Here is a 230,686-nt window from a genome sequence, read left to right as displayed (position 1 = left end):
CTGTGGCCCGCGCTGCACGAGGCCCGTGCTGGTGACACCCACGCGCACGTCCACGTTCTGCTGCCGCGCGTAGTCCAGCCAGCCGGGAATCGCCGACTTCAGGCGCTCTTGGTACGGGTCCATGGTCGTCGTGTTGGAGACCACGAAGAGCACGTCGAGCTGGCTGTCGGTGCCCTGCGTGTAGCGGTCCACCTGGATGCCCTCGTGGTTCGTCTCGCCAATCAGCGGCACCAGGAAGGGCGCGGCTTCGTTCGCGGCGCGCAGGTACATGGGCGTGTAGTGCTGACCCAGCACGTTGCGCGCGTAGTCCACCTCCAGCTCGAAGCCCTCGCCGGCCAGCAGCGTGCGCGGCTGGGTGATGGGCGTCAGCAGGGAGAACTGGGTGCTGGTGCCATTGCCGATGTCGGCGCCCGTGACGGTGACAGGCTCGCTGCACCGGTTGGCGATGTACGTCTTGCGCGGCGCCGCGGCGCAGTCGTAGCGGATGGGGCCGAAGTCCACGTAGGCGGGCGTGGCGACGAGGCAGCTCGCCTTCGACACGCCCTTGAGGGGCAACGTCACGGTGGGCGCCGCCGGGTTGTTCACCGTCAGCTTCAGTTCGCCCGTGTACTCACCCTCGGCCGAGGGCCGGAAGGCCACCATGGCGCTGAAGGCCGTGTCGTAGAGCACGACGCCACCGGTGAGCTTGCCGCCCGGCATGAAGAAGGCGCCATTCGCGTCGTTGGAGAGGTGCACGTCCTTCACCGCGCACTCCGCGCGGCCCGGGTTGCGGAAGTAGAAGCCCAGCACCGCGCCTCGGCCCGGCACCACGTTGCCAAAGTCCATCACCGGCTGGGGCCGCAGCTCGTACACGCACGGTCCGCTGGTGCGCGCCCGACCCGTCAGGATGACCTCGCGCTCCGGGTTGAACACGTCGTCGGAGCGCACGCTCAGCCGCGCCTGGAAGCTGCCTTCCGACGTCGGCTCGAAGTAGACCTTCAGCTCCAGCGCGTCGTTGCCCGGCGCGATTTCCAGACCGCCGGATTCGAACGCGGGCCACGCGCCCGCCGTCCACGGATAGCGCTGCGTGCCGCGCGTGGGCACGTCCACGCTGAACTGGGTGCTGGCGCCATCCGCCGTCACGCCCACGAAGCGCAGCGAGCCGTTGGTGCCCGCGTTGGAGATGCGGATGACCCGCTCCACCTTGCCGCCCACCGGCAGCTCTCCGAAGTCCAGCGCCACCGGCGTCACCGCCAGGGTGGGACGGCCGCCTCGCGCATCCAGGATGACCTCCGACCGCCGAGGCTTGTCGGAGGCGTAGTGCACCTTGAGGTCGCCCACGTTGGGGCCGGAGAAGCGCGCGGCGAACTCCATCTTCAGCTCCACCACCTCGCCCGGCGCCACCGTGGAGCCCTCCGGCTTGGAGAGCGGCACGAAGGCGTGGTCGCTGGTGACGAGCTGGGCGATGGTCACTGGCCGCCAGGTGATGTTGCGCGCCCGCGTGAAGGACTGCGTGCGCTCATGCACCGGAATCAAGTCGAACGGCACCGGCGCCGGGTCGAACACGAAGGCCGTGGCCACCGAGTGGCCCTTGAGGTCCACCACCGACGCGGTACACGTCTCGCACGAGCGCACCTCCAGTCGCGCGTCCATGGCGCCCAGCGCACGCGGCAGGTACTGCGTGCTCACCTTGCGCGAGGACAGGGGAGGAATGGTGATGGTGTCCGGCGTGAAGGGGTCCGGCCAGTCGCCGCGCACCGCCAGCGTCAGCGGCAGGTCCACCGGGTTGGTGATGGTGACCTCCAGGTTGCGCTCGCTGTCCACCTCCAGCGTCTCGTAGTCGAGCACCGGCGGGTCGATGATGATTTGCGTGGGCGTGCCCAGGCCCGTGACGCGCACTTGCGCCTGCGCGCCCTGGTTGGCGTCGGTGGAGACGTACACCGTCTCTTCCGTCACGCCCTCGCCGAGCGGATGGAAGCGCACGCGCACCAGATGGGATTCGCCCGGCATCACCCGGCCGCCACCTTCCGCCAGCTCCACCTCGTAAGAGGGGTTGCCGACAATGGCCAGTGCCTCGATGGCGAAGAAGGGCACATAGCCGACATTGCGGATGCGCACCTCGCGCTCCCGCCACTCGCCCACCGGCACCTCCCCGAAGTCGAGCACGTCCATGTCCACCACCGCTGTCGCATGCACCGCGCGGGTCTCATCACCCTCGTGGCAGCCGACCAGTCCGGTGGCGACGAGCACCGCCAACGCGAGGACTCGCCCCCTCAACCCCATCCCCATTGTCCGCTCCTCACCCTTCTCCCCACACGCACCCGTCTGGGTCCGGTGCGTGATCCGCCGACTTCCCCCTCTCCAATTCGCATACCAACCCGTGGGACCTAGGGTGGTGTCCTGAATTCAAGGGGTTGAGATGCGCAGTCGCCGGAGAGGGCCGTGGAGGGAACGGAGTTACCCTGGAAGGTGAAAGAGTTTTCCAGGGGTTCTGACCGGTGCGGGCCTCTTCAGCGGATGAAGTCGGCCAGTGCGCGGGCGACTTCGGCGGGCTGCTCCATATGCACGTGATGTCCCCCCGGAATCATTTGAGGGGGCGCCACGAGGGTGCGCAGGGCCAGAACCCGGCGATCCAACTTCGGAGCGTTGGGCCACAGGCCCTCCTGGCCCCGGATGAGCTGCACCGGGCAGGTGAGCGCGGCCTGGAGCGCGAGCCACTGTGCTTCGTCGTACCCTTGCGCGAAGCGGCGACGGTGTCGTGAATCGAACGTGAAGGCCACCCCCCCTTCGTACGGCTCGGTGCCGTGCTCGGCCAGATGCAAGGCGGCGGCCTCCGGCAAGGAAGGGTTGTTCTCGCGCAGGCGAGCAGCCGCGGACGCCACATCAGGGTAGCGCTTGCGATTCGGGGGCCGGCGCGAGTCATTCAGGAAACCTCGCAGCCGCTCCACCGCGACTTCGGGCGGGCCGCCGGTGGGGCCCATGCTTTCGATGAGCGACAGGCCGAGCACCCGCTCCGGCCGCACGGCCGCGTACGTCAGCGCGATGATGCCGCCCAGCGAGTGGCCCACCAGGTGCGCCTTGCCCAGCCCCAGCCCATCCAGTGCGGCCTCCATGTCCAGGAGGTGGTCACCGGACTGGTAGTGGGCCTCGGGCGGCGCGTGCGCGCTCTGTCCCATGCCCCGGAAGTCGAGCAGCGCCAGTCGCCAATGGGCGGGCACGTGCTCGATGACGCCATCGAAGCTGTGGGAGTGGTCCAGCCAGCCGTGGAGGAACAGCACGGCGGGCGCTGTGTCGGCGCCCGGGCGCCAGCGCACGTGAAGGCGCAGACCCTGGGCGTCGACGAAGCGGGATTCGAGCGAGGTGGACACGGGCGGCTCCTCCCCGTGGCTTACCCCAGCGCGTGTCCTGTCTCTAGCGCGGCGGCGAGGGAGGCCGTGGCGGCGCCCCGGTATCGGGCTTGGACATCACCAGCGCGAGCTGCCGCGCCTGATTCTCCGTCGCACAGCGATACTCCTGGACCCTCCCGTTCTCCTTCTCGATACGGAGTACCCAGACGTCGTTTTCCTTCGTGACATTCGGCCGCTGAGACATGTGGCGGTTCCTCCCCACCCTGGGGCACAAGCACGTCTCGTGCCCGACAGCGGGTTTGGAGCCAAATGCTCGATATCCGGGCACTGCACCCCGCATGGAGAGGGTCAGGTGACAAATTTGGTTCGCCCAGGCGACAAATTTTGGATCATGACCCTGACAGTCCTTGCGTAGTACCCCAGGGCTGGGTCAGGCGAGACCTGTATCACTGAGAGGGATTGGATGTTTCAGAGGGCGTCCGGCCACTCCCAGGCGGAGCGGTAGCCCCCGGTCGTTTGAGTCCCTTCGATAAAGCGTGCGTAGAAGGGATGCGCGCTGAGGGTGGCGGAGTCGCCCACGACGAAGAGGTGTCGGCGAGCGCGGGTGAGGGCGACGTTCATCCGGCGCAAGTCGTTGAGGAAGCCCACCTGTCCCTCGCTGTTGGAGCGGGTGAGGGAGACGAGGATGGCGTCCTTCTCCCGGCCCTGGAACGCGTCCACCGTGTCCACCTCGACGTCGGGGGCGAAGGACTCCAGGCGCTCGCGCAGGCGGTGGGCCTGGGCGCTGTAGGGGGTAATCACCGCGAGCTCCCGTTGGGACAGGCCGGCCGCGAGCAGCGCGCGGGCGCGAGCCTCCACCAGGTCCGCCTCGCCCGTGTTGAAGAGGCTGCGGGTGGTGGGCTCCACCTCTTCATCGAAGCCCTTGCCCGCGGTGTCGAGGAAGAGGACGGGCGGGGCGTCCAGTTGCGTGTCGGGAGGCAGGACGTCCGCGAGCGTGCGGTCCGCGACGGAGGGGTGGGCGCGCAGCTCGCCGCCGTACATCTCGCGGGAGGGGAAGTCCATGATGCGCGTGTTCATCCGGTACTGCTCGCGGAGCATGCGCTTGACGCCGTCGCCGTGGTCCGCGAGCAGCCGCTCGAAGAGGCTCACCGCGAGGCCCGCGCGGGCGGCCTCCTGGGAGAGCACGGTAGGGGGCAGCTGCTGCGGGTCTCCGGCGAGGATGACGATGGGCGCGCGCAGGAAGCCCAGGAGCGCGAGCGGCTCGGTGGCCTGGGTGGCCTCGTCGAGCAGCGCCAGGTCGAACTTCTCGCCGGAGAGCACGCTCGACTCGAGGCTCGCGAGCGTGACGCAGACGACGTCCGCGTTGGCCAGCACGGAGCGCACCGCCTTGCGCTCCAGCGCGCGGGCCTCGTCGAGCATCGCCTTGGCCTCCGTCGTGGACGAGCGCGCGTTGGAGAAGCGCTCGCGGCTGCGGCCCTGGGTGCGCTGGCGCCGCGCGTAGCCCAGCAGGGAAAACGCCTCGTCGAAGAGGTCCCTGGAGATGATGCGGTCGGGGTGCTCCTCCACGACGATGTCCAGCGTGTGTTCCTGGAGCCGGGCGGCGACGCGGGCGGGGTGGCCCACGCGAATCGCTCGCAGGCCCTGGGCCAGGCACAGGTCCAAGAGGTGGTCCACGGCGGCGTTGCTGGCGGCGGTGCACAGGAGGCGCTGGCCCCGGGCCACGGCTTGCGCGGCGACCTCCGCCAGCACGGTGGACTTGCCGGTGCCCGGCGGGCCGTGAACCAGGAAGAAGTCCTCGGCGGCGAGCGCGCGGCCCACCGCGTCCAGTTGCTCCGGGTTGAGGGGCCGGCCGGCCTCGAAGGGGCGGGGCGTGTCGCCGCGCGGGGGCTCGTTGCCCAGGAGGACCTCGCGCTTGCGGCGCTCCAGGCCCTTGTCCATCGCCTTCACGAGCTGGAGGCCGTTGCGCATCCGCTCGTAGGTGATGTCGTTGGGGACGACGTCCAGCCGCAGCAGGCCCTCGTGGACATACGGCGGAGGCGAGCGGTCGAAGGCGAGCTGGAGGCGCGTGGCGCTGGCGCGCGAGATGAGGGCCTTCGCGGGCTCGCTCACCTCGGCGCGGCGGGGGAACACGGCCACGAGGTCGCCGTTGTGGAGCCGGGAGGGCAGTCTCGCGCGATCGGCCCGGGCCAGCGTGAGCAGGACGCGGCCGCCCAGGCCGACCTCCTCCTCGACGGTCTCCAGGTCCAGGACGGACAGGCCCTGCTCCTCGCGCTCATGGAGGGACAGGCCCTCGGCGAGGGTGGCCAGGCGGGCTTTCTCGGCCTCGCGCTCGCGGGCGAGCAGTGAGCCGAGCTGGTCGAAGAAGGAGACGTCACGGGCCATGGGGCCCTGTCATGCCATCCGGGCGCGACGACGGCCAGTGTCTCGGATGGAGCCGTGTCGCGCGGTGGGCGGGCCGGTGCCCCGCGAGGGAACACCGGCCCACCCGACGTCGGGGGACGACTACGGCTGGATGAGGCCGCCGCTCACCACGAGCGCGTACAAGGCGTCGATGGCGCGCGTCGACAGGTTCGTGTCCTGGACAATCTGGTCGCCCAGCACTTCCACCGTCCAGGTGCCCTCCTCGGGCTCACGGACGAAGACGTTCTCCACGGTGTCCACCGTGTTGGACACGCCGCCGGGCGTGGAGACGTTGCCCGCGGACAGCCCGTTGTTGCCCCAGTAGATGACGCCCGACGGCGACGTCACGCGCACCGACAGGTCATTGATGCGCGCCTGCGCGGCGCCCACGGTGCCCGCCGGGTCCGTGTAGACGAGGGTGACGTTGAACTCCTTCTCACCCTGGGGCACGGCGACCGAGTAGGTGTTGATGCCCAGGGGCAGGAGGTTGTCCGTCTCGTTGATGATGCTGGTCTGCGCGGCGCGCGTGTACAGGCGCTCCAGGTCCGCATGGCCCCAACCCTGGCGCACGCGCGTCAGGTCGGCGTTGGTGCCACCCAGGGTCCACTCGTAGCGGGATGCCAGGTTGATCATCAGCGCCTTGGCGGTGGCCATCTTCGGGCGACTGTCGAAGACATCCGTCCCGCCACCGAAGCCGGCCCACACGCCCTCGTGCCACATCTGGAACAGGAGTCCGAAGTGGCCCGACGTCTGCGGGGTGGCCGCGCTGGTGCCGCTGAAGTTGGAGTACGAGCTGTTGCTCGTGTTGGTGGCCGAGCGGACCGCGTCATAGAAGAACGAGAGGTCCGGCTTGATGCGACCGTCGGCAGCGGGGCCGATGCTGGCGCCGCCGTTCCACCGGTCATCGCCGGGGCTGGCGTTGTCGTTGTGGTAGAAGCCGCCCACGGAGACGATGTTCTTCGCCCACGCCTGGGGCCGCGAGTTGCGCGTGCCGGAGTTGCTCTGCGACTGCGTGCTCAGGATGGGTTGCTTGAACAGGTAGTCGTCCACCTCGGCGGAGATGGTGGTGTACGCGGTGCCCAGCGCGCTGCCCACGCTCGACGTCTGGAACACGGCGCGGTACGGGCCGGCCGGGTCCGTCAGCTCGCGGTTGATGTCGTAGCGGGACTTGGTGCCGCCGAACTGCGTGGACTGGCTGTAGAGGAAGAAGATGCCCTGACCGTCGGGCAACAGGCCCCGTGCGTTGGCGTCCACGCCCCTGGCGAAGTTGATGCTGTAGCAGCTCGTGCCGTGCGCGCTGCCGGCGCTGGACGTGCTGTGGATGAGGGGGGGAGTGGCCCACTCCTGGTGGGTCGTGCGCAGCTCGGTGTCGAAGATTTCCCCGCGCACGCCCTGGCCCGTCCAGGCCTCGTACTTCTCGATGTGGTTGGCGCCGCCCACCTCGCGCACGTTGTTCATGTCCACTTCACCCGGCCCACCCCAGCGGTCGATGTATTGCACCGCATTGGAGCGCACCAGCCGCTCGAGCTGGGGCTGGGTGAGCGTGGCCTCCAGGCGCAGGCCTCCCGCCTCGATGAGCTCCACCGTGCCGCCCAGCTTGCGCACCGCTTCCGCGACTTCTCCCTGCCGCATCGCGCCGCGCTCGCCCACCATGATGGAGTAGCGCTGCGGCTCCAGTCGCGCCGCGCGCCCCGTCAGGGCATCGCGCAGCACGCCTTCCACGCGGTACTCGGGATGGTACGGCCCCACCCAGCGCACGAAGGGCAGCTCCGTCACGCGCTTGCGGGTGTCCGCGCTCATCTCCACCAGGAACGTGTGGTCCGTGAGGAAGCGCAGCACCTTGCCGCCCTCTCGCTCCAGGGCCTCACGCAGCTCCGGCAGTGGCGTCGCCTGGAGCTGCACGAGCGACAGCGTGTTCTCCGCGTCCGCGGCCAGCAGGCCCGCCACCAGCGGCACCGCCTCGCGCAGCGGGTCGAAGCGCGCATGCTCCAGGCGGACCTGGTACGTCGTGGGCTGCGCGCGGCCCACCAATTCCGTGCCGCCCCGGCTGTAGGCGAAGAAGTCCTGGCGCTGTCCGTCCGCGCCTTCCTCCTCCCAGACGTGCAACTGCAGCTGCGTCTTGGGGACCGCCAGCGTCCTCAGCGCATGGATGATGTTGTCCGTGCGGTGGAAGACGCGGCCTGTTCCCGTGACGAGCGCGTGACGTCCGCTCACAGAGGCCGCGAGGCCCGTGGCGGGCCGCGCCGCGCTCGCGGCCAGCGTGTCGACGATGCGTGCGGGAAGCGCCGCGCCACGCTCGACTCCCGCGCGTGACGGCTGCTTCGACGCCGCGAGCACCGGCAGCGGTGCGAGGAGGCCCCAGCCCAGGGCCATGACAGAGAGCCGACGCCAGCGTCCCGCATACGACGAGAAGGGGGTTTCCATTCGGTGTCTCCTGTTCGGGTTGCGCTTCGTGCTGCTCCCGCCGCCTGCTGCTCCAGTCCGAGCGGCGGATTACGACAGCTCTTGAATTTGTGTAATTCGAGACTTAATTGTTAATCCGGATAATCGAGCCAAATCAACACAATCGGGGTGGCGGGCGTGTGGGCTGTGCAAAGCCACACAGCGCGCGGAGCGTCGGGTAGACGTGCGCGCTAGAGGTGCCGTGCTCTCGGAGGTCGCCCTCACCGGAGCCCGCGCGCCGAGCGTCAGCCGAGGCTCGGGCGTCGCGTCGGGAGGGGCTCCATCATGGAACTCATCCTCTTCATCGGGTTACAGGCCTCCGGCAAGAGCCGCTTCTTCCAGCGCCGCTTCGCGGATACGCACGTGCTGGTGAGCAAGGACCTGTGGCCGCATGCGCGGCGCAAGGAGGCCCGGCAGCGCGGGCTCGTCGTCGAGGCGCTGAGCGCGGGGCGCTCCGTCGTGGTGGACAATACGCACCCCACGTTGGAGCAGCGCGCGCCGCTCATCGCCCTGGGGCACGAGCAGGGTGCGCGAGTTCTCGGTTTCTATTTCGAGTCGCGGCTCGCGGACTGCCTGGCACGGAACGCGAAGCGAGAGGGCCGTGCCAGGGTGCCGGAGGTGGCGCTGTACGCCACGGTGAAGTGCCTGCGGCGGCCGAGCACCGAGGAAGGTTTCGATTCGCTGTACCACGTGAAGTGGGCCGCCGACGGCGGCTTCATCGTCGAGGACTGGAAGGAGGAGCGAGATGTGGGACCCGGATGAGCTGGCCCAGCGGATGCGACGAGGCGAGATGTTCCATGACCTGCGCCTCCTGCCCGGAGCGTGGGCGGTGGTGCGCGTGGATGGGCGTGGTTTCTCCCGCTTCACGCAGGAGCGCTTCGAGAAGCCCTTCGACCCGCTCTTCCACCGGCTGATGGTCCGCACGGCCAGCGCGTTGCTGGAGGAGCTCCAGGGCGCGTACGCGTACACGCAGAGCGACGAAATCTCCGTGCTCTTCCGGCCGGACTGGTCGCTGTACGACCGCGAGGTGGAGAAGCTGGTGTCGCTGTCCGCGGGCCTCGCGAGTGCCACCTTCACGCACGCGCTGGGCGTTCCGGCCGTGTTCGACGGGCGCGTGTGGCTGGGCGCGGATGAGCGCTCGGTGCTGGACTACTTCGCGTGGCGACAGGCGGATGGCACGCGGTGCTCGCTGCGCGGCTGGTGTTACTGGACGCTGCGCAAGGAGGGGCTGAGCGCGGCGCAGGCCACGCGCGAGCTGGACGGGCGTCCGGTGTCCTTCAAGCACGAGCTGCTCTTCCAGCGGGGCATCAACTTCAACGAGCTGGCGCTCTGGCAGCGCCGGGGCTCGGCCATCCGCTGGGAGCACTACACGAAGGAAGGCGTGGACCCTCGCGATGGCTCACGCCACCTGACGACGCGCCGCCGGCTCGGGGTGGACTCGGAGCTTCCGATGAAGGAGGCGTACGAGCGGTATCTGCGCGAGGTGCTCGCCGCGTCCGCCGTAGAGGCGCGCTAGCCGGAGGTGCTGGACTCCAGCGCCATCACCCGCCACAGCCGGGGCTTGTCGTACTTGGGCGGAATCATGCCCACCGGCCAGCCCTCGGCCGTGACTTCCGCGTACTGGTAGGTGCGCCCACCGTGACGCATGCGGGTGCCCGTGCCCGGCAGGCCCACGCCCACCGCCGCGTGGGCCAGCGGGTCCGAGTAGAGAATCACCGCGTCGATGCCCACCTGCCGCAGCAGCATCACCGCGAGCACCGCCTTGGAGTCGCAGTCGCCCTTGTTGCGCGCGGGCACCAGCGCGGGGGGGATGATGCCGAAGGGCTCGTCCAGGGGCAGCTCGTACTGGATGCGCTGCACGAAGTTGAGGATGAGCTGCGCGGCCTGCGCGGAGTCCAGGTTCCGCTCGCGCACGGACGCAACGAAGCGCTCGCCCAGCGCCTTCACCGGCCCCTCGTTGCTGCGGATCAGCTCCTCGTAGATGCACCGCATGTCGGCCGAGCAGCCGCGTGGAGGCTGATACGTGAAGCGCTCACCGCCGAGGGAGCGGTAGCGAAGCCTGCGCCCGAAGACCTTGTGCTGGTCCTCCAGCCACGCGTCCAGCGTGTCGCCCAGGCCGTACGTCAGCCGGTTCCCCGGGGGATGGATGCTCTCCGCGTTCCAGTCATACGTGCGCGCGCGCGACAGCGACGTGTCGGCGGGAATCAGCACGGTGCCCAGCTCCACCGCGCCCTCGCCCACGGGCGGGACAGGCACGTTCGAGCGCACGTTCATGTCCGCCAATTGGCCCATCATCCCCAGGCCACAGCAGCACAGGCAGCTCCCCACGCCGAGCAGGGCGAGGAGTAGCTTGAAGGCCATCTTCATGCCGGAGCTGGTGGACATGGGCTCGACGAACGCCCTCCCGCTATCCGGGAGCGACCATCGTCCCCTCGGGAAGCTGGGGGAAGGGGATGAGCCCGTTGAGGGCCGCCTGGAGCCCTGGCGCCGTCAGCAGCGCGAGGACGAGGAGGATGGCGGAGAGGATGAGCGCGGCGGCGATGTTGCCCTTGCGCACCTCCGCCAGCTCATCGATGCCGGGTGTCATCCTGTCAAACAGGAGGATGCCCAGCGCGAGCACCGCGACGCCGACTCCCAGCGACAGGCCCACGTGCAACGCGGCCACCGCGAGCAGCTTGCCCGCCATCATCGGATGGAAGGGCTGGGTGCGCACGGTGAGGTCCACCGCGTCGGAGGTGGCCTGCACCGCGTGTTGCACGAGCATGCCCAGCGACACGAGGCTGGTGGCGTGGACGATGCCGGCGGCGGTGTTGCCCTGGCGCAGCTCCTCCACCGGATTGGTGCCGAGGATGCGGCTCAGGCCGCGCAGCGCGAGCCAGATGCCCAGCGCGGCGACGAGGCCGCCCAGTACGACTTTGACGAGACCGACGAGGAAGAGGGCGAGGTCCATGCGGAGCACTTCCGGCGCCATGGGAGCGCCGGTGGCAGCACTCTACACCCGTCGTCCCCGGCTCACCCGTACTTGAGGCCGGGGATGAGCGCGCCGGACGTCCAGCCTCGGCCATTGGCGTTGAAGATGCCCACGCCGTACGCGGAGCCTCGCGCTTCAATAGTGCGCCCGTCGCCCAGGCTGATGGCCACGTGGCCGGGCCGGTACAGCAGCGCGCCGCGCGTGCGCAGGGCCTCGTCGACGGAGATGGTGGTGCCCTTCTGCTTGAAGTACGGCACCTGGTTCATCGTGCCGTCGGGGACGGAGACGCCCGCCTGGTGCGCGGCCCATTGCACCAGCTCCGAGCAGTCGAACTTGGACGGGTTGGGGTCGTTCAGGTTCGTCTCCGCGCCGAAGACATACCGGTCTCCCTTCTGCGCGAGCGCCTTCTGGACGAACGCCTCCGCGGTGCCCTTCGTCCCTGGCTGCGGCTTGGGCGGAGGCTTCACGCCCCCCGCGTTCAGCGCGCCCCAGGTCTTCGGGCCGACGATTCCGTCCTGCTTCAGGCCCTTCGCCTTCTGGAAGGACAGCACCGCGGCGCGCGTCTTCGGCCCGAAGTCCCCGTCGATGGGGCCCGGGTTGAAGCCCGCGGCGGCCAGCTTCTTCTGCAGCGTTGTCACCGTCGCGCCCTTGGAGCCCTGACGCACGGTGGGAGGCGTGGCTGCCGCGGCGGTGGTGGCGGTGGCGACTCGGCGCGAACCCGCACTGGACACAGTCGACATGAGGGGGACCCCGCTTAATGAGTAAAGACGGTTTCCCTGGTTATCGATGACTGCGATTGGAAGTTGTCATGCCCTCCGGGGAGGGTCAGGGCTTCTTGCCCCGCACCCACCACACCCGAAAGAAATGCAGACGGCGGCCCTGGAAAGTTCCAACCAGCTCGGCTGGGTCTTCCATTGACTCGTAATGACTGGTCAACGCGGGCGGCGGGAGGGGCCCATCTTCTTCCACCCAGAGCACATCTTTTCCCGGAGGGACGAGGGGTTCGGGCCACACGTCGTACTGGCTGAAGCGCACCAGGCCCGCGGTCCCCACGGGGATGCCCGAGTAGTGGGCAATCATTGACGCGAGCTGGTAGTTGCCGGCGTACACGGCGACGACGTCGCCTGGCTTCATTTCGGGGAAGAGCTTCTCGGGTGCGGACAGCGCGCGCAGCACCTCCCAGCCGTGCGTGCGCCACAGGGCCGTATCGCGCTTGAAGCGCAGCATGGGGAAGAACAGGTGCAGCGTCACGGCGAGCACCACCGCGAGGCCGGAGAACGCCGCCGCGAGCTGCCAGGGGCGCCGCATGCCCGCGACGCCCACGCACACGGAGAGGTAGGCCATGGTCGTCCAGTTGACCTCGCCTCGCGCGCGCGACGCCGCGTAGCCGAAGAACAACAGGGGCACCAGGGCCGCCATGCGCAGCAGGAACTGCTCGCGAGGCCCTCGCAGCGCGTACACCAGCGCGAGCGGGAAGATGACGGGACCGCCGAAGGCGAACTGGCCTCCGAGGAACTCGCCCAGCGTCTTCCACCCGCCCTGTCCCTCCAGGCCATGTCGGAGCTGGAAGGCGATGCCCACCCAGTCGTGCCGTGCGTTCCACAGCAACACCGGCACGAGGAACAGCGCGGCCAGCGCGCCGGTGCCCCAGGCGCCTCGGGGCAGGCGTCGGTGCTTCAGCGCGGTGACGAGGAAGGCCACGCCCAGCAGCACCGCGGGGAACTTGGCCAGCACCGCGAGGCCCGAGGCGAGCCCCGCCCAGAGCCAGCGCTCGCGCCACAGCGCCCACAGCGCGAGCGTCCAGAGCAGCAGCAGGGCGGTGTCCGGTGTGGCCCAGACGCCGGCCACCATGCCTCCGGGCACCACGCTCCACAGGGCCGCCGCGCGCCAGGCGGCTTCACGGCTCTGGTACACGTCCCGGGCCAGTCCCCACACGGCGACCACGGTGCCGGTGCCGCAGAGGAACGCGGTGCCGTGGATTCCGAGCGCGGCGATGAGCCAGGCGATGAGCGGCGGATGGTCGTAGTAGCCCCAGTCGAGCCGCTGGGCCCATTGCCAGTAGTAGGCGGTGTCGAAGTAGACGTCGGTGCCGAGCGCCAACACGACTCTCACCGCGAGGGCGACGCCCAGCAGGGTGAGACACGTCTTGAGGCCGAGGCCGACGGGGGTGGGCGGGGCGGGGGCGGGGGAAACCATGCTCACGTCTTGGGCCCAGCGTACCTCGCTCCCGTTCTCCAGTGGAGGGTTGTGCCCTTGGGGCTTGCCGTGTTTTCCCGGGCTCCGTATGCCGTGCCGTGGCCGTCCCTTGCTTGGAGTCCGCATGTCCTCCCACCCTCCGTCGTCAGGTTCCTCCAACCGTCTGGCCCAGGAGCCGTCGCCGTACCTGCGCCAGCATGCCGGCAATCCCGTGGACTGGTTTGCCTGGGGGGACGAGGCGCTCGCGCGAGCGCGGGCGGAGGACAAGCCCATCCTGCTCTCCGTGGGCTACTCCGCGTGCCATTGGTGTCACGTGATGGCGCACGAGTCCTTCGAGTCGCCCGAGACGGCGCGGCTGATGAACGAGGGCTTCATCAACATCAAGGTGGACCGGGAGGAGCGGCCGGACCTGGACCAGATCTACCAGGGCGTGGTGCAGCTGTTGGGGCAGGGTGGGGGCTGGCCGCTGACGGTGTTCCTCACGCCGGACCTGAAGCCCTTCTACGGAGGCACCTACTTCCCACCCGAGGACCGCTACGGGCGCCCCGGCTTCCCCCGGCTGCTGATGGCGCTGCGGGACACGTGGGAGAACAAGCGCGAGGAAGTGAAGCGGCAGGCGGAGCAGTTCGAGGAGGGGTTGGGCGAGCTGGCCGCGTACGGACTTGATGCGGCGCCCGGCGTGTTGACGGCGGCGGACGTGGTGGCGATGGGCAAGCGCATGGTGCAGCAGGTGGACCTGGTGCATGGCGGCTTCGGCGGCGCGCCCAAGTTCCCCAACCCGATGAACTTCTCCCTGCTGCTGCGCGCCTGGAGGCGTGGGGGCGGCGCGCCGCTGCGGGACGCGGTGTTCCTCACGCTGGAGCGCATGGCGCTGGGGGGCATCTATGACCAGCTCGGTGGCGGCTTCCATCGCTACTCGGTGGATGCGCGGTGGTTGGTGCCGCACTTCGAGAAGATGCTCTACGACAACGCGCAGCTCGTGCACCTGTACGCGGAGGCGCAGCAGGTGGAGCCTCGGCCGCTGTGGCGCAAGGTGGTGGAGGAGACGGTGGAGTACGTGCGCCGCGAGATGACCGACGCGGGCGGCGCCTTCTACGCCGCGCAGGACGCGGACAGCGAGGGCGAGGAGGGGAAGTTCTTCGTGTGGCGTCCGGAGGAGCTTCAGGCGGTGCTGCCTCCGGCGCGCGCGGAGCTGGTGACGCGTCACTTCCGCGTCACGTCCCAGGGCAACTTCGAGCACGGGGCCACGGTGCTGGAAGTCGTGGTGCCGGCGGAGTTGCTGGCGCGCGAGCGGGGCCTGCCGGTGGAGGATGTGGAGCGCGAACTGGCGGAGGCGCGCCGGGTGTTGTTCGAGGCGCGCGAGAAGCGGGTGAAGCCGGGCCGGGATGACAAGCTGCTGGCGGGCTGGAACGGGTTGATGATTCGCGGGCTGGCGCTGGCCGCGCGTGTCTTCGAGCGTCCGGACTGGACGAAGCTCGCGGTGTCCGCCGCGGACTTCGTGCTGGCGAAGATGTGGGACGGGACGCGGCTGGCGCGCTCGTACCAGGAGGGGCAGGCGCGCATCGATGGCTTCCTCGAGGACTATGGGGACCTGGCCTCGGGGCTCACCGCGCTCTATCAGGCCACGTTCGACGTGAAGTACCTGGAGGCCGCCGAGGCGCTGGTGAAGCGCGCGGTGGAGCTGTTCTGGGATGAGGAGAAGCGGGCGTACTTCACCGCGCCACGCGGCCAGAAGGACCTGGTGGTGGCGACCTATGGCCTGTTCGACAACGCGTTTCCGTCCGGGGCGTCCACGCTGACGGAGGCGCAGGTGGCGCTGGCCGCGCTCACGGGGAACGAGCGGCACCTGGAGCTTCCGGCGAAGTACGTGGGGAAGATGCGCGAGGGCCTGGTGGCCAATGCGATGGGCTACGGCTACCTGGGGCTCGCGGCGGACTCGCTCCTGGACGGCGCGGCGGGGGTAACGTTCGCAGGCTCACGCGACGCGGTGGCGCCGCTCTTGAGCGCGGCGAACCATGTCTATGCGCCAACGTTCGCCTTCGGCTGGAAGGAGGCGGGCAAGCCCGCGCCCTCGCTGCTCAAGGAGTTGTTCGAGGGGCGCGAGCCGGTGGGCGGGCAGGGCGCCGCGTACTTGTGCCGGGGCTTTGCTTGCGAGCGGCCTCGCACGGACGCGAAGGAACTGGCAGAGCGCCTGACGGAGACTCCCAAGGGTACGTAAACGGCGAGCGCGGAACTTGAGGCCCGCGCTCTGAATGGGCGGGCCCGGCGCTTCATCTCGTAAGGTGGCCCGATTGGTCTCGGCGGGCGCGGACCGGTGAGGTTCCTGCGTGGTGGCCCGGTGCTTCACCTTGTGAGGCAATCCGCCATGCCTCGGCGGGCGCGGGCCGGTGAGGCCCGCGTGCTTCCGCGAGCCAGGACTACTTGACCTCGGTCACCTTCAGCGTGCCGATGAGGGGGGTGATTTCGGCGTTCCCCTCGTAGCCGAAGGCGAAGTGCGTGGCGTCCGCGACGGGCTGGTTGAACGTCGGGTCCAACTGCGTCCACTCACCCACGAACGCCTCCACCCACTCGTGCCAGTAGAGCGCGGGCACGCCGTCCTGGTTCACCATGTAGATGACCCCATCCACGCGCCGAGCGGGGATGCCCGCCGCGCGCAGCAGCGCCACGGACAACAGCGAGTGCTCCGTGCAGTCCCCACGCTTCTGGCGCAGCACATCCGTGGCCCGGTCCGCGCTGGCCCCGTAGTCCTTCTCCAGATGCGTGGCCACCCACGTGTTCACCTTCTGCGCCGCGCGGTACGCGTCCTTCTCGTCACCGATAATCTTCTTCGACTGCTCGCGGATGGCCGGGGCATCGCTCTCCACGATGAGGTTGGACTTGAGGTTCTCCCCCCCATCCGGGTCCGCCACCGGTCGCGGCTTGCGCGCCGCCGTCGAGGGCGCAGCGGCCTGCAACGTCACCTCCACGCTCCCATCCGGCCGCGCGGCGAACTTCTGCCGGTACGTCCCCACGCGGAACTTCTCCGGCAGGCCCGTCACCACCAGCTTCACATTGCCAGGCACCGCCCGCGCGGACTCCGGCAGCGGCTTGGGCAGCACCACGCGGGTGAGGCCAAACACCTCCACCAAATCCATGCGCTTGGCGACGGCCTCCGTCTCCTTGCGCGCCTGCATCGTCTGGCCAAAGTCCACCAGCACCATCTCCCCGCGCTGGGTGACGTAGGAGACCACCGGCACCTTCTCCTTCTGCGAAATGCTGCTGGCCTTGCCCAGCTTCACCTTCACGCCGTTCACCGTCCGCTGCTCGGCGGGCTCCATGGTGGTGGTGAGCCCGTACGTCTCCAGGTCCATCCCATCCAGCACGAAGCCGTCCACCTTCGCCTTGCGAGCCAGCGCCACGCGCGCCTGGTCCGCGTCCTCGACGCGCTCCTTCGTCGCGGCCACCGGCAGCACCTCGTCCGCATGGCCCAGGCGCTTGCGCACCACGCGCATGCCACCCTCGGGCGTGGCCGTGCCCTCCAGCGTCTGGTCCCCGCCGTCGCCTCGCTGCACCACGCTGAAGGACAGCAGGCGTCCGCCGGGCTTCGCCTCGTAGACGCGCTCCTCGCGGTGGTTGCGCTCCGACAGGCGCGTACCAACGAGCGCCTTGAATACGAGCTGGTTGATGCTCTTCACCCGCGCCGGCTCACCGGGCATCACCACCAGGTCGGTGAAGAGCCAGCCCACCTTCTTGTCCATGAGGTACAGACCGAAGAACTCGCCACCCTGGGGGCGGGGAGCCTTCACCACGTCGGACAACGCGGCGGGCGCGGTGGGAGCGGGGGCCTGGGCCCAGGCGGCGGAGGCGCCCGTCAGCAGGGCGCACAGGGACACGAGGGCCAGGGACATCGGTCGGAGCGTGCGAGTCATCACGCCCCTTCTAACGGGGGAGGCGGTCAAAGTCTTCAACCGCCCCACACCCCGTGCGGTGGCCTACAGCCGCTTGGTGAGGATGATGAGGTCGTCCCCCACCTTGTAGAAGTCGCGGATGCGCGCTTCCTCGCCGTACTTCATGGACGCGTAGAAGCCGCGCGTCGGGCCGTAGGCCTCCGTCGCGCTCGTCTCCACGCGGATGAGCCGGCCGTTGCGCCGACGCAGGTCTCCCTCCATCGCGGACACCAGCGCCGCGCCCACACCCTGACCGCGCACCTCCGGAGAGGACGCAATCCAGTACAGGTCGTAGCAATCCTCCGTCATCGGCGTGGGGCCGTAACAGACGTAGCCAACCAGCTGGCCGTCCCGGTCCGCGACGATGATGGCGTAGTCCGTGTTGCCCGGCGTAAGCGCGATGCCGACCAGCTCGATGGCGACCTCAACCTCCTGCGGCGAGAAGGTTTCGATCTTTCGAATCAGCGCGGCGAGGGGCTCCCGGTCCTTTCCTTCGATGGGACGGATGTCCATGGGCTCTTTCGGAAGCGACCTCCACCAGTCGGGCGGCGAGGGCTGGGTAGTCCAGGCCCGCGGCGGCAGCGGCCCTGGCGAACCCCGCACCCGGATGAAGGTCGCAGTTGGGGTTGATATCGATGACGTAGGGCACACCCTCCGGAGACACCCGAAGGTCGACCCGTCCATAGTCCTGACAGTCGAGCGCTGCAAAGGCTTCCAGCGCGACCTGCACACAACGAGCTTCCAGCGCCGCATCCACCTGGCACGGCCCGGCGGGCGTATCCCGGTACTCGGGAGAGCCCTCCTCCCACTTGGCGCTGTACGACACGATGTTCGGCCGGTCCTCGAAGGTCCGACCGAAGTGGATTTCAGTCAACGGCAGCGCACGGCGCGGCTGGTTTCCCAACAGCGGCACGTAGATTTCGCGGCCGGGGATGAACTGCTCCACCAACGCGGGCTGGTGGAAGGTGCGCAACACCGCCTCGCAGGCGCGCACCAGCGCGGAGCGCTCGTACACGACGGAGTCTCCCGTCACGCCCATGCTGGCGTCCTCGCGCGCGGGCTTGACGATGAGGGGCCAGGGCAGGTCCACCGCCAGCGCGTCCTCCAGCCGCTCCACCACGCGGAAGGCGGGCGTGGACACGCCGCGCGCGCTGAGCAGCTCCTTCGCCTTGGGCTTGTGCAGCGCGAGCCCCAGCGACAGGGCGGACGAGCCGGTGTAGGCCAGCCCCAGCGCATCCAGCAGGCAGGGGACCGCCATCTCTCCCCGGCTGTCCGCGGCGAGCGACTCGCAGAGGTTGACGACGAGGTCCGGCTGCCGGCGCCGCAGGATGTCCACGAAGTCCAGCCGGTCACCCTCGATGGCGAGCGGCTCGGCGACGGTGTCTCCCTGGGTGAGCGCTTCCGAGAGCGCGGCGGCGACTCGCACCACGTCCTCTCGGGCCTCCCGTCCCGGGTCATCCTGGAGGAGCTCGTGGTCGCGGTTGTGCAGCAGAATGATGTGCATTCGGAGGTGCCGGGAGGGTTACCACGTCCCCCGTTCCGAGCCCAGTCCACTGGTGACGGTTGGTTACCTCCTGGGCTACCTCCCGGAAGGGCTTGCAGTACGGTGGACTACCTCCGATAGGGGTATCCAGGAGTATGGAAAGGGCACCATGCGCATCCGCGACCCCATCCACGGCACCATCCCGGTGAGCGAGTCGGAGAAGGCCGTCATCGACAGCCGCCACTATCAGCGGCTCCGCTACGTGCGACAGCTCGGCTTCGGGGACCTGGCCTTCCCGGGGGCCACGCACACCCGGCACATCCACTCCCTGGGCGCCATGCACGTCGCCTCGCGGGTGTTCGGGGCGGTGGCCGCCCGCTCGTCGCTTCCCGAGGACGTGCGCGAGCGCTTCTGCACCGCCGTCCGCCTGGCCGTCCTCTGTCATGACCTGGGCCACATGCCGCTGTCGCATGCCTCCGAGCGCATCGCCCCGAAGCGCTCACTGCTGCGCCTGCCCGGCTGGCTGGACTCGGTGGCGGAAGGCGAGCAGGCCACCCACGAGGACTACACGGCGAAAATCCTGCTCGACAGCTCCCTGACGCCCATCATCGAGCGCGAGTTCGGCGCCCAGGGCATCACCCCCATGGGCGCGGTGGCGCTGATTACGGGGGCAAAGCCGCCCAAGGACCCGGGCTTCACGTGGGATGGCGTGGACTGGACGCCGCTGCTGCGCGCCATCGTCTCCGGCGAGCTGGACGCGGACCGCATGGACTACCTGCTGCGCGACTCCTTCTACACGGGGGTCAACTACGGCCGGTACGACATGGATTGGATCATCGGCAACCTGAACCCGGCGGTGAAGGACGGGCGGGCCTACCTCGCGCTGAGCCGGGCGGCGGCGTTCGCCTTCGAGGACTTCCTCCTCAGCCGGTACCACATGTTCGTCTCGGTGTACCTGCACCACACGTCGGTCAGCTTCGACTACATGCTGCGGCGCTACTACGAGGAGTCGCCCGGCGAGTTCGAGATTCCGTCGGACCCGGAGGCCTTCCTGCTCTGTGACGACTCCGCGCTCTGGTACACGCTGCGCCGCTCACGCAACAAGTGGGCTCAGCGCATCATCACCCGTCAGGGCTTCAAGCTGCTGGCGCAGTACACGGAGCGGGATGCCGGGTATGACCTGGACGTGCTGCGCAGCGCACTCGTCTCGTCGGGCTTCGAGCACTACGTCGTCGAGTCCGTGAATGTCCTGAGCAAGTACGCCTCCGGGCCCGCGAGCCCGGGGCCGAGCCTGTTCATCATCGACGCGTCCACCGGACGGCTGACGGAAGTGGCGCGCTACACGGCGCTGTACCAGCGCTACAGTGGGGCCGTCCGCCTCACGCGGCTGTTCGTGCGGCCGGACCAGTCGGAAGCAGCGCACGAGCTGATGGGCCAGCTCCTCGGTCAGGCGGTGCAATCATGAGTGAGCGTCTTCCCGGTCTGGGCCTCGGCCTGGACCTGAGCCATGTCCCCGCCGAGCCCCGCGCCTCCGCGGTGGCGCTCCTGTACCGGCGCGTGGGCCCGGGCGTGGAGGTCTACTGGGTGAAGCGCGGCAAGGCGCTGGCGTTCGCGGGCGGCTTCTACGCGTTCCCCGGAGGCAAGCTGGACAAGGCCGACGCGGATGTCCCCGTGCGGGGCGTCAGTGGAGAGGAGGCCGCGTTGCGCTCGGCCGCCGCGCGCGAGCTCTTCGAGGAAGCTGGCGTGCTGATGGCCGAGGGCGCCGAGGCACTTCCCCAGGAGAAGCAGGACGCGCTGCGAAAGGCGCTGCTGGCGGGACAGCGCGGCTGGGGCGAGCTGCTCCAGAGCGAGGGCCTGGCGCTGCGCGCCGAGGACTTCCGTGTCGCGGGGCGGTGGATTACTCCGCACGCGGTACCGGTGCGCTTCGACACGCACTTCTATCTGGTGGAGCTGCCGCCGCACGCCCGCACGGAGCTGTGGCCTGGAGAGCTGTCGGAGGGCGCGTGGGTGTCGCCCGCGCTGGCGCTTGCGCGCTGGGGTGACGGCTCCGCGCTGCTTCATCCTCCCGCGGTGCATGCGCTCCAGGTGCTCGGGACCTTCACGGACGAGGCGGACGCGAGGGCGCGGCTGGCGACGCCGCCGTACTGCCCGGGCTACATCGCGCAGCGCATCGAGTTCCAGCAAGGCGTGCGCGTGGTGGCGTTGGAGACGCCCACGCTGCCGCCCGCCACGCACACCAACGCGTACGTGCTGGGCAACGGCGAGCTGCTGCTGGTGGACCCGGGCTCCGGAGACGTGAAGCAGTACGCGAAGCTGCTGTCGCTGGTCGCGGGCTTGAAGGCGGACGGGCTCAAGCCGGTGGCGGTGGTGCTGACGCATCACCATGGCGACCACGTCGGCGGCGCGCGCGCGGTGAAGGAGCGGCTGGGCATTCCGCTGTGGTGCCATGCGAAGACGGCGGAGTGGCTCGACTTCCCCGTGGAGCGGTTGCTGGAGGACGGCGAGGTGCTGGAACTGGCGGGGGAGGTGCCCCAGCGCTGGCGGGTGCTGCACACGCCCGGGCACGCGCGGGGCCACATCTGCCTCGTGGATGAGCGCAGCCGCGCGGCGGTGGTGGGAGACATGGTGGCCGGCGTGGGCTCCATCGTCATCGACCCGCCCGAGGGCAACATGCGCGACTACCTGGCGCAGCTCGCCCGGCTGCGCGACTGGCCCGTCGGAACGCTGTATCCCGCGCATGGCCAGCCGTTGCCGGACGGGCCCGCGAAGCTCCAGGAGTATCTGAATCACCGCGCCCAGCGCGAGGCGCTCATCCTCCAGGCGGTGCCGCCCGAGGGTGTCACGCTGGCGCAGGTGGTGGAGCGGGCCTACGCGGACACGCCGCCGTTGCTGCATCCGGTGGCGGAGCGCAGCGCGTTGGCCACGCTGGAGAAGCTGGTGGCCGAAGGCCGCGTGCGCGAGGAGTCGCTGCAGTACTTCCGCATCGGCGCGTGAGCCCGAGGGGCGGACTTCAGAACCGCCCCATCAGCCCCAGTCGTGGACCGTGCTCGGTCATCCCCGCGACGGGCAGCAGCCTCACGCCGGAGTCATGCCGCGTCTGCGCGGGCGGCGTCACGGGGCGCTGCGACTGGTGGGACAGCTCGTAGCCCGTGGTGGCTCCGGCGACGGGGAGCAGCAACAGGAGCGCGGCGAGCGCCTTGTCGTCATCGTTGGCGCCGAGGATGAGCGAGCCCAGGAGCGCGCCGCCCCAGCCCACCAGGCTTCCTCCGACGGTGGCGAGCAGCGTGCCCTTGCCGTCCATGAGCCGGCCGCCCGCCCAGGTGCCCGCGGGGATGCCGATGACGACGCCGGTGAGGCCACCCACCAGCGAGACGACCTGACACTCGTCGCAGCCCACCGTGGGCGCGCCGAGCAGATAGCCCACCACCAGGCCCACGGCGCCGCCCGCGATTCCGCCCGCGGTTCCTCCCACGAACTCCACCGCGACGCGGGGCACCGGGTCCTCCACGGCGGCCTTGCGGCTGGGCCGGGCCTCTTCCGTCACCTCGGTGCCGGCGGGCGGGGTGGGGGTGGCCTGGGTGTCGTCGTCGCCCTGGTCGTCCCGCGACGTGCTGTCTCCTGGCGAGACGGGGACGAGCGGGGGAGGCGACAGCTCCGGGGCGGGGCGCTGGGCCGGCTCGTCCTCCTGGGGGACGGGCTGACCCCGGGCGGAGCCCGTGCTCGACAGGAGCAGGACGACCAGCCAGGCGGAGAGCGCGCGCGAAAACCTCACCCGCACAAACTACCGCAAGGCCGGGGGTGTCGTCGCGTCAACTGGCGGACACCTCGGTGACGCGGTCGGCGCGAGCCCGGCGCCGCAGCAGCACCAGGGCCACCGGCGCGGCGGCCAGCAGGGCCTGGGGAAGCAGGGACACGAGGTCCGGGTAGATGCCCAGCAGGTCCAGGGTGAAGAAGCGCACGGGAACCAGCGGCAGCGCCCCCACTTCCTGGAGCGAGTGCAGGCCCTTGCCCAGCAGCATCACCGCCGTGACGACGAGGACCCCCGTGGACACGTTGAACAACGTCTTCATGGGCAGCCGGAAGCCCAGCCGGTTGATGAAGAGGACGAGGATGCCAAGCGCCACCACTCCCACCAGCGAGCCCCAGGCCACGCCCTCGGGCGAGTCCAGCGCCAGGCCCTGGAGGAAGATGGCCGTCTCGAAGCTCTCGCGCAGCACGGCGGTGAAGGCGATGAGGAACAGGCCCACCATGCTGCCGCGGCCGAGCGCGCCCTGCATCTTCTGGCGCAGCTCGCCCATGAACTGGCTCATGTTGGAGCGTGCGTTGAGCCACATCGCGGCGTACACCAGCATGCCCACCGCCACGAGCGCGGCCACGCCCTCCAGCCACTCGCGCTGCGCGCCGGCCAGCAGGTGTCGGCCGAGCAGGTAGGCCCCAGCGCCCACCACCAGCGCGGACATCCAGCCGGCATGCACCACGCGCACGTGCTCGGTGGCCTTCATCTTCTTCAGGGCCGCCAGCAGCGCCGCGACGATGATGGTGGCCTCGAAGCCCTCGCGCAGCAGGATGAACACGGTGAGCCACAGCGTGGACACCAGGTCCGCCGCGGTGCCGCTGCCCCGGCGCGCCTGGTCCAGGAGCGACACCAGCTCACGGCCCTCGTCCTGGAGGCGCGGACTGCCGTTCTCCGCCGCGAGCCGCGCGTTCAGGAACCCCTGCTCCAGCTTGAGCACCAGCGCTGAGTCCCGTGAGCTGAGCTTGGGCTCCACCGGCTCCAGGCCATTGAGGTACGCATCCAACAAGGCCGCCTTCGCCCCGGCCGCGTTGCCCGCCGCGCCCTGCCGCAGCGCCTCCTGCACGCCGTCGCGAGCAATCATCAGCGAGCGCTCCTCGTCCACTTGCGGCAGCTCGCGGCGCAGGCACGCGAGGTGCTCCGCGCCGAACGACTTCACCAGCTCGTCATCCGTGGTGTTCGCCAGCCGCTCCAGCGACGCTCGCGGCGGAGCGCCCTCGCACGGCGGCTGGCGCAGGGTGAAGACGAAGAAGGCCAGCGACCAGCGCTCGTCCTCGCTCAGCGTGGGATAGGCCGGCATCGCGGTGCCCGGCACGCCGAAGCTGGTGGTGTTGAAGGCCTTGTAGGGCGTGAGGCCGCCCATCAATTCCGCGTCGCGGAAGTTGGCGGGCTGGGGCTCCATGGTGGCGGCGATGGGCAGGTTGGCGCTGCCGTCCGCGCCGTGACAGGCCGCGCAGTTCGTCTGGAAGAGCTTCTCGCCGAGCTTCAGGTCCGGCGGGTGACGCGGGCTGCGAGCAAGGCCCCCGGCGAGCACCAGGTCCTCCACCAGCGCGCCGCAGTCCCGGCTCACGCCCTCCGCGTCGCGCGACTGGTCCACGCGCGCCTGGATGGCCTTCACACGTGGGATGAAGACCGCCGCCGCCGCGCCCAGGCCCTGGGCCGCGTCCACCGCCTCGGCCGCGAAGCTCTTCTGCTCCGCCAGTTCGAACGCAGACTGGGACTCGATGGCGGCCGGATAGTCCGCCTCCAGGTACTGGAGGATGCCCACCAATCGGTGCCACGTCCGCTCATCCGCGCCGGCCTCGCCCGCCACGGCCGAAAGAGGCACCGCGAGCACGAGGCACAAGGCGACGGAGACCACACGATTCATGGTCCTCGTCTACCAGCGGGGGATGAGGGTTTCAATTTTGCGAATCAATATCAAAACGGGCGTTTCAAGCGCGCGAAGGGGCGGTGGTGCCGGCAGTGAAGTTGCCAGGGCCTGTCCACTGCTCGACTTCCAGGGAATGGATGCGCAGGCGAGCGAGGCGCCAGTCACCGCCCCGCAGGCAGCCGATGGCGAGGGAGCCGATGGAGAGCGCGCCGATGGCGACGGCTCCGACGGCGAGTGCGCCGAGCGCGGTGGCACCCAGGGCGCTGGCTCCGACGGCGAGTGCGCGGAAGGCTCGGGCTCGCAGGGGTCTGCGGATTCGCTGGGCGTCGAGCTGCCGGGAGAGGCGAGCAAGCGTGGCGGTGTTGGCGAGCGCGAGTCCGGTGGCACCGGCCAGCGACGCCGTGCGCAGGGTGCGGCTCATGAGGTGCTGCGGCAGCGGGAAGGTGAGGGTGGTCCACATGCCGTTGGAGGTGGACACGGCCTCGCGTGGGAGCCACCCGACGGCGCCCGGTGCGCTGCCTGGCGGACGAGCGACGGAAGGAGGGATGTGCCCCTCAGCGCTCGTAGGTGAGGAACGCGTACGGAGGCTCTGACTCCGGGTGCTGCTCTTCCTCGACGAGTCGCCAGCCGGACAGGTCGACCTCCGGGAACAAGATGTCGCCCGGGTAATCGCGAGCGATGCGCGTGAGGTAGAGGCGCTGCACGCGGTCCATCGTCTGGGCGTAGAGGTCCGCGCCGCCCGCGATGAAGACCTCGTCATCGCCTCGGGCCCGCGCCTGTTGGAGCGCCTGCTCCACGGAGTGGGCCACCGTCACACCATCGGGCGCGAAGTCCTGCTGGCGCGTGACGACGATGAAGGCGCGGCCCGGCAGCGGACGGCCAATGGAGTCATACGTCTTGCGGCCCATGATGAGCGTGTGGCCCATGGTGAGTCGCTTGAAGCGCGCGAGGTCCGCGGGCAGTCGCCACGGCAGCTGGTTGTGGGCGCCGATGACGCGGTTGGATGCCAGGGCGACGATGGCCGACAGCTTCATACGGCGACCGGGGCCTTGATGGCGGGGTGCGGCTCGTAGCCTTCGAGCTGGAGGTCCTCGTACTTGAAGGCGAACAGGTCCTTCACGTCCGGGTTGAGACGCAGGCGGGGCAACGGCCGAGGCTCGCGCGAGAGCTGCTCACGGGCCTGCTCGACGTGGTTGAGGTACAGGTGCGCGTCGCCCATCGTGTGGATGAACTCGTGCGCCTCCAGGCCCGTCACCTGCGCCACCATCATCGTCAGCAGCGCGTACGAGGCGATGTTGAAGGGCAGCCCCAGGAAGATGTCCGCGCTGCGCTGGTAGAGCTGGCAGGACAGACGCCCGTTGGCCACGTAGAACTGGAAGAGGACGTGGCACGGCGGCAGCTTCATGTCCGGCAGGTCCGCCACGTTCCACGCGCTGACGAGGTGCCGGCGCGAGTCGGGGTTCTTCTTCAGCCCGTCGACCAGGGCCTTCATCTGGTCGATGTGCGCGCCGTCCGGCGCGTTCCAGGAGCGCCACTGGTGGCCATAGACGGGCCCCAGCTCGCCGTGTGCGTTGGCCCACTCGTCCCAGATGGTGACGCCGTTGGCCTGGAGCGTGCGCACGTTGGTGTCGCCCGCGAGCATCCACAGCAGCTCGTGGAAGATGGACTTCACGTGCAGCTTCTTCGTGGTGACCAGCGGGAAGCCGCGCGTCAGGTCGAACCGCAGTTGTGGGCCGAAGACACTGAGCGTGCCCGTGCCGGTGCGGTCGCCCTTCTTCGTTCCGTGCTTGAGGACGTGGTCGAGCAGGTTCAGATAGGGCTGCATGGGGCCATGCCGTCTAGGCGCCGCTGCCTCGCGGATCAAGCCCCGTGTCGCGCGAACTGCCAGCTACCCCGCAGAATGTCGCATGTCTCCGCGCATGCACCGACGCGCCTTCTCATTGGACGTGTGCCGCGCACCACCGGTACAAGCCGGAAACATGAAGATTTATACCAAGACGGGTGACGCGGGAGAGACCGGCCTGTTCGGGGGCGGTCGCGTCGCGAAGGATGACGCCCGCGTGGACGCGTACGGCGAGGTGGATGAACTCAACGCGACGCTCGGGCTCGCGAGGGGCTTCACGCTGCCGCAGGAGCTGGACGCGATGCTGCACCGGCTCCAGGACCAGCTCTTCACCGTGGGCGCGGTGATGGCGACGCCGGCGGGCACGAAGGCGTCCGCGCACATCCCGGCGCTCAAGGCGGACTGGGCGGAGGACATGGAGCACGCCATCGACCGCTTCGAGAGCGAGCTGCCGAAGATGACCCACTTCATCCTGCCCGGAGGCACGCAGGGGGCCGCCGCGCTGCACCTGGCGCGCACCGTGTGCCGTCGCGCCGAGCGCCGCGCCGTCCCGCTGCTGCGCGACGGGACGATTCCGAAGGACGTGGTGGTTTTCCTCAACAGGCTCTCCGACCTGCTCTTCGTCATGGCGCGCGTGGCCAACCACCGCGCCAATGTGCAGGACGTGAAGTGGATTCCGGAGAAGCCCTCCGCGTCGTAGCGCTCCCAGGTTCGCCGTCGTGCTGCCCACCGCCCATCTTCGCGACCTCGCCCGGTCCGTTGGCTTCGACCTCGTGGGCTTCGCTCGCGCGGAGCCCATTCCTCCCACCTTCCTCATGGAGTGGCTGGAGGCGGGCTTCGCGGCGGACATGGACTGGATGGGCGAGCGAGCCGCCGAGCGACTGGACGTGGACAGGCTGCTTCCGGGCGCCAGGACGGTCATCTCCTTCATCAACAACTACTGGCGTGATGACGAGGAGTCGGTGGGCTCACCCATCGCCCGGTATGCGCGGGGACGCGACTACCACTCCACGCTGCGCGACAGGATGAAGGCCTTCCGCAAGGCCGTCACCGTGATGTTCCCCGGCCTGGGGACGTACGGGAGCGTGGACAGCGGCCCGCTGATGGAGAAGGTGTGGGCGGCGCGCGCGGGGCTCGGCTACGTGGGGAAGAATGGCTGCTTCATCACCGAGCCGTATGGCTCGTGGGTGCTGCTGGCCACGCTCATCCTCGATGCCGAGGTCGACGACTATGGGACGGGCCCCGCGGCGGACCGGTGTGGCGCGTGTCGCCGCTGTCTCATGTCCTGTCCCACGGGCGCGCTGGTGGGCAACGGCCGTGTGGACGCGCGGGCGTGCCTGTCCTACCAGACCATCGAGAACCGTGAGCAGCAGGTGCCGGAGGCCTTCCGGCTCAAGTTCGACAACCTCATCTTCGGGTGCGACATCTGCCAGCAGGTGTGTCCGCTCAACCGGCGGCCGGTGTTCGCCGAGCACCCGCGCTTCGCGCCGCGCGCGGTGGCGGAGCTGGGGACGCTGGAGCTGGCGGGGCTGACACCGACACAGTACGAGCAACTCATCCCCGGTACAGCGCTGGCACGTGCACGGTACGATGTGCTTCGCCGCAACGCTGTGTACGCGCTGGGCGTGGCCAGGCAGGCGGACTCGCGATACCTGCTCGAAAAGCTCTGCGGCGATTCGAGCGAATTGGTACGTACCGCGGCGCAATGGGCGCTCTGCAAGCTCGACCCCTGAACTCCTCCGAGTCTTCGCTTCGCGGGGTGTACGCCGCGTTGCTCATCCAGGTCATCATCAGCGCGGGGACCTACCTGGCCGCGAAGCGGGCCATGACGGAGCTGCCGCCGCTCACCGTGGTGTTGTGGCGCTTCTGTCTGAGCGGGTTGGTGTTCGTCGCGCTGCTCCTGGTGCTGCCCGGGCCCAAGCTGCCGCCGCGCGATGCCTGGCGCCGCATCTTCATCCTGGGGCTCCTGGCGGGCCCGGTGAACCAGGTGTTCTTCTTCACCGGTCTGTCGCGCTCCACCGCCGCGCATGGCGCGCTCCTCTATGCGCTCACGCCGCTGGGCGTTTATCTCTTGAGCCTCGTGCGAGGACAGGAGCGGGCCTCTACGCGGACGCTGCTGGGCATCGCCACCGCGTTCGCGGGCGTCGTGGTGCTGCTGTTGGGACGAGGGCTGGCGGATGCACGCGGCTCGCTGCTGGGGGACGTGCTCATCCTCGGCGCGGTGCTGGCCTGGGTGGCCTACACGACGGAGGGGAAGCCCTTCGTCGCCGTCCACGGTCCGCTGCGCGCGACGGCGTGGTGCATGACGATGGCCACGGTGTTGATGCTGCCCTTCGCTCCGTTCGTGGCGAAGCCCGAGGCGTTGATGGCCGCGAGCCTGGCGGCCAAGGGCTGCATCGTCTACCTGGGGCTGCTCACGTCGGTGGTGGCGTACGTGCTCTGGTACTACGCGCTGTCGAAGGTGTCGGCGTCGAAGGTGGCCATCTTCTCCAACCTCCAGCCCGCGGCGACGGCGCTCGCGGCCTGGGCGCTGCTGGACGAGGCCCTGCACTGGGAAATCGTGGTGGGTGGGTTGCTCGTCCTGGCGGGCGTGCGGCTCACCCAGACGGTGATGGCCCGTGCTCCGCCGACGGCGCCCCTGCCTCCCGTGGCGGGGCGCCCGGCGACCTGAGTGGCTACTGAGGGTCCCAGCCCGCGTTCACCGTCACCCGGTCCAGTGCGCGCACCGTGACGTAGGGGACGAAGCCCGCGGCACGCGAGCGCGTGTACGCGTCCGCGACGTGGGCGGACTGGGTGGCGTAGTCGGTGGACAGCACCAGCTTGCCCGCGGCGCGAACCCGGGCGGCGTTGGCGCGGTTCTCCGCGCACCAGGACGCATCACAGGCAACGTCGTCGGACCAGTACATGTCCTCCATGCCCAGGCCGTCGATGACGGGCAGGTACGCCGTGTCGTCGATGAGCTCCGGGGAGTTCTGTGGCACCACCTTGAAGGCCGGGTTGCGCGCCTTCGCGTACTGGCTGATGCGGGCGATGAGGGCCACCATCTTCCGCGCGAGGTCGGCGCGGTTGGTCCCCGCGGAGTTGGCGGGAATCTCCTCGTACGTCACCACCATGTCCAGGTAGCAACCGGTGAAGCCCGCGGCGAGCGCGCGGTCGATACGACCCTGGACGATGGGCCACCAGCGCTCGTCCCAGTACTTCACGTACTGCTCATCGGGCCAGCCATCCACGGGGCCGAGCTTCAGGTCCGCGGGCACCTGACTCCACTCGGGACGGTACTCCTCGATGGCGCCAATCTCGAAGTAGGCGAGCACCTGCTTGCCGCCGGACTTGAGCGCGGAAATCTCGGCGGCGGTGAAGTAGCCGCTCGAGCCATCCCGCACCAGTTCGACAATGGCGAGGTCGAACTTCGAGGCCGCGATGGCGTCAAGCTTGCCCTGGGGATAGTTCGTGAGCTGGTACGTGAAGCTGCTGACGCCCTCCCAGGGAACGGGAGTGCCCGCGTCGGTGGACGTGCCCGCGTCCGTCGGGGTGCCCGCGTCCGTGGGGACTCCCGCATCAGTGGGCGTGCCCGCGTCCGTCGGAGTCCCGGCGTCCGACGCCGCCACCTGCACTCGCACCACGAGCAGGTCCAGCAGCGACGCATCCGCCGAGGACTCCGTGCGGTAGCGCAGCTTCACGGGGCCGCCGGAGAGGAACCGCGCGGGGGAGGGGAGGGCCAGTGACGTGGCGGACCACTTCCACGACAGCGCGAAGGCGTTGTCACCCACGATGACCCAGGTGCTCGTCGTGTAGTCCCACGCCTCGAACAGCCAGCGCATCTCCGACTTCAGGGGGCCCCGGAAGTTCACGCCCACCTCGGCCGCGACGACGGTGTCGGCGCTCACGCCCGCAGGCAGCGGGTAGGTGCACGTGGCGGAGCTGTTGGCGGCGAACTCGACGTACTCCGCCCAGCGGTCTTGCGTGCCCGACAGTGTCTGGGTGTGCAAGCCCTGCACGCCCTGGCCCGAGCCGATGGAGCCGCGCGCGAGCTGGAGGGTGGAGCAGGTGAGGGTCTGCGCATTGGGGAGAATCGCGCCGCGCTCGTCATCGAGCGTGTCACGCGTGTTGCTTCCTCCACAGGCGGTCAGCAGGACAAGACAGGGCCACATCAACCAATTCACGACGACTCGCATGCAACGTCTCCTAGGGGTGTGGGAACGCGGCGGGCATTAACGTCGTGCGCGTGGCACCAGCAAGGCGAAGTGGATGCGAGCACGCTCGATACGCAAGGCCCGCGCTCCCTCGCTGGAACATTCGTTTCCGCCTGGACGGCTCGCATCCGTGGGAGGGGTGGTGCATGGACGGAGCGGTGCTCCGTGGTGCGGTGGCGCACGGCCCTGGTCTGCGTACACTCGCGTGATGCTTCGTGCGGGTGAGGACCTGTTCCAGGTGGAGGAGCGGCTGTGGGTGCTGACGGCGCCCACGGGCCAGGGCATCTACGACTTCGGCTTCGACCGGTTCTTCCCCTGCCGTCGCCCGTATCAACTTCCCGAATCGCTGGAGGTGGTGGCGCGCGTGGGCGTGTGGAACGACTACGCCGAGCGCCACCGCGAGCTGGCGTCGGAGGGTGTGCGACTGGTGCATTCGCCGGAGCAGCACCTGTTGGCCACGGAGCTGCCGCACTGGTACCCGAGGCTCACGGACCTCACGCCGCGCAGCGTCTGGTACGACGAGCGGCCAGATGCGAAGACGGTGGAGGACGCGCTCGGCTGGCCCGTCTTCGTGAAGGGTGAGCGACAGACGAGCCGCCACCGCAAGTCACTCTCCATCATCGAGGGGCCCGAGCAGTTCGAGCTCGCGATGGCGGCCTATGCGAAGGACCCCATCCTCCACTGGCAGCGCGTGGTGTGTCGCGAGCTGCGCCCGTTGCGCCGGGTGGAAGAGGGCGCGCCGGACCGCATCCCCAGCTCGTTCGAGTTCCGCACCTTCTGGTGGCGCGGTGAGCTGGTGGGGTGGGGGCCCTACTGGTGGCAGGGCTCGCCGTACACGATGAACGACGCCGAACAGCGCGAGGCGCTCGCCCTGGGGCGCGAGGTGGCGCGCCGAGTGGACGTCCCGTTCCTGGTGGTGGACGTGGCGCAGGAGGTCTCCGGCCGCTGGATTGTCATCGAGTGCAATGACGGCCAGGAGAGCGGTTACGCGGGCGTCTCACCCTTCGCGCTGTGGCGGAACATCCTGGAGCTGGAACGCGCGCGCTGACCGGGGCGGAGTTCAGTCGCGTTGGGGTCCCTCGAGCCGGAGCGCGCGCTGACCGGGGCGGAACTCAGTCCCCGTTGGGGTCCCACTCGGAGATATCGGTCTTGGGCTCTGGTGGAACCGACGGGCGCAGCGGGTTGGACGGAGGGGGCGCGGGCTTCTTCGTGGCGGCGACGGGCGCGGGCGCCGGCTCGTCGTCGAGCAGCGGGTCCTTCTTCTCGTCGTCGCTGGCGGCGATGGTGGGCGCGGGCTTCGCGGGCGCGGGCTTCACGGGCTCCGTCCGGGGCGGCGGCTTCGCGGAGGCCGTGGGCGCGGGCGGCGCATCCAGCGGCTCCAAGTCACTGAAGTCGGGCTCGGCCTCGGGCGCGGGCTTCGCGGGCGCGGGCTTCGGCTCGGAGTCCGCGGCGCGGTAGACGCCCTGCCGCGACACCGGGGGCACGGGCGTGGTGTCGACCGGCGCCGCCGGTTGTACTTCCTCCGGGGGGGGACGGGTGTCCTCGGCGGGGATGCTGTCCGCGCGGTAGCCATCGCGACGCCCTCGGACCGAGTCCCTGTCCGGACGCGCGTCGCCGAACGGGTCCTCCTCACGGTTCGTCGTGCGCCGGGGCTCCGAGTCCGTCGAGTCTCCGAACGGGTCCTCTTCCCGACTCACGGGCTGCTTCGAGGAGGGACGCCTGCGACGAGGCTCGTCCGCCACCACGCTGTCGGGCAGGCCGCGCAGCGACGAGTGCCGGTCGCTGCACTCACCGCGGTTCTCCGTGCAGATGCCCAGGCACTGGGTGAGCTTCTTCACCGTGCGCCCGCTGCCTCCGTACTCGATGGAGCAGTCCTCCTTGCAGGTGGCGTAGTCCTCCTGACAGCCGGAGGGGACGGCGCCGCGCTGGGCGCTGGCGGGGGTGGCGGCGAGCGCCAGAAGCAGGAAGGGCAGGAGACGCATGGCAATTTCGAAAACTACCAGTCTTCGTGCCTCCCGGCGCCAGGGGGGCGCGCTATGGTTCAGGGGCGCGGCCGGAGCGCCAAGAGGAGGAACATGGCTGTCAGGGTGGGCATCATCGGGAGCCATGGTCTGGAGCAACTGTTGGGGCTCTCTGGTCGGTTGGAGACCCACACCCTCGAAACCCCCTTTGGTCCCCATGCGGGCCCCCTCATCTCGGGCGAATTGGACGGCGTCTCCGTCGTCTACGTACCCCGCCACGGCGCGGGCCACGTCTTCAACGCCACCCGGGCCCCCTACCGCGCCAACCTCTTCGCGATGAAGCAGCTGGGCGTCACCCACGTCCTGGCCACGGGCACGGTGGGCAGTCTCCAGGAGCACCTGCCGCCGCTCCAACTGGTCGTCCCGGACCAGGTCATCGACCGCACCTACCGCCGACCCTGCACATTCTACGACGACCTCGCGGTCCACGTGGAGCTGGGGTCTCCCTTCTGCGGCACGCTCCGTCAGGTCCTCTCCAACGCGGCGGCCAGCAGCGGCGCCGTGGTGGCCACCCAGGCGACGTATGTCTGCGTCGAGGGCCCCTCGCTCAGCACGCGCGCGGAGAGCCTGCTGTACCGGCAACTGGGCGCGGACCTGGTGGGGATGACGGCCATGCCCGAGGCGCGGCTCGCCCGGGAGGCGGAGCTGCACTACGCGCTGGTGGCGCTGCCCACGGACTACGACTCGTGGCAGCCCCTGCCCCCAGGCCAGGAGCACGAAGCCCTCCTGGCGCGCCTGTCCCACAACGTGCAGGCCGTCACCGCCAAGGGCGCCGCGCTCATCCGCCGCGCGCTGCCCCGTATCGCCGAGGCTCCCTCCGCCTGCCGCTGTGACTCCGCGCTGGCGCTGGCCCTGTGGACCGAGCGCTCCCGAATCCCGGATGAGGTGCGCTCCCGGCTTCGTCCACTGCTGGGCAGATATCTTCCGCCGAACGTCGTCTAGCCGGGCGAGAGCCTGCTCGGCCGCCTGCTGCCGATAGGCGTCGCGAACCCCACCTTCCGTTACCCGAGAGTCGGGAGCGAGGAGGGAAGGATGCGGCTGCCGCGGCTCAAGTACCTGACCTGGCGCGAGTTCACCCGGCGCTTCGTGAAGGAGTTCCAGGAAGACACCGTCACGGACATCGCGGCGCAGCTCTCCTACTACCTGCTGTTCTCGCTGTTCCCGTTCCTCTTCTTCCTCGTCACACTGGTGGCGTACCTGCCCTTCGCGCCGGGCGCGGTGGACGCGATGTTGGAACGCGTCCGTCCGCTGGTGCCCGGGGATGCGCTGGGCCTGGTGACGCAGCACCTGACGTCGCTGGTGCACCAGCCCCGGCCCAAGCTGCTCACGGTGGGTCTGCTCGTGGCCCTGTGGTCGGCCTCGCGGGGCGTGGACGCCCTGCGCAAGGCGCTCAACCTGGCCTACGACGTGCCCGAGTCGCGCCCCGTGTGGAAGACACAAGGGCTGGCCATGGTGATGACGCTCATCGGCACCCTGCTCATCCCGCTGTCCTTTGCCGTGTTCCTCCTGGGCGGCAAGCTGGGGGCGTGGCTCGCGACGCGGCTGCACGTGCAGGAGGCCTTCTACGTCCTCTGGTCCTGGGTGCGCTGGCCGTTCACCGCGGGGCTGGTGATGCTGGTGCTGTCGCTCTGCTACTACCTGCTGCCGGACGTGAAGCAGCGCTTCAAGTACATCACCCCCGGCTCCATCTTCGGCACGCTGGTGTGGATGGCGAGCACGTGGGGCTTCACGCAGTACGTGGAGCACTTCGGCAAGTACAACGTCACCTATGGCTCCATCGGTGGCGTGGTGGTGCTGCTGTTGTGGCTCTACATCTCCGGGCTGGTGTTCATCCTCGGCGGAGAGCTCAACGCCATCCTCGAGCACGCCTCGGCGGAGGGGAAGGAGAAGGGCGCGCGCCAGTTCGGCGAGCCCGCTCCAGCAGAGCCTCCCATCAAGACGCCGGGGGCCGCCAAGAGCGCGGCCAGTGCGAAGCGCTCCCGGCTGGCCTTCTGGCGCTGGCGGCGGCGCGTGGCCCGGGGGAAGTCCCCCGAGCCTTCCGCGGCGGAGCTGGAGCGCGGGCCTCCGTCCACGCTGCACTGAGCCCGGGCGGGGAGGTTACTTCCCGCCCAGCTTCTGCTTGATGGCGGGCAGCTGGCCCGGGCTGTTGTTGCTGCCGCGCAGGTTCTTCTTGGCGATGAACTCCTGAAGGTCGGAGATGCGCTGCTTGTTGGTGGGGTGGGTGCTCAGCCACTTCATGACGCCCGGCGTGTTGCCTTCCTGGGCCTGGAGCTTCTGGAAGAAGCTGATGAGTCCCTTCGGGTCGAAGCCGGCGCCTGAGGAGTAGCGTGCGCCGTACTCGTCGGCCTCCAGTTCCTCGCTGCGGCTGTGGGCCAGCATGGCGCCACCACCGACGAGCTGCGCGGCGACCTGCGCGGCCGCGCCCGGGTTCTGTCCCAGCGCGAGCTGGGTGACGGTCTGCAGACCCATCTGGTTCACCATGGCCCGCGCCGAGTGACGGCCGACGACGTGGCCCGCTTCGTGCGCCATGACGCCCGCAAGCTCCGCCTCCGTGTCGGCGGCGAGGATGAGGCCCGTGTAGACGTAGAGGTAGCCGCCCGGCGTGGCGAACGCGTTCACCGTCTTCGGGTCGTCGATGACGTTGATCTTCCACTTCACGCCCGGCCGGTCCTTGGTGGCCTGCTTGATGATGGGCGCGGAGAGGTTGCGCACGTACTCGACGATGGTCGGGTCCTGCACGTATTTGATCTTCTCCTTCTGCTCGAGCTCCTTCTTCACCTGCTGGCCGATCTCCTCTTCCTGCTCATCGGAGACGAAGGTCTTCGCCAGAGCCTTCTCCGCCTGGACGCGCTGCGTGGTGCAGCCCGTCGTCACTCCCATGAGGAGGGCGAGGCTCCATACCGCCGAGAGAATCCGCTGCATGACCGAGGACGCCTTTCTTTGCCGTTTGATGCGTTGAGAGAGCGACTGCCCGGACTCTTGGGCAGCGTCCACCTCCACGGCAAGTCCCTCGTGTGGGTTCCGGCGGAATGAGTGAGGCTCGGGACTCCTGGCTCACGGGTGCGGGAGGGCTCGTGCGCCTCGCGGTACACCCGCCGAGCCTTGTCGTGTCATGCGAGCAGCCGGAGATTTCGGGGTGGCGGGTGTCGAAAGGAATGGGCACCCGAGGAGGTCGTGATGTCGCGTCCGGTCTGGGTGGGCTCGCTGAGCTTCGGCCCCGTGACGCTCCCGGTGAGGGTGCACGGCGCCGTCGTGTCCCGGCAGGTCCAGTTCCATCTGCGGCACGACGCGGACGGCGCGCGCATCCAGAACAAGCGGGTGTGCTCCGCGGACGGTGAGGAGGTGCCGCTGGAGCACGTGGTGCGGGGCTACACGCTGGCGGACGGCCGGCAGGTCACCGTGACGAGCGGGGAGCTGGAGGCGCTGGACCCCATGGCCAGTCAGGTCATCGCGCTGGAGGAGTTCGTGGACCCCGCGCGGGTGGACTCGCTGTTGGTGGATACGTCGTTTCATCTGATGCCCGCGAAGGGCGCGGAGCACGCGCACGCGCTGCTGGCTGCTGCGCTGCGGGAGTCGGGCCGCGTGGGCGTGGGACGGTGGGTGCTGTACCAGAAGGGGCACCTGTGTCTCGTGCGGCCGCATGCGCGGGGGCTCGTGTTGTCCACGCTGCACGCCGTGGACGAGGTGGTGTCGCGGGAGCAGCTCTCCGAGCAGGGGATGGCGGAGGCCGCCGTCGAGCCCGGGGAACTGGAGGCGACGCTGCGACTCATCGAGGCGCGCTCCGCCGACTTCGAGCCCGGGCGCTACCCGGATGTCCACCGCGAGCGGGTGCTGGCGTTCCTGGAGCGCAGGGCTCGTGCGCAGGCGCGGACGCGACGTGGGCCTCGGCCCGCTCCCGAGGTGACTCCGCGCGAAGCCGAGACGGGGGCATTGTTGGGGGTGCTGGAGCGCGGGGTGGCCGCGCTTCGGGCGGGACAGCCGCTGCCGCCAGAGGAAGGGGCGCTGAGGCTGCGCCCCCGGGTGGCGGCCCGCGAGGTCCGGGAACGGGGAGGAGACACCCCGACCCCCGAACGGGAGTCGACCCCAGACGGGGTGGATGACGAGGGCGGTGAGCCCGCGCCCTGAGGAGATGGCTCGATGGATGCGTGCCGCGTCGCACGGTCCTCCGGGGGCCACCTGCCCTGACCTGATGGGTCCATGCCGTTTCGAGCGGCGCCCCGGAAACCCAGGACTGCTGATCGCCGCCCGGATGCGTCCCTCTTCTTGCCCGGGCCCACCGGGGTCGTTCCGCTCCCAGGCCCGTCCGAGAACCTGTCGCCGGGGCCTGGGGTGGGGGTGCTCGGGGCACCGCCGCCAGCGCCCCGGGGCATGTGCGCGAGACGACAGGCGCAAGAAATGCGTGGGCTGGGAGGGCGCCGGTGCTATGTGCCCGAGCGGATGCCTGAGTTACCCGAAGTGGAAATCGCCCGGCGCAATCTGGTGCGCTGGTTCGATGGACGACGCCTCGTGCGCGCGGATGCGGATGACACCCGCGTCTTTCGCGGCGCCGAGCGCGGCCACTTCGCGTTGCTTCACGGCCGGCTGGAGTCCCTCGTCCGGCGGGGCAAGTACCTCCTCTTCGCCTTCGAGGAAGGCCGAGGACTCCTCGGCCACCTGGGCATGACGGGCAAGTTCGTCCGGCGCTCCGAAGGCGATGTCGTCCCCTACAGCCGCGCCCGCTTCCACCTGGACAACGGGCAGGTGCTCCATTTCGCCGACGCGCGCATGTTCGGCCGTATGGAGCCGACGCCCTCCGCGGGCCTGCGCTCCCTGGACGTCGTGAAGGCCCTGGGCCGAGACCCGCTGGCGGATGGCCTCACCTCCGGCCAGCTCGAACAGGCCGTGGCGTCCTCGAAGCAGGACCTGAAGATCGCCCTGATGGACCAGGCGCGCATCGCCGGCCTGGGCAACATCCACGCCGCGGAGGCCCTGTTTCGCGCCGGCCTCCACCCCGCCCGGAAGCCCTCCACCCTCACCCCGGACGACTGGAAGCGGCTGGTCCAGGCCATCCGGGCCAGCATCGATTTCGGCCTCGAGGAGCAGCAGGGCGAGGAGCCCGTGTACCTCGAGGATGGAGGCTCCGAGAACCCGTTCCTGGTGTATGGGCGCGGTGGCGGCCCGTGCTCCAAGTGCGCCTCGCCGGTGGAGTCCTTCACCCAGGCCGGACGCACCACTTATGCCTGTCCGAAGTGCCAACCCCGGGGGAGGACAGGGAAATGACCCTGGACGTCCTGTCGTTGACGGCGCGAACTCGCGTCCCGGTTGGCGTTGACACCCCCCTGTCCCGTGGCTTGAATCGCCCGCCTTTCCGACCCGGCCGCCCCGAGCGGCCCTGGAGATCGTTGCCCATGTCTCACGTCCTGCTGGCGGCGCTGCTCGTCGCTTCCTCCACGGCCACCGCCCAGGTGCCGGCTGGGGGCACGCCTCCGCCCGCGCCCGCGGAGGCCGCGCCCGCCCCCGCCCCCGCCGAGCCGCCGGTTGTCGCTCCCGCGGCGCCCGCCGCCGTGCAGCCCCCCGCCGCCGAGGGCGAGTCCGTTACCCGTGACGACCTGGAGGCCACCAAGCAGGAGCTGCGCGGAGAGATTCGCGCGGAGGCCGCCAAGCAGTCCCTCAACGGCGAGGAGTGGAGCGAGGAGTACCCGGAGGAGAAGCGCAAGCTGGAGGTCTTCACGCTCGACGGCTACTTCCGCCTGCGCCCCACGCTCTTCTACAAGTTCGACCTGGGCAAGGTCCCCGGCCAGGAGATCTTCCCCGCCGTGTCGGGCCGCCGGGGCGAGAACACCCAGTCCTTCGCGACCATGCGCCTGCGCCTGGACCCCACGTTCAACGTGTCCGAGCAGGTGAAGATCAAGCTCCAGGTGGATGGCCTGGACAACGTGGTGATGGGCTCCACGCCGGACTCGCTCTACCCGGGCGACCAGCGCAACCTGTTCACCATCTTCTCCGAGGACCAGGAGTCGCTGGGCGACACGCTGTCGGACTCCATCAAGCTGCGCCGCGCCTATGGCGAGGTGAACACGCCGGTGGGCATCCTGCGCTTCGGTCGCATGGGCAGCCAATGGGGTCTGGGCATGCTGCGCAACGACGGCAACTGCTTCGACTGCGACTACGGCGACACGGTGGACCGCATCCAGTTCGTCACCGAGCCCTTCGCGGGCTGGTACGTGACGCCCATGCTGGACTTCAACTCCGAGGGCTCGCAGTACCGGGGCGGCGCCCAGGGTGAGCCGGTGGACCTGACGCAGGCCGATGACGCCCACAGCTGGGTGCTGGCCATCGCCCGCCGGGACACGGATGCGCAGATCCGCTCCAAGCTGGACAACAACCAGGGCGTGCTCCAGTACGGCCTGCACTTCGCGTGGCGTACGCAGAACTACGACAACGTGAAGGACGCCAACAACCAGCCCACGGGCGCCTTCATCCCCCGCGATGCCTCGCTGTACATCCCGGACCTGTGGCTGCGCTACGAGGAGCGCAACTGGCGCCTGGAGTTCGAACTGGCGGCGGTGCTCGGCACCATCGGCAACCGCGCGCTCGCGGCGAATCAGACGACGTTCGACCAGAGCCTGCGCGTCGCGCAGTTCGGCGGCGTGGCCCAGGGCGAGGTGAAGGTGGCGGACAACAAGCTGACGCTGGGGCTGGAGCTGGGCTTCGCCTCTGGTGACAAGGCGCCGGGCTTCGGCAACTACCCGGGGCGTAAAGGCTCGGGCACCAACGACTACACCAACCCGGGTGACGTGGAAGGTCCTCAGTACCGCTGCGACGGCGGCGGCTGCTCCGACTCCGCCATCCGCAACTTCCGCTTCAACCGCGACTACCGCATCGACCTCATCCTCTGGCGCGAGCTGATTGGCGGCGTCACCGACGCGTTCTACGTGCGCCCGTCCGTGAAGTACGCGGTGGCGCCGGGCATCGATCTGTATGGCCGCCTCATCTACTCGCAGGCGCTCTACGCGGAGTCGACGCCGTCCTTCACCAGCAAGTCGCTGGGCGTGGAGGTGAACGCGGGCGTGGACTACACCACCGAGGACGGCTTCCTCGCGGGTATCGCCTACGGCATCCTCTTCCCCATGGGCGGTCTGCAGGCCTACACGGATGCCCTGAAGGCGGATCTTGAGACGCCGCACAGCATCCGCGGCTGGCTGGGCGTGAAGTTCTAGCCATGAAGCGCGCCCTCACGTCGCTCGGGGTCGCCACCGTCCTGGTGTTGGGGATGGTGGCGTGCGGCATCAAGGGTCCGGCCAAGCCGCCTCTGGCGGCGCCGGTGCCGGCGACGGAGACCCCTCCGCCGCCGTCGGACACCGCGCCCGTAAGCGTGGAGTCCTCGGGGCCGTCGATTACTCCGACGACGGACGGCGGGGTCCTGACCCCCACCACCATCGTCGACGCTGGGACACCGTGAGCTCCTTTCCGTATCGCAAGGGCGTACTGCACGCGGAGGCGGTGCCGCTGCCCGCCATCGCCGACGCGGTGGGCACGCCCACCTATGTCTATTCCACCGCCGCGCTGACCCAGCACTTCCGCGCGGTGACGGACGCGTTCGCCGACGCTCGGCCCCTGGTCTGCTACTCGGTGAAGGCCAACTCCAACCTCGCCATCCTCCGGCTGTTCGCGGGGCTGGGCGGGGGCTTCGACATCGTCTCCGGCGGCGAGCTGGCCCGAGTGCGGCACGCCGGCGGCGAGGCGGCGAAGACGGTGTTCGCGGGCGTGGGCAAGACGCCGGAGGAGATGGAGGCCGCGCTCGCCGCCGGAATCCTCCTCTTCAACGTGGAGAGCGCCGAGGAGCTGGAGGCGCTGGACGCCGTGGGCCGTCGCCTGGGACGCCGCGCGCCGTTCGCGTTGCGCGTCAACCCGGAGGTGGACCCGCGCACGCACCGCTACATCGCCACCGGGTTGAAGACGTCCAAGTTCGGCGTCCCCTTCGAGGAGGCGGTGGACCTCTACGCGCGCTCGAAGAAGATGAAGGGCGTGCGGGCCGCGGGCCTGGACTGCCACATCGGCTCGCAGCTCACCCAGAGCTCTCCCCTGCGCGCGGCGCTCACCAAGGTGGCGGGGCTGTACCAGGCGCTGAAGGCCCAGAAGCACGCGCTGGAGTACCTGGACGTGGGCGGGGGCCTGGGAATCACCTACTCGGACGAGACGCCTCCCTCGGCGGCGGAGTACGCGCGCGTCGTGCTGGACGCGACCAAGGACACCGGCGCGCGGCTGGTGCTGGAGCCGGGACGTTCGCTGGTGGGCAACGCGGGGGTGCTGCTCACGCGCGTGCTCTACCGCAAACAGACGCCCGCCAAACGCTTCGCCGTGGTGGACGCGGGCATGAACGATTTGCTCCGTCCGGCGCTCTACGAAGCCCACCACGCCTTCGTTCCGCTCCTGAAGCGGCGGGGCAAGGCGGTGGAGGTGGACGTCGTGGGGCCGGTGTGTGAGTCCACCGACGTGCTGGCCAGGGCCCGTCCCCTGGTCCTCCCCCAGCCGGGCGAGCTGTATGCCTTCCTCAGCGCCGGGGCTTACGGGATGAGCATGGCTTCTAACTACAATTCCCGTCCCCGCCCGGCCGAGGTGCTGGTGGACGCAGAGGCGTGGCGGGTGGTGAGGGAGCGCGAGCGCACCGAGGATCTCTGGCGCGGCGAGCGGGCCTGAACATATAAGCGCCGGAATGAAGACCTTCGAAGGTTCCATGACGGCGCTCGCGACTCCGTTCCGGAACGGCGCGCTCGACGAGTCGGCTTACCGGGCGCTGGTGCGCCAGCAGATTGAAGGCGGCACCAGCGTGCTCGTGCCCATGGGCACCACGGGCGAATCCGTCACCATGTCGGCCGATGAGCAGGCCCGCGCGGTGCGTGTGGTGGTGGAGGAGGCGAAAGGCCGCGTGCAGGTGCTGGGCGGCGCCGGCTCCAACAACACCGCGGAGGTGATTGCGAGCGTGGGGCGCGTGCGCGACGCGGGAGCGGATGGCTCGCTCATCGTCACGCCGTACTACAACAGGCCCACGCAGGCGGGGCTGGTGGAGCACTTCCGCGCGGTGGCTCGCGCGCATCCGGGCTTCCCGATTGTCGCCTACAACGTCCCGGGCCGCACGGGCGTGGACCTGCTGCCGGAGACGGTGCAGCGGCTGTGCGACTTCCCGGAAGTGGTCGCCATCAAGGAGGCCACCGGCAACATGGCCCGGGCGGTGGACATCCTGGAGAAGTGCGGAGACCGGCTGACGCTCCTGTCCGGCGACGACTTCACCGTGCTGCCCTTCATCGCGTGCGGTGGCAAGGGCGTCATCTCCGTGTCCTCCAACGTCGCGCCCCGGCTGATGGCGGACCTGGTGGCCGCGGGTCGCGCGGGTGACTTCGCCAAGGCGCGTGAGCTGCAGGTGAAGATGAACAACCTGCACCGGCTGCTCTTCGTGGAGTCCAGCCCCATCCCCGTGAAGTGGGGGCTGCACCTGTTGGGCCTCTTCGGGCCGGAAGTCCGCCTGCCGCTGGTGCCGATGACCGCGCCCAACGCGGAGAAGCTCGGCGATGAGCTGCGACTGCTGGGCCTGCTGAAGCACTGAGCGCCACGACACGACACCGAGGAGCGCGGCCACATGATTCGCACCGTCATCACCGGCATCACCGGTCGCATGGGCAGCACGTTGCTGCGTCTGACGCGTGACGCGGAGGACCTCCAGGTGGTGGGCGCCACGGAGCGGCCGGGCAGCGCCGCGGTGGGCCTGGACGCGGGCCTGGCCGCCCGGCTGGGCGCGCTGGAGGTTCAGGTGGTGGATGACCTGGCCCGCGCGCTCGACACGGCGACGGCGGACGTCGTCATCGACTTCACCAGCGCCGAGGTGAGCGTGGCCCACGCGAAGATGTGCGCGGCGCGCGGCGTGGCCTTCGTGTGCGGCTCCACGGGCTTCTCGCCGGAGGCCACGGCGCTCTTGGTGGAGAGCGCGAAGGCGATTCCCATCGTCGCGGCGCCGAACATGTCCGTGGGCGTCAACGTGGTCATCCGCGTGGCCGCGGAGCTGGCGCGGGTGCTGGGACCTGGCTTCGACGTGGAGGTCCTGGAGGCGCACCACCGGATGAAGAAGGACGCGCCCAGCGGCACCGCGCTGCGGCTGGCGGAAGTGCTCGCCTCCGCGCTGGGGCGCACGCAGGACGACCTGGCGTTCGCCCGTCACGGACAGATTGGGGCTCGGCCCCCCGATGAGATTGGCGTGCAGACGTTGCGGGGCGGGGATGTGGTGGGCGAGCACACCGTGTACTTCTTCGGTGAGGGCGAGCGCATCGAGCTGACGCATCGGGCCACCAGCCGAGACCAGTTCGGCCTGGGAGCGCTGCGCGCGGCGCGCTGGGTGGTGGGCCGCCCTCCGGGGCTGTATGACATGGCCGACGTACTCGGCTTCCAGAGGACTTCATGACGACCGCCCGCTACTGCCGCTTCCTCCACGAAGGCCGTGCGAACCATGGCCGCGTCGAGGGCTCCGAGGTGGTGGTGCTCTCCTCGGCCCCCTGGGTGGGCGGGGTCAAGGACACGGGCATCCGCCGTTCGCTGTCGGCGGTGACGCTGCTGGTTCCCTCGGACGCGTCGAAGGTCGTCTGCATCGGTCAGAACTACCGCAAGCACGCGGAGGAGATGGGCAAGCCCGTCCCCACCGAGCCGCTCATCTTCACCAAGCCCTCCACCGCGCTCAATGGCCCGGGCTCGCCCATCCGCATCCCCAAGGCGAGCCAGGAAGTGCACTACGAGGCGGAGCTGGCGCTCGTCATCGGTGAGCGGCTGAAGAACGCGGACGAGACGACGGCCGCGCGCGCCATCTGGGGCCTGACGTGCTTCAACGACGTCACCGCGCGCGACATCCAGAAGCGTGAGACGCAGCACACCCGCGCCAAGGGCTACGACACCTTCGCGTGCGCGGGCCCGTGGGCGGTGACGGGGCTGTCCCCGTCGGACCTCCAGATTTCCTGCCGGGTGAACGGGCAGGTGCGCCAGGACAGCCGCACGTCGGACATGGTGTTCAGCCCCGCTCGCCTGGTGGCGTTCATCTCCCACATCATGACGCTGCTGCCGGGGGACCTCATCAGCACTGGCACGCCGTCGGGGGTAGGGAAGCTGTCGGCCGGCGACTCGGTCGAGGTCGAAATCGAGGGAATCGGGACGCTGCTCAATCCAGTTGAGATGGAGCCGTGAGCACCATCATCTATGTCGGGTTGGGCTCGAACGAGGGGGACCGCGAATCCCACCTCGTCGCCGCTCTCACCGCGCTGTCCCGCATCGATGCGGTGGCCGTGCTTCGTTGTTCCTCACTCTTCGACAGCGCCCCGGTGGGGCCGCCGCAGCCGCGCTATCTGAACGCGGTGGTGGCGTTGGACTGCGATTTGTCGCCGCAGCGGCTGCTGGTCATCCTTCAGCAGATTGAAAAGGACCTGGGGCGGCGGCGCGAGCAGCGTTGGGGCCCGCGCACCATCGACCTGGACATCCTCTTCTGCGAGGGCCAGGTGGTGGCCGACCCTCACCTTCAGGTTCCCCATCTGGAATTGCACAAGCGTCGCTTCGCCCTGGAGCCGTTGGCGGAGCTGTCGCCTGCCTTGCAGCACCCCGTGCTGGGAATGACGGTGAAGGAGCTCCTCGGGAAACTCGCCCCGCAGGATGTCCGCAGGAGTGAGGCCACCGCGTGGCCCGAAGCGAGCCTGCCGAGCAACGAGACATGAACCTTTCCCTGGCCCTGGCCACCGCGGCGCTGCTCGCCGCCGAGCCTTCCCCGTTACCCCCTGGTCACCCGCCCGTCCCTCCGGGGACCCAGGTGTCGCCCGCGAAGCCGTCCGCTCCCTCGGGAGGCGCGCTTCCCGAAGGCCATCCCGCCGTGGAAGGTGGCGCGTCGCCCACCGCGGCGCCCACGGGCGAGCTGCCCTCCGGTCATCCTCCGTTGTCCGGCACCGGCAAGGCGCCGCCGTCCGCGGAGGAGCTGCTGCGACAGCTCGACTCGACGGAGGGGCTGCAGGGGCGGGAGAAGACCTTTGAAATCGCGGCGTCGCTGGGGCGCCTGTACTACCTGAACGGCCGCAATGCGGAGGCGGGCACGTACCTGCTCCAGGCGGACGAGCGCGCGAAGCCGGTGCGCGACGTGTTCCTCGCGCAGCGCAAGAAGCTGGGCAAGGCGACGCTGGCCACGGCGGAGGCGGCGGGCTGCGGCTTCACGCCCGGGCAGGCGCTGGAGGCGATGGGCGCGGTGGCGCAGGAGCGCGCGAAGAAGGGCGACGTGGCGGGTGCGGCGGCGTGTGCTCGCGCGGCGTTGGAGCCCGCGCTGGAGACGGGCGTGATGCGCGCCAATGCGCTCTTCCTGTCGGGAAACGCGGCGGGCGCGCTGGTGGCGTACGGCGCGGTGCTGGAGGTGGAGCCCCGGCACGAGGAGGCGCTCTACGGGCGCTCGGCGGTGTTGTTCGAGACGAGGGGCGAGGACCTGACGGCGCTGAAGCAGGCGCGCGAGGGCTTCGAGGCGGTGCAGGCGATGAATCCGGCCTCCTCGCGCGCCGCGGCTGCGAAGCGGCTGGTGACGCTGGTGGATGAGACGGTGAAGGCGGGGGGCCGGGCGAAGCTGCTCGCGTCGCGTGCCGAGGACCGTCGCATCCGGTTGGCGCAGGCTCCGGCGGCGCAGGGGCCGGACGCGCCGCGCCCGCTGACGCGGGAGATGGTGGACGCGGTGCAGAACACCGAGCGCACGCCGGAGCTGGAGCAGGGCCTGGCGAAGCTGGTGGACGAGGGCGAGGAGCACCTGTCGAAGGGGCGCTTCCAGGAAGCGCTCGGCAACTACACGCGCGTGGTGCCCTTCCAGCCGGAGAATGGCCGCGCGAAGGCGGGCATGGCCTGGGCGCTGACGGGCCTGGGACGTCCCATGGCCGCGCGCGTGTGGGGCGTGGCGGTGCAGACGGACCCGGCGTCGGTGGAGAAGCTGGGCGACACCCTCAAGGCCAAGGGCGACGACAAGGGCGCCAAGGCCCTGTGGGAGAAGCTGGCCACGGACGCGCCGGACTACGCCAACAAGGCGGGGCTCCAGGCGAAGCTCACGCAGTAGGCGCCACGTCGAGCACGGGCGTCACGCGACGCCCGATGCTCAGAGTCGCCGTCTGCTCCGTGGCACGCCGTCGAGCTCGGCGCCTCCGTCGGAGTGAGCCACCCGGAAGCAGCCACGCGACGCCCGAGGCTCCGAGTCGCTCGTCTGCCCCGTGGCACGCCATCGAGTCCGGCGCGCTGGGAGCCTCCGTCGGAGTGAGCCACCGGGAAGCAGCCGCCCGATGCTCCGAGTCGCTCGTCTGCTCCGTGGCACGCCATCGAGTCCGGCGCGCTGGGAGCCTCCGCTTCCGCCGGGGTGAGCCACCCGAAAGCTGCCACGCGCCGCCCGAGCGCTCAGACGAACTTCGCGGCGAGCAGGTCCTGCACGTCGAGCAGGCCCACGGCGCGGCCCTCGACGTCGACCACGGGGAGCTGGTCCACGCGCAACTCGCGCATCTGCGCGGTGGCGGCGATGACCAGGGTGTCCGGCGTCACGCACCGCGGCTGCTTCCCCATGATGTCACGCACGGGGATGGCGAAGTCGGTGAGGCCCTGCTCCACGCGGCGGCGCAAGTCGCCGTCCGTGAAGATGCCCACCAGCCGTCCCCGTCGGTCCACCACGCACGCGGCGCCCGGACGTCCCGGCGTCTTCGTCATCACCCCGACGACCTCAGACAGCGGGGCGATGTCGCGCACCAGCGGGTTGGCCGGTCCGGTGCGCATCAGCTCGAAGACGCGCTGCACGGAGCGGCCCAGCTTCCCACCGGGATGCAGGAGCGCGTATTCATCCGTGCCGAAGGGGCGCGAGCGCATCACCGCCATGGTGAGCGCGTCGCCCAAGGCGTGCAGCGCGGCGGTGGACGCGGTGGGCACCATGCCCATGGGACACGCCTCCGCGATGCGGCCGATGTCCAGCACCACGTCCGAGCCCTTCGCCAGGGGACTTTGCGCATCCCCCGTCAGCGCGATGACCGGCGTGGCCATGCGCTTGAAGGCGGGCATCAGTCGCAGCAGCTCCTCGGTGGAGCCGCTGTTGGACAGGGCGAGGATGACGTCTCCGCGCGCCACGCGCCCCAGGTCCCCATGCACGGCCTCCGCGGGGTGCAGGAAGACGGAGCGGATGCCGGTGGAGGCCAGCGTGGCGGAGAGCTTCTGGCCGATGTGGCCCGCCTTGCCCATGCCCGTGACAATCACCTGGCCCGCGCACGCGCGCACCAGCCGCACGGCCTTGAGGAAGGGCGCGCCCAGCCGCGTCGTCACGCCGAGGATGGCGTTCGCCTCCGCCTCCAGCACATCGCGTGCGCATGCGAGCAGCGCCTCGTCGTCCGGCTCGGGCTCGGACGAAGGGGCTGGCGTGGAGCGGCCGGGGAGGGCGCGCAGACGGGGCTTCTTGACGGCGGAGCGAGGGGAGCGGGCCATGGCGTCGGCTTCGCCTTGTACCTGCCGGACACCACCGTGGCCACCCTTGACGCGTGGGGGGGCATCGGTTACGCGCCTGCTCGCCCGGCCCCCCAGGCCGATTCCTTTTCCAGCCCTTCACCGGGCCACCCAGGAGAGTGACGAGATGAAGTTCTTCATCGACAGCGCGGACGTCGAGGAAATCCGCAAGGCCCACGCCATGGGCTGCGTGGACGGCGTCACCACGAACCCGTCCCTGTTGGCCAAGGTCGGCCGCGGGCTGGAAGAGACCATCCGGGAGATCTGCTCCATCGTCGACGGCCCCATCAGCGCGGAGGCCGTGTCCCTGGACGCCGACGGGCTCATCGCCGAGGGCCGCGTGCTGGCGAAGATTCACGACAACGTCGTCGTGAAGATTCCCATGGGCGTCGAGGGCGTAAAGGCCGTCAAGGCGCTGACCGCCGAGGGCATCCGCACCAACGTCACCCTCATCTTCTCCGCCAACCAGGCCCTGCTGTGCGCCAAGGCCGGCGCCACCTACGTGTCGCCCTTCGTCGGACGGCTGGACGACATCTCCCAGGACGGCATGGAGCTCATCTCCAACATCTTGGAGATCTACCAGAACTACGATTTCGACACGCAGGTGCTGGTCGCCAGCGTGCGCAACCCCGTGCACGTGCTCCAGTCCGCCCGCATGGGCGCGCATGTCGCCACGCTGCCCTACAGCGTCATCACCCAGCTGGCGAACCACCCGCTCACCGACGCGGGCATCAAGAAGTTCCTCGCGGATTGGGAAAAGGTCCCCAAGGCGAAGAAGTAGACGCACCCTGGGTCCCCGGAGGGCCTTCGTGGCCCCCGGGGTGTCGCCCGCCCCCCTGGGCTCCACTTTCCCAGGCGGGTTGGGCTGGAGATTTCGCGGCGCGGCATGTATTCGTTGACTTCCGAATCAACACGTCGACGCACCCCGAGGAATCTCATGGAATTCCAGCTCACCGAGGACCAGCGCGCGCTCCAGCAGGCGGCGCGCAAGTATGCCCGCGAGGTGGTTCGCCCCAAGGCGGCGCACTACGACGAGACGGCCACCTTCCCCCGGGACCTTCTCGCCACGGCCTTCGAGCTGGGCCTGCTCAACATGGCTGCCCCCGCGGAGTACGGCGGCGTGGGCCTGTCGCACCTGGACCAGACGATTGTCGCGGAGGAGCTGAGCTGGGGCTGTGCGGGCGTGGCCACGTCCATCATCGCCAACGACCTGGCCAACCTCCCCATCATCCTCCACGGCTCCGAGGACCAGAAGAAGCGCCTCTTGAGCCACTTCGCCGAGCGGCTGAAGTTCTCCTCCTTCTGTCTCACCGAGCCGGAGGCCGGCAGCGACGTCGCCAACATGCAGACGACGGCGCGCCGCGAGGGTGACGAGTACGTCATCAACGGCGCCAAGTGCTTCATCACCAACGGTGGCCACGCCGAGCAGTACACGGTGTTCGCCACGGTGGACAAGACGAAGAAGCACAAGGGCATCACCTGCTTCGTCGTGGAAGGTCGCCCCGCGGGGCTGACCGTCAGCAAGCACGAGAACAAGATGGGCCAGCGCGCCAGCGACACCGTGTCGCTGACGTTCGAGGACGTGCGCGTCCCGGTGAAGAACCGCATCGGTGAAGAGGGCCAGGGCTTCGCCATCGCCATGGCGACCCTGGACAACAGCCGCCCGCTCACCGCCATGTTCTCCGTGGGCATCGCCCGCGCCGCGCTCGAGCACTCCATGGAGTACGCCTCGCAGCGCAAGACGTTCGGCAAGCCCATCATCGAGCACCAGGCCATCCAGTTCATGATCGCCGACATGGCCATGAACACCCACGCGGCCCGCATGCTCACCTACGAGAGCGCGTGGCTGTTGGACCAGGGTCAGCGCAACACCCTGCAGTCCAGCTATGCCAAGTCCTTCGCCGCGGACATGGCCATGAAGGTCGCCACCGACGCGGTCCAGGTCTACGGCGGCTACGGCTACATCAAGGAGTACCCCGTCGAGAAGCTGATGAGAGACGCCAAGCTCATCCAGGTCTACGAGGGCACCAGTCAGGTCCAGCGGCTCGTCATCGCGAAGGAACTGTTCAGGTAGAAAAGCAGAACTGTGTCCGGCGGCCGTTTCCCATTGCCGCCGTGACACCCGGATGCCTATTAACCCAGACCGTTCGCGCGTCGCGTCAATGCGGACCGCACGGACTGTTTTCCAGCCTTCATAAACGCCTCCCGCAAGGAGAAGCCCAGCCGTGAAGATCCTCGTCACCGCCAAGCGCGTGGAAGACCCCGAGTCCAAAATCAAGGTGAAGCCCGACGGCTCGGGCATCGTGCAGGAGGGGCTCAAGTACAAGATCAACCCCTTCGACGAGATTGGCGTGGAGGAAGGTCTCCGGCTCGTCGCCAAGCACCAGGGTGAAGTGGTGGTGGTGTCCATCGGTGGCAAGGAAGTGCAGGAGCAGCTCCGGCACGCCCTGGCCATGGGTGCTCACCGCGCCGTGTGGGTGAACCACACCGGTCCGTTGGACCAGTTCGGCATCGCCGCCCTGCTCCAGAAGGTGACGGAGAAGGAGAAGCCGGACCTCGTCATCCTGGGCAAGCAGTCCATCGACGACGACCAGAACCAGGTGGGCCAGTACCTGGCCGAGTTCCTGGGCTGGGGTCAGGCCACGTTCGCCTCCAAGGTGGAGTCGATGGAGAGCGAGCAGGAGAAGAACAAGGTCCCCGCCGTGACGCTGACCGCGGACGGCAAGGCCGTGCGCGTGATTCGCGAGGTCGACAACGGGCTGGCGACGCTGGAGTGCCAGCTGCCCGCCGTCGTGACGACGGACCTGCGCCTCAACACGCCGCGCTACGCCAGCCTCCCGGGCATCATGAAGGCGAAGAGCAAGCCCATCGAGGAGCTGACGCCGGAGAAGCTGGGCGTGGATGTCGCCCCGAAGATCCAGATCGTGAAGCTTTCGTCCCCGCCCGCGCGCAAGGCCGGCATCAAGGTGCCGGACGTGGCCACGCTGGTGGACAAGCTGCGCAACGAGGCGAAGGTCGTCTAACCCTCTCGGAAGATACGGAGACACTCCCATGCCAATCGTTCTCATCGTCGCCGAGCAGCAGCCGGACGGGCACCTTCGCAAGGCCTCTCTCAACGCCATCACCGCGGGCAAGCAGCTGGCCGACAAGGCCGGCGCGGAGCTGCACATCGCCCTCATCGGCAAGGACCCCGCGAAGGTCGCCGACGAACTCAAGGGCACCGGCGCCAAGGCCGTCCACGTGGGCGCCGCCGCGGAGCTGGAGCACTACCTCGCGGAGACGTACGCCCCCGTTCTCGCCACGCTCGCCACCGAGCTGAAGGCGGACTACGTGGGCATGGCGTCCACCGCCCAGGGCAAGGACCTGCTGCCCCGCCTCGCCGCGCGTCTGAAGGCCGCCATGGCCACGGACATCACCGGCCTGAACGGCTCGGGCGCGGATATCACCTTCAACCGTCCCATGTGGGCCGGCAACGTGTTCGCCGAGGTGAAGCTCACCACGCCGGTGAAGGTGTTCACCGTGCGCGCCACGGAGTTCGCCGCCGCCGGTACGGGCGAGGGCGCCGCCGAGGTGAAGGCCTTCGCGCCGAAGGTCGAAGCGTCGAAGACCAAGTTCGTCGAGTTCAAGGAAGTGAAGAGCGCTCGCCCGGAGCTGACCGAGGCGCGCGTCGTCATCTCCGGTGGCCGTGGCACCAAGGGCGACTTCAAGGAGATTGAGGCGCTGGCGGACGAACTGGGCGCTGCGGTGGGCGCGTCCCGCGCGGTGTGTGACGCGGGTTGGGTTCCCAACGACCTGCAGGTCGGCCAGACGGGCAAGGTGGTCGCTCCGTCGCTGTACATCGCCGCGGGCATCAGCGGCGCCATCCAGCACCTGGCGGGCATGAAGAGCTCGAAGACCATCGTCGCCATCAACAAGGACGCCGAGGCGCCCATCTTCCAGGTGGCCGACTACGGCATCGTCGCGGACCTCTTCAAGGTCCTCCCCGAGCTGCGCACGGAGCTGCACAAGCTGAAGTAGCACTCCGGCCCGCAAGGGGCTCAAGACGAGGGGCGACGTGGGGCAGTGTCCCCGCGCCGCCCCTTCGTCGTTTCCGGTGTTCGCGCCTACAGCTCGATGTCGCTGTCGCGTCCGCGCTCCGGGGCGTCCTCGTCTCCAGCGGGTGGCTCCGTCGGAGGTGGCAGGGGCGCCTCTTCCGCCCCTTCGTCCTCGGGGAACGCGTCGGGTGCTTGGGGTGCGTCGTCGCGCAGGTCGATGCGCGTGCCGTCCTCCAGCTCCACCGCGAGGGTGTCGTACCGCCACTCGCCCTCGCCCTGCTTCTTGGCGTCGACGTGCAGCATGCCGTCGGCCTGGGGCCCGTCGAGGGGAATGGCCAGCCGCGTGTGCGTCACGCCGTTGACGGTCCGCACCGACGTCTGCTTGGGCAGCCCGTTGTCGATGGGCGAGCCCAGCGCGGTGCGCACCTCCGCGTCGGAGCGGGCAATGGCCACCGCCTCCGTGAAGGCGTCCATGTTCTTCAACGACGAGTAGCCGAGCCCCACGAGCGCGAAGCCCAGGCAGCCGCACGAGGCCAGCACGCCCAGGCAGCCCACCGGCACGAACCACTTCCAGTTGCGGCTCCACCACCCCTGCTGTGGCACCAGCGAGCCCTCGGGCGTCGCGTCCATGACCTCACTCCTCCTTGAGCCACCTCCCGGCGGGGCGGCGCTCCTCTCTTAGCGAGCCCGGAGCGCGCGGGATAGGGCCCCGGGTTCCAGTCGCCTCGCGTCGGTTGGTGTGGGAGAGGGGAGCGGCTAGATTCTGGCGGACGAGCGACAGGGGAAGGCTCGTGTCGGGCCGGACTTCCCTGGAGGTGGCGCGTGCCGCCGCGGAAGACGCCGTCCACCGAGGTGCTGCTGGACGTGCTGGAGGCGCTGCCTCCGGGCCAGAAGCTCTGGGTGCGAGGTGTAAGCCAGGACCTGTATCCCCTGCTGCGCGTCGGTGACGCGGTGAGGGTGCTGCGCTGTGGGCCTGGCGCGACGTCGCGCGGGGACGTGGTGCTGGTGCGTCAGGCGCGGATGCTGACGGCGCGGGTGGTGGTGTCCACCCGTCCCTGGAGGACGGCCACGCTGCTGGGCGCGGAGGAGCGCTCGGGTGGGGAAGTGCTCGGCCGGGTGGTGGCGCTGCGGCGCGGCCGGTGGCGGGTGCCGTTGCCCAGGCCCTTCCGACCGGCGCTCTGGGTGGCCCAGCGGACCCTGGCGACCGCGTGGGCGAGGCCCGAGACCCGGCTAGTCTATCGGGGTGTGAGGGACTTCTTCTTCTCCGGCTGGTCGAAACCGCTGCGGCGCCACCTGGTGGGGCCGCTGGCGGTCCGACTGCTGCGGGCGGAGGACCAGGACGCCCTGCTCCTCTTCGCGAGCGAGCGACTGGTGGTGTCCGCCAGCTTCCTGCGCCGGCAGCTTCGCGAGCGTTGGGGGGTGGAGGACTCCGAGCGCCGAGGCGCGGCGGCGGGTGCGCTGGACGCGAAGGGGAGGCTCCACGGCTTCGCCTGGGTGGACTCGTATCGGCAGGAGGGGTTGCCGTTGGATGGCGTCTGGGTGCGTTCGCTGGTGGTGGCGCCTCAGGCCCGGCGGATGGGAGTGGCCACGCAGCTGTTGGCCTGTCTGCTGGAGGAGGCGCACCGACAGGGGGAGCCGAGCGTCCAGGCGGATGTGGACGAAGACAACGCCGCGTCGCTGCGAACGTTCGAGAGGGTGGGCTTTCGTCGGTCATCGGACGCGCTGACCCGGCGGACGAACGAGGCCTGGGACGCTGCGGGGCGCTCCAAGCGATTGGTGGTCCTGGAGCGGGACTCAGGGCGCTGAAGTCGCCGGGGTTGCGTGAGGGCTCGCGGTGAGTCAAAAGCACCCGCGCCGCGCCTTCGCGTCGTGAGGACTTCCGTGAGCATCTCCACTCCCGACAGCATGGGGCGCGGGCCGACTCGCCTGGAGCGACTCAAGGGCCTCCAGGCGGACGGCGCGCTGCTCTTCATCACCCTCATCTGGGGCGTCACCTTCGTGGTGGTGAAGGACGCCCTGAGCTTCGCGGACCCTTTCACCTTCCTCGCGCTTCGCTTCGGGGTGGGCGCGGTGGTGTTGAGCGCGTTGGCGGGGCGACAGGTGTTCTCCCCGACGAACCTGCGCCATGGCTCGGTGCTGGCCACCTTCCTGTTCCTGGGCTTCGCGCTCCAGACGTGGGGGCTGACGCTCACCACGCCGTCGCGTTCGGCGTTCATCACCGGGATGGCGGTGCTGTTCGTCCCGCTGTTGTCGCTGCTGGTGTTCCGGCGGATGCCGAAGCCCGCGGCGCTGATGGGCGTGGCGTTGTCGGCGGTGGGGCTCTACCTGCTCACGCGGCCCGCGCCGGGCGAGGGGGGCGGCTGGCTGAGCGTGGGAGAGCTGCTGTCGTTGGGTTGTGCGGTGGCGTACGCGGGGCACATCACCCTCACGGAGCGCTACGCGTCGAAGGAGGGCGTGCTGGGGATGGTGGCGGTGCAGTTGTGGGGCGTGGCGCTGTTGTCGGCGGCGTGCCTGCCCTTCGTGACGCGCAAGGTGGAGTGGAATCCGTCGCTGGTGACGGCGGTGCTGGTGTGCGGGCTGTTGCCGAGCGCGCTGGCCATCAGCATCCAGACGTGGGCACAGGCGCGGACGTCGGCGGTGCGCGCGGCGGTCATCTACGCGTTGGAGCCGGTGTTCGCGTCGATGTACTCGGTGGTGCTGGGCTACGAGGTGCTGGGCGCGCCGGAGGCGATGGGCGGTGGGCTCATCCTGACGGGGGTGCTGGTGGCGGAGCTGGGGTCGCCGGCCTGGACGTGGTGGAAGTCAAGGCGACGGGGAGTGCAGGGGACGGGCTGACGCCGGGGGCTGCTCCCCGGGCGGACAGGCGGAGGTCGCGAGAGAAGCGGCCCACGGGTGGGTGGACGCGCTATATCCGGGACCCTTCTCATGAGCGTGGAGCTGCGTCGAAACGGGTTGCACCTGACGGGCACCCTCCTGTCCCTGGATGCGAAGCGCAAGTCGCCGCTGAGCTTCGTGAGCCACGGACATTCGGACCACATCGCCAGGCATGAGCGCACCATCGCCACGACGGCGACGCTGCGCTTCATGGAGCACCGGCTGGGGCCGGTGAGTGCGCCGCTGGCCGCGCCTTATCGCCGTCCGTTCGAGTTGGGGCCGTTGGTGCTGGAGCTGTTGCCGGCGGGGCACATCCTGGGCAGCGCGCAGCTTCGCGTCATCCGCGCGGATGGGCGGCGCATCGTCTACACGGGGGATTTGAACGTGGTGCCGTCGCTGACGGCGGAGGCGACGGAGGTGGCGGAGTGCGACACGCTCGTCATCGAGTCGACCTTCGGTCATCCGCGCTACCGCTTCCCGCCGCGTGACGAGGTGTGGGGGCAGGTGGAGGCGTGGATTCGGCGGCAGCTCGAGCGGGACGCGGTGCCGGTGGTGCTGGGCTATCCGCTGGGCAAGAGCCAGGAGGCGATGAAGTTCCTGGCGGGCAAGGGCTTCTCGCTGGTGGCGCACTCGTCGATTTTCGAGGTGGCGCAGCTCTACGCGGAGCTGGGCGTGCCGATTGAAAACCTGCGGTGCTTCCACGGGAAGGTGGAGCCCGGCGAGGTGCTGTTCTTCCCGCCGCATCAGGCGCGAGGTGGAGCGCTGGCGCATCTGTGGCCACGAGGCACGGCGGTGCTGACGGGCTGGGCGATGGACCCGGGCGCGGCGCGGCGGTACGGCGCGGACGTGGCGTTTCCGGTGTCGGACCACGCGGACTTTCCATCGCTGATGGCCTACGTGAAGGCGACGGGGGCGAGCGAGGTGATTACGTGTCACGGCTTCGCGGAGGAGCTGGCGCAGGCGCTGCGGGACGCGGGGGTGGATGCCCGGCCGCTGGGAGGCAAGCCGCAGCAGTTGTCGCTGCTGTGAGGCGGCGAGGGCGTGGACTGGAGTAGAACGGGGCCATGCCTTCCCGTTCTCCACAGCCTGTGGGCCAGGTGGTCCGCGTCCTGGTGTGCACCGAGAAGAAGACCTTCGTGACTCGGGAGTTGCCCGAGGTGGGGGTGACTTTCGAGGGAATCGAAGGGGACCGGCACGCGGGGCACACGAGGCCCGCGGACGTGCGCACGCCCTGGTACCCGAAGGGGACACCCATCCGGAACACGCGGCAGCTCTCGTTGGTGTCGACGGAGGAGCTGGCGTTGGTGGCGGAGACGCTCGGAGTGCCGAAGGTGCTCGCGTCGTGGCTGGGTGCGAACCTGGAGCTGACGGGGGTGCCAAGGCTGACGCACCTGCCGCCAGGGACGCGGCTGTTCTTTCCCGACGACGCGGTGCTCGCGGTGGAGGGGGAGAACGAGCCGTGCATCGGACCGGGGAAGGTCATCGAGGAGCACCATCCGGACCGGGTGAAGCTGGCGAGTCGCTTCGTGAAGGCCGCGTGGGAGCGCCGGGGCCTGGTGGCCTGGGTGGACCGGCCCGGTGTCATCCGCGCGGGAGATGACGTCCGCGTGATGTTGCCGAAGCCGGTGTCGTACGTGCTGCCCTAGGCGGCGGGAAGGTTCAGGGACTTTTCATATTCCCAGAGGAGGGGCCAGAACCGTTCCCAGGCTGCGTCCGCAGTGGGGCTTTCCCCGATGATGGCCCCGATGGCTCCGCCCGATGTGCTCCATCCGAATCGAGTTCGAAGATATCGGGCGAACTCGCCATTGAAGTCGATGAACGGCTCTTTGATGCCATGGGCCCTGACTGCCTCTGTATATCCGGTGATGAGGACCATGAGGCTGCGGAGCTGCAGGCCACGCTCCTCTTCGAGATAGGTGAGGTAAATCTCGGGGGATTTTTCGACGAGTCGAAGCATGTCGAAGATGGAGGCCATGAAGTTCCCTAGAGGTCATGCCGAGGGCGACTGAATGCGGCTGCCTGTCATGCGGTGTCGTGGAGATGGTGAGCGTACCAACGAGAGTCCTGTCAGAGGGGCTGGACGGCTCGGTGTTTCGGCTGACCCGATGGGCGGTTGATGATGCTGTCCATCCTGCTCGCGGTGTCGGGCTGCGCGACGACCTCCGAAGGTTCGGGTGGCAATGTCTGGCTGGGTCGTGGAGCGGTTCCGGCGCAGAACGAGTCCGAGATGCAGCGGGCCGCCGAGGCAGAGGTCGCCCGGGTCGTCGAGCAGGTAGGCGCGATTGCTCGCGATATCGACTCGGCAGGGGCTCGCCTGACACTGACGTTCTGGTCGGAGCGAGGTGCGCTCACCTGGACTGGCTACGACTCGCATGAGCGCGTGGGCCATCGAGGAGGTCTGGCAGGAGCGGCGGATACTCGGGACGCGCTGAGAGAGGTGCTCTCTGGCTATGGACTGGAGCGTACGGGGCAGGTGGTGTTGTCGCTGCGCCGGGACGAGACGACGTGGTCGGTGGACTATGCGTTCTATCGCCACGCGGAGCGCCCACTCGAGGCCAGGACGCTTCCGGTGCAGTGGGCTGATGGCACTGGGCCCGACGAGGTTCCATCGGGGCTGGCACGTCTCCTGGCTGGGGTAGGTGTTCCCAACGGGGGCGAGGCCTGGCTGGAGGCAGACGCAGTGCTGGACGACGGCCGCGTGGTCGGGTGGGAACTGCACCGTTTCCAGGTGGTTCGGAGCGGAGCAGGTGGTTCTCCGTTAGCCCCGGCGTCGCGCGCTGGGCGTGAGGTGGTTCGGCTCACACGCGCCTTCCAGGACGGCATGGGGCCGCGCACGGTTCGGTTCGGAATCCGGCTGACCCACGGTCGGGGTGAAGGTGACGGTTGGGTGGAGTCCGTGCGAGTCGTCGGTTTCGAGACGCCGGCGGGGCTCGAACCGGAGGTCGCCGCTGAGTACCGCGCGATGCACGAGGACATCGTGCGGCGCTGGCGCGAAGGTGTCGTGGAGGGCTTCACTTGGCTGGCACAGCGCGGCGCGCAGGAGCTGGCGCTCTGGTACGTGGGCGCTGTCGCCATCAGGGGCGCGGGCTTCCTCGCGGTTCGAGGTGGTGGCATCGTTCGGAAGGCGCTGCGTCAGGGCAAAGAGGCTGCGAGCGGCTGGTTGCGGACCATGCTGTCCCGTGTGTCCCAGAGCGAGGGCCGTGCCTTCGAGCGTCTGTGGGCGAAGGTTCAGCTCGAAGGAGAGCGAGCGCTCACCACCAGCGAACGGAGCGAGTTGCGTGCGCTCATGGCTCGCATCGAGAAATTGGCGTCAACGCCGCTCGATTTTGGGGAGAAGCATGGGCTGCGGAAGGCCGCGCGAGCCGCTTACAAGAATGTCCATTCGGACCTGGCCCGCACCATGGACGCATTTCCGGAGCGGTACCCGGTCCACCATCGACGTCCCCTGGAATATGCACACCTGTTCCCCGAGCAGGACGTCAATGCTTCGAGCAGGCTCGCCGTGGTCCAGGACTTCATTCACGAGCGAGTGAGTCGTGTCTGGACGAAATTTCGGACTGCCCAGCGAACCGCGACGCGTGACGAGGTTGATGCCGCGACGCGAATCATCGACTCGCATTTCGAGTCCTGGTACCACCGTGTCGAAGTTCCACGGGGTGAGCAGGCTTTCATCGAGCGGGCCGAGCAGGCCGCGCTTGAGGCGTTGAGGGCACGTTTCCCGAAGGTGAACTGAGCGGAGTTCGACGATGGAGCATCTGCCACTGCCTGGGTTCGACCGATTGCTCTCCGTGTGCGAGCGGGAGTCCATTGAGATGCGCCTGACCTCTGCCGCCCAGCGTCCTCTCGAGGCAGGGCAGTGCGTGGGTGGGCACCTTCTGGACCCGATGTTGGCGGCCTTCTATTCGAGGTCGGGCAGCGCGAGGTTCGCGGATAACGCTTATCTCCTCCGCGTCAATGACGACGAGAACCAGCTCGAGGAGAAGAACCACTGGTGGCGCGAGAGTTGGCAGAAGAGCCTGGGCTTGACGGTCTGCGTCTTCGGCGGGGAAGCCAATCTTGCCTACTACTTCGCCACGGTCCCTGGCCTGGCGGATGCGCAAGGATGTCAGCCCGTCGTTGAAGTGGACACCTACGAGCTCGACGGGCCGGTCGTGATGCCGCTCGCCTCGAATGTGGACCGCTTCTTCGACCTGTACGCGCGATATCTGGAAGTGCTCATCGCTCACGAGGACTACGCGGAGCGGGGTTCGGCGGCGCTCGGCTTTCCCTGGAAGGTTCCGCACCTGGTCGCGCGAGATGATCGCCTCGTCCAGCTCATCGAGGAAGGCCGCTTCGACTTCCCCCAGGCCGGCCACGACGCCCGTACCTGGGCCCACCAGGTCAGCGAGGCCCGCCGACGCATCATGTGACGTAGGCCGCATCCTCTGTCCGTGACGCATGCACGCGCTGAAGGAAGCGCCGCATGAGGAACGCGATTTCATCCAGGTGCGTCTCCAGCGCCCAGTGTCCCGCGTCGAGCAGGTGCAGCTCCGCATCTGGCAAGTCTCGCAAGTACGCCCGCGCCGACTCCTCGGGCATGTACCCGTCGTGCGGCCCCCATACAATCAACGTCGGCGGTTGGAACTTGCGCAGGTACGCCTGGAACCTCGGCATCCACGCCAGCGTCGTGCGCTGATCCGCGAGCAGCTGGACCCAGTGTTCCTTGCGCCGCTCCCGCTGCACCAGCAGCCAGGACAGCGTCCACAGGTCCGGGCTCACGCGGTCGACCAGTCGCTCCGGAATCTCTCCGATGAACTCGCCCCGGAAGCCCTCCTCGCTCACCGCCGCGGCGAGCTTCTCGCGCCCCTTCGCCGTCGGGTGCTCCCAGTACTCCCGAAGCGGTTGGTACTTCGGTCCGAACGCGTCCTCGTAGATGTCGCCGTTCTGGATGACGAGCGCCGCCACGCGCTCCGGCGCCTTCAACGCGAGCCGGAACCCGAACTGCGAGCCGTAGTCATGCAGGTACAGCACGTAGCGCGTGAGCCCCAGCGTCTCCACGAACCGTTCCAGGTACCGCGCGTAACCGTCGAACGTGTAGTCGAACCGACTCGCGTCCGGAGTCTCGCTGTACCCGAAGCCCGGATGGTCCGGCGCAATCAACCGCCACGAATCCCCCAGCGCGGGCAACAGGTTCCGGAACTGGAACGACGAGCACGGATAGCCATGCGGCAGCAGCACCACGGGGGCATCCTCGGGACCGGCCTCGCGATAGAAGATGTCGATGCCGTCCACCTTCACCGTCCTGTGATGGACCCCTGGCATGAGCACACCTCCTCGTACGAGCCCTCGCGTCGTGTACGCGGAAGTCGGGACGCGAGGGCCTGCTGTGTCCTCAGCCAAGCTGCGCATCCACGGGCCGCCGGGAGAGCACCTGCCGCACCTCGCCGCAGGGACGCCTCCAGACCATCCGGGCTGGCGCGAGGCCGCTGTCTTCCAGGCTCACCCCAAGGCCCCCGCGTCCCTTCGCGGAACGGCCTCCGAGCGTGGCTGCTCAGTCCATGAACCAGAACATGTATTTCGGTGTGCTGGCGAACGCGAGCACCGTCGTGGCGAGGCTGAGCAGCACGCCGATGGCGAACGCACGCGTCATCCGCTTCTTCTCATGGAAGAGCCGATAACCGATGCGAGGCACCGCCACTGCCGCGATGGGGTAGAGGAGAAGAACGCCCACTTCGAACGGCAGGCAGCGGGCATCGCGGAATGGATAGAGCCCGACCGGGTCGAAATCCCAGACCCGCGCTTCGCCGACGTAGGCCCGGTAGATGCCCAGCGCATAGTAGGGATAGTTCCGCCACCCGATGACGAAGGCGCTGAGTAGCAGGCTCATCTGAAGCATCGCGGGCCCCGGATGTGTCTGCCTCCGCCTCCAGCCGATGAAGGCGAAGGGCAGCGCGAGGACCGGAATCACGAGCCCGGCGACAATCAGCGCCGTGCGGACCGGATACAGCGGGTCCTGCTCATGCGGGGCATTGTAGGGACCGTCGATGTAGATGCGCTCGAACGGCACCATCGACGCCGCATACGGCACCGCGGCGAACAGGGCGGCAGTCAGCAGCACCTGCGCCATGAGGGCCCACGAAGCACTCCGCTCCAGCGGTGCCGCCGTCACTCGCGTGTGGTCGACCATGACCTAGCGTGGGCTCACGCCCGCTTCGACGTCAACGCGCGCCCCCGTGCGTCGGCGCCTGGACTCCAGAAACACCTCGGGGCCGCCGAGTCCCGAAGAGGACTCCAGCGGCCCCGAGGGCCCCACCCTTCAACTCGCCGTCACTCCGCGTCGGGCGACTGAACGATGAGCTTCTCCTTGCCACACACGTCACAGCGCAGGTGGATGAACAAATCCCCGTCGCTCTCCTCGGGCACCGAGCCCTCGGGAACGCCGAGCTCCGCCTTCGCCAGCGCCGCCACCTTCGTCGGGATGTCCTCGGCCTTCAGCGACTGGACGTAGGTCATCTCCCGCTCGTGGCACTCGCGCGTCTCCGGCCCGTGCAGCCACGCCGGCTCCATCCCCTCAGGCAGCCGGCTGACCAGTTCCAGGTTGGACACCGACTCGGCCAGATACGCCAGCCGGCGCAACCGCGCCTCCTCGGGCAGCGCCGAGAAGACCTGGAAGCCCTCGAACAGCGTGTCGCGGTTGTCGCCCGTGGCCAGATGCGCCAGCTCCAGCGCCGCCTCGCTCGACTCCAGCGCCTCGTCCCAGTTGTTGTCCGGGTTGAAGCCCGCCTCCAACAGCGACGTGTACAACTGCGTCGCCGCCAGCCGCCGCCGAGCCTCCTGCAGGTGCTCCACCACCTCGTGCGTCAGCCGCAGCTCCAACAGCGCGCCCGTCGTCCGAGGGTCGATGGACCCCGTCAGGTCATCCACGTCCACTTCTTCGCGCAGCGCGGCCTTCAACACCTGCGCCGCGGAGAAGCGGAACAGCGGCAACACGCCCACTTCGCGCAGGTACATGGCCGACACGGCCGCGTCCTTGGCACCCATCCGCAGCGCCTTCTGCGCCTTCTCCACCACGCCCGGGTCCGCCGACGGCTTCTTGTTCTCCAGCCGCGTCTTCACCGCCTCGCGGTAGAGCGTCTCCAGCGAGCTGCCCGGAGGCATCCGCTGCGGCACCAGCGGCCGCAACCCCGGCACGTCCAGCACCCACAACGGCGGCATCGCCAGGCGCTTCAGGCCCCGGAAGAAAAGCGAGCCGGGCGGGTCCTGCGGCTTGAACGGCGGCAGCTCCTCCGCCGGCTCTCCCATCATGAGCGCCGCGGCCTGCACGCCCAGCGCCTTCTCCCGCTGTTCGCGGGTGAACGCGGTGATGCCCTGGGCCGGAGGCGGAGGCGGCGGAGGCGCTTCCTCTCCGTCCAGACCGACCACCCGGTCCATGTCCACATCGTCCATCTCCACGTCGTCCAGACCCTTGGCGCCCGTGAAGTCACAGCGGAGCAGCTTCAGCTTCTCGAAGGTCGCCCCTTCGAGGTTGGCCCCCCGGAAGTCACAGTCCTGGAGCCGTCCGCCGTGGAAATAGGCGTTCGACAGGTCCGTGTCCCGGAAGTTGATTTTCGACAGATCGCACCGCTCCCACTCGGAGCCGACGAGCCCGAGGCCCGACAAGTCCGCGTTGGCGGAGAAAAGTTGCGTGAAGGTGGCGCCAGTGTGCTCGGTCGGGACCTGACCGCCCTTGCGCAGTCGGTTCCACTCGGCCGACCCGTTCTGGAGGAGCTTCTCGATACTGGGGGCTTTCGGCATGGACCGGGGATTATTCGTATGGTCTGGTCCGCGCGCCAGCACAAATGATCGAGTACCGAATCGAGACCGACACCGCCGGGATGCGCCTGGACAAGCTCCTGCGCAAACGGCTCCCCACTGTCCCCGTGAGCCACCTGTTCAAGATGATTCGCACCAAGAAGGTGCGGGTGAACGGGAAACGTGCCCAGCCCGAGCAGTTGCTCGCGGACGGAGACGTGCTCACCATCCGTGGAGACGAGCAGACGCTCAGGGGAGAGGACCGTCCGAAAGTGGACCGTCCACCCCCGCCGGTGGACCCCAGCCGGCTGGTCATTCTGAGAGAGGACGACTGGTTGATGGCCGTGGACAAGCCCAGCGGGATGGCCGTCCATACCGGAAGCGGCATCACCGGCGGCACGCTGGTGGACTACGTGCGCGCCTATCTGGGACCCAAGGCCGTCCGAAACGACTTCACGGCGTCACCCGCCCACCGCCTGGACCGGGAGACCTCCGGCGTCATCCTGGTCGCCAAGCGGCGCCCGGCGATGGTGCACTTCACGGAGGTCTTCACCCATGGCCTCTCCAAGAAGCGCTACATCACCCTGGTGAAGGGGAAGATGCCCAAGGAGTCCGGGGTCATCGACCTGCCCCTGTCGGAGCACCAGCAGACGGCCGAGTCCAAGGCCCGTCGCGGGGTGAACATGCAGGAGGCCCTCACCCGATGGAAGGTCGTCAAGCAGTCGGGCGAGGTGGCGCTCCTGTCCTGCTCCATCGAGACCGGGCGCACCCATCAGATAAGAAGGCACCTGGCCTCCATTGGCCACCCCGTGGTCGGGGACAAGAAATACGGTGACTTCGCCTTCAATCGCGACGTGCAGGCGCGCTGGGGGCTCAAGCGGTTGTTCCTGCACGCCGAGCGCATCGAATTTCCCCACCCCGAAGGCGGGGCGAAGGTGGCCGTGGAAGCCCCCATCCCCCCCGAGCTCCGAGACGTGCTCAAGCGGGCCGCATTGCTGCCCTGAGGCCGTGACGCCCGCGAGGTTCCGATACACGTATGTCCGACTCCAAGACGACTGACCGAAGCCGCTCGAAGCTGGTGCTCAAGGGGGTTCCCCCCGGGCGCTGGTGGAAGGTGCTGCTGAAGCTGGGTGGGTGGCTGGCCCTCACGGGCGCCACGGCGGGCGCGGTGGGCCTGGTGGCCATCTACTACGTGTACTCGGACGGACTGCCGGCCATCCCCAAGGTGGACGAGTACTGGCCGCCCATCGTCACCGAGGTCTACACGGACGACGCGGTGCTCGCGGGCGAGTTCTACAACGAGCGGCGCAAAGTCGTCCCCTACGAGCGGATTCCGAAGCGGCTGGTGCAGGCGTTCATCGCCAGCGAGGACTCCAGCTTCTTCGACCACTTCGGCGTGGACATCCTGGGCACCTCGCGCGCGGCCTTCAAGACGATTGGCTCGAAGCTGGGCCTGCGCTCCGGCGGCATCCAGGGTGGCTCCACCCTGACGCAGCAGACGGCGAAGGCGGTGCTCATCTCCGCGGAGGGCTACAAGTCCGCCACGGCGAAGACGCTCACCCGCAAGATTCGCGAGGCCATCCTCGCCCTGCGGCTGGAGCAGTCGCTCACCAAGGAAGAGATTCTCTACCTCTACCTGAACAACGTCTTCCTCGGGCACCACAGCTACGGCGTGCAGAGCGCGGCGGAGAACTACTACCGCAAGGACGTGCGCGATTTGACGCTCGGGGAGATGACGCTCATCGCGGGCCTCCCCCAGGCGCCCAGCCGCTACTCACCCTTCCTGCGTCCGGACGCCGCCCGCAAGCGCCGCGCCTACGTGCTGCGCCGCATGCTGGTGGAGGGGATGATTTCGCAGGCCGAGCACGACACGGCCAACGCGGAAGTGGTGAACGTGTTCCCCGTGGAGGACGTCTTCCACGAGTTCGCCCCGTACTTCGTGGAGCAGGTGCGCAAGGACGTGGTGGAACGGTACGGCAACCCCGTGCTGCTCAAGGACGGCCTCAAGATTTTCACCACCATGGACAGCGAGCGCCAGCGCGCCGCGCAGGACGCGGTGATGGATGGCCTGCTCTCCGTGGACAAGCGCCAGGGCTGGCGCGGGCCGGTGCAGCAGCTCACGCCGGGGGCGCTCAAGGCCTTCATCGACCGCGCAAAGAGGTCCATGGGCAAGGAGGAGCTCACCGAGGGCCGGCTCTACGTGGCCGCCGTCACGCAGCTTGATTCGGACGGCCGGGGCGCGGACATCCAGGTGGGCCCGCATGCGGGGCGGCTGCCGCTGCTCGGCATGCGCTGGGCGCGCAAGGTGAACCCGGAGGGCTACTACCCGGCGATGATGATTTCGTCGGTGAAGAAGGCCATCGCCGTGGGCGACCTCGTCGTCGTGCGTCACGTGACGAAGAAGGACCTCACGGACGACAAGGAGCAGTGGGACAAGAAGCTGGCCGAGGACATCCCCGAGGAGGGCGTGAAGCTCTTCCGGCTGGAGCAGACGCCCGAGGCCCAGAGCGCGCTCGTCTCCGTGGACCCCCACCGCCAGTACCTCACGGCCATGGTGGGCGGGTACGACTTCGACGACAACGAGTTCAACCGCGCCTTCCAGGCGTGCCGTCAGCCGGGCAGCTCGTTCAAGCCCTTTGTGTACTCGGCGGCGCTGGAGCAGCTGAACTGGACGGAGGCCTCCGTCATCGTCGACTCGCCGATTGTCGAGCACGACCCGGACAACAAGGTGTCCTGGAAGCCGGCGAACTACAGCGAGGAGTTCGTGGGCGACGTGCTCTTGCGCACCGCGCTCGTCAACTCGATGAACATCCCCGCGGTGAAGACGTTCGGCGCGGTGGGCGTGAAGAACATGGCGGCGTGGAGCACGAAGCTGGGCATCACCACGCCCATGAACATGGACTTCTCCGCGGCGCTCGGCTCCTCGTGCGTGTACCCGGTGGACCTGGCCAACGCCTACGCGACGTTCAACCGCTACGGCCGCAAGAAGCCCACGTACTTCGTGCGCAAGGTGGAGGACCGCTTTGGCCGCACGCTGGAGGACCACACCGCGTTCGACGACGCGTGGGCGCCGCTGCAGGACCGCGTGGCCGCCGGCTACGCGCGCCTCTTCGAGCCCGGTGAACAGGTGATGAGCGCGGAGGTCGGCTTCATCCTCACGCACCTGCTTCGCGGCGTGGTGCTCCAGGGAACGGGTGGCCCGGCCACGCGCCTGGGCAAGCCCGCGGCTGGCAAGACGGGGACGACGAACGACTCCTTCGACGCGTGGTTCGCGGCGTACACGCGGGACCTCGTGACGGTGGCGTGGGTGGGTTACGACTTGAACCCGCATCCGCTCGGTCGCTACGAGACGGGTGGCCGCGCGGCGCTGCCCATCTGGCTCAACTACATGAAGCGCGCGCTGGAGGGCCGGCCGCAGTCGGAGTTCTACCCGTGGCAGTCGATGGACCTGGTGCGGCTCCACATCGACAAGAAGACGGGCAAGATTGCGAGCCCCGGCGCGAAGGGCTCCGAGCTGATGTTCTTCAAGAAGGGCACCGAGCCGAAGGACGCCGTGCCCGACAAGAACACTGTCGACGTGGACCAGTTCATGATGGGCGCGCAGTAGCGCTCACCGCCGTGGACCTCCGGGCCCCGTGCGCCTCCCTCGGGAGGACGCGGGGCCCGAGTCGTTTCAGGCTCGCGCGGTGCTGATGGTTCGCCTCCCTCGGGAGGACGCGGGGCCCGAGTCGTTTCAGGCTCCCGCGCGGTGCTGATAGTGGGCATCCCCGCGACGCGTCAGCGTGGCGAGGAGGGCGCCTCTTCCTCGTCAGGCGCCCATGCGGAAGCGGCGCGCGGGCTCCACGTGGCGCTGGATGGCCGCGCGGAGGGAGGCGACATCGGGCCCCGCTTCCAGCACGGAGCGCGTGGCGGTGGGGATGACCTGCGCCTCGCGACCGGCGAACAGGCTCTTGAGGTCGTCGAAGCCCGCGCCCTGCGCGCCGATTCCAGGCGTCAGCATCAGCGCGCCGCCCAGCCGCTTCACGACGCCCCGGTCCGAAGCGGGCAGGGTGGCGCCCATCACCGCGCCAGCGGGCAGTTCGCCCGGCCCCGCCTTCTCGTTCAGCTCTCGCAGGCCGTCCGCGAGCACCTCCGCCACCGTGCGACCATCGGCCCCCATGGACGTCTGGAGCGACGCGCCCTCCGGGTTGGAGGAGCGCACGACGAGGAACGCACAGGCACCGGACGCCCGCGCCCGCTCAATCGTCTTCACCAGCGCGCCCAGGCCCAGGTACGCGGTGAAGGTGGCGGCGTCCGCCTCGTACGGGCTGCCCGCGCCGAAGACGGTCTCCGCGTAGGCGTCCATGGTGGTGCCGATATCACCGCGCTTCACGTCGAGCAGCGTGAGCGTCCCCGCATCCTTGAAGCGATACATCATCGACTGGAGCACCAGGAGTCCCGAGGGGCCGTGGCGCTCGAAGAACGCGCTCTGCGGCTTCACCACCGCGACGCTGTCACCGGCCGCCTCCAAGATGCGCTCGCAGAAGTCGGAGAGGCCCTTCGCGGTGTCGGGCAGCCCCCAGCGCGCGAGCAGGTCCTTCGACGGGTCGACGCCGAGGCAGAATGGGGAGCGCTCGTCGGCGAGGCGGGCGAAGCGCTGGGCGAAGGATTGAGGGGACGTCATCGTTCCAGCTCCTGGCTAAGAGGAAGGGTCAGCGCAGCCGACGGGCGGCGGCGTCGAAGAGGGGATTGGGCAGCACCTTCGCCAGCCGCGAGGGAAGGGCCAGCTGCCACGGGAAGGACAGCTCCGTCTCGCCGCGCAGGATGGCCGTGCCCATCAGCTCCACGGCCGCGTCCGTCTCCATCAGGAAGGGCATGGGGAAGTGGTTGTCCGCGGTCATCTCGCTCTTCACGAAGCCCGGGTAGATGCAGGTGACGCGCACGCCGGTGCTGCTCAGGTCCACGCGCAGGCTCTCCATGAACGTGGCGAGGAACGCCTTCGAGGCGGAGTACGCGGCGTGGCCCGCCAGCCCCCGGTGGGCCGCGAGGCTGGAGATGCCCACCACGTGTCCGCGGCGGCGCTCCACCATGCGCGGCAGCACGGCCGTCAGCGTGGCGGCGGCGCCCGTGACGTTGGTGTCGATGATGGCGCGCACCTTGTCCCAGTCCAGGCGCTTGCCGTGCGTGACTCCGCCGACGCCGGCGTTGGCCACGACCAGGTCCAGGCCGCCACACTCCGAGTCGAGCTCGCGCAGGCGCTCCAGATGGGCCTCCGTGCGCGTGACATCCAGCTCCAGCGGCTCCACCGTCGCGCCAGCGGCCTGCGCCTCGGCGGCGAGGGCTTGCAGCTGCGGCAGCCGGCGCCCGGCGGCGAAGACGCGCAGGCCCCGCTTGGCCAGCCACAGCGCCAGGCCCCGTCCCAGCCCGCTCGAGGCGCCCGTCACCAGCGCCGTCCGGTAGCTCATCTCCGCCATGGTGTCTCCTCCTGGCTGCGTGGCTGCTTCTCGCACGGTTGGCGGCGGAATTGGGACACAAATCCATGCCGCGCGGCGGCCCCGGCGGTGGGGCGGGGCCTCGTCTGTCCGGTTGGAACCGGGGCGCCGCGTTGTTGACGAGCGTGCACGCACTGGCCCCGCCGGGCGTGCCTCGCCAGGCAGCAGGGCGATGACGCGGGGCCTGTTCGTCCGCACCTTGTCTACACGAGGAGAGACTCGGACATGATGCCCTCGAACTACGTGCTCGCGGTAGACGACGACCCCGACATCCTGCTGGCCTTCAAGGACGTGCTGGAGCTGGAGGGGCATCGCGTGCTGCTGGCGCGAGGAGGGCGCGAGGCCCTGGAGTTGCTGCGCCACGGCGCGCGCCCCTCCGTGATTCTGTTGGACTTGATGATGCCGGACGTCAACGGCTGGGAGTTCCGCGACAGGCAGCTCGCCGACGCCTCGCTGGCCCCCATCCCGGTAGTCGTCATCTCAGGGCAGGGCGTGAGCGCGCGCGAGGTGGCCGCGCTCGGCGTGGACGACTACCTGCGCAAGCCCGTGGACGTGGAGCAGCTGCTCGGCGCCATCTCGCGCTACGTGCTCGTCGAGCAGGAGCACCCCCAGCCCGTGTGAGCCGGAGGCCCGCGCCGTCGCACTGGACGACGCGGGCCTGGCTCATGCGCTCAGTGCATGCCGGAGGGCGCGGTCTCCAGCTTCGCGACGACCTGGTCCACGGAGAAGCTCGACGGACGCTGACGCGGCGGGAACTCTCGGAAGCTCGAGAGGAACCGGGCCACGGCCTGCTGCGCTGGCACGAAGTAGAAGGCGTGGTCGATGAGCCAGGACTGGTAGCCGACGGCGTCCTGCGAGCGCTCCAGCGGGTCGGCGCGCAGGTCGAAGGCGAGTGGCGCGCGGCGGATGGTGAAGGGCTCACCCCAGGCCTCGATGCCCTTGGCGTTCTGCTCCGCGAACACGAGCTTCATGCGCCCGTGGCGCACGGCGACCAGCTCTCCGTCGTCACCGAAGTAGAAGAACTCCGTGCGCGCGGAGGGCCCCTTGCCGGACAGCAGCTCCCGCTGGTCGTAGCCATCCAGGTGGACCTTGAAGCTCTTGTCGTTGGCCTCATGGCCGCTCTTGAGCTTGTCCACGATGTCCGGGTCGCCCGCGGCCGCGAGGAACGTGGGCAGCCAGTCCTCGGAAGAGAACAGCTCGTTGATTTGCGTGCCGGGCTCAATCACGCCGGGCCAGCGCACGACACACGGCGCGCGGAAGGCACCCTCCCAGTTGGTGTCCTTCTCGCCGCGGAAGGGCGTCATGCCGCCGTCGGGCCACATGCACGTCATCGCACCGTTGTCCGTGGTGTAGACGACGATGGTGTCCTCCGACAGGCCCACTGAGTCGAGCTTGTCGAGGAGCTGCCCGACCATGCCGTCATGCTCCACCATGCCGTCCGGGTAGAGGCCGAGCCCCGTCTTGCCGCGCGACTCCGGCTTCAGGTGCGTGTGGACGTGCATGCGCGTGGTGTTGAACCACATGAAGAAGGGCTGGTCGGACTTCTTCGCGTCGTCCAGGTAGTCCATGGCGGCGGAGAGGAACTCCTCGTCCACCGTCTCCATCCGCTTCTTGGTGAGCGGGCCCGTGTCCTCCACCTTCTGGCCGCCCTTGCCATCCGACTTGCACCGCAGCACGCCGCGCGGACCGAAGCGCTTCCTGAAGGCCGGGTCCTTGGGGTAGTCGGGGTTCTCCGGCTCCTCTTCCGCGTTGAGGTGGTAGAGGTTGCCGAAGAACTGGTCGAAGCCGTGGACGGTGGGCAGGAACTCGTCGCGGTCTCCCAGGTGGTTCTTGCCGAACTGCGCGGTCCGGTAGCCCTGGGCCTTGAGCAGGTCCGCGATGGTCGGGTCCTCGGCCTGCAGGCCGACCTTGGCGCCCGGCATGCCGACCTTGGTGAGCCCCGTGCGGAACGGACACTGGCCGGTGATGAACGCCGCGCGCCCCGCCGTGCAGCTCTGCTGCGCGTAGTAGTCGGTGAGGAGCGCGCCTTCCTTCGCCAGCCGGTCGATGTTCGGCGTGCGGTACCCCATCACCCCGAGGTTGTAGGCACTGACGTTCCAGTAGCCGATATCGTCACCGAAGATGACGAGGATGTTGGGTTGCTTCTTCGTTTCCTTCTTCTTCTGGGCCGCCATCGAATCCCCCGGACGTGAATGTGGAATAGGAGTGAGCGTGGCGGCCCCGGGGAACAAGACGGGGCGGACGGGGGAACAGGCCGACGGTGCGACGGCCCGGCCCGACTTCGTGGCTCGTGGACACCGGACTGCGTTCGCGGGGCGATGGCGCGGGCGCTGGCCGGTGGTCACCTTGCGACGTTCCGCGAGTCCCGGGTGGATGGATGCCAGGCGTCAGGCCGTGGGGGTTGTTGCTGCTTCTCCTGATGTCGCCCCCGGCACGGGCGCAGGACGCGCACTACTGGACGCGACAGTTCGGCAACCGGGCGTGGTTGCTCGGCGGCGCGTTCATCGCGAACCCGGGTGACATCAGCGCCGTGTATTACAATCCGGGTGCGCTCGCGCTCCTGCGCACGCCGGAGCTGGAGTTGACGGGAACCGTCTTCGAGTCCACGCGCCTCTCCGTCCAGAACGGCCTGGGCAACGGTGAGGGCCTCACCGAGTCGAGGGTCGACGTGCTGCCCTCCCTCATCGCGGGTTCGCTGCGCTGGGGCTTCCTGGGCAGGTCGCGGCTCGCCTATTCGCTGCTGACGCGGCAGGGGTTCATCGCGTCGCTGGAGTCTCGCGAGCAGGGCACGGGTACGGACCTGGGTGGGGTGCCAGGCATGGACCAGCTCGCGGCGGACGTGCGGTTGGACCAGGACGTGGGGGAGTACTGGGCGGGGCTCACGTGGTCCTTTCCCCTGGGACGACACGTGGGCGTGGGCGTCAGCCCCTTCGTGGCGGTGAGGGACCAGGAGACGAACATCCAGGTGCTGGCGCAGGGCTCGGGCCCCGGAGGCAGCGCGCTGCTGTCCACGCTCGGCCGCGACTTCCACCTGCGCCACGTGCGGCTGCTCGCGAAGGTGGGGGTGAGCTACCAGCGGGAGTCCATGTCCGCGGGCCTCACCGTGACGACGCCGAGCGTGGCGCTGTGGGGGGAGGGCGAATCGAGCTTCGAGCGCGCGGTGCTGGAGCGGGGCTTCGGGCTGTCGTCGACGCCCGCGTCCGCCTTCGACTTCCAGGAGGGGCTCGCCGCGAGGTTCCAGTCGAACTGGGCGGTGGGGCTCGGCGTGAGTGGGACGCTGGGGAGCACGTCCGTGTATCTGGCGGCGGAAGGCTTCGCCCGGGTGAAGCCCTTCACGCTGGTCGATGCCGCGTCGTTCTCTCCCCGGGACTCCCAGGAGGTCATCGACCCGGACGTCGACTTCGCGCTCGCGCCGCTGGTCAACGTGGCGCTGGGCGTGGAGCAGCGGCTGGGGTCCCGGCTGCGCGCCTACGTGAGCGCGCACACGGACTTCAGTGGCGTGACAGCGACATCTCGCATGAACGCGCTGCTGGCGGGTTGGGACCTCTACCATGTCGCCACCGGACTGCACTTCACGGTGGGCCGCGCCCGCTTCACGGTGGGCGGCAACGTGGCCTGGGGCCAGGAGGTCACCGAGCGCCTTGCCGACGCTCTTCAGCGAGCGGGCCTCCAGCCCCTGTCCCCGAGCCAGAAGGTTCGCTTCCTCCAGCTCAGCGTCATCATCGGCGCGAGCTTCGCGCTGGCGCAGCAGGACGAGAGTCCCGACGAGGACGCCGATGACGAGGCCCCGTCGATGCGGTGACGCGGCTTCGCATGGAGCGCGACACGGCGTTGCCCCGGAGGGCTGCTTTCCGCGTGCCTGACGGGTCCCCACCTCCAGGTGCGGGCGGTTCGGGTTCGTCGAAGGGAGACGGGCTTCCGTCGGAAGGGCAGGTCGCCAGGAGGGCGGCGCGCATGAGCGAGGCACCAGAGTCCGGGGCGCTGCTCGACGAGGACGCGACCGTGGCCTTGCTGCTCGACCTCGCGCGGGCGCTGCACCTGTCCTACGTGCCTTCCTTCGGCGTGGAGAATCGCGTGAAGAAGGCGGCGAGGGCCTGGGGGCTGGAGGTGGAGGTCTTCACCCTCCAGACGCTCGCGCTGACGGAGGTGCGCTCGGGCGCGAGTCGCCGCGTCGACTTCCAACGGCTGCCCTTCAATCCTCATTGGAACCTGACGCGTGCCGCCTCGCTGCTCCTGCTGTCGGAGTCCATCGCACGGGGGAAGCGCACGGTGGCCGAGGCCCGCGCCGAGCTGGACCGCATCATGGCGCCCCATCAGCTGCACCCCGAGTGGCTCGTCTACCTCGCGTATGGCGTGTATGGCGCGGCGGTCGCCGCCCGTGTCGGCGGCGGCTGGTGGGAGCTGGTGGCGGCGCTCGTAGTGGGGGTGCTCGCGGGTGGCATTCACTTCGGCACGCTCAAGTCCGAGCGACTGGACCTGCAGAAGAGCTTCCTCGCCGCGTTTCTAGGGACACTGCTTGCGTTCGGTCTGACCTTCGTGCTGCCGACGTTCGATGCGGCGCGCGCCCTCTTCGGGGGCGTGACGCTGCTCGTGCCGGCGATGGTGGTGACGCTGGGCTCGGCGGAGCTGGTGGGCGAGTCGGTGGAGGCGGGGATTTCACGGCTCACCTATGGACTGCTGCGCTTCCTCATGCTGGCCGTGGGCATCGGCGCCGCGGGAACGCTCTGGAGATTGTTCGGGCCGCTTCCGGTGCAGATGCATGCGAACGCGCTCCCTGATGCCGTGGTGCTGGTCATCATCGCCGTGGGGGGCCTGGCGCTGACGCTCTGCATGTCCGCGAGGCGGCGCGATACGCCGTGGATTGTCGGCGCGGTGCTGCTGGCCTGGGGCGTTCAGGAACTCACCAAGGGCGTGTTCGGCGACAAGGGCAGCCCGCTCATCTCCGCCTTCGTGCTGGGCGTGGCGGGCCAGCTCTACAGTCGACTGCCGGAGCGACTCCCGTCGACCATCATCATGCCCGGTCTGCTCCAGCTCGCGCCGGGCTTCGTCGGCACGCGGGCCATCCTGGCACTGCTCGGTGTGCCGGGGCAGGGTGACGACGCCCGAGTGTTCCAGATGCTCCTCGTGGCGCTGCAACTGGTGATGGGCCTGATGTTCGCCTTCATGCTCGGGCTGTCGCATGACGCCCGGACGCGCACGGAAGACGCCAGGCGCGCGAAGCCGGCGGAGTCGTCCCGGCACGTGTGACGGCTTCACGTGCTCCCTCAGTCAGAGGGCGTCGGGAGCCGCTCCTCGTACCAGCGCCGTGCATCCTTGAGCTGCACATGGGTGTCGTCGGGCTTCACTTCGATGGCCCCCGAGAGGATTCCCACCTTCGCGTAGATGAGCGCGTGCGTGGTTCCCCGTGCCGTATCCAGGCGGCCCTCCAGTTCGAGCCCGTCCGCCTTCGCGTGCAGCGCGCGTACCTGTAATCCCGCGTCGCTCATCCGCGCCTGCCCGGTGACCCTCAAGTCCCGTGCCTCCAGCAAGGGCGACAGGAACCCCGGGAGCTTCTTTTCGGCCGTGAGCAGCGCGACGAACGGGTCCGCGTTGGAGAAGTGCGCGGAGAAGTGTGCCTCCAGCTCGACGGGCTCCAGGGTCAACCGCGCGTGGGGCAGGTCGAATCGCCCACTCCATCCGCGAATCGTGATGTGCGGTACGTCCGCTGAAACGTGGTTCAGGTGAATCGCCGAGCCATCCAGGCCCAGGCTCTTGCCGTGCAGGCGCAGACGCCGCGCGTCGATTTCGGCGGAGGCCTTGCCGAGCATGAGGATCCCCGCCCACCGTCCTTCCACGAGGTTCGAAGAGAGGTTCAGCCGCAATCGCTGTGAGTCCTCGTGTCCGCTCGTGCTGTCCGACGCCTCCAGCGTGGCGTGACCCGACTCCACGTGGAAGGTCTTCCCCATCCATGCGTTGAGCATCCGCAGGTCCACGGGCCGACTGCGCATCACGTGCAGTTCGTGCTTCACCTGGGGCTTCGCGTCGGGGGCATCCGTCTTCGCCCACAGCGTGAGCGAGACCTCCGGTATCTCGAGCACGCGTCCCGCCTTGCCCTCCACGTGGACAGGGGCGAAGCGCATCTTCAGCACGCTGTGAGCCCCGGTGCCTCCGTCCTCCGTCACCTCGCCGTGAACACTCCAGGGGGCACGCGCGCGCACGGGGCCCACCCGCAGCTCCAGCGGAGCACCGCTCGCATCCACGCGACTGCCCGCGGCCAGGTGTCCTCCCTGGATGCGCACCTCCGCGTCGAGCTGTCCGGCGCCCTCTCGCAGCAGGTCAGGATGCTCCCGGGACACCAGCGCCCCGAGCCACGCGAGGTCGAGGATCTCCAAGCGCACGCCCAGCCGTCCGTCGAACTTCGCCACGCGGCGCGGCTCCTCCGGAGCGGCTCGGACGGCATCGAGGTCCAGCATGCCCGACACCTCCCGCACGCGCGCCACGGTCCGTCCCTCCTGCTCCAGCGTGCCGTCCTCCAGGTGGAGCGTGTCGAGTGTCACGGTGAGTCGTTGGCCCGTGACCAGCCGCACCGAGCCCTTCGCCTGACCCGGGCCCACGTAGCGCACCGGCTTCAACGTCAGCTCGCGCAGGTCCTCCAGCTCGATGTCCCGCAGCTCGATTTCCCACGGATGCGTGTGCCGGCGTCTCGTGGGCGTGGTCTCCAGCGCGGGCATGGGCTCCGCGTGCACGCTCACACCTTGGGCACGCACCCCTTGCGCGTGGACGCGCCGGGACAGGAGCGCGAAGAGGGACGCGTGGGCTTCCACGGTCTCCGCGTCGATGCGCCACTCCACGCGAGCATCCCGCTGCCACACGGAGAAGCCTCGGAGGTGCACGGGCCCGGGCCACAACCACCAGCCTCCGCGCCACTCCACCCGCGTCCTCGGCGTGGCCCTGGCGAGCTGCGCGGGCACCAGCCCGACATTGAGCACCAGGTTCAACAGCCCTTCGAGGGCCAGCACCACCACGAGCCCCCAGCCCAGGAGGAGGCGCCACCGGCCTCGCCGCGCGCGAAACCAGGGAGGGGCGCGCGACGCCCGGGGCGCTTCGACGGACATGAAGCCCTCCCGGGCACGGCGGGTCCGTCAGGAGGTAGCCACGCGCGCGCTTCCAGGCATCGCACCCGGGGGCAGCGTCACGTCGACACCCGACTACGACACCGCGCTCCAATACGGCTTCATCACCTGACGGCTCGCGGCCAGCGCGTCCTTCGCGTCCGTGTGGACGTCGCCCGTGGGGAAGCTGTCGGTGCGTCCGGCGAGCACCTCGATGCAGGCATGCACGGACTGCGACAGGCCCTCCAGCGAGTAGCCCCCTTCGAGCAGCAGCACCAGCTTGCCGTCACAGACGCGCTCGGCGAGCGCGCGCATCGCGGAGCACATGGCGGCGAAGCCCCGCTCCGTGACGTCCATGCCGCCAATGGGGTCGTGCTGATGCGGGTCGAAGCCCGCCGACACCAGCACCAACTGGGGACGGTAGGCCTCGGCCACTGGCAGGAGCAGCTCCTCGAAGAGCATCCCATAGTCCGCGTCCGAGTTGCCGCCCGGCAGGCCCACGTTCACGGTGTAGCCCTCACCCGCGCCCCGGCCCACTTCGGGCGTGGCGCCGGTGCCCGGGTAGTAGGGGAACTGGTGCACCGACTGGTACATCACGTCGCGGCGCCCCCAGAAGGCCGCCTGCGTGCCGTTGCCGTGGTGGACGTCCCAGTCGAGCACGAGGACGCGCTCGGCGCCCAGCCGTCGCCCCGCCTCCGCCGCGATGGCCGCGTTGTTCAGCAGGCAGAATCCCATGGCGCGGTCCGGCTCCGCGTGGTGTCCGGGAGGACGCACCAGCGCGAAGGCGTTGCGCGCCTGTCCCGCCATGACGGCCTCCACGGCCTGCACCGAGGCGCCCGCCGCAAGCCGTGCCGCATCCACGCTGTCCGGAGAGACGTGGGTGTCCGCGTCAATCTGGGCCTGGTGTCCGCTGAGCTTGCGCAGGCGCGTGAGCAGCTCCGGGGTGTGGACCGCCATCAGCTCCGCGTCCGTCGCGGAGCGGGGGGCCGCCATCACCGTGCCCCGCACCGGCGCGCGCGCGAGCACCCCGAGGATGCGCTGCAAGCGCGCGGGGGATTCCGGGTGTCCCTCTCCCGGGTCGTGCTGGAGGAAGAGGGGGTCGGTCAGCAGCAGGGTGGGCTTCATCGGGTATGACCTTACGCATCCAGACGGGGGGAAGTCAGGCTCCCGCCGGGCGGAGGGGCGGACGAGGGCTCCACCCCGGTTCTTGCCCTGTCGGTGTTTCCATTCCTACAGTGCCTCGCCTTGGCTCCGCGCTTCAAGAAACCCGGCCTGCGCAGCATCCTGCTCGGCTCCTTCGCCGTGGTGCTCGCTATCATCCTCGGGACGCTCTTCTTCGTCGTCCCCGCCCGGGTGGAGGACTTCCTGGAGACGCGCCTGACGAAGCACGGCGACGACAAGGCCCTCCAGGCCGCGCGAGATCTGGCCAACACCTCCGTCTCCGTGCTCCCTCCGCTGCTGGAGGCCCTGCACGGAGGAGACGACGACTTCGCGCTCATCGCCGTTCTCGGCGCCGACGGCCGGATGCAGGCCGTCCATCCCCCTGGCGCGGAGGCGTGGCTGCTGAAGAACCTGAGGCAGCGGCTGGAGGGCAGTCCCGGCGCGCCCCTGGATGGCGCCCTGTTCGACAATGGCAACCGGGCGATTGTGCGCCCGGTGGTGCTGCGCGAGGGCCCAGGTCAGGTGCTGGTGGCGGTGAACTTCTCGTCGCTGGACGAGGTCGTCACCTCGCTGCGCCAGGTGGTGCTGCTGGCGTTCGGCATCGGCCTGGCGCTCTTCCTCGTCGTGGCCTTCTTCATCTCCCGCGCGTTCATCCTCGTGCCGCTGGACGCGATGATGACCATGGCGCGGAGGCTCGCGGAGGCGGACCTCACCGGCCGCGTGGACATCAGCTCGCGCGACGAGCTGGGCCTGCTGGCGGAGGCGCTCAACTGCATCGCCCAGAGCTGGCGCGACACGCTGGGTCGGGTGCGCGGCGTGTCGGACGTGGTGGCCGGGGTCATCGAGCAGATCCACCGCACCGGCACCACCGTGTCCTCTGGCGCGAGCACCGTCCAGGCCCGCGTGGAGGAGACGTCCTCCTCCATGGTGGAGATGATGGCCTCGCTGCGCGGAATCGCGGAGAACGTGGAGGTCCTCTACCAGAGCGCGGAGGAGAGCAGCTCCTCCATCATGGAGATGGCCGCCACCAATGACGAGGTGGCGGAGAACGTCACGGCGATGGCCGCGAGCGTTGAGGAGACCACCAGCGCGATTGAGGAGATGACGTTCTCCATCAAGGAGGTCGCCAAGAACATCCAGGAGCTGTCGTCCTCCACGGAGGAGACGTCCTCGGCCATCAGCCAGATGGACGCGGCCATCGGTCAGGTGGAGGCGAACGCGAAGGAGACGGCGCGCCTGTCCGAGCAGGTCTTCGACGACGCGCAGACGGGCGTGGAGGCGCTGCGCAAGACGCTCACCGGCATCGACCGCATCAAGGACACCAGCCGGGCGACGGCGGACGTCATCGACAGCCTGGGCCGGCGCATCTCCGAGATTGGCAACATCCTCAACGTCATCGACGACGTGGCCGAGCAGACCAACCTGTTGGCCCTCAACGCCGCCATCATCGCCGCGCAGGCGGGAGACCACGGCAAGGGCTTCGCGGTGGTGGCCGAGGAAATCAAGGACCTGGCCGAGCGCACCGGCGCGTCCACCAAGGAAATCGCCGAGCTCATCCGCAGCATCCAGGAGGAGAGCCGCAACGCCGTGGTGGTGATGAACCAGGGCGCGCGCAACGTGGACGAGGGCGTGCAACTGGGCCGCGAGGCCGAAGGGGCGCTGCGCAAAATCAACGACAGCACCCAGAAGTCCACGCAGATGGTGAAGGCCATTGCTCGCGCCACCGTGGAGCAGGCGCGCGGCAGCAAGCAGGTGACGGCCTCCATCCACCGCATCAGCGAGACGGTGCAGCAGATTTCCAAGGCCTCCAACGAGCAGGCCAAGGGCGGCGAGCAGATCATGAAGAGCGCGGAGAAGATGAAGGCGCTCACCGCCCACGTGCAGCGCAGCAGCCAGGAGCAGGCGCACGGCAGCAAGCAGATCACCCGCTCCATCGAGAGCATCAACGAGATGGTGACGCACCTGAACCGCGCCCAGAAGGAGCAGACCAAGGGCAGCGAGCAGGTGCTCAAGGCCGTGGAGACCATCAAGGGCGTGTCCGAGCACCAGACACGCTCCGTCAAGCAACTGGAGGAGGCCATCGACAACCTCCAGCGGCAGGCGGAGATCCTCCGGGGCGAGGTGCGTCGCTTCCGCGTGTAGGAGTCGTGCGCTGCGCCCGCGAATGGCTTAGGACTGGGTCGGCATGCCGACAGAGCGACAGGTTTCCGAGCGCTGGGTGGTCTTCCTGATTGGCGCGGTCCAGTTCGTCAACATCCTGGACTTCGTGATGGTGATGCCGCTGGGCCCCGACTTCGCGAAGGGGCTGGGCATCGCCTCCTCTCACATCGGCACCATCGGCGGCGCGTACACGGCGGCGGCCAGCGTGGCGGGGCTCGCGGGCGGCTACTTCCTGGACAGGTTCGACCGGCGCAAGGCGCTGGCGGTGTCCATGCTGGGCCTGGTCCTCGCCACGGCGGCCGGAGGACTGGCCACGGGCATGTCCACGCTGCTCATGGCGCGCGTCGTCGCTGGCATCTTCGGTGGGCCCGCCACGTCGCTGTCCCTGTCCATCATCGCGGACCTGATTCCGGTGGAGCGGCGGGGCAGGGCGCTGGGCGCGGTGATGGGGGCCTTCTCCATCGCCTCGGTGGCGGGGGTGCCCATGGCGCTGAAGCTGGCCGAGCACGGAGGCTGGCGTCTGCCCTTCTTCGTGGTGGCGGGCCTGGGCCTGCTGGTGGCGCTGGGCGCCATCTTCTTCCTGCCACCGGTGCGAGGACACCTGGTGAACGGTCGCGGGCCGGTGCAGACGGTGGGCGTGCTGGAGCTGCTCGGTCGCCGCGAGGTGCAGCTGTCCTACCTCATGACGGCGGTGGTGATGATGGCGGGCTTCGTCCTCATCCCCAACATCTCCGCCTACCTCCAGCAGAACCTGGGCTACCCGCGCGACCTGCTGTGGCTGCCGTACTTCGTCGGCGGCATCGTGAGCTTCATCACCCTGCGACTGGCGGGGCCGCTGGTGGACAGGCTCGGGGCCTTCAAGGTCGGCACGGCCGGCTCGCTGCTGGTGCTGGTCGCCACCTACGTGGGCTTCGTGCGCTACCCCCAGTGGCTGCCGATTCCGCTGCTCTTCGTGCTCTTCATGACGGCGATGGGCGTGCGCAACGTGTCCTACAACACGCTCACCTCGCGCGTGCCGGACAACCCGGTGCGCGCGCGCTTCATGTCGTTGCAGTCCGCCGTCCAGCACATGGCCGCGGCCCTGGGCGCCTTTCTCAGCGCGCAGCTCCTGACGGACCTGCCGGACGGCACGCTGGGCGGAATGGGGCTCGTGGCCGGGGTGTCCATGGGCATGTCGCTCTTGCTGCCGCCGGTGTTGTGGGTGGTGGAGCGTCAGGTCCGCTCGAAGGAGCAGGCCCGGGCGCTGGCGGTGCCTGCCGAGCAGGGCCTGGCCGTCCCCTTGTCGCCCCAGGCACACCCACACCAGTAGTGTGTGGGCCCGGTGGTGGGCCCGGTTGCCCCCCGCCCACGGTGACGGGCGGACGTCCGGAAGCGTCGAGCGGTTGCGCCAGGGGGCCCGGGGCGCGATAAACCGGGCTGCTTCGGGGAGCCCGTCAGGACATGTTCAACATCGGCGCAGGCGAAATGGTGCTCATCGCGGTGGCCGCGCTGCTCATCCTCGGGCCGCAGCGGCTGCCCGAGCTGGCGCGTGCCATCGGCAAGTTCATGCGGGAGTTCCGTCGCCAGACGGACGAGGTCCGCAACGTGGTGGAGCGCGAGTTCTACACCATGGACCACGAGCTGAACCGCGACCCCACCCCGCCCATCCGCCCCGGGACGGCCTTCGCGCACTCGCCCGCCCCCCAGGCGCTGCCGCCGGACACGCACCTCGCGCCGCCCGCCGACTCTGTCTCCGAGTCCACGGAGCCCACGCCGGAAGCGCGGCATCCGCGCACGCCGCTGGGCCTGGATGGCGTGGACCTCCCCGCCCCCGCCCCCGCCCCCTCGCCCGTGTCCGAGCCTGGGGCGCCCACGGCCGTCTCCGAGCCCGTCGCGCCCACCGAGACGCCTTCCTCCACCCCTTCTTCCGACGCCGCCGAAAGCGTGGGCGCGGATGGCCTGCCCCGCCTCGCGCCGCTGCCTGGAACCGTGGCGCGCAACGCGCCGAAACGGAGCTGACCCCTGAGTTCCCAGACTGCCGCTGACTCCGACCTGCGGATGAGCTTGATGGAGCACCTGTCGGAGCTCCGCGGGCGCCTCTTCAAGTGCACCCTGGCCGTCTTCATCCTGGGGACGGTGTCGCTGTTGTTCGCCAAGCCCATCTTCGGCGTGCTGATGCGGCCGGTGCTGGACGCGCTCCCGGAGGGCAACCGCGCCCTCATCTACACGTCCGGCATCGAGGAGCTGAACGTCCTGATGAAGGTGGGCGTGTACTGCGGCATCTTCCTCACCACGCCCGTCATCCTCTGGCAGATCTGGGGCTTCGTCTCGCCCGGCCTCTTCCCGGAGGAGCGGCGCTACGCGGCGCCCTTCGTCATGTTCGGCTCGCTCGCCTTCATCGCGGGCGCGTGCTTCTGCTACTTCGCGGTGCTGCCCTCCATGTTCAAGTTCCTCCTCAACGAGGAGGAGACGCTCGCGCTGGAGCAGCGGCTGGACACGGCCCGACTGCGCGCGGATGACGCCCTGCGCTTCCTGCGCGTGGGCGACGCGGAGCGGGCGGGCGTGCTGGCGAAGGAGACCAGCGCTTCGCTGCGCGCGGATGGAGAAGGTCAGTCACCGGCCCCCGAGCGGGCGCCCTCGCAGTCCGTGGAGCTGAAGTCCCGGCTGGCCGGACTGGGCAAGCTGGTGGACGCGGCGGCGGACGGCTACGGCGTCCAGTCGCGCGGCGTGTTGCGGCAGGCGGTGGAGAAGAAGGTGGTGGCGGTGACGGCCTACGCGAAGCAGGACTACGCGGCGGCGTCGGTGGCCATGGACGAGGCGGCGAGCCTGCTGGCGGGCGTGGCGCCCACGCGCACCGAGGAGCTGTCCGGCCTGTGGAAGCTGGAGAAGGAGCTGTCCGCGGGCGAGGCGCGGCACGAGGCGGCGCGGTGGACGCGGCCCATGCTGACGATGCACGAGCAGCTGTCGCTGGTGCTGCTGCTCATCCTCGCCTTCGGCATCATCTTCGAGCTGCCGCTGGTGATGGCGCTGCTCGGCGTGGTGGGCGTGGTGCAGTCGAAGTGGCTGTTCAAGTACCAGCGCCACGCCTTCGTGGTGTGCCTCATCGCGGCGGCCATCATCACCCCGACGGGTGACGTGGTGAACCTGTCGCTGATGGCGGGGCCCATGTTGCTCTGCTACGAGCTGGGCGTCCTGCTGGTGTGGTTGGTGGAGCGGCGGCGGGCGCGGAACGCGGCCGAGACGGGCATCACCCCGGCGTCGTAGTAGGGTCCGCGACCATGGTGGGCTCCCGCCGGCACTTCCGGGCCAACGTCCGATATCTGCGCGCGCTGCTGCGCCGCTTCCGCACCACGATGGGGCTGGCCGTGGCCCTGTTCGTGGTGGGGCCCTTGATGTTCCATTGGCGCTACAAGGGAGCGGACGGGGACCCGATTTCCTTCGGCGAAGCCCTGCACCACGTCTACTTCCTGCTCTATGGCCAACCGTCGCTGCCCTACGTGCACGACTGGCTCATCGAGCTTTTGAACGTCGTGATTCCCCCGGCGGGAATCGCCCTGGTGGCGGACGGCGTCGTGCGCTTCGCCTACCTCTTCTTCGCCCGGCACAAGAACGACAAGGAGTGGATTGAAGTGGTCACCGAGACGATGAAGGGCCACGTCGTGGTGTGCGGGGCGGGGCGGGTGGGCTACCGCGTGGTGGCGCAGCTGAGGGAGATGGAGAAGGACGTGGTGGTGGTGGAGAAGCGCGAGGACGCGGCCTTCGTCTCCGCGCTGCGGGACGAGAACGTGCCGCTGCTCATCGACGACACGCGCAGCCCGCTGTGCCTGCCGCGCACCAACGTGAAGGACGCGTCCGCCATCGTCTGCGCGACGGACGATGACCTGGCCAACCTCAACATCGCGCTGGATGCACGGAGGATGAACCCGAACATCCGCGTCGTCATCCGGCTGTTCGACGAGGACCTGAGCGGCAAGGTGCGCGACACCTTCAAGGCGGAGGCGCTCTCCAGCTCGTCGCTCGCCGCGCCCGCCATGGCGCTGGCGGCCCTGGACCCGCGCATCATCCACTCGTTCCACCTGGGCAAGCACCTGATGGTGGTGTCCAACTTCGAGGCGCGCGAGGGCCTGCCCGGCCTGACCATCTCCGACATCCGGGACAGGTTCGGCGGGCTGGCGCTGTCGCTGCTTCGCGGCAGCCACGAGCGGCTGCACCCGGTGGGCGAGGAGGTCATCCGCCCCGGTGACATCCTGGCCATCCAGGCGTCGTATCCGGAGTACCGCCGCCTGCGCGCCTTCTCGTGCGAGGCGGAGCCGCCCACCTGGTCCCACCAGGACCCGCCGCCGCTCCCGGGGCAGCGCAAGGTGGGCTGAATCCCGGCGTCACACCGTCCTCGCTGTCGCGGGGCGGGTGGCGCTGGTGGACGCGAGCGCGGCGCCGCCGTGCTCCAGCGCCGAGGGAAGCGCGAGGGCTCGGGTGAGCAGGGCCGCGAGGGGTTCCCACTCGACGAGGAAGCCGTCGTGGCCGTACAGGCTGGACAGCTCCGCGTGCTCCGCATGGCGTCCGAGCGCGCGCAGTCGCCGGGCCAGGGCCTCCATGTGCTCGGGGAAGAAGAGCTGGTCCCTGTCGATGCCCACGCACAGGGCGCTCGCGCGGATGCGCTCCAGTCCACCGTGCGGCGCACGGGCGAGGTCGTGGTGGTCCATGGCGCCCAGCTGCGCGAGGTAGGCGCGCGCGTCGAAGCGGGCCTCCAGCTTGCGCCCCTGGTGCTCCAGGTAGCTCTGCACGGGGTAGAGCGCGCGGGAGGACCACGTGGGTGGGCGCTGCTGACTGGCTTCGAGTCCGGGCTCGGCGCGGTAGGTGAGCATCGCGAGCTGTCGTGCCAGCTCGAGGCCGCGGTGGGGGGCCTCAGGGAAGCCGGGGTCCAGGAGCAGCGCCTGCCGCGCGACGTGGTTGAGGCCCACCACCCATGAGGACGCGGCTTCGGCGGTGGCGATGGGGGCCATGCGCGCGAAGCGCTCGGGAGCGAGGGCGGCGAGGCAGAGGACAATCATCCCGCCCAGCGAGCCGCCGGTGACGAGGTCCACCTCCTGGATGCCCAACGCGTCGAGCGCGAGGAGAATGCTGCGGGCCTGGTCCCACGGCGTGACGGTGGCGGGAAGGTGTTGCTCGTCTTGTCGGAGGTCCCCCTTGGCGAGCGTGGGCGCGGGGCCAAAGCGCGTGTCGTCCGCGCGGCGGGGGAAGCCTTCGTCGGCGGGGCCCGTGGTGCCGTAGCAGGAGCCGAGGTTGTTGAAGCACAACAGCCGCACGCGCGTCGGGTCCAACGCGCGGCCGGGGCCGATGACGGGCTCCCACCAGCCGCCTTCTCCTCCCGCGCGCATGTCTCCGGTGAGCGCGTGCACGAGCAGCACGGTGGGCACGCGCGCGGAGGGGCGGGTGGTACTTCGACGGCGGTCGCGCTCGACGGCGTGGTGTTGCTCGGCGAGGGTGCGACGGACGACGCGCGGCGAGGTGGCCTGGGCTTCTTCGTCCGGGAGGAGCCGGGCGCGTGCGTGGAGCCACGGCAGGTCGTCCTCGGGGCCCCACCACCAGCCGCGCACGAGGTGGGGAGTGAGGCGGGCGCCTGCTTCCAGCGTCAGGTCCGGCGTGGTCACTTCAAAGAGGCGCGGCGTGGGCGCGCAGGGGAGGGAGGCCAAGGGAGACTCCGGACAAGCGGGTGTTGTCGCGGGCGCGCGGGGGCGTCCGGGAGGGAACGAGGTTCAGCTCGGGCGTGACGGGCTTCGCTCGGCTCCTACGGGGTGGAGCGAGGGCGCTGAAGGAGGGCCAGAAACGACGAAGCCCACCGACCCTCGCGGGGTGGGTGGGCTCGGTGGCTCGCCAGGGTCGGATGGACGTCAGCCGACACGGGCGGGCGGGAGCCCACCTGTCATCGACATTCGACGCATGGCGAGAAGGGACGTCATCGCCGCTAGGGATAAACGCTCGCCCCACGCGAGTCAAGCCGACCCACCGTGCCAGGGCGCGGCGTGAGAGGCGTGTGACACTCGCAGCGCCACGGTGTCGTGGGATTCCACGACGGCGCGGGAATCCCTCTCACTGGTTCGTGACGTGGGCGTTCGCGGTGTACGGGGCGAGCGCGCCGATGTGGCCGGGGCGGGCCTTCACGCGCGCGAGCCAGGCGGACACGGCGGGGAAGTCCCCCAGGTCCAGGCCCACGTCAGGGGCGACGTGGGCATAGGCATACAGGCCGATGTCGGCGACGGTGGGGCGCTCGCCCACGAGGAAGGTGCGGTGCTGGAGGTGGCGCTCCAGGGACTTGAGGGCGTTGCGACCCGCCTCGATGCGCAGGAGGAAGGTCTCCGGGTGGCGAGGGGCTCGGCCCGTGAGCTTCCAGAAGCGCGCGGTGCCGATGTTGGGCTCCACGGCGTTCTGCTCGAAGAAGAGCCACTGGTGGACCTGCGCGCGCTCGAAGGCGTCTTGAGGGAGCAGCGGCGTGCCCTCGGCGAGGAAGAGGAGGATGGCGTTGGATTCGGCGAGGAAGCGCCCCGGTTCGGGCTCCAGGACGGGGATGCGGCCATCCGGGTTCTTGTGGCGGAGGAAGTCCTCCGTGCGGCTCTCGCCCGCGAAGATGTCCACGGGGACCAGCTCGTAGGGTCTGTCGAGCCAGGACAAGAGGAGGCGCAGCTTGTAGCCGTTGGCGGAAGGCGCGTAGTCGTAGAGGCGCATGCGGGGCTCCGGGTGGGGGGCTGATGGGTGGCAGCGTAGGCCCCTGCCTCCAGGCGAGCGACCCGGTCCTTGCGGCCCGTGGCGTTCCGAGAGGGCGCAAGAACCGGGTTGAAGGGGCGGGGTCCGGGGGCCATACCGAGGGGAGGACACACCTTTCAGCCAGGAGCCGGGACATGGCGACCAGCGACTACGCCCGAATCGAGCAGGCGATTCTCTATCTCGATGCGCATGCGCGCGAGCAGCCGTCCCTGGACGACGTCGCGGCGCACGTGGGGCTCAGCCCCTTCCACTTCCAGCGCCTCTTCACCCGCTGGGCGGGCATCAGCCCGAAGCGCTTCCTTCAGGTGCACACCCTCAGCTCGGCGCGTCGGCTGCTGGCCGAGCGGCGCAGCGTGCTCGACACGTCGTTCGCCGTGGGGCTGTCGGGGGGCGGGCGACTGCACGAGCTCTTCGTCACGCTGACGGCGATGACGCCGGGGGAGTTCAAGCTCGGGGGCGAGGGGCTCACGGTGCACCACGGGGTGCATGTGTCGCCCTTCGGAGAGTGCCTGATTGCCGTGTGTGAGCGGGGCATCTGCGGACTGCACTTCCTCACGGGGGCGTCGGAAGCGCAGGCGCTGGCGGAGCTGCGAGCGCAGTGGCCGAAGGCGACCTTCGTGGAGTCCATTCGGGAGACGGCGCCGTGGGTGGAGCGCATCTTCCCGGAGGCGCCGCCGAGTGGGCGCACGCCGCTGTCGGTGCTGGTGAAGGGGACGCCGTTCCAGGTGCAGGTGTGGCAGGCGCTGCTGCGCGTGGCGCCGGGAGAGGTGGCGACGTACGAGGACCTCGCCCGGGCCATTGGCAAGCCGAAGGCGGTGCGCGCGGTGGGCACGGCGGTGGGAGGCAACTCCGTGGCGTTGCTGATTCCCTGCCACCGCGTGCTGCGCAAGACGGGCGTCTTCGGGGACTACCGCTGGGGACCCGCGCGCAAGCAGGTGATGCTCGCGTGGGAGTCGCTGCGGTACGGGGCGGAGAACGAGGACGGCGAGCTCCGCGTCGAGGCCGCCCGGTCCGAACTGGCTTGAGTCGACGGGGAGCTAGGCGGCTTCGTCGAGCGGCAGCTTCTCCGCGAGCTCCTCGATGAAGTCGTCGATGACGTAGGGCACCGATGCGTCTCGCTCGGGGCCCTTCCGCGAGGGGTGGTCGAACTCACCGGCGAGATGGCCAACGACCTCATGTCCGAGATGAGAGGCCAGCTCCGAAGGGCTCATCGAGTCGAAGGCGTCCACGTAGGTATAGATGTCGTTGGTTTCCGGAATGCGCCACCCGCGAACGGATGACAGCTTCTTCCAGATGGGCCGCTGCACGAGCTCGTAGTCGAAGAAGACGAGGCGCGGCACGGCGAGGGCACCCAGCGGCGGCGTGGGTTGCCCCCAGATGAGCCGGTTGAGAATCTGCTCGTTCGTGAGTCCTTCGTTCCAGGTGTAGGCGGAGTGCTCCAGGACCCGGAGACGGAACGACTTGGAGTTCACGATGCGCTCGAGGATGTCGAGGGCCTCGCGCAGCCTGGCTCCGCGAGAAGCGTCGATGTTCACCTGCCGCTTGACCTGAAAACGCACCATGTTTCCTCCTGGGTTGTTTCAGCGAGAGGGCTCAGCCCAGCGCCGCGAGCGCCGAGACCTTGGCGATGATTTCGGGCGCCGAATGCACCAGGCTGGCAATCAAGGTGAGCCATCCGATGACGCCCGTGGCCGCGCTCGCGACGAGTCGGATGACCAGTGACAGGACGGCCCCCGCCAGCCCCAGCGCGGCCGTCACCCGCTCCAGGCGCCGCAAGAGGCTTCGCGCCTCCTCCAACGGAGCCTCCTGGTCGATGAGCAGGACGGTGTCGCAGTCCATGTTGAGCCGGCAGCCCATGTTCAGCCGTGGGGCAGGGGGGAGCAGCTCTCCGCCCAGGAAGATGCCGATGCCGTCCACGAAGGCCGTGGCGGCTCGGCTCACCGCGCCGAGCACCTCGTTGGCGACGCGGAAGAGTGAGCGAAAGACATTGCGCGCCAGGGTCCTGACGAAGTCACCGACGGCCTCGAAGATGGTCGACAGGGACTGTCCGAGTCGCACGACCTGCCGCTTCAGCCATTTGAAGGTGCGCTTGATGCCGTCCCAGAGAAAGAAGTCCGAGTTGTCGACCTCGCTCGTCCAGTAGTCCTGGAGCTCGGCTTCGTTGGCCCGGACGAAGCCGAGGATGTCGTCGCGAGAGACATCCTCTTCGCGCTGCTGGCGTGCGAAGTCCTCGAACAGCTCCGGGGTGACCTGGTGGGTGGCGCTCTCCATGGCGGCCACGGTGAGGGGCCTCTTCGGATTGTTTCGCCAGTAGAGGTCCAGCGCCTTGAGCATCTTCTGCTGGGTGGCGGGCTCCCGAATGTCGCCCAGGGGATAGCCGTTCAGCCACAGCTCGTTGCGCGCGAGTCGCAGGAGAAAACGCCGTGCGGCGGAGAGGTTCTGTTCGGACAGTGCCAGCCCCTCCAGCGCCTGACGCACGGGAGGGGCGGCCTTCGCCACCTTGTCCACGAGGGCATCGTGAGACAGCACCAGCTCCATGGCCTGGCGCTCGGAGATGTTGCTGGAGGGGATGAGTCCCAGCTCGGCGGCGACGGCGCGGAAACGGGCGAGCTGGATGCGCAGGTTGTTCGTGTCGCTCGGGTCGACGGGGACGTTGGGGCGCAGGCCCAGCGTCGTCAGGCGGAGCTGGACGGCGCGCACGAGCACGGGACGCGCCATTCCACCGACGGGGTACCACTTGTCGATCTGGAGCGGGTCCTCCAGCGTGACGAACTCCTGGAGCGCATCCCACGTGGCCTGCTCGATGGTGGCGCCACTCGCCTCCAGCCCGATGTCCCTGCGAAAGACGTTGAGCCCCTTGAGGAGCTCCGCATTCATCTTGTCGCTCGTGGGGTCTCCCACGGCGTAGCCGAGGTGGCTCAGGCGCAGACGGACGGCGCGCACCACGAGCTGGTACCGCTCGTAGTTGGCTCCCTGCGACGAGGGCGTCAGGGCGGAGAGCGGGACGAGCCCCGTTCGCTGCTCCAGAATCTGGAGGTTCTCTTCCAGGTTCAATGCGTTCGCGAGGGGCTCTTCCCCACCGGCTCTCAGCGGCACGCCCTGCGCCGCGGAGAGTCTGCGGGGGCCATTGAACAGGGCCGCGACATGACCCTGTGTCGTCGATGGAGGCGGCATGTGGGAGCTCGGCCGGGGGCTCAGGTCTTGGAGACAATCTCCTTGAGGGTGTCGGCGAAGAAGTCCACGACGGCCTTCCGGGCAGCGAGGCTGGTCTCCACGGACTTGCGGTGCACGTCCAGCAGCTCCTGAAGCCGGGGAATGTCCTGCTCATCCGTCTGGAAGAGCTTCGTGTCTCCGTCGAACTTGATTTGAGTCGCCGCGACCAGCTTGATGACTGCTTCTGTCGTCACTCCGTTGACTGTCTTGGGCAGCGCGCTCTGCGTCAGGCTGTCCCAATTGATGACAGGATTGCCTTTGCTGTCGTTCTGGATGACGTGTTTGACCTGGCCTGTGTAGGTGATGACCTCCAGCGTCACGAGGTCATCGACCGCAGCATTGAGCTTCTCGAGCGCTTGCCTGAGTCCCATGTGTTTTCCCCCAATAAAGCTCGCGTCGACTCGCGGAGCCTGATGCTGGGATTCTACAGCGAGTCCGAACAGCGCCGTCAAGGCGAGGACTCAGGGGGCTTGTAGCGCACGGGTCGCGAAAGACCTTTCCGGTGGCCCGCATGGCGTTGAGCCGAGGGTGGGGATTTTCGCGGGCTTGTCTGTATTTGGAGTCCGTCGACGGGCGCGTTCTTGGGTGCGGTCGGACCCCATGAGGTGTCAGGATGGAACGGCTTCGTCATGGCGTTCCTGGCCCTTCCTCCGCATGCCGCGCTCTCTCCCCTGGTGATGGGGTACTGGTTCATCGAGGACCTGGAGGGTTCGTACGAGGGCAAGCCCATCCGGACGACGCCTCACGCGGGCGCCGTGCTGACGCTCAACTTCGGTCGGCCCTGTGCGAGTGAGTTCGCCGCGGGAGCGCCCCGCGCCTCGCTGCTGGGCATCCAGAGTCATCCCCGGAACTGGAGCTCCGGAGAGGGCTGCTCCTTCGTGATGGTGATGCTGCGACCACCGGGGCTCGCGCGTCTCTTTCCCGCCTTGGGGAAGGACAGCCGCGACGACATGTTGGAACTCGGTGGCGTCCTGGGGGATGGCGCCGCGCGGCGGCTCTGCGATGACCTCGCCGCCGCGTGGGCTCCACGTCGTGTCGCCGCGCGCCTGGATGACTGGTTGCTGCGACGCTTGTCCGCGAGCCGTGCCCTTGTCGGTGTGAGCCAGTTGGGACATGCCTGGGCGACCCTGCTGCGGACTTCGCGTGTGGACGAGGCCGCGAGAGAGGTGTCTGTGTCCAGACGGCAGCTCGAGCGCTGGTTCAGCCTGTACGCGGGGCACACGCCCAAGCAACTGCTCGGGCTCGACCGGATTCAATCCAGTCTCCACGCGGCCCAGACAGGGAAGGGAGACCCGCTCCAGGGCTTCAGCGACCAGGCCCATCAGATTCGACAGTGGCGTCGTCACCTGGGGATGACGCCAGGAAGGTACTCGCGCGCTTCGAAGTCGATTCTCGCCGAGTACTTCGCCCAGGCCCGGGATGCCGCACCCGAAGGACTGGCCCACTTCTTCTGACGGATGCTCTCTCGCTCCACCGTGGCAAGTGCGGGGGGCTTGTCGCATTCGTTCAATACGCTCGCGGGACGGCGCTCCAGACTGTCTTTCCTCTGGATGAGAGAGGAGCCAGCGCGATGGGGCAGGGGACGTTCGTCGAGTATCGAGAAGGCGGGACTGACTGTGAGGCGTACGTCACCTGGGACTCGCGAAGCGATGCCCGTCGACCTTGCGTCCTGCTCGCTCACGCGTGGGATGGGCTGAACGCCCCGATGCGGGAGAAGGCGGAGGAGCTCGCGGCGCTCGGCTACGTGTGCTTTGCCCTGGACGTCTATGGCAAGGGCGTGAGGGGAGGCGTGGCCGATGACAACTCTCGCCTGATGGCGCCGTTCATGGCGGACCGCGCGCTCTTGCGCAGGAGGCTGTTGGCGGGATTCGAAGCGGCGCTCCGTCATCCCCTCGTGGATGCCGACCGGGTCGCCATCATCGGCTACTGCTTCGGTGGCCTGTGCGCCTTGGATCTCGCGAGGAGCGCCGTGCCGGGCCTGAAGGCCGCGGTGAGTTTCCATGGAGTCCTCAAGCCACCGCGGCTCGAGCCTCAGGAGCCCATCTCCGCCAAGGTCCTCATCCTCCATGGCTGGGAAGACCCGACCGGACCGTCTCCCGACGTGCTGGCAGTGGCACGCGAGCTGACCGAGGCCGGAGCCGACTGGCAGCTTCATGCCCATGGCCACGCCATGCACGCCTTCACCTATCCGGGGTTGCACAACCCCCAGGCGGGGCTCCAGTACCACCCGGCCGCGGCGAGGCGCTCCTGGGCCGCCATGCGGACCTTCCTCGACGAAGTCTTCGAGCCCTCGCCACGGTAGCTCCTGCCGTGGGGCCATGAGCGGCTCACGGAGCGAGGAGCCCGGCGGCAGGACTTGCTTCGCCGACCCTGGGCGCTCGCTTCGCTATTCAGTCGGTGCTTGCTGGAAGGACTTCCCACTCGGTCCGCTCAGGACATCCGGGCGACGAGCTTGAGTGGCAGGTTGCGCAGGAAGAATCCCACCACGGTCCACGGCCAGCCGGGGACGTAGGCGCTCACCGGCTCGCGCTCAATCGCCTTCACCAGCGCACGAGAGCCCGTCGCGGAGTCCACGGCGAAAGGCAGGTTCTTCGCCCCCGCGTTCAGCTCCGTGTGGATGTACCCGGGATAAATCGTCGACACCTTGATGGGCGTGTTCATCAGCTCCGCGCGAATGCCCTCCGTCAGCGTCGCGAGGCCCGCCTTCGTCGCCGCGTACACGGTGAGATGCCGAGGCAGCCCTCGCATCGCGCTCATGGACGAGATGGTGACGAGGTGTCCCTGGCCCTGCTTGCGCAGGATGCCCACGGCCGCTTCGCACTGCGCGACCGCGGCCACGAAGTTCGTCTGCGCCGTCTTCGCGTTGGTGGCGAAGTTCCCGGTGCCAATCCGCTTCCCCACGCCGATGCCCGCGTTGATGATGATGCGGTCCAGGCTGCCGAGGTCCTTCGCGAACGCCTCGAAGACCTCGAACACCTGCTCGTGCTCGTTCACATCCAGCGCGCGCACGGAGATGTGCAGGTCCGGATGCTTCGCCAGCAGCTCCGAGCGCAGCGCCTCCAGCCGGTCCGTGCGCCGGGCACACAGCGCGAGGTTGCGCCCCCGCGCCGCGAACTCGCGGGCCATGCCCTCACCCAGTCCGGAGCTGGCGCCGGTAATCAGGATGTTCTTGCGCATGGCGGTGTTCCTCAGCGGTAGGTGATGAGGGCGCGCTGAGGGCCCTCGAAGTGGGCGTGCTCGTTGAGCGTCGACATGTAGCGGCCCCGGTCACTGTAGATGACCTTGGTGATGCCACAGTTGGCGAGCGTCCAGTTCAACCGGAACGCGTGCTCATCTGGAATCTGGAGCAGGTGCTGGCAGATGGCCGTGACAGGGCCGCCCGAGGTGAACACCAGCGCCGTCTTCGACGGCCCGAGACCCTGGATGAGCGCGTCCAGCGCCCGCACACAGCGCTCCCGGAACTTGGGCCAGGGCTCCGTGTACTCCGCGTCGTGTTTCCCGGCGACCCAGCGCCCGACGGCTTGGGTGAAGAGTTCCTGGAACGCCCGGCGCGGGTCCGCGGCTCCCAGGAGGTCCTCCGCCAGGGCCGCGTGATTCGCGTAGCGCGGCGTGTGCCGGGCCACGAGCTCATCGTGGTCGAACTCGTTGAATCCCGGCGTGCGCGTGGGCAGGAGGCTCGTGCCCATCGCGGTGAGGCACGTCTCCGCCGTCTGCCGGTGGCGGGTGAGCGTGCCGGTGACGACCGCGTCCACGGTCAGCCGTGGCTTGAGCGCCTCACCGAGTACTCGCGCCTGGATGTAGCCCGTCTCGGAGAGCTGGTCATAGTTCTCCGCGCCGAAAGACGCCTGACCATGACGGATGAGATACACGACGCCCATCAGCGGCCACCCTTCCGGATGAGGCGCTTGCAGCGCCAGTCGAAGTACGTCACCAGCGACCAGAAGTTCTTGAACGCCGGATTGCGCGTCTGCTTGTGGTGATAGCGGTAATAGATTTGCTGGATGATGCCGGCGAGCCGGAAGATTCCGAAGACCTCATAGAACGTCCAGTTGGCGGGCTTCAGGCCGGAGCGCTGGAGGTAGTAGTCGACGACCTCCTGGCGGCGCAGCATGCCGGGCACGTGCGTGGGCTGGCGCCGCGTGGCGCGCATGAAGAAGTCGTCATCGGCCTGGACCCAGTAGGCCAGCGCGCTGCCCAGGTCCATCAGCGGGTCGCCCAGTGTGGCCATCTCCCAGTCGAGCACGCCGATGACGTGGGTGGGGTCTCCCGGGTCCAACACCACGTTGTCGAAGCGCCAGTCATTGTGGATGACGCAGGTGGCGACGTCGTCGGGGATGTGGTCCTTGAGCCAGGCGCGCACGTACTTGAAGCTCGGCACGTTCCACGTCCGGGCCTTCTCGTAGCGGTCCGACCAACCCTCCACCTGGCGCCTCGGGTAGCCGGCCCCTTTGCCGAGCGACGACAGGCCCACGGCCTGGGCGTCCACGGCGTGCAGCTCCAGCAGCCGGTCAACGACGTTGAGGCAGAGCTTGCGCGTCTCCGCGGGGCTGAGGTTCATGCCCCGGGGCATATTGGCGCGAGGGATGATGCCCTCGATGCGCTCCATGACGTAGAAGTCCGCGCCGATGATGGCGGGGTCCTGGCACAGACCCACCATCTCCGGCACCCACGGGTAGATGGGCTTGAGCGCCTTCTGCACGCGGAACTCGCGCGACATGTCGTGCGCGGATTTCGCCTTCGTTCCGGCGGGCGGCCGGCGAAGGATGAGGTCGCGGTTCGGATACTTGAGGCGGTACGTCCAGTTGGACGCGCCCCCCGAGAACTGCGTCACCGTGGGCGAGCCCTCGAGCGTGGGTACCTGCTGCTTGAGCCAGGCATCGACAGCGGCGACGTTCAGCTCCTCACCGGCGCGAATGGAGCCGGGTGCGTCGAGCGAAGTGGAAGGCGTGGCGTGGGTTGCCATGGTGGGTCACTTCCTGGAGAAGCCGCGCTTGGCCAGCTCGATGCGGGCGATGACGCCCTTGTGCACCTCGTCCGGACCGTCCGCGAGCCGCAGCGTGCGCGCCTGTCCGAAGAAGCCCGCGAGCGCCGTGTCATTGGACACGCCCGCGCCACCATGAATCTGGATGGCGTCGTCGACGATGCGCTGGAGCATGCTCGGGGCGACGACCTTGATGGCGGAAATCTCGGTCATCGCGCCCAGGGGGCCCACCTGGTCCATCTTCCACGCGGCGTAGAGCGTGAGCAGGCGGGCCTGGTCGATGGCGATGCGGGCCTCGGCCACGCGCTCGCGGTTGCCACCCAGGTTCATGATGGGCTTGCCGAAGGCCGTGCGGTTCATGCCCCGGTCAATCATCAACTCGAGCGCCCGCTCCGCCGCGCCGACACAGCGCATGCAGTGGTGGATGCGGCCGGGGCCCAGTCGGCCCTGGGCAATCTCGAAGCCCATGCCCGGACCGCCGATGATGTTGGAGAGCGGCACGCGCACGTTGTCGAAGCGCACCTCGCCGTGGCCGTGGGGAGCGTCGTACTCGCCGAAGACGGGCAGCATGCGTTTGATGGTGACGCCCGGCGCGTCCAGGGGCACGAGCACCATGGAGTGCTGGTGGTGACGGTCGCCCCCGGCGTCGGGCGTGCGCGCCATGAAGATGGTGACCTTGGCGTTGGGGTGCCCCAGGCCGGTGGACCACCACTTGGTGCCGTTGAGGATGACCTCGTCGCCTTCGACGACGGCGGTGGCCTCCATGTTGGTGGCGTCCGAGGAGGCCACGCCCGGCTCCGTCATGCAGAACACCGAGCGGATTTCACCCGCGAGCAGCGGCTTGAGCCAGCGCTCCTGCTGGGCGGGGGTGCCGTACTTCCACAGCACCTCCATGTTGCCGGTGTCGGGGGCGTTGCAGTTGAAGACCTCGGGGGCCATCAGGCTGCGCCCGGTCTCCTCGGCGATGGGGGCGTATTCGAGCGTGGTGAGGCCCGGGGCCAGCTTCTCGTCCGGGAGGAAGAGGTTCCAGAGTCCCTTCGCCTTGGCGCGAGCCTTGAGGTCTTCCATGACGGAGGACACCGGCCACGTCTTCCAGTCACCGCCACGGGAGGCCTCCATGACCTCCTGGTAGTAGCGCTCCTCGGCGGGCTCGATGTGCTCGCGCATGAACTGCTTCACGCGCTCCAGGTAGTCCTTGGCTTTGGCGCTCGGCTCGAAGTTCACGGTGCAGCCTCCTCTCACGAGAGGAGGCCATCCTTGGCACCCGTCTCTTGTTGAATCCACTGAATGTTGGTCATGTGTCGTCATGAGCCCAGTTCAGGATTCAGCGCGACGGCAGGGGGCCCCCGACCTCAACCTCTTCAGGGTGTTCGACGTCGTCTACCGGGAGCGCAACCTGACGCGCGCGGCGGAGGTGCTGTTCCTCAGCCAGTCCGCGGTGAGCCATGCGCTGACGCGCCTGCGCGAGCAATTGGGGGCTCCCTTATTCGTCCGGGAGGGGCGCGGGGTGGCGCCCACGCCGCTGGCGGAGCGACTGGCACCGGAGATTCGCGAGGCGCTGGCCCTGCTGCAGCAGGCGGTGCATCACACCCGGGGCTTCGAGCCCACGCGGGACGTGGGCACCTTCACGCTGGCGATGAGCGACATGCTGGAGCCGTCCATCGTCCCCCGGCTCGTGGCTCGGCTCCGGGAGCACAGTCCCAAGGCCCGCATCAGCAGTGTGCGGCTGGAGCGGACGCGGCTGGAGCGAGACCTCGCCTCCGGCAAGTTGGACCTGGCCATCGACGTGGAGCAACCCACCAGCGCTCAACTGCGGCACACGGCCTTCACCCATGACGCGTTCTGCGTGGTGAGCCGCAAGCGCAGGCGGCTGGACGTGACGGCGTACATGGGAGCGCGACATGTCACGGTGTCCTCGCGGCGAACGGGGTTGGCGGTGGAGGACCTGGTGCTCAGCCGTCTGGGCTACCAGCGCGAGGTGACGGTGCGCTGCCGGCACTACGAGACGGCCTGTCGCATCGTGTCCGGCTCAGACTTGATGTTGACGATGCCCCGGCGCCGCGCGGAGGAGATCAACGCGGAGCTCGACAACCACCTGCTACCCATGCCGCTCGCGCTGCCCCGACTGGAGTTGCACCTGTACTGGCATCGCTCCGAGGACAGCGAGCCGCGCAGTCAGTGGTTGCGTTCGGAGCTTCAATCCCTGGCGAAGGGACTGATGGACGCGAGGCGTGGCGCGTGAGTGGATGATGGCTTACTCCGCTTCGAACGTCGCGAGGTCGACCGTCGCGGCGCGCAGTTGTTCGACGACCCGGGGTTCGGGCCACGCGACGGTGCGATAGCGCGTCGGCCACAGGTCCGGCACCAGCTCAAAGCACTCGGGCGCCAAGCGCCTCGCCAGGGGGAAGGACACGATGAAGGGGGCCCCCTCGTCGTCGTCGATGCTCACCAGGTCCGCTTCGGGAAGCAGCATGTCCTGGTCCTTGATCCACATCGTCCAGGCGAGGGGATACCCATCCGTGTTGCGGGTGTTGAGCGTGAAGTCGGAGAGGAGCGTGTCCACGCCCTCCGCCTCATGCCAGGCCTGGAGGCTCTCCTTCTGGAGTTCGTACTCCCTCAGCGCGAACAACGCGTGTCCGTGGCGCACGCGTCGCGCGAGCTCATTATTGCCACGGCGGAGATAGGGAGCCACGCGGCCCGCGCTGTCCAGGGTGTAGAGCGCGGGTGAGATGGCGTGTGGGTTGGACTCGAACTCCAACTGCGCCTGCTCGCACAACTGGGTGACCCTGGCTTCATCCTGACCACCCGTGAAGATGAATCTGGAGCGTGTGGGAACGCTGATGACGGGACGTCCGCTGACCTTGCCAGCGCAAGACGCGAGGAAGCCAGGGTCCAGCAGCCGCGAGGATTCGTAGACGTCATCTTCTGAGTCAGCGACACGGGCGAGGTTGGCGAAGGCGGCCGCGAAGGCCTCCTCCTCGGAGATTTCCCACCTCGCCAGGTGCTCATGCCACATATGCGAGGTGGAGTTGGGCAGCTCCATCACCAGCAGCACCCGCAGGAAAGGGATGGGACGTCGCTCCACCAGGGCGTTGGCCACCTCCCTCGAGGCCCTGGGCCCAAAAGAGGCCGGGCGAACCACGGGCATCACCTTCTCCCGGACGTCCGCCCAGGAGTCCGGGAGCGACGCTGGCATCGTGAGGGCGGTGAAGAACTGCCGGACATGGTGGGAGCGCTCTTCCGGCGTCATGTCTTGCGTGGCCAGCAAGAGGCTCTCCAGGTTCATCCGGGTGGAGGAACCATTCACCCGGAACCCCACGGCAAACTCATCCACCACTCGTTTGACGCTGAGCACATAGGGGAGGGAGTACAACACCGCCTCCACCTCGAGCAGCAGCACCTCACGGGTGCGCGAGGTCGCGGAGGCTTTCTTCTCCAACCCCAGAAGTCTTTTGAAGAACTCCATGGGCGGAGGGTTATAGCGCACCGGACTCCATCCGCGGCCACAGGAGCCAATCACTGTCGATGCCAGGCTCCGTCATGGGGGCTGGTCGGACGACCAGGGGGCGTCGGACCTGCCTGGGAGCAGCTTCATCCCGCGGAGCTTCCGGAACCAACCCCAATCACCCTCCTTCATTTCGAAGACCTCCCCCGTCCACTCCCCCAGCACGACCTGCGCACAGCCGGCCAGCTCCACCTCCGCATAGGCGACAGCCGCCTTCGAGCATCGCTCCCCGAGCACGGATAGGTCGGTCACGAGAGAGATGAGCTTGTGGCAGGGGCCCGTGCCCAGACCTCCATCCGACGCCAGCTGGCCCCGTCCGTCTCGGCCCCTCTCCGAACCTCACCCCTGCGATGCAGGAGCTGAAGCGCATCGGCTGAACTCTCTCACGCGACAACTACCTTGACGCTCACCGGCAGTGGCCTCAGCCATGCGCGAGTTCGCCGCTTGGCTGATGCCACTACCGTGAGCACCCGAGGTCACGCCTCGATGTCGAACGCGAGTGACGCGCGCTCACCGGGCTCCACGTGCAGCAGGCCCTCACCGGTGGCCAGTGCTCCGGCGGCGGCCGTCCACGGCTCCACGCAGACGAAGTCCTTGCCGCGAAGGGTCCACACCACCAGCATCTTGAACTCCGGGCTCCACGACAGGTGCACGGGCCTCAAGCCCGGTCCACGTCCCAGAATCGTCCCCGGGCCCGAGTGGTCCCTCAGGTGCAGGTCCACCTCGTCCAGCGTCAGGTCGAACCCGGTGAAGGGCACCTCGCGCTTGTTCCGGTTGTCCCACGCGTGTGTCGCGTCCGTGTCCACCGTGGCCACGGCCTTCGCGGTGTCCGGCACCCAGAAGTACGGATGGAAGCCCAGGTGCAGGGGCAGGGGCCGCGTGTCGCGGTTCTCCACGTCGAAGTCCAACGTGAGCCGCGTGCCCACCAGCGAAAACGTCAGCTGCGCGTCGAAGGCCCACGGGAACTGGCGCAGCGTCTCCTCGGTGGAGGACAGCCCCAGCACCAGCAGCGAGTCCTCCGCCTGGCGCACGGTCCACGGCAGCCTGCGCGCGAAGCCGTGCTGCGACATCGTGAAGGACTTGCGGTCCGCCGGGTACGTGTCACCCGGAAGGGGCCCGGCGATGGGGAACAGCACGGGGATGCCACCGCGCACGTTCTTCGCCGGGTCCGCCACGGTGGCCTCGTCGAGGTAGAGCACCTCGTCGCCGTCCACCGTCATCCTCGAGACGAGGGCCCCGCGTGAAGGAATCACCTCCACGCGGCACCCACCGTCCACCAACGCGTACGTCTCCAACCCGGCGATGCCGGGGAACACTCGGCTCATACGAGCCTAGATACCCCCATCGTGGGGGTCGCTGTCCATGAAGGGATACGGCACCTTCACGGGCGGCGCGAAGTTCTCCTTCACCGTGCGAGGGCTGGTCCACCGGATGAGGTTGAGCAGTGAGCCCGCCTTGTCGTTGGTGCCCGACGCGCGCGAGCCGCCGAAGGGCTGCTGGCCCACCACCGCGCCCGTGGGCTTGTCGTTGATGTAGATGTTGCCCGCGGCGTGGCGCAGCTCGCTCATCGCCGTGTCGATGGCCTTCCTGTCACGGCCGAAGATGGCGCCCGTCAGCGCATACGTCGCGCTCTGGTCCACCTCGCGCAGCGTCTCCACGTACTTCGCGTCGGGATACACATACACGCCGACCAGCGGCGCGAAGATTTCCTCGCGCAGGATGCGGTGACGCGGGTTGGTGAGCTGCACCAGCGTGGGCTTGACGAACCAGCCTTCCTTCCGGTCCGCCTCGCCGCCCGCGACGATGCTCGCCTCGCCGTCCTGCTTCGCCAGGTCGATGTACGAGGAGACCTTCTTGAAGGACTTCTCGTCGATGACGGCGCCCATGAAGTTGCGGAAGTCCGTCACGTCGCCCATGCGGATGTCGCCGATGAGCCCCTGGAGGCGGGACTTGAGCTTGGGCCACAGGGACTCGGGCACGTAGACGCGGCTGGCCGCCGAGCACTTCTGCCCCTGGTACTCGAAGCCGCCCCGGACGATGGCCACCGCGAGCGCGTCCACGTCGTCCGCCGCCGACGCGTGCGCCACGATGAAGTCCTTGCCGCCCGTCTCTCCCACCAGTCGCGGGTACTGCTTGTACCTGCCGATGTTCTCTCCCACCGTCTTCCACATGGAGTTGAACGTCGGCGTGGAGCCGGTGAAGTGGATGCCGCCCAGATGGGGGCTCGCCAGCGTGGGGTTGCCCACGGTGGGGCCGTCGCCGTTGAGCATGTTGATGACGCCGTCGGGCAGGCCCGCCTCGCGCAGCAGCTCCATGAAGTACCAGGCGCTCAGCGCGGCCGTGGAGGACGGCTTGAACAGCACCACGTTGCCCATGATGGCGGGCGCGGTGCAGAGGTTCATCGCGATGGACGTGAAGTTGAACGGCGCCACCGCGAACACGAAGCCGTCCAGCGGACGGTAGTCCAGCATGTTCCACGTCTGCGGCGAGGACTCCGGCTGGATGGCGAGAATCTGCTCGGCGAAGTGGACGTTGTAGCGCAGGAAGTCGATGGCCTCGCACGCCGCGTCGATCTCCGCCTGGTGGGCCGTCTTGGACTGACCCAGCATGGTGGACGCGTTGATGAGCGGGCGGTAGCGCGTGGCGAGCAGCTCCGCGGCGCGCAAGAAGATGGCGGCGCGCGAGGTGAATGACATGCGCGCCCAGTCCTCCTTCACGGCCAGGGCGGCCTGGATGGCCTGCTCCACGTGGCTGGCGTCCGCCTCGTGCAGCGTGGCCAGCACATGCGAGTGCCGGTGCGGCATGCGGACGGTGTCCGTCTTGCCGCTGCGCACCTGCTTGCCGCCGATGAGCAGCGGGATGTCAATCTGCTCACCGGCCATGCGCTTGAGCGTGGCCTGGAGTTCACGGCGCTCGGGCGCACCGGGCGCGTAGGGCAGGATGGGCTCGTTTCGGGGAGCCGGGACGCGGGGGATGGCGTTGATCACGCGGAAGACCTCGGGACGGGGCGAAGAAAAAGGGCGGGCGAGCATTAACCAACCCGCTCCACCGGGGAAGCGTGGAAGCGGGCCGTCGTCAGCGCCCGGACACCCGCTGTCAACCCCCAGGCAGGCCGGGTATTTCCCACCACCCCGCCTGGCGGCTCATACCGCGCGAGGGGGGCACATTGACCGCGCGACACAGCGCGCGGTTACGATGGGGCATGCGCATCCCGCCCCCGAGCCCCGTGATGCCGCCTGTTCCTGGCCTCGTCGCCCTGGAAGAGGCGCTCCGGAAGGACCTCGAGCGGTTGGAGTATCCCCGGCGCTCCTGGGTGCTCCCGCGCCGCACCCGCGCCGGCAAGGCCGTGTTGGATGTCCTCATCATCGGCGGAGGGCAGAGCGGCCTCACCGCCGCCTTCGGGTTGATGCGCGAGAAGGTGCCGAACCTGCTCGTCGTCGATGACGGAGAGCAGGACCTCGCCGGACCGTGGAAGACCTTCGCGCGCATGCACACGCTGCGCACGCCCAAGCACCTCACCGGCCCCGACCACAACCTCCCCAACCTCTGCTTCCAGTCCTGGTTCGAGGCCCAGTACGGCGAGGCCGCCTGGACCTCCCTGGAGCGCATCCCCAAGGAGCTGTGGGCGGACTTCCTCGGGTGGTATCGGCGCACGCTGGGCATCCCCGTGCGCTGCCGCTCGCGCGCGGGTGCGCTGACGTGGAGCGCGGAGGACGACTGCTTCCAGGTGCCGCTGGAGGACCTGCGCACCGGGCAGGTCGAGGTGCTCCCTGCGCGAAAAATCGTGCTGGCCACGGGCATCGACGGCTCGGGACGCTGGGAAGTCCCGGCGGTGGTGGCGGGGCTGCCGCGCGAGCTGTACGCGCAGACGCGCGAGGACATCGACTTCGAGGCGCTCCGGGGGCGCAAGCTGGGCGTGCTCGGCGCGGGGGCCTCCGCGTTCGACAACGCCTCCGTCGCGCTGGAGCACGGCGCGGGCGAGGTGCACCTCTTCTACCGGCGCAAGACGCTGCCCACCGTCAACCCGTATCGCTGGGCGGAGTTCGTCGGCTTCCTCAAGCACCATGCGGACCTGCCCGACGCGGACAAGTGGCGCTTCATCCATCGCATCTTCGAGATGGGGCAACTGCCTCCCGCCGACACGTACCGCCGCGCCCGCGCGTATCCCCAGTTCCACCTGCACGCGGAGAGCCCGTGGGTGGGCGCCGAGGAAGTGGACGGGCAGGTCCGCGTCACCACGCCGCGGGGGCACTACACCTTCGACAAGCTCATCGTCGGCAGCGGCACCGTGACGGACCTCTCGCTGCGGCCGGAGCTGGCGAACCTGCACCAGGACATCGCGCTCTGGAAGGACCGCTTCACGCCGCCCTCGGGCCAGGCGCACACGGACCTGCTGCGTCATCCGTACCTGGGGCCCGGCTTCGAGTTGCAGGAGAAGCACCCGGGCCGCGCGCCGCATCTGGCGTCCATCTTCAACTACACCTTCGGGTGTCTGCTCTCGCTGGGCTTCGGTGGCGCGAGCATCTCTGGCATGAAGTACAGCCTGCCTCGACTGACGGCGGGCGTGACGCGGCAGCTCTACGTGGATGACCGGGACGCGTTCTTCAGCGCCCTGGAGTGCTTCGACGAGAAGGAATTCGAACCATGAGCAGTGGTGAGTTCGGGCTGCGCAGCCGTCGCGTCCTCGCGGCGGGAGGGATGCGCGAGGCCGTGGTGGTGGTGAAGGACGGACGGGTGGAGAAGGTGGCGGGGCCGGGAGAGGCCCTCGGGGCCCTGACGGTGACGGACGTGGGCAACCACGTGGTGATGCCCGGCGTGGTGGACTGCCACGCGCACATCAACGAGCCCGGCCGCACGGAGTGGGAAGGCTTCGCGACGGCCACGCGCGCCGCGGCGGCCGGAGGCATCACCACCGTCGTGGACATGCCGCTCAACTCGCTGCCGCCCACCACCACGCTGGAGGCGCTGAAGCTCAAGGCGAGCGCCGCGCGTGAGTCCAGTCAGGTGGACCACGGCTTCTGGGGCGGCGTGATTCCGGGCAACGCGAACGAGCTGGAGGCGCTCATCGACGCGGGGGTCGCGGGCTTCAAGTGCTTCCTGTGTCCCTCCGGCGTGGACGAGTTTCCCCCGGCGGACCGCGCGGTGCTCGACGTGGCGATGCCGATTCTCGCGCGGCGGGGCATTCCGCTCATCGTCCACGCGGAGCTGGAGTCTCCGCTGGCGGAGGCGGACGCGGGCGGCCCTCGCACGTACCGCGCCTATCTGGAGTCCCGGCCTCGACGCTGGGAGCAGGATGCCATCCGGATGATGGTGGAGCTGGCGCGTCAGCACCGCTGCCGGGTCCACATCGTCCATCTGTCGTCGGCGGATGCGCTGCCGTTGCTGGCGGACGCGCGCCGGGAGGGTCTGGATGTCTCGGTGGAGACGTGTCCGCACTACCTCAGCTTCACCGCCGAGGAAATCGAAGACGGGGCGACGCACTTCAAGTGCGCGCCACCCATCCGCGAGGCTGAGAACCGTGAGCGGCTCTGGGCCGGGCTGGCGCGGGGCGACATCGAGCTGGTCGTGTCGGACCACTCGCCCTGCACGCCGGCGCTGAAGCTCCTGGAGCGTGGCGACTTCAGCGCGGCGTGGGGCGGAATCGCGTCGCTCCAGCTCAGCCTGTCGGCCGTGTGGACGGAGGCGCGCAAGCGAGGACATGGCCTGGAGACCCTGGCGCGCTGGATGTGTGAAGCCCCGGCCCGGCTGGTGGGACTGCACGGCACGAAGGGGACGCTCGCGCCCGGCGCGGACGCGGACCTGCTGGTGTTCGACCCCGAGGCCACCTTCATCGTGGAGCCCACGCGGCTCCAGCACCGTCATCCCCTGACGCCGTACGCGGGCCGCACGCTCTCGGGCGTGGTGGAGACGACGTTCCTGCGCGGGATGAAAATCTACGAGCGAGGACAGCCGTTCCCTCGCCCGAGTGGAACCTGGGTGCGTCGCCCGTCCTCGGCGCGCATCGCCGCTTGAAGCCTCTGGAGAGTACACACCATGCATGCACCGGAAGAGGGGAAGCTGCGCGTCGGCTTCACCGAGCTCATCGATTTGGCCGCGGAGAAGGTTGGCGGCAAGGCCCTGCTGGCCAGTGACGAGTTCTTCGCCGGCAAGGAGAACCTGCTCAAGCCCGGCCGGGGCGTCTTCATCCCCGACAAGTACACCGAGCAGGGCAAGTGGATGGACGGCTGGGAGTCGCGCCGCAAGCGCGTGCCCGGCCACGACTGGTGCATCCTCCAGCTCGGCCTGCCCGGCGTGCTGCGCGGCGTGGACGTCGACACCAACCACTTCGTGGGCAACTTCCCCGAGTACGCCTCCGTGGATGCGCTGGAGGTCGAAGGCTCGCCCTCCGCGCAGTCGCTGGTGGACGCGAAGTGGACGCGCATCCTTCCACAGCTCCGGCTGCAGGGCGGCTCGCGCAACCTCTTCCCCATCCTGAGCGAGCAGCGCTGGACGCACCTGCGCCTCAACATCTACCCGGACGGCGGCGTCGCGCGTTTTCGCGTCCATGGCGAGGTGCGGCCGGACCTGACGCGGCTGACGCATGCGAATGGCTCGGTGGACCTGGCGGCGGCGGAGAACGGCGGCACGGTGTCCGCGTGCAACGACGCCTTCTTCGGGCCGAAGGACAACCTCATCCTGCCGGGCCGCGCCGCGAACATGGGCGAGGGCTGGGAGACGCGCCGCAAGCGCCTGCTGCCGGGCTTCGACTGGATTGTGGTGAAGCTGGCCGTCCCGGGCTCCGTGGAGCGCGTGGAGGTGGACACCGCGCACTACAAGGGCAACTTCCCGGAGAGCGCGTCCCTGGAGGGCATCACTCTGCGCGAGCCGGTGGTGGACTTCGCCAACGCGCATGACCTCGTCTGGACGGAGCTGCTGCCGCGCACGAAGCTGCAGGCGGACCACCGGCATTACTTCGAGTCCGAGCTGAAGGCGAAGGGGCCCTTCACCCACGTGCGGCTGAAAATCTTCCCCGACGGTGGTGTCAGCCGGCTGCGCGTCCACGGGCGGCCGGCATGAGCGCGCTGCACCGGCTCAACACGCTGGCCCCCGAGGCGGCCAGGGAGGAACTCTTGCGCTGCTGTGGCTCCTCGCGCTGGGTGGAGGCCATGGTGCGCGCGCGGCCCTTCCGTGACGTGGAGCACGTGTTGTCGGAGGCCGGGTGGTTGTGGGAGCAGACGGGGCCAAACGACTGGCAGGAGGCCTTCAAGCACCACCCGCGCATCGGGGATGTGTCCTCGCTGCGCGCGAAGTTCGCGTCCACCGCCACCTGGTCCTCGCAGGAGCAGGGCGGGGTGAACGGCGCCGCCGAGGCGGTGATTCAGGGCCTGGCCGACGGGAACAAGGCCTACGAGGAGCGCTTCGGCTTCATCTTCCTGGTCTGCGCGACGGGCAAGAGCGCGGAGGAGATGCTGGGGCTATTGCGCGCGCGCCTGGGCAATCCTCCGGACGAGGAGCTGCGCATCGCCGCTGGCGAGCAGGCGAAAATCACCCGCATCCGATTGGAGAAGCTGCTGGCGTCATGAGCACACTTTCCACCCATGTCCTCGACACGCACCGCGGCCGTCCGGCCGCTGGTGTTCCCATTGCCCTGGAAGTCCAGGTGTCCTCCGGCGAGTGGAAGGAGCTGGCTCGCGGCGTCACCAATGACGATGGTCGCGTGCGCGACTTCCTGCCCGCCGGCGCGCGCGTCGAGCCCGGCGTGTACCGGATGTCGTTCGACACCGGGACGTACTTCCACTCGCTTGGCGTGAAGGGGTTCTACCCGTCGGTGTCGGTGGTGTTCGAGCTGGCCGCGCCCGACGAGCACTACCACGTGCCCTTGCTGCTCAGCCCCTTCGGCTACTCCACGTACCGGGGGAGCTGAGGGGCTTCAGGCCTTGTTGGCGGCCTGCGCGGAGGCAGCGGCCTGGACGGGGCTGCTTCCGCGCCGCAGCAGGGCGTGGATTTCGGCGATGAGCAGCGCCGGCTTCACGGGCTTGACGAGATACGCGTCGGGCACGGGCAGGCTCGGGTCGCTGTCCGAGCGGGGCGCGTAGCCACTGACGAAGACGACGGGGATGTGCTGGAGCGTGGGCTCCTGGCGGCAGCGGCGGCACAGCTCGTAGCCGTCCATGCCCTCCATGTTCACATCCGAGAGGAGCAGGTCCGGCGGCTGGCTCAACGCCAACGCCAGCCCGGCCTCGCCATTGGCCGCCACGGCGCAGTCGAAGTCGCCGGACAGCAGGAGGCGCAGCGTCTCGCGCATCGTCCAGGAGTTTTCGACGATGAGGACCTTGGGCTTCACGATGCTCGGGCTCCTCCGGTGATGGTATCGGGCCCCGTGGGAGACGGCCTCGGGTGGAGCATCACCGCTCGGCGCCCGCCGTAGCAAGGGGTCCTCCCTCACCCCCAGACCCAGGTACAAGGTGGATGCCGACAGGTGCTCCCGGAGCGGTGCGTCGAGGGCAACTCCCCGGGTGGCGGAGCTTCACCAGTCCACGTCGGGATGCCTCCGGGTCGGAGCCTGGTCGCCGCGCGCGCGAGGGGACCTGCTCGGACGTGCACGCATCATCCCGCTCCACGCGCACGTGTTCCCGCAGGTAGCCCGGAGGGCGCGGGGATTGGATGCGTGGCCACCATGCTTCATGCCCGCGCGTCGTGTGGGTGTCGCCTGTCCGACGGGCGTGCGGAACTGACGGTGCGCTGGACTCGTGTTGGCGAATATCAGGCGGCCTGGTTCGGACGGCGGAGGAAAGGGGTTTCCCCCGTTCCAACGGAGTGTGTCCGATACATGGAAACGTGATATTCCATCGACTTCTGGATTCTGCCGACCTTCCGGTCCCGCCTTCGTGAGCGACGAAGAGAAGACAACCGTCCTTGACGAGCGCAGCCCTCCTCCGAGCTCGTGGGGGGACCGCATCCGCACGCCCGTCACCCTGCCAGGAGACGCGGCCGGAGCGCGCCGCTCGCTCGAAGTGGGGATGGTGGTGACGGGGCGCTACCGGGTGGAGGGACTGCTCGGTGAAGGCGGCATGGGCCGCATCTGGCTGGCGGAGGACCTGCACGAGAAGCGCAGGGTGGCGCTCAAGGAGATGCAGGTCCCCGCGGGGCTGACGGCGGGGAAGACGGAGGAGCTGGTGCTGATGTTCCGGCACGAGTTCTTCGCGATGAAGAAGCTCCAGCACCCGGGCACGCTGAAGGTGTTCGACTGGGGCATGACGGAGGCCGGCAACCGCTTCATCACGATGGAGGTGGTGGACGGGCAGGACCTGAGCACGCTGGCGCGCGAGGCGCCGCTGGACACGCGCACGCTGTACCGGGTCCTGCTGCAGATGGCGCAGGTGCTCGCGTTCATCCACTCGCGCCTGTACGTGCACTGCGACATCAAGGCGAGCAACGTGCGCATCACCCGCTCCGGCGCGGTGAAGCTGATGGACTTCGGGGTGATGCACCAGCTGGGCACTCCGAGCCCCGGCAAGCTCAAGGGCACGCTCGAGTACCTGGCCCCCGAGTGGCAGCGCGGCGCGAGCATCGACGGGCGCGCGGACCTCTACTCGCTGGGCGTCATGGCGTACTACCTGGTGACGCGCCGGCTGCCCTTCAAGCGCAACACCCCGGCGGCGCTGTTGGCGGACCACCTGACGCGGCCGCCGCCCCGTCCCTCCACGTTGTGTCCGGTGGACCCGCAGCTGGAGGAAATCATCCTGCTGTTGCTGGCGAAGGACCCGCGCGAGCGCTTCCAGGACGCGAGCGAGCTGATGGAGGCGCTCTGCCACGCCAGCGGTGAGCCGATGCCGGAGGAGCCCCTGTCGGCGCGCTCCAGCTACCTGCACGTGCCGGAGGTCGTCGGGCGCGCGGCGGAGCTGGAGGCGCTGATGAACGGGCTCGCGGAGGCGGACTGGGGACAGTCGCGCGCGGTGCTCCTGGGCGCGCCCGCGGGCGTGGGCAAGACGCGGCTGCTCCAGGAGTTCGAGCTGCAGGCGAAGCTCGCGGAGCTGCCCTTTGGCCGGGGACAGTGTCGCGCGGAGGGGCAGGCGCCGCTGACGCCGATTGCCCAGGCGCTGCGCGCGCTGATGCCACACACGCCGACGGAGGTGATGGAGCGGCTGTCCCCGCGCCTGTCTCGGCTGTTGCCCTCGCTGTCGTCGGCGGAGTCCGCGGGCGTGGCGCAGGTGCCCGGCGAGGAGAAGCTGGGGTTCTTCGGGGCGCTTGCGGAGTGGGTCCAGGCGCTCGGCAAGCGGATGACGTTCGTGTTGTGCTTCGAGGACCTCCACTGGGCGGACACCGCCTCGCTGGAGGTGCTCAACGTGCTGATTCGCGCGCTGCAGGGCACGCGCGGCATGGTGGTGGGCACGTTCCGCTCGGGAGAGCTGAGCCGGCTGAGCCTGGCGTTCCAGACGGTGGACGAGAAGCTCACCTGGCGCATGGACCTGGAGCCGCTGGCCGCCGAGCACGTGGGCACGCTGGTGGGCCTGGCGCTGCCGGGCCTGCAGGTCCCCGAGGGCTTCGTCGCGCGGCTGCATGAGACGACGGGGGGCAACGCCTTCTTCGCCACCGAGTGTCTGCGCGCGCTGGTGGAGGAGGGCGCGCTGACGCGCGTGGGCGGCCGGTGGACGGCGGAGGCGGGGCTGGACACCCGGCCCCTGCCCGAGAGCATCCAGGCCGTGGTGCTGGAGCGGTTGTCGTCCGCGCCCGTGGAGCAGGTGTCGCTCTTGCGCAGATTGGCTCCGGCGGGACGGAGCCTGGAGCTGCCCATGGTGCGGGCGCTGGCGGAGCTGCCGGAGTCGGAGCTGTTCGCCGTCCTGGACGGCATCGTCGAGCGGCAGTTCCTCCAGGAGGAAGAGGGCCGGTACGTCTTCACGCACGACACCGTGCACCAGGCCATCTACGACAGCACGCAGGACGAGGAGCGGCGGGCCGCGCATGCGCGGGTGGCGCTGGCGCTCCAGACGCTCTACTCGCAGCGGCCGGACCTGTCCCGCACGGTGGGCTGGCACTACCTGCGCTCGTCGGAGCCGGAGCTGGCCATTGGCCCGTTGCTGGACGCGGGCCGCGCGGCCATGGAGGCGCAGGCGCTGCTGGAGGCGACGCTGCTGTTGAAGGAGGCGTCCACGCTGCTGGAGGCCGCGCCGGACTTCCCTGGACGCGACCGGCTGCTGTTGCGCATCTGGGTGACGCTGGTGGAAGTGGGCTACGCGAGCGACCCGCCCAGCTCCCTGGCCTTCTCGGAAAAGCTCTTCGCGCACTGGGCGGCGACGGTGGACCTGGTGGAGGGACGGAGGCTCGCGCTGGCGCAGTTGGACGCGGCGTGCGCGGCGCCGGAGGACGAAAGGCCCGCGCGGCTGCGTGAGTTGTTCCGCGAGCGCGCGGCGGACGCGCAGTCGTCGCCCGAGGACATCTTCTGGAAGCAGGCGGAGCTGCGCATCCTCCAGGCCATGGCGCTGGCCATCGTCGGGCGCACGAAGGACCTGGACGTGCTGCTGGAGCGCGTGCGGGCGGAGCAGCCCGAGGTGTCGCCGTACCGGGCGGGCGCGTTGCTGGCTCCGGCGGTGCTCAGCGCGTACACGGGGCGCTCGGCGGGCGTGGTGGAGGCGCAGTTCGAGCAGCTCGCCCGGCTGCGGGGGATGCGCGAGGTGATGGGCCGGCTGCCGCGGCGCCTGGCCTGGGCGCTGGGCATGGGCGGCTACATGATGAACATGAACCTCGCGTTGCGCGGCGAACCGCTGGACGCCCAGGCGACGCGGGACGGCTACGCGGTGGCGGAGGCCCACGGCTTCACCGACGTGCGCGCGTTCCACCTGTTCTCCGTGGTGACTCGCGCGGCGTTCACGGGAGACGGCGCGGCCTTCGTCCCGGCCTTCACCGAGAAGACGGACCTGGTGCGCAGGCTGGGCAACCCCCGGTTGATGGAGCGCAACCTGGCCATCTTCACGCCGCCCTACTACCTGGAGCGCGGCGAGCACGAGCATGTGGCCGCCGTGGTGGCGCGCGCGGAGTCGCTGGCGCGGGTGCTCCCGGAGGACCGGTGGTTGCAGTGCCACGTGCAGACGTATCAGGCGTGTCGGGACGTGCTCTTCGAGGACGCGGCGGCGGTGCGTCAGTCGTTGCCCCGGGCCCTGGTCTCCGCGCGCGAGGGCGGCATCCGGATGGAGACGCTGCTGCGCGTCTACCAGTCCCGCTTCGAGCGGGAGCAGGGGAACCTGGAGGCCGCGCGCGAGGCGGCACAGACGGCGCTCTCCCGCGCGGTGGACCCGGTGCTGGCGAATCCCTGGGATGAAGTGCTGGCGCGGCGCGCGATGGCCGTGCTGCTGCCGGGCGAGGAAGGGTTCACGCACCTGCGTCGCGCGCTGGCGCTGGCGGAGCTGACGGGCAACGTGCTGCAGGTGGGGCTCGTGCATCTGGCGCTCGCGGAGCGTGCGGTGTCCGCGGACGCGGCCGTTGTGGAGCTGGAGGCGGCGGAGGCGGCCTTCACGGAGGTGCGGGCGTCCAACCTGCTCGCGCAGGCGACGTCGCTGCGAGGGGCGCTCCAGCGGAGCGCGGAGTCCCGGCAGAGCGCCTGAACGCGGGTCGAGGCGACGTCGCTGCGAGGGGCGCTCCAGCGGAGCGCGGAGTCCCGGCAGAGCGCCCTGAGCGCGGGTCGAGGCGACGTCGCTGCGAGGGGCGCTCCAGCGGAGCGCGGAGTCCCGGCAGAGCGCCCTGATCGCGGGTCGAGGCGACGTCGCCTTCGAGCGCGCTTCAGCGCGGAGGCGACACGGTGTGCCTGAGGGAACTCCCGCGTTGGTGCGTGAGCCCTCCCCCATGCGTGAGGTGTTCGGGGACCCCGAGGCGCACTCGAGCAGTCGCTCTTTCCGCCAAGCTCCCCCGAGAACGCGGTGCGCGAGGGCGTTAGAGTTCCGCCCATGGCCCTCGCACCCCTGCGCTTCTGTTTCGACTATCTGTCTCCCTACGCCTATCTCGCGTGGACGCGCATGCCCGCGCTCGCCGCCCGCCATGGTCGCGTGGTGGAGCCCGTGCCGGTGCTACTCGCCGCCGTGCTCAACGCCACTGGCAACATCGGCCCGGCCGAGGTTCCCGCCAAGCGTGGCTACGTCTTCAAGCACACCTTCCGCATCGCTCACGAGCTGGGCGTACCCTTTGGCCCACCCCCCACGCACCCCTTCGTCCCGCTGCTCCCCCTGCGCGTGACGGCCGCGGTGGACGACCTGGAGGCGCGCGGCCGGCTGGTGTCCGCCCTCTACGCTGAGGTCTGGGGCGGAGGGAAGGGCGCCGAGTCGCCCGAGCAGGTGGCCGTGGCCATCCAGGCCGCCGGGCTGGACGCCCCCACGCTGCTCGCCGCCGCCCAGCGGCAGGACATCAAGGACCGTGTGCGCCGGAACACGGACGAGGCCATCGCCGCGGGTGCGTTCGGCGTGCCCACCATCTTCGCGGACGGGGAGCTGTTCTTCGGCGTGGACTCGCTGGGCCACCTGGAGCGCTTCCTCCGGGGCGAGGACCCGCTGGCGTCGGTGGACCTGGCCCGGTGGAAGGATTTGCCGGCCACCGCGTCCCGACGCTGAAGGGGGGCCCTGGGAGCGCCGGTTTCCGCTAGGGTGCCCCGGGTGGATGGGCCGCTGGTCGCCCGCCACGTTCCCAGGTGCTCACCGCATGAACGTTCTCGCCGAGCTGGGCATCGTCGTCGCTGGCCTCGTGCTCGCCATCGTCCTGCTGGCGCTCAACTTCTGGCGCGCCATCCTCTTCCTGTTCCCCCACAGCGTCCGCGTGGAGCCGGAGGCCCCGGCCGACCAGATGGACATCCCCTTGGAGCTGGCCCAACTGGCCATCCAGCTCCAGGGCCTGGGCTTCGTGGCGCTCGGCAGTCACGAGGAGAAGCCCCGCCTGCGGAAGGCCACGCTCTCCTACGACTGGGCCCACCCCATCGAGCGGGTCTTCGCCACCATCTACCAGACCCCGGACGGCGAGCCCCGGCTCTACTTCCTCACCCCCCTGGCGCCGGAAGGCTTCGTCATCACCGCCGGTTATCGCCGCCCCGCCCTGGACGTCCCCGGGGTGTACCGGAGCGGTTCACTGGCGGACGCTTCGCCCGAGCGCCTGCTGCGCGCCCACCTGCGCCGCATGGAGGGCGTCACGCCCGCCGGGGACTTCTCCTGGGAAGGTCGGGTGGAGGCCGGGCGTTCCTGGTACCGCGGGCTCGGCCGGAAGGAGATACGTCGGCAGAACCTGCAAGGGCTGTTGTGGACGGTGATGGCGCTTGCCATCGTCGCCAGCGCCTTCCTGGGGCGGCGCGCGTCCTGAATCCCCGCCACCCCGTCACTGCGCGCGTGCACCGCGCGCCCCTTGAGAGTAGGTAGACGAGCACCATGAAGAGCGTGTCCAAGACCGAGGAAATCTTCTTTCTTTCCGGCAAGCGCACCCCGTTCGGGACCTATGGCGGCAGCCTGAAGGACCTCAGCGCCACCGACCTCGCCGTGGAATCGGCGAAGGCCGCCTTCGCCCAGGCGAAGGTGTCCCCGGAGCTCGTGCAGCACGTCGTGTACGGCAACGTGGTGCAGACGAGCGCGGATGCCATCTATCTGCCCCGCCACGTGGGCCTGCGCACGGGCGTTCCCATCGCCGTGCCCGCGCTGGGCGTCAACCGGCTGTGTGGCTCCGGCTTCCAGGCCTTCACCACCGCCGCGGAGCTGATGCTCACCGAGCAGGCGAGCTGCGTGCTCGCCGGTGGCACCGAGTCCATGAGCCAGGCGCCCCACGTCATCCGGGGCGCGCGCTGGGGCCTGCCCCTGGGCAAGGGCAACCTGGAGGACATGCTCTGGACGGCGCTGACGGACAGCTACACCGGCCAGCCCATGGCCATGACGGCCGAGCAGCTCGCGATGGACTACTCGCTCACGCAGGATCAGGTGGACGAGTACGCGGTGCTCACCCAGAAGCGCTTCGCCGCCGCGCAGGAGGCGGGCCGCTTCCAGGACGAAATCGCGCCCGTGACGCTCAAGGGCAAGAAGGGCGACACCGTCTTCGCCAGGGACGAGCACAACCGTCCGGAGACGACGGTGGAGGGGCTGCGCAAGCTGCCCAAGGTCTTCAAGAAGGACGGCGTGGTGCACGCGGGCGCCGCCAGCGGCATCTGCGACGGCGCGGGCAGCATGGTGATGGCCACGCGGAGCTTCGTGGAGAAGCATGGCCTGAAGCCCATCGCCCGGCTGGTGAACTGGGGCGTGTCCGGGTGTGACCCCAAGGTGATGGGTATCGGTCCCGCGCCCGCCATCCGCCAGTTGCTGGAGCGCGCGCAGGCGAAGCTCGCCGACGTGGACCTGTTCGAGGTGAACGAGGCCTTCGCGCCGCAGTACCTGGCGGTGGAGAAGGAGCTGGGCCTGCCGCGCGAGCAGACCAACGTCAATGGCGGCGCCATCGCCGTGGGGCACCCGCTGGGCGCTTCTGGCGCGCGCATCACCACCACGCTTGTCTATGAGCTCAAGCGCCGTGGTGGACGCTATGGTATCGGCTCCGCCTGCATTGGCGGCGGCCAGGGCATCGCGGTGCTGGTCGAGGCGCTCTGATGCCTGCACACGACTTCCAACCGGGACGCGAGATGAGCAACGAGGTGGACGCGAAGACGGCCCGTGAGCGGGCCAAGGCCATCGCCGAGCAGCGCCGCGCGGAGCGCCGCAACCGCAAGCGCAAGTGCGTGGTGTGCGGCGTGGAGGAGAGCGACAAGACGCCGCTCACCGCCCACCCGGAAGGCATTGGCCCGGCCTGCAAGGACGAGGTCTCCTGCCAGAGCCGCAGGGCCGCCGCGGGGCGGTGAATTTCCTGGGGCCTCGCGTCAGTGGACGCGCGAGGCTCCTGGCCCGCAAAGCGCCGGTGTCGGCTGCGCGACTGTGGGAGATGTGCCCCTGGACGTGGGGCCGGGCCTGGGTGGCCCGGATTCGCCCGAGGCCGGTAAATCGGGCCCGTTTCTTGATAGCGGAATCGTCTCGGGGTAAACGTCCAGAATCTCAGCTTGAGACTTGAGACGAGGGTCGGAATGGGCGTTACGAGCTTCACGGGAGTCAAGGTGTTCTCCACCACGCTCGCGCGTGATCGCGAGAACATGGGTGAGAACATCACCAAGTGGCTCAAGGAGAATTTGAACAACGTCGACGTGGTGGACAAGGTGGTGACCCAGTCCTCGGACAAGGAGTTCCACTGTCTGACCATCACGATTTTCTACCGCGCGAAGGCCTGACTCGTCGGCCAGCAACGCGCGGAGTCGATGTGCGAGGGCGCTCTCCCGGGACCGGGTGGGGCGCCCTTCGTCGTTTGGGGTTGCGAAGCGGAGAGGGTTCCACCACCTTTGGTCGGCTGTTGAGCCCGTAGTGGAGGATTGAATGCGACCGATGCGCAGCTTCGGCGGCAGGGGTGGCGGAGGCTGGGGTCTGCCCGGTCTGGAGTCCATGTCGTCCAAGCTGGCGGTGGGGTTGGTCGCGGGGTCCGTTCTGTACCTGCTGCTGCGCTACCAGGGGGCCACGCAGGGCGTGTTGCTGCTGCTGTCGCCCAACACCGTCTTCGGCAACCTCTTCCTCTGGCAGCCGCTCACCTACGGCTTCATCGAGAGCGAGCCCATCAGCATCCTCTTCGGAGCGTTGCTGCTGTGGAGCATCGGCGGCTCGCTGGAGAGCTCCTGGGGCTCGAAGCGGCTGCTCATGGTGGCGGTGGGCTGCACGGCGCTCGCGGGCTACGTGCTCGGCGTGGTGGGCCTCTTCATGCCGCTGCCCATGGGGTACCAGGGCGGCTGGGTGATGGGCACGGTGCTCTGGGTCGCCTACGGCCTGTCGATGGGCCGGGGGCAGACGAACTTCTGGGGCATCCCGCTGTCGGGCAACGCGTTCGCCGGCATTGGCGCGGGCTTCGTCGTGCTGCGCATCCTCACGGCGGGCCTGGCCAGCCAGCTGCCGCACGTCATCGCGATGGTGCTGGTGTTCGCCTACGTGCGCGGCGCCAGCCCCAAGCGGTTCATGCTGCACTTCCAGCACTGGCGTCTGCAGCGTCAGCTGCGAGGCAGGTCCAAGCACCTGAACGTGGTGCCCAAGGACAAGGACCGGCCGGACCGGGATCAGTTCCTCAACTGACCCCCGTCGTGCCGTGCCTCAGTGGGCCGCCTCCGGGTGGCCGTACTGCTTGAGCTTCCGGTAGAGCGTGGCCACGCCGATGTCGAGCTGCTCGGCGGTGCGCGCCCGGTTGCCCGCGTTCTGCGCCAGCACCGCGAGGATGTAGTCCTTCTCCATGTCCTCGAGCCGGCGCGGGTTGCCGGCGGGGATGAGGCTGGGCGGCGCGGCGCGCACTTCCTCGGGCAGGTCATCGCGCTCCACGCGGCTGCCCTCGCACAGGGCCACCGCGCGCTCCAGCGCGTTGCCCAGCTCGCGCACGTTGCCCGGCCAGTCGTAGCGCAGGAGCTGGTCCGCCGCGTCGGGCGCGAGTCCGGACACCTTGCGGCCCAGGCGCTCCGCGGCCTCGGCGAGCAGCAGCCGGGCCAGGGGCAGGATGTCCTCGCGCCGCTCACGCAGCGGAGGGATGCGCAGCTCGATGACGCGCAGGCGGTAGTAGAGGTCCTGGCGGAAGCGGCCCGTGCGCACCTCCTCGCTCAAGTCGCGGTTGGTGGCGGCCACCACGCGCACGTCCACCTTGCGGCTGGTGTTCTCGCCCACGCGCCGGACTTCCTTCTCCTGGAGCGCGCGCAAAAGCTTGGCCTGCATGGAGGCCGGCACCTCGCCCACCTCGTCCAGGAAGAGGGTGCCGCCGTGCGCGGCCTCGAAGAGTCCGGGCCTGTCGTTCGTCGCGCCGGTGAAGGCGCCGCGCGCATGGCCGAACAGCTCGCTCTCCAGCAGGCTCTCCGTGACGGCCGCGCAGTTGACGGCGATGAAGGCCTTGTGCGCGCGCGTGGACTCGTCGTGGATGAGGCGGGCGATGCGCTCCTTGCCCACGCCGCTCTCTCCGGTGACGAGCACCGTGGAGTCCACCTTCGCCGCGCGGCGCCCCAGGTTGATGACGCGCAGCATGGCCTCCGCGCGCGCCACCATGCCCGCCGGGTCCTCCGTCACGCCCGCGCGCGCCAGCGACTGCCGCTTCGCGCGCAGCTTGCGCTCGGCCTGCTTCAGCGCGTCCGTCACCTGGCCCAGCACGCCCTCCATGCACTGCGTTTCATAGAAGCGCAGCACCTCCTTGCACTCGGTGCTCCACTCCTCGGAAGGACGGCCGACGATGTGGCACGCCGCGTCCCCCTGGCCCACGCAGCGCACCTCCGTGCAGTAGATTTCCCGCCCGTTGACGTAGCTCATGTAGCCGGACGCGAAGCCGGTGAGGCTCCAGCACACCGGGTGGTCCGCGCGGCCCAGGTGCAGCAGGTGCTGCTCGGCTTCATACGAGTCGCGCCACTGCGCCTCGGCGAAGGGCTCCGGGCCCTCCTCGGGCTTGCGCTCCACGCGCTCCACCCGCACCTGCCCTTGCAGCGTGTGCAGCCGTCCGCCCGCGCGGCGCCACAGCGACTCGTCCTTCCACGGCACCGCGCCCTTCATCGCCTCCGCGGTGCGCCAGCCGTGCGCGTAGCCCAGCCGCGTGAAGATGCCGCGCGCGGCCGTCACCCCCATCAGCTCCACCAGCTCCTTGCGCAACAGCCCCAGCGCCACCGGGTCCATGAGGAGCACCCGCTGCCCCGCGAAGTGGATGAGTCCGCCCCCTGGCTCGAAGGACAGCAGCTCCCCCAGCTCCAACGCGTCGAATGGCCCCGCCACGGTGTCCCGCTCCCTTCCAAAGTGATGTCTCTCTCTATCGTTTTGAGAGGCTCCGCGCACGCAAGGATGTTGAGAAGTCGTTATTTCAAGGGGTTGGAATGAGCTGGGCCCTGGTCCTGGGGTTGCAGTAGAAGGCCCCCATCATGGGAGACGGACTGGACAGGCGGGAGGTCTTGCAGGGCGCGGCGGCGGCCGGCGTGGCGGGCGTCCTGGGCGCTGGCTCGAAGGGCGGACGGGCTGCCGCGCTCTTCGTGTCGCACGGCTCGCCCATGGTGGCGCTGGACGCGGATGCGTATCCGCGCGCGCTGAAGACCTTTGGCGACGGCGTGGCGACGGCGCGGGCCGTCGTCGTGGTGTCCGCGCACTGGGAGACGCCGGGCGAGGTGCGCGTCACCGCGAGCGCGAAGCCTCCGCTCGTCTATGACTTCTCCGGCTTTCCGGAGGCGCTGTACCGGCTGCGGTACGCGGCGCCGGGCGCACCGGACGTGGCCTCCGACGTGGTGGCCCGATTGGGCGCGGCGGGGCTGAAGGCCGTCGCGGATACGGAGCGCGGCCTGGACCACGGTGCGTGGGTACCGCTGCTTCATACGTTTCCACAGGCAACGTTGCCGGTGGTGCAGGTGTCGATGCCGCTGGGCGCGAGCGCGGCGGACGTGGCGAAGATGGGCGAGGCCTTGCGGCCGCTGCGCGCCGAAGGCGTGCTGTTGATGGGAAGTGGTGGCATCGTCCACAACCTGCGCCGTGTGAATTTCCATCAGAAGGATGCGTCCCCGGAGCCGTGGGCGCAGTCCTTCGACACCTGGGTGGCGCAGAAGCTGGAGGCGCGGGATTTCGTGGGCCTCCAGTCATGGTTGGATGCACCGAATGCGAAGCTCGCGCATCCGAGAGCCGAGCATTTGTTGCCGCTGTACTTCGTCCTCGGAGCGGCCCTCCCCGAAGACCGTCTCACTTCAGTTTTCGAGGGCTTCCATCACGGAACCTTGTCCATGCGCAGCTTCGCGCTGCGCGCCTGAACCCGTAGTTCATCGAGGAGCACACCCCTATGAAGACGACCCTGAAGAGCGCGATTGCCCTGCTGGTGGCCCTGCCGTCCCTCGCCCTGGCTTCCACGTGGGACGTTGACACGGCCCACTCCGGCGCCGAGTTCTCCGTGAAGCACATGATGGTGACGAACGTGAAGGGCTCCTTCGGCAACGTGAAGGGCACCATCAACCTGGACGACAAGGACATCACCAAGTCCACCGTCGAGGCCACCATCGACGCGACGACCATCAACACGAACAACGCCAAGCGCGATGAGCACCTGAAGGCGCCGGACTTCTTTGACACGGCGAAGTTCCCGACCATCACCTTCAAGTCCACGAAGGTGGAGAAGGCGGGCGAGGGCAAGCTGAAGGTCACCGGCAACCTGACCATGCACGGCGTCACCAAGCCCGTCGTCCTGGACGTCACGGGCCCGACGAAGGAGTCGAAGGACCCCTGGGGCAACACCCGCACGGGCGTGGAGGCCACCACGAAGCTGAACCGCAAGGACTTCGGCCTGACCTACAACCAGGCGCTGGAGACGGGCGGCGTGGCGGTCGGTGAGGAAGTCACCGTGAACCTGGACCTGGCTCTGACGAAGAAGGCGGACGCCGCGGCTCCTGCCCCGGCGAAGAAGTAGTCGTCGCTTCGTTCATCGACGCTGAATGAAAGAGGGGCTCCCACGGTGGTGGGGGCCCCTCTGTCGTTTCAGGGTGTGCCGCGTGCCTGCCGTGTGGCGCTCAGCCCTCGGCGACGGCCTGCACGCTGGAGCGGTAGATGAAGATGCGGGCGGTGTTGGTGCGCTGGTCCGCGGGGACGACGAAGAAGCCGGGCGTCGTTCCCTTGAAGTCCTGCGAGAAGCCGGCGACCTGGCGTCCGTCGTTGAAGGTGACGCGAATCTTCTGGCCCTCGGCCTGGGGCTGACGCGCGCCCGCGGCGAGCATGAAGAAGATGGCCTTCACGCGCTTGCCGGGAATCTGCTCCGGCGCGTAGCCGCTCTGCTGCTCCAGGGAGATGACCTCGTCGAGCAGGTCCGCGTCGCGGATGGTGCCGCGCTTCACCTGTCCTTCGACGGTGTGGATGATGACGCGATGCTCACCTTCGATGAACGAGGTGATGGGCTCGGTGTGCATCGGCGGGGTGACCGCGAAGAGCGGCTCCCGTGAGGCGGCGAGTGTCTGCGTGCGCTCGGCCAGGGACGCGGAGGCCCGCGCGGTGGGGAGCGGGCTGGCCATGTAGGGATTCGGCTGGGCCGGTGCGGGGCTTCTGAGCGCGGAGCTCAGCGCCGCCGCGGCCACGGCGGTGGCGGCGAGTGGAGGCGTGGCCTCGGGAGGCTCGACGGCCTCTTCCACCAGTTCGATTTCGGCGAGGTCCTGCTCGAGTTCGACGGGGACCTCCTCCTCTTCGAGGGGCACAGGCGGCGTGTCGAGGCCGGACTCGGTGGAGGAGAAGTCGTTCACCGGGGCGCCGAACGGATGCGCTTCCTGGGCCTGCCAAGGCGTGGTGGCCGGGGGAGGGGACTCCTCGGACCAGGAGGCGTCTTCGGTTTGGACCTGCTCGGTGGGGAGCGCGTCCTCGGAGGACAGCTCGACCATGGGCTCCACGTCGACGGACGCGTTGCTCCACTCGGTCTGTTGGGCGGTGGCCTCGGCGTAGTGGCCTTCGTGGGCTGTGGGCTCACTGCTCCACGTCGAGGTCGGAGTGGCGGAGTCGGGAGAGCCGCTCCACTCGGACTGGGGGACGGGCTGCTGCTCGGACCACTCGGCGGTGGGCTCGGGCTCCGCTGAGACCCACTCGGGTTGGAGTTCGACGGGAGCGGCTTCGGCCGTGTTCCAGGCGGACGAGGGTTGCGTGCCGGGCGCGGACCACTCGGACTGCGCGGGGGCCACTTCCTCCGGGGTTCCAGACCACTCGGCCTGGACCGCGTCGGCGGGGAGTTCCTCTGGGGTGGCCCACTCGGGCTGAGCGGTGGCGGTGGCTGCGTCGCCCGTGGTGGCGGACCAGTCGGTCTGGACAGCGTCGGCGGGGAGTTCTTCCGTGGAGGCCCACTCGGACTGCGACGCGGGAGTGCCGGCTGCGTCCGTGGTGGCCCACTCAGCCTGGACCGCGTCGGCGGGGAGTTCTTCCGTGGTGGCCCACTCAGACTGAGCGGTGGCGGTGACTACCTCGCTCGTGGATGCAGACCAGTCGGTCTGGACGGCGTCGGCGGGGAGTTCCTCCGTCGCGGCCCACTCGGCTTGTGCTTCCGTCGAGGCGGCGTGCTCTCCCGGAGTCTCCGTCGTGGCCCATTCGGCCTGGACGGCGTCGGGTGCGAGCTCTTCGGCCGTGGCCGCCCACTCAGGCTGGGCCGTGGCAACCGGCTCGCCCGTGGACTCCGCGGCCCACTCTGCTTGAACAGCGTCGGGGGCAAGCTCCTCCATCGCGGCCCATTCGGGCTGCGCGGTGGCGGTGGCGGTGTCACCCGTGGACGCGGACCATTCGGTCTGGACCGCGTCGGCGGGGAGTTCTTCCGTGGCGGCCCACTCGGGCTGAGCGGTGGCGGTGGGTGCTTCGCCCGTGGAGGTGGTCCACTCGGTCTGCACCGCTTCGGGCGCAATCTCTTCCGTCGTGGCGGCCCACTCGGGCTGCGCGGTGGCAACCGCTGCGTCGCCAGTGGCTGCGGACCACTCGGTCTGGACAGCGTCGGCGGGGAGTTCTTCCGTCGCGGCCCACTCAGGCTGAGCAGGGGCGGCTTCGCCAGAAGCAGTGGCCCACTCGGCCTGGACAGCGTCGGCGGGGAGTTCTTCCGTGGCGGCCCATTTGGGCTGAGCAGGGGCGGCTTCGCCAGGGGAGGTGGCCCACTCAGTCTGGACAGCGTCGGCGGGGAGTTCTTCCGTGGCGGCCCATTCGGGCTGAGCAGGGGCGGCTTCGTCAGGGGAGGTGGCCCACTCGGTCTGGACCGCGTCGGCGGGGAGTTCTTCCGTCGCGGCCCACTCGGGCTGCGGAGCGGGAGTGCCGGTTGCGTCCGTGGTGGCCCACTCGGTCTGGACTGCGTCGGCGGGGAGTTCCTCGGTCGCGGCCCACTCGGGCTGCGGAGCAGGAGTGCCGGTTGCGTCCGTGGTGGCCCATTCGGCCTGGACTGCGTCGGCGGGGAGTTCTTCCGTCGCGGCCCACTCAGGCTGAGTGGTGGCGGTGGCTGCGTCGCCGGTGGTGGCGGACCACTCGGTCTGGACCGCGTCGGCGGGGAGTTCCTCCGTCGCGGCCCACTCGGGCTGTGCCTCGGTCGTCGACCACTCCGACTGAGCGGCCTCGGGCGCGAGTTCCGTCGGCGCTGCCCATGCCTGCTCGGCATGGCCTTGCTCGGCCTCGGTGGATGCGGCAGCCCACTCGGATTGGAGTTCGATGCCCTCGGAACTCGCCGTGGCGGAGTCCCCCGTGGACGCGTCTGAGGACACCCACTCGGGTTGCAGCTCGATGGGCGCGCCCTCTTCCGTTGCTCCGACATGCTCCGAAGCGAGGCTCGCGCTGCTCGCCAGGGGCTCCAGGTCACCTGACTGCGTGCCCCATTCGCCCTCGCCGGAAGCGTCGGCCGGAAGGTCCAGTCCTCGCTCATCCGAAGTCGAGAACTGCCCAGGCTCAAGGAACTCGCCAGCGCTCGCGAGAGGCACGGCCTCCTCGGGATTGCCGCTCAGGTCGAATCCATCCTGCGAAGCCGCAGCACTGAGCGACGCCGCTGTCCCCGTGAAGTCGGTCGCCGCGTCGGTGTCGACCGCGATGGTGTCGGCCTGGAGATCGGGCCCGACCTGCACAGCGCGAAGCTCCAGTGAAGGCACCGTGTCCGTGCTGAAGGGCGACTCCACGGCAGACGAGGCTTCCGCCTCCACGCCAAGGTCCCCCACCTCGAAGGTAGGGGGCTCACCCTGAGCTGCCGTCTCCTCGAAGGGTGTGGCGCTCACTTCCTCGGTGCTCACCGGCTCGGCGGAGAGGAAGTCCTCGGACGCTCCTTCGGTGCTCACATCACCGCCATCGAGCGCAATCTCCTCGACGGCGGGCGAAGTGGCGACGTCGGAGTCTCCCTGTGCGCTCTCTACCGACGGCGAGGCGTCCCAGCTGCTTGAAGTCGCGTCGAGAGACAGCTCCCCGGCATGCGACTCCGGAGCCGATGCCGCGAACTCTTCCGCCGAAGCGGGCTCGAGCATGTCGGACGCATCGAGCGAAATCTCCGCGCCAGCGGCATCGTGAGCCGCTGCCGTGGAATCCTCGGTGCCAGCATCCCGCGGCGCGAAGGTGGACTCGCCCACGCCAGGGTCCTCGGACGACTCGTAGGCCGAGTCGCTCAAGATGCCCGTGTCCTGGGCGGCGAAGTCCAGGTCAGCTCCCGCGTCGTGCGCGGCAGCGTCGCTCGCCGAAAGCTCCTCCGTCACATCGCTCGAGTCGAGCGACATGGGTTCGGCGTTCTCCATCGCCCCGACGTCGATGACGTCATTGGCGTCGGCGAGGTCCGTCGCGGACGACTCCATCGGGTCCACGGCCAGGGGCGCGGAGGCCCAGGCTTCGTCGAGGGACGAAGGGGCCTGTTCCTCGGCCAGCATCGGCTCGCTGTCCGCTGTCGCGTCGAGCAGTTCGACCTCCGAGGAGGGAACCTCCACCTCGGACTCGGAGGCGGTGAGCGTCGTTTCCTCGGAAGGCTGTGCCGCGAGGAGCGTGGACGTCGAGGGCTCCTCGGCCGATTCGACCTCCAGGGAGAGGTCGGCGAAGGACGACTCGAGCGAGGTCTCCGGCTCACGTCGCGGAGCGGCCCGCTCCACCTGCGTGTCGAGCTCTCCGAAGTCCTCTTCCGCGGCCAGCTGTGATGCCTCGCTCGGCGCGACGTCCTGGTGGCTCAGCGGCGGCTGTCCGCTCTCGAGGTCGTCGGTGGCGTCCTCGAATGCGTCCGTGGTGGGCACATCCGTTTCCGAGACCTCCAGCACGTCCTCGAACGACGAGGCGTCGGACGTGGCCACGGTCGGCGCACCAGCAGGGGGCGTGGGACTCGGGGCCATCCACGGGGCCGGCTCACTCAGGGCGGGGATGTCGATGTCGTCCGCGCTGAGGGCCAGGTTCTCCGGCTCCGGGGCGGGAGGCGTGTAGGGGGCCTGGGCCGGCTGCTCGTAGCCCGCGTAGTAGGACTGCTGCGCGGGGTCGGTGGCCTGGGCCTCATGCGGCTCGGCGGCGGGCCAGCCCTGGTTCGGATCATGCCCCTGCTGCTGCGCGTAGGCCTGATTCGGATCGTAACCCTGCTGCTGCGCGTAACCCTGGTTCGGGTCGTAGCCCTGCTGTGCGTAACCCTGATTCGGGTCGTAGCCTTGCTGCTGCGCGTAGGCCTGATTCGGATCGTAGCCCTGCTGCGCGTAGGCCTGATTCGGATCGTAACCCTGCTGCTGCGCGTAGGCCTGATTCGGGTCGTAGGCCTGGTTCGGGTCGTAGCCCGGCTGCGCGTAACCCTGATTCGGATCGTAACCCTGGTTCGGGTCGTAGCCCTGGGCGGGGTAGGCGTACCACTGGCCGTCGGCGCCGTAGTAGCCCTGGGGCTGCTGCTCGTAGCCAGCGGGGTAGGCGTACCACTGGCCATCAGCGGCGTAGTAGCCCTGGGGCTGCTGCTCGTAGCCAGCGGGGTAGGCGTACCACTGGCCATCAGCGGCGTAGTAGCCCTGGGGCGCCGCCTCCTGCTGCTGCCAGGTGGAGGCGTCGGACGCGGGGGTGTCCTGGATGCCGAGGAGGCCACGCAGCTCTCCCCAGCGCGCCTCCTCCACGGGAGACAGGCTGCCCAGCTTCCGCTTCTCGTCGAGGAAGCGAAATTCTCTCATTGCTGCACGCGTGTCCGACATCCGTCACCTTGCTGCGGACGGCGGACTGCCCGGTTACCGTCGCAGCGCAAATGGGGGGGCTGCGAGTGTAGGAGACTCCCGGGGAGGGGTAAACCAAATGGACCAAGCTTGCCCGGCCGCTACCTCTGCCGGACGATCTTCTCGATCTCCGAATCGAGGTCTTCCAGGGTCATTCCGTAGTGGGTCTTCAGCGCCGCCTCGAAGGGCACCTGCCGCTTGCACACATCCCGGGTGAGGGTCAGCAGGCGGTGGGCGCCCTCCCGGCGCATCAGCTCCTGGACCGCCATTCCGGAGATGGCATACGCCATGGTCGCGCTGGGGGTGTTGATCGGGGAGACCTTCATCATCTGCTTGACGCTGATGAGGGACAGGGTTGGGTCGGCGAGCACCGTCCGCATCTGATCCACCATCTCCAGGTCGGGGCCCGGGACGTCCAGGTACTTCCACTCCACGAACATGGAAAGCCCCTCGTTGTACCAGAGGGGAAGGCGGACCATGTCGCCGTCGCCCCCTCCGCAGATGTCGGCGACCGTGGCATGGACGTACTCGTGGATGATCGTGGCCTTGGTCTCCTTCGTCAGCTCCTTGGCGTTGTTGATGGCGATGGCGTTCTCGAAATACTTCCCAGCCACGACCCTCGCCACGCGCGGACCGAAGGCCGTCGCGAACTCCTGGCCGGTGTAGAGCACGACGGACACGGGGGTCTCGCGTGCCTCGCCCAGGACGCCTCGGGTGAAGTGGTAGGCATCGCTGAGAATCTCGACGATGTGCCCCTCGTAGTCAGCACGTTGGCCGAAGTCGCGATCATTGTTGAAGTAGCTGATGACGAACCGGCTGTTGGAACGCACCCGCATGCCCCTGGCGTCCACCCCGGACTCGAAGCCGAGCTTGGGCCCCCGGAGGGTCATCCCCGGCCGCGTCTCGAGTGACACGACGGAGGCCTCCTCGCCCCCCATCGCGCTCGCGGGACGTGCCTGCCCGGGCTGAGGGGCGGAGCTTCCAAGGCGCCGGGAGATGCGCGTGGCCTCGGACCGGGCCGCGTCTTCCTGAAGTGTCTGCTGGCGGGCTTTCTGGAGCAGTCGTTTGGCCTCGGCCGACTCCTTCGCGCGGGGAGGCACCTTCTCGAACGCCGCCTGGGCGCCCACGAAGTCCTGCTCCTCCAGCAGCAGCTTGCCGAGCTCCAGCGGGAAGCTCCCGTCCTTGGGGAAGAGCGTCACGCCCTTCACCAGGGCGGACTCGGCCGCTGCCCGCTGCTCCGTCTTGCGCGCGGCGCTCGCCAGGCAGCGGATGGCCGGCGCGGACTCCTCGTACAGGATGGCGCGCTCTCCCATCGAGTACGCCATCACCGTGTCGTCCTTCATCAGCGCCTGGCAGCCCTTGACCAGCGCGCCGGAGACCGTGGCCCGCTGCTCCGCCGGAACCGCCTTCGCATCCCCTGACGCGAAGGCCAGGTACAGCTCCTCCCAGGACTTCTGTCCGGAGAGTTCTTTCGCCTTCTGGGCGGGCGTTTGCGGCGTGGTGGCGAGCAGGAGCGCGACGAACAGGAAACGCATGTCCCCAGTATGGCCGAGCCCCGCCGCGTGCGCGCAAGACCCCAGCTACTTGCGGGCCACCTGCCAGCCCAGCTCCTCCAGGGCTTGCTCCAGCTCGCGGATGTGGGCCGGACCCGTCGTCTCCAGCGTCACCTCCACCATGGCCTCGCCCAGCCCCGCCTTCGAGAAGGCGCGCTCGTGGTGGAGGTCCACCACGTTGGCCCTCAGGTCGGCGATGCGCGAGGTCAGCCGCGCGAGCATCCCAGGCCTGTCCGGCAGCCGCACCTCGAGCTGGACCAGGCGTCCGGCCTTCACCAGTCCGCGCTCGATGATGCGGCTGATGACGTTCATGTCGATGTTGCCGCCGCTCAGGATGATGGCGGTGCGCTTGCCCTTGGCCTGGGGGACGCGGCCATTGAGCACCGCCGCCACGCCCACCGCGCCCGCGCCCTCCACCACGCTCTTCTCCTGCTCCAGCAGCGTGAGGATGGCGGCGGCGATCTCCTCCTCGTCCACCGACACCACCGCGTCCACGTACTTGCGCACCATGGGGAAGGTGAGCTCGCCCACCCTCTTCACGGCGATGCCATCCGCGATGGTGGTCCCCGCGGCGGGCAGCTCCACCAGCTTCCCGGCTTCAATCGACGCCTTCATGCTGTCGATGGTGGACGTCTGCACTCCCACCACGATGACGCCCGGCTTGCTCTCCTTCAGCGCGCACGCCACGCCGGAGATGAGCCCGCCTCCGCCAATGGGCACCAGCACCACCTCCACGTCAGGCCACTGCTCCAAGAGCTCCAGCCCCAGCGTCCCCTGGCCCGCGATGACATGCGCGTCGTTGAAGGGGTGCACGAAGACGAGCCCTTCCTCCTGCTGGATTCGCAGCGCCTCCGCGTAGGCCTCGTCGTAGTTGGAGCCCTTGAGCACCACGCGCGCGCCGTACTCATCCCGCGTGCGCGACACCTTGATGAGCGGCGTGCGCTCCGGCATGACGATGGTGGCCTTCACCCCCAGCCGACGCGCGTGGTAGGCGACCCCCTGCGCGTGGTTGCCGGCCGACGCGGCGATGACTCCGCGCTTTCGCTCCTCCGGCGTCAGCGTCAGCAGCTTGTTGAGCGCGCCGCGCTCCTTGAAGGCGCCCGTGCGCTGGAGGTTCTCCAGCTTGAAGTACACCGCCGCGCACTCCGTCCGCTCGGTGAAGTAGTCCGAGGCGGGGCAGGGCGTGGGGCGGATGGCGTCGCGCAGACGCTCCCGCGCGGCGAGGATGTCCTGGAGGGTGACCATGAGCGTGCGCGTGTAGCGGAAGCGCGCCCCGGGCGGAAGGGACAGTCGGCACCGGAGTGCCCGCCCTCCCGGGTTGCCGCGATGCGGCAGGCTCGCCCGGCGGGAGGACGGACGGGCACGCCCGCGCGCGTCAGATGCCGCGCAGCACGGTGGCCTTGCCCACCCGGCCGATGGCGAGGATGTAGGCCGCCGTCCGCATGGAGACCTTTCGCGAGCGGGCAATCTGCGCCACGCGCTCGTAGGCCTCCTTCATCGTCTTCTCCAGCTCCGCGTTGACGCGGTCCTCTTCCCAGGACAGGTGCTGGAGGTTCTGCACCCACTCGAAGTAGCTCACCGTGACGCCACCGGAGCTGGCGAGCACGTCCGGCACCACGAAGATGCCGCGCTTCTCGAAGATTTCGTCCGCTTCCGGCTGGGTGGGGCCGTTGGCGCCCTCGATGATGAGGCGCGCGCGCACCGCGTTCGCGTTGTCGCGGGTGAGCACGTGGCCGAGCGCCGCCGGGATGAGGACCTCGCAGTCCGCCCCGAGCACGTCCTCGTTGCTACACGCCGTGCCGCCACCGAAGCCCGTCACGGTGCCGGTGCGCTTGACGTGCTCGAAAAGGGAGGGGACGTCCAGGCCCTGCGGGTTGCGCACGCCGCCCAGCACGTCCGACACGGCGACCACCACGCCGCCGTCTTCCCACAACAGCTGCGCGGTGTGGCTGCCCACGTTGCCAAAGCCCTGAATCGCGAAGCGCGTGCCCTTCACCGGCAGGCCCAGGTCCCTGAGGATTTCGCGGCACACGTACAACAGGCCGCGCCCGGTGGCCGCCTCGCGGCCCTTGGAGCCGTAGAGCTCCAGCGGCTTGCCCGTGACGACGGCGGGCGAGTGGCCGTGGTAGCGCGAGTACTGGTCCATGATCCACGCCATCACCTGGGGGTTGGTGTTGACGTCGGGGGCGGGGATGTCACGCGTGGGGCCGATGACGTCCTGAATCTGGTCGACGAACTTGCGCGTCAGCCGCTCCAGCTCCTTGAGGCTCAGCTGGGAGGGGTCGCAGGCGATGCCGCCCTTGGCGCCGCCGTAGGGCACATTCACGACGGCCGTCTTCCACGTCATCAGCGACGCGAGCGACGCGGACTCGTCCTGGTCCAGGCCGGGGTGGTAGCGCAGGCCACCCTTCATGGGGCCCCGGCTGTTGTCGTGCTGAATCCGGTAGCCCAGGAAGGTGCGAATCTCGCCGGAGTCCATCTCGATGGAGACCTGGACCTTCACCTCGCGCAGCGGCGTGGCGAGCAGCGTTTCGATGGGGGTGCCCACGTCCATGATCCGCGCGGCCTTGCGGAAGAAGTAGTTGGTACCCTCGACGGCGCTCATGTTTCGCAGTGCTCCTGGTGGCTGCGGTGGGTCCAACCGGTCCCGCCCCGCGCGAAAGACCTTAACAGAAGGGGTGCGCTACCATAGGAAACTGCCATGTCTCCCGGCCCTCCGGATGCTTCCACGGTGAACGGACACCTGCAGGGCCTGGCCCGGCGGATTCGCGCGCTGCGAGAGCGACGCGGCCTCACCCAGGAAGACTTCGCCGCCCGGTGTGGCATCTCCGTGTCCTTCGCGTCACTGCTGGAGCGCGGAGAACGAGGCCCCAGCTACGAGACGCTCCTTCAGGTGGCCGTCGCGCTGGAGCTGCCCTTGTGGGAGCTGCTCCGGCTGGATGACGTGGACGACGCGGGAGCCCACCGGCTGGAGGGCTTCGCCCGGGCCCGTCGGCTGTCGCGACAGGACGTGGACCGGCTGCTGGAAGTGGCGGAGGTGATGTTCAGCGCGGGCCCCATGCCGTCGCGGCCCACCGGGCCCGAGCCCGCGCGCTGCGAGGAGCCCGAGTGCGAGCGGCCCGTGCTGGCCCGAGGCCTGTGCACCGCCCACTACCACCGGGCCCGACGCAGGAAGGCCGCGGAGCAGGAAGGCGCCTGACCCGAGAGGGGCGCATCCCCGAGTCATCTCGGAAGCGCCCAGGCCAGCAAGACGCCTGCTCCGAGTCCTGGCTCGCGGCGGCCCCGGGAAGCACGTGCCTCCCGGGGAGAGCACCGGATTACTTCTTGCGAGCGCGCTCGACCTTCAGCGTGCGCTCACCGTGCTGCTTGCCGTGCGTGGTCTCGAACCCGGCGGCGTCCTCATCCGCGACGAAGACGTACGCGTAGGTCGGGCGCAGGTCCATCCGCGCGACCTTGCCGGCCGGAGCGCCCGCGGCCTCGAGCGCGGCGGTGACGCCCGCCTCATCCAGCCCGTCCTGCCTGCCCAGGCCCACCCACAGGCGCACCTGGCCCGGCAGGTCCGGCAGCGCCTCGTGACGCGGACGCCGCTCCTCGCGCGAGCCGCGCGGGCGGTGCCGCTCCAGCTTCAGCGGCTTGTCGCCGTGCAGCTTGCCGTTGAGCGCCTCGAAGGCCGGAGCGTCCGCCTCGGCCACGTAGGCGTAGCCGTAGGTGGGGCGCAGCAGCGCCTTGAGCACCTTGCCGGCGGGCGCGCCCGCGGCCTCCAGCGCGGCGGGCAGCTTCGCCTCGTCCATGCCGTCATCCATGCCCAGGTTGGTCCACAGCTTCACCTCGCCGGGGCCCGCGTCAGGAGACGGGGGCGGACGGGTGCCGGGCTCGCGCTCGGTGCGCGGCTTGCTCTTCTCCACGCGCAGCGTCTTGGTGCCGTGCTGCTTGCCGTTGAGCGTCTCGAACCCCGGGGAGTCGTCCTCCGCGACGAAGACGTACGCGAAGGTGGGGCGCAGCTCGGCGCGCACCATCTTCCCCAGCGGCGCGCCGGCGTCTTCCAGGGCCGTGGCGATGCTGCCCGGCCCCAGGCCGTCCGCCGTTCCCAGGTTGACCCACAGCTTCACCTCGCCAGGGCCCGCCTCCAGCGCCGCGGCGCCTCGGCTCGCGCCCGGGTCTCTCTCCCGACGGGGCTCGTCACGACGCGGACGGCGCTCGCGGTCCGGGTGCTCCGGGCGGGCCATGGGCTTCTCGCCCCGCTCACGCCGCTCCTCGCGCTCGCGACGCTCACCGCCGCGCTCGCGCTTGTCGTCGCGCCCGCCGCGTCCACGGCCCTCGCTCCGGCTCTCGCTCTTGCGCTCGGGGGCAGGCTCGCGGCGCTCGGTCTCCTGGGCGGCCTGGGCCTTCTCCATGCGCAGGTGGCTGAAGAAGTACTTGAGCAGGAAGGCGACCAGGTCGTCCGCGTTCGGCTTGTTCTTCAGCTGCGCGGCCAGGGGCAGGAAGCCCTCGAAGATGGAGGAGCCGGAGGCCTCCTGGATTTCGCGCACGTGGCGCTCCGTCCACAGACGCATCGCCTCCTCGGGCGCGGGCATCTCCTGCTTCTCGAACTTGATGCCGTACTTCTTCTCCAGCACGGTGTACGTCGCCAGCTCGCGCCCGGAGAAGAGGTTGATGGCGGTGCCCTTGTTGCCGATGCGGCCGGTGCGGCCGACGCGGTGCAGGTACACGGCCGGGTCCTCGGGCAGCGAGTAGTTGATGACGTACTCGAGGCCGGAGATGTCGATGCCGCGCGCCGCGATGTCCGTGGCGACCATGAAGGCGACCTCGCCGCGCTTCACCTTGCCCATCACCCGCTCGCGCTCCTTCTGCGGCAGGTCTCCGTTGAGCAGCTCCGCATCGAAGCCGTTGCGGTTGAGCACCGCGGTCACCAGCGCCGTGTCATCCCGCGTGTTGCAGAAGATGATGGCGTTGGGCGGCTCCTCCTTCTCCAGGATGTAGATGAGGTTGCGCGGCTTGGGGAAGGCGTCCGACACGTCGTAGCGGACGTGGTGGATGTGCTCCACCGTGAAGACGTCGCCGGACAACAGCAGCGTCTCCGCGTTCGTCGTGTACCGGGCGATGAGGTTCTGGATGTCCGTGGGGACGGTGGCGCTGAAGAGCAGCACCTGACGCGCCTTCGGAAGACGGTCGAGGATGCGGGTGACTTCCTCGTAGAAGCCCTGGTTGAGCATCTCGTCGGCTTCGTCCAGCACCGCGTGGTCGCAACCGTCCAGCTTCAGGTTGCCCCGGTTGATGTGGTCGAACACCCGGCCCGGCGTGCCGACGATGATGGGCGTGCCCTCCTCGAACGCGTCCTCCTGCTGCTTCATGGAGGCGCCGCCGTAGATGGCCGCCACCTTCACGCCCTTGTTCTTGCCCAGGGACCGCAGCTCGTCCGCCACCTGCATCGCCAACTCGCGCGTGGGGCAGAGGATGAGGGCGCGCACGCGCTTCTCGTCCGCGGGAATCTTCTCCAGCAACGGCAGGCCGAACGCGGCCGTCTTACCAGTGCCAGTCTTGCTGCGGACAATCAGGTCCTTGCCCTCCATCACCGGCCGGAACGCCCGGGCCTGGACAGGGGTGGGATGGGTGTAGCCGCGCTCCGCCAGCGCGCGGCGGAGGGGCTCTGACAGGTTCATTTCGTCGAAGCCGATGTCCGCGATGTATTCGGCGGGACGGGTCGGGGCTTCTTCGGTGGCCGGGCTGCCCGGCGCGGTGGGCTCTTGGATGTCGCTCATCAAGCAGGGGCATAGCTCCTGCATTACCCTCTGGCAACAATCGCGGCACTTTGGGGTATGGAGCGCCCATGGCGAGTGGAGGGAAAAGAACCAAAGGAACGACTTCCCGGCCCCGAGCGAAGCGGGCGGCGGGCAGCGCGCCCGCCCAGGCGGAGGTCGTCGAGGCGGAGGTGGAGGAGCCAGGGGCCCAGACAGCGTCGGACCCGGATTCCTTGGAGCCGGACGTGGCCGAGCTGGTTGACGCGGAGCCCGAGGTGGAGGTGGTCAGGCCCGTGCCCTCCCGGGCCCTCGTCAAGTCGAGCGAATCAGCGCTCTCCAACCGGGACCCCCTCCAGGCCTACATGACGGAGGTGCAGCGCCACCCCCTGCTGACGCGCGAGGAGGAGCTGGAGCTGTCGCGCCACTACCGCGACACGGGCGATGTGCGCACCGCCTACCGGCTGGTGGCCTCCAACCTGCGGCTCGTGGTGAAGCTGGCCCACGAGTACCACCGCAACCCGCTTTCCCTGTTGGACCTGGTCCAGGAGGGGAACATCGGGTTGATGCAGGCGGTGAAGAAGTACGACCCGGAGCGGGGCGTGAAGCTGAGCAGCTACGCGGCCTGGTGGATTCGGGCGTACATCCTTCGCTACATCATGGACAACTGGAAGATGGTGAAGCTGGGGACGACGGAGGCCCAGCGGAAGCTCTTCTTCAAGCTGCGCCAGGAGCAGGACAAGCTCGTCGCCCAGGGCTTCGAGGCCAGCCCCAAGCTGTTGGCGGAGCGGCTCAACGTCACCGAGCAGGACGTGGTGGAGATGGACCAGCGGCTCGGCCACGACGAGCTGTCCATCGACGCGCCGCTGGGCGGGGACGACGAGGGCTCCCGAGGCACCCGCGCCGACCGCTACCTGCCGTCGGGCGCCATCCCCGCCGACGAGCGACTGGGCGCCGAGCAGCTCAAGGCCCTGTTTCGCGAGAAGCTCGCCGAGTTCTCCCGCACGCTGGAGGGCAAGGAGCGCTTCATCTTCGAGAACCGCCTCACCTCCGACGAGCCGCTGACGCTCCAGGACATCGGCGACAAGTACGGCGTCAGCCGGGAGCGCGCGCGGCAGATAGAGGCGGCGCTCATCCAGCGGATGCGCGAGTTCATGCGTGAACACATCCCCGACTTCGACCTGGTGGCGTCGCCCAAGGCCTGAGGGGGCGGGAGCGCGCGGCGAGGGCGGGGAGCGCTATGCTGCCCGCTGTCGTCACCGCTTCCTCCTGGGGGTTCTCCATGGGCCGCATCTTCCGCGCCTCGGGCGTGTGTCTCGTCGTCGCCGCGTTGCTGACGCTTGTGGGTTGTGCTGGCTCGCTTCGGCAGAACTACCTGCGCGACAAGGCGGCGGACCATGTCTACCGACGGCCGCTGCCGGACTTCTGGCCCGACGTGAAGGCGCTGCTCAAGGAGCAGGGCTACTCGTGGAAGGAGATGCCGGGCCGCTTCGTGCTGGAGACGGAGTGGCGCGACTCTGGCGGCGGCACCCTGGGGCCCACCTCCTCCTCGCGCTTCCTCGTCGAGGGCCTCACGCTCAATTCCGGGGGCGCCATCCTCCGGGTGATGCGGGGCAACCGGGTGGCCCAGTCCATTGGCGTGGGCAACGTGGACCAGCGAATCGCCACCGGCGGCTCGCAGCGCGCCCAGGAGGAGCAGGCCCAGGCCCGCCTCGACTCCACCACCAGCGGCGTGCTGCCCACCCAGCAGAACTACGCGCGCGACTTGGAGCTGGAGCTGATGTTGCTCCAGCGAATCGACCCGGCGTCGGCCGCGAAGCTGGAGGCGGACGCGGTGAGCGCCCACCCCTGAGCCGCGCGGCGGCGTGACGTCACTTCTTCCAGGGCCGGGAGATGACGCAGGCGTTGATGCCGCCCACGCCCATGGACAGCTTGCCCGCGCAGCCGGCGGGCGCCGCGACGGCCTCGTCGAACACGAAGCGGCCGTGGACGCGGGAAATCTGCTGGTTGAGTTCCTTGGGCTTCAGCGGCGTGGGGAACACCTGCCCGCGCCCGTAGCCCAGGTACTGCGCCGTCAGCTCCCAGCCGCCGCCCGCGGACATGCCGTGGCCGAACGTGCCCTTGCGCGCGGTGATGAGCACCGACGCGGGCAGCACGTCCCGCAGGTTCTGCACCTCCAGGTAGTCACCCGGGGTGGCGGTGGCGTGCAAGTCCCAGCTCCCCACGTCGTCGGCCGAGCAGCCCGCGGCGGCCAGCGCCTCGCGGATGGCCAGGGTGGGGCCTTCCTTGGACGGGGTGATGATGTGGTCCGCGTCCGCGGTGACGCCCACGGAGACGGGCTCCATGCCCAGCGGCTTGAAGCCCTTGGACGTGAAGTAGTCGTAGTCGCCCAGCACCCAGACCACCGCGCCTCCCGCGATGTGCGTGCCGCGCAGCGCGGTGAGGGGCTTGGAGATGGCGGCGTCGGCGGAGATGACGCGGGCGTTGTAGAAGCCGCCCACGACGAGCGGGTTGGGCGCCGCGTCCGTCATGCCCATGACCACGGCCTTCGCCTCGCCCAACTGGAGCGAGTTCATGGCCAGCTTCAGGCCATAGCCGAAGGACGAGCACGCGGCGACGGGAGCGAACGTCATGCCGGTGATTTGACCCAGCATCGAAATCTGCGAGGCGGGCGTGTTGTGGATGTTCCACAGCACGTTGGAGGAGACGGCGTTCCAGGGCGGCTCCGGCGCGCTCCACTTCTTCTGCAGCCGGGCGTTGCGGGTGCGCTTCTCCTTGATGACGGCAAGCTTCGCGGACTCCACGTCGGCGCCGTCCGGCACGCCGATGGCCTCGATGTCGCGCAGCTCCGCCAGGTACTCGCGCAGCTCCGTGGACTGGGCCGTCCAGAAGTGCCACCACGCGTCCTCGGCCTCGTCGCGGATGCCTTCTTCCACCGACGACGGCTCCGGCGGCAGGCCCGCCAAAGGCTCGCGCGTCTCCAGCCACTTGCGCATCACCGCGTTGCGCTCCGGCGCGGACCAGAATCGGTCCCACCGGCGCTGGGCGCGGTACAAGTCCAACGAGATGGACTGGATGGTGGGCAGGTCGCCCAGACCCGTGCCCACGTAGACGTGCGCGCGGGGCCCCAGGGCCTGCAGCTCCTGCTCCAGGCCGGGGTTCTGCGACAGCGACTGGATGAACGCGCCGATGGCGAACTGCGTCGGCTGCCCCATCTTCCGCTCCAGCTGCGAGAAGCGGTTGGCCGGGAAGCGCTCGTCAATCCAGGGCTTGTAGTCGGCCAGCTCGAACTCCGGCGTGCCGACGAGGAAGTTGTCCGGCCCGAAGCCGTTGAAAGGGGACAGCCAGCTTTCGGAGGACGTGAGGTTCCTCTCGAACGCCTCGATGTTCCTGGACCGGGGGGCGACGACGCCCCAGCCGAAGATGCCAACTCTGCGCACGGTGTGACTTTCCTTGGCCGCTACTCAGGGGGCGAGCGGCTCGATCTTCAGATTGTCGAAGTGGACCCGGCTCTTCCAGCCGGAGAAGCCGAAGTACTGATTGCGCGTCCCTTCCAGGGGCGAGGGGTCCTGGAGGGTGAGGAACGGCTGCCCGTCCAGCTCCCAGGAGAGGGTGCCTGCGCGTCGGGTCAGCTTGAAGTGGTGGCGCTTGCCGGGCACCACGGAGGCCCCGTCGCGCGTCACCCGGTCTGGCGTGTGCTCGCTGCGTCGGGCGATGGCCGACTGCGTGTTGCGCCAGCCGCCGAAGATGAACACGTAGCCCGTCGCCGTGTACTGCAGGCGCAGGTCTCCGGCGTAGAAGGAGCGACCGTCACCCCACGCCTCGATCTTGATGTCGCCGTCCGGGCTGTCCGTCCACGCGTCGAACTCAATCGTCGCGTCGCGGGGGATGGGCCGCTTGAGCCACACGGGGCGGTTGTGGACCATCTCCACCACCAGCGCGCCGTCCACCAGCTTCGTGGCGGAGGGGTTGGTGACGTTCCACGCGTCTCCCAGCGTGTCGCGGTTGAAGTCGTCCGCGTACGGGCCCGGAGGAATCACCGGCGCGGGGGGCGCGACGCGGGCGGGCATCCGGTCCGGCGAGTCCACGCGCAGGTTGTCGTAGAAAATCTGCGACTCGAAGCCGGACAGGCCCAGGCGGTCATGGCCCTTGCCCTTGAGGGGACGCGGGTCATCGAACTCCAGGAAGGCTTCTCCGTCGATGCTCCAGCGGAGGAGCGTGCCTCGGCGCTCGATGCGCCAGTGGTACGTGCGGCCGGCCTGCACCGGCGTGCCGCGCGCTTCCACGCGGACGCGGGTGTCGTCCTTGAACACGGAGGCGATGTCCGCGGCGTCCGTCTTCGCGCCGTCGTCCGCCTTGTCACCCTGCGCTCCGGCCTTGCGCGCCGCGCGGCGCTTGAGCGCGTCGATGTTGGGCGCGCCCATGTCCAGCCGGGCCAGCACGGACATCGAGTTGTTGAACCCGCCCTGCACCAGGACGTACCCGGAGCTGGGGTCCACGCCGTTGCCGAAGACCTCCACCCGGATGTCACCCTCGGGCAGCTCCGAGCGCACGTCGAACTCGATGGCCACGTCGTCCGGCAGCGGCGCCTGGAGCCACAGCGGGTTGTTCTTCACGCCCGGTGCCAGGAGCTCGCCCTGAATCACCCGCCAGTAGCCACCCACGGAGAAGAAGTCCCGCTTCACCACGCCCGGGTCCGCGAAGTCCTGGGTGTAGGGCACTGTCGCCGTCACATCCGCGTTTCCGCGGAACAGGGCGTAGTGGATGAGGGGAAACTGGATGACGAGGACCAGCGCGGCGAGCACGGCCCAGCCCCGGCGCGACATCCCTTCCGGCTTCACCCACGCGGTGCTCGCGGTGGGCTCCTGCCGGGGGGCGGGCTCCGAGGGGGACTCCTGCTTCTTCTCCGACTCCTTGCGCCTGACCTGGCCCATCAATCCTTCGGGGGTTTTCCGGGGGGAAAGGCGGCGGAATGTACGCGCCACGACGCTGGAGGTAAAGCGCGGCCGGCGCCCGTCGGAGGTCGGCTACTTGACCCCCCAACGTTTCTCGAGCGCCCGCTGCTCCGCCTGCCGCAGCTTGGCGCGCTCCTTTTCCCCGCGTTGTTTGTCGGCTTCTTCAGGGGAGGGGCGCATGGCGAGCTGGTACACGGCGCCCGCCACGGCGAACAGGCCGGCGGCGACGATGACGCCCCAGGGCCTGCTGGCCACGGCGGCCACCAGCCCGCCGAACTGGTGCAGCGCCGCCAGCGCGCCGATGACGAGCACCCAGCCGCCCACCGCGGAGGCCACCAGGGCGCTGACCACCCGGTGCAGCAGCGCGCCGACGAGCCCGCCGATGATGAACCCCGGCGCGAAGCCGAGCAGGAAGTCCTGCGGCCCGGCGATCTGCCCGGCCAACAGGCCCAGCGGCACGCCCAGGCCCACGAAGGTGATGGCGGGCGGGAAGAGGAAGCCCAGCGCCAGGAGCACGGCCGCGACGATGGAGGGCGCCCGCGGGTCCAGGTCCGGCAGGCCCAGCTTCGCGGTGACGGCGCCCGTCCACACCAGCCCCAGGAGCGCTCCGATGGGCCCGGCCAGCACCCGGAACACCCGGGGGCCTCCGCCCACCAGCAGCAGCGTCACCCCGGCGACACAGCAGACGATGCCCGCCCACATGGGGAGCAGGCGGTAGATGCCGACCCAGCCCGACGGGTTGAGCTCCTGATAGGCCTTGAGGGCCTGGAGGAGGCCTTCCATGGCTCCAACTCCTTGCATTGCGGCGCACCCGACGTTTGCCCCCAGGGGGCACGAGGGCGCCGACGATGTAGCTTAAGCGTAGCGGGTCAAGGCCAATAGCAGCAGGACGACGAAGACGGCGGCGGCGAGCAGGGCGAAGCCAAAGAGGGCCTTGGGGGTGGAGGTGCGGCGCAGCAGTTCCTCCGCCTCGGCCCGGTCCTCGGGGGTGGGACTGCCCGCCAGCAGACGCTCGGCCTCGCGTCGCGCGCCGGCGACGTCGCCTGCCTCCTTGCGAGCCCAGGCCGCCCGGACCTCGGGAGAGCCGGGCTGCTCGGGCGTCTGTCCGCCTTTTGCCATGGGCCCGCTCTATACCGGGGAATGCGAGTACCCGTCGACGGTATATAGATGCGCTCTATGTCCGTGCGGCGTCTGACCCGTCGAAACCTCCTGCTCGGCTCCGCCGCGCTCGCTCCGTTGCTGGCGGGGCGTGCGCACGCGTTCGGCGAGAAGAACCGCTTCATCCCCGCGGTGGCGAAACACGGCGGCCGTTGGGATGCGCGGCTGTCCGGCCTGCGGCGAATCGCGTGGGAACTCCAGCGCCGCACGTCCGTGGAGGTGGTGCCGGACGCGCGCCCCTTCGCGCTGAGCAGTCCGGACCTCTTCGAGTACCCCTTCCTCTACTTCGGCGGTGACGGGGCCTTTCCTCCACTCAACGAGGCGGAGGTCTCCAACCTGCGGCGCTACCTGACGTACGGCGGCTTCATGCTGGCGGACGCCAACGACGGCAGCGACGGGGACGGCTTCGACGCCAGCTTCCGTCGGGAGATGGCGCGGGTGCTGCCGCAGAACCCGCTCGCGGAGGTGCCCTCGGGGCACGTGGTGTTCAAGTCCTTCTTCCTGCTGGACGCGGCGCCGGGCCGGCTGCTCAACAAGCCGCAGATGATGGCGGCCAGCCTGGGCAAGCGCGCGGCGGTGCTCTACTCGCAGAACGACGTGGCCGGGGCGTGGAGCCGCAACGAGTCCGGGGACTACGAGTTCGACGTGAGCCCCGGCGGCGAGCCGCAGCGGGAGCTGGCGGTGCGGCTGGGCATCAACGTCTGCATGTACGCCCTCTGCCTGGACTACAAGGACGACGCCGTCCACCTGCAGCTCATCCTCAACAAGCGGCGCTGAAGCACCGGCCCTACGCCAAGAGCCTGGATGAATTCCCCCACCTTCAACGCCTGGAAGCTCGTCAGCCTCTCTCCCCTGCCTTCGTGGGCGCTGGTGTTCCTCGCGCTCGGGTTGCTCCTGGGAGTGGCGCTGGCCGCCTGGGGCGTGCGCCGCGAGCCCTCGCGTGGACGTCGCGTCCTCTTGTGGGCGCTGCGCGTGGGCGCGGGCGTGGCCGCGCTCTTCTTCCTGCTGGAGCCCGGCATCCGGCACTTGCAGGTGGCGCGGATGAAGAACCGCGTCGCGGTGCTGGTGGACCGCTCCGCGTCCATGGGTTTCCCCTCGGAGCCCGGAGGCCCCACGCGCGCCGCGGAGGTGGCCACCTTCCTGGAGAAGGCCTCGCCGGCGCTCGCGGGACTCCAGGACCGCTTCACGGTGGAGATGTACGGGTTCGACCCGGAGCTGGCGCCGGTGACGCCCGCGTCGCTGGCCAAGGAGCCGCCTCGCGCGGGCACCACGGACCTGCTGGCCGCGCTGCGTGCGGCGGCGGGCGCGGGGCAGGGCGCGCGCAAGCTGTCCGGCGTGCTGCTGTTCAGCGACGGCGCGGACAACACGGAGTTGAAGTCGGGCGTGGTGGGCCGGGCTCGCGCGGCGCTGGCGGACCTGGGCGTGCCGGTCTCCACCTTCACCGTGGGCCAGGAGGCGCTGAAGGACCTGTCGATTGAAGGCCTGAAGGTGGATGACTTCGCCTTCGTGCGCAACTCGCTCACCGTGGAGGCGGAGATTCACGGCCGTGGCTTCCGGGGCCGGGAGATTCCCATTGTCCTCAGCCAGGAGGGCAAGACGGTGGCGACCAAGACGGTGCGCCTGGAGACCAACGACGACGTGAAGCCGGTGTCCTTCACCTTCACGCCGGACCAGACGGGGCGCTTCGTCTACACGGTGACGGTGCCCACCTTCCCGGACGAGGCGGTGACGGAGAACAACAGCCGCTCCTTCACGCTGAAGGTCATCCGGGACCGCGTGCGCGTGTTGTTGGTGGTGGGCCGGCCGTCCTGGGACGAGCGCTACCTGCGCGGCCTGTTGAAGCAGGACGCCAACGTGGACCTCATCTCGTTCTACATCCTGCGCACGCTGTCGGATGACCCGGGCGTGGCGAACGAGCGCGAGCTGTCCCTCATCCCGTTCCCCATGGAGGAGATTTTCGACACGAAGCTGGACACCTTCGACGTCGTCATCTTCCAGAACTTCGGGCACGCGGACCCGACGCTCTCCATCGCCGAGTACGAGCGCAACCTGGAGCGCTACATCCACAACGGCGGCGCCTTCGTGATGATTGGCGGCGACAGCGTGCTGGGCGAGGGCCGCGCCACCATGCCCACGCTGATGGAAGCCTTGCCCGTGGCCGCCGCGGGCCCCGCCAACGTGGAGCCCTTCACCGCGCGCCTGACGCCGGAGGGCCTGCGTCACCCGGTGACGGCCATTGGCACGGGCGCGTCCAGCACCGAGGCCGCGTGGGGAGAGCTGCCGCCGATTCCGGGCGCCAACCTGACGTACGCGCGCCCTGGCGCCACCGTGTTGCTGGAGCATCCGCATCTCACCGCGAATGGGAAGAACGCGCCGCTTGTCGCCGTCTGGGACTATGGCCGGGGCCGGGCGCTCGTCATGGCCACGGATGCGTCGTGGTACTGGGCCTTCGCCGCGCACCGGGATGGCTCGCCCAGCCGCGCGTATGACCGCTTCTGGGGCAACGCGCTGCGGTGGCTGGTGAGGGACCCGGACCTGACGACGCTGAAGGTGACAGCGGACCCGCCGTCGGTGGAGCCGGGGCGTCCGGTGGCCGTGGTGGTACAGGCGCGCAGCTCCGACTACCAGCCCGCGCAGGACGCGCAGGTGCGCGTGGAGCTGTTCTCGGTGGCAACGCAGAAGCCGGTGGCGGTGCAGACGGGCGCCACGGGGCCGGACGGCGTGGTGCGGCTGGAGTTCGCGCCGCCGGAGCCGGGGCCGTACAAGCTGCTCGCGACGGCGAAGAAGGGCGAGACGGACCTGGGCAAGGGCGAGGACGCGGTGGCGGTGCGCGCGGTGGGGCCGGAGCTGTCGGACGCCTCCGTGCGGCCGGAGCTGATGGAGCAGATCGCCAAGGTGACGGGCGGCAAGGCGTACAAGCTGCCGCAGGACGGGCTGCCGGACATGCCGCTGTTGGACCCTCCCGTGGTGGAGGTGGGGCGCGCGAAGGACCAGCCGCTGTGGGACCGCTGGTACTACCTCGTCGCGCTCATCGGGCTGCTCGGCGCGGAGTGGTTCGCGCGGCGCCGCTTTGGTTACGTCTAGGGGGCGCTGGGGCGCGTCCACGAGGTGGGGTAGACAGGGGCTTTACGACCCGCACCCCATCTCGGAGTCCTCGTGCGTCACGTCCTCGCGCTCCTGCTCGTCTTCCTTCCGCTGTCCCCGACGTTCGCCCAGTCGCTGCCCCCGGACCTGGACGCCACGATTCAGAAGGCGATGAAGACCTTCGACGTGCCGGGCGTGGCCCTGGCCGTGGTGAAGGACGGCAAGGTGGTGCTGTCCAAGGGCTATGGCGTGCGCAGGCTGGGCGACGCGGCGCCGGTGACGGCGGACACGCTGTTTGGCATCGCTTCCAACAGCAAGGCCTTCACGGCGGCGGCGCTGGCGATGCTCGTCGACGAAGGCAAGCTCCAGTGGGACGACCGCGTCGTCGACCACCTGCCGTCGTTCCAGATGTTCGACCCGTACGTCACCCGCGAGCTGACGGTGCGCGACTTGCTCGTCCACCGCAGCGGGCTGGGGCTCGGCGCGGGAGACCTGCTGTACTTCCCGCAGTCCACCTTCACGGAGGACGAGATTGTCTCCAAGCTGCGGCACATCCGCCCGGCGACGAGTTTTCGCAGCCGCTACAACTACGACAACATCCTCTACCTCGTGGCCGGCAAGGTCATCGAGAAGGTGAGCGGCCGGCACTGGCGAGACTTCGTGCGCGAGCGCATCTTCACGCCGGTGGGCATGCGTGACAGCAGCACGCTGTCGAAGGCGCTGCGCGTGGGCAGCAACGTCGCGACGCCGCACGCGAAGGCGGATGGCGTGCTCAAGACCATCCCCGCCATGGGCTTCGACAACAACGCGCCCGCGGCGGCCATCAACTCCAGCGTCAACGACTTGTCGAAGTGGATGCTGACGCAGCTGGCCCGGGGTGTGATTCCCGGCACCGAGGGCAAGAAGCGGCTGTTCAGCGAGGGCCAGTCCCGCGAGATGTGGGCCGCGCAGACGGTGATGACCGTCACCGAGCCCTCCAAGCCCCTGGCGGCGCTGCGCGCGAACTTCGCCGCGTATGGACTGGGTTGGTCGCTGCGGGACTACCGGGGCTACAAGCTGGTGGGCCACGGCGGCGCGCTGCCGGGCTACTACTCACGGGTGATGCTGGTGCCGGAGCTGGGGCTGGGCATCGCCGTGCTGACGAACCAGGAGGAGCGCGGCACGATTGAGGTCCCGGTGTGGACGGTGCTGGATGCGTTCATGGGCGCGCCCGCGACGGACTGGGTCGCCGCGTTCAAGGCGGATGACGACGCGAAGAAGGCGAAGGCGGAGGGACAGGTCGCCAGCCTGAAGGAGGGCAGGAAGCCCGAGAGCAAGCCGTCGCTGCCGCTCGAGGCCTACGCGGGGAAGTTCCGCGACGCGTGGTACGGCGACGTGACGCTGACGCGCGAGGCGCAGAAGGTGGTGCTGCGCTTCAGCAGGACGCCCGGCCTCGTCGGCGAGCTGGAGCACTGGCAATACGACACCTTCGTCGCGCGCTGGAAGGACCGCTCGCTCAACGCCGATGCCTTCGTGTCCTTCTCGCTGAAGCCGGATGGCACGGTGGGCGAGATGCGGATGCAGCCTGTCTCGCCGCTCACCGACTTCAGCTTCGACTTCCAGGACCTGCTCTTCACGCCCGTGAAGGAGGCCCCGAGCGCCGTCGCGCTGCCGGTGCACTGAGGTCGGGAGCCGCCCGCCTGGCCGAGATGCCAGGCGGGGCCTCCTCGCGGACGACGCGTTACGGCTGCTGCTTCTCCACCACGCCGCACGCGATGCGACCGCCGGCGTCACCCGTCGGGTCCGTCTGGTAGTCGTCTTCCTTGGTGTGGACGACGACCGCGGAGCCGTCCTTGTCGAACAGCGACTTCACGGTGAGCCCGTTCTGGGAGAACGTGTCGAACTGCACCTTGCCGTCCTGGCCCACGTGGAGGTTGGGCAGGTCGCCCACGTGCTTGCCCTTCGGCGACATCATCCCATGCGCCTTCTTCGTCGGGTTGAAGTGGCCGCCCGCCGTCTTGAAGTCCGGCGCCTCGCACTTGCCCGTCTCGTGGATGTGGAAGGCATGCTGACCCGGAGGCAGGTCATGCAGCGTGCCCTTGATGACCACGCCCTGCTTGGTCTGCTCGAAGGTGACCTCGCCCACGTCCTTGCCCTGCGCGTCCTTCACCGGCGCCTTCGCCGTCTCACCCGGCGGAATCACCTTCTTCGCGGGTGCGGGAGCGGGAGTCTCCTGCGCGGGCGCGGCGGGCGGCGGGGCCGCGGGGGCCTGGGCCAGCACGGGAGCAGCGGCGGTGAGAACGGTGGCGGTGAGCAGCGCGCGAATCTTCATGAAGTAGGTCCTTCCTTCAGAGGGGAAATCAGCTCGGCGAAGGTGGACACTAGCGGCTGTTTCCGCACCCCGCTGGGAAACCGTGCGGGCGGGCAGACGCCCCGCCACGCACAGGCTCACTCCTGGCCCGGAGGCGGCACCAGCAACGGCACCGGCACCACGCGCGACGCCCCGAAGGCCGGAGCCCAGACGCGTTGCACGTCGGGTCCATTGAGGAAGCGCACGATGGCCTGGAAGGCGGGCAGGGGACCGCCCAACGTCTCCGCCCACTCCAGCCCCCTGGGCGACAGGTTGGGCACCAGGGGACCCAGCTCCTCCGCGGACGTGGAGGAGCGGGTGACGCGCAGCCCCTCGTCCCTCAGTCGCTTGGGGACGTACAGGGGCGCGAACCGCGCGTGCCGGTGGTCATGGACGCAGCCCTCTTCCTCCAGCAGCGCGGCGGACAGGGGCAGCTCGCGCACGTTGAAGAGGAGCTTCACCGCGCCCACGTGAGGGTCATACGGGCCGCGCAGCCGGTGGTCTCCCCGGGGAATCAGGCGCCGGTCCAGGTAGCAGAACGCGCGAGTCTCCGGTGGCAGCGTGCCCCGGTGCCGGGCCCCTCCGTACCGGTAGAAGGGCCGCAGGTGCTTCGCGTCCACCTCCAGCGGCGTGCCCACCTTGAGCGCGCGCAGCTTCGGCAGCAGCTCCTCCGACAGCCCATGCACCCGCGCGAACTCCGGCAACTCCTCCAGGGGCGACGCGGCGAAGGCGCGGATGCGCGCCAACAGGCGCTCCGGGTCCGCGTCCACCAGCAGCTCGTCGAAGCGCGTCTTCACCCCGGGCAGGCTCACCGGCACCAACGTGGTGAGGGCCTCGCCTTCCGCGCTCCACCGTGCATCCAAGGCGCTGGCCTCCGGCGTGGTAGGTGCCAGGCGCCACTCGGGCGCCTCCGGCGTGAAGTGCTGCCATTCGCCACGGCGCTCGAAGCGCGGCGGGTCCACGTGGCCCGGAAGCGAGGACCACACGGTGATGCACGTGCGCACCTGCGTGCCGGCGAAGGCGCCAGGGCCCAGGTCCACCACCTCGCGCAGCGTGAGCATGCGCAGCAGCGACTGGCGCAGCGGCGCGTAGAGGAAGGCGTCCAGCAAGCTCGCCGGGGTGATGAAGGCGAGCACGCCGGGCCGCGTGGAGAGCCGGTGCGCGGCGACCAGGAGGAAGAAGGCGAAGTCGTCCCGCAGGCTGGTGCCCGGTGGGAGCGCCAGCGGGAGCAGGGCGCGCAGCTTCGCGTAGGCGCTCGGGTCCTTCAGGACGGGCGAGGTGCCGTTGTAGGGCGGGTTGCCCACCCACAGCTCGCGATGCTCCGGAGGCGTCGTCGCGAGCATGGGCTCCATCCCACCTCGCAGCGTGTCGCCTTCGCGCACGTCGGCTTCCGGGACCCGGGCCTGACAGAGTCTGGCCACGGCGGGGTCCAACTCCAGCCCGCACAGCCGTGCTCCAGGCCAGAGCTTCGAGGCCGCCGACAAGAAGGCTCCTGCCCCACAGGCGGGGTCCACCACCGTGAGGGGTCCAGCTCCCAGGTGCGCCATCGCGAGCGATAGCGTGCGTTCCACCAGGGGCGCGGGCGTGAAGAACGCCCCCACCGCCTTGCGGTCCAGCCCGGGGAACTGGTGGACGAGCTTTTCTTCGTCGACGTCCAGCATCCTGTTCGCGGCGCGTGGCATCGAGGACTCATCCTAGCCAGCACTGACGCGGAGGGTGATCCATCCAAAGCTTTGCAAACGCACTCAAAGCCCACGATGTGATGTCCCAATCAATTCACATGCCCGGAAGTCTGAGATTCGCGGCCCCGCAATGCGTGACGCAAGCCCGCACCGCCCTCGCGGCGGGTTGTGCGCAAGTCGCCAGCCTACCCAGGTTGCCTCGACATTCCGCGAAACGCGCCCATTCCCACCAGCATCGCCCCGACGAAGAGCAGCACCGTCGTGCCTCCCACCGGGAGCGACACGAGGGCGGGGCCAGGGCAATAGCCTGACAAGCCCCACCCGATGCCAAAGAGCGCCGAGCCCGCGACGAGGCGGCCGTCCACGTCGGCTTGCGGCGGAGCAGGGAAGCGGTCCGCGAGCACGGGCCGCGCCCGTCGGAGGATGAGCCGGCGGAGCAGCGCGTAGGTGCCCAGCGCACCGGCCATGACGAAGGCGAGGCTCGGATTCCAGCTCCCCGCCACATCGAGGAAACCCACCACCTTCGCCGGGTCCGTCATTCCGCCCAGCCCCAGCCCCAGCGCGAAGAGCAGCCCCGCCACTCCCGCCATGAGCGCGGCCTTCACGAAACACCTCCCAGTACATGTCGGGAGATGAAGACGGCGATGGCGCCCGTCGCCATGAACGTCAGGGTGGCCACGAGTGAGCGCTTGGAGCCTCGGGCGAGGCCACAGACGCCGTGGCCGCTGGTGCAACCGCCGCCCAGCTGGGTGCCGAAGCCCACCAGGAGCCCGGCGACGAGCGTCGCGCCCACGCTGGTGAGAACAGGGGGGCCGAGCGACTCCGGGCGGAAGGTCGCCAGCAGCACGCCCCCCACCGCGAGCCCGCCGAGGAAGGACGCGCGCCAGCCCCGGTCGGCCGGCGCGGCGGACAGGAGTCCTCCGGTGATTCCGCTGATGCCCGCGATGCGGCCGTTGAAGAGCAGGAGGAGGGCCGCGCTGAGTCCGATGAGGACGCCCCCCAGGAGGGGAAGGAGGACCGCATTCATGGTGAGTGCACCTGACGAGAAGAGAGAAGTCCGAGGAGCGAGGGTGACACGCCGCGTCCTGTCGGTGAGAGTCGCGTGGGCGGAAAAAGGATTCAGGGCCCGGTGTTGTTCGTGTCGGATGCGGTGGGCCACGCTCGCGGCGCGCGAGGGCCCGGCCGCTCATCACCCCTGGACAAGAGGGAGCAGGCGCGTGGCTGTTTCGAGCAGGGCAACGAAGCGCATCCGAAGCGACGCGACGCTCGTCGCGGCGGCGCGCGAGGGAGACCGTGAGGCGCTGGAGGCGCTGCTCGCCCGGTACGCCTCGCCGGTGTACCGCTTCGGGCTGCGGCTGTGCGGCTCCGAGGAGGAGGCCCGCGACGTGCTTCAAGAGACGCTGATGACCGCCTTTCGCGGCCTCCATGCGTTCCGGGAGCAGGCGCGCCTGTCCACGTGGCTCTACCAGGTGGCCCGCTCCCACTGCTCGCGGGAGCGGCGGCGGGAGGCGCGGGGCGGGGAGCGACTTCCCTTCGACGCCGAGGCCGTGAGGGCCGTGCCCTCCCTGGAGCGTGCTCCCGACGAGGTGGCCCACGCGCGGAAGATGGGGGCGATGCTCCGGGACGCGCTCGCGGCACTGTCCGCGTCGGACCGTGAGGCGCTGCTCCTCCGGGACGTGGAGGGCCTGTCGGCCGAGGAGGCCGCGCGGCTGACAGGCATCGACGTGCGCGCCCACAAGAGCCGGCTTCACCGCGCGCGCATGCGGCTGCGGGAGCGACTGGCGCGAGGAGACGGGGACTCCTGAAGAGGGGCGGGACCCAGGCTCCTTGGAGGCCCAGGCCCCACCCCCGCCCTCCTCCCCAGGAGCAATGACGGAGGAGGGCTACTCGGTGGCGTTACGCCTTGCTGGGCGTGGGGGGCGGTGTCGCCTTGGAGGTCGCCGCGGCCACCTTCGCCGCGACGGGCACGGGGGGCTGGACCGCGCCCATGTGCATCCGGTGCTTCACCTCCGCGAAGCGCTCGCTGGACTCGCGCTCCGGGAACAACAGCGACACGAGGACTCCCACGACGAAAGCCAACGGCATGGTGATGATGCCTGGGTTCTTCAGCGGAAACAGCGCGCTCGTGTTCTTCAGCAGGTCCACTTGTACGGTGGGCGACAGGAAGATGAGCAGCACCGCGCTGAACGAGCCCGTCAGCATGCTGGCCACCGCTCCATACGTGGTGAACTTCTTCCACGCCATGGACAGGAGCAGTGCGGGGAAGTTGGCGCTCGCGGCGATGGCGAACGCCAGGCCCACCATGAAGGCCACGTTCTGTCCCTTGAAGGCCACGCCCAGCACCACGGCCAGCACGCCGAGGAAGAGGCTGGCGAGCCGCGCCACCTTGAGCTGCTCGTGCTCGGGCGCCTCGCCCTTGCGCACCACGCTGGACCACAAGTCGTGGGACAGCGCCGCCGCGCCGGACAGCGTCAGGCCGGCCACCACCGCGAGGATGGTGGCGAAGGCCACCGCGGAGATGAAGCCCAGAAAGCCCGTGCCGCCGACGACTTCCGCCAGCATGGGCGCCGCCATGTTGCCGCCCTTGTCCACGCTGGTAATCGCCTGCCGGCCCACCAGCACCGACGCGCCGAAGCCGAGGATGAACGTCACCAGGTAGAAGTAGCCGATGAGGCCCGTGGCGTAGAACACGCTGCTGCGCGCCGCCTTCGCGTTGGGCACCGTGTAGAAGCGCATCAGGATGTGCGGCAGGCCCGCCGTGCCGAACATCAGCGCCAGCCCCAGTGAAATCGTCTCCAGCGGGTTGCTCACCAGCGCGCCCGGCGCCAGCGTCTGCGCGCCGTACTGCGTGGCCGCCGCGTTGAAGAGCGCCAGCGGGTTGAAGCCGAACTTGTACAGCACCGCTCCGGCCAGCGCGGACGCGCCCGCGAGCAGCAGCACGGCCTTCACGATTTGCACCCACGTGGTGGCAATCATTCCGCCGAACAGCACGTAGAGAATCATCACCGCGCCGACGATGACGACGGCGACCTCATAGGACAGGCCGAAGAGCAGGTGGATGAGGTTGCCGGCGCCCACCATCTGCGCAATCAGATAGAAGCTCACCACGGTGAGCGTGCCCAGCGCGGCGGCCAGTCGCACCGGCGTCTGCTTGAGGCGGTACGCCACCACGTCCGCGAAGGTGTACTTGCCCAGGTTGCGCAGCGGCTCGGCGATGAGGAACGTCACCACCGGCCAGCCCACCAGCCAGCCCACCGAGTAGATGAGCCCGTCGAAGCCGGACATGGCGACGAGGCCAGCGATGCCCAGGAAGCTGGCGGCGCTCATGTAGTCGCCCGCGAGGGCGAAGCCGTTCTGCAGGGCGCTCACCCCGCCGCCGGCCGCGAAAAACTCCGAGGTCGTCTTCGTCTTGCGCGCCGCCCAGTACGTGATTCCCAGGGTGACACCGACGAAGAGGAGGAAGAAGAAGATGGCCGTGCTGTTGGGCTGGCCCAGCTGCGTGCCCGGTGTCGATGTGGGGTTCATTCGAGGCTCGCTCTCAGCGACGCAGTTGGCTCAGGGCTCGGTCGTACTTGCCGTTCGCCCAGATCATGTAGATGCCCGTCAGCGCCCAGGCGGTGACGATGACGACGGCGCCCAGGAGGATTCCCACCGACAGGCCGGGGGCTATCTGGTGGCCCATCAGCGGCTTGTTGAAGGCCACCAGCAGGATGAAGCCGAAGTACGCCACCAACGTGGCCACCGTCAGGACGGCGGCCACCCGCCAGCGCGACGCGGCGAGTGCTTCCAGGGCGTCTTCTTGGGATTTCGAGGACATTTCTTGCCTCCAGTGTGACGTCGGAAGACCGAGGGGGAATCAGGGCTTCGCCCGCACGGGCGTGCCCTTGGTGAGCAGTTCATCCAGCACGGCGGGGTCGGCCAGGGTGCTGGCGTCACCCAGGTTCTCCGTCTCGCCGGACGCAATCTTGCGCAGCATGCGGCGCAGAATCTTGCCGGAGCGCGTCTTGGGCAGACCATTGACCACGACCACACGGTCCGGCGTGGCGATGGGGCCGATGACGTGGCGCACCTGCTCCTTGAGCGCGCCCACCATCTGCTCCGTGGACGTCTCCAGCCAATCCGGCTTCACCGTGACGAAGGCGCACACGCCCGTGCCCTTGATGTCATGAGGGAAACCCACCACGGCGGCCTCGGCCACGGCTTCGTGCGCGACGAGCGCGCTCTCCACCTCCGCGGTGCCCAGGCGGTGACCGGAGACGTTGAGGACGTCATCCACGCGGCCCGTAATCCAGTAGTAGCCGTCCTCGTCGCGGCGGCAGCCATCGCCGGTGAAGTACAGGTTGGGGAAGCGCGAGTAGTACGTCTCCACGAAGCGCTGGTGGTGGCCGTACAGCGTGCGCGCCTGTCCGGGCCAGGAGCGCGCCAGACACAGGTTGCCGCTGACGCCGTTGCCCTCGATGACTCGGCCCTCGTCGTCGAGCAGCACCGGCTCCACGCCGAAGAAGGGCAGGGTGGCGGAGCCCGGCTTGCACGGCGTGGCCCCCGGCAGCGGGGAGATGAGGATGCCGCCCGTCTCCGTCTGCCACCACGTGTCGATGATGGGGTTGCGTCCCTCGCCCACCACGTCGTGGTACCAGCGCCAGACCTCCGGGTTGATGGGCTCGCCCACGCTGCCCAACAGGCGCAGCGACTTGCGCGAGGACTTCTTCACCCACGCGTCGCCCTCCCGGATGAGCGCGCGCAGCGCGGTGGGCGCGGTGTAGATGACGGTGGCCTTCACGTCGTCCACCACCTGCCACAGCCGGCCCGCGTCGGGGTACGTCGGCGTGGACTCGAACAGGACGGTGGTGGTGCCGTTGATGAGCGGGCCGTAGAGCAGGTAGCTGTGGCCCGTCACCCAGCCCAGGTCCGCCGTACAGAAGTGCACGTCGTCCGGCCGCGCGTCGAAGACGTAGTGGTGCGTGGTCGCCGCATACACGAGATAGCCGCCCGTGGTGTGCAGCACGCCCTTGGGCTTCCCGGTGGAGCCGGAGGTGTAGAGGATGAAGAGCGGGTCCTCCGCGTCCATCCACTCGGCGGGACAGACGCCGCGGTGGCGCGCCATCTCCACGTCCAGCCAGAAATCGCGCCCCTCGGACATGGGTACTTCGCGCGACGTGCGCCGCACCACGAGCACGGACGTCACCTGGGTGAGGCCCTCCACCGCTTCGTCCGCGATGGCCTTGGTGGGAACGCCCTTGGGCCCGCGAGGACCTTCGTTCGCGGTGACGAGCACCCTGGCGCCGCAGTCGAGGATGCGCTCGCGCAGCGACTCCGAGGAGAAGCCCGCGAACACCACCGAGTGCACCGCGCCGAGCCGCGCGCACGCGAGCATGGTGTACGCCAGCTCCGGAATCATCGGCAGGTAGATGCAGACGCGGTCGCCCTTGCGGACGCCGTGGGCCTTGAGCACGTTGGCCACGCGGCCGACGTGGTGCTGGAGCTCCCGGAAGGTGATGGTCTGGTATTCGCCCGGCTCGTTCTTCGCCCAGATGATGGCGGCCTTGCCGGGGCGCTCCCGCGCGTGGCGGTCCACGCAGTTGTAGGCGGCATTGAGCTTGCCGCCGCTGAACCAGGAGAAGTCCACCTGCTCCGCGTCCACCTCGCGGATGGCCTCCGGGGGATGGAACCAGGTGAGCCGCTGGGCCTGCTCACCCCAGAAGGCGTCGGGCTCATTCAGGCTCTTTTGATAGAGGTCGCGGTAGTCCTCCAGCGTCTTCACGTGGGCGTGACGGGAGAAGTGCTCCTTGGGCGAGACGAACGAATCCTTCGCGGCAGTCATCGGAGGTGACCTCGGGGAGAGCAGGGGGCGTCAGTAGAAGAACTGGAGCTGCGCGGTGCCGGTGATGCCGGTGTCCGCCTCGGAGATGTCGCCCAGGCGGGAGATGGCGACCTCCGTCTTCAGGTTGAAGGTGTGCTTCTGGAACCAGAGGTTGAAGCCGGGCCTCACCACGAATGCGTCCTGCGCCACGACGCGCGAGCTGAAGTACTCGACGGACACCAGCGGCTCCACGTGGCCGATGCGATAACCGAGCTCGGACAGGAAGCCCGTGCCGCTCTGCGGGCTGTCCATCCCCTGGCGGTAGGTGTACACGCCCGTCTGGAATACGAGCTCCTGGTCATTGCCCATGGGCCAGTCCAGGAACACGTCCGCCGAGAAGGCCACCGAGTCGTGCACGCCGCTGGCCGTCGCGACGGCGGAGGGCTGATAGTCCGCGCCCGCGCCCACGGAGAGGTGGGGCTTCTCGGTGAAGTAGATGCCCTGGAAGAAGAGGTCCTCCTCACGGGTGAGGAAGTTCCACCGCACCATCGCCACGCCTCGGGGGATGTCATCCGGGTTGATGGCGGGCGCGTCCTCCCGGACGGTGCCCTCCGCGCCGTTGAGGATGGCGGCTCGGAAGCCGAGCGGACCCACGAAGCCGCGCAGCTGCACGCCCATGTCGCGCCAGATTTTTCCGACGCCCGGCGTGAAGCGGATGAGGTTGGAGTGGAAGTCGACGGTGTTGAGCGCGATGGCGCCCTGGAGGTTGTGGCGCGACAGCGGGGCAATCAGGAACCCCACGTCCACCCAGAGCTTGTCGACGAACTCGTAGGAGGCGAAGGCATCCTGGACGAAGAAGTCGACGTTGTAGTTGCCGTCCTTGCCGAAGTTGGGCTGGTCCGTCTCCATGAAGAAGGACAGCCGCTTCGTGACGTTGCCGAAGACGAGCAGCCGCACGCGGCGCAGGAAGAAGTCGGTGCCCACGTGTCCGACGGGCGCCCCGTCCTTGATGAACTGGGCCTGGGGCTGCAGCAACAGGTTGATGTTGAGGTTCGCCTCGTCGTTGATGGTGATCTTCCCGGCGACCGCGGAGCCCAGGGGCAGAAGGGCCACCGCGAGCGTCAGCAGCAGCGGCAACGGACGCGTGGGGGGGAGGGGCATGCCCGTCGCCCAGAGCAACACTCCGGCCAATTGCCGCCACGCGAAGATTCAAGACCTTGCAGGTTGGCTCGCCGCGTCAGGATGTTACGGAAGGTGACGTGGGCGTTACCTCGGTAACGATTCGTGCAATGCGTCGTAACGAAGCGCGCGCGACGGAAGACGTTGGCCGGTGACAACGCGCCTGCCCCGAGGGCGGTGCGTCATGCGCGAGTGCGCGGGAGGCCGAGTTTCTGGCGCTTCTCCCACAGCGCCTTGCGGCTGATACCCAACCGCTTCGCCAGCTCCGTCTCGCCCATGTGCTCCTGGTGCTCGAGCACGAAGCGTCGGAAGTACTCCTCCATGGAGCCGCCCGCCTCCTCGGCTTCTGGCTCGACGGGCGCGGGTGCGTCGGTGGTGGGAGGACGCGCCTCGCCGCCGGGCAGCTCCAGCGCGAGCAGGTCGGGGGTGATGACGGGGCTGTCCGCGAGGATGACCGCGCGCTCCAGGGCGTTCTCCAGCTCGCGCACGTTGCCGGGCCAGGGATGGACGGTCAGCGCCAGCAGGGCTTCCGGTGACAGCGTGGCGGGAGCGCGGCCGAGCTTCCGGCAGGCCTTCTCCAGCAGGTACTTCGCCAGCACGGGCAGGTCCTCGCCGCGCTCGCGCAGGGGCGGAGTGCGGATCTCCACCACGCGCAGCCGGAAGTAGAGGTCCTGCCGGAAGACGCCCTCTTGCACGCGACGCGGCAAGTCCCGGTGCGTGGCGGCGACGATGCGCACGTCCACCTTGCGAGGCCGCGTGGAGCCCACGCGCCGCACCTCGCCGTCCTGGAGCATGCGCAGGAGGCGGGCCTGCGCGGCCGCGGGCAGTTCGCCCACTTCGTCCAGGAAGAGGGTGCCGCCGTGCGAGGCTTCCACGAGCCCCGCGTGAGCGGTGAGCGCGCCGGTGAAGGCGCCCTTCTCGTGGCCGAACAGCTCGCTCTCCAGCAGGCCCTCTGGAATCGCCGCGCAGTTCACCGACACCAGCGGGCCGTCCGCGCGAGGGCTCTGCGCATGGAGAGCGCGGGCCACCAGCTCCTTGCCCGTGCCGGACTCGCCGAGCACCAGCACGGTGGCGGGGGAGGGCGCGACCTTGCGGATGCGCTCGAACACGTCGCGCATCGCGGGGCTGCTCCCCACCATTCCGCTCACGGGATAGGCCTGCTCCACCTCGCGCTTGAGCGCGGCGTTCTGTCGGGTGAGCTTCCCCTCGCGCAGCACGCGCTCGACCTGGAGCAGCAGCTCGTCGTGGTCGAAGGGCTTGGCGATGTAGTCCACGGCGCCCAGCTTCATCGCGTCCACGGCGGACTTCACCGTGGCGTAGCTCGTCATGATGAGCACGGGGACGCCCGGGCATAGGGCGATGACGTCCGTGCCCGGCGCGCCCGGCAGGCGCAGGTCCGACATCACCAGGTCGAAGGAGTCGAGCGCGTAGTCGCTCGCGGCTTCCTGCACCGCGCCCGCTTCCGACACGTCGTGTCCCGCGCGCACGAGCAACCGCCGCAGCTCCGTGCGGATGATGGGCTCGTCCTCGATGACCAGGATGCGACTCATGCGGTGGCTCCCGGACCTGGACGCGAGCTCGACTCCACGCCGCGCGCGTCGGGCAGGCTCACCGTCACGGTAGTCCCTCCACCCGTCCGACTGTCCACCTGAATGGTGCCGCCGTGCTCCCGGACGATGCCCGCCACCAGCGCGAGCCCAAGGCCCGTGCCCTCGCCTGGCTGCTTCGTGGTGAAGAAGGGTTCGAAGACCCGCTGCGAGAGTTCAGAGGGGATGCCGTGCCCCCGGTCCAGCACGCGCAGATGGATGCGCCCGTTCGCGGACTCCGCTTCCAGCTCCACGCTCGCGCCTTCGGGGGACGCGTCCACGGCGTTGGTCAGGAGGTTCACGAGCACCTGCTCCAGGCGCTGCGAGTCGCCTTGGACGACGAGTCCTTCGGGGCTGTGGTGCTCGAAGCGCACGCCGCGAGACTTCGTCGACGCGCGCGCCAGTCGAGCGAGCTGCACGGCCTCGGTCAGCAAGGGGCCGACCTCCACGCGCGCGAAGGGGCGAGCCTCCCCGCCCACCGTGCCCGCGTGGCTGAAGCCCACCAGCGCGCGCACAATCGCGTCGATGCGGCGGCACTGCTGCAGGATGAGGAGGGTGCGTTCCTTCACCGCGTCCGCGTCATCCAGCTCGTACTTGAGGTTCTGCGTCAGGCTGGCGATGGCCGTCAGTGGATTGCCAATCTCGTGCGCCACGCCCGCCGCCACGCGCCCCAGTGAGGCCAGCCGGTCCTGGTGCGCGAGTCGCGCATCCACGGCCTTGCGCGCCGTCAGGTCCTCCACGAGCAGCGCCATCCCCTCCGAGGCGCTGCCACCTTCCTCGTCGGGAGTGAGCCGTGAGCGGTGGAGGCGCAGCGTTCGCTCACCGTCGCCCACCGTGACGCGCGTCTCGGTGTCCGCCTCGGCGCCGGTCGCGAAGCCGGACAACAGCGGACCCCAGGGAGAGGGCAGGGCGGCCAGGGGATGACCGCGCGCCGCGTGCTCCTCCACGCCAGACAGTCGCTCCAGCGCCGCGTTCCAGATGACCACTTCTCCATCCGGGCCCACCGCGCACACGCCGAGCGGCAGGTCTTCCAGGATGCGCCGCAGATAGCGCCGTACGGCCTCCACCGCGTGTACCGGGCCCTGCATGCCCCGGGCATCGCGCAGGCGTTCCTCCACGAAGCGAAGTTGCTCGGCCAGGGCCGCGCGTGTGCCGGGACCCAGTCGGAGCGCTTCCTCCACCGTCAGGCGCGCCAGCACAGGGCCGAGGAGTCCGGACAGGTTTCGCTCCACGCCGTCGCGCAGGCGGCGAAGCTCTGCGGGGCGACGCTCGTCGGGGGACATTCCCAGGCCGGCCAGCGCGCGGTCGACCTCGGCTGATGCGGCCTCGGCGCCGAGCAGGGGCGCGAGTCGCTCGCGGAACTCCCGGGGCGAACCTGCCTCCACTCCGCCGGAGACGAGTCCCGGGGCTTCACGCGTACACGCTCGCGCGGCCTCGGCTTCCGATTCGGACTGTCGCGTGGCCAGCGACACGGCGACGAAGGCCAGTGTGTTGAGGGTCAGTGAAGCGAAGGTGGAGAAGCCCCAGGGTTCGTCGCCAGGGAAGCCCAGCAGCACCGCCACGCGGTGGGTCCATGCGACCAGTCCTGGCGAGGCCCACAGCGGAACCACGAGCGTGAGCAGCCACATCGTGGCCCCAGCGCCCAGGCCCGTGAGCAGGCCCGCGCGAGTGGCCCGCTTCCAGAAGAGGAGACCCAGCACGCCCGGGGCGAACTGCGCCACGGCCACGAAGGACACGAGCCCCAGGTCCACGAGCCCGAGGCCGCGAGTGTCCAGCAGCCGGTAGAAGCCGTAGCCCGCGAGGATGATGAGCGCGATGAGCAGGCGGCGTGCCCACAGGAGCCAGCCGTACAGGTGGGGTTGTCCGCGCGCGTACCCCAGGGGCAGCACCAGGTGCGTGAGGCACATGGGGGCGAGGGCCAGCGTGGTGACGATGACCATGGCGCTGGACGCGGACACGCCGCCCAGGAAGGCCACCAGCGCCAGCCCCGTGGCGCCGCGCGAGGCGGGCACCGCGAGCAGGTGGAAGTCCGCGGGCCAGGGCAGGGCGAGCGCTTCACCGCTCCACAGCACCACGGGCACCGCCAGGTTCATCACCAGCAAGACGAGTGGGAAGGCCCACGTCGCGGTGGACAGTGCGTCGCGCTCGGGGGCCTCGGTGAAGGCGACGTGGTAGCTGCGCGGAGTGAGGAATGCGGCCGCGCAGGAGAGCACCAGCAGCGGAGCCCAGGACGCTTCACGGGCGGGACGGCGCAGTTGCTCCACCGCCTCCGGGTTTGCCTCCAGCCACTTCCACAGTCCGTCCACGCCGCCGAAGACGGACGACACGGCCCATGCGCCCACTGCCACGAGGGCCACCACCTTCACGGCGGACTCGAAGGCGATGGCCAGCATCAGTCCTTCGTGTCGCTCGCGCGGGGTGAGGTGTCGCGCGCCGAAGAGGACGGAGAAGACGATGAGCACCGCGCAGAAGCCCATGCCGACGAGCGTGGGCGAGGCCGAGGGACTCAGCACCTTCGCGGACTCCACCACCGCGCGCACCTGGAGCGCGAGGTAGGGGAGGCTGCCGGCCAGCATGAAGAGTGTCACCGCGGTGCCGGTGCTCTGGCCCGGGTAGCGGAAGGCGAGCAGGTCCGCCAGCGAGGTGAGCTGGAGTTCACGGGTGAGGCGCAGGAGGGGGCGCCACAGCACGGGCACGAGCAGACACGCCAGGGTGACGCCCAGGTAGATGCCCAGGTAGCGGAAGCCGTGCCGGGCCGCGTAGCCCACGCTGCCGAAGTAGGACCACGACGTCGCGTAGACGCCGAGCGCGAGCGCGTAGACGAGCGGGTGCTGGGTGATGCGCGAGGAGATGAGGCCGCGCTCGGCCGCGTAGGCGACGAGGAACAGCACCAGCAGATAGGCGACGGATGCGGCGACGAGCGAGCCCAGCTCAAGCGTCATGGCCACCGCTCCGGTAGGCGGCCCAGGCTCCCAGGGCGATGACGCCCAGCCACACGATGAAGGGCATGTACCCGGGTGCGTCCTCCGCCAACCACAGCCGCCGCAGCGGCGAGCCAAAGAGCAGCACAGCGATGGTGAAGACGAGCAGCGACGGCATCGCGGGCGCGTCCTGCTCCGGGGGGCGCTTCATGGTGGTGAGGATAGCAGCGGGGCGACGGCTGGGTGACAATGCGGTGAAGTGCTGTCCCCATGCCGGGGGGAACTGTAGATGGCCGCGGTTGAAACCGTCGCGTGGGTGAAGCCACCCGAGCCGATCCGCGGCCTCGACCACCTCGTCCGCGCGAGCTTCAGGGGGCGCGAAGAGCTGCACGCAGCGACGGGGAGACGGTTTTCACGAGCCACTCCCGGTCAGTTCTCCCGAGCGCTGCGGACCAGATGAATGGTGGGAAGCTCCGCGAGCAGATGGTCGATGCAGGTACGTACCGCCGCCGTCAGCGACCGATGGGCGCGGTAGAGCAGATAGACACCGGCAGCCTCCCCTTCCCAGTCTTCTAGGACTCGAGCCATGTGCCTCTTGTTCACATCCTGGGCGCACAGCGACTCGGGGAGCATCGCGATGCCGACACCCGCGAGCACCGCGCGATAGGCAGCGGAGAACTCGCTCACGTAGAGGCGCGGCGCGAAGGTGAAACGTCGCTTCGTGCGACCTTGGGCGAGCGTCCACGTTGCGTGGCCGTCCGTGGCGCGCGTCGTGATGCAGTCGTGAGAGGCGAGCTCCTCGACTCCGCGAGGCGTGCCGTGCGCCTTCAGGTAATGCGGGCTCGCGAACAGCAACTTCCTGGTCATTGGGCGGACCTCGCGCGCGACGAAGTCGTCGGTGTCTTTCAATTTTTCCGTCGCGATCGCGATGTCGAAGCCGCTGTCGGGGTCGGGGCGACGTCCGTCGATCTCCAGGTCGATCGACACCCCCGGGTGCCTGGCGAGGTACAGGTAGACCACGTTGGCGACGGCGGGGCCGAAGGCGCTCGGCGCGGCGATGCGAACGCGGCCGCGAGGTTCATCCTGGAGCTCGCGAACCTGCCCGGTGCCTTGCGCGAGGTCGTCCATCGCGCGTTCGGCATGGTCGAAGTACTTACGCCCCGCGTCCGTCAGGCGCAGCGTCCTCGTCGTGCGCTCCAGGAGCCGCAGGCCGAGCGCCGACTCGAGCCGGGCGATGCGGCGGCTCACCGTCGAGACGGGAACCCCGCGCTCACGAGCAGCAGCGGAGAAGCTCCGCCGCTGCACCACGCGCACGAGCAGCGCGACGTCGTTGAGGTCCACGTCTATTTTTGCATTCATGATAAGAGTCCGTTTCCGAGGAGCATACTAGTGCGTGACCGTTCCGTCCGGTATCTCGTTGCGCATGACATGGTCGACCGAACAGACGCGCTGGCTCATGAAGGTGCTTCAGCCAGAACAAACCGTGGCATCGCTTCCCGGGGCTGCGGCGCTCACCGAGCCGATGCGTGCGGCCCTGCTCGGCCTCGCTCCGGACGCCTACTCCGCCGAGCTCGGGCGCCTGCGGGCAGGCGCGAAGGAGGCCGCGCGCGAGTTGCTCGCGGATCCCGCGGTGGGCGCGATGGTGGACCGACTTCCCTTGCGGCCCGGGGCGAGGGTTCTCGCGTTCGGCGATAGCCACACTTCCGATCCGCAGTCGTGGGCGGTGATCCTGAACGAGATGTTGGCCGCGCGCCGTCCCGCGGATGGAATCTCGATCGACGTCAGCGCCGTCGCCGGTGAGACGACAACGCACGGCCTGATTCGAATCGGCGGGGTCATCGCGAGGAATCCAGACTGGATCTTGTTCTTCATCGGCGTGAACGACGCTCGAACACAAGGCCCGACGCCGAGCAAGACGCTCGTCGCTCCCGAAGAGACGGCGCGCAACCTCGCGGAGCTCCGCACGCGCGTCTCCCGGGAGACGAAGGCGCGGTGTCTGTGGGTAACTCCTGCCCCGGTGCTCGAAGATCGCGTGTCGAAGCATTGGGGGTTGTCCCGCTTCGGGGTTCGCTTCCGCAACGAGGACATCACCCGCGTCGCCGAGGTCATTGCCTCCTTCGACGAGCCCGCGATCGAACTGTTCGCGCGGCTCGGCCTGCCACCCCCGCAGGATCTGCTCATGGAGGACGGGCTTCACTTCACGCAGGAGGGGCAAAAGAGAATCGCGCTCGAAGTCTTGCGCGGCTGGGCCGACGCGAGGGCGCGATGAAGTATCTGGTCACCGGCGCGACCGGTAACATCGGCTCGGGGGTAACCCGGTGCCTCCTGGCACGGGGCGAGCGCCCGTGCGTGTTCGTGCGCGACGCGAAAAAGGCGCGAGCGCTTTTCGGGGATCGAGTCGAAGTCCGGGTCGGCGATCTGGCTGGTTCGCGCGCCTCTCTCTCCGCCGCCCTCGCGGGGCTCGATGCAGTGTTTCTCCTGAGCAGCGGTCCCAAGCTCGGTGTCTGGGATCGCGCGTTCGCACTCGCCGCCAGGGCTGCCGGGGTCAAGCACCTGGTCAAGCTCTCGACGCTGGACGTGAGCACGGGCGTGGGGACCGGCCCATGGCATGCGCGCGGCGAGACCGCCGTTCGAGAGAGCGGCCTCTCGTTCACGTTCATCCGGTCGGCGGCGTTCATGTCGAACGCGCTCGGCTGGGCCGATTCGATTGCCTCCGAGGGCGTGCTCCGGTCCTCCACGGGCGAGGGGACGATAGCCTTCATCCATCCGGACGACATCGCCGAGGTCGTCACCAGGGCCCTGACGACGCGCGAGTACGTCGGGGAGTCTTTGGTGATTACAGGGCCGGAGGCGCTGAGCTACGGCGAGATGGCCACCCGGATTGGCGCCACCATCGGAAAGACGGTTCGCTTCGAGCCGATCTCCGATGAGGAGGCCCAGGCGGACGTTGGCAGAGGCCCGTACGCCGCGGCGCTCGTCGATATCTGGCGCGCGGTCCGCGAAGGGCGGATGGCGCTCGTCAACGAAGGAGTGGAGCGCGTCCTCGGACGAAGGCCGCTCTCCTTCGACCGCTGGGTCGTGCAGCACGCCGAAGCGTTTCGCTGATCGCTCAGCTTCGGTAGGAACCCTGTGCCTCCCCAAAATTCGAGGGCTGCATCATGCGCGCGTCAAAGCCGCGCCACGACGTGCCAGGCGCGGTGGGCTCGCGCACGCGCCCTTGGCGGAGAGGGTTCAGACATCTTGGTAGACATAGGACACACGCGGGTCGTGCGGTCGTGCATGGCCCGCGAGGTACACGTCTGTGTCGGCCATGCCTGTCTCTTCAACGGAGTTGAGTACGAAGCCGGGACCTGCTGGGAGGCCATCGTCGAACCAGCGCAGCAGCAACTCGTGGGCGAAGAAGGCAAGTATCCGAGGAGCCGCAACCGGGTCAACGAGTGCCCGTGCTGGCTCGGGCCATTCGAGGGCACGCAGGGCCTGGTCCAGCGGGTCATCCGGCGCGGTAAACCGCTGGTAGTCGCTCACCAATCCGGCCCAATCGCGTTCGAGCAGCGCCACTGCATATTGTCCAGGCAAGATGACTTCGTAGCGCACCTCGGTGATTCCTGGAGTGCGCCAGGGTTGGTTGAAGTTCATGGTCCGCACTCGCATGGCATCCACCGACACGGGGCGGCCACCCACGAGGCAACTGGCTCTATGGGGCGGTATCGGAAAGCGGTGCCGCCACTCGTTTTGATAAACCATGTCTCGCTTCCCAAGCACCTCTGGGTGGACAGAGGCCATGTCTACGACGAGGTAAAGGAGTGTGCACCAAGACGAGCCACGCTCGACAGAAGGCGCGACGGTGGAGCGCGGGCACTCCTGGCTGAATCGCTTCCGACGACTGCTGGTGCGATGGGAGAAGACACCTCTCTGGGAATGCCGCGCCTCGCGGCGGTCATCATCATCTGGTTCCACGCGCTCCCGCCGAGATAAGCTCCGGGATGTTGGCCCCTCAATTGCTTTGGGCAGAGGCAGCCCCTCATCTCGTCACTGGAAGCCGAGCACCCATGCGTTCCCGCCCCTTCGTCTCTGTCCTCCCAGCCGCTTCCACCTCGTCTGTCCGCGCCAGGGAGGTGGCCCTGTGAGCCGCGTCGCGGGATGGGTGTTGCTGGTGCTCGCGCTGGTCGTGTCGTACCGCCCGGCCGAGGCCGCGCAGGCGAAGAAGACTCAGGCGAAGAAGACCCAGGTGGCGGTGCTGCGCCCGGAGGGCCGCCAGGCGGATGCGCTGCGCAGGGTGCTGACGCAGGAGTTGGGCAAGAAGGGACGCGGGCGAGAGGTGCTGCCCGCGAAGAAGGTGGATGCCCAGGTGAAGCTCATCCGCGGCGGTCCGAAGACGGATGAGCAGCGGCAGGCGCTGGCGAAGAAGCTCGGCGCGGACGTGCTGATCCTCGCCTCGGTGAAGGGGACGAAGCGCTGGGACGTGGAGGTCCGCGCCTACTCCGGCAAGGACGGCACCCTCCTCGCGGAGGAGCGTTGGAACGTCCGCACGAACCGCGCCTTCCCCGATGTGCGGCGAGAGCTCGAGCCCAGGCTGGGCGCGGCCCTGACGGAGGGCTCGGAGCAGAGCCTCCCGCCTGCCGCCGTCACGCCTCCGACTCCTGTCGCCGAGCCCGAGCCCGAGGTCGCGCCCCCGGCCCCCGTCGCGGAGGCACCGCGCCCGGCGGTGGTGAAGCCTCCTCCGCCCACCGTGAAGAAGGAGGAGCCGCCGGTGGAGCCCGAGCCGAAGGCAGCCGGCCCGCGCGACCTGGACGGCCCCACCCTGGAGGTTCTGCTGTCCGGACAGGGGCTGTTCCGCCGCTTCAACTTCTCGGGCAACAACGCCGACGAGCTGCCCGACTACAGCCTCAACAGCGCCGCGGCGGCGAGCCTCGCGGTGAGCTACTTCCCGCTCTCCCACTTCACGGATGGGGTGGTGCACAACCTGGGTATCGTGGCGCGGGGCTCACGCGCCTTCGGGCTGTCCACGCGGCTCCCGGATGGCTCCAGTCACGCCACCACCGCGCAGCTCCTGGAGGGAGGCCTGCGCTTCCGCCTGCCGCTGCGGTGGCTGGAGGTCTCGGTGGGCGCGCTGTACGGCACCCACTCCTTCGCGGTGGAACTCCCGCCGGAGAGCACCTTCACCCTGCCCGACGTGGACTACCGCTTCGCGCACGTGGAGCTGGGCCTGCGCAAGGCGCTCACCGAGCGATGGGCCATCGCCGCGCGCGTGGGCTACCAGCACGTGCTCAGCGGCGGCGAGCTGTCCTCGGACGACTACCTCCCGGAGCTGAGCGGCTCCGGACTCGATGGCGAACTCGCCGTGGAGTTCGCCCTGACGCGCATGCTGGGTCTGCGGCTGGGCGGAGAGATGCGGAGCTACTCCTTCACCGCCAACGCCGCGGAGGGCACCCCGGTCTTCGCCGGCGGCGCCAAGGACCTGTACTTCAGCGGTCAGCTCGGCGTGTATCTGAGGCTGTAGCACCGGCGCATTGAGGGGGTCTGTCCCCCACGCATGTGGCGCGTCCTCCACACTTTTGCGCGAGGCCCGCACGAAAAGTCGGGTCTGATGAAACGCGTATGCACGTGTGACACGAGTTTTTCAGTATCCGTGTCATCGGGCCATTTGACCGACGCGCGTGCGAGTCGCGGCTACATTGACAGGAACGCGTAATCCATCCGATTGGTATGTCTCCCAATGATGGAGGCGCTCGTGCCGAGGATGCGGTCACAACGGTTGTCACGAGAGCCAGCGGAGCGGGGACGGTGGTGGCGCCCGGTGGTGCTCGGGCTGGTCTTGAGCGGGGCTGCTGGCTGCGAAGGAAACATCTCCAACCCGGAGGGCCCCGGTGGAGGACCCGGCCCCGGTACGCCCACCGCCATCGAGAAGCCAGCCCCGTCCGTGCGGATGGCGCGCCTGACGCACGTGCAGTGGACGAACAGCGTGCAGGAGCTGCTCAGGCTGGATGCGCCGCCCACCACGCTTGCGGGCACCTTCCGCGCGGACCCCGCCCAGAGCGGCTTCCTCTTTGACAACGATGCGCGCGCCCTCTCCGTCGACGAGGCCCTCTGGGGCGCCTACCAGCGCGCCGCCGCGGAGCTCGCCGGCCAGGTGACGACGGACGCGACGAAGCTCGCGCGTGTGCTGCCTCCGTCGGCCGACACCGGCGAAGCGCGCGCCCGTGCCTTCGTGGAGTCCTTCGGCCTGCGCGCGCACCGGCGCCCGCTGACGTCCGAAGAGGTGGAGAGCTACCTCGGGCTGTACCGCAGGGGCCCCCAGGCCTACGCGGACATGGCGGCCTTCGAGGGGGGCATCCGGCTGGTGATTGAAGCCTTCCTCCAGTCGCCCCACTTCCTCTACCGCGTGGAGCGCAGCACGCAGGCCGTGCGGGACCGGGTGCCGCTCGACGACTACGAAGTGGCTTCGCGGCTGAGCTACGGCCTCTGGAGCGCCATGCCGGACGACGCCCTGTTCGCCGCCGCGAGCGAGGGCACCCTGCATTCCCGCGAGGGCGTCGCCACACAGGCACGGCGCATGCTCCAGGACGCGCGCTCGAACAAGGTGGTGGAGGCCTTCCACCGCACCCTCTTCGACGTGCCCCGCTATGCCGCCATCCGCCCCTCCCTCACGCGCTACCCGCAGGTGTCCGAGCGCCTCGGGGAGCACGCGGCCCGGGAGACGACCCTCTTCGTCCAGGACGTCGTCTTCTCCCGCAAGGGCGGCTACAGCGACCTGCTCACCTCGCCAGCCACCTTCGTCAACGACGAACTGGCGCGGGTCTACGGGCTGAGTGGCGCGTTCACCGCCGACTTCGTCCCCGTGACGTTGGACTCGCGCGAGCGCAAGGGCGTGCTCACCCAGGTGGGCTTCCTGGCCGCGCACGCGACGTCGGTGGACCCGGACCCCATCCACCGCGGCGTCTTCGTGTCCGAGCGCATCATCTGCCGGAAGATTGGCGCGCCGCCGGCCAACATCCCACCGCTCCCCGCCCCGCAGGGCCGCACCAATCGCGAGGTCGTCGCCTCGCACACCGAAGTGCCCGGGAGTGCGTGCGCCAGCTGCCACTCGCACCTCATCAACCCGCTCGGCTTCCCCTTCGAGAACTTCGACGCCATCGGCGGCTACCGCACCACGGACAACGGACATCCGGTGGACGCCAGCTCGACTCCCAACATCAACGGGGAGACGGTGCCGGTGCGCGACGCGCTCGACCTGGCGGACGCACTCGCGGCCAATGAAGGGGTGCATGCGTGCTACGCGCAGCACTGGGTGGAGTACCTCCACGGGCGCCCGTTCGCCCACGAGGATGGGCCGTTGGTGGAGCGGCTCGGAAAGCTGTCGAAGGCGGGCAACCTGCCCATCGTCGACCTCGTCGTGGAGGTCGTCACCAGCGAGGGCTTCGTGAATCGCCACCCGGAGGAGCTGCCATGAAGCTGAGTCGCCGGATGGTGTTGAAGGGCCTGGGCGGGACGATGCTGAGCCTGCCGTTTCTCGAGGGGCTGGTGCCGAGGACCGCCCGCGCGGCGGATTTGGGGGCGCTGCCGTACGCCATCTTCTTCCGGCAGGCCAACGGCGTCGCCTCGGCCCAGACGACGTCGGAGCTCGGCGCGGAGCCGGAGCGCTTCTGGCCGCGCACCCTGGGCGCGCTCACCGCGGCGAGCAGCGCCGGGCGGGCCGTGGACGTGCTCAAGGACCACCTCGCGGACCTGCTGCTGGTGCGCAACATCAACATGAAGGACTACAACTACGGGGACGGCCACGCCCGCGGCGCCATGCAGGGGCTGACCGCGCGGGGCCCCGTGGTGGAGGGCGCGGGCGGCGGCTCCGAGTCCGGAGGCGAGTCCATTGACCACCGCATCGGCCGCGAGCTCAATCCGCAGCAGCGTGACTCGCTCGTCTTCTACGCGGGCCGGCGTGGCGGCTGGCTCGGGGGGCCCTGCCTCTCCTACCGGAGCAGCAACGTGCGCCGGGCCGCGCTGCATGACCCGTGGAATGCGTACCAGACGATGATTGGCGGCCCGGGAGGACTGACTCCCGAGGCTCGCGAGCAGCTCCTCGTCCGGCAGCGCAGCGTGAACGACCTGGTGAAGGCCCAGCTCCAGTCGCTCCAGCAGCGTCCCGAGCTGAGCGCGTCCGACCATGAGCGCTTGGACCTGCACCTGTCCAACGTCCGGGACCTGGAGGTCGCCCTGAGCTGCCGCATGCGCGCGGACCAGGAGCTCATCCTCCAGCAGCAGTCACCCGGCTATGACAGCACGGACGGCACCGAGGTGCTCGCCACCGCCAGGCTGCACATGGACATCGCGGTGATGGCGATTGCGTGCGGCACCAACCGCGCGGCCGTCATCCAGGTGGGCAATGGCAACGACGGCGACACGCGCTACCGCGACCCGGACACGGGGCAGTTGATGGAGAACTTCCATTACGTGTCCCACCGTCGCACGTCGCACGACTCCAGCGGCGGCATCATCACCGGCTCGGACCTGCTGCACCACCACGTGGACGTGCAGTTCGCGCGCGCCTTCAAGCACCTCCTGGACCGGCTGGCGGCCTACCAGATGCCGGACGGAAAGCGACTCATCGAGCACGGCGTGTCTGTCTGGTACAACGACCTGGGCAACGGGCCGGCTCACTCGGCGCGCAATGTGCCCTTCGTCCTGGCGGGCAGCTGCAATGGCTTCCTCAAGCAGGGCGTCTACGTCGAGGCGTCGGGCGGCGGCAATCCCAACCACAACCGGATGCTGAACACGATTGGCACCGCCGTGGGGCTGAGGAACGCGGCCGGCGGGAGCCTGGACGACTTCGGCGACCCGGCGCTGACCAAGGGCGTGCTCTCCGAGCTCATCGCCTGAGTAGACGATGGCGACCTGCTCCAGTGTTCGACGCTGGAGCAGGCCCTACCCCGTGCCTCAGTAGAAGGTGATGGTGAACTGCTCCCATTGCCCCACGGAGGCACCGGCGGCATACACCCCGCCGTCGCCCCCGTTATCGGCATACAGGTAGCGGGGGGTGAGGAGATTGTTCGTCGACAGGGCCACGGTGTCTCCGGTGCCGATGGTGAGCAGGCCCGTGCCGGATATCTTCGAGATGCGGAAGGTTTCATAGCTGCCAGGCGCCGTGGGGGTGGCTGTCACCTCCGAGCCGCCACCGTTCACGGCCATGAGATAGTTGCCGTTGACCGTCTGCAGGTGGATGAGGTCGCCGGTCTGCAGCTCGAAGCCGTTGCGGTCCACCAGTTGGAACTTCTCCCAGGGACCCACGGCGGCACGATTGGCGTTCACCGCGCCGCCGCCGCCGCCCTCGGCCACCACGTAGTGGCCGCGCAAGGCACGCAGGGAGATGGTTCTTGAGTAGAGACGCGCCACGGTGGCCGCGTCCGTGATGCTCAGCGAATCGCGCTGCCCGATGGCCTGCCCCCCCAGGGGCTCGATGGTGGGCAGCCCATTCTTCGAGAACGCCGTCCTCGGGTAGTGCATGATGGAGCCGTAGTCATAGGCGAGGATGTCGTCACCGTCGGCGATCTGCTGGTTGAAGTTCTGCTCATAGCCCGCGGTGATGTTCTCGGGCCGGACGAGCACGTAGTTATTGCGGTCCTCGCGCGACTGCTCGTGCCACAGCCCCAGGGCATGTCCGATTTCATGGATGGTGTTGCCCGTGGTGCACCCGGCCTCCAGCGTCACCACCTGCCTGCCACCAATTCGTCCCACGTGGGCACTGCACCCGGCGCCCGTCTGGAAATTGACGTAGTTCGGGTACAGCGCCGCGTTGAGCACGTTGCGTTGCACGAAGCGCAGGTGCGTACGCTGTTGCCAGTGGTTGATGGCGTCCGTGATTCGCGCCTGGTTTGGCACAGCCGCGTCGATGGTGTAGGGCACCTCGGAGTTGGTCCAGCGGAAGTTTGCTCCGGTGATGGCCACGCCCTGGGCGTGGACTCCCGGGGCGTCGAGACCTCCCCGGGCCTTCACCTCGCGCACGCGCGCCTCCATCTCCTCCACCGTGCCGAGAATCATGTCTCCATCGAGGATGGCCAGTCCATCCACCTCGGCGTACTTCACTGGCACCAGCTTCCCTCTCGCGGCGTTCCAGGCGTAGCCCTCGCGAACCGGGGCGCCAGCCGGCACCCGGGCCATCTCCGGGTCCAGGGCGGGACGCGACTCCAGTCCCTCACCGCAGGCGGTGAGCAGCAGGCTGGGGATGAACAGTGCAACCAGCGCGGACTTCAATGTAAGTCGAAGCATGGTGCCTCCTTTCCGGAAGGCATTCCGGAAAGCAGGAGACAACCACATCACTCTGACATTTGTCGTTTGGAATTAAGGGCCCGCACCAATTCACGGCATGCCCCGGCGCCTCCGCCGAATGGAAGAGATGCACTGCATATGCATTCATGGGCGCCAAGGCGAACGGGTACCTGTGGATTCCCCGTATGGGTTATAGCGCCAGGACTCGGGTTCCAGGCGTAACCACACGAGTAGACCCCTTCTACTTTGCGGACATGCGGGAACAGACGCGGAGACGATCAAATGCATGTGATGGACTCTGTGTCCATGGTCCTCAAGTGCTTTCTGGCGGGTCGCCAGAGGACGCTGGCCATTCACATGTTGCTGGCCGAATAGGAGGGGGAAAGGAATAGTGTCTTTCATTCCATGGGGGGCTGGTCCATTCCGGGTTCCATCCTGCTCCTTGGGGGAGAAACAAGATGCGAAGCCGTCAAGGTATGCTGTGGTCGTGGGGGCTGGGCCTGACACTGGCCTTGTCACTGGGGGCGTGTGGTGTGGACTCCCGTCCTCCCGCGGATGGGGTGTCGCAAGAAGACCCCGGGGCGTTGACGAGTGAGCCGCTGGAAGCCTCGTTCACATGGGACCCGTATGCGGACGCGGTGGCGTCGGGCACCAATGCGGCGGTGCTCAACGCGAGCGCGGCGCTGGGCGCTCCGGATGGACAGGTGGCGACGCTGCTGGGCCTGCTCAACGCGGCGCTGGTGCTGGATCTGGGTGCGGGCGAGGAAGGCACCGGCGACCTGCGCGTCTACTACAAGGGCTTGTCGTTGGCGCTGGTGGCCCAGGTGGACTTCCTGAAGGCGGATGGGACCTACATCGGCTCCAGCTCGTTGCATCTGGTGGAGCTGGGCCTGGGGACGCATATCGCCGTGGCGACGTACCCGGGGAACGTCCCCTATCGCTACGTGCGCCTGAAGGGCGCGGTGGCGCTCTACCTGGTGGACGCGGTGGAGACGTCGCTGCGGGCCGTCTGTGGTGATGGGGTGCTGGGCGGATTCGAAGTCTGTGACGACGGCAATCAACTCTCGGGAGACGGCTGCAACAGCGTCTGCAAGTTGGAGCCGGGCTACACCTGCACGGGACAGCCGACAGTGTGTACCGACATCGACGAGTGCGCCGCCGGTACCGACAACTGCGACGAAAACGCCACCTGCACCAACATCGGGGGCTCCTTCACCTGCGCCTGCACCGCGGGGTACGAGGGCGACGGCGTGACCTGCACCGACATCGACGAGTGCGCCGCCGGTACCGACAACTGCAACGACAACGCCACCTGCACCAACATCGAGGGCTCCTTCACCTGCGCCTGCACCGCGGGGTACGAGGGCGACGGCGTGACCTGTACCGACATCGACGAGTGCGCCGCCGGCACCGACAACTGCAACGAGAACGCCACCTGCACCAACACTGGGGGCTCCTTCACCTGCGCCTGCAAGGCGGGGTACGAGGGCGACGGGGTGACCTGCACCAACATCGACGAGTGCGCCGCAAGCCCCTGCCTGAACGGTGGCACCTGCATCGACGGCGTGGGGAGCTACACCTGCAAGTGCGCGCCCACCTACGAGGGGAACATCTGCCAGTCTTGCTCCGGCACCCTCGCGGACTGCAACGCGAACTCGTCCGACGGCTGCGAGGTGAACCTCCAGAGCGACGCCGAGAGTTGCGGCGCCTGCGGCATCGTGTGCTCGACGGGACAGATCTGCTCGAACGCCACCTGCCAGGCCATCCCACCCGGCCAGGTCCCCGGCACGCCGGTCAGCTCCCCCGCGAACCACAGCCCGCTGGCCCCGACGGTCGCCGATGTGAATGGCGACGGCAAGCTCGACATCCTGGTGGCCAACGCCGAATCCGGTTCGACCCAGACGCCCTCTGGCTCGCTCTCCGTCTTCCTGGGGAATGGCGACGCCAGCGTCCAGCCAGAGGTCAACTACGGGAGCGCCTCGCTCTCCAGCAACGCGGTCGTGGCCGTGGACGTGGACGGTGACGGGTGGCTCGATGCCGTCACCGTCGACGGCCAGACCAACCTGCCCCTCATCAACGGAAACATCAGCGTCTACAAGAACCTGGGCTCGAGCGCGCCCGGGACCTTCGGCGCGCCGACGAGCTTCACCACTGGCACCCCGGGCTCCGTCCACCTCTGCACCGGGGACTTCGATCACGACGGGGTGGCTGACATCGCCACGACAAGCGTGACCCAGAACCAGGTGAGCGTGCTCTTCGGCACCGGCGCGGGCAACTTCGGCGCGCCCACGTTCATCGGCATCCCGAACACCGGCGGCGCGCAGTCGACCACCGCCTGCCGTGACCTGAACAGCGATGGCTTCTCCGATCTCGTGGTGACGAGCCCCGCCAGCGCACGCCTGTCGGTCCTCATCAACCAGGGCGACGGCTCGTTCGCCGCACCCGTCGCCTACAGCAATTCCGCCAGTGGCCAGACGGCGGGCATCGCCTTCGGCGACGCCGATGGCGACGGCACACTCGACATCCTCTCGAACGGCGCGGCCGGCCGGTACCTCTTCTTCTTCAAAGGGAACGGCAACGGCACCTTCGCGAGCGGCGCTCAGTCAATCGCCGCGGCCAATACGGCCACCAACTCGGCGCTGGGCGTCGTGGCCGGTGACTTCAATGGCGATGGCAAGCTCGACGCCTACATCCTCGTGACAGCGGCCTCGGGCGGCGTCCGCCCGATGACCGGCAACGGCAACGGAGGCTTCAGCTCTGGCGCCGTCGTCACGACCGGCGCCTCGCCTGGCCTCAACGCCATCGCCACCGCGGACATGGACGCGGATGGGTACCCCGATCTCATCCTGACCAACAGGGGATCCAGCACCGTGACCGTGGTCCCCAACGGACTCTAGGTCGCTGTCCGCGATACCGCGATGGGACAGTGTGCTCTGAGTTCAGCGCGGTCTCGGTAGGAGGATCGGTGCGCCGCGTGCTTCGCCGCGCGGCGCACCGGAAGACGCGCAGGCGCCTGACGGGCATTGCGTCGCTGGCTCGGGCTGCTGCGCGCTGGGCGCGCTTTTCGTAGAGTCCCACGCCATGAACCTCCTCACCTTCGGTCTCAACGTCACTTTGGACGGGTGCATCGACCACACCCAGGGCATCGCGGACGACGAGCTGCACGACTATTGGACGCAGCTCATGGACCAGAGCGGGGCGATGCTCTTCGGGCGCAACACCTACGAGCTGATGGAGGGAGCCTGGCCCGCGGTGGCACGCGACGAAAAGGCGCCGCGTGCGATGCGCGAGTGGGCGCAGAAGCTCGAGGCGAAGGCAAAGTACGTCGTGTCGAGCTCGCGGAGCGACTTTCCGTGGCGGAACACCATCAAGGTGGAGGGTGACCTTCGCGAGGCGATCTCGGCGCTGAAAGCGAAGACCGAGCGGGGTGTCCTCGTCGGAGCGCCCAAGCTCGCGGCTGCACTGGAGGAGTTGGGGCTCATCGACGAGTACCGCATCGTCGTTCATCCCATCATCAGTGGCCGCGGGCCGACGTTGTTTCAGGGCCTGTCGAGTGCGCGGCAGCTCGAACTCCTATCGACGCAGCGGTTCAAGTCCGGCGTACTGGCGCTCCACTTCCGTCGCAAAGCGGGATGAGTTGGAGTCTGTAACTCCGCGCCAGGCCCCTCCCGACGCACGGGAGCGGGCCTGGGGCAGTGGGCCAGACGTCAGTCCAGGAGGTTCGCCAGGCCCGCGTACGTGTTGGGGCCGGGGATGCCGTCGAGCGGCCCGCTGTAGCCGCCCCGGTTCGCCAGCGACTGGAGCACCTTGTACGTGTTCGTCCCGGGGGCCCCGTCAACGGGCCCCGTGTACCCGGCGCCGCTCAGGAAGGTCTGGAGGCCCCGCCACGAGTTCACGCCCGGGGCCCCATCGGGGGGGCCCATGTACCCGCCCAGGCGCGCCACCCGCTGCAGCGCCGCGTAGGACTGGGTGCCCATGACACCGTCGATGGGGCCCGTGTAGCCGAAGCCCCGCAGCACGGTCTGCACGCCCTTCCAGGACTGGGTGCCCATGGCACCGTCGATGGGGCCCGTGTAGCCGCCCTTCGCGGCGAAGCGCTGGAGCGCCGCGTAGGACTGGGTGCCCATGACGCCATCCACGGGTCCGGAATAGCCATACCCCCCGAGGACCTGCTGGACGCCCTTCCACGTGTTCGTGCCGGGGACGCCATCCACCGCGCCGGTATACCCGCCCGCGCTCGCAATCCGTTGCAGCGTCACGCCCTGGGCCTGGGTGACGGGCGGCACGGGACCGGAGGACCCGTCCAGGTACGCCTGGATGCCGTTATAGGTATTGGGGCCGGGGACGCCATCGATGGGGCCCGTGTAGCCACCGTCCTGGGCCAGCAGTTGCAATCCCTTGTACGTGTTGACGCCCGGGACGCCGTCGGCCGGCCCCGAGTAATACCCCAGCTCACGCAGGACCTTCTGGATGCCCGTCCAGGTCTGGGCCCCCGGCACGCCGTCAATGGGGCCGGTATAGCCCCCGCGGCGCGCCAGGTTCTGGAGGAGGGTTCCCTGCTGGGCGGTGATGACGGGGGGGCCTCCGCCGCCACTCCCTCCGGGGATGGCCGTGGGCGGAGGCGCCGTCGCGCCCAGCGGGGGCTGGGCCAGTCCGGCGAACGCGGACAGCTTCGCGACGTTCAGGTCGAGCGGAATCCCGTTCTGGTTGCCGGACGACGTGTACTGGTGGATCTCCCACGTGGGATAGGCCGTCCCCACGGACGGGTTGCCCGGCGTGCCCGTGTAGTGGGCAATCCAGAGCTTCGAGCCCACGGCCTGCGTCTGGGGCCAGGTGTGGGCCTTGAGCAGACTCGAGTACGTGTACAGGAACGGGGCCTTGCCCAGCCGCGTCTTGACCGCCTGCATGAAGCTCGCGGTCAGGGAGTCGTTCCAGAAGATGCCGTTGTCGATGGCCTCGTTGTCGAGCACCAGCAGGTCACCGGGCCGGTGGTCGTAGAGGTGGTCCACGAAGTACTGCGCGTCACCGGCCGGGGTGTACGAGCCCGCCACCCAGTAGTGCCCCACGAGCAGCCCGGCCGCGCGGGCCCGGGCGACCTGCTGGGTGTAGTAGGGCGCGACGTAGAGGGGAGAGACATTGGAGCCGCCGGCCTTGACGATGGCGAACTGGTAGCCGGCGCTCTTGATGGCATTGAAGTCCAGGTCCCGCTGAGTCGTGCCGACATCAATCCCATACACACCGCTCATCCCGGACGGCGGAGGCGTTCCGGGGTCCTGGGCCAGCCAGGTGGTGAGCCCCGCGTAGGTGTACTGCCCCGGGAAGCCATCCACGGGGCCCGTGTACCCGCCGAGCTGGGCGAGCCGCTGGACTCCCTTCCAGGTGTTCTCACCCGGCACGCCGTCGATGGGGCCGGAGTAGAAGCCCTTGCCGGTGAGGACCGTCTGGATGCCCTTCCACGTGTTGACGCCGGGCACGCCGTCCACCGCGCCCGTGTAGCCGCCCCGCTGGGCCACGCGCTGGAGGATCTTCCCCTCGTCGATGCTGATCTGGATTCCCCCGGAACCTCCACCGCTGCCGGTGCCTCCGCCGCTGCCGGTGCCGAGCACGTTGCGGATGAGCGGCGCGGGGTCGCTGACGTTCTCGCCGAACGCGGCGTTGTTGGTGGTGCCCCGGGTCATATGGAGGTGGGGCCCGGTCCACGCCGAGCCGTGGTCGTCTCCCGCGCCCGCCACGTACGCGATGATGTCTCCCTGCTGGACGTAATCGCCCACCGCGAAGCGCGTCCGGATGACGTGGGCGTACCCGGAGAAGTCGCCCGGAGCGGACTCCACCGCGAGGGTGTGGCCCACGATGGAGGAGTACTGCACGCGGCGAACGATGCCCGAGCGGAGCGCGGGGATGGCCTGGCCCGCGCTCGCGTAGAGGTCCAGCCCCCGGTGCCCCAGGGGACCGTAGTAGGGGCCCTTGACGCCGAAGCGGGTCCCCCACCGGGACTCCGCGTAGAAGGCCTGCACGTTGGACGGTGCGAGGGCCTGCGCTTCCTGGACCACGTCGGTGGGGCTCCCGGAGCCTCCCGTGTCCGGGCCTCCGCAGGCGGTCAGGACGACGAGCAGGCCCCACAGCAGCTTCGTCGGGGTCGAGAGGCGGCGCGGGTTGAAGCGCCCTGGACGGGCTCGGGTATTCATGTCGCTCCCTGGTTGGATGACTCGAACCAGAGCAGATTTAGCATGAAAACGTGAAATTCTTGCGATGGAGGTGTCCTGCTCCCCTGCTGGACGCCTGGGCCTGAATCAGCGCAGAGGCAATCCCAGCCGCATTGCCAGGAATGAAATCATCACGTCGGCCGCGGCCTGGGTGTATTCGTTCGTCATGCGGCCATGAAGGTAGAAGGACATCCGCAGGCTCGCGGTGCCGAACTCCACCGCCAGCGCCGCGATGTCCGGCGAGCCCCGCGGGATGTCGATGCCGTGCGTCGCGAGCAGGTTGCGCGCGAGCGTGCCGAGGCGCGCGATCGTGGACTCGAGCGCGCGAAAGCTCACATCCGAGACCGGTCCGGTCAGCAGGACGACCTGCGCCGCCGGATGCGTGCGGTAGAAATCCGCCGCCTCCTGAACCATGCGCGTGAGCGGTTCCTGCCAGTCCTTGGCCCCCAGGAGGCTTTGGGCATAGTTCGTCAGGTGCGCTTCCAGCGCCGCCAGTTGGCGCTCCGCGAGCTCGTTGAGCAGGGCTTGGGGGGTCGGAAAGAACTTGTAGATCGTCGAGCGCGGGTACTCGAGACGCTCCGCCAGCGTCGGGATGGAGAAGGCCGAGAGCCCTGATTCGAGCAGCAGCTCCTCCGCCGCCTGGAGCACGGCATCGACCCGGACCTTGGCGCGCTGCTGCTGCGGCTTGCGCGCCACGAAGTCTGGGTTGGGAGCGGATTGACGCGCATCGTCAGCCATGGCGCTTGACTCCATTGCGTCCGTCGCGGACTCGCAGTCGGCCAAGCGGGTTCTTCCACGCCAGGGTTCGCTCGACAACCTGGCGGTGGCGGCCGAGTCCTTCCTTGGACTCGACGCCCGGACGGGCACCCGCCCAGCCCTGACTTTCGCAAGAGGCGGTTAGGCGACAAATGTCGCCTACGGCACTTTGGCGACAAATGTCCCTTTTCGGGGTACACGTGAAGTGCGCTCATACCGAGCGTGCGTCTCGGAAACTGATGTCTCCGAGCACGCGCCCAGCCGGTCGGACCGAAGCCCCATCCGACCGACCCACAGGCTGTCAGGAGGAGGGACGTCATGGCGGCACGTCTGACTCGAAGCGTTCTCGTCGCGATGTGTTTTGTCTGTGTCGGCGGCACACCGGCGGCAGCACAATCGGACCTGCTCGGCAGCAAGCGTGGAGGGCACTACTGGTTCGATTTCTGTACGGGCAAGTCCGATGCGACGCTCCTACCGCCCGACCCACGGTCACTCGTGACGCCGACGGCGAACAAGAACGTCGTCTTCAACGTGGGATGGAACTCGTGCATGAACCGGGCTCCGCTGACGTGTGGCGAGCTGCGGTCGACCAATGCGGCTGGAGGGCGGCTGCTCGGCGGAAACGGAAGTCCCGATGCCGGCTGGGAGTTCAGCGGCCATTCCGCCTGGAGTCTCTGGTCGATGTCGGCGTCCCAGTACAACGCGCTGTGGCTGAGGTGGGGCCTGCCGTTCCGCCCTTCCGACTTCGACAACCTCGTCGCCGAGCGCTACGGCACCCCGCTCAGCGCGCAGCGCAATCCGTATCCTCTCCCGTTCGAGGATCCGAACCGCACGAACGGTGGCTCCGGCCAACTGCCGATGGCACTGACCCAGACACGCAATCCCGACGGCTCGTGGAGCGGACAGATCGGCGTCACGTGTTCGGTCTGTCACAGCGGCCAGATTGGCAAGGCGAGCGACGGCGCGGGCCTGGGGGCACTCCACGGCACCAACGGCCTCACCGACGCGTCCCTGTTCCTGGGCGAGCTCGGAGGCCTCAACCCCGCCTTCACGATTGCCTCCCTGAACCGCATCCGCGGCACGGGGAACATCACCAACTTCCAGCTCTTCGCCCTGCTCACCATCTTCGACCCCGACGGGACCATCCCCGGCGTCATCCTCAATCCGGAGATCTGGGCGGCCGGCTCGACCGGCACGGAAGACCCGCCGAACTGGTGGAACCTCGGGCACCGGCCGGTGAAGTTCTTCGACGCCGGGATGAGCAGCGACGCCACGCGCATCGAACTCTCGTGGTACATGCCGGGCGCCGCACTGCCGAACTACGAGGGCGGCTACGACTGGATCCTCGAAAACGAGTACGAGGCGAACACCTGGATGCTCGGTCTGAAGTCGCCGGCATACCCTCTACCGGTCAACACGGCGCTCGCGCAGCAGGGGTCGCTCCTGTTCCACACGCTCGATCTGTGGGCAGCGAACCGCAACAACCCGGTCGTGAAGCCGCAGCAGGCCGGCAACGGCTCGTGCGCGAGCTGCCATGGAGCCTACGCGCCGCGCTACGTGAACGATCCAAACTTCCTCGCCAATCCCTTGTTCGAGGGCATGGCGGCCAACGTCACGGCGATCAACGTCATCGACACCGATGAAGCCCGACTGCTCGCCAACGACGGAGCCGTCGAGACCCAGGCCAAGTACAGCTTCTTCGGGTACAACGGCCAGGACGGGTGCGCCGAAAAGTACAACATGATCGGCTATCTCGCGCAGCCTCTCTACGGTATCTGGGCGTCCGGCCCCTACTTCCACAACGGCTCGGTGCCCGACCTCTGGAGCTTGCTCAAGTCGTCGGACCGCCCGCGGATCTGGCGTCGCAAGTCGAAGTCGCCGAGGTTCGGCGTCGTGATGGGATTCGAGACCGACCTCGCGAAGGCCTATGACCAGGCCAAGGTCGGGTGGAAGTACGACACGATTGCGTGCAGCCACCTGACCTTCTCGCCGTTCAACCACTGCAATCCGTGGGATCCGAACGAGACGCCGCTCATCGAGGGCGGGCTGTCGCTGCTGTACGGCAACGGCGCGCTGGCCTGGAACCTCCTCGGCAGCATCGTGTCCCCAAGTTTCTCGAACTCGGATATCGAGGATCGCAAGATCTACAACACCCGGATGTTCAGCCAGTCGAACTCAGGCCACACGTTCACCGACGTGCTGACCGATGCGGAGCGCACCGCGCTGATCGAATACATGAAGACGTTGTGAGTCCTATCCCGGAGCGTGGCGGGGATTCGCTCGCCACGCTTCGGCACACTCCATCGGCGCCAGGGGAGAGGCGCCTGCGCGGTGGGTCGCCTGCAACGGAGCATGAGAAGGAGAGGAGCCCTATTGGGCGTAGCGGGCGGGAATAGAGGGGGAGGTGAGGGACGCTGACGGGGAGCTGAATGAAAGGCCCTGCCAACTGGCAGTGCCTTCTTGTCTAACGCGTGCCTCGCGATGAAAGGGATGGATTTGCAGCGAGCGCCTCGCGCGAGCCTGGCGAGTTCATGACATTCGAGAGAATGCGCCGACTGAACTCCTGTAGGCCGCGTTCGCACAATTCCAGAAGCCGAGTGGTCGCCTCCGTCCGGCGCTGAGCCAGCTTCATACGATGCCTCCGATGTTCGGTTCGAGAGAACCCAGAAGCGGTACTTGCCTGAATCCCGCATCCATTTCGCTGGGCGCTCAAAGACGGAATCGGCCAGAGCGAACACAGTGTTCGCGGGGAAGATGACCCCAGCCATCAACAAGCACTCGGCGGTACTGAGACAGATGGCGTGGTCCCAGGGGCCAGGACCCACGATTTCGTCGAGCACCCCTGCCGCCGAGCCTCTGCCGTCAACGATGGCAAGTCCTGCGGCGAGTTTTTTCGGGCCAGCGGTGGACGCCCCGGTTCGGCTCTGCTCTCGCAGGCGCTTGATTTTGGAACGAAGTGCACTCGCAAAATGATTGCGCCTCGGGTCGTCGCCAAGCGGATCGCGGCATCCTTCGCGCGCAGCCCATATCAAGTCATGCCGAAGCGCTTGATTGAAGGCGCGCCCAGTCTTCCGAAAGTCTATTCCTCGCGGAACCAGGCCAGTACTGCTGGCGCGGGAATCGCCGTGACCGTTCGTGTTTGTCCCTTCCCCGGACCATCGGTATAGAGTGAGTCTCCCCGGGGCCTCCATCGACGTGCCCAGCTCCGGTGCACGCACCTTCTTCCGCACATCGATTCCCTTCCCATATGCCTTCACGTTCCTGGCACCGTACCGTCGGCATCACCGCCACTCTGGGTCTCTGCGCCTGCGGAGGGCCCGACGAGAGCGACCGGTATCTGCTCGACTTCGTCTACAGCTCGAACACCATCCGGATGACCTCGGACAACACCTTCGAGCTGGCTCCGGACAGCTTTGTCTCGTCCGACGACCTCTTCTTCACGGTGGAGACCCTGACCTACAGGCTGGCGGACTTGCGGATGGACCTGTCGCCCGCGGTCCGCTGCGAGGACTATGAGGAGGTGCTCTCCCCGGAGATGTCCTGTAGCAACTCCGTGAGGCGCCCTGGCTCGGACCCCCTCCTGGATCCCACCGAGGACCTGCCTGGCGTGCTTCACCTCCCGGGCCCCGTGGAGGTGGGCACCGGCAAGCGCCTGTCGGCGGGGGGCAAGCAAGTGTTCATCCCCCGTGTCTCCTATCCCGCCATCGACACGCGGTGGGTCCCGGGGACACCGGAGCACCCCAGCTTCCAGCTTCGCGCGCGCTTCACCTACCAGGGACATCCCCATGTACTGGAGTTCGCCTTCCAATCGGACGAGTCCATGCGCTTCGAATACCGGGGCGTGCCGCTGGGACTGCCCGAGGAGTTCTCGGAGCATCCCGCCGCCTTCGGTGGAAACCTGGAGATGGATCATTGGCTCGAGGACATCGACATCTCGGGCTGTCTGGCGACTGGGGACCTGACTCTGGACGGGAACGTGCTTCGGCTGGAGACCGGGCGGGGGGCCTGCGCGGAGGCCGCCACGAAAATGCGAAGCAGCATCCAGTGGAGTGGCGACCTGTTCACCGGGCTGCGCCCGTAGACACATTCACCGCATCCATGCCCTGTGCCTTCCATGGAATGCGTGTGCTCAGAACCCGGGTTGCCAGCTCCAGGTTGAGGCTGACCACCTTCTCCTCGTAGAGAGGCGCCGGCGTGTCATTTTCGTCGTCCATCGGTGCCCACCGCTCCCGTACGGGAAGAAGGAGAAACAGGCGGTCACGTCTCGAATTGTGTGTAGTTGGTCGGGAGGGAGTTCGGGGGGAGGCTCCTTGGCGAGGTCATTCAGCGGAGTCTGCGTTTGGCCTCAGCAGGCCGAGAACCGCACCATCCGGTGCAGGTTCTTCTTACCTTCTTGCGCGAGAGCATGAGCGTCACTCGCTTCCGTGGCTCTCCCGCACTTTGTGTGATGTGCCAGCGGTCCGCTACTCGTTGAACGTCGGGAGCACCGAGCCGGCTGTCCGACATGGTCCAAGACGGCGCTGACAGACTCTGAAGTCAATCCGCCAGGACGCACTCGACGCGCTCCCTCTTCTCGGGGTTGCCGTTCAGGAACTCCTTGAGATATCCCCTGACGGCCGCCTCCTCCGCATGTCCTGCCAGCGCGTCTTTGTACACCGTCGTCAACTCATCCGAGTTGAAGATGCGGTAGTGGATGATCTCCAGCCAATCCCAGGCCCTGTCCCGCAACGTGCCTGTCATGTCGACGACCGTCGAGACGTAGTCATCGGCGCCGAACGACTCCGACATGCCGATGATCTCTTTCATCAGGTCTCCATGCTCCGTGTCATCATCGAGATACGACAGCATCACAGGGATGTATTTCCGGTCCTTGCTCAACGCCATGCGTCCCAGGACCTGGGAAAAAGCCTCGACATCCGAAGGCGTGCTCAACTTCGAGTAGAACTCCAGTTCTCTCCGCAGCTCCATTTCGCCTCCCTCGCATCGTGACAATCCACTTCCTCCAGATTCTGGTGTGTGCGCGAGGAAAGTGTCCACGGCGCGTCGTCACACGAGCGGCCCTCCACCCGCCGAGAATGAGCCCGGATGAGACTCCGGCTCCTTCGTGGAGCTACGTCCTGACCGCGACATCCAGGGGGGGCGAGTTGCCGGCTCACTTCAGGACGAGCGTCGCGCGCGTGCGGACCTCCATGTGAACCGCGCCGTCTGCCATCGGCCCAAGGGCCTGGGTCGCGGTGAGTCGGACCTGCGCTTCTCCAAAGCAGTGGCCACCATGAAGGTCTGCGGCGTTGCCCCTCAACATGGGGGGCCGGGAGAGGCTGGGGCCATGCCTTGAGTTCGATGGCCATGAGCCGCTGCATGCGTCATCGCCTCCGCGCTTCAGTGCGGCCCTGACGGTATCGCCGTCGTGTCGGGCTGATGCTCCCGACGGAAGCGCCGCCAATTCTCGATGGGGGACCTTGGCGCGGGGAGGGTTTCCTCCCCCGGAGCGGTGATGGTCAGGCAGACGCGAGGCTGATAATCCCTCCTCCGCCATGTCCGAGGATGCCCCCGCCTTCGCAGAACTCGCGCAGTTCACCCTGGACCGGGCCTCGCTCCGGTTGCTCCCCGAGTCGTTCTGCCGCCGCAACCAGGTCGTGGTGCTCGGCAAGGTGGACCCGGAAGCCCCCGACGTGCCGGTGACGGTGGGCACGACGAACCCGGACAATGGGCCGATTCTGGAGCTCGTCACCGAGTTCCTCCGGCGCCCCCTCAACACGGTGCGCCTGAACCCCTACGAAATCGAATCCGCGCTGGAAGTCGGCTTCGGCGCGGGCCCGCGTGTCACGGCGGATATCGTGCTGAAGCCCGGCCTCAAGCTCACCCACTCGCCGACCACCGTGGAGCTGGTGGAGCACGTCCTCTTCAGCGCCGTGGAGATGAAGGCGTCCGACATCCACGTGGAGAGCTACTTCGACGACGTGGACCTGCGCTATCGCGTCGACGGCATCCTCCATCAGTCCTACACGGACATCGACCCGCGCTCGTTGCCGGGCGTCGTCAGCCGCGTGAAGGTGCTGGCCGGACTGGACATCACCGAGCGACGCCGCCCCCAGGACGGTCGCCTGCGCGCCCTCGTCGAGCGCCCCGAGGGCCGCAAGGTGGTGGACTTCCGCGTCAGCGTGGTGCCCAGCCCCGCGGGCGAGGACGTGGTCATCCGCATCCTCGACGCGAGCGTGGGCCTGGTCCCCGTGGAGAAGTTGGGCCTGTCGCCCGCCATGCAGGCCGTCTTCCTCCAACTGCTCTCCAACCCGGAGGGACTGGTCCTCGTCACCGGCCCCACGGGAAGCGGGAAGACGACGACGCTGTATTCGGCGCTGGCGCGGCTGAACGACGGACGGCGCAAGATCGTCACCGCCGAGGACCCCATCGAGTACTACGTCCCCAAGGTGAACCAGAAGCAGGTGACGCCGCAGATGCCGTACGCGACGTTGCTGCGCGCGCTGCTGCGCCAGGACCCGAACGTCCTGCTCGTGGGAGAGATTCGAGACCTGGAAACAGGCAGCATGGCGCTGACGGCCGCGGCCACGGGGCACGTGGTGCTGGGCACCCTGCACACCGCGGACGCAGTGGGCGCGGTGGCCCGCCTCCGTGGATTGGGACTGGATGACGTGGACGTGGCGGACTCGCTGCTGGCGGTGCTGACGCAGCGACTGGTGCGGCGCATCTGCGAGAAGTGCGTGGAGGACACGAAGCCCACGCCGGAGCAGACGAAGCTCCTGGGACGGCTGCTGGACGGAGTCCACACGCGCGCCGGACGAGGGTGCCCCGCCTGCAATCACACGGGCTATCGAGGTCGCTCCGGCATCTTCGAGTTGCTCGTCGTGGACCCGGACCTCCAGGACCTCATCGCGCACGGTGAGCCCACGGTGCGGCTGCGCCGGCACGCGCGGAAGCACGGCCTGCGAACGCTGATGGAGGACGGGCTCGACAAGGTCAACGCTGGCACCACCACGGTGGCGGAGCTGGTGCGCGTGGTGCCCTATCGCCACATCCTCACCACCCGGGATGAGCGCTTCGGCGCGGAGTCGGACGAGGAGGCGTAGGCCCGCGCCTGAATGGAGGGCGGGCCTCGCCAGGCCAGGAGCACCTCCGAGCACGGCTCTCGGAGGTGCAAGCCTGGGGGACTGCTTCAACTCGCGACGGGCCCGAAGCCTTGCGTCACAGGACCTGACAGAACAGCAGCGCGGGCTCGGTTGAGGCCGTGTCGACCGGACACGCGAGGCTCGTGTTGGAGGTGTTGCCCCATTTGTCCGTGGCCAGGAGCGAGAAAGGCAGCTGGGTGTCGAAGGAGTAGATGTTCGGGATGGACCACGTCAACGAGTACGGCGCCTGCGTCAGCGTGGCGGTGAAGCCCGGGATCAGGCCTCCGCTGAGGTCGACGGACTGGATGCCCCGCGGGTCGCTCACCGTCCCCGCGGAGACGAAGTAGGTACGACCGGCACCAAAAACGGTGAACGTGTACGTGGGGCCGGTGTTGTCCGCGGTCACCGTGCGCGTCACGGGCGTGCTCGCCGCGCCCTGGAGGTCGCTGCACTGGAACAAGAGGATGGAGTCCCCGTCCTGCCGGGCCGAGGTGTCGACGATGAACTCGTAGGGTGCGGTGGTGTCTATCTGCATCACGACGCCGTTCTCGCGCATCTCGACGTGGTGAACGCCATCCGTGTCTACGCACTGCACGGTGAACTTCGGGGACTTCGGCTGGGAGTCGTCACGGGTGATGCCTGTGATGACGGGAGGCGTGATTCCCTTGAAGAACACGGTCTCGAAGTTCGTCGTGTTGCCGCAGTTGTCATGGACCACCGCGTGGAAGGCGTGCGGGCCGTCGGCCATGTTGGCACCGAACTCCAGCACGTACCCCGGGGTGGTGGGCAGCGCCACCAGGGTCCCATCCACATACAACCCATAGGGGTAGACCAGGCCACAGATGTCCGAGGCTCCAAAGGTGAGCCTCACCAAGGAGCCCAGCTGGGTCTTCTCAAAGGTCACCGCCGGGGGCGTCACGTCACGCGGCGCGGCCAGGGTCCTCACGCTCTTGTTGCCAAAGGCATCCGTCACCTCCACGGAGAGGTTGTGGGCCAGCGGATCCATGGGCGTGTACTGGACCACATATGACGTGGCGGAGTTCGTGCGCGTGGCGAAGACCACCCCGTCCACCTTGAAGTCGACCCGTGTGATGGTCGAGATATCCGACACGCTCGCGTTGACGATGAAGGGCGGGGCACTGCCTCCCACTGTCATCGAGACATTGGGAGGCGTGTTGTCCACATCCAGGGCGTGGTGGACCATCGTGACATTCAAGAAGCGGTCGAATGCCTTGATCAAGATGTCGTGGGTGCCGTCAGGCCAGGTCGACGTGTCGTATTCGTTGTCGAAGGGCGCCATGGATACGGTTGACCTCCACACGGAGTTGTCGAAGTACTCGACCCGTTCGATACCGGAGTCGTCGGTCGCCGTGACGGAGAAGTAGGGCTGCTTCAGCGGGCCCAGGCGGGTGACCGACAGGACGGGCGGCTTCTTGTCCAACACGACGGACACCGTCGTGGTGGTGGCGTTCTGCCAGAAGTCCCAGGCCTTCAGTCGGACCGTATGCGTCCCGTCCTTGAGCGCGGCCCCCGGCATTCGCAGGGTGAACTGCCAGCCCGGCAGCGGGAACGGATTTCCACCATCCAGTATCAGCTGTGGGGGTGTGTGGAACTTGTTGGGAGTCTCCGCATCGGTGATGGTGCCTGTGCATTCGATGTCCGCCCACACCTGGGTGCAGCTCAGAACGGCGGTGGGAGGGTTTGTGTCGGGCAGGTCGCCCACGTTGATGGCGGCGAACGCGGAGCCCACGGCCTTCATCTGGGTGCTTCCCGAGGCGCCGTACAGGGATATCACCGCCTCGAGCGTGGCCTGGCGGGCCTGCGCGTAGTCCGCGCCCAGGGGCATGGATAGAACCGCGCGGCTCCAGAGGCGCAAGGCCGCGGTGGGGCCAAGGCCGGAGAAGCCTTCGGGGACCAGGAAGCTGCTCCACGGGTCCGTGCTCTGCTCTCCCTGCCAGGGAGTACAGCCGTAGGCCAGGAGCAGGAACATGCGCACCAGGGGGCCACCTGCGCGGTGGGTCTCCTCACCGCCGATGCCGTCGAACCAGATGTCGATGATCGGATCGATGAGATTGCGCATCACCGGGCCGGCCTCCTCACCCATGGTGAGGTTGGTGGTCTTCAGGGGCACGGCATCGATGTCGAGCGCCGTCCCACCCACCCGCGCGGCGTCGCGGGCGAGCTCGGTGACGAAGCCGAAGATGTCCCCTGTTCCCTCATTCATGCCATGCATCTCCGTCCTGCCGGAGGGAAAGGTCGCGGGGTTCCTGGCCAGCTCCCGCATGAAGAAGTCATGGCCCAGCTCGTGGCCGATGATGTCGGTGGTCGACAATGGAACGAGCAGGCCCCCGGCGGCCGTGACGCCAGCGGGAAAGGTGCGATAGCCAATCTCCAACCGCGGACGGGTGTTGCTGGGATTGTACTCCGCGTTGCCCATGGGGGCGTGCAACCAGACCTCGAAAGGCAGACCCGCTCCGGTGGGGCCATCGCGGCTGAGGAGGGACTCGTAGACGCCCCAGGCCAGGTTCACGGCGAACATCGCGTCCACCGCCGCGCTCTCGCCGTTCTCGCCGTTCTCCTCGTTCGTGGGGTTGAAGAGGCGCCCATCACCAAACTTCGCGTCAATGCTCACATAGTCTTCGATGACAGAGCCAGGGAGGCTCTCCGTACTCAGCATCGCCTGGTACTTGTTGCCCCGTGGATCCTGGAGCACATAGAGGCGATTCTCGAAGAGGACGGAGTGCGTGAGCCTGCCGGAGAAGTAGCCATAGCCCGACACGGGCTTGTAGGTCCCCCCTGCCAGGTCGATGGCCAGCGGCTCCAACCGCAGCAGCTGGCCGGAGCGGGCATCCACCTGCGCGCTCCAACGCCGCTCCACGCCGGCCGGTTCATTCCCCGTGAGCAGGTGCAGCTGGTGCACGAGCGTCAGGCCCGTCACCACGCGCTCGAAGTGGTCGGCGTTGTGGGCACGTCCGGCGGCGGGGGTGGGCACGCCTGGCTTGAGGCGGCGCTCCTCCTGGGGAAGGAACATGAGCCGGGACTCTTCCACCCGCGCCGAAGCGTCCTTCATCTCCGCGAGGACCGTGGCCTCCGCCTGGGCGGCGGTGACCCGAGCCTGCATCTGGGGACGCGTGGTGGCCGCGAAGCGGACGTTGGTGAGGGAGGTCACTCCTTGAGTCGTCCTTGCTTCCAGTCCCTGGATGGGGATGCCCTGGAAGTGGAGCGAGTGGCGGTCCCCCGTGTCACCGGGCGCCGGGACGAGCGTGACCTCCCGGAGGTCGAAGCCGTGCTCGGCGGCGAGCCGTTCCGCCTGGACCCGTGACGGAGACTTCTCCCGCGCGGCCTCGTCCAGCGGCGCGGAATCACAACTTGCGACCATGAAGACACAACCGCCCAACAACCACTTGCGCAATCCCATCGGACTTCCCCCTCTGGCGTATGGACTCATTTCCCGGTGATTCAGGGACCCCTGCGTCCTGCGCACCATTGTCGGAATGTGGAGGGAAAAGGTGCTTGCCGCGCTCCAATCCGGAGGGCCAGGTGCTCGTTGCCGCCTCCGTGCCCGCGCAGGTGAAGCTCCTGGGCGGCTGCTGGACGAAGTCCGCACGCGCGCCGGCTGAGCGGCCCTCCCGTCGAGGCATTGACACGAGAAGACTCGACGCGTGGCGGCGTCCCCCGCAGAATCGCGCGCGTGAGTGATTCGGGGGAGCAACCATCATGATGACCGTCCAGGAACTGCGTGCGCTGAGCTCGCGCCTGACCGAAGCCTTCTTCTGCAAACAGGTGGGCCCGTTCGTGCTGGTGCAGCGGCCGCCCAGCCCGGTGATGGCGCAACTGGCGATGAAGATGGGCGCGGCGCGCACGACGATGGCGCGGGACCTGCCCAGCTTGGAGCGGCAGCAGGTGGCCCTCTGGCTGCACTTCGACGCGCTCACCGTGGCCACGCTTCCGCCCGTGGAGGGACAGGACGTGCTCACCGTGGGACGCCAGCCGGACTGCGACCTGGTGGTCAACGAGCCCTCCGTCTCCAAGCGCCACGCGAAGCTCTGCTGGTGGGGCCCGTCGGTCGGCTGCACCTTGGTGGACCTGAAGTCGAGCAACGGCACGTTCGTCAACGCCAGGGAGGTGGAGGCGGGCGGCGAGATGCACGTGCGGGACGGGGACCTGCTGGGCTTCGGCGACGCGACGTTCGCCTATCTGCTCGCGCCTTCTTTCTATTCGAAGATGAAGCGCGTCGCCCCATGAGCGCCAGCGGCCGGTGAGTGGTGGGTATGTGATGGAACGCGGCGGACCTGTCCTCGAGTCGGTTGGTTTCCGGGGCCCGCGTGCCGCAACGTGGCCCCACCATGCCGACCCACACCCCTGACACCGTCTCGTCTCCTGGCCGTCGACTCGCACGACAGGCCCTGCTGCTCACAACCCTCTCCACCTGCCTCCTCGGCTTGTTCCCGGCCCACGCCGAGGACGGAGCGCCCGCGCGCCGCGACACCCTGTTGGTCGGAAATACCCGAGGCAACAACGTGGTGCGCTACGACGCACGCACCGGAGAGTTCCTCGGAGACTTCATCCCCTCTGGCAGTGGCGGGCTGGTGAACCCTGACTCGCTCGTCTTCGGGCCGGATGGCCATCTCTATGTCGCCAGCGGTGACACGCTCGCCAACTCCGCCATCCTTCGCTTCAATGGCCGCACGGGCGCGTTCATCGACACCTTCGCGTCGGGCGCGGGCCTGTTCCGCCCCTATGGACAGGCGTTCGGACCGGATGGCCTGCTCTACGTGAGCAGCTTCCTCACGGACAAGATTCTCCGCTTCAACGCCCGGACGGGCGCCTTCGTGGATGTCTTTGCCTCCGGCAACGGCCTGCCCGGTGGCCTCAATGGTCCCAACTTCCTGGCGTTCGGACCGGACCATCGGCTCTATGTCACCACCCAGGGTTCGGTCGCCGTGGACGGCGTCCCCACGTTCCCCGGCCTGCCGAGTCAGGTGCTGCGCTTTGACCTCTGGTCTCGACGGTCCGAGGTGTTCATCGACCAGCCCGCGCCGTCACCGGATGGAGCGGGCTTCATCAGCCTGCTCGGGCTGGCCTTCAGTCCTGGCTGCTCGCGGCTCTTTGGTGACTGCGACCTGCTGGTCAGCGACTTCGCCAACGACATCCACCGCTATGACTTCTGGTCGCGGCGGATGGAGTCCACGCTGTCCACCAACTACACCGGCACCGTGCCGACGAAGAACTTCCGTGGCGGCGTCGTCTTCGGCACCCACGAGCGCATCTACACGGTGGGCTTCGACTTCACGGACCCGGCGCTGAGCGGCGCGGTGCTGCGCTTCGATGGCCGCGATGACAGCCCGCTGCCTTCTCCAGGCAACGGCGGCGCCCTCCTCGTGCCGCCCTCCACGGACCTGTTGCGTCCGGTGGGCATCGCCTTCGTGCCTGGCCGCTGAAGGCCCGGCGCGTCACCGTGACCTGGAACGCGAGCTGAGCAGGAACCAGGCGGTCAGCAAGACCACGGAGCCCAGCATGACCGCCAGCGGCAGGGGGAGGTGGGCGTGTTTCACGCCCAGGTAGAGCAGAAAGCCTATCCCGCCCAGCACCAGCACGATGAGGACCATGGACAGAAGAATCATGGGCAGCACCGAGCCCACCGCCATGAACAAGAGGCCGCGGACCATGAGCCCGAGCGCGGCCTCGGAGGCGAGGTCCGGCAACGACTTGGACCCGAGGGTCCTCCGAGCGCAGTCCAGACAGAGGCGCTCACCGTTCGTGACCTCCGGCTCCTCGCGGAGACGGGTGCCGCAGACCTGACAGTCTCCGCCCAGGCCCAGCTTGTACCGCCAGAACCCAGGGCGCTTGGGAGTGGCCATGGGAGAAGCGTAGGGACTGCCCGTCACGCGAATGTCACGCGTGGAGCGCCGTCTTCGTGTGGAGGCCCGGGTCCCCCGGTAGGATGCCCCTCGGGTGTGTGAGCGCACCCCTGGAGGGATGGGGACGTGGACGCGAAGCCGGACGACTTTGGACCGCCGAGAGATGAGCAGGAGCTGTCCGCCGTGGCGGACATCCTGATGCATGCCTATGCGATGACGCCCGCGGACTGCCTCGCGTGGAGGCAACGGCTGGATGCGCGCGACCTGCGCCTCTTGCGCGATGGCGGGAAGGTGGCGGGCACGCTGGTCTCCATCCGGAAGGGGCAGTGGTTCGGCGGGCGCAGCGTGCCCGTCGTCGGTGTGGGTGGCGTGGGTGTCTCGCCGCTGCACCGGGGGCAGGGGACAGCGACGCGGCTGATGACGCGACTGGTCCAAGAGGCGCGCGAGTCGGGCGCGGCGCTCTCCATCCTCTATCCCGCCACCCAGCCCCTCTATCGGCGCGCGGGCTACGAGCAGGCCGGCGCGCGCTACGAGACGCGCGTGCAGATGTCCGCGCTGGAGATGGGCGAGCGCACGCTGTCCCTGCGAGCCATCGAGTCGCGCGACGAGGCGGCCATCGCCGCGTGCTACACGAGCGTGGCCCGCTTCCGTCAGGGCTGGCTGGACCGGAGCGAGTTCTCCTGGGGGCGCGTGCGCAACCCTCGCTCCGAGCCCGTCCACGGCTACCTCGTGGAGGGCAGCGCCGGAGTGGAGGGCTACGTCTACCTGGCGCGCCGTCCGCTCAAGGACTTGAAGCAGGAGCTGGCCCTCACGGACATCGTCGCCACCACGCCCGCCGCGGCGCGCCGGCTCCTCCGCTTCCTGGGCGACCACCACTCCCTGGGCACGGAGGTGGTCTGGTACGGCGGCCCGGACGACCCGTTCCTCCTCTTGCTGCGCGAGCAGTCCTATTCGGTGAAGGTGTACATGCACTGGATGGTGCGCGTGCTGGACGTGGTCTCCGCGCTGGAGGCTCGTGGCTGGACGCCGGGGCTCTCCGGCTCGCTGCACCTGGAAGTGACGGACGAACTCTTCCCGGAGAACCAGGGCCGCTTCGTGCTGGAGGTGGAGGACGGCGTGGGCCGGGTGAAGCGGGGCGGCGAGGGCCGGCTGCGGCTGGATATCCGCCAACTGGGCCCGCTGTACACCGGCTTCCAGTCCGCGGCCTCCCTGCGGTCGGTGGGGCTGGTGGAGGCGGATGACGCGTCCGTGGAGGCGGCGATGGCGCTGTTCTCCGGGCCTCAGCCGTCGCTGCGGGACATGTTCTGAGAGGGGACGAGCGGCCCCACCCCCAGGCCCTGGTGGCCCTCCGTCGGGCGCCAGGGCGCTCGGATGGGGGGCCCGGCCGTCAGGTGGCTACCGCGCCGAGGGCGGGTGATGGTAGGAGCCCGAGACCTCATTGACAGGGGAGCAGTCCATGCGGGCGTTCGTCACCGGTGGTTCCGGTTTCGTGGGCAGGTACCTTCTCGCGGCGCTCAAGGCTCGCGGCGACGAGGCTCGCGCGTTGGCGCGCTCGCCGGAGTCCGTCGCGACGGTGGTGGCGGCGGGGGCGGAGCCCTTCGAGGGCGACCTGTCGGACGTGGCGAAGCTGCGGGAGGGCATGGAGGGCTGTGACACCGTCTTCCACTCGGCCGCGCTGGTGAAGTCGTGGGCGCCTCGCGCGGAGTACTACGAGGCCAACGTGCGCGGCACGGAGCGCGTGCTGGAGGCCGCGCGCGCGGCGGGCGTGAAGCGGCTGGTGCACGTCAGCACGGAGGCGGTGATGGCGGACGGCACGCCGCTGGTGAAGGTGAACGAGACCTGGCCGCTGCCGGAGCGCCCCATCGGGGACTATCCGTCCACCAAGGGCGAGTCCGAGCGCCGGGTGCTGAGCGTGAACTCCGCGGACTTCACCACCGTGGCGGTGCGTCCGCGCCTCGTCTGGGGACGCGGGGACACGTCGGTGCTGCCGCAGATGGTGGAGGCGGTGCGCACCAAACGCTTCAAGTGGGTGGGGGATGGTCGCTACCTCACGTCCACCTGCCACGTGGCCAATTGCGTGGAGGGCATGCTGCTGGCGGCGGAGAAGGGCCGGGGCGGCGAGGCGTACTTCCTCACCGACGGCGAGCCGGTGGTGTTCCGCGACTTCGTCACCGCGATGCTCAAGTCGCAGGGCGTGGACCCGGGCAACAGCACGATTCCCTACGGGCTGGCCGCCACGGTGGCCACGCTGGCGGACCTGGCGTGGGGAACCTTCGGCCTGCCGGGCCGCCCGCCGCTCAGCCGCACCGAGGTGCTGCTGATTGGGCGCGAGGTGACGGTGAGCGACGAGAAGGCCCGCCAGGAGCTGGGCTACGAGGGGCGGATGCCGCGCGCCATCGGCCTGAAGGAGATGGAAGCGGAGTTCCAGGAGCGGTCATCGCGCGCGGCGTGAGGCGCGACACGTGCGTGTGCGCTAGCCTTGTTCGCGGCGGCTGACACACGAGGAGGATGGGCCATGCGAAGGTTCGAGTTCGTCGAGGGAACCAGCTCCAAGTTCTGGCAGCCGGAGGTTCAGGGCAACCTCTTCATCGTCACGTTCGGGCGCATCGGCACCGCGGGGCAGCGCAAGGAGAAGGCGTTCCCCGACGCGGCTGGCGCCGAGCGTGAGTACGAGAAGAAGGTCGCCGAGAAGGTGCGCGAGGGCTATCAAGAGGTGACGGCCGGTGGCGCCGCGGCCACTCCAACTCCGGCCGCCGCGCCGCGTGCGCCCGAGAAGGTTCCGCTGCCCCGCCGCGTGCCCGTCGCCACGCCCACGCAGGAGACGCTCAAGGCCGCCGCGGATGCGCTCGCGGCGCTGCGGGCGCGCCTGGGCTGGCGAAGCTGGGAGGTGACGTCACGGGCTCGAAGCGCTCGCAGGGCGCTGCGGGCCCTGGGCGGCGTGGACCCGGCCGCGCACGCGGAGCTGTCCGCGACCTTCGATGCGCTGATGGCGCGCGTCGTCGCCACTCCGAAGGAAGGCCGGCTGCCGCTGCGTCACGCGCTGGGGCTGCTGAGCGAACTGGACGTGGCGGCCTTCTCCCGTGCCGTGGAGGCGTGGCGCCGCGCACCGGAGACGGAGGCGCTGGCCATGGTGCGGCGGGCGGAGTCACTCGGTGAGCCGGAGCTCGCGCTGCGGCTGGGGCTGCTGCTCGCGGAGCGTCCCGGCATGAAGGGCAGCGCGTCCGAGGAAGGCTGGGGCAAGCGCTGGGGCCAGTTGCGCCCGCATGTCGAGGCGAAGCTGTCCTCGTCGGGTGGCTCGCTGACGGAGTGGGTGAAGGGTGTGAGCCCGGGCAGCGATACGCAGCTCGCCGGTCGGCTCTCGCGCCTGGAGGCGTGAGGCGCGACGCGGCGCGAGGGGGATGCATCGACACATGACACCCAGGGTTCTCATCGTCGTCGGGCTCTTTCTCGCGCTGGGCGGGGTCCTCTTTCTGTCCGCCGACCGGGAGCCCCAGCCTCGGGGTGTGCAGGAGGCCGGCACGTCGACGCCCACGCCGCCCCGTCCTCCGAGGCCCGGCCAGGTGGTGGACATCTCCTTCCTCTACAGCACGGAGAAGAAGGAGTGGGTGGAGGCCGTGGCGGAGGACTTCCAGCGGCAGCATCCCCACATCCGGCTGAAGCTGATGGGTCGCGGTTCGCTGGATGCGGCGCAGGCCATCCTGGATGGCCGTGAGCAGCCCACGGTGTGGAGCCCGGCGGACAGCGCGGTGTTGCGCATGCTGGCCTCCGACTGGGCCACGGACCCCACGCGGGGGCCGTTGTTCGCGGAGACGGGCGAGCAGGCTCCGCGTCCGCTGGTCATCACGCCGCTGGTCTTCGTGGTGTGGGCGGACCGTGCGGAGGTGCTGCGCAAGGCCAGCGGAGGCGGCGCGGTGTCGTGGAAGGTGCTTCAGAAAGCGGTGACGAGTCCCCAGGGCTGGCCCGCGATTGGCGGCAAGCCGGAGTGGGGGTTCGTGAAGCTGGGCCACACGGACCCGACGCGCTCCAACTCCGGACTGCAAGCGCTGTTGCTGGCCACGCTGGAGTACTACGGCAAGCGCGGCGGGCTCACGGTGGCGGACCTGCTGGACCCGCGCTACCAGGACTGGATGAAGGCGCTGGAGCGAGGCGTCACGCGCTTCGAGCCCTCCACGGGCACCTTCATGGCGGACATGGTCCGCTTCGGCCCGTCCCGCTACGACATCGCGGTGGTGTACGAGAACCTGGCCATCGCGGAGCTGTCGCACGCGCAGGGCCGGTGGGGCGAGCTGCGGGTGTACTACCCGGCGCTCACCCTGTGGAGCGACCATCCGGCGGCGGTGCTCCAGGCGGACTGGGTGACACCCGAGCAGAAGGCGGCGGCGCTGGAGTGGCTGCGCTATCTGCAGAGCCGTCCGGTGCAGGAGCGCGCGCTGGAGTTCGGCTTCCGCCCCGCGGACCCGGCCGTGCCGCTCAAGACGCCGGACCCGAACAATCCCTTCACACGGCTGGCCCCCCATGGAGTCCGCGTGGACGTGCCTCCCGTGGCGGAAGTTCCCGAAGGCCCCGTGGTCCGCGACCTGCTGACGTTGTGGTCGCGGGTGTTGACCTCCGGTCGTTAGCGCCTCGGGGTTCCCCGACGTCTGCCGTGCCCCGGAGGATGGGGGCGCGGCTCAATCCTTCACATCCAGGTCGTCGCGTACCTGTCACTGCACCCCTGGCGCCGAGCTTGGACCGGTGGGTGCGAGTGCTCCTCGGGCGTGCGGCCAGTCGCCGTCATGTCGGGCCTCGCTGGACTCGAGCCAGGCACGCGGCCACCTTGGCCGCGGGTGAAGGAAGGGGTGCCTCATGATGAGAACCACGCAGGGGATGAGGAAGACCATGGGGGTGTTGGGGGTGGCGTTGCTGCTGGTCACCAGCACGGCCCACGCGTTCAACGACGCGGATGCGCTGAAGGTGGTGGGCTTCGCGCGAACGCAGCTCCGGAAGACCGCCACGGCCATGCCCAGCACGTCTCGCTCACCGAAGGCGTCGCGCGCCGACGGGACGTGGTCGACGGTGGCCAACACGGATGCGGTGGCGTGGACGCAGGGCTTCTTCCCGGGAAGCATGTGGCACTTGTTCCAGGTGGGGCTGGAGCCGTCGTGGCAGCAGAAGGCGGACCAGTGGACGCGGCCCCTGGAGGGTCAGAAGACGAACCGGCAGACGCATGACCTGGGCTTCAAGCTGTTCACGAGCTACGGCCAGGCGTACCGGCTCACGGGAGACCCGTACTATCGCGGCGTGCTGCTGACGTCGGCCGAGACGCTCGCGACGCGGTACAACTCACGCATCGGCATCATCGATTGCTGTGATTGGAACTCGGCGTGGGACGTGCCGCTCGTCACCGACACGATGATGAACTTGGAGTTGTTGCTGTGGGCCGCGGCGAACGGGGGACGCGCGGAGCTGCGGACGATGGCCATCAATCACGCGCTCACCACGCTGCGCGATGCGGTGCGCCCGGATGGCAGCTCCTTCCACTACGTGGACTACAACGCCGCGACGGGGGCCATCCGTTCGAAGGGCACGTTCCAGGGGTACTCCACGAACTCCACCTGGGCGCGGGGCCATGCGTGGCTCATCTACGGCTACACCATGGTGTACCGGTACACGGGTGATGCGCGGATGCTCGCGGCCGCGCGCAAGGTGACGGACTGGTACCTGGACAATGTGCCGGCGGACATGGTGCCGAAGTGGGACTTCAACGCGCCGGGGACGCAGAAGGACTCCTCGGCGGCGGCCATCGTCGCCTCGGCGCTGCAGGAGTTGAGCAACCTGGAGACGGACGCCGCGCGCAAGACGCGCTACCGCGACGCGGCGCTGCGCACGCTGGACACGCTGGTGTCACCGGCCTACTTCGCGCAGGGCACCAACAGCCCGGGCCTGCTGCTGCATGGCGTGGGGCACCTGCCCGCCAACCAGGAGATTGATGTCAGCCTCATCTACGGCGACTACTACTTCCTGGAGGCGGTGCTTCGCTTCAACCCGAACCCTCCGTACCCCTGGTACTCGAAGGTCGCCTTCTTCGAGAGCCAGCACCTGCTCGGCACCACGAACACGGGCGTGCGCACCGTCGAGTTCGACGTGACACCGCTCGCATCCTCGCAGGACGGCACGGTGGGCTACACCGACAGCTCCACATCGGTGACGGGCTACTCCGTGCTGAACATGACGGTGCGGATGAACCTGGACGGGTACTTCGACGTGCGCAATGGCGGGGCCTACGCGTCGCTGGTTCAGGTGCCCTATGTGAATGGGCAGACGTACCACGTGCGCATGGTCGCGGACCTGCCCGCGCAACGCTACAGCGTCTGGGTTCGTCCTCCGGGCGGGAGCGAGGTGCAGATCGCCAACCGGTACGTCTTCCGCACCGGGGCTCCGGCCATCAATGACCTGGGGCGCGTGTCCGTGCGGACGGTCATCGCGGACAGCGACTTCCGAGTGCTGGGGCACACCGTGACTCCCGGTGGAACGACGGCCGCGGGGGTCGCGGAGGTGCTGCCCGGGCCTGTGCGGCCGCCGGTGGACTTCGAGCACACGGCGATGCCGGGGAGCGAGGTCTCGCCGGTGCTCACGTGGCTCTCGCAGGACGCGTCGTTGCTGTCGCTGCTGGCGGACTTCGAGCGCTGGGGGACCGTGCCGACCGACCACCTGCCCGGCGACGTGGACGAAGTCGCGGTCGCGGAGGCGGCGCGGGTCGTGGCCAACGAAGCGATGCCTGAAGGCTTCGGCTGCGGAGCCGCGGGCGCGGTGCCTCTGCCGCTGCTCGTGCTCGCGCTGCGAAGCTGGCGCAACCGCCGGCGGAGGCAACAGGCCGCGCGCGGCTGAGGCCCGATGTGACAGCGGCCCGCTCCTCGCTTTGTCGAGGGGCGGGCCGTTCACTCACCTCACGCCCGCCCGGCCCAGGTGCGCGTGGGAGGGCGTGGGGGACGACCGTCAGTCGTCGTTGTCGTCGTGGTCATCGTCCTCGTCGCCATCCTCGTCATCGTCGTCGAAGGCGTCGATGGAGCGGCGCAGGTTGTTCTCGATGGTGGAGCGTGCGGCGTCGTCCCGCGGGTCCAGTCGCTGGCCCTGGCCGTCGACGAACCAGCCGCTCGGGTCGATATTGATGGTGATGTTCGGCTCTTCTCCGGCCTTCACCTCGAAGCGGGCCTCTCGCTCCTGCTCCAGCCGCACGCTGGAGACGAAGCTGAAGGGCTGCCCGTCGATGTGTCCGTCGATGACCACGGACGCGCCGAGCCGCGCGAGCTCCTGGAGCGCCGCATCCTCACCTGCCTCGGTGGTGGAGACCTTGCCGATGTCGAACTCGATTTCGTCGAAGATTCCGGGCTCCACCTGCAGGTTGCCCACGCGGATGACCTGACCGTTCAGGTCCTCGCTCGTCAGGTCGATGAGCAGGGGGCCCACCTCCTGCTCGGAGTCATCATCGTCCCGCGTGCCGTCATCCGCGCCACCCGTGTGGCCGTCGTCGGCGTCGTCGCCCTCCAGCTCCAACTCCAGCTCCCGCACGGAGAGTCGGACCCGGTCGATGGTGATGCCAGTGGGGGCCTCGAGCCGCTGCTCGATGTGGCCGGGCGCGGACTGGGCGCCACGCGCGGCGCCGACTCGGGTGCTCAGCCCGACCTTGACGGAATCCGGGTTGCCGCAGGCCGAGAGCAACATGATGGACGTGCACAAGCCAATGAGTCGCATACCGTTCATCTCCTGGTATCGAGAGGACCTGGCGCGCGACTTCTCCGGCCTGGGCCGCACGAAATCCCCTGTTCGAAAAGAAGGAGCATCGGCGCGCTTATCGGCCACATCGCGACGCGGGGACCTTTCGTGAAGGGGGCGCCTGTGGCCGATAGAGGCCTCGTGACTCCTTCCTGATAGGCGCGGTACTGAATGGGGAGACATGACCGGTGCTCGTACCCCAGCAACAGCGTGTGTCCGGTGGTCCGGAGCGCCCTTCGTGTGGGGTGCGAGGGCGCGGCAGGGGCCTGCTCGGCGTGTGGGTGAGAGGGGCGGGCCGTGACGGAGGAGGAAATCTCCGCCTGCATCCAGCGCGCGAATCGAGGCGCGCAGGATGCGCACCGCGAGCTGTACCAGCGCTTTCACGCGTCGGTGCGTCGTGTCGCGCTGGGCTACTCCGCGCTGGGTCCGGCGGAAGTGGAGGACGTGGTCCAGGAGACGTTCGTCCGGGCCTTCCGGGAGCTGGCGCGGCTGGAGCATCCCCGCGCCTTCGGGCGCTGGCTGGTGACGATTGCGCGCCACCATTCCCAGGCCCTCAGCCGGGGCGCGCGGATTCGAGGGCGCGCGGCGGAGGACCTGGCACTGGAGCTGGAGACGAGCATGCCAGCCATTCCTCCCGCCCTCACGCTGGAGCGGCGCGTGGTGGTGGTGCGCGAGCTCATCGAGGGACTGCCCGAGGGCCCGGAGAAGGAGACGGTCCGCCTGTTCTATCTGGAGGGCGAGCTGAGCGCGCGAGAGATCGCGGAGCGTCTGGGGCTGGGCAAGAGCGCGGTGACGATGCGCCTGGAGCGCTTCCGGGCACGGGTGAAGCGTGAGCTGTTGGCGCGGCTTCTGGCCGCGGGAGTGGAGTGAGCCATGAGCGACGCGAGCAGACACCTGGACGCGCGGAGCTGGAAGGCCCTGCGCGACAAGTCGCCCGAAGAGGTGGCGTACTTCTCCACGCATCTGTCCCAGCCCTGTGAGGTGTGCGAGGCGTTCCTCGAACGGAGCGACGAGGACGACGCGTTCGGCGTGGAGTCGTTGGCGGATGAGGCGCTGGGCTCGATGTCCACCCCGCGCGAGGACGCGGTGGGGTGGGCTCGCCTGCGCCGTCGCCTCGGGACGCCACGACGCGCGTGGCTCGCGGGAGCCCTGGCGGTGGCCGCCGCGGCCGTGGTCGCCATCGCCGTGCTCCCCCCGTTGGCGTCGAAGGAGCACGAGGACCGCTCGTGGCGACTGAAGGGTGTCGCGCCGATGTCCCTGGAGCTGACCGCCGTGGCGCGCCTGCCGGACGGGACGTTGCACGCGGTGACGGAGGACGCCTTGCTTCCTCCCGAGGCCGTGGTCCTGGTGCGCTATCGCGCCAGCGAGGTCTCCGACGCGATGCTCGTACTGGAGTCCCCGGAGGGTCCCGCGCAGATGCTGGGCGGCTACACGTTGGAGGCGGGGACGCACGACCTGAAGGAAGCAGGCGAACTGGCGGGTGTGTCCCTGGCCGGGGAGCACGGTCCACGGGTGCTGGTGCTGGCCGCGTGGCCACGGGGGCCTCGCTCGGCGGCCGAGCGGGACACGGCCCTCACTCAAAGCAGGGTACCCGAGGAAGCCGCCCAGGCGAGGCTCCGGCTGCGGGTGGAGCCGGGGTATGTTGCCCCCTGAGCGTGCCTTCGTGAGTCGTCCCTGCTTCCGCGTCGTCCTGTGGCTTGCCTTCGCGTCGCTCTGCGCGTGCGGTGCGGCGAGCGTGGGCGAGAAGGGGCGGGCGGTGCGCGTGCGCCTGGATTCGGCGGAGCTGGCGTCGGCGCATGAGGGCGAGCGGCATGCGCTGCTCATCGGCATCAATCAGTATGAGGACGCCTCCTGGCACGGGCTGCGCTACCCGGGCAAGGACGCGGAGGACCTGGGGCGTGTGCTGGCGGACCCGCGACGCGGCGGCTTCCGCTCGGTGACGGTGCTGACGCGTCCGGAGCAGACGACGCGCGCGGCGGTGCTGCAGGCGCTGCGGACGCTGGCCGCACGGCCCTGGAACCCGAAGGACGTGGTGGTCATCTACGTCTCCGGCCATGGCACGCTCGCGCGGGATGCACGGGGTGACCTCCAGCGCTACCTGGTGATGCGCGACACGCGCTTCCGGGACGTGCAGGGCACGGGGCTGGAGATGGCGGCGCTGGAGCGGGAGTTGGAGCAGCTGGGCTCCAGGCGACGGGTGCTGGTGCTGGCCACGTGTCACAGCGGCACGGGCAAGTCGCTCCTTCCCCCGGCGGTGCTCGAGGAATTGGAGCGCACCAAGGGGGCGTTCCCACCGCGTCCGCTGGAAGAGGACAGCCGCGCCTCGCTCGTCCTGTCCGCCAGCGACTGGGGCGAAACGGCGCGCGAGGACGATGCGCTCGCCAATGACATCTACACGCACTTCTTCGTCCAGTCGCTCGACGGCCGAGGGGACCGCAACCGGGATGGCGCGGTGAGTGCGACCGAGGCGCATGACTGGGCGCGCCGCCACACGTGGACCTATACGGAGGGCCGGCAGCGCCCGAGCGCACGGATGACGGAAGTGGGCGCGGACCCGGTGCTGCTCGCGGGCGCGTTGACCCAGCCCGGGCAGCCGGAGGTCTTCTCCTACAGTCCTCGCCTGGAGGGCTTCACGCTCAAGGTGGATGGCGTGGACGCGGGCGAGCTTCCAGGCGGCGTGGCCTTGCCGGAGGGAAGCCGGAAGCTGGGCCTCCACAAGGGTGGCCAGCTGCTGTGGGAAGACACCGTGGCGCTGCGAGCGGGGGAGCGCCGGGCGCTGGACTCGCTGCTGCGCGAGGTGTCGCCCGGCCCCCAGCGCACGGTGGCCCTGGAAGTCGGCGCCCTGGGCTTCCTCGACGCGCGCAGCCGCCGCGAGGTGCTTCCGCCCACGGCGCTGGCGGGCGTGGGGCTGCGTCTGGGGGGCGTGCTGCTGGAGCAGCGGCTCGACGTGGGCGTGGACCTGGCCGCGGGGCAGGGGCGTCGGGCGCTGCTGCTCGACGTGGGCGGAACGGTGCCCGTGCGCCATCGGGTGTTGATGCTGGGCGTGACGGTGGGACCCTCGTGGCAATGGGGTCGGCTGGGGTTGTCCACGGGGCCTCGTGTGGCCGCCTTGTGGTTGGAGCGCTCCTTCCAGTTGGACCTGTTGAGCCAGGACGAGCGCTACCTCACGGTGTGGCCTGGCTGGATGGCGGGAGTGTCATGGCGTCTGGGGACGAGGTTTGTATTGGAGGCGAAGGGCCAGCTTCTCTGGGCCTACGTCCCCGTGGACGGGCGCACTCGCGCGGTGGGTTTTGGTGGCCTGTTTCTGGGCGGAGGATATCGCTTCTGATGCGTGCTCCGAGACGCGTGATGCCCCTGGCGTGGGCGGGCCTGGCCCTGATGGGGGCGTGTGGTGGCTTCAACAACGGGCCGCTGGAGGCGGGTACCGTGCGCGGGCGAATCCTCGGCGCCGAGGCCGACGTGGCGGTGGTGAGCGTGCTGGGCCAGCCCGAGTTGAGGGCGCGTGTGTCGTCGGACGGACGCTTCGAACTCGGCGGCGTGCCGGCCACCTCCGTGGAGTTGTTCCTGGTGGCCTCGCGCACCCGCGCGGCCCGCACGAAGGTGGTGGCGCAAGGCGCGCGCATCACCGAACTGGGTGACATCGACGCGCCCCTGGGCGCCTTCATCACCGTTCGCCTGCGAGACAGCGCTGGCAACGTGCCACCGCGTGGCGAGGTGGAGGTGGAGGGGACCGCGCTGGACGAACTGGAGATGGACGCGTCGAGCGGAGAGGTGCGCGTCGGTCCTCTTCCCGAGGGGTGCTACACGCTGGAGGTCAAGGCGGACGGTCTCGAGGAAGTGGAGGAAGAGGTCTGCGTCCGCCAGGGCGAGGAACTGGAGCGCGAGTTCGTCCTGCGTGAGGACGACCTCGGCGGAGACGACGATGGCGGCGGTGACGACGACGGAGGAGACGAGGGCGGCTGAGTGTCCTCGGCGCGTTCCGTCCCCGGTCAGCGTCCCGTGCGCGCGGCCAGGTCGATGAAGCCTCGAATCCAGATGAGGTTCACCGCGTGGCACGCCTCCATGCTCATGGGCGTGGTGGTCTCCAGCGTCGCCGTGTAGGGCACGCCCTGGCGCGCGTACCAGTCCGTGACGCTGCCGTCGTGGTAGACGATGAGCCCGTCGTCGTCGGTGATGTTCTGCTCGTCGACCTTCTGGTTGCGCACCACCGTCGCGTGTTTGGACGAGGCCTCGACGAAGGGGCGGTAGAAGGCCTTGTCTCCGAAGGTGTACGCGTACGTCGCGGCGCCGCCCAGGTAGTTGTCCTGGTGGATATCCAGCGCCGCGTTCGGCGCCCGGAAGCGCGACAGGTCCGAGCGCACCAGTCGCGTCTCCTTGGGCCCGCCGTCGTAGAGGGCCCAGCGCAGGTGGTCCTGCCCCTCGTTCAGCTCACCCCGCCACTCACCGGGCGCCACTTCATAGCGAAGGAAGTCGTTGTTGGGCTTCTCTCCGGAGCGGTTGTAGCGGGTGCCGTCCTCGAAGCCGGAGGGGTTGATACATGGATACACGCGCAGGCCCACGCCGCGTTGCCGGGCATAGGCCACCACTTCGGGGAAGCGCTCGGCCAGGGTGAGCGGACCCGCGGGCTCTTCCCCGTGGAACCCCGAGGTGATGACCAGCCAACGCTCTCCCGGCACGGTGATGCGGAAGAGCGGGTAGGGCTGTCCGCCCTCCAGGACCTGGCCGTACTCGGCCACTTCTCCAAGGTTCTCGAACGAACGGATGCGTTGCGCGTAGTCGGTGTATCTCACACCTTCAACCTATGCGTGACGCTCCCCGTCGCCTACCCATTCCCACCCATGGTCATGGGTGGGCGTTGAGTGGGGGACGGGCACCGAGGGGGCTTCTCACTCCATTCCGGTGCGCTCACGGAACTCCGTGGCCAGCTCCTTGCGCTGCTCCGGCGTCAGCGTGCCGTGGACCTCCAGCGCGGCATCCGTCGCCTGGTGGGCAAACGCGCGCATCGCGTCGATGCGCTCGTCCACCAGCGCGTGGAGCTTCTGCGCGTCGGGCGTGGTGGACTCGAGCTGGGTGACGACCTCCGAGCGCACCGCGTGCTGCTCCTTCGCGAGCTTCGCGCCCTCGTCGAGGAGGCGGTCCTTCACGGCGTTGATGGACTTGCGCTGGGCGTCCGTCGCGTCGATGTCGTCCAGCTTGTCGTTCAGCTTCCACGACACCATCTGCTTGATGCGCTCGGGGTTGTGGCCCCAGCCGTGGTGGCCGCCGCGGAAGGCGAAACCGCTGAGCAGGACGACGGCGACGACGGCGGAACCGGCGATGGCGAGCTTCTTCATCATGGGACTCTCTCCGAATGCGGGGCCCGACGCGGGCCCGGGTGGCTTCGCCGTGTTGGCGATGTTGCCCAATGTGCCGGGCCGCTTTTTCGGGCGCTTGTACCGGGCGTGAAGAAGTGTGAAGCCCCCCGGCCCTGGAGTTTCGCCCCGGGTGCGCCCGCCTGGACGGCTGGAGGGAGAGCCCGGCCCACCGGCCCTGGGGGCCCCGATTTCGGGCCGCGCCCCGCCTTTCCGCTCCCGACAGAACGACTTTCGAGGCCGATTTCTCGGCCTGTGGGACGGGCCACCCTGACGCGTTCGAGAGAGTAGCGGGAGGCCGGGGCCGAACGTAGTGTTCGGGCCATGTCCTTTACCCACCTCCACCTGCACACGCTCTACTCACTGCTCGATGGGGCCATCCGGATGAAGGACCTCATCAAGACGGTGAAGGAGAAGGGGATGTCGAGTGTCGCCGTGACGGACCACGGCAACATGTTCGGAGCCATCGACTTCTACAAGAAGGCGAAGGACGCGGGCATCAAGCCCATCCTCGGCATGGAGGCGTACGTCGCGGGCGCCAAGGGTCGCGAGGACCGCTCGGAGAAGGTCAACCACCACCTCATCCTGGTGGCGAAGAACGCGGAGGGCTACGCGAACCTGCGCTACCTGTCCTCGACCGCGTACATGCAGGGCTTCTACTACCACCCGCGCATCGACAAGAAGGTGCTCGCGGACCACAGCAAGGGGCTCTTCGCGCTGACGGCGTGCCTGGGTGGTGAGGTGACGAGCGCGTGCTTCCGTGGGGACATGGACCACGCCCGCCGCGCGGCCCAGGAGTACAAGGACATCTTCGAGCCCGGGCACTTCTTCCTCGAAGTGCAGTCCAACGGGATGCCTGAGCAGGACAAGGCGAACGTGAACCTGATGCAGCTGTCGCGGGACATGGACATCCCGCTGTGCGCCACCGCGGACGCGCACTACATCAAGCGCGAGGACGCGCGCGCGCACGAGCTGCTGATGTGCATCGCCAGCGGCAAGACGCTGGCGGACAGCAAGCGGATGAAGCACGCCACGGACAAGCTCTACGTCACCAGCCCCACGGAGATGCTGGAGTTCTTCAAGGAGATTCCGGAGGCCGTCCACAACACGCAGCGCATCGCCGAGCAGTGCAACCTGGAGCTGAAGCTGGGCAAGCCCATGCTGCCCACGTTCAAGGTGCCGGACAGCCACACGCCGGACAGCTTCATGTCGGAGCTGGCCTACGAGGGCCTGCGCGAGCGCTTCATCGAACTGGCGGCCACCGTCAGCTATCCCATCGACCGGGAGGAGTACCAGGCGCGCCTGACGCTGGAGTTGGGCGTCATCCAGAAGATGGGGTTCAGCGGCTACTTCCTCATCGTCCAGGACTTCATCAACTGGGCGAAGAAGATGGGCATCCCCGTGGGCCCGGGCCGTGGCTCCGGCGCCGGCAGCCTCGTCGCGTACGCGCTGCGCATCACCGACGTGGACCCGATTCCGTACAACCTCCTGTTCGAGCGCTTCCTGAATCCGGAGCGCGTGTCGATGCCCGACTTCGATATCGACTTCTGCCAGGACCGGCGGGACGAGGTCATCCAGTACGTCGGCCGCAAGTACGGCGAGATGAACGTGGGGCAGATCATCACCTTCGGCTCACTGAAGGCGAAGAGCGTGCTGCGCGACGTGTGTCGCGTGTTCGCGCTGCCCTTCAGCGAAGGTGACCGCATCGCGAAATTGGTGCCGGAAGTCCTCAACATCACCTTGAAGGAGGCCATCGAGATGGAGCCTCGCCTCAAGGAGATGATGGAGAAGCCCTCCAACATCGGTGAAGTGGAGGGGCGGCCCGTCACCACGAAGGACGTGCTGGAGATCGCGCTCGCGCTGGAGGGCCTGCACCGCCAGCCGGGCATGCACGCGGCCGGCGTGGTCATCGCCGACAAGCCGCTGTGGGAGTTCGTGCCCGTCTACCAGCCGCCGGGTGAGAAGACGCTCATCACCCAGTTCGCCAAGGACGAGGTGGAGGCGGCGGGCCTGGTGAAGTTCGACTTCCTCGGCCTGAAGACCCTCACCGTCATCCAGCACGCGCTGGATTTGGTGAAGCGCAACCACGAGAAGGACATTCCGCGGCATGAGATTCCGCTGAATGACGACAAGGTCTGGGAGTTGATGGCCAAGGGCGACACGGCCGGCGTCTTCCAGATGGAGTCGAGTGGCTTCACGGAAATGGTGGTGAAGCTCAAGCCGTCCTGCTTCGAAGACGTCATCGCCGCGGGCGCGCTCTATCGCCCGGGTCCTCTGGACTCCGGCATGGTGGACGTCTTCATCAACCGCAAGCACGGCCGGGAGAAGGTGTCGTATCCGCATCCCGCGCTGGAGCCGGTGCTCAAGGACACGTACGGCGTCATCGTGTACCAGGAGCAGGTGATGCAGATTTCGCAGGTCCTGGGTGGGTACACCCTGGGCCGCGCGGACCTGCTTCGCCGCGCCATGGGCAAGAAGAAGGCCGAGGTCATGCAGGCCGAGCGGGCCGGCTTCCTCGAGGGCTGCGCGAAGAACAGCGTCGACCTGAAGGTCGCTGGCGAAATCTTCGACCTGATGGAGAAGTTCGCTGAGTACGGCTTCAACAAGAGCCACTCGGCGGCGTACGGACTCGTCACGATTCACACCGCGTGGCTGAAGGCGCATTACCCCTGTGAGTTCATGGCGGCCCTTCTCTCCAGCGAGAAGGACAACACGGACAAGGTGGTGAAGCACATTGGTGAGGCGCGCGAGTCGGGCCTCCAGGTGTTGCCGCCGGACGTGAATCAGTCCGACCTCCAGTTCGGCGCGGTGGAGGGGAAGATTCGTTTCGGGTTGGGCGCCATCAAGGGCGTGGGCGAGGGCGCCATCGAGTCCATCCTGGATGCGCGCAAGGACGGCTCCTTCAAGAGTCTCTTCGACTTCTGCGAGCGCGTGGACAGCCGGCGCGTCAACAAGAAGGTGTTGGAAGCGCTGGTGAAGGCGGGCTCGTTCGACTTCGAGAAGCGTCCGCGTCGGCAGGTGTTCGACACGATTGAGCGGGCGATGAACCGCGGCTCGTCCAGCCAGAAGGACAAGGCGGCGGGGCAGAGCTCGTTGTTTGGCATGCTCGCGGGGCCCGCTTCGGGCGGCGCCGCGATGAAGGACGACTACGTCGTGGTGGAGGAGTGGTCGGAGAAGGAGCGGCTGGCGCTGGAGAAGGAGGCCATCGGCTTCTACGTGTCTGGCCATCCGCTGCATCAGTACGACAAGGAGCTCAAGCGCTACGCGAAGCCGATTACGTCGGTGCAGCGCGCGCGCAAGGACGACAAGCTCACGGTGGCGGGCGTCGTCACGGTGCTGCGCGAGCGGCCCACGAAGACGGGCAAGCGCATGGCGTGGGTGACGATTGAAGACCTGTCCGGGTCGATTGAGCTGGTGTGCTTCCCGGGCAAGGACGGCACGCGCAACGTCATGGGGCGGGATGGCAAGTGGGCGAAGCAGGGGCCCAAGCCGGGGTTCGAGAACTGGGAGCACCTGCTCAAGTCGGACGACCCGATTCTGGTGACGGGGACGGTGCAGATCAGCCAGCGGGACGAGGACTCGCCCACGCCGGAGCTGATTGTCGACGACATCCAGAGCCTGAAGGAGGTGCGTGAGAAGCGCACCAAGCGGCTGGAGCTGCGCGTGCCGGCAGACCTGCTGACGGAAGACCGCGTGGCGAAGCTGCATGAGCTGGCGAAGAAGTTCGCCGGTGCCACGCCGGTGGCCGTGAGTGTGTTGTTCCACGGTGAGGCGGAGGCGCTCATCGGGAACACGTCGCTCAAGGTGCAGGTGCATGACGACCTGCTGCTGGCGGTGGACCGGTTGTTTGGGATGCGGGTGGTGGAGTTCGGGTGACGGTGGGGTGCTTCGGCACCACGCCGCTTCCGCGTGGGTGAGGTACGGTTCGCCCACTCACGCGGGAGGCCGTCATGGACACCACCTACAAGTCGCTGCGGATCGAGAAGGCGGATGGAGTCGCCGAAGTGATTCTCCTGGGCCCCGGTCGTGGCAACGCCATGGGCCCGGACTTCTGGCGGGAGATGCCCGAGGCCATTCGCGCGCTCGACGAGGATGAATCCGTGCGAGTGGTGCTCGTCCGGGGCAACGGGGACCACTTCACCTATGGCCTGGACCTGATGGGGATGATGGAGTCCCTGGGGCCGCTGCTCACCGGTGACAACAACCTCGCCCAGGAGCGCACGAAGCTCCTGAAGCTGATTGGCGACATGCAGCAGTCCACCGAAGGCATTGCCCGCTGTCGCAAGCCGTTCATCGCCGCCGTGCATGGCTGGTGCATCGGCGGTGGCATGGACCTCATCGCCGCGTGTGACTTCCGCTACTGCTCCCGCGACGCGAAGTTCTCCCTGCGCGAAGTGAAGGTCGGCATCGTCGCGGACCTGGGCGCTCTCAATCGCCTGCCGCGCATCATCGGCGAGGGACACACTCGCGAGCTGGCCTACACCGGTGGCGACGTGGATGCCGAGCGCGCCCTCCGCATGGGACTCGTCAACGAGGTCTTCCCGTCGGCCGAGGAACTGCTCACCCAGGCCCGCGCCACCGCGCGACGCATCGCCGAGAACCCGCCCCTCGTCGTCCAGGGCGCCAAGCAGGTGATGGAATACTGCGCGGACAAGTCCACGTCGGACGGCCTGCGCTACGTCGCCGTGTGGAACTCCGCGTTCCTCCAATCCCACGACCTCGCAGAAGCCTTCTCCGCGTTCGCCGAGCGTCGCCCCGCGAAATTCGTGGGCCGGTGAGCCCGCCCCTCTCACGAGGGGCTTCCACCCGCTGCTCTCGCAGTGCGAGGATTCCCGTGAAGTCGAGTCTCGGGAGTCCCACGGCATGACGGAGACGGTTGGGTTGCTGGGTTATGGGCGCTTCGGTCGCGCCCTCTCGGGGCTGCTGTCCGACGCGGGCGTGCCGCACAGCGTGTTTGACCCGAGGCAGGACGAGGTCCCTCCAAAGCTGCAGGTACGTTCGCTCGCGGAGCTGGCCGCGCGCTCCACGGTCCTCGTACTGGCGATGCCTGTCTCTGTCATGCGCGAGGCGCTGACGACGCTGCGCCCCATTCTGTCGCCTTCCCACCTCGTCATCGACGTGGGCAGCGTGAAGGTGCGGCCGGTGCAGGTGCTCGCCTCCGTGCTGGGTCGTGACATTCCCTGGGTGGGCACGCATCCGCTCTTCGGCCCCGCGAGCCTCGCGCGTGGCGATACTCGGCGCACCGTGGTGTGTCCGAACACTCTCCACCCAGAGGCCGTGCGCCGCACCCGTGCGCTGTTCGAACTCCTGGGCTGCGAGGTGACGGAGATGTCGCCCGAGGCCCATGACGAGCTGATGTCCCGCACCCATGTGCTTACGTTCTTCCTGGCCCACGGACTTGTGAAGGCAGGGGCGGGCAGAGACCTGCCCTTCGCGCCTCCCAGCTTCCAGCCCATGGCTCGGCTTGAAGAGTACGCACGGCTGGAGGTGCCACACCTGTTCGCCGTCGTGCAGACGGAGAACCCGTATGCGCGAGAGGCCCGTGTCCGGTTGATGGATGCACTCACTCAGCTCCATCAGGGACTCGAACCACAAGCAGGGGCCGCGAGTCCGACGCCTGAGTCCGCACCCCCCGCGCTCCTGGGGGTTCGAGAGCGCATCGACAGTGTCGACCGCGAACTCGTGTCCTTGCTCGCTCGGCGCGCACGCCTCGTTCAAGAGGCGGCCCGTGTGAAGTCGGCGCACGGCTTGCCGTTTCCCGATGCGGAGCGTGAGTCCTCCATGATGGAGACCCGACGCCAGTGGGCCGAGCGGGACGGCCTCGACACCGCCGCGCTGGACGATGTCTTCCGTGCCGTGCTTCGCCTTTCCCGTGACTCCGTCGCTGGACCCGACGGGGAAGCGTGAGCCCCGGGAGTAGCGCCCCTCGCTGAACGCTTCGGCGAAAGCCCTTGCCGCAACCACACCGGACCGTTTCGCTCGCCGCCTCGTCCCAGCTCAGCGCTGGACGGTGAACGTGGGGTTGAGGACCTTCATGGTCCCCTTCGTCACACCGAACTGCTCATGAACCGCCGCGCGGCGCACTGTCTCCGCCGGAGAGATGCGGCCCGCGAGCAGCTCCTGATACGCCCCCAGGACACGCGTGGCCTCCTCGCGCGACTCCCGGACGAACTCCACCCGGAAACGCTTCACTCCTCGCGCCAGCAGCGATGGCACCAGTGACGCCGCGCTCTGCGCCTGCGCGTTGAACACCGTGTTGCGGCAGCCCACGTCCACCACCACCGGATGCTCCAGGCCCTTGTGGTCCCTCAACGACAACCGGTGCTTCTCGCACGGGCGTCCACAGCTCTTGAAATCGCGCCCATGCGACAGCGTGTGCGAATACACGCAGTGCTCCGTGTGGAACGTCGAGATGTGGTGGTGCACCGTCACCGCGAAACGCTCGGCGGGCAGGTGCTCCAGCATGGCCCCCAACTGCACCGCGTCCAAATCATGCGCGAACGTGAGCGTGTCCAACCCCAGCCCCAACAGATGCAGCGCCGTCACGGAGTTGGTCACGTTGAGCGAGAAATCCCCGTGCAGCGCCGGCCGTGACTCCCTCGGCGCAAAGGGCCGCTCCAGGAAGTGCATCATCGCGCCCCAGTGCCGCGCCAGCACCGCGTCCGGCTTCAGCTTCGCGATGCGCGCGTCGTAGCCCTCCTCGCCGGGCTTCTGCACCCGCACCGTCGCAATCGTCACGCGCAGCCCCGCCGCCCGCGCCCGCTCCACTGCCCGCTGGAGCCCCACCAACTCCATCCAATCCAGCTCCACCTCCGGCAGCCCCGCCGCAATCACCGCCTCGAGCTGCTCGTCCGTCCGACACAGCGGCAACAGCAACGCACTGTCAGCCACCGGTGACGCGACCACGCGCTCGCGCTGCGAGGCCCGCACCTCCTCCAGCACCGCCGTCTCCCGCACCGTGCGCGCCGGTCCCCGAGACACCGCCTCCGTCAGCTCCGCCACCAGCGAGCGACGCAGCGCCTTCAGCTCCGACACCGGCAGATGCAGCCCCGACCCCAGCGCCGTCGTGTCCAGCTCCGTCAGGTGGAACGAAGTGCCACCCAGCGCCGCCAGCTTGTCCTTCAGCAGCGCCGCGTCCATCCCACCCCCGCGAGACTGCGCGAGCGGCACCGTGCTCGACGCCGTGGCCACGTGGCCTCCCCGCGCCGTACCCGTCACCACCAGCGGTCCTCCCGCCGTCCCCGACACCGTCAGCGCCAGCGGGACACGGCCCTCGGGCTCACCCTGCGCCAGCAGCTCCTCCGTGTGCTTCGCCAGGGAAGGATCACTCGTCACCCAGACGCGCTGCCCGCGCGCCACCCGCCCCATGTCCGGCCCGGGATTGCCGAAGCCCAGCACCCAGCCGTGACTCGTGCGCTCGACGCGGAACAGCGGTCCGCCCGCCTCGTGCTTGTCCTCCGGGTGCCCGTCGTCGAACACCACGCCCATGCCCGGGCGAGGGGACAGCTCCGCGGCCACCGGCGCATCGCCCTCCAGCGGCGAAGATACCTTGCCCTGCGGCGCCTCCGACTTCGTCCGCGCGTCGTCCTGCCCCAGCCCGCCCGTCCATGGACGTCCCTCCGGGTCCTCCGCCACGAGCACGTCGCGGCCCTGCACCGCTTCCACCACGCCCAGGTACGCGCCTCGGTGTTTGGGGAAGCGCCCCTCCACCAGCGTCTGGTGGTCCGAGCCCGCGAAGAAGCCGTGCGAGAAGCCCCGGCTGTACGACAGCGTCATGTCGGCCAGGTCCTTGCGCAGCGCACCCGTGTCCGCCTTGCCCGCCGACACACCGTCCACCCAGCGTCGATAACCCTGCACCGCCGTGGCCACGTACTGAGGCCCCTTCTGCCGGCCTTCAATCTTCAGCGAGTGCACGCCAATCTCAATCAGCTTCGGCACCGCCATGACACCGGCCAGGTCCTTGGGGCTGAGCAGGTAGCGCACGTCGCCCAGGTCCTTTGTCTGTCCATCCACCACCAGGTCATACGGCAGCCGACAGGACTGCGCGCACTGTCCCCGGTTCGCCGAGCGCCCACCCCACGCCTCACTCGTAAGGCACTGGCCGCTCCAGGACATGCAGAGCGCGCCGTGGATGAACACCTCCAGCTCGATGTCCGTCTCCGCCGCCAGCCGTCCAATCTCCGCCACCGACAGCTCACGCGGCACGACGATTCGCGTGGCACCCAATCCGCGAGCGAAGCGCGCACCCTCCGCGCTCGAAATCGTCATCTGCGTGGAGGCATGAACCTCCATCTGGGGACACACCGCGCGAGCCACCAGCGCGATGGCGGGGTCCTGGACGATGAGCGCGTCCACGCCCGCCGCGGCCACACGCCGCAGGATGTCCTCCACCACCGGCAGCTCCGGCTCGAACACCAGCGTGTTCATCGTCAGGAACGCGCGCGCGCCCGCGCGGTGCACCAGCGCCAGCGTCTCCGACAGGGTGGCGAGCGAGAAGTTCTCCGCCCGGGCCCTCGCGTTGAAGCCCTCGTCCAGCCCGAAATAGATGGCGTCCGCGCCACTGGCCAGCGCGGCCTTCATCGAGTCGAGGTCTCCAGCGGGGGCGAGGATTTCAGGACGACGGCGCATGTCCGCCCTCTACCACAGCGAGGCTGCCATCGCGCCCGTCCTCACGCGCCCGTGGACGCAGTGCGGCAGGTTCTGGTCAAGTCGCCGCCCGGTTGCTTCCACAGGAGACGAGTCATGGCTGAAGGCGTGTTCAAGGACGGGCTGCTGGCGGGCAAGGTGGCGTTCATCTCGGGCGGCAGCAGCGGCATCAACCTCGGCATCGCCGAGGCGTTCGTGAAGGCGGGGGCCAAGGTGGCCATCAACGGTCGCAATGTGGAGAAATTGGAGGGCGCGGTGAAGGGCCTCCAGGCCCACGGCACCGCCATGGGGGTGGCCGCGGACGTGCGCGACTACGCCTCCGTGGAGAAGGCGCTCCAGACGGTGCGCGACGCGTACGGTGAGATGGACATCCTCATCTGTGGCGCCGCCGGCAACTTCCCCGCACCGGCCCTGGGCATGTCCTCCAACGGCTTCAAGGCCGTCATGGACATCGACGTGCTGGGCACCTTCAACCTCTGTCGCGCCGGCTTCGAACACCTGCGCAAGCCCGGCGCCAGCATCATCAACATCTCCGCGCCCCAGGCCTACCTGCCCATGGCCATGCAGGCCCATGTGTGCGCCGCAAAGGCCGGCGTGGACATGCTCACCCGCGTGCTGGCGCTCGAGTGGGGCGGCGCCGGCGTGCGCGTCAACGCGATTACCCCCGGCCCCATCGAGGACACCGAGGGCATGCGCCGCCTGGCCCCCAGCGAGGAGGGCCACCAGAAGCTCGCCCAGGCCCTGCCGCTCCAGCGCTTCGGCACCAAGGCGGACATCTCGCGGCTGGCCCTCTTCCTGTCCTCGGAGGCCGCGTCCTACATCACCGGCTCCATCATGGTCTGCGATGGCGGCCAGTCCCTGCTGGGCGGCGCCGCGCTCATGGCGGCCATTGGGATGTAGCCCGACACAGAGGGGGATGGGGTGCTCACGACCTCCTCTGTGAAATTTGTTGTAATTGCAAACTTGTGGCCTGGGTCTACGTGGCGGGTGGCGATGTCTGGTACAAGGCATTGCAACCCGCGAGTGGAGTCTTCCCTGGGGGGGACAGCTCGCATCCCGGAGATCCGCATGTCCGTACGCCTTGCCCCGTCAGCCCGACTCCTCGGGCTGGCCGCGCTGTGTCTTGGCCTGTTCGTTGGCTGTGGTGATGACCCGGATCCGCAGCCCCTGCCCACGCCCTCGACGTTGCCGGACGCCACCGCATCCACGGTGGTCCTGACGCCGGCGAGGGACGTGCTGGCGGACGGCGCGGACCAGGGCACGGTCACTGTCACAGTGAAGAGCAAGAACGGCACCGCGCTCGCGGGGCGCACGGTGACGGTGGCGGTGGAGGGCGACGGCAACCTGGTGCTGCAGCCGGGACAGACGAACAGCCAGGGCGTCGCCGTGGCGACCGTGGTGACGGCCCACGCGGGGACCAAGCGGGTGACGGTCTCCGTCGCGGCCGAAGGGGGCGCGGTGGTGTTGGCCTCCCGGCCCTCGTTCAACTTCGTCGCGCTGGTGGCCACGCGGCTGGAGTTCATCCCCGCGCCGGTGGAGTCCACGGCGGGCGCGCCCATCACCGGCCTGAACGTGCGCTTCCGCGACGCTCAAGGTCGTCCCGTCCTGGGCGCGACGGCGGCGGTGACGTTGTCCCTGGCGGCGAACCCGGGGGATGTCGCGCTGGAGGGCACGCTCACGGTGACGCCGGTGGGTGGCACGGCGAGCTTCACGGACGTGGTGCTGAAGAAGGCCGGCGCGAACTTCCAGCTCAAGGCGTCGGCGGCGGGGATGGAAGATGCGACGAGCACCGAGTTCTCCGTGGCTCCGGCCGCGGCGGCCTCGCTGGACATCGACGGGCTGGAGTCCACCGCCGTCGCGGGCGCGGCGCGCTCGGCGCAGGTGACGGTGCGTGACGCCTTCGACAACGTGGCCACGAACTACACCGGCACGCTGTCCGTGAGTTCCACGGATGCCACGGCCTCGCTGCCCGGGCCCCATGCCTTCACCCAGACGGATGCGGGGCGCTTCACCTTCACGGGGGTTGTCCTCAAGCGCGCGGGCAGCCATCAGGTCACTCTTCAGGACGCGAGTGTCGCCGCGCTGCGCGCCCAGCAGGACGTGGGCGTGGTGGCGGGGGAGGCGTCGGCGCTGGTGTTCACCCAGGTGCCCGCGTCGGCCTCGACGAGCGCCGTGTTGTCTCCGGTGGAGGTGTCCCTGCGGGATGCCTTTGGAAACCTCTCGGCGGTGGGGGCTCCTCCCGTGGCGGTGTCGCTGGTGGAAACAGGCGACCTCTCCGGGGTTCAGGAGGTCGCGCCAGTGGAGGGCGTGGCTCGCTTCACCGGGCTGCGGGTGAGCACGGAGGGCAGCTATCACCTCCGGGCGAGCGCGACGGGGCTGACGGAGGCGAGCAGCACCGCCATCTCGGTCGTCGATGACGTGCCGCCCGCTCGGCCCGTGCTCTCGCTGGGGACGCTCGGCACGGAGTCGGCGACGGTGACGTGGGTGGCCGTGGGTGATGACGGCAGCGTGGGCCGGGCGACGTCGCAGACGTTGCGCTACTCGCTGTCCCCCATCCTCACCGACGCGGAGTTCGACGCGGCGACGCCGGTGGGGGGCGTGAATGCTCCCGCCGAGCCAGGCACCGCCGAGTCCGCGCAGGTCACCGACCTGGTCGCGAACCAGACGTACCATGTCGCGCTGCGGGTGACGGACAACCGCGGCAACTCCGCGCTCTCCAACAGCCTGTCCTTCCAGACGCTGAACGCCGAGGTGACGCAGCTGGCCTTCACCACGCAGCCGGTGAATGGGACCGCGGGCGTGTCGCTTGCGGGCGTGCGAGTCTCCCTCCAGAACGCGCAGGGCGAGGTCGTCACCACGGCCAGCCTGCCGGTGACGCTGTCGTTGGTGGGGGGCTCGGGCTTCGAGCCGAAGCAGGTCTCCGCCGCCTCTGGCGTGGCCCTCTTCTCCGACCTGCGCATCGACCGCGCGGGCACCTATCGCTTCTCCGCCAGCGCCAACGGGCTGACGGTGCAGAGCGATGAGTTCGTCATCGAGGCGGGAGCGGCGTCCCGACTGGCGCTCACGGGGCTCGTGGCGCCCGTCATCGCCGGCCAGTCACAGAGCGTGGAGGTGACGGCGTTCGACGGCTTCGACAACGTGGCCAAGGGCTACTCGGGCACCGTGCGCTTCACGTCCACGGACCCGGAGGCGGAGCTGCCCGGCGACTACACCTTCACCGCGCAGGACCAGGGACGCCACGTCTTCTCCGACGTCGTGCTGGCCAACATGGGCCTCCGCCGGGTGACGGCGACCGACACCGCCAACGCGCAGCTCACGGCCTTCATGGAGGTGGAGGTGACGAACGACGCCGCCCACCACCTGGACCTGGAGGGGCTGCCGACGCAGGCGGCGGCGGGTGGCAGTCACACGCTGACCCTCAGCGTGAGGGACCGCTTTGGCAACCTCGTCACGGGCTACACCGGCGAGGTGGACTTCGCCTCGGACGACCCTCGCGCCACGCTGCCTCCCGAGCACGTGTTCACCGCCGGGGATGCGGGCCGCTTCACGTTCAGCGTGACGCTGGAGAGCGCCGGCGAGCGCTCCATCACCGTGGCGGAAGTGGGCGGGGCACTGTCCATCACCCGGAGCACGCAGGTGTCCCCGGGGAACGCGGAGTCGCTGTCGCTGGTGCTGTCGACGGCGTCTCCGGCCGCCGGTCAGTCGGTGAGCGCGACGGTGACGCTGGTGGATGCGTATGGCAATCAGGCCGCCGGCTATCGAGGCACGGTGGCGCTGAGCGTGGCGCAGGACCCCGGGGCCACGGTTCCGGGGCCGTACACCTTCACCGAGACGGATGCGGGCCGGCACGTCTTCAGCGTGACGTTCGCCCAGGCGCAGGCGACCACGCTGTCCGCCGTGGACACCCAGCAGGCGACGTTGTCCGCCTCCGAGGCCGTGACGGTGAGCGCCGGCGTGGCCACCGCGCTGCGCGTGTCGGCGGTGACAGAGTCCCTGACGGCCGGTGTCGCCCATGTGTTCTCCGTCAGCGCGAGGGACCGCTTCGACAACCTGTCCCGCGACTACGTGGGCACGGTGCAGCCGTCGGCGACGGATGCCAACGCGGGGCCGCTCACCGCCCACACGTTCACCGCGGCGGACCAGGGGGAGCATGGCTTCACCCTTGCCCTGCGCACCGCGGGCACGCAGACCGTCACCTTCACGGACGCCGCGCTCGCGGTGTCGGCGGCGCGCGAGGTGACGGTGGACGCCGCTGCCCCGGCGCGGCTGGGCTTCGTGTCCGCACCGGGCTCGGCTTCGGTGCGCCAGGTGCTCGCCGCGGTGAGCGTGGCCGTACAGGACGAGTTCGGCAACACCTCGTCCAGTGGTGCCCCGGTGGTGACGCTCTCGCTCTCGGGCGGCGGTGTGCTCGACGGTGACGTCACCGCCACGGCCGTCGCGGGCGTGGCGCGCTTCACCACGCTCTCGGTGGCCCAGGAGGGGGACTACACGCTGACCGCCTCCGTGTCCGACGCGAGCCTGCCGGCCGCCTCCAGGGCGCTGTCCATCATCGACGACCAGGTGCCCTCGCCGGTGGCCACGCTCGAGGCGAGCGTGGTGGGCGCTGACTCTGTGAGGCTGCGCTGGGTCGCCACGGGCGACGACGGCCAGCTGGGCCAGGCCTCGTCCTACCAGCTGCGCTACGGCCTGGCGCCGCTGAACGAGACGAACTTCGAGGTGGCCGTGGTGGTGCCCACGGGCACGCCGGGCCTGCCTGGAGCGCAGGAGGAGGCGACCGTCGCGGGCCTCGCGGTGGGCCGCACGTACTACTTCGCGGTGCGCGTGGTGGACGGCGCGGGGAACTCCAGCCCGCTGACGACCACCTCCCTGGACCTGCCCAGCGCGTGTGGCAGCCAGGTGTGCGCGCCCCGTGCGCCCGAGTGCTCCGAGTCGGGCGTGGAGGTGGTGACGTATGAGGCCACCTGCGAGATTCTGGCCGGTGAGCCGACGTGCGTTTACGTGCCCACCGCGTCAGCGTGCACCGGTGTGGATGCCGTCTGCTACCAGGCGGCGTGCACCACGGCGGCGGCGCCCGGAGAGCGCACGCTCATCATCACCGAGGTCATGGCCTCCCCGAGCACTGGCACGACGGAGTACATCGAAGTGACGAGCACGTCCGACGCGCTGCTCAACATCAACGGCCTCTCGCTCATCTCCTCGGCCACGACCACCGTCTCGGTGGACAAGGGCCCGGGCGCGGCCGTGGTGCTGCCGGCGCGCGGCATCCTGGTGCTGGCGAGCAACCCGGACCTCGCCACCAACGGTGGCGTGGACGCGGACTACGGCTATGGGAACGCCCTGGAGCTGGAGAGCACGGGCCAGCTGTCCCTGCGCGTCAATGGCGTGGTGATGGACGACCTCACCTACGACGAGGAGTTCCCGCTGGTGGCGGGCCGCTCCCTGAGCCTGTCCTCGGAGCTGGTGGGCAGCACCGCGAGCCGCTACTCCTGGTTCTGGTGCGCGTCCAACGACGAGCTGTCGGGCGGAGACCGGGGCACGCCGGGCCTGCCCAACGAGACGTGCGGCGTGGACATCCAGCCGCCCGTGGAGTTCTGCGCCATCGAGTCCCCCAAGTCGTTCCCGGCGGTCATCGCGCGCGGCTCCTCCCATGAGGTCACCAGCCGCGTCTACGAGCCGCAGGTGACGACGCGCAGCACGGCGGGCAATGACCACTTCCCGTACCTCGTCTCGGAGCTGGGCTACGGCACGGACGCCAACGCCCCGGAGTCCTGGACGTGGGTGCCCGCGACGCCGAACCCCAGCTACGGCGCGCTCGGCGGCAACGACGACGAGATGTTGGCCACCCTCCAGATTCCCACGAACGGGAGCTTCCTCTACGGCTTCCGCTACCGCTTCACGCGCGGCCCGGCGGGCGCTGACGCGTGGGTCTACTGCGACCAGAACGGCGTCGTCGCGCCTGGGGTGCCGGCGATCTACGGCACCGTAACGGTGGACGAGGTCATCCCGGTGGCGGACCACGTGGTCATCAGCGAGGTCAGCGGACGTGGCGCGACGTCCCAGACGGACGAGTTCGTTGAGCTGCACAACCCGACGAACCAGGACGTGGACCTGAGCGGCTGGATGCTGCAGTACAAGTCGGCGGCCGGCTCCACGTACACGGGCACTTTCGTGATTCCCGCGGGCAAGGTCATCCCGGCGCATGGCTACTTCCTGCTCGCGCACACGGGCTACACCGGAACCGGAGCGCTGGCTGCGGATGCGACGTGGTCCGGCTTCGACCTGTCGGCCTCCACGACGGCGGGCGGCCATGTCCGAATCGGCCGGAATTTGACGACGCCCTCGCCCATCGAGGTGGACAAGCTGGGGTGGGGGACGGCGAACTCGCCGGAGGGCTCCGCGGCCGGTCCGTTCCACCCGGCGGCGGGCGGCAGCATCGAGCGCAAGGCGCTGCCCACGTCGACGCAGGCCACCATGGCGGAGGGCGGCTCCGACGCGAGCCGGGGCAACGGTTCCGATTTGAACAACAACAGCGCGGACTTCGTGGTTCGCACCGGCCGCCAGCCGCAGAACTCCCTGAGCGGGACCGAGCGGCCGTAGTCCGCGGGACATCCTGAGCGGTACGGGAGGCCGTCCTGGCTGTACGCCGGGGCGGCCTCCCTGTCTTCCGAGGCTCAGGCGCGGCGGGCCCACTGTCGGCCAGAGTGCCGTCCGGCCATCAAAGGCTGCTGCCCGGAGGCGGCGGGCGGATTACCTTTGCGGCGCACACTTCCCGTCAGCAGCACGCCCAGGAGAGCAGCCCGTGCCTGAAACGCCTGTCCCCGACGCCGTCCGCCTCATCACCTGTCCGCCCGCCGAGTTCCGACGCTCCGGTGAAGCCGCCATGGAGGCCACCCGCGCCGGAATCGCCCGCCTCAAGGCGCTTCGCGCCCCCTTCGACGTGGTCCAGGTGCTGGAGCTGTACGACGAGGCCATGGCCTCGCTGGACGATGCGGGGGCCCGCGCGAGCGTCGCGCGGCACTCCCACCCGGAGGCCGCCATGCGCGAGGCCGCCGAGGCCGCCGAGCAGGAGCTGGAGACGCTCGCCACCGACATCCGCATGGACCGGGGCGTCTACGACGTGCTCGCCTCGTTGGACCTCTCCGGCCAGGACGCGCAGACGCGCAAATGGATGGAGAAGGTGCTGCGCGACTTCCGCCGCTCCGGCGTGGACCGCGATGACGCCACCCGCGCGCGGGTGAAGGCGCTCAACGATGAGCTGGTCCGCATTGGCCAGGAGTTCAGCCGCAACATGCTCCAGGACACGCGCGCGGTGTCCCTGCCGCCCTCCGCGCTGGACGGGCTGCCTGACGACTACGTCCGGGCCCATCCCCCGGGCGCGGACGGTCAGGTGAGCATCACCACCGACTATCCGGACATCATCCCCTTCATGACGTACTCGCGCGACGCGAAGGCGCGCGAGCAGATGTGGCGGGCCTTCCGCATGCGGGGCCACCCCAGCAACACGGACGTGCTGGAGCGCATGGTGGCGCGCCGTCACGAGCTGGCCACGCTGCTGGGCTACCGCAACTGGGCGGCCTTCGCGACGGAGGACAAGATGATTCGCGACGAGCAGGCCGCCGCGGACTTCATCGCGAAGATTTCCGACGCGTCCGGCGCGCGCATGCAGCGCGACTACGCCCTGCTCCTGGAGCGCAAGCGCCGGGACGTGCCGGGTGCCGCGCGCGTGGACCCGTGGGACCAGGCGTACCTGGAGGACCGCATCAAGGCGGAGCAGTACGCCTTCGACTCGCAGGCGGTGCGCCCGTACTTCGAATACACGCGCGTGAAGCAGGGCATGCTGGATTTGACGGCGCGGATGTTCGGCGTGACGTACCGGCGCATCCAGGACGCCACGGTGTGGCACCCGGACGTGGAGGCCTACGACGTGCTGGAGGGCGGCACGGTGAAGGGCCGCTTCTACCTGGACATGCACCCGCGCGCGGACAAGTACAAGCACGCCGCGCAGTTCACCCTCACCAGTGGCAAGTCCGACCGCCGGCTGCCCGAGGGCGTGCTGATGTGCAACTTCCCCAAGCCCGGCACGGAGCCCGCGCTGCTCCAGCATGACGACGTGGAGACGTTCCTCCACGAGTTCGGCCACCTGCTGCACCACATCTTCGGCGGCCACACGCGCTGGGCGGGCGTGTCCGGCGTGCGCACGGAGTGGGACTTCGTGGAGGCGCCGTCGCAGATGCTGGAGGAGTGGGCGCGCGACACGGCGAGCCTCCAGACGTTCGCGAAGCACTACCAGACGGGCGAGCCGCTGCCGGCGGAGATGGTGACGCGGATGCGCAGCGCGGAGGAGTTCGGCAAGGGCCTGTGGGTGCGCCAGCAGATGTTCTACGCGGCGCTCAGCCTGGAAATCTACCGGAGGGACCCGGCGGGCCTGGACGCCACCGCGCTGGTGAGGGAACTCCAGGGCACGTACACGCCGTTCCCCTACGTGGAGGGCACGTACTTCCACCTGTCCTTTGGGCACCTGGAGGGGTACTCGTCCAACTACTACACGTATATGTGGTCGCTGGTCATCGCCAAGGACCTCTTCACCGTGTTCCAGAAGCAGGGGATGTTGTCCCCCGAGCCCGCGCAGGCGTACCGGCGCGCGGTGCTGGAGCCGGGCGGTTCGGACGACGCGGCCAGGCTGGTGCATGCCTTCCTGGGTCGCGACTACGACTTCCACGCGTACGAGGCCTGGCTGAACAAGGCGGCGTGAGCGTCAGGGCGTGAAGGGGGGCGCCATTCCGGGCGCCCCCGCTGGGCCTACACTTCGATATTGATTTGCAGAATCAAGTAGTGCGTGTCCGTGCACGGACTGGTATGTGAGGCGGCGTCGGCCCGCGACCTGGGTCTTTCCGTTCCGCGGGCACTGGCTGGATGAAACCGTGAGCACACCTGACAGGCGTCCCTTTCCCCTCTTCGCGATTCTCGGTGTCGTCGCCGTGGTGGCCGCCGTAGCGATCGCCGTGAAGCTCCAGGGCGGCTCCTCCTCGGAGTCCGCGCCCGCGCCGGTGGCCCAGGCCCCCGCGGTGCTGGAAGCACAAGGCCGGACCTTCAAGCACGGCCAGGGGACCACCGTCGTCCCGCTGAATCCCCAGCGTGTCGTGGTCTTCGACCTGGTCGCCCTGGACATCCTGCAGGCGCTGGAAGTGGGCGTGCTCGGCGTCGCGGGTGACCAGTTCCCCCACCATCTGGCGCCGTTCGCCGACGCGAAGTACCTGCGCATGGGGACGCTGTTCGAGCCCGACTACGAGGCCATCCACGCCGCGAAGCCGGACCTCATCATCACCGGGGGACGCTCCAGCGCGAAGTACGCGAGCCTGTCGAAAATCGCCCCCACCGTCGACCTGCCGATGGGCGGTGTGAATTACATCGACACGGTGGTGGCCAACACGGAGCTGCTGGCGAGCATCTTCGGCAAGGAAGAGAAGGCCCGTGCGCTGGTGGCCCAGCTGCGGGAGTCCATCGCGAAGCTGAAGGAGACGACGGCGGGCCGAGGCAAGGGGCTGGTGGTGCTCGTCACCGGGGGCCGCATCAGCGCCTATGGTCCGGGTTCGCGCTTCGGCGTCATCCACGGTGACTTCGGCGTGCCGGTGGCCGCCGAGGGGCTCAGCGCGTCGCTGCACGGTGAGGTCATCGGCTCGGAGTTCATCCGGGAGAAGAACCCCGACTGGCTCTTCGTGATTGACCGTGACGCGGGCATGGGCCAGCAGGGTGGGGCCCAGAAGGTGCTCGACAACGAGCTGGTCCAGCAGACCACGGCCTGGAAGTCGGGGCAGGTCGTCTACCTGGACCCCCTGACGACCTATCTCATTGGCGGTGGCATCCAGGCGGTGAATGCCCTGCGGAGCCAGATTGCGGACGCCTACTCCGCGCGGGCCCAGTAGGCTGCCCGGGTCGTGAAACGCTTCATCGCCGCCGCCGCCGTCATTGCCCTGCTGGCCCTGGTCAGCCTGTTCATTGGCGTCAGCAACGTGTCGTGGGACTCGCTCTTCTCGCCGAGCTCCGACGAGCGCGCCCTCCAGGTGTTGGTCATCAGCCGCATCCCCCGGCTCCTGGCCGTCATGCTGGTGGGGACGTCGCTGGGGGTGGCGGGGCTGTTGATGCAGATGCTCGCGCGCAATCGCTTCGTGGAGCCCGCGACGGCGGGGTCGGCGGAGTCCGCGAGCCTGGGAGTGCTGGCCGCCACGGCCCTGGCCCCTCAGCTTCCCGTACTCGGGAAGATGCTCGTCGCGGCTTGCTTCGCCCTGGCGGGGACGGCGCTCTTCCTGCTCATCCTGCGCCGCATCCCCATGCGCTCGGTGCTCATCGTGCCGCTGGTGGGCCTGGTGCTGGGCAGCGTCTTCGATTCGGTGACGACCTTCTTCGCCTACCGGTTCGATCTGCTCCAGTCGGTCAACGCGTGGAAGACGGGCGACTTCTCCACCGTCTTGCGCGGTCGCTACGAGCTGCTCTGGGTGACGCTGGTCCTCACGCTGTGCGCCTATGTGGCGGCGGACCGCTTCACTGTCGTGGGCATGGGGGAGTCCTTCACCACCAACCTGGGACTGCGCTACTCGCGCATCGTCGCGCTGGGGCTCGTCATCGTCTCCCTGGTCACCGCGATGGTGGTGGTCACCGTGGGAATGATTCCCTTCCTGGGGCTGCTGGTGCCGAACGTCGTCAGCCTGTTCATGGGAGACAACGCTCGAAAGTCCATTCCCTGGGTGGCGGTGGGGGGCGCGGGCTTCGTCCTGCTCTGCGACATCATCGGCCGCGTGGTGCGCTTCCCGTACGAGATTCCGGGGGCGACCATCGCCGGAGTCATTGGCAGCGGGCTCTTCCTCTTCCTCCTGCTGAGGAGGGACGCCCGTGTCGGCTGACGGCCTCGTGGTGGTGAGGCGGCCCGAGCGCACCCTGTTCATCCTCGGGTGCGTGGCGATGGCCTGCGCGGCCCTGTTCATGCTCATCGACGTGGGCGGACAGTGGGACTTCGTCCTGCCGTTCCGGGGGCGGAAGCTGGCGACGGCGCTCCTGGTGGGCTACGCCATCGCGGTCTCCACGGTGCTCTTCCAGACGGTGACGGGCAACCGCGTGCTGACGCCCGCGATTCTCGGGTTCGACAACCTCTACGTGCTCATCCAGACGTGCCTGCTCTTCTTCCTGGGCTCCGGCTCGGTGGCGGGCCTGGACCCCCGGCTCCTGTTCGGCGTGGAGGTCCTCATCATGGTGGCCTTCTCGGGGCTGCTGTACTGGGGGATGTTCGGCGGGGCCCGGCGCAGCCTGCACCTGGTGCTCCTGACGGGCGTGGTGCTGGGGGTGTTGTTCCGGAGCCTGTCGTCCTTCCTCCAGCGCCTCATCGACCCCAACGAGTTCATCTTCCTCCAGGACCGCTTCTTCGCGAGCTTCAACAACCCGGACCAGGAGCTGCTCGTCGTCTCGTTCCTCCTGACGTTGGGCGTGTCCATCCTGGGCTTCCGGATGCTGCGCACCTTCGATGTCCTGGTGCTGGGGAAGGAGACGGCCATCAACCTGGGTGTGGACTACCAGCGGACGGTGGCGCTCACCCTGGTGCTGGTGGCCATCCTCGTTTCGGTGTCGAGCGCGCTGGTGGGGCCGGTGACGTTCTTCGGCCTGCTGGTCTCCAATCTGGCGCATGCGCTGGTGCGCACGTACAAGCACGCGCTCATCCTGCCCGCCGCCGCGCTGGTCGCCGCGGTGGCCCTGGTCGCCGGACAGGTCGTCCTGGAGCAGGTCTTCGCCTTCGACACCAACCCGCGCGTCATCATCGAGTTCGTGGGCGGGCTGGTGTTCATCACGATGCTCATGAGGAAGTCCCCGAGATGATCGAGGCGAAGAACGTCACGAAGCGCTACGGCCCTACGCTCGTCGTGGACGACGTCTCCCTGCGTTTTCCCGTCGGTGGCATCACCTCCATCATCGGCCCCAATGGCGCGGGCAAGTCGACGCTGCTGTCGATGATTTCCCGCGTGTTGCCCATGTCCTCCGGCAACGTGCTGGTGGATGGGCTGGACGTCGTCACCACGCCGGGAGACGAACTCGCCCGGCGGCTGGCCATCTTGCGTCAGGACAATCACCTCACCTCACGACTGACGGTGCGCGAGCTGGTGACGTTCGGCCGCTATCCCCACTCGAAGGGGCGGCCCACGGTGAAGGACCAGGAGCACGTCGAGCGCGCGATTCAGCACATGGGCCTGGAGGCGCTCTCGGCGCGGTTCCTGGACGAGCTGTCGGGCGGCCAGCGTCAGCGCGCCTTCGTGGCCATGGTGCTCTGCCAGGACACGGACTACGTCCTCCTGGACGAGCCGCTCAACGGCCTGGACTTGAAGCACGCGGTGTCGATGATGAAGCAGCTGCGGACGGCCGCCAACACGCTGGGCAAGAGCTTCGTGCTGGTGCTGCACGACCTCAACTTCGCGTCCTGCTACTCCGACCACCTCATCGCGATGCGGGACGGCAAGGTCGCGTTCCAGGGGCGTTCGGAAGACATCATGCGGCCGGACGTGCTGCGGGCTGTCTATGATTTGGAGATCGCCATCCAACAAATCAATGGCGACTGGATTGCCACGCATTACCGCTGACGTCGCGCGGCCCATTGCCTCGCGGGCTCATGATGAAAGGATGATGGAGGCATGCGGTCGGCATGACTCCGCGCGCGCGTGGATGGGAGAGCCTCCGGTGACTTGAGAGGAGAGCGACCCATGCATGAGGCCGATTTCGAGAGGGGTTTCAGGAACGCCCCTCGGTTGATGGCGCTGGTGTTGGCGGCGCTGTTCATTCCGGGGCCTCGCGCCCAGGCCTACCCCATTCCCCCGGAGACGCTCTGGGGACTGACCGAGGAGGCCGAGTGGGTGGTGTGGGCGGACGTCGAGGAGGCATGGCCGTTGCCGGAGGATGAGCGCGAGCGCGCTCAAAAGGAGGACTGGGAATCGGGCCATGTCGCGCGCCTGCGCGTCCGCGAGGCGTGGAAGGGGAATGCCCGTCAGGGCGAACGGCTCGAGGTGCATTGGATTGAACTGGCATGTCCAGCACCCGCTCGCTTCGAGAAAGGGCTCGCGGTGGTGGCGTTCCTGACGCACAGGGCCGGCAAGTGGCGCGCTGTGGCGAAGTCGTACGGGACGCGCTACCCGGCGAGCAATGATGACCTGGAGGCCTATCGCCGCGCGGTGACGCTCGCGAGGAACGCACACGAGAAGTGGACGCAGGAGCGCATCGTGGGGCGGGGCGGGAATCTGGAGGCGGCGCGGGTGGACTGGCAGGTGCGCGTGTCCGCGCATCCCGCGACGCGCTGGGATGGGTTGTACGGGCTGGTGCCGGAGGGGGACTCGGCCCGCGCGTTCTACGATGGACGCGTCAGGACTCCCGTGGTGTTGACCGGCGCGCAGCGCGAGCAACTGGCGCGGGGGTTCGTCGAGCGCCCTCCGCTGGACCGGGCCCTTCCCATGATGCTCAAGGCCCTGCGGGGGCATGCGGACAAGGAGGTGGACCTGAGGGCCGCACGCGCGCTCGAGACAGCGCTCACCCTGGACGGACCCCCGGGCTGGGTGCCCCGTGCCTTCAGCCTGCTTCGTGAGCGCTTTGGAGAGAAGCTCCCGCCGCGAAGGGCGCCGACCCAGGAGGAACTCATGACCCGGATGCTTCGCGATGGGCTTTCGGGGCCCAGCCACGAGGAGCTGGAGGGGTTCATTGAGGAGTGGACGCGCTTCAAGCAGCGCCATCAGTTGACCCCGGCACTGCTGCCTCTGCCGGTGGAGCCTCCCGTCCCTGGCACAGGGGGAGACTCACCGCTCTGAGGCGTCGTCAGTTGCGTCCCCACTGCCGGGGGCGGGTGAAGCGCAGGAAGCCACCGGCCTCTTCCTGTCCAATCGTCTCCGCCTCACCGCCGAAGTAGCGCGCGCGAAGCTCCACCAGCTTCGCCTCCAGCGCCTCTCCGGACAGCTCCTTCGCGAGCGCCTCCCGCTCCGCCATGTACTTCGCGCCCGCGTCCCAGCGGGCGTCCCGGCTCTGGTCCAGCGTGTCCCAGCGCTGGAGGGCCTCGTCGTCCAGGCCCATCTCCTCGCGGACCGAGCGCAGGCTCCTGGCGCGCTCGTCGGCCGGCATGGCGCCCAGGTCCGTCTGCACGGAGGGCAGGTCCAGGAAGCGGTTCATCAGCTCCTGCTGGTGGCGCTCCACATAGGCCGCGGCCTGCTCACCGTGCACCTCCTGGAGGCGCTCCTTGTAGGTGGACAGCTTCTTCTCCAGGCTCACGCCTTCCTGCGCGCCGAGCGTCCGCAGCGTGTCCGCGATGGCCTGGTTCTTCCGCTCCGACGCCCAGATGCGCTCGGCGTTCTCCTTGCCGAAGAGTCGGTGGCGCGCGTCCCACGTCGCCGCGCGGCGCTCCGTGTCGCTCAGCCCTCTCAAATAAGACTCGCTGTCCCGGACCCACTTCTCGTAGTCCACGCGGTTGCGCAGCATCGCCGCCAGCGTGTCGTAGTGCTCCGGGAAGTTCGCCTTGAGGAAGGCCAAGAGCTCCTGCTCCCAGCGGTCCGGGAAGCGCTCCTGGAAGAAGCGCATCAGCTCCTCCACCATCCGTATCTGGAGATACGGCTCGTGGAGCTTCGCCCCGTACTTCTCTCGCAGCGACGTCGCGAGCGCCTCCAGCTCCGCGTCCACGGCACCGGGCGCTGGGGCAGTGGAGGGCATCACGGGTGGCGCGGTGACGGCCGAGGGACGGGCCGTGACAGGGGCTTGCCGCGTGGCTGCGCCTGAAGCGGACGGCGAGGCGGGCGTCGTGACGGGGACAACCGCCTCGGTGGGCCGGACCAGGCCCCAGCTCAACACGCCACACGCCACGGCCACCGTGCCCACCAGCAAGACCTTCGTGCGCTGTCGCATGAATCCACTCCCTGGGGCACGGTGAAGAACGCCGGGAGGCCAGATGACGGGCCTCCCGGCGACGGACGACTCAACGCGGGGTCAGTCGACCTTCGCGATGTAGTCGATGATGGCCGCGTAGAACTCCATCTCGCTGAACGTGTCGGGCCCCAGGCCAATGACGTCCAGGTGGTCCTGGTTGATGACGCTGGACATGGAGGTCGACTGCAGCGCGCTGGGCGCGTTGATGTTGGACACGTAGCCCAGCGCGGAGTCCTGGGCGATGAGGTCCGAGCCCAGGCGCTCCGTGTAGCGCAGCCGGTAGCCCATCTGCTGCGAGTTGATGCCCACCAGGCCGTCGTCATCCTGCTCGGACCGGTTGCCGTCGCCCTTGCCGCCAGCGCCGTCGTTGTCGCAGTCGTCGGCGCAAGCGCCGTCGCCGTCGATGTCGAACAGGAACTCACGCACCACGAACAGCGCGGGGTTCACGCTCAGGCCCTGCTGCGCGGTGATGAGCGACGCGTAGTGGGACGCGTAGGAGGCGTTGATGGGGTTGGCGGTGTTGAAGGCCTTCGCGCCCGTCGTCTTCCCGTCGTTCGCGTCCGCGTCGTTGTAGATGAGCGCCTTCACCGCCGCGTAGCCGTCATTGCCCGGGGCATAGACGACGTCGCCGTAGAAGCGGAACAGCGCGTCCAGCACGCTGGTGATGCCGGGACCCAGGTCCAGGATGTACTTGGCGACCGGCGAGCCACGGTGAGGCGAGGACACGCTCACCAGCGCCTTCACCACCGTGTAGCCCTTGCGCTCGCGCAGCACGCGCGCGGCCTTGCGCACGTCGAGCCCACCCTGCGAGTGGCCCACGAGATTCACATAGGACGAGCCCGCGGTGGCCATGAAGCCCTCCACGTCATTGGCCAGGTCCAGCCCGCGCACGTCGGAGTTCTGCACCGGCTGCACCGCCGCCGCGAAGGCGCGCTGCCCGCTGTTCAGGCCACTGTTGCACGACGTCTCGAACAGCTCGTTGCACGGGTCACCCACGAAGGTGCCGTAGTCGTCACCCCAGTAGTCGTACCCGAGGATGTCGTCGAAGCCTCCCAAGCCATGCGCGAACACGACGGGGTAGGTGGTCTTCTCCGCGGCGGTGGCCGGACTGACGACGCCCAGGACACCGAGCGTCAGGACTGCAAGGAACAGCGGCTGTTGTTTCATGGGGGACTCCTGGCTTTGGGAGGAACGCCTGCTGCAACCGATGCACGTCGGAACAGAACCCCGGGAGCCGGCCTCACTCAGAGGCACCCTGCGACTCAGCCCAACCCCACGACCGAGCGAATCCCGAAGAACGAGAGATCAGTGCCTCAGGATTGATTCCAGAGTCAACACGTCGCGCTGCGTTGGCTTCACGCGGCGAGCCGTCTGTTTGCTGGCGCACTGCGTTGTCTGTGATTGCGCGGTGCGCTGTATTGATGCGTCAATTGTTGCGCATCGCGTCGCGACTCACTTCATACGGGCGGGTCGCCCCCCGTCGCCGGAGCGGTCAACGGGGGGCGCAGCGCGGCCTTACGGCTCCACGGGCGTCTGCTGGATGCGCCAGATTTCTTCCGCGTACTGCTTGATGGTGCGGTCCGAGGAGAAGATGCCGGCGCGCGCCACGTTGATGATGCACTTGCGCGTCCAGCCCTCGGCGTCCTGGTAGGCGCGGACGACTTCATCCTGCTTCGCCGCGTAGGCCGCGAAGTCCGCCAGCACCAGGTAGCGGTCCTCTTCCAGCAGGCTGTCCACCAGCGGCTTGTAGAGGGCGCGGTCCTCCGGGGAGAAGAAGCCGGTGGAGATGAGGTCCAGCGCCTCGCGCAGCTCCAGGTTCTTCTCGTACTCGTCGCGCGGCCGGTAGCCGGCGCGCTTGCGGGCAATCACTTCATCGGCGGTGAGGCCGAAGAGGAAGAAGTTCTCGTCGCCCACCGCCTCGCGAATCTCCACGTTGGCGCCGTCCAGCGTGCCCAGCGTCAATGCGCCGTTGAGCATCAACTTCATGTTGCCCGTGCCGGAGGCCTCCATGCCCGCCGTCGAAATCTGCTCGGACACGTCCGCCGCGGGGATGATGCGCTCGGCCAGGCTCACCCGGTAGTTGGGGGCGAAGACCACTTGCAGCCCCGTCGTGCCCGCGTCGCTGTTGACCACCTCGGCGATGCCGTTGATGAGCCGGATGGTCAGCTTCGCCAGGTGGTAGCCCGGCGCCGCCTTGGCGCCGAAGAGGAACGCGCGCGGGTGGATGATGGTGCTCGGGTCCCTGCGCGCCCGCATCCACAGCGCGACGATGTGCACCGCGTCCAGGAGCTGCCGCTTGTACTCGTGCAGTCGCTTTATCTGCACGTCGAAGATGGCGTCGGGGTTGAGCCGCACCGAGCGGAGGTCCCGGATGTGCTGGGACAGGTCTTCCTTGTTGGCGCGCTTCACCTCGCGGAACGCCTTGCGGAAGGCCGGGTCCTCCGCGTGCGGCTCCAATTCGCGCAGCTTGTCCAGGTTCGTTGCCCAGCCCTCGCCGATGCGGGAGGTAATCAGCTTGGACAGGCGCGGGTTGCACCACGCCAGCCACCGGCGCGGCGTCACGCCGTTCGTCTTGTTGTTGAAGCGCTCCGGGTACATGGCCGCGAAGTCCGGCAGCACATCCCGGCGCAGCAGGTCCGTGTGCAGCGCGGCCACGCCGTTGATGCTGTGGCTGCCCACCACCGCGAGGTGGGCCATGCGAATCTTCTTCTCCGGGCCCTCCTCCACCAGGCTCATCCGCCGCTGCTTCTCCTGGTCATAGGGGTAGCGAATCTGCACCTGGCGCAGGAAGCGCTGGTTGATTTCGTAGATGAGCTCCAGGTGACGGGGCAAGAGCCGCTCGAACAGCGTCGCCGGCCACTTCTCCATCGCCTCCGCCAGGAGCGTGTGGTTCGTGTAGCCGAACACCGCCTGCGTAATCGACCAGGCCTCGTCCCAGGGCAGCCGCTTCTCGTCCACCAGCACGCGCATCAGCTCCGCCACGCCAATGGCCGGGTGCGTGTCGTTGAGCTGGATGGCCGCCTTCTTGGGGAAGTCCCTGAAGTCCGTGTGGTTCTTCAGGAAGCGCCGGACGATGTCGGCGATGGAGCACGCGACGAAGAAGTACTGCTGCTTGAGGCGCAGCTCCTTGCCCGCCTGGAACGCGTCGTTCGGATAGAGGACCTTGGAGATGACCTCCGAGTCGTTCTTCTCGACGACGGAGCGCTCGTAGTCGCCCGCGTTGAAGAGCAGCAGGTCGAACTCCTCGGACGCGCGCGCCTGCCACAGCCGCAGGGTGTTGACGGTGTCGTTGTGGTAGCCGGCGATGGGTGTGTCGTAGGGGACGCCCACCACCGTCTTGCCACCCACCCAGCGCGCCACGGGCTTGCCGTCCGGACCCTGGTGGTGCTCCACCCGCCCGAAGAAGCGCACCGGCACCGCCTTCTCCGGCCGGACGATTTCCCACGGGTTGCCGAACTTGAGCCACTCGTCGGCGCGCTCCACCTGGTAGCCGTTGACGATGTCCTGCGTGAAGATGCCGAACTCGTAGCGGATGCCGTACCCCATGCCGGGGTAGCCGAGCGTCGCCAGCGAGTCCAGGAAGCACGCCGCCAGGCGCCCCAGGCCGCCGTTGCCCAGGCCCGCGTCCGGCTCCATCTCCAGGAGGTTGGTGAGGTCCACCCCCACCTCGCGCATGGCCTCGGACGCGGCGTCGTGCATGCCCAGGCTCAACAGGTTGTTTCCCAGCGCCCGACCCAGCAGGTACTCCGCGGACAGGTAGTAGGCGCGTTTGACGTCCTTCTCGTAGTAGGTGCGCGCGGTGCGGACCCAGCGGTCCGCCAGCCTGTCTCGCACCGCGAGGGACAGCGCCATGAAGCGGTCGTGCGCGGTGGACGTCTCGTAGTTCTTCCCACGCGAGTAGCGCACGTGGTCCAGGAACGAGCGGCGCATGGACGTCGCGTCGCTCCCGGTGCGGCCGCTGTCGTCATTCGAGTTCGACGCCGCGGGACGGGACTGCGGGGAAGCGGAGGCGGGAGAGGCCATGTCGCGAGAGGTCTCCATCCGGGTGTGACTTCGGGTGGGAAGGCTGATGCGGGGTGTCAGGGTAGCGCAGCCCTGGCGGAGGTCGCATGGGAAAGCGCGGAGCCAGGAAGGGGAGGGATGCTCCCTGGGAAGGACCTGGGACGTCCAGGAGCGAAGCGCGATGCGCGCCCATCCGCCTGCTTTCCCACAGCGCTCGCGTGGAACGGGCGCCCCTGGCAGGCCGGTTTGATGTAGAAATCAACGGTCATGGCCTTCCCGAAGAATGACTTGGACCAGCGGCTCGCGCTGGTGCGGCCCGAAGACACGGTCCGCGGCCTCATCTTCAACGCGGTGCTGACGCTCGCGGAGAAGCAGCTGGGGCCGGACACGGCCGCCCGGCTGCGCGAGCCGCTCTTCAAGCGCTCACCGGTGGACTTCTTCTCCTACTCCGCGGTGGACGCCATCCGGTTGCTGTATGCCACGTCTGACGCGCTCGCGAAGGCGGGGCGCTTCACCTCCCAGGAGGACGCGGTGCGCGCGTGTGGCGCGGCCGCCGTGACGGGCTTCTTCTCCTCCACGGTGGGCCAGACGCTGACGCGGCTGATTGGCAAGGGCGACCCCAAGCGCCTCCTGTCCAACGCGCCCACCGCCTACTCCACGCTGGTGAGCTACGGGCGCCGGGAGTACTCCGTGCTGAGCGAGCGCCACGTGCGCCTGTCCTTCCACGGCGACATGCAGCCGGTGCAGTTCCACGAAGGGGTGCTCCAGGAGGCCCTGAAGGCCATCCAGTGCAAGGGCACCGTCGTGGGCACGCCGCACGGCTACTTCGCGGCGGACTACGACATCGTCTGGGAGTAGTCCGCTGGCGGCCCCGGTGCCGTCTCAGGGCGCCGCGGGGGCCTGTCCGGCGACGGCGGCCACGGAGACGGCCTCCATCTGTCCCGCGAGCTCCTGCGCCTTGGCGAGGAAGTCCGGCAGGAGCGTCTTGGGCAGCGGGTCCGCGCGGGGGAACTGCTGGTTGAGCGGGTTGGTGTACCCGCCGCCGCGCTTCATGCCGAAGTGCAGGTGCGGTCCGGTGGAGCGGCCGGTGTTGCCCGAATAGGCGATGACCTGCTTCTGGCTGACGCGCGCGCCCACGCGCACGCCCTCACCCACCTTCGACAGGTGCATGTACTGCGTCTCGAAGCCGTTGGCGTGGCGCAGGACGACCATGTTGCCGGCCGCGCCGGCCCAGCCCGCCTGCGTCACCGTGCCGTCCGCCACGGCCCACACGGGCGTGCCGATGGGCGTGCCGTAGTCCACGCCGTTGTGGTTCTTCAGGTACTGGAGCACCGGGTGGAAGCGCGAGCCGAACTTGCTGGTGACGTGCGCGTACTTCAGCGGGCTCTTGAGGAAGGTCTTCTTCGCGCTGGCGCCGTCCTCCTGGAAGTAGTTGGGCTGCCCGTCCGGCAGGACGTAGCGGTAGACCTTCTTGGGGCCGACGAGGCCGCCGACGTACTGGGCGGCGAGCACCTCGCCGTAGCGCAGCACGCGGCCCTTGGAGACGAACTTCTCCACCAGCGCCCGCGCGGTGTCGCCCTTGCGCACGTCCCGGTAGAAGTCGATGTCCCAGGCGAACACGTCCGCCAGCACCATGCCGATGGCCGGGTCCTCGCCCGCGTCCACCGCCGCCTCGTAGAGCGACGTCTGGATTTCGAGCGAGACGACGGACACCTGCTTCTCGACTTCGATGGAGCGCTTGCTGCCCACGTACTTCTCGCCGTCGCGGCGCACCTGCCACTCGTCGACGAGGCTCTGGCGGTAGTCGAAGAAGTCCAGCTCGCCATCGCGCAGGACGATGCGGAACTGGTCTCCCACGCGGGACTTGCGGAAGTCGAACACGCCTTCCAGCGCGGAGATGACCGCGGTCACCTGGGCGTCGGGTAACTGGGCCTCATGCAGCGCGCCCGCCAACGTCTGGCGCGGTTCAATCCGGCGATTCTTGATGTCGTACCGGACGGCGGCCTCGGAAGCGGAGGACACGGTCAGCAGGGCGGCCAGGGCGAAGAGGGGGGCAAGTCGCATGGGGCGGGGAGCGAGTGTAGTGGACACTCGCGCCCCTGCCCAACTGGCGGCTCGGGTTTTTCCCGAGCCTGCCTGCCTGGCTGCTTCGCCGTGTCAGCTCCGGCGCCGGCGCCGGGCCATGAGCAGCAGCACGCCGAGCATTCCGAGCGGCCCCGCGAGCCCCGCGCCGCCCCCGAAGCTGGTGCAGCCCGTGTGTTCACCGGGGCGCTTGGGAGGCTCGGGCACGGAGCCGGCGTCGGTCCCCGCGTCGGAGCCGGCGTCAGTCCCCGCGTCGGAGCCGGCGTCGGTCCCCGCGTCGGAGCCCGCATCAGCGCCGGCGTCCGGTTCAGGGTCGGGGCCGGCGTCCTGGCCCGCGTCCACGACGACGGGGCGTGGCCGGACGGTGACTTTCACCGGGGCGGAGGCGGAGAGCTCCGCGTCACTCACGGTCAGCTCGAACGTCAGGTCCGTGTCCACCTGGACGGTGGGCGCGGTGAAGCCCGGCCGCTCCGGGTCACTCACATCCAGCGTCACGGTGGGGCCCGTGAGCTGCTTCCAGGTGAATGCCAGCGTGTCTCCATTCGGGTCGGTGCTCCCCTCGCCATCGAGCGTCACCGGCTCGCCACTGAAGACGGTCTGGTCCACTCCGACGACGACGCGGGGATGGCAGGTGCCGACGTCCGCGGCGAGCTTCAGGAAGGGCGGCGCGGTGGCGCCCTGGACGGTGATGTTGTCGATTTCCCAGCCGTGGGCCTCGAGCGCCAGGGCCGAGCCCAGGCGGAAGCGCAGCTTCACCGTGCTGCCCTGGAGCCGGGTCCCGAAGTCCAGGGTGACGGTGTTGGTGTTGGGCCAGGCCGCGTTCTCCTTCACGTAGGCCAGTCTGCCCCCCAGGTTGTTGCCGGTCTCCGTGTCGAGGGGGCCGCCATAGTCCAGGCCCGCGGTGACGAGGGTGCTGACGTCCTGCCAGGTCTGACCATTGTTCCGGGTGAACTCGATGACGCCCCCGTTCCAGTAGTCCGTCACGCCGGTGTGCTCGCTGGTGAAGTAGGCGAAGGAGTGGCGATGCTCGAACGACAGGCTGAACCGCCCGCCAGCGGGGATGACCATCTCCGGGGTCTGCAACGCCGTGTCCGCGAAGTCGAAGGCATCCTGCGCGAACCAGATGCGGTCCCCCGGAGCGCGCGGCGACTCCTGGATGCGCCAGGTCTGGCTTGCTTCACCTTCGAGCACGTCGGGCACCCAGGTGCTCCGGTGGCCCTCGACCCTGTCCGTCACGGACGGGACAAGGTCATAGTCGAGCTGCGCGGTGTGCTGCTGGGTGGAGGACGTCTGGCAGGAGGTGGCGCTGTCGAGGGTGACGTCGTAGCGCGCGATGCTCGCCGAACCCACCGAGAGGGCCAGCTCGACTGGAATCGAAACCGTCCGGGCCGAGAACGGCGCCACGACGTCCACGGTGACGAAGTTCCCCTGGGGGAACAGCAGGGTCGTCGGGCCGTTGGAGACCGTCACTCTCGCGGAGGAGGCGTCGGCGGGGCCGTGGTTCCTGACGGTGACTTCGATTCTGCCCGTCTCCGCGCCATCCAGCACCCCGTCGTGGTTGTCACAGGAGCGCGCGCCTTCTTTCAGCGTGACGCCCTCCAGCCTCAGGTCGGATTGAAGGTGCTGGGCCTCGACGAGCCCGCTGAAGCCCACGGAGTCGCGTGGCGGCGACACCGCGCAGGAGCCGGCGCCGCGGTCCGCGAAGGCCTGGGCCAGCAGCTCCATGTCCTGGAGGTCTTTCGCCGCGGCGGCCATGAGCAGCGCGTCCCGCTGCTCCGTGAAGGTGGCGTCCACCGGCGCCAGCATCATCCCGGTGACCACATAGTCGGCCATGCGTCGCCTGGCCTCGGCGAAGGAGGGGATGCGCGGCGAGTTCCCCCGGCTCTGCGCGACCAGGGCCAGGTAGCCATCGAAGAGCATGCTGGCCCAGACCTCGCCGGCGTTGTGCATCTGGGCGTTCCCAAACGCGTTGGCGCGCACCGGGTGGGTCGCGGGCAGGGCGGTGCCCTGGGTGATGTGCCGGAACCTGAGCGCGTTCTTCGTCGCCAGCCGCGAGTAGGGAATCCGACGGACACCGAAGTAGGAACTCTCCCCCCGGAGCTGGGCCGCGAAGCCGCCCACCGCGAACGTCCCATCCAGGTTGTCATTCTCGCGCAGCATCAGGTGGAGGGCCGTGAAGTCACTCCAGCCTTCACTCATGGCGTCGCACTGCGGCGTCGAGCATTCGGCCAGGCGATGGAAGAGCACGTGCCCCCACTCGTGGGCCACGATGGTGTTGTCCAGGGTGCCATCCCTGTCGGCGCTGGCCGCGCGCCTCATGGTCCCCTGCGAGGGGCCCTGCGCGAGCAGCGCCTTGAGCGCCTGTCCATCCTCGTAGGAGAGGGACAGCACCGGAAGTGAGGGATTGGGCGCCGGGTCTCCCTCGAACAGGGTGGGCGCCGGGGCACCGGGGACGTGATTGATGACGATGAGGCCCGCCGCCAGGGCGGCCTCCGCGTGGATGGCCTTGCGCTCGTCCGTGCAGCCACCCCGGTTGACCACGATGATGGCGTCCTCCGCGTTGGCATTCACCAGCGGCTGGCACCCGTCTTCTCCAGGCGCCTGCCCGTCATCCGCGAGGACCAGGGGCTTCTGCAGGTTGAAGTCCCGGGCGCCAAACGCGGCCTTGCCGGTGGTGTATGAGAAACCCGTGCCGGAGAACGCGCGGACCTCGGGTGTCTCCCAGAGGTAGAACTCCAGCCGGGGAGACACCCCGTCCGAGGGGACGAAGGCGAAGGCATTGTTGCGCGCCCGCGCATCCGGCCCCTGGTTCTGGGCCTCGGCCAGCAACCTGTCGTTGGCCTCTCCGCCTCGATTCAGGTTGTCGGTCTGCGCGTTGCCCGCCTGCTCATCGAAGCCAGAGAGGTAGAAATAGTCGTGCAACCAGTTGGTGGTGTAGAACAACTGGACCACCGACGCGGATGTCTGTGTTTGAGAGGCCAGGGGGGCGGCGCTGGTGTCGTATTCATGCGGGAAGTCTCGCGTGCCTGGCGTGACGAACGCTTGCGCGTCCTTCCCGGCGGGACCCTCGGAGAAGCCGTCCGGGCTGTAGTGGTCGGCGTAGGCCCACACGTTATTGCCAGCGGTCCGGGTCGCCCCGGCGGGCAGCCACGGGTCCACCTGGAGCGTGCCGGGGTGGACCAATCCCTCCGCGGACACCTGTATCGGCTGGGTGAATCCCGGCTCCCGTCCGTCGGGTTCGCCTTTCGGGTGAGGGGTGTAGTCGTCCTGGGGGCTGTCCAGCGGGACGCCATTCGCATCCGCCCAGACGCGGTACGTGAACGCGTCCGCCATGACGCGGTCGCGGCGATGGAGCACGCGCCCATCCTCCACGTGGAGCAGGTAGCCATGTCCTCGCGGGTGTTCATCCCCCGCGCGCTCGGCGAGGAGCTCCACCGAGTAGGCTGGGAGCAGCTGACCCCTCACGGGGACGTACACCTGCCTGACCCGGGCCGGAGTCACCAGGGAGACACCGGAGCGCTTGTCCACGCTGTCGGGCACGAAGTCGAAGAAAGAGCCCCCCGCCTGGGCGTGACGCACCTCGTGGACTTCACCCGCCAGGGATTGGCCATACATGTCCCCGAGCGCGCTCAGCACCGCCTCGCCAGGGGACTGGCGGGGACTGGCGGTCGTCAGGGGGGAGCCGGCGAGCTGCTGGGCGCGCTCCACCCCACGACTCAGGTGGCCCGTGAGGCCCACGAGCGCCAGGTCCCGGGTCAGGAGCACCTTCAACTCATTGCGCACCACCTCCAGGCCCGCGACGCGCTGCCTGAAGAAGACGATGATTCCGCCCCGGCCAATGTCATGCACGCGATGGACATACGCCGCGCGCAGGTCGGCCGGGGACAATCCATACAGCGGCGCCTGCTGCTCCAGATAGGCACGCGCGGCCGCCTCGGGGGTGTCATGGCTGGGATTCGGGCGCGACGTGGCGCGCTCGGCCCACACCAGGGTCGGAGTGTTCCGGTCCACGTCGCGAGAGACGACCGCGACGGAGGGGAGCGCCGCGGCGCTCCCGACCTGTCTGCTCGGGTCGGGAGCGCTTCCCGTGGGGAGTTCCACCG

Annotated in this window: 182 protein-coding genes and 2 pseudogenes (2 of these 184 running past the window's edge); 101 read left to right on the top strand and 83 right to left on the bottom strand. The window is 68.9% G+C overall.

What is annotated here, in order from left to right:
• The 5 genes from HUA78_RS05880 to HUA78_RS05860 form a co-directional block, all read right to left on the bottom strand.
• Positions 1-2,268, bottom strand: the 5' portion of a protein-coding gene (locus tag HUA78_RS05880) for a choice-of-anchor D domain-containing protein (RefSeq protein ID WP_174475823.1). 741 nt of this gene lie to the left of the window's left edge; 2,268 of the gene's 3,009 nt are visible here — the first part of the coding sequence; it begins with the start codon at positions 2,266-2,268; its stop codon lies off the left edge, out of view.
• A gap of 221 nt (positions 2,269-2,489) precedes the next feature.
• Positions 2,490-3,347, bottom strand: a complete 858-nt coding sequence (locus HUA78_RS05875; RefSeq protein ID WP_174457569.1) for an alpha/beta hydrolase — start codon at positions 3,345-3,347, stop codon at positions 2,490-2,492.
• A 43-nt stretch (positions 3,348-3,390) separates the two neighbouring features.
• Entirely contained in the window at positions 3,391-3,570 is a 180-nt protein-coding gene (locus HUA78_RS05870) for a hypothetical protein (protein WP_141647550.1), read from the bottom strand.
• 224 nt (positions 3,571-3,794) lie between these two features.
• On the bottom strand, positions 3,795-5,708 hold the full coding sequence (locus HUA78_RS05865) for an AAA domain-containing protein (RefSeq protein WP_174475822.1): 1,914 nt from the start codon (positions 5,706-5,708) through the stop codon (positions 3,795-3,797).
• Between the two features lie 120 nt (positions 5,709-5,828).
• A complete protein-coding gene (locus tag HUA78_RS05860; RefSeq protein WP_174475821.1) occupies positions 5,829-8,150 on the bottom strand; it encodes a S8 family serine peptidase in 2,322 nt (773 codons plus the stop codon).
• A 303-nt stretch (positions 8,151-8,453) separates the two neighbouring features.
• Between HUA78_RS05860 and HUA78_RS05855 the strand changes: the two genes are divergently transcribed.
• Positions 8,454-8,930 carry an ATP-binding protein gene (locus HUA78_RS05855; protein ID WP_174475820.1) on the top strand — a complete coding sequence of 159 codons (477 nt, stop codon included), beginning with the start codon at positions 8,454-8,456 and terminating at the stop codon, positions 8,928-8,930.
• A complete protein-coding gene (locus HUA78_RS05850) occupies positions 8,914-9,684 on the top strand; it encodes a tRNA(His) guanylyltransferase Thg1 family protein (RefSeq protein ID WP_174475819.1) in 771 nt (256 codons plus the stop codon). The genes HUA78_RS05855 and HUA78_RS05850 overlap by 17 nt, the downstream gene beginning before the upstream one ends.
• Here HUA78_RS05850 and HUA78_RS05845 read toward each other — a convergent pair.
• The 4 genes from HUA78_RS05845 to HUA78_RS05830 all read right to left on the bottom strand — a co-directional run bounded on the left by HUA78_RS05845 (position 9,681) and on the right by HUA78_RS05830 (position 13,335).
• A complete protein-coding gene (locus HUA78_RS05845) occupies positions 9,681-10,553 on the bottom strand; it encodes a transglutaminase-like domain-containing protein (protein WP_246137678.1) in 873 nt (290 codons plus the stop codon). The two genes, HUA78_RS05850 and HUA78_RS05845, sit on opposite strands and share 4 nt — an antisense overlap.
• Before the next feature lie 22 nt (positions 10,554-10,575).
• Positions 10,576-11,118 carry a DUF350 domain-containing protein gene (locus HUA78_RS05840; protein ID WP_141647555.1) on the bottom strand — a complete coding sequence of 181 codons (543 nt, stop codon included), beginning with the start codon at positions 11,116-11,118 and terminating at the stop codon, positions 10,576-10,578.
• A 62-nt stretch (positions 11,119-11,180) separates the two neighbouring features.
• The gene (locus tag HUA78_RS47440; RefSeq protein ID WP_217442055.1) at positions 11,181-11,879 is read right to left on the bottom strand and encodes a peptidoglycan-binding protein; all 699 of its coding nucleotides are present in this window, start codon (positions 11,877-11,879) and stop codon (positions 11,181-11,183) included.
• 85 nt (positions 11,880-11,964) lie between these two features.
• Positions 11,965-13,335: a glycosyltransferase family 39 protein gene (locus tag HUA78_RS05830; protein WP_174475818.1), complete on the bottom strand. Its 1,371-nt coding sequence runs from the start codon at positions 13,333-13,335 to the stop codon at positions 11,965-11,967.
• 124 nt (positions 13,336-13,459) lie between these two features.
• Here HUA78_RS05830 and HUA78_RS47435 point away from each other — a divergent pair, with 124 nt between their 5' ends.
• Positions 13,460-15,553, top strand: coding sequence for a thioredoxin domain-containing protein (locus HUA78_RS47435; protein ID WP_174475817.1), 2,094 nt, complete (start codon positions 13,460-13,462; stop codon positions 15,551-15,553).
• A gap of 199 nt (positions 15,554-15,752) precedes the next feature.
• On the opposite strand, the gene HUA78_RS05820 is transcribed toward HUA78_RS47435, so the two are convergent.
• The 3 genes from HUA78_RS05820 to HUA78_RS05810 all read right to left on the bottom strand — a co-directional run bounded on the left by HUA78_RS05820 (position 15,753) and on the right by HUA78_RS05810 (position 18,765).
• Positions 15,753-17,243, bottom strand: a complete 1,491-nt coding sequence (locus tag HUA78_RS05820) for a transglutaminase family protein (protein ID WP_174475816.1) — start codon at positions 17,241-17,243, stop codon at positions 15,753-15,755.
• 63 nt (positions 17,244-17,306) lie between these two features.
• The gene (locus HUA78_RS05815) at positions 17,307-17,774 is read right to left on the bottom strand and encodes a GNAT family N-acetyltransferase (RefSeq protein ID WP_141646654.1); all 468 of its coding nucleotides are present in this window, start codon (positions 17,772-17,774) and stop codon (positions 17,307-17,309) included.
• A complete protein-coding gene (locus HUA78_RS05810; protein WP_141646655.1) occupies positions 17,686-18,765 on the bottom strand; it encodes an ATP-grasp domain-containing protein in 1,080 nt (359 codons plus the stop codon). The genes HUA78_RS05815 and HUA78_RS05810 overlap by 89 nt, the downstream gene beginning before the upstream one ends.
• Before the next feature lie 148 nt (positions 18,766-18,913).
• On the opposite strand from HUA78_RS05810, the gene HUA78_RS05805 reads away from it, so the two are divergent.
• Together HUA78_RS05805 and HUA78_RS05800 are read left to right on the top strand one after the other, a co-directional pair.
• Positions 18,914-20,209 carry an HD domain-containing protein gene (locus HUA78_RS05805; protein ID WP_141646656.1) on the top strand — a complete coding sequence of 432 codons (1,296 nt, stop codon included), beginning with the start codon at positions 18,914-18,916 and terminating at the stop codon, positions 20,207-20,209.
• The gene (locus tag HUA78_RS05800; protein ID WP_174475815.1) at positions 20,206-21,738 is read left to right on the top strand and encodes an MBL fold metallo-hydrolase; all 1,533 of its coding nucleotides are present in this window, start codon (positions 20,206-20,208) and stop codon (positions 21,736-21,738) included. Before HUA78_RS05805 ends, HUA78_RS05800 begins: the two co-directional genes overlap by 4 nt.
• A 16-nt stretch (positions 21,739-21,754) precedes the next feature.
• Here HUA78_RS05800 and HUA78_RS05795 read toward each other — a convergent pair whose 3' ends face one another.
• The 5 genes from HUA78_RS05795 to HUA78_RS05775 all read right to left on the bottom strand — a co-directional run bounded on the left by HUA78_RS05795 (position 21,755) and on the right by HUA78_RS05775 (position 26,235).
• On the bottom strand, positions 21,755-22,516 hold the full coding sequence (locus HUA78_RS05795) for a GlsB/YeaQ/YmgE family stress response membrane protein (protein WP_174463217.1): 762 nt from the start codon (positions 22,514-22,516) through the stop codon (positions 21,755-21,757).
• 37 nt (positions 22,517-22,553) lie between these two features.
• Positions 22,554-24,407 carry an FTR1 family protein gene (locus HUA78_RS05790; RefSeq protein ID WP_174468288.1) on the bottom strand — a complete coding sequence of 618 codons (1,854 nt, stop codon included), beginning with the start codon at positions 24,405-24,407 and terminating at the stop codon, positions 22,554-22,556.
• Positions 24,408-24,471: 64 nt separating this feature from the next.
• Positions 24,472-24,888 carry a hypothetical protein gene (locus HUA78_RS45895; RefSeq protein WP_217442334.1) on the bottom strand — a complete coding sequence of 139 codons (417 nt, stop codon included), beginning with the start codon at positions 24,886-24,888 and terminating at the stop codon, positions 24,472-24,474.
• 76 nt (positions 24,889-24,964) lie between these two features.
• Positions 24,965-25,444 carry a dihydrofolate reductase gene (locus HUA78_RS05780; RefSeq protein WP_141646660.1) on the bottom strand — a complete coding sequence of 160 codons (480 nt, stop codon included), beginning with the start codon at positions 25,442-25,444 and terminating at the stop codon, positions 24,965-24,967.
• Positions 25,441-26,235, bottom strand: a complete 795-nt coding sequence (locus tag HUA78_RS05775) for a thymidylate synthase (protein WP_174475814.1) — start codon at positions 26,233-26,235, stop codon at positions 25,441-25,443. Before HUA78_RS05775 ends, HUA78_RS05780 begins: the two co-directional genes overlap by 4 nt.
• Positions 26,236-26,389: 154 nt before the next feature.
• Here HUA78_RS05775 and HUA78_RS05770 point away from each other — a divergent pair, with 154 nt between their 5' ends.
• Genes HUA78_RS05770 through HUA78_RS05760 form a run of 3 tightly spaced genes read left to right on the top strand, consistent with a single transcriptional unit; the run spans position 26,390 to position 28,924 of the window.
• Complete coding sequence (locus tag HUA78_RS05770) at positions 26,390-26,953, top strand: cob(I)yrinic acid a,c-diamide adenosyltransferase (protein WP_141646662.1); 564 nt, start codon at positions 26,390-26,392, stop codon at positions 26,951-26,953.
• A gap of 19 nt (positions 26,954-26,972) precedes the next feature.
• Positions 26,973-27,986: a tRNA epoxyqueuosine(34) reductase QueG gene (queG, locus tag HUA78_RS05765; protein ID WP_174463220.1), complete on the top strand. Its 1,014-nt coding sequence runs from the start codon at positions 26,973-26,975 to the stop codon at positions 27,984-27,986.
• Positions 27,959-28,924 carry a DMT family transporter gene (locus HUA78_RS05760; protein ID WP_174475813.1) on the top strand — a complete coding sequence of 322 codons (966 nt, stop codon included), beginning with the start codon at positions 27,959-27,961 and terminating at the stop codon, positions 28,922-28,924. Before queG ends, HUA78_RS05760 begins: the two co-directional genes overlap by 28 nt.
• 4 nt (positions 28,925-28,928) lie before the next feature.
• Here HUA78_RS05760 and HUA78_RS05755 read toward each other — a convergent pair whose 3' ends face one another.
• The gene (locus tag HUA78_RS05755; protein WP_174475812.1) at positions 28,929-30,428 is read right to left on the bottom strand and encodes an endo alpha-1,4 polygalactosaminidase; all 1,500 of its coding nucleotides are present in this window, start codon (positions 30,426-30,428) and stop codon (positions 28,929-28,931) included.
• A gap of 226 nt (positions 30,429-30,654) precedes the next feature.
• Between HUA78_RS05755 and HUA78_RS05750 the strand changes: the two genes are divergently transcribed.
• Positions 30,655-31,494, top strand: a complete 840-nt coding sequence (locus tag HUA78_RS05750) for an ATP-grasp domain-containing protein (protein ID WP_174475811.1) — start codon at positions 30,655-30,657, stop codon at positions 31,492-31,494.
• Between the two features lie 64 nt (positions 31,495-31,558).
• Here the strand turns inward: HUA78_RS05750 and HUA78_RS05745 are convergent, their stop codons facing one another.
• On the bottom strand, positions 31,559-32,428 hold the full coding sequence (locus HUA78_RS05745) for a hypothetical protein (protein WP_174475810.1): 870 nt from the start codon (positions 32,426-32,428) through the stop codon (positions 31,559-31,561).
• Positions 32,429-32,521: 93 nt separating this feature from the next.
• On the opposite strand from HUA78_RS05745, the gene HUA78_RS05740 reads away from it, so the two are divergent.
• Positions 32,522-33,409, top strand: a complete 888-nt coding sequence (locus HUA78_RS05740; RefSeq protein WP_174475809.1) for an MTAP family purine nucleoside phosphorylase — start codon at positions 32,522-32,524, stop codon at positions 33,407-33,409.
• A 90-nt stretch (positions 33,410-33,499) separates the two neighbouring features.
• Positions 33,500-34,549 carry a YihY/virulence factor BrkB family protein gene (locus HUA78_RS05735; protein WP_174457551.1) on the top strand — a complete coding sequence of 350 codons (1,050 nt, stop codon included), beginning with the start codon at positions 33,500-33,502 and terminating at the stop codon, positions 34,547-34,549.
• 15 nt (positions 34,550-34,564) lie between these two features.
• Here the strand turns inward: HUA78_RS05735 and HUA78_RS05730 are convergent, their stop codons facing one another.
• On the bottom strand, positions 34,565-35,389 hold the full coding sequence (locus tag HUA78_RS05730) for a M48 family metallopeptidase (RefSeq protein WP_141646670.1): 825 nt from the start codon (positions 35,387-35,389) through the stop codon (positions 34,565-34,567).
• A 255-nt stretch (positions 35,390-35,644) separates the two neighbouring features.
• On the opposite strand from HUA78_RS05730, the gene HUA78_RS05725 reads away from it, so the two are divergent.
• The 10 genes from HUA78_RS05725 to HUA78_RS05680 all read left to right on the top strand — a co-directional run bounded on the left by HUA78_RS05725 (position 35,645) and on the right by HUA78_RS05680 (position 45,551).
• Positions 35,645-36,592, top strand: a complete 948-nt coding sequence (locus tag HUA78_RS05725; protein WP_174475808.1) for a Ku protein — start codon at positions 35,645-35,647, stop codon at positions 36,590-36,592.
• 312 nt (positions 36,593-36,904) lie between these two features.
• Complete coding sequence (gene mutM / locus HUA78_RS05720; RefSeq protein WP_141649521.1) at positions 36,905-37,726, top strand: bifunctional DNA-formamidopyrimidine glycosylase/DNA-(apurinic or apyrimidinic site) lyase; 822 nt, start codon at positions 36,905-36,907, stop codon at positions 37,724-37,726.
• Positions 37,727-37,854: 128 nt separating this feature from the next.
• On the top strand, positions 37,855-39,666 hold the full coding sequence (locus HUA78_RS05715; protein WP_254614666.1) for a TIGR04551 family protein: 1,812 nt from the start codon (positions 37,855-37,857) through the stop codon (positions 39,664-39,666).
• A 2-nt stretch (positions 39,667-39,668) separates the two neighbouring features.
• Positions 39,669-39,908 (top strand): hypothetical protein, encoded by a 240-nt coding sequence (locus tag HUA78_RS05710; RefSeq protein WP_246137320.1) that lies wholly within the window; start codon positions 39,669-39,671, stop codon positions 39,906-39,908.
• On the top strand, positions 39,905-41,146 hold the full coding sequence (gene lysA / locus HUA78_RS05705; protein WP_141644308.1) for a diaminopimelate decarboxylase: 1,242 nt from the start codon (positions 39,905-39,907) through the stop codon (positions 41,144-41,146). The genes HUA78_RS05710 and lysA overlap by 4 nt, the downstream gene beginning before the upstream one ends.
• A 16-nt stretch (positions 41,147-41,162) precedes the next feature.
• Complete coding sequence (gene dapA, locus HUA78_RS05700; protein ID WP_141644307.1) at positions 41,163-42,050, top strand: 4-hydroxy-tetrahydrodipicolinate synthase; 888 nt, start codon at positions 41,163-41,165, stop codon at positions 42,048-42,050.
• Between the two features lie 33 nt (positions 42,051-42,083).
• Positions 42,084-42,899 (top strand): 4-hydroxy-tetrahydrodipicolinate reductase, encoded by an 816-nt coding sequence (gene dapB / locus HUA78_RS05695; protein WP_141644306.1) that lies wholly within the window; start codon positions 42,084-42,086, stop codon positions 42,897-42,899.
• Entirely contained in the window at positions 42,896-43,669 is a 774-nt protein-coding gene (locus HUA78_RS05690) for a fumarylacetoacetate hydrolase family protein (RefSeq protein ID WP_141644305.1), read from the top strand. Before dapB ends, HUA78_RS05690 begins: the two co-directional genes overlap by 4 nt.
• A complete protein-coding gene (gene folK, locus HUA78_RS05685; protein ID WP_141644304.1) occupies positions 43,666-44,190 on the top strand; it encodes a 2-amino-4-hydroxy-6-hydroxymethyldihydropteridine diphosphokinase in 525 nt (174 codons plus the stop codon). Before HUA78_RS05690 ends, folK begins: the two co-directional genes overlap by 4 nt.
• A complete protein-coding gene (locus HUA78_RS05680) occupies positions 44,187-45,551 on the top strand; it encodes a hypothetical protein (RefSeq protein WP_174475807.1) in 1,365 nt (454 codons plus the stop codon). The genes folK and HUA78_RS05680 overlap by 4 nt, the downstream gene beginning before the upstream one ends.
• A 332-nt stretch (positions 45,552-45,883) precedes the next feature.
• On the opposite strand, the gene HUA78_RS05675 is transcribed toward HUA78_RS05680, so the two are convergent.
• Positions 45,884-46,948, bottom strand: coding sequence for an SIS domain-containing protein (locus HUA78_RS05675; RefSeq protein WP_174465552.1), 1,065 nt, complete (start codon positions 46,946-46,948; stop codon positions 45,884-45,886).
• 145 nt (positions 46,949-47,093) lie between these two features.
• On the opposite strand from HUA78_RS05675, the gene fsa reads away from it, so the two are divergent.
• From fsa to HUA78_RS05655, 4 genes are all read left to right on the top strand, one after another.
• On the top strand, positions 47,094-47,747 hold the full coding sequence (fsa, locus tag HUA78_RS05670; protein WP_174457545.1) for a fructose-6-phosphate aldolase: 654 nt from the start codon (positions 47,094-47,096) through the stop codon (positions 47,745-47,747).
• A 156-nt stretch (positions 47,748-47,903) separates the two neighbouring features.
• Entirely contained in the window at positions 47,904-49,040 is a 1,137-nt protein-coding gene (locus tag HUA78_RS05665) for an acyl-CoA dehydrogenase family protein (protein WP_174457544.1), read from the top strand.
• 151 nt (positions 49,041-49,191) lie between these two features.
• Positions 49,192-49,989 carry an electron transfer flavoprotein subunit beta/FixA family protein gene (locus HUA78_RS05660; protein ID WP_141644299.1) on the top strand — a complete coding sequence of 266 codons (798 nt, stop codon included), beginning with the start codon at positions 49,192-49,194 and terminating at the stop codon, positions 49,987-49,989.
• 28 nt (positions 49,990-50,017) lie between these two features.
• Positions 50,018-50,983, top strand: a complete 966-nt coding sequence (locus HUA78_RS05655; protein ID WP_141644298.1) for an electron transfer flavoprotein subunit alpha/FixB family protein — start codon at positions 50,018-50,020, stop codon at positions 50,981-50,983.
• A gap of 86 nt (positions 50,984-51,069) precedes the next feature.
• Here HUA78_RS05655 and HUA78_RS05650 read toward each other — a convergent pair whose 3' ends face one another.
• Positions 51,070-51,630: a cytochrome c oxidase assembly factor Coa1 family protein gene (locus HUA78_RS05650; protein ID WP_174475806.1), complete on the bottom strand. Its 561-nt coding sequence runs from the start codon at positions 51,628-51,630 to the stop codon at positions 51,070-51,072.
• Positions 51,631-51,822: 192 nt separating this feature from the next.
• Between HUA78_RS05650 and HUA78_RS05645 the strand changes: the two genes are divergently transcribed.
• The 4 genes from HUA78_RS05645 to HUA78_RS05630 all read left to right on the top strand — a co-directional run bounded on the left by HUA78_RS05645 (position 51,823) and on the right by HUA78_RS05630 (position 55,520).
• Complete coding sequence (locus HUA78_RS05645) at positions 51,823-52,806, top strand: GNAT family N-acetyltransferase (protein WP_174475805.1); 984 nt, start codon at positions 51,823-51,825, stop codon at positions 52,804-52,806.
• A 75-nt stretch (positions 52,807-52,881) separates the two neighbouring features.
• Entirely contained in the window at positions 52,882-53,835 is a 954-nt protein-coding gene (locus HUA78_RS05640; RefSeq protein ID WP_246137319.1) for a DMT family transporter, read from the top strand.
• Between the two features lie 90 nt (positions 53,836-53,925).
• Positions 53,926-54,903: an MBL fold metallo-hydrolase gene (locus HUA78_RS05635; RefSeq protein ID WP_174475804.1), complete on the top strand. Its 978-nt coding sequence runs from the start codon at positions 53,926-53,928 to the stop codon at positions 54,901-54,903.
• A gap of 35 nt (positions 54,904-54,938) precedes the next feature.
• Positions 54,939-55,520 carry an MOSC domain-containing protein gene (locus tag HUA78_RS05630; RefSeq protein WP_174475803.1) on the top strand — a complete coding sequence of 194 codons (582 nt, stop codon included), beginning with the start codon at positions 54,939-54,941 and terminating at the stop codon, positions 55,518-55,520.
• On the opposite strand, the gene HUA78_RS05625 is transcribed toward HUA78_RS05630, so the two are convergent.
• Positions 55,517-55,849, bottom strand: a complete 333-nt coding sequence (locus HUA78_RS05625) for a hypothetical protein (RefSeq protein ID WP_174475802.1) — start codon at positions 55,847-55,849, stop codon at positions 55,517-55,519. The two genes, HUA78_RS05630 and HUA78_RS05625, sit on opposite strands and share 4 nt — an antisense overlap.
• 987 nt (positions 55,850-56,836) lie before the next feature.
• Between HUA78_RS05625 and HUA78_RS05620 the strand changes: the two genes are divergently transcribed.
• Together HUA78_RS05620 and HUA78_RS05615 are read left to right on the top strand one after the other, a co-directional pair.
• Entirely contained in the window at positions 56,837-57,607 is a 771-nt protein-coding gene (locus HUA78_RS05620) for a hypothetical protein (RefSeq protein WP_217442333.1), read from the top strand.
• 79 nt (positions 57,608-57,686) lie between these two features.
• Entirely contained in the window at positions 57,687-58,283 is a 597-nt protein-coding gene (locus tag HUA78_RS05615) for a hypothetical protein (RefSeq protein WP_174475800.1), read from the top strand.
• Here HUA78_RS05615 and HUA78_RS05610 read toward each other — a convergent pair.
• From HUA78_RS05610 to HUA78_RS05600, 3 genes are all read right to left on the bottom strand, one after another.
• A complete protein-coding gene (locus HUA78_RS05610) occupies positions 58,276-59,175 on the bottom strand; it encodes an alpha/beta fold hydrolase (RefSeq protein ID WP_174475799.1) in 900 nt (299 codons plus the stop codon). The two genes, HUA78_RS05615 and HUA78_RS05610, sit on opposite strands and share 8 nt — an antisense overlap.
• Before the next feature lie 229 nt (positions 59,176-59,404).
• On the bottom strand, positions 59,405-60,040 hold the full coding sequence (locus tag HUA78_RS05605) for a hypothetical protein (protein ID WP_174475798.1): 636 nt from the start codon (positions 60,038-60,040) through the stop codon (positions 59,405-59,407).
• Positions 60,041-60,180: 140 nt separating this feature from the next.
• Complete coding sequence (locus tag HUA78_RS05600) at positions 60,181-61,647, bottom strand: pentapeptide repeat-containing protein (RefSeq protein WP_174457538.1); 1,467 nt, start codon at positions 61,645-61,647, stop codon at positions 60,181-60,183.
• Between the two features lie 44 nt (positions 61,648-61,691).
• Between HUA78_RS05600 and HUA78_RS05595 the strand changes: the two genes are divergently transcribed.
• Positions 61,692-62,648, top strand: coding sequence for an RluA family pseudouridine synthase (locus HUA78_RS05595; RefSeq protein ID WP_141644288.1), 957 nt, complete (start codon positions 61,692-61,694; stop codon positions 62,646-62,648).
• A 32-nt stretch (positions 62,649-62,680) separates the two neighbouring features.
• Positions 62,681-65,251, top strand: a complete 2,571-nt coding sequence (locus HUA78_RS05590) for a penicillin-binding protein 1A (RefSeq protein WP_174475797.1) — start codon at positions 62,681-62,683, stop codon at positions 65,249-65,251.
• A 201-nt stretch (positions 65,252-65,452) separates the two neighbouring features.
• Here the strand turns inward: HUA78_RS05590 and pyrF are convergent, their stop codons facing one another.
• The gene (gene pyrF / locus HUA78_RS05585) at positions 65,453-66,307 is read right to left on the bottom strand and encodes an orotidine-5'-phosphate decarboxylase (protein WP_174475796.1); all 855 of its coding nucleotides are present in this window, start codon (positions 66,305-66,307) and stop codon (positions 65,453-65,455) included.
• A 28-nt stretch (positions 66,308-66,335) separates the two neighbouring features.
• The gene (locus HUA78_RS05580) at positions 66,336-67,097 is read right to left on the bottom strand and encodes an SDR family NAD(P)-dependent oxidoreductase (protein WP_141644285.1); all 762 of its coding nucleotides are present in this window, start codon (positions 67,095-67,097) and stop codon (positions 66,336-66,338) included.
• Between the two features lie 243 nt (positions 67,098-67,340).
• Here HUA78_RS05580 and HUA78_RS05575 point away from each other — a divergent pair, with 243 nt between their 5' ends.
• Positions 67,341-67,736: a response regulator gene (locus HUA78_RS05575; RefSeq protein ID WP_174475795.1), complete on the top strand. Its 396-nt coding sequence runs from the start codon at positions 67,341-67,343 to the stop codon at positions 67,734-67,736.
• A 50-nt stretch (positions 67,737-67,786) separates the two neighbouring features.
• Here the strand turns inward: HUA78_RS05575 and HUA78_RS05570 are convergent, their stop codons facing one another.
• Entirely contained in the window at positions 67,787-69,289 is a 1,503-nt protein-coding gene (locus HUA78_RS05570; RefSeq protein ID WP_174475794.1) for an arylsulfatase, read from the bottom strand.
• Positions 69,290-69,492: 203 nt separating this feature from the next.
• Between HUA78_RS05570 and HUA78_RS05565 the strand changes: the two genes are divergently transcribed.
• Together HUA78_RS05565 and HUA78_RS05560 are read left to right on the top strand one after the other, a co-directional pair.
• Positions 69,493-70,917: a hypothetical protein gene (locus HUA78_RS05565; RefSeq protein ID WP_174475793.1), complete on the top strand. Its 1,425-nt coding sequence runs from the start codon at positions 69,493-69,495 to the stop codon at positions 70,915-70,917.
• A gap of 152 nt (positions 70,918-71,069) precedes the next feature.
• A complete protein-coding gene (locus HUA78_RS05560; RefSeq protein ID WP_174457535.1) occupies positions 71,070-72,362 on the top strand; it encodes a threonine/serine exporter ThrE family protein in 1,293 nt (430 codons plus the stop codon).
• Between the two features lie 17 nt (positions 72,363-72,379).
• On the opposite strand, the gene HUA78_RS05555 is transcribed toward HUA78_RS05560, so the two are convergent.
• Together HUA78_RS05555 and HUA78_RS05550 are read right to left on the bottom strand one after the other, a co-directional pair.
• Positions 72,380-74,209, bottom strand: a complete 1,830-nt coding sequence (locus tag HUA78_RS05555; protein ID WP_174475792.1) for a hypothetical protein — start codon at positions 74,207-74,209, stop codon at positions 72,380-72,382.
• A gap of 93 nt (positions 74,210-74,302) precedes the next feature.
• Positions 74,303-75,331, bottom strand: coding sequence for a histone deacetylase (locus HUA78_RS05550; RefSeq protein ID WP_174475791.1), 1,029 nt, complete (start codon positions 75,329-75,331; stop codon positions 74,303-74,305).
• A 120-nt stretch (positions 75,332-75,451) separates the two neighbouring features.
• On the opposite strand from HUA78_RS05550, the gene HUA78_RS05545 reads away from it, so the two are divergent.
• The 5 genes from HUA78_RS05545 to HUA78_RS05525 all read left to right on the top strand — a co-directional run bounded on the left by HUA78_RS05545 (position 75,452) and on the right by HUA78_RS05525 (position 81,876).
• Positions 75,452-77,509: a methyl-accepting chemotaxis protein gene (locus HUA78_RS05545; RefSeq protein ID WP_174475790.1), complete on the top strand. Its 2,058-nt coding sequence runs from the start codon at positions 75,452-75,454 to the stop codon at positions 77,507-77,509.
• 43 nt (positions 77,510-77,552) lie between these two features.
• Positions 77,553-78,836 (top strand): MFS transporter, encoded by a 1,284-nt coding sequence (locus HUA78_RS05540; protein WP_141644277.1) that lies wholly within the window; start codon positions 77,553-77,555, stop codon positions 78,834-78,836.
• 131 nt (positions 78,837-78,967) lie between these two features.
• The gene (locus HUA78_RS05535; protein ID WP_174475789.1) at positions 78,968-79,525 is read left to right on the top strand and encodes a twin-arginine translocase TatA/TatE family subunit; all 558 of its coding nucleotides are present in this window, start codon (positions 78,968-78,970) and stop codon (positions 79,523-79,525) included.
• Between the two features lie 39 nt (positions 79,526-79,564).
• A complete protein-coding gene (locus HUA78_RS05530) occupies positions 79,565-80,770 on the top strand; it encodes a twin-arginine translocase subunit TatC (RefSeq protein ID WP_174475788.1) in 1,206 nt (401 codons plus the stop codon).
• Positions 80,771-80,784: 14 nt separating this feature from the next.
• Positions 80,785-81,876, top strand: a complete 1,092-nt coding sequence (locus tag HUA78_RS05525) for a TrkA family potassium uptake protein (protein ID WP_174457529.1) — start codon at positions 80,785-80,787, stop codon at positions 81,874-81,876.
• Between the two features lie 9 nt (positions 81,877-81,885).
• On the opposite strand, the gene HUA78_RS05520 is transcribed toward HUA78_RS05525, so the two are convergent.
• A complete protein-coding gene (locus HUA78_RS05520) occupies positions 81,886-83,199 on the bottom strand; it encodes an alpha/beta fold hydrolase (protein WP_174457528.1) in 1,314 nt (437 codons plus the stop codon).
• 397 nt (positions 83,200-83,596) lie between these two features.
• A complete protein-coding gene (locus tag HUA78_RS05515) occupies positions 83,597-84,229 on the bottom strand; it encodes a glutathione S-transferase family protein (protein ID WP_174475787.1) in 633 nt (210 codons plus the stop codon).
• A 173-nt stretch (positions 84,230-84,402) separates the two neighbouring features.
• On the opposite strand from HUA78_RS05515, the gene HUA78_RS05510 reads away from it, so the two are divergent.
• Positions 84,403-85,293 carry a bifunctional transcriptional activator/DNA repair enzyme AdaA gene (locus tag HUA78_RS05510; RefSeq protein WP_141640750.1) on the top strand — a complete coding sequence of 297 codons (891 nt, stop codon included), beginning with the start codon at positions 84,403-84,405 and terminating at the stop codon, positions 85,291-85,293.
• A gap of 12 nt (positions 85,294-85,305) precedes the next feature.
• Here the strand turns inward: HUA78_RS05510 and HUA78_RS05505 are convergent, their stop codons facing one another.
• From HUA78_RS05505 to HUA78_RS05495, 3 genes are read right to left on the bottom strand one after another with little or no spacing between them, the layout of a single operon-like run.
• Positions 85,306-85,830: a hypothetical protein gene (locus tag HUA78_RS05505; protein WP_174475786.1), complete on the bottom strand. Its 525-nt coding sequence runs from the start codon at positions 85,828-85,830 to the stop codon at positions 85,306-85,308.
• Positions 85,831-85,861: 31 nt separating this feature from the next.
• The gene (locus tag HUA78_RS05500; RefSeq protein ID WP_174457525.1) at positions 85,862-87,442 is read right to left on the bottom strand and encodes a hypothetical protein; all 1,581 of its coding nucleotides are present in this window, start codon (positions 87,440-87,442) and stop codon (positions 85,862-85,864) included.
• Positions 87,443-87,462: 20 nt separating this feature from the next.
• Positions 87,463-87,852 carry a hypothetical protein gene (locus HUA78_RS05495; RefSeq protein ID WP_174457524.1) on the bottom strand — a complete coding sequence of 130 codons (390 nt, stop codon included), beginning with the start codon at positions 87,850-87,852 and terminating at the stop codon, positions 87,463-87,465.
• Positions 87,853-88,110: 258 nt separating this feature from the next.
• Here HUA78_RS05495 and HUA78_RS05490 point away from each other — a divergent pair, with 258 nt between their 5' ends.
• Both HUA78_RS05490 and HUA78_RS05485 read left to right on the top strand, forming a co-directional pair.
• Entirely contained in the window at positions 88,111-88,935 is an 825-nt protein-coding gene (locus HUA78_RS05490; protein WP_174465743.1) for a helix-turn-helix domain-containing protein, read from the top strand.
• Between the two features lie 116 nt (positions 88,936-89,051).
• Positions 89,052-89,783 carry a dienelactone hydrolase family protein gene (locus tag HUA78_RS05485; RefSeq protein ID WP_141640745.1) on the top strand — a complete coding sequence of 244 codons (732 nt, stop codon included), beginning with the start codon at positions 89,052-89,054 and terminating at the stop codon, positions 89,781-89,783.
• A 128-nt stretch (positions 89,784-89,911) separates the two neighbouring features.
• Here the strand turns inward: HUA78_RS05485 and HUA78_RS05480 are convergent, their stop codons facing one another.
• The 4 genes from HUA78_RS05480 to HUA78_RS05465 are packed head-to-tail and all read right to left on the bottom strand — an operon-like array spanning position 89,912 to position 93,686.
• The gene (locus HUA78_RS05480; RefSeq protein ID WP_174465744.1) at positions 89,912-90,658 is read right to left on the bottom strand and encodes an SDR family oxidoreductase; all 747 of its coding nucleotides are present in this window, start codon (positions 90,656-90,658) and stop codon (positions 89,912-89,914) included.
• Between the two features lie 11 nt (positions 90,659-90,669).
• Positions 90,670-91,359, bottom strand: coding sequence for a histidine phosphatase family protein (locus HUA78_RS05475; protein WP_174463250.1), 690 nt, complete (start codon positions 91,357-91,359; stop codon positions 90,670-90,672).
• Positions 91,359-92,444 carry a phosphotransferase family protein gene (locus HUA78_RS05470; protein WP_174475785.1) on the bottom strand — a complete coding sequence of 362 codons (1,086 nt, stop codon included), beginning with the start codon at positions 92,442-92,444 and terminating at the stop codon, positions 91,359-91,361. Before HUA78_RS05470 ends, HUA78_RS05475 begins: the two co-directional genes overlap by 1 nt.
• Before the next feature lie 6 nt (positions 92,445-92,450).
• Positions 92,451-93,686 (bottom strand): acyl-CoA dehydrogenase family protein, encoded by a 1,236-nt coding sequence (locus tag HUA78_RS05465; protein ID WP_371745502.1) that lies wholly within the window; start codon positions 93,684-93,686, stop codon positions 92,451-92,453.
• Between the two features lie 82 nt (positions 93,687-93,768).
• On the opposite strand from HUA78_RS05465, the gene HUA78_RS05460 reads away from it, so the two are divergent.
• Positions 93,769-94,704: a LysR family transcriptional regulator gene (locus tag HUA78_RS05460; RefSeq protein WP_174475784.1), complete on the top strand. Its 936-nt coding sequence runs from the start codon at positions 93,769-93,771 to the stop codon at positions 94,702-94,704.
• A gap of 12 nt (positions 94,705-94,716) precedes the next feature.
• Here the strand turns inward: HUA78_RS05460 and HUA78_RS05455 are convergent, their stop codons facing one another.
• The 3 genes from HUA78_RS05455 to pruA all read right to left on the bottom strand — a co-directional run bounded on the left by HUA78_RS05455 (position 94,717) and on the right by pruA (position 98,954).
• Positions 94,717-95,928: a DUF1444 domain-containing protein gene (locus tag HUA78_RS05455; RefSeq protein WP_174463254.1), complete on the bottom strand. Its 1,212-nt coding sequence runs from the start codon at positions 95,926-95,928 to the stop codon at positions 94,717-94,719.
• Positions 95,929-96,443: 515 nt separating this feature from the next.
• Complete coding sequence (locus HUA78_RS05450) at positions 96,444-97,292, bottom strand: aldose epimerase (RefSeq protein WP_174475783.1); 849 nt, start codon at positions 97,290-97,292, stop codon at positions 96,444-96,446.
• A gap of 6 nt (positions 97,293-97,298) precedes the next feature.
• A complete protein-coding gene (gene pruA, locus HUA78_RS05445; RefSeq protein WP_141640760.1) occupies positions 97,299-98,954 on the bottom strand; it encodes an L-glutamate gamma-semialdehyde dehydrogenase in 1,656 nt (551 codons plus the stop codon).
• A 215-nt stretch (positions 98,955-99,169) separates the two neighbouring features.
• Here pruA and HUA78_RS05440 point away from each other — a divergent pair, with 215 nt between their 5' ends.
• Genes HUA78_RS05440 through uraH form a run of 5 tightly spaced genes read left to right on the top strand, consistent with a single transcriptional unit; the run spans position 99,170 to position 103,870 of the window.
• Complete coding sequence (locus HUA78_RS05440) at positions 99,170-100,615, top strand: FAD-dependent oxidoreductase (protein WP_174475782.1); 1,446 nt, start codon at positions 99,170-99,172, stop codon at positions 100,613-100,615.
• Positions 100,612-101,979: an allantoinase AllB gene (allB, locus tag HUA78_RS05435; protein ID WP_174475781.1), complete on the top strand. Its 1,368-nt coding sequence runs from the start codon at positions 100,612-100,614 to the stop codon at positions 101,977-101,979. Before HUA78_RS05440 ends, allB begins: the two co-directional genes overlap by 4 nt.
• Before the next feature lie 21 nt (positions 101,980-102,000).
• Complete coding sequence (gene alc, locus HUA78_RS05430; RefSeq protein ID WP_174475780.1) at positions 102,001-103,023, top strand: allantoicase; 1,023 nt, start codon at positions 102,001-102,003, stop codon at positions 103,021-103,023.
• Entirely contained in the window at positions 103,020-103,529 is a 510-nt protein-coding gene (gene uraD / locus HUA78_RS05425; RefSeq protein WP_174475779.1) for a 2-oxo-4-hydroxy-4-carboxy-5-ureidoimidazoline decarboxylase, read from the top strand. The genes alc and uraD overlap by 4 nt, the downstream gene beginning before the upstream one ends.
• Positions 103,526-103,870 (top strand): hydroxyisourate hydrolase, encoded by a 345-nt coding sequence (gene uraH / locus HUA78_RS05420; protein ID WP_174475778.1) that lies wholly within the window; start codon positions 103,526-103,528, stop codon positions 103,868-103,870. The genes uraD and uraH overlap by 4 nt, the downstream gene beginning before the upstream one ends.
• A gap of 6 nt (positions 103,871-103,876) precedes the next feature.
• Here the strand turns inward: uraH and HUA78_RS05415 are convergent, their stop codons facing one another.
• The gene (locus tag HUA78_RS05415) at positions 103,877-104,290 is read right to left on the bottom strand and encodes a response regulator (RefSeq protein WP_174457512.1); all 414 of its coding nucleotides are present in this window, start codon (positions 104,288-104,290) and stop codon (positions 103,877-103,879) included.
• Positions 104,291-104,966: 676 nt separating this feature from the next.
• Between HUA78_RS05415 and HUA78_RS05410 the strand changes: the two genes are divergently transcribed.
• From HUA78_RS05410 to HUA78_RS05380, 7 genes are all read left to right on the top strand, one after another.
• Positions 104,967-108,545, top strand: a complete 3,579-nt coding sequence (locus tag HUA78_RS05410; RefSeq protein WP_217442374.1) for a protein kinase — start codon at positions 104,967-104,969, stop codon at positions 108,543-108,545.
• Between the two features lie 339 nt (positions 108,546-108,884).
• Positions 108,885-109,541, top strand: coding sequence for a 2-hydroxychromene-2-carboxylate isomerase (locus tag HUA78_RS05405; RefSeq protein ID WP_174457511.1), 657 nt, complete (start codon positions 108,885-108,887; stop codon positions 109,539-109,541).
• A gap of 88 nt (positions 109,542-109,629) precedes the next feature.
• Positions 109,630-110,277 (top strand): hypothetical protein, encoded by a 648-nt coding sequence (locus HUA78_RS05400; protein WP_174475777.1) that lies wholly within the window; start codon positions 109,630-109,632, stop codon positions 110,275-110,277.
• Positions 110,278-110,342: 65 nt separating this feature from the next.
• Entirely contained in the window at positions 110,343-111,539 is a 1,197-nt protein-coding gene (locus HUA78_RS05395) for an acetyl-CoA C-acetyltransferase (protein WP_174475776.1), read from the top strand.
• A gap of 32 nt (positions 111,540-111,571) precedes the next feature.
• A complete protein-coding gene (locus tag HUA78_RS05390) occupies positions 111,572-111,787 on the top strand; it encodes a hypothetical protein (RefSeq protein ID WP_141640758.1) in 216 nt (71 codons plus the stop codon).
• Positions 111,788-112,006: 219 nt separating this feature from the next.
• Positions 112,007-112,207 (top strand): hypothetical protein, encoded by a 201-nt coding sequence (locus HUA78_RS05385; protein WP_141640730.1) that lies wholly within the window; start codon positions 112,007-112,009, stop codon positions 112,205-112,207.
• Between the two features lie 142 nt (positions 112,208-112,349).
• Entirely contained in the window at positions 112,350-113,090 is a 741-nt protein-coding gene (locus HUA78_RS05380) for a DUF1751 domain-containing protein (RefSeq protein WP_174475775.1), read from the top strand.
• 18 nt (positions 113,091-113,108) lie between these two features.
• On the opposite strand, the gene HUA78_RS05375 is transcribed toward HUA78_RS05380, so the two are convergent.
• Positions 113,109-114,749 carry a sigma-54-dependent Fis family transcriptional regulator gene (locus tag HUA78_RS05375; protein WP_141640728.1) on the bottom strand — a complete coding sequence of 547 codons (1,641 nt, stop codon included), beginning with the start codon at positions 114,747-114,749 and terminating at the stop codon, positions 113,109-113,111.
• A gap of 143 nt (positions 114,750-114,892) precedes the next feature.
• On the opposite strand from HUA78_RS05375, the gene HUA78_RS05370 reads away from it, so the two are divergent.
• The gene (locus HUA78_RS05370) at positions 114,893-115,762 is read left to right on the top strand and encodes a dioxygenase (protein WP_174457508.1); all 870 of its coding nucleotides are present in this window, start codon (positions 114,893-114,895) and stop codon (positions 115,760-115,762) included.
• 29 nt (positions 115,763-115,791) lie between these two features.
• Complete coding sequence (locus HUA78_RS05365) at positions 115,792-116,412, top strand: YceI family protein (RefSeq protein WP_141640726.1); 621 nt, start codon at positions 115,792-115,794, stop codon at positions 116,410-116,412.
• Between the two features lie 100 nt (positions 116,413-116,512).
• Here HUA78_RS05365 and HUA78_RS47430 read toward each other — a convergent pair whose 3' ends face one another.
• The 4 genes from HUA78_RS47430 to HUA78_RS05345 form a co-directional block, all read right to left on the bottom strand.
• The gene (locus HUA78_RS47430) at positions 116,513-121,597 is read right to left on the bottom strand and encodes a hypothetical protein (protein ID WP_305798515.1); all 5,085 of its coding nucleotides are present in this window, start codon (positions 121,595-121,597) and stop codon (positions 116,513-116,515) included.
• Positions 121,598-121,737: 140 nt separating this feature from the next.
• A complete protein-coding gene (locus HUA78_RS05355; RefSeq protein ID WP_174464411.1) occupies positions 121,738-123,171 on the bottom strand; it encodes a peptidase MA family metallohydrolase in 1,434 nt (477 codons plus the stop codon).
• A 45-nt stretch (positions 123,172-123,216) separates the two neighbouring features.
• Entirely contained in the window at positions 123,217-124,434 is a 1,218-nt protein-coding gene (gene ilvA / locus HUA78_RS05350) for a threonine ammonia-lyase (RefSeq protein WP_174475773.1), read from the bottom strand.
• 130 nt (positions 124,435-124,564) lie between these two features.
• A complete protein-coding gene (locus HUA78_RS05345; RefSeq protein WP_141640722.1) occupies positions 124,565-125,794 on the bottom strand; it encodes a Glu/Leu/Phe/Val dehydrogenase in 1,230 nt (409 codons plus the stop codon).
• A 96-nt stretch (positions 125,795-125,890) separates the two neighbouring features.
• Here HUA78_RS05345 and HUA78_RS05340 point away from each other — a divergent pair, with 96 nt between their 5' ends.
• Positions 125,891-126,388: a helix-turn-helix domain-containing protein gene (locus HUA78_RS05340; protein WP_174464409.1), complete on the top strand. Its 498-nt coding sequence runs from the start codon at positions 125,891-125,893 to the stop codon at positions 126,386-126,388.
• Positions 126,389-126,506: 118 nt separating this feature from the next.
• Here HUA78_RS05340 and HUA78_RS05335 read toward each other — a convergent pair whose 3' ends face one another.
• Complete coding sequence (locus HUA78_RS05335; protein WP_174464408.1) at positions 126,507-128,948, bottom strand: DEAD/DEAH box helicase; 2,442 nt, start codon at positions 128,946-128,948, stop codon at positions 126,507-126,509.
• Positions 128,949-129,016: 68 nt separating this feature from the next.
• On the opposite strand from HUA78_RS05335, the gene HUA78_RS05330 reads away from it, so the two are divergent.
• Positions 129,017-130,129 (top strand): RNA polymerase factor sigma-32, encoded by a 1,113-nt coding sequence (locus tag HUA78_RS05330; protein ID WP_141640719.1) that lies wholly within the window; start codon positions 129,017-129,019, stop codon positions 130,127-130,129.
• A gap of 77 nt (positions 130,130-130,206) precedes the next feature.
• The gene (locus tag HUA78_RS05325) at positions 130,207-130,776 is read left to right on the top strand and encodes a hypothetical protein (protein WP_174475772.1); all 570 of its coding nucleotides are present in this window, start codon (positions 130,207-130,209) and stop codon (positions 130,774-130,776) included.
• 19 nt (positions 130,777-130,795) lie between these two features.
• On the opposite strand, the gene HUA78_RS05320 is transcribed toward HUA78_RS05325, so the two are convergent.
• From HUA78_RS05320 to HUA78_RS05305, 4 genes are all read right to left on the bottom strand, one after another.
• Positions 130,796-132,364: a beta-ketoacyl synthase N-terminal-like domain-containing protein gene (locus HUA78_RS05320; RefSeq protein ID WP_141640717.1), complete on the bottom strand. Its 1,569-nt coding sequence runs from the start codon at positions 132,362-132,364 to the stop codon at positions 130,796-130,798.
• 24 nt (positions 132,365-132,388) lie between these two features.
• A complete protein-coding gene (locus HUA78_RS05315; protein ID WP_174475771.1) occupies positions 132,389-133,858 on the bottom strand; it encodes a hypothetical protein in 1,470 nt (489 codons plus the stop codon).
• Between the two features lie 93 nt (positions 133,859-133,951).
• Entirely contained in the window at positions 133,952-134,662 is a 711-nt protein-coding gene (locus tag HUA78_RS05310; RefSeq protein WP_174452940.1) for a hypothetical protein, read from the bottom strand.
• Positions 134,663-134,734: 72 nt separating this feature from the next.
• Entirely contained in the window at positions 134,735-134,998 is a 264-nt protein-coding gene (locus HUA78_RS05305) for a molecular chaperone DnaJ (RefSeq protein WP_174452941.1), read from the bottom strand.
• A gap of 57 nt (positions 134,999-135,055) precedes the next feature.
• On the opposite strand from HUA78_RS05305, the gene HUA78_RS05300 reads away from it, so the two are divergent.
• From HUA78_RS05300 to HUA78_RS05290, 3 genes are all read left to right on the top strand, one after another.
• Positions 135,056-135,814, top strand: a complete 759-nt coding sequence (locus HUA78_RS05300) for a DUF4159 domain-containing protein (protein ID WP_141640713.1) — start codon at positions 135,056-135,058, stop codon at positions 135,812-135,814.
• Between the two features lie 27 nt (positions 135,815-135,841).
• The gene (locus HUA78_RS05295) at positions 135,842-138,121 is read left to right on the top strand and encodes a glutamine amidotransferase (protein ID WP_141640712.1); all 2,280 of its coding nucleotides are present in this window, start codon (positions 135,842-135,844) and stop codon (positions 138,119-138,121) included.
• 72 nt (positions 138,122-138,193) lie between these two features.
• The gene (locus HUA78_RS05290; RefSeq protein ID WP_174475770.1) at positions 138,194-139,783 is read left to right on the top strand and encodes a serine hydrolase; all 1,590 of its coding nucleotides are present in this window, start codon (positions 138,194-138,196) and stop codon (positions 139,781-139,783) included.
• Between the two features lie 58 nt (positions 139,784-139,841).
• On the opposite strand, the gene HUA78_RS05285 is transcribed toward HUA78_RS05290, so the two are convergent.
• From HUA78_RS05285 to HUA78_RS05270, 4 genes are all read right to left on the bottom strand, one after another.
• A complete protein-coding gene (locus HUA78_RS05285; protein WP_174452942.1) occupies positions 139,842-140,432 on the bottom strand; it encodes a superoxide dismutase family protein in 591 nt (196 codons plus the stop codon).
• Between the two features lie 116 nt (positions 140,433-140,548).
• Positions 140,549-142,132: a class I SAM-dependent DNA methyltransferase gene (locus HUA78_RS05280; RefSeq protein WP_174452943.1), complete on the bottom strand. Its 1,584-nt coding sequence runs from the start codon at positions 142,130-142,132 to the stop codon at positions 140,549-140,551.
• Between the two features lie 185 nt (positions 142,133-142,317).
• Entirely contained in the window at positions 142,318-142,737 is a 420-nt protein-coding gene (locus HUA78_RS05275) for a DUF6691 family protein (protein ID WP_371745501.1), read from the bottom strand.
• On the bottom strand, positions 142,734-143,291 hold the full coding sequence (locus tag HUA78_RS05270) for a YeeE/YedE family protein (protein WP_371745500.1): 558 nt from the start codon (positions 143,289-143,291) through the stop codon (positions 142,734-142,736). Before HUA78_RS05270 ends, HUA78_RS05275 begins: the two co-directional genes overlap by 4 nt.
• A 58-nt stretch (positions 143,292-143,349) precedes the next feature.
• Between HUA78_RS05270 and HUA78_RS05265 the strand changes: the two genes are divergently transcribed.
• Complete coding sequence (locus tag HUA78_RS05265) at positions 143,350-143,937, top strand: RNA polymerase sigma factor (protein ID WP_371745499.1); 588 nt, start codon at positions 143,350-143,352, stop codon at positions 143,935-143,937.
• Between the two features lie 91 nt (positions 143,938-144,028).
• Here HUA78_RS05265 and HUA78_RS05260 read toward each other — a convergent pair whose 3' ends face one another.
• The 8 genes from HUA78_RS05260 to HUA78_RS05225 form a co-directional block, all read right to left on the bottom strand.
• On the bottom strand, positions 144,029-145,657 hold the full coding sequence (locus tag HUA78_RS05260) for a sodium/solute symporter (RefSeq protein WP_174475769.1): 1,629 nt from the start codon (positions 145,655-145,657) through the stop codon (positions 144,029-144,031).
• 13 nt (positions 145,658-145,670) lie between these two features.
• On the bottom strand, positions 145,671-145,949 hold the full coding sequence (locus HUA78_RS05255) for a DUF485 domain-containing protein (RefSeq protein WP_141640705.1): 279 nt from the start codon (positions 145,947-145,949) through the stop codon (positions 145,671-145,673).
• 39 nt (positions 145,950-145,988) lie between these two features.
• The gene (acs, locus tag HUA78_RS05250) at positions 145,989-147,953 is read right to left on the bottom strand and encodes an acetate--CoA ligase (protein ID WP_174475768.1); all 1,965 of its coding nucleotides are present in this window, start codon (positions 147,951-147,953) and stop codon (positions 145,989-145,991) included.
• A 30-nt stretch (positions 147,954-147,983) separates the two neighbouring features.
• Positions 147,984-149,093, bottom strand: a complete 1,110-nt coding sequence (locus HUA78_RS05245) for a hypothetical protein (RefSeq protein WP_174475767.1) — start codon at positions 149,091-149,093, stop codon at positions 147,984-147,986.
• 200 nt (positions 149,094-149,293) lie between these two features.
• Positions 149,294-150,661 carry a sigma-54 dependent transcriptional regulator gene (locus tag HUA78_RS05240; RefSeq protein ID WP_174475766.1) on the bottom strand — a complete coding sequence of 456 codons (1,368 nt, stop codon included), beginning with the start codon at positions 150,659-150,661 and terminating at the stop codon, positions 149,294-149,296.
• A complete protein-coding gene (locus tag HUA78_RS05235; RefSeq protein ID WP_174475765.1) occupies positions 150,658-153,639 on the bottom strand; it encodes an ATP-binding protein in 2,982 nt (993 codons plus the stop codon). The genes HUA78_RS05240 and HUA78_RS05235 overlap by 4 nt, the downstream gene beginning before the upstream one ends.
• Complete coding sequence (locus tag HUA78_RS05230; protein ID WP_174452950.1) at positions 153,629-153,829, bottom strand: hypothetical protein; 201 nt, start codon at positions 153,827-153,829, stop codon at positions 153,629-153,631. The genes HUA78_RS05235 and HUA78_RS05230 overlap by 11 nt, the downstream gene beginning before the upstream one ends.
• Positions 153,830-154,047: 218 nt before the next feature.
• Positions 154,048-154,959, bottom strand: a complete 912-nt coding sequence (locus tag HUA78_RS05225; RefSeq protein WP_371745498.1) for a LysR family transcriptional regulator — start codon at positions 154,957-154,959, stop codon at positions 154,048-154,050.
• Positions 154,960-155,011: 52 nt separating this feature from the next.
• On the opposite strand from HUA78_RS05225, the gene HUA78_RS05220 reads away from it, so the two are divergent.
• Both HUA78_RS05220 and HUA78_RS05215 read left to right on the top strand, forming a co-directional pair.
• A complete protein-coding gene (locus HUA78_RS05220) occupies positions 155,012-155,887 on the top strand; it encodes an SGNH/GDSL hydrolase family protein (RefSeq protein WP_371745497.1) in 876 nt (291 codons plus the stop codon).
• Positions 155,884-156,723: an NAD(P)H-binding protein gene (locus tag HUA78_RS05215; RefSeq protein WP_174475764.1), complete on the top strand. Its 840-nt coding sequence runs from the start codon at positions 155,884-155,886 to the stop codon at positions 156,721-156,723. The genes HUA78_RS05220 and HUA78_RS05215 overlap by 4 nt, the downstream gene beginning before the upstream one ends.
• 126 nt (positions 156,724-156,849) lie before the next feature.
• On the opposite strand, the gene HUA78_RS05210 is transcribed toward HUA78_RS05215, so the two are convergent.
• Positions 156,850-157,254: a hypothetical protein gene (locus HUA78_RS05210; RefSeq protein ID WP_254623545.1), complete on the bottom strand. Its 405-nt coding sequence runs from the start codon at positions 157,252-157,254 to the stop codon at positions 156,850-156,852.
• A 198-nt stretch (positions 157,255-157,452) separates the two neighbouring features.
• On the opposite strand from HUA78_RS05210, the pseudogene HUA78_RS47655 reads away from it, so the two are divergent.
• From HUA78_RS47655 to HUA78_RS05195, 4 genes and pseudogenes are all read left to right on the top strand, one after another.
• A pseudogene (locus tag HUA78_RS47655) lies at positions 157,453-157,528 on the top strand (IS5/IS1182 family transposase); the annotation flags it as partial.
• 213 nt (positions 157,529-157,741) lie between these two features.
• Entirely contained in the window at positions 157,742-159,118 is a 1,377-nt protein-coding gene (locus HUA78_RS05205; RefSeq protein WP_174475858.1) for a hypothetical protein, read from the top strand.
• Positions 159,119-159,358: 240 nt separating this feature from the next.
• Entirely contained in the window at positions 159,359-161,068 is a 1,710-nt protein-coding gene (locus HUA78_RS05200) for a DUF1592 domain-containing protein (protein WP_246136946.1), read from the top strand.
• On the top strand, positions 161,065-162,489 hold the full coding sequence (locus HUA78_RS05195; protein ID WP_174452955.1) for a DUF1552 domain-containing protein: 1,425 nt from the start codon (positions 161,065-161,067) through the stop codon (positions 162,487-162,489). Before HUA78_RS05200 ends, HUA78_RS05195 begins: the two co-directional genes overlap by 4 nt.
• Before the next feature lie 57 nt (positions 162,490-162,546).
• Here HUA78_RS05195 and HUA78_RS05190 read toward each other — a convergent pair whose 3' ends face one another.
• Entirely contained in the window at positions 162,547-163,875 is a 1,329-nt protein-coding gene (locus HUA78_RS05190) for a M12 family metallopeptidase (protein WP_174452956.1), read from the bottom strand.
• 458 nt (positions 163,876-164,333) lie between these two features.
• On the opposite strand from HUA78_RS05190, the gene HUA78_RS05185 reads away from it, so the two are divergent.
• Positions 164,334-166,772 carry an FG-GAP-like repeat-containing protein gene (locus HUA78_RS05185; RefSeq protein ID WP_174475762.1) on the top strand — a complete coding sequence of 813 codons (2,439 nt, stop codon included), beginning with the start codon at positions 164,334-164,336 and terminating at the stop codon, positions 166,770-166,772.
• A gap of 184 nt (positions 166,773-166,956) precedes the next feature.
• Entirely contained in the window at positions 166,957-167,511 is a 555-nt protein-coding gene (locus HUA78_RS05180; protein ID WP_174464545.1) for a dihydrofolate reductase family protein, read from the top strand.
• A 71-nt stretch (positions 167,512-167,582) separates the two neighbouring features.
• On the opposite strand, the gene HUA78_RS05175 is transcribed toward HUA78_RS05180, so the two are convergent.
• The 3 genes and pseudogenes from HUA78_RS05175 to HUA78_RS47650 all read right to left on the bottom strand — a co-directional run.
• Positions 167,583-170,060, bottom strand: coding sequence for a GH25 family lysozyme (locus HUA78_RS05175; RefSeq protein WP_174475761.1), 2,478 nt, complete (start codon positions 170,058-170,060; stop codon positions 167,583-167,585).
• Between the two features lie 105 nt (positions 170,061-170,165).
• Positions 170,166-170,816: a TetR/AcrR family transcriptional regulator gene (locus HUA78_RS05170; protein ID WP_174452960.1), complete on the bottom strand. Its 651-nt coding sequence runs from the start codon at positions 170,814-170,816 to the stop codon at positions 170,166-170,168.
• Between the two features lie 25 nt (positions 170,817-170,841).
• Positions 170,842-170,943: pseudogene (locus HUA78_RS47650) on the bottom strand (IS5/IS1182 family transposase); the annotation flags it as partial.
• A 209-nt stretch (positions 170,944-171,152) separates the two neighbouring features.
• On the opposite strand from HUA78_RS47650, the gene HUA78_RS05165 reads away from it, so the two are divergent.
• A complete protein-coding gene (locus tag HUA78_RS05165) occupies positions 171,153-173,084 on the top strand; it encodes a hypothetical protein (protein ID WP_174464547.1) in 1,932 nt (643 codons plus the stop codon).
• A 997-nt stretch (positions 173,085-174,081) separates the two neighbouring features.
• Positions 174,082-174,915, top strand: a complete 834-nt coding sequence (locus HUA78_RS05160; protein ID WP_174464548.1) for a hypothetical protein — start codon at positions 174,082-174,084, stop codon at positions 174,913-174,915.
• Between the two features lie 455 nt (positions 174,916-175,370).
• On the opposite strand, the gene HUA78_RS05155 is transcribed toward HUA78_RS05160, so the two are convergent.
• On the bottom strand, positions 175,371-175,802 hold the full coding sequence (locus HUA78_RS05155; RefSeq protein ID WP_174464549.1) for an Imm30 family immunity protein: 432 nt from the start codon (positions 175,800-175,802) through the stop codon (positions 175,371-175,373).
• Positions 175,803-176,368: 566 nt separating this feature from the next.
• Between HUA78_RS05155 and HUA78_RS05150 the strand changes: the two genes are divergently transcribed.
• Positions 176,369-177,919, top strand: coding sequence for a GspE/PulE family protein (locus HUA78_RS05150; protein ID WP_174475760.1), 1,551 nt, complete (start codon positions 176,369-176,371; stop codon positions 177,917-177,919).
• A gap of 115 nt (positions 177,920-178,034) precedes the next feature.
• On the opposite strand, the gene HUA78_RS05145 is transcribed toward HUA78_RS05150, so the two are convergent.
• On the bottom strand, positions 178,035-181,376 hold the full coding sequence (locus HUA78_RS05145) for an Ig-like domain-containing protein (RefSeq protein WP_174475759.1): 3,342 nt from the start codon (positions 181,374-181,376) through the stop codon (positions 178,035-178,037).
• A 299-nt stretch (positions 181,377-181,675) separates the two neighbouring features.
• On the opposite strand from HUA78_RS05145, the gene HUA78_RS05140 reads away from it, so the two are divergent.
• Positions 181,676-182,203, top strand: a complete 528-nt coding sequence (locus tag HUA78_RS05140; RefSeq protein ID WP_141640682.1) for an FHA domain-containing protein — start codon at positions 181,676-181,678, stop codon at positions 182,201-182,203.
• 101 nt (positions 182,204-182,304) lie between these two features.
• Positions 182,305-183,399, top strand: a complete 1,095-nt coding sequence (locus HUA78_RS05135) for a PEP-CTERM sorting domain-containing protein (protein ID WP_174475758.1) — start codon at positions 182,305-182,307, stop codon at positions 183,397-183,399.
• A gap of 12 nt (positions 183,400-183,411) precedes the next feature.
• Here HUA78_RS05135 and HUA78_RS05130 read toward each other — a convergent pair whose 3' ends face one another.
• Positions 183,412-183,819: a TraR/DksA C4-type zinc finger protein gene (locus tag HUA78_RS05130; RefSeq protein WP_174475757.1), complete on the bottom strand. Its 408-nt coding sequence runs from the start codon at positions 183,817-183,819 to the stop codon at positions 183,412-183,414.
• A gap of 126 nt (positions 183,820-183,945) precedes the next feature.
• Here HUA78_RS05130 and eis point away from each other — a divergent pair, with 126 nt between their 5' ends.
• The 5 genes from eis (at position 183,946) to HUA78_RS05105 (ending at position 190,686) form a co-directional block, all read left to right on the top strand.
• Positions 183,946-185,127, top strand: coding sequence for an enhanced intracellular survival protein Eis (eis, locus tag HUA78_RS05125; RefSeq protein WP_371745496.1), 1,182 nt, complete (start codon positions 183,946-183,948; stop codon positions 185,125-185,127).
• A gap of 148 nt (positions 185,128-185,275) precedes the next feature.
• Entirely contained in the window at positions 185,276-186,271 is a 996-nt protein-coding gene (locus tag HUA78_RS05120; protein ID WP_141640679.1) for an NAD-dependent epimerase/dehydratase family protein, read from the top strand.
• A gap of 63 nt (positions 186,272-186,334) precedes the next feature.
• Positions 186,335-187,195, top strand: coding sequence for a WGR domain-containing protein (locus tag HUA78_RS05115; protein ID WP_174475756.1), 861 nt, complete (start codon positions 186,335-186,337; stop codon positions 187,193-187,195).
• Between the two features lie 34 nt (positions 187,196-187,229).
• Positions 187,230-188,438: a substrate-binding domain-containing protein gene (locus HUA78_RS05110; protein ID WP_174452967.1), complete on the top strand. Its 1,209-nt coding sequence runs from the start codon at positions 187,230-187,232 to the stop codon at positions 188,436-188,438.
• A 226-nt stretch (positions 188,439-188,664) separates the two neighbouring features.
• Positions 188,665-190,686 (top strand): glycoside hydrolase family 88 protein, encoded by a 2,022-nt coding sequence (locus tag HUA78_RS05105; protein WP_254623544.1) that lies wholly within the window; start codon positions 188,665-188,667, stop codon positions 190,684-190,686.
• A gap of 108 nt (positions 190,687-190,794) precedes the next feature.
• Here the strand turns inward: HUA78_RS05105 and HUA78_RS05100 are convergent, their stop codons facing one another.
• Complete coding sequence (locus tag HUA78_RS05100) at positions 190,795-191,550, bottom strand: hypothetical protein (protein WP_174452968.1); 756 nt, start codon at positions 191,548-191,550, stop codon at positions 190,795-190,797.
• A gap of 318 nt (positions 191,551-191,868) precedes the next feature.
• Between HUA78_RS05100 and HUA78_RS05095 the strand changes: the two genes are divergently transcribed.
• Genes HUA78_RS05095 through HUA78_RS05080 form a run of 4 tightly spaced genes read left to right on the top strand, consistent with a single transcriptional unit; the run spans position 191,869 to position 195,534 of the window.
• Positions 191,869-192,441, top strand: a complete 573-nt coding sequence (locus tag HUA78_RS05095; RefSeq protein ID WP_174461600.1) for a sigma-70 family RNA polymerase sigma factor — start codon at positions 191,869-191,871, stop codon at positions 192,439-192,441.
• Positions 192,442-192,444: 3 nt separating this feature from the next.
• Positions 192,445-193,224 carry a hypothetical protein gene (locus HUA78_RS05090; RefSeq protein WP_174464554.1) on the top strand — a complete coding sequence of 260 codons (780 nt, stop codon included), beginning with the start codon at positions 192,445-192,447 and terminating at the stop codon, positions 193,222-193,224.
• Positions 193,211-194,899, top strand: a complete 1,689-nt coding sequence (locus tag HUA78_RS05085; protein WP_174461598.1) for a caspase family protein — start codon at positions 193,211-193,213, stop codon at positions 194,897-194,899. The genes HUA78_RS05090 and HUA78_RS05085 overlap by 14 nt, the downstream gene beginning before the upstream one ends.
• Complete coding sequence (locus HUA78_RS05080; RefSeq protein WP_141640672.1) at positions 194,899-195,534, top strand: carboxypeptidase regulatory-like domain-containing protein; 636 nt, start codon at positions 194,899-194,901, stop codon at positions 195,532-195,534. Before HUA78_RS05085 ends, HUA78_RS05080 begins: the two co-directional genes overlap by 1 nt.
• A 26-nt stretch (positions 195,535-195,560) precedes the next feature.
• Here HUA78_RS05080 and HUA78_RS05075 read toward each other — a convergent pair whose 3' ends face one another.
• The gene (locus tag HUA78_RS05075; RefSeq protein ID WP_174464556.1) at positions 195,561-196,361 is read right to left on the bottom strand and encodes a hypothetical protein; all 801 of its coding nucleotides are present in this window, start codon (positions 196,359-196,361) and stop codon (positions 195,561-195,563) included.
• A gap of 96 nt (positions 196,362-196,457) precedes the next feature.
• Positions 196,458-196,907: a Spy/CpxP family protein refolding chaperone gene (locus HUA78_RS05070; protein WP_141640670.1), complete on the bottom strand. Its 450-nt coding sequence runs from the start codon at positions 196,905-196,907 to the stop codon at positions 196,458-196,460.
• Positions 196,908-197,246: 339 nt separating this feature from the next.
• Here HUA78_RS05070 and dnaE point away from each other — a divergent pair, with 339 nt between their 5' ends.
• The 3 genes from dnaE to HUA78_RS05055 all read left to right on the top strand — a co-directional run bounded on the left by dnaE (position 197,247) and on the right by HUA78_RS05055 (position 202,829).
• A complete protein-coding gene (dnaE, locus tag HUA78_RS05065; RefSeq protein ID WP_141640669.1) occupies positions 197,247-200,798 on the top strand; it encodes a DNA polymerase III subunit alpha in 3,552 nt (1,183 codons plus the stop codon).
• Between the two features lie 74 nt (positions 200,799-200,872).
• Positions 200,873-201,700, top strand: coding sequence for a crotonase/enoyl-CoA hydratase family protein (locus HUA78_RS05060; RefSeq protein WP_141645388.1), 828 nt, complete (start codon positions 200,873-200,875; stop codon positions 201,698-201,700).
• 85 nt (positions 201,701-201,785) lie between these two features.
• Entirely contained in the window at positions 201,786-202,829 is a 1,044-nt protein-coding gene (locus HUA78_RS05055) for a prephenate dehydrogenase/arogenate dehydrogenase family protein (RefSeq protein ID WP_174475755.1), read from the top strand.
• Positions 202,830-202,919: 90 nt separating this feature from the next.
• On the opposite strand, the gene HUA78_RS05050 is transcribed toward HUA78_RS05055, so the two are convergent.
• Entirely contained in the window at positions 202,920-205,550 is a 2,631-nt protein-coding gene (locus HUA78_RS05050) for a DUF3656 domain-containing protein (protein WP_174475754.1), read from the bottom strand.
• 114 nt (positions 205,551-205,664) lie between these two features.
• Here HUA78_RS05050 and HUA78_RS05045 point away from each other — a divergent pair, with 114 nt between their 5' ends.
• The 8 genes from HUA78_RS05045 (at position 205,665) to HUA78_RS05010 (ending at position 219,397) form a co-directional block, all read left to right on the top strand.
• Positions 205,665-206,468, top strand: a complete 804-nt coding sequence (locus tag HUA78_RS05045) for an SDR family oxidoreductase (RefSeq protein WP_174452978.1) — start codon at positions 205,665-205,667, stop codon at positions 206,466-206,468.
• 168 nt (positions 206,469-206,636) lie between these two features.
• Positions 206,637-212,165: a lamin tail domain-containing protein gene (locus tag HUA78_RS05040; protein ID WP_174475753.1), complete on the top strand. Its 5,529-nt coding sequence runs from the start codon at positions 206,637-206,639 to the stop codon at positions 212,163-212,165.
• Between the two features lie 202 nt (positions 212,166-212,367).
• Positions 212,368-214,320, top strand: coding sequence for a M3 family metallopeptidase (locus HUA78_RS05035; RefSeq protein ID WP_141645393.1), 1,953 nt, complete (start codon positions 212,368-212,370; stop codon positions 214,318-214,320).
• 169 nt (positions 214,321-214,489) lie between these two features.
• The gene (locus HUA78_RS05030) at positions 214,490-215,491 is read left to right on the top strand and encodes a siderophore ABC transporter substrate-binding protein (protein WP_174461591.1); all 1,002 of its coding nucleotides are present in this window, start codon (positions 214,490-214,492) and stop codon (positions 215,489-215,491) included.
• A gap of 12 nt (positions 215,492-215,503) precedes the next feature.
• A complete protein-coding gene (locus tag HUA78_RS05025) occupies positions 215,504-216,466 on the top strand; it encodes an iron chelate uptake ABC transporter family permease subunit (protein WP_174461590.1) in 963 nt (320 codons plus the stop codon).
• Complete coding sequence (locus tag HUA78_RS05020) at positions 216,456-217,430, top strand: iron chelate uptake ABC transporter family permease subunit (RefSeq protein ID WP_371745495.1); 975 nt, start codon at positions 216,456-216,458, stop codon at positions 217,428-217,430. Before HUA78_RS05025 ends, HUA78_RS05020 begins: the two co-directional genes overlap by 11 nt.
• Positions 217,427-218,185: an ABC transporter ATP-binding protein gene (locus HUA78_RS05015; RefSeq protein WP_141645396.1), complete on the top strand. Its 759-nt coding sequence runs from the start codon at positions 217,427-217,429 to the stop codon at positions 218,183-218,185. Before HUA78_RS05020 ends, HUA78_RS05015 begins: the two co-directional genes overlap by 4 nt.
• Positions 218,186-218,305: 120 nt before the next feature.
• Positions 218,306-219,397: a hypothetical protein gene (locus HUA78_RS05010; protein WP_174475752.1), complete on the top strand. Its 1,092-nt coding sequence runs from the start codon at positions 218,306-218,308 to the stop codon at positions 219,395-219,397.
• Between the two features lie 7 nt (positions 219,398-219,404).
• Here the strand turns inward: HUA78_RS05010 and HUA78_RS05005 are convergent, their stop codons facing one another.
• From HUA78_RS05005 to HUA78_RS04995, 3 genes are all read right to left on the bottom strand, one after another.
• Entirely contained in the window at positions 219,405-220,478 is a 1,074-nt protein-coding gene (locus tag HUA78_RS05005) for a hypothetical protein (RefSeq protein ID WP_174475751.1), read from the bottom strand.
• Between the two features lie 81 nt (positions 220,479-220,559).
• Positions 220,560-221,666 carry a triacylglycerol lipase gene (locus tag HUA78_RS05000; RefSeq protein WP_174475750.1) on the bottom strand — a complete coding sequence of 369 codons (1,107 nt, stop codon included), beginning with the start codon at positions 221,664-221,666 and terminating at the stop codon, positions 220,560-220,562.
• Positions 221,667-222,014: 348 nt separating this feature from the next.
• The gene (locus HUA78_RS04995; protein WP_254614276.1) at positions 222,015-224,429 is read right to left on the bottom strand and encodes a glycogen/starch/alpha-glucan phosphorylase; all 2,415 of its coding nucleotides are present in this window, start codon (positions 224,427-224,429) and stop codon (positions 222,015-222,017) included.
• On the opposite strand from HUA78_RS04995, the gene HUA78_RS47205 reads away from it, so the two are divergent.
• On the top strand, positions 224,428-224,550 hold the full coding sequence (locus tag HUA78_RS47205; RefSeq protein WP_256433081.1) for a hypothetical protein: 123 nt from the start codon (positions 224,428-224,430) through the stop codon (positions 224,548-224,550). The genes HUA78_RS04995 and HUA78_RS47205 overlap by 2 nt on opposite strands.
• 218 nt (positions 224,551-224,768) lie before the next feature.
• Positions 224,769-225,359 carry a DUF2378 family protein gene (locus HUA78_RS04990; protein ID WP_174452983.1) on the top strand — a complete coding sequence of 197 codons (591 nt, stop codon included), beginning with the start codon at positions 224,769-224,771 and terminating at the stop codon, positions 225,357-225,359.
• 24 nt (positions 225,360-225,383) lie between these two features.
• Here the strand turns inward: HUA78_RS04990 and HUA78_RS04985 are convergent, their stop codons facing one another.
• Positions 225,384-226,565 carry a M23 family metallopeptidase gene (locus HUA78_RS04985; RefSeq protein ID WP_141645402.1) on the bottom strand — a complete coding sequence of 394 codons (1,182 nt, stop codon included), beginning with the start codon at positions 226,563-226,565 and terminating at the stop codon, positions 225,384-225,386.
• Positions 226,566-226,658: 93 nt separating this feature from the next.
• Positions 226,659-230,686: the 3' portion of a M36 family metallopeptidase gene (locus HUA78_RS04980; RefSeq protein ID WP_174475749.1), read on the bottom strand. The gene runs 67 nt beyond the window's last position; the window shows 4,028 of its 4,095 coding nt (coding positions 68-4,095); its start codon lies off the right edge, out of view; it ends in the stop codon at positions 226,659-226,661.

The organism is Myxococcus sp. CA033, from assembly GCF_013336625.1.
Classification (GTDB): Bacteria; Myxococcota; Myxococcia; order Myxococcales; family Myxococcaceae; genus Myxococcus; species Myxococcus llanfairpwllgwyngyllgogerychwyrndrobwllllantysiliogogogochensis.
Note: the sequence above shows the minus strand (reverse complement) of the source record. Positions and strands in the feature narration are given on the sequence as shown.

Bases quoted from the DNA above. Each gene is read 5' to 3' on its own strand.
- HUA78_RS05870 (WP_141647550.1), bottom strand. From the start codon at position 3,570: ATGTCTCAGCGGCCGAATGTCACGAAGGAAAACGACGTCTGGGTACTC.
- HUA78_RS05865 (WP_174475822.1), bottom strand. From the start codon at position 5,708: ATGGCCCGTGACGTCTCCTTCTTCGACCAGCTCGGCTCACTGCTCGCC.
- HUA78_RS05860 (WP_174475821.1), bottom strand. From the start codon at position 8,150: ATGGAAACCCCCTTCTCGTCGTATGCGGGACGCTGGCGTCGGCTCTCT.
- HUA78_RS05855 (WP_174475820.1), top strand. From the start codon at position 8,454: ATGGAACTCATCCTCTTCATCGGGTTACAGGCCTCCGGCAAGAGCCGC.
- HUA78_RS05850 (WP_174475819.1), top strand. From the start codon at position 8,914: ATGTGGGACCCGGATGAGCTGGCCCAGCGGATGCGACGAGGCGAGATG.
- HUA78_RS05845 (WP_246137678.1), bottom strand. From the start codon at position 10,553: ATGTCCACCAGCTCCGGCATGAAGATGGCCTTCAAGCTACTCCTCGCC.
- HUA78_RS05840 (WP_141647555.1), bottom strand. From the start codon at position 11,118: ATGGACCTCGCCCTCTTCCTCGTCGGTCTCGTCAAAGTCGTACTGGGC.
- HUA78_RS47440 (WP_217442055.1), bottom strand. From the start codon at position 11,879: ATGTCGACTGTGTCCAGTGCGGGTTCGCGCCGAGTCGCCACCGCCACC.
- HUA78_RS05830 (WP_174475818.1), bottom strand. From the start codon at position 13,335: ATGGTTTCCCCCGCCCCCGCCCCGCCCACCCCCGTCGGCCTCGGCCTC.
- HUA78_RS47435 (WP_174475817.1), top strand. From the start codon at position 13,460: ATGTCCTCCCACCCTCCGTCGTCAGGTTCCTCCAACCGTCTGGCCCAG.
- HUA78_RS05820 (WP_174475816.1), bottom strand. From the start codon at position 17,243: ATGACTCGCACGCTCCGACCGATGTCCCTGGCCCTCGTGTCCCTGTGC.
- HUA78_RS05815 (WP_141646654.1), bottom strand. From the start codon at position 17,774: ATGGACATCCGTCCCATCGAAGGAAAGGACCGGGAGCCCCTCGCCGCG.
- HUA78_RS05810 (WP_141646655.1), bottom strand. From the start codon at position 18,765: ATGCACATCATTCTGCTGCACAACCGCGACCACGAGCTCCTCCAGGAT.
- HUA78_RS05805 (WP_141646656.1), top strand. From the start codon at position 18,914: ATGCGCATCCGCGACCCCATCCACGGCACCATCCCGGTGAGCGAGTCG.
- HUA78_RS05800 (WP_174475815.1), top strand. From the start codon at position 20,206: ATGAGTGAGCGTCTTCCCGGTCTGGGCCTCGGCCTGGACCTGAGCCAT.
- HUA78_RS05790 (WP_174468288.1), bottom strand. From the start codon at position 24,407: ATGAATCGTGTGGTCTCCGTCGCCTTGTGCCTCGTGCTCGCGGTGCCT.
- HUA78_RS05780 (WP_141646660.1), bottom strand. From the start codon at position 25,444: ATGAAGCTGTCGGCCATCGTCGCCCTGGCATCCAACCGCGTCATCGGC.
- HUA78_RS05775 (WP_174475814.1), bottom strand. From the start codon at position 26,235: ATGCAGCCCTATCTGAACCTGCTCGACCACGTCCTCAAGCACGGAACG.
- HUA78_RS05770 (WP_141646662.1), top strand. From the start codon at position 26,390: ATGAAGATTTATACCAAGACGGGTGACGCGGGAGAGACCGGCCTGTTC.
- HUA78_RS05760 (WP_174475813.1), top strand. From the start codon at position 27,959: ATGGGCGCTCTGCAAGCTCGACCCCTGAACTCCTCCGAGTCTTCGCTT.
- HUA78_RS05755 (WP_174475812.1), bottom strand. From the start codon at position 30,428: ATGCGAGTCGTCGTGAATTGGTTGATGTGGCCCTGTCTTGTCCTGCTG.
- HUA78_RS05750 (WP_174475811.1), top strand. From the start codon at position 30,655: ATGCTTCGTGCGGGTGAGGACCTGTTCCAGGTGGAGGAGCGGCTGTGG.
- HUA78_RS05745 (WP_174475810.1), bottom strand. From the start codon at position 32,428: ATGCGTCTCCTGCCCTTCCTGCTTCTGGCGCTCGCCGCCACCCCCGCC.
- HUA78_RS05740 (WP_174475809.1), top strand. From the start codon at position 32,522: ATGGCTGTCAGGGTGGGCATCATCGGGAGCCATGGTCTGGAGCAACTG.
- HUA78_RS05735 (WP_174457551.1), top strand. From the start codon at position 33,500: ATGCGGCTGCCGCGGCTCAAGTACCTGACCTGGCGCGAGTTCACCCGG.
- HUA78_RS05730 (WP_141646670.1), bottom strand. From the start codon at position 35,389: ATGCAGCGGATTCTCTCGGCGGTATGGAGCCTCGCCCTCCTCATGGGA.
- HUA78_RS05725 (WP_174475808.1), top strand. From the start codon at position 35,645: ATGTCGCGTCCGGTCTGGGTGGGCTCGCTGAGCTTCGGCCCCGTGACG.
- mutM (WP_141649521.1), top strand. From the start codon at position 36,905: ATGCCTGAGTTACCCGAAGTGGAAATCGCCCGGCGCAATCTGGTGCGC.
- HUA78_RS05715 (WP_254614666.1), top strand. From the start codon at position 37,855: ATGTCTCACGTCCTGCTGGCGGCGCTGCTCGTCGCTTCCTCCACGGCC.
- HUA78_RS05710 (WP_246137320.1), top strand. From the start codon at position 39,669: ATGAAGCGCGCCCTCACGTCGCTCGGGGTCGCCACCGTCCTGGTGTTG.
- dapA (WP_141644307.1), top strand. From the start codon at position 41,163: ATGAAGACCTTCGAAGGTTCCATGACGGCGCTCGCGACTCCGTTCCGG.
- dapB (WP_141644306.1), top strand. From the start codon at position 42,084: ATGATTCGCACCGTCATCACCGGCATCACCGGTCGCATGGGCAGCACG.
- HUA78_RS05690 (WP_141644305.1), top strand. From the start codon at position 42,896: ATGACGACCGCCCGCTACTGCCGCTTCCTCCACGAAGGCCGTGCGAAC.
- HUA78_RS05680 (WP_174475807.1), top strand. From the start codon at position 44,187: ATGAACCTTTCCCTGGCCCTGGCCACCGCGGCGCTGCTCGCCGCCGAG.
- HUA78_RS05675 (WP_174465552.1), bottom strand. From the start codon at position 46,948: ATGGCCCGCTCCCCTCGCTCCGCCGTCAAGAAGCCCCGTCTGCGCGCC.
- fsa (WP_174457545.1), top strand. From the start codon at position 47,094: ATGAAGTTCTTCATCGACAGCGCGGACGTCGAGGAAATCCGCAAGGCC.
- HUA78_RS05665 (WP_174457544.1), top strand. From the start codon at position 47,904: ATGGAATTCCAGCTCACCGAGGACCAGCGCGCGCTCCAGCAGGCGGCG.
- HUA78_RS05655 (WP_141644298.1), top strand. From the start codon at position 50,018: ATGCCAATCGTTCTCATCGTCGCCGAGCAGCAGCCGGACGGGCACCTT.
- HUA78_RS05650 (WP_174475806.1), bottom strand. From the start codon at position 51,630: ATGGACGCGACGCCCGAGGGCTCGCTGGTGCCACAGCAGGGGTGGTGG.
- HUA78_RS05635 (WP_174475804.1), top strand. From the start codon at position 53,926: ATGAGCGTGGAGCTGCGTCGAAACGGGTTGCACCTGACGGGCACCCTC.
- HUA78_RS05630 (WP_174475803.1), top strand. From the start codon at position 54,939: ATGCCTTCCCGTTCTCCACAGCCTGTGGGCCAGGTGGTCCGCGTCCTG.
- HUA78_RS05625 (WP_174475802.1), bottom strand. From the start codon at position 55,849: ATGGCCTCCATCTTCGACATGCTTCGACTCGTCGAAAAATCCCCCGAG.
- HUA78_RS05620 (WP_217442333.1), top strand. From the start codon at position 56,837: ATGCACGAGGACATCGTGCGGCGCTGGCGCGAAGGTGTCGTGGAGGGC.
- HUA78_RS05615 (WP_174475800.1), top strand. From the start codon at position 57,687: ATGCGCCTGACCTCTGCCGCCCAGCGTCCTCTCGAGGCAGGGCAGTGC.
- HUA78_RS05610 (WP_174475799.1), bottom strand. From the start codon at position 59,175: ATGCCAGGGGTCCATCACAGGACGGTGAAGGTGGACGGCATCGACATC.
- HUA78_RS05605 (WP_174475798.1), bottom strand. From the start codon at position 60,040: ATGGTCGACCACACGCGAGTGACGGCGGCACCGCTGGAGCGGAGTGCT.
- HUA78_RS05600 (WP_174457538.1), bottom strand. From the start codon at position 61,647: ATGCCGAAAGCCCCCAGTATCGAGAAGCTCCTCCAGAACGGGTCGGCC.
- HUA78_RS05595 (WP_141644288.1), top strand. From the start codon at position 61,692: ATGATCGAGTACCGAATCGAGACCGACACCGCCGGGATGCGCCTGGAC.
- HUA78_RS05590 (WP_174475797.1), top strand. From the start codon at position 62,681: ATGTCCGACTCCAAGACGACTGACCGAAGCCGCTCGAAGCTGGTGCTC.
- pyrF (WP_174475796.1), bottom strand. From the start codon at position 66,307: ATGACGTCCCCTCAATCCTTCGCCCAGCGCTTCGCCCGCCTCGCCGAC.
- HUA78_RS05580 (WP_141644285.1), bottom strand. From the start codon at position 67,097: ATGGCGGAGATGAGCTACCGGACGGCGCTGGTGACGGGCGCCTCGAGC.
- HUA78_RS05575 (WP_174475795.1), top strand. From the start codon at position 67,341: ATGATGCCCTCGAACTACGTGCTCGCGGTAGACGACGACCCCGACATC.
- HUA78_RS05570 (WP_174475794.1), bottom strand. From the start codon at position 69,289: ATGGCGGCCCAGAAGAAGAAGGAAACGAAGAAGCAACCCAACATCCTC.
- HUA78_RS05565 (WP_174475793.1), top strand. From the start codon at position 69,493: ATGCCAGGCGTCAGGCCGTGGGGGTTGTTGCTGCTTCTCCTGATGTCG.
- HUA78_RS05560 (WP_174457535.1), top strand. From the start codon at position 71,070: ATGAGCGAGGCACCAGAGTCCGGGGCGCTGCTCGACGAGGACGCGACC.
- HUA78_RS05555 (WP_174475792.1), bottom strand. From the start codon at position 74,209: ATGTCCGTCGAAGCGCCCCGGGCGTCGCGCGCCCCTCCCTGGTTTCGC.
- HUA78_RS05550 (WP_174475791.1), bottom strand. From the start codon at position 75,331: ATGAAGCCCACCCTGCTGCTGACCGACCCCCTCTTCCTCCAGCACGAC.
- HUA78_RS05540 (WP_141644277.1), top strand. From the start codon at position 77,553: ATGCCGACAGAGCGACAGGTTTCCGAGCGCTGGGTGGTCTTCCTGATT.
- HUA78_RS05535 (WP_174475789.1), top strand. From the start codon at position 78,968: ATGTTCAACATCGGCGCAGGCGAAATGGTGCTCATCGCGGTGGCCGCG.
- HUA78_RS05530 (WP_174475788.1), top strand. From the start codon at position 79,565: ATGAGCTTGATGGAGCACCTGTCGGAGCTCCGCGGGCGCCTCTTCAAG.
- HUA78_RS05525 (WP_174457529.1), top strand. From the start codon at position 80,785: ATGGTGGGCTCCCGCCGGCACTTCCGGGCCAACGTCCGATATCTGCGC.
- HUA78_RS05515 (WP_174475787.1), bottom strand. From the start codon at position 84,229: ATGCGCCTCTACGACTACGCGCCTTCCGCCAACGGCTACAAGCTGCGC.
- HUA78_RS05510 (WP_141640750.1), top strand. From the start codon at position 84,403: ATGGCGACCAGCGACTACGCCCGAATCGAGCAGGCGATTCTCTATCTC.
- HUA78_RS05505 (WP_174475786.1), bottom strand. From the start codon at position 85,830: ATGGTGCGTTTTCAGGTCAAGCGGCAGGTGAACATCGACGCTTCTCGC.
- HUA78_RS05500 (WP_174457525.1), bottom strand. From the start codon at position 87,442: ATGCCGCCTCCATCGACGACACAGGGTCATGTCGCGGCCCTGTTCAAT.
- HUA78_RS05495 (WP_174457524.1), bottom strand. From the start codon at position 87,852: ATGGGACTCAGGCAAGCGCTCGAGAAGCTCAATGCTGCGGTCGATGAC.
- HUA78_RS05490 (WP_174465743.1), top strand. From the start codon at position 88,111: ATGGCGTTCCTGGCCCTTCCTCCGCATGCCGCGCTCTCTCCCCTGGTG.
- HUA78_RS05485 (WP_141640745.1), top strand. From the start codon at position 89,052: ATGGGGCAGGGGACGTTCGTCGAGTATCGAGAAGGCGGGACTGACTGT.
- HUA78_RS05480 (WP_174465744.1), bottom strand. From the start codon at position 90,658: ATGCGCAAGAACATCCTGATTACCGGCGCCAGCTCCGGACTGGGTGAG.
- HUA78_RS05475 (WP_174463250.1), bottom strand. From the start codon at position 91,359: ATGGGCGTCGTGTATCTCATCCGTCATGGTCAGGCGTCTTTCGGCGCG.
- HUA78_RS05470 (WP_174475785.1), bottom strand. From the start codon at position 92,444: ATGGCAACCCACGCCACGCCTTCCACTTCGCTCGACGCACCCGGCTCC.
- HUA78_RS05460 (WP_174475784.1), top strand. From the start codon at position 93,769: ATGAGCCCAGTTCAGGATTCAGCGCGACGGCAGGGGGCCCCCGACCTC.
- HUA78_RS05455 (WP_174463254.1), bottom strand. From the start codon at position 95,928: ATGGAGTTCTTCAAAAGACTTCTGGGGTTGGAGAAGAAAGCCTCCGCG.
- HUA78_RS05450 (WP_174475783.1), bottom strand. From the start codon at position 97,292: ATGAGCCGAGTGTTCCCCGGCATCGCCGGGTTGGAGACGTACGCGTTG.
- HUA78_RS05440 (WP_174475782.1), top strand. From the start codon at position 99,170: ATGCGCATCCCGCCCCCGAGCCCCGTGATGCCGCCTGTTCCTGGCCTC.
- allB (WP_174475781.1), top strand. From the start codon at position 100,612: ATGAGCAGTGGTGAGTTCGGGCTGCGCAGCCGTCGCGTCCTCGCGGCG.
- alc (WP_174475780.1), top strand. From the start codon at position 102,001: ATGCATGCACCGGAAGAGGGGAAGCTGCGCGTCGGCTTCACCGAGCTC.
- uraD (WP_174475779.1), top strand. From the start codon at position 103,020: ATGAGCGCGCTGCACCGGCTCAACACGCTGGCCCCCGAGGCGGCCAGG.
- uraH (WP_174475778.1), top strand. From the start codon at position 103,526: ATGAGCACACTTTCCACCCATGTCCTCGACACGCACCGCGGCCGTCCG.
- HUA78_RS05410 (WP_217442374.1), top strand. From the start codon at position 104,967: ATGGTGGTGACGGGGCGCTACCGGGTGGAGGGACTGCTCGGTGAAGGC.
- HUA78_RS05405 (WP_174457511.1), top strand. From the start codon at position 108,885: ATGGCCCTCGCACCCCTGCGCTTCTGTTTCGACTATCTGTCTCCCTAC.
- HUA78_RS05400 (WP_174475777.1), top strand. From the start codon at position 109,630: ATGAACGTTCTCGCCGAGCTGGGCATCGTCGTCGCTGGCCTCGTGCTC.
- HUA78_RS05395 (WP_174475776.1), top strand. From the start codon at position 110,343: ATGAAGAGCGTGTCCAAGACCGAGGAAATCTTCTTTCTTTCCGGCAAG.
- HUA78_RS05390 (WP_141640758.1), top strand. From the start codon at position 111,572: ATGAGCAACGAGGTGGACGCGAAGACGGCCCGTGAGCGGGCCAAGGCC.
- HUA78_RS05385 (WP_141640730.1), top strand. From the start codon at position 112,007: ATGGGCGTTACGAGCTTCACGGGAGTCAAGGTGTTCTCCACCACGCTC.
- HUA78_RS05380 (WP_174475775.1), top strand. From the start codon at position 112,350: ATGCGACCGATGCGCAGCTTCGGCGGCAGGGGTGGCGGAGGCTGGGGT.
- HUA78_RS05370 (WP_174457508.1), top strand. From the start codon at position 114,893: ATGGGAGACGGACTGGACAGGCGGGAGGTCTTGCAGGGCGCGGCGGCG.
- HUA78_RS05365 (WP_141640726.1), top strand. From the start codon at position 115,792: ATGAAGACGACCCTGAAGAGCGCGATTGCCCTGCTGGTGGCCCTGCCG.
- HUA78_RS47430 (WP_305798515.1), bottom strand. From the start codon at position 121,597: ATGAGAGAATTTCGCTTCCTCGACGAGAAGCGGAAGCTGGGCAGCCTG.
- HUA78_RS05355 (WP_174464411.1), bottom strand. From the start codon at position 123,171: ATGCGTTTCCTGTTCGTCGCGCTCCTGCTCGCCACCACGCCGCAAACG.
- ilvA (WP_174475773.1), bottom strand. From the start codon at position 124,434: ATGGTCACCCTCCAGGACATCCTCGCCGCGCGGGAGCGTCTGCGCGAC.
- HUA78_RS05345 (WP_141640722.1), bottom strand. From the start codon at position 125,794: ATGAGCGCCGTCGAGGGTACCAACTACTTCTTCCGCAAGGCCGCGCGG.
- HUA78_RS05340 (WP_174464409.1), top strand. From the start codon at position 125,891: ATGTCTCCCGGCCCTCCGGATGCTTCCACGGTGAACGGACACCTGCAG.
- HUA78_RS05335 (WP_174464408.1), bottom strand. From the start codon at position 128,948: ATGAGCGACATCCAAGAGCCCACCGCGCCGGGCAGCCCGGCCACCGAA.
- HUA78_RS05330 (WP_141640719.1), top strand. From the start codon at position 129,017: ATGGCGAGTGGAGGGAAAAGAACCAAAGGAACGACTTCCCGGCCCCGA.
- HUA78_RS05325 (WP_174475772.1), top strand. From the start codon at position 130,207: ATGGGCCGCATCTTCCGCGCCTCGGGCGTGTGTCTCGTCGTCGCCGCG.
- HUA78_RS05315 (WP_174475771.1), bottom strand. From the start codon at position 133,858: ATGGGCCAGGTCAGGCGCAAGGAGTCGGAGAAGAAGCAGGAGTCCCCC.
- HUA78_RS05310 (WP_174452940.1), bottom strand. From the start codon at position 134,662: ATGGAAGGCCTCCTCCAGGCCCTCAAGGCCTATCAGGAGCTCAACCCG.
- HUA78_RS05305 (WP_174452941.1), bottom strand. From the start codon at position 134,998: ATGGCAAAAGGCGGACAGACGCCCGAGCAGCCCGGCTCTCCCGAGGTC.
- HUA78_RS05300 (WP_141640713.1), top strand. From the start codon at position 135,056: ATGTCCGTGCGGCGTCTGACCCGTCGAAACCTCCTGCTCGGCTCCGCC.
- HUA78_RS05295 (WP_141640712.1), top strand. From the start codon at position 135,842: ATGAATTCCCCCACCTTCAACGCCTGGAAGCTCGTCAGCCTCTCTCCC.
- HUA78_RS05285 (WP_174452942.1), bottom strand. From the start codon at position 140,432: ATGAAGATTCGCGCGCTGCTCACCGCCACCGTTCTCACCGCCGCTGCT.
- HUA78_RS05280 (WP_174452943.1), bottom strand. From the start codon at position 142,132: ATGCCACGCGCCGCGAACAGGATGCTGGACGTCGACGAAGAAAAGCTC.
- HUA78_RS05260 (WP_174475769.1), bottom strand. From the start codon at position 145,657: ATGAACCCCACATCGACACCGGGCACGCAGCTGGGCCAGCCCAACAGC.
- HUA78_RS05255 (WP_141640705.1), bottom strand. From the start codon at position 145,949: ATGTCCTCGAAATCCCAAGAAGACGCCCTGGAAGCACTCGCCGCGTCG.
- acs (WP_174475768.1), bottom strand. From the start codon at position 147,953: ATGACTGCCGCGAAGGATTCGTTCGTCTCGCCCAAGGAGCACTTCTCC.
- HUA78_RS05245 (WP_174475767.1), bottom strand. From the start codon at position 149,093: ATGCCCCTCCCCCCCACGCGTCCGTTGCCGCTGCTGCTGACGCTCGCG.
- HUA78_RS05240 (WP_174475766.1), bottom strand. From the start codon at position 150,661: ATGAGTCGCATCCTGGTCATCGAGGACGAGCCCATCATCCGCACGGAG.
- HUA78_RS05235 (WP_174475765.1), bottom strand. From the start codon at position 153,639: ATGACGCTTGAGCTGGGCTCGCTCGTCGCCGCATCCGTCGCCTATCTG.
- HUA78_RS05230 (WP_174452950.1), bottom strand. From the start codon at position 153,829: ATGAAGCGCCCCCCGGAGCAGGACGCGCCCGCGATGCCGTCGCTGCTC.
- HUA78_RS05215 (WP_174475764.1), top strand. From the start codon at position 155,884: ATGAAGTATCTGGTCACCGGCGCGACCGGTAACATCGGCTCGGGGGTA.
- HUA78_RS05210 (WP_254623545.1), bottom strand. From the start codon at position 157,254: ATGAACTTCAACCAACCCTGGCGCACTCCAGGAATCACCGAGGTGCGC.
- HUA78_RS05200 (WP_246136946.1), top strand. From the start codon at position 159,359: ATGCGGTCACAACGGTTGTCACGAGAGCCAGCGGAGCGGGGACGGTGG.
- HUA78_RS05195 (WP_174452955.1), top strand. From the start codon at position 161,065: ATGAAGCTGAGTCGCCGGATGGTGTTGAAGGGCCTGGGCGGGACGATG.
- HUA78_RS05190 (WP_174452956.1), bottom strand. From the start codon at position 163,875: ATGCTTCGACTTACATTGAAGTCCGCGCTGGTTGCACTGTTCATCCCC.
- HUA78_RS05185 (WP_174475762.1), top strand. From the start codon at position 164,334: ATGCGAAGCCGTCAAGGTATGCTGTGGTCGTGGGGGCTGGGCCTGACA.
- HUA78_RS05180 (WP_174464545.1), top strand. From the start codon at position 166,957: ATGAACCTCCTCACCTTCGGTCTCAACGTCACTTTGGACGGGTGCATC.
- HUA78_RS05175 (WP_174475761.1), bottom strand. From the start codon at position 170,060: ATGAATACCCGAGCCCGTCCAGGGCGCTTCAACCCGCGCCGCCTCTCG.
- HUA78_RS05170 (WP_174452960.1), bottom strand. From the start codon at position 170,816: ATGGCTGACGATGCGCGTCAATCCGCTCCCAACCCAGACTTCGTGGCG.
- HUA78_RS05165 (WP_174464547.1), top strand. From the start codon at position 171,153: ATGGCGGCACGTCTGACTCGAAGCGTTCTCGTCGCGATGTGTTTTGTC.
- HUA78_RS05160 (WP_174464548.1), top strand. From the start codon at position 174,082: ATGCCTTCACGTTCCTGGCACCGTACCGTCGGCATCACCGCCACTCTG.
- HUA78_RS05155 (WP_174464549.1), bottom strand. From the start codon at position 175,802: ATGGAGCTGCGGAGAGAACTGGAGTTCTACTCGAAGTTGAGCACGCCT.
- HUA78_RS05150 (WP_174475760.1), top strand. From the start codon at position 176,369: ATGTCCGAGGATGCCCCCGCCTTCGCAGAACTCGCGCAGTTCACCCTG.
- HUA78_RS05145 (WP_174475759.1), bottom strand. From the start codon at position 181,376: ATGGGATTGCGCAAGTGGTTGTTGGGCGGTTGTGTCTTCATGGTCGCA.
- HUA78_RS05140 (WP_141640682.1), top strand. From the start codon at position 181,676: ATGATGACCGTCCAGGAACTGCGTGCGCTGAGCTCGCGCCTGACCGAA.
- HUA78_RS05135 (WP_174475758.1), top strand. From the start codon at position 182,305: ATGCCGACCCACACCCCTGACACCGTCTCGTCTCCTGGCCGTCGACTC.
- HUA78_RS05130 (WP_174475757.1), bottom strand. From the start codon at position 183,819: ATGGCCACTCCCAAGCGCCCTGGGTTCTGGCGGTACAAGCTGGGCCTG.
- HUA78_RS05120 (WP_141640679.1), top strand. From the start codon at position 185,276: ATGCGGGCGTTCGTCACCGGTGGTTCCGGTTTCGTGGGCAGGTACCTT.
- HUA78_RS05115 (WP_174475756.1), top strand. From the start codon at position 186,335: ATGCGAAGGTTCGAGTTCGTCGAGGGAACCAGCTCCAAGTTCTGGCAG.
- HUA78_RS05110 (WP_174452967.1), top strand. From the start codon at position 187,230: ATGACACCCAGGGTTCTCATCGTCGTCGGGCTCTTTCTCGCGCTGGGC.
- HUA78_RS05105 (WP_254623544.1), top strand. From the start codon at position 188,665: ATGATGAGAACCACGCAGGGGATGAGGAAGACCATGGGGGTGTTGGGG.
- HUA78_RS05100 (WP_174452968.1), bottom strand. From the start codon at position 191,550: ATGCGACTCATTGGCTTGTGCACGTCCATCATGTTGCTCTCGGCCTGC.
- HUA78_RS05090 (WP_174464554.1), top strand. From the start codon at position 192,445: ATGAGCGACGCGAGCAGACACCTGGACGCGCGGAGCTGGAAGGCCCTG.
- HUA78_RS05085 (WP_174461598.1), top strand. From the start codon at position 193,211: ATGTTGCCCCCTGAGCGTGCCTTCGTGAGTCGTCCCTGCTTCCGCGTC.
- HUA78_RS05080 (WP_141640672.1), top strand. From the start codon at position 194,899: ATGCGTGCTCCGAGACGCGTGATGCCCCTGGCGTGGGCGGGCCTGGCC.
- HUA78_RS05070 (WP_141640670.1), bottom strand. From the start codon at position 196,907: ATGATGAAGAAGCTCGCCATCGCCGGTTCCGCCGTCGTCGCCGTCGTC.
- dnaE (WP_141640669.1), top strand. From the start codon at position 197,247: ATGTCCTTTACCCACCTCCACCTGCACACGCTCTACTCACTGCTCGAT.
- HUA78_RS05060 (WP_141645388.1), top strand. From the start codon at position 200,873: ATGGACACCACCTACAAGTCGCTGCGGATCGAGAAGGCGGATGGAGTC.
- HUA78_RS05055 (WP_174475755.1), top strand. From the start codon at position 201,786: ATGACGGAGACGGTTGGGTTGCTGGGTTATGGGCGCTTCGGTCGCGCC.
- HUA78_RS05050 (WP_174475754.1), bottom strand. From the start codon at position 205,550: ATGCGCCGTCGTCCTGAAATCCTCGCCCCCGCTGGAGACCTCGACTCG.
- HUA78_RS05045 (WP_174452978.1), top strand. From the start codon at position 205,665: ATGGCTGAAGGCGTGTTCAAGGACGGGCTGCTGGCGGGCAAGGTGGCG.
- HUA78_RS05040 (WP_174475753.1), top strand. From the start codon at position 206,637: ATGTCCGTACGCCTTGCCCCGTCAGCCCGACTCCTCGGGCTGGCCGCG.
- HUA78_RS05015 (WP_141645396.1), top strand. From the start codon at position 217,427: ATGATCGAGGCGAAGAACGTCACGAAGCGCTACGGCCCTACGCTCGTC.
- HUA78_RS05010 (WP_174475752.1), top strand. From the start codon at position 218,306: ATGCATGAGGCCGATTTCGAGAGGGGTTTCAGGAACGCCCCTCGGTTG.
- HUA78_RS05005 (WP_174475751.1), bottom strand. From the start codon at position 220,478: ATGCGACAGCGCACGAAGGTCTTGCTGGTGGGCACGGTGGCCGTGGCG.
- HUA78_RS05000 (WP_174475750.1), bottom strand. From the start codon at position 221,666: ATGAAACAACAGCCGCTGTTCCTTGCAGTCCTGACGCTCGGTGTCCTG.
- HUA78_RS47205 (WP_256433081.1), top strand. From the start codon at position 224,428: ATGGACGTCGCGTCGCTCCCGGTGCGGCCGCTGTCGTCATTCGAGTTC.
- HUA78_RS04995 (WP_254614276.1), bottom strand. From the start codon at position 224,429: ATGCGCCGCTCGTTCCTGGACCACGTGCGCTACTCGCGTGGGAAGAAC.
- HUA78_RS04990 (WP_174452983.1), top strand. From the start codon at position 224,769: ATGGCCTTCCCGAAGAATGACTTGGACCAGCGGCTCGCGCTGGTGCGG.
- HUA78_RS04985 (WP_141645402.1), bottom strand. From the start codon at position 226,565: ATGCGACTTGCCCCCCTCTTCGCCCTGGCCGCCCTGCTGACCGTGTCC.